Origin of the sequence: Pseudomonas sp. fls2-241-R2A-110, from assembly GCF_030209165.1 — a bacterium.
In the GTDB taxonomy this organism is placed as follows: domain Bacteria; phylum Pseudomonadota; class Gammaproteobacteria; order Pseudomonadales; family Pseudomonadaceae; genus Aquipseudomonas.
Genome location: NZ_JARVSN010000023.1, coordinates 1 through 218,702, shown reverse-complemented (window position 1 = coordinate 218,702; position 218,702 = coordinate 1). Strand labels below are relative to the sequence as shown.

198 protein-coding genes, 4 tRNA genes, 7 pseudogenes and 1 riboswitch are annotated in these 218,702 nt (G+C 58.7%); of the genes and pseudogenes, 87 read left to right on the top strand and 122 right to left on the bottom strand.

Features of this window, described 5'->3' with window-relative positions; translation table 11 throughout:
- Positions 1–213: 213 nt before the first annotated feature.
- The 4 genes and pseudogenes from QRN31_RS31670 to QRN31_RS19725 all read right to left on the bottom strand — a co-directional run bounded on the left by QRN31_RS31670 (position 214) and on the right by QRN31_RS19725 (position 4,624).
- Positions 214–1,077 carry a methyl-accepting chemotaxis protein gene (locus QRN31_RS31670; RefSeq protein WP_502942514.1) on the bottom strand — a complete coding sequence of 288 codons (864 nt, stop codon included), beginning with the start codon at positions 1,075–1,077 and terminating at the stop codon, positions 214–216.
- Positions 1,075–1,272 (bottom strand): annotated as a pseudogene (locus tag QRN31_RS31665) (HAMP domain-containing protein); the annotation flags it as partial. The pseudogene QRN31_RS31665 and the gene QRN31_RS31670, both read right to left, overlap by 3 nt.
- A 1,023-nt stretch (positions 1,273–2,295) precedes the next feature.
- Complete coding sequence (locus QRN31_RS19730) at positions 2,296–3,678, bottom strand: aminotransferase-like domain-containing protein (RefSeq protein WP_285433928.1); 1,383 nt, start codon at positions 3,676–3,678, stop codon at positions 2,296–2,298.
- 184 nt (positions 3,679–3,862) lie between these two features.
- Positions 3,863–4,624, bottom strand: a complete 762-nt coding sequence (locus QRN31_RS19725) for an SDR family oxidoreductase (protein ID WP_090186852.1) — start codon at positions 4,622–4,624, stop codon at positions 3,863–3,865.
- A 235-nt stretch (positions 4,625–4,859) separates the two neighbouring features.
- Here QRN31_RS19725 and QRN31_RS19720 point away from each other — a divergent pair, with 235 nt between their 5' ends.
- The gene (locus tag QRN31_RS19720) at positions 4,860–5,864 is read left to right on the top strand and encodes an NADP-dependent oxidoreductase (RefSeq protein WP_285433925.1); all 1,005 of its coding nucleotides are present in this window, start codon (positions 4,860–4,862) and stop codon (positions 5,862–5,864) included.
- Positions 5,865–5,997: 133 nt separating this feature from the next.
- On the opposite strand, the gene pyrF is transcribed toward QRN31_RS19720, so the two are convergent.
- Entirely contained in the window at positions 5,998–6,696 is a 699-nt protein-coding gene (pyrF, locus tag QRN31_RS19715; protein ID WP_285433923.1) for an orotidine-5'-phosphate decarboxylase, read from the bottom strand.
- A 293-nt stretch (positions 6,697–6,989) separates the two neighbouring features.
- Here pyrF and QRN31_RS19710 point away from each other — a divergent pair, with 293 nt between their 5' ends.
- The 3 genes from QRN31_RS19710 to xopAW all read left to right on the top strand — a co-directional run bounded on the left by QRN31_RS19710 (position 6,990) and on the right by xopAW (position 9,795).
- Complete coding sequence (locus tag QRN31_RS19710; RefSeq protein WP_090186861.1) at positions 6,990–7,748, top strand: response regulator; 759 nt, start codon at positions 6,990–6,992, stop codon at positions 7,746–7,748.
- A complete protein-coding gene (locus tag QRN31_RS19705) occupies positions 7,748–8,797 on the top strand; it encodes a sensor histidine kinase (RefSeq protein ID WP_285433922.1) in 1,050 nt (349 codons plus the stop codon). The genes QRN31_RS19710 and QRN31_RS19705 overlap by 1 nt, the downstream gene beginning before the upstream one ends.
- Positions 8,798–8,946: 149 nt before the next feature.
- The gene (xopAW, locus tag QRN31_RS19700) at positions 8,947–9,795 is read left to right on the top strand and encodes an EF-hand domain-containing protein (RefSeq protein WP_285433920.1); all 849 of its coding nucleotides are present in this window, start codon (positions 8,947–8,949) and stop codon (positions 9,793–9,795) included.
- 109 nt (positions 9,796–9,904) lie between these two features.
- On the opposite strand, the gene QRN31_RS19695 is transcribed toward xopAW, so the two are convergent.
- The 10 genes from QRN31_RS19695 to QRN31_RS19650 form a co-directional block, all read right to left on the bottom strand.
- The gene (locus tag QRN31_RS19695) at positions 9,905–10,960 is read right to left on the bottom strand and encodes an AI-2E family transporter (protein WP_222588023.1); all 1,056 of its coding nucleotides are present in this window, start codon (positions 10,958–10,960) and stop codon (positions 9,905–9,907) included.
- A gap of 68 nt (positions 10,961–11,028) precedes the next feature.
- Positions 11,029–11,835 (bottom strand): DUF4892 domain-containing protein, encoded by an 807-nt coding sequence (locus tag QRN31_RS19690; protein ID WP_285433918.1) that lies wholly within the window; start codon positions 11,833–11,835, stop codon positions 11,029–11,031.
- An 8-nt stretch (positions 11,836–11,843) separates the two neighbouring features.
- Entirely contained in the window at positions 11,844–12,503 is a 660-nt protein-coding gene (locus tag QRN31_RS19685) for a glutathione S-transferase family protein (RefSeq protein ID WP_285433916.1), read from the bottom strand.
- A gap of 50 nt (positions 12,504–12,553) precedes the next feature.
- On the bottom strand, positions 12,554–13,408 hold the full coding sequence (locus QRN31_RS19680; RefSeq protein WP_285433915.1) for an alpha/beta hydrolase: 855 nt from the start codon (positions 13,406–13,408) through the stop codon (positions 12,554–12,556).
- Positions 13,405–14,211, bottom strand: a complete 807-nt coding sequence (locus tag QRN31_RS19675; protein WP_090186881.1) for an alpha/beta fold hydrolase — start codon at positions 14,209–14,211, stop codon at positions 13,405–13,407. Before QRN31_RS19675 ends, QRN31_RS19680 begins: the two co-directional genes overlap by 4 nt.
- Before the next feature lie 168 nt (positions 14,212–14,379).
- Positions 14,380–14,823 carry a hotdog fold thioesterase gene (locus tag QRN31_RS19670; RefSeq protein ID WP_090186884.1) on the bottom strand — a complete coding sequence of 148 codons (444 nt, stop codon included), beginning with the start codon at positions 14,821–14,823 and terminating at the stop codon, positions 14,380–14,382.
- A 33-nt stretch (positions 14,824–14,856) separates the two neighbouring features.
- A complete protein-coding gene (locus QRN31_RS19665) occupies positions 14,857–16,524 on the bottom strand; it encodes an AMP-binding protein (protein ID WP_285433914.1) in 1,668 nt (555 codons plus the stop codon).
- Positions 16,525–16,727: 203 nt separating this feature from the next.
- Positions 16,728–17,183: a phosphohistidine phosphatase SixA gene (sixA, locus tag QRN31_RS19660; protein ID WP_285433912.1), complete on the bottom strand. Its 456-nt coding sequence runs from the start codon at positions 17,181–17,183 to the stop codon at positions 16,728–16,730.
- Positions 17,180–17,527, bottom strand: coding sequence for a DUF4389 domain-containing protein (locus QRN31_RS19655; RefSeq protein WP_285433910.1), 348 nt, complete (start codon positions 17,525–17,527; stop codon positions 17,180–17,182). Before QRN31_RS19655 ends, sixA begins: the two co-directional genes overlap by 4 nt.
- 32 nt (positions 17,528–17,559) lie before the next feature.
- Positions 17,560–18,585, bottom strand: coding sequence for an NAD(P)H-dependent glycerol-3-phosphate dehydrogenase (locus tag QRN31_RS19650; RefSeq protein ID WP_285433908.1), 1,026 nt, complete (start codon positions 18,583–18,585; stop codon positions 17,560–17,562).
- A 249-nt stretch (positions 18,586–18,834) separates the two neighbouring features.
- On the opposite strand from QRN31_RS19650, the pseudogene QRN31_RS19645 reads away from it, so the two are divergent.
- From QRN31_RS19645 to QRN31_RS19620, 6 genes and pseudogenes are all read left to right on the top strand, one after another.
- A pseudogene (locus QRN31_RS19645) lies at positions 18,835–19,221 on the top strand (TonB-dependent receptor domain-containing protein); the annotation flags it as partial.
- Positions 19,222–19,269: 48 nt separating this feature from the next.
- The gene (locus QRN31_RS19640) at positions 19,270–20,202 is read left to right on the top strand and encodes an ABC transporter substrate-binding protein (RefSeq protein WP_285433907.1); all 933 of its coding nucleotides are present in this window, start codon (positions 19,270–19,272) and stop codon (positions 20,200–20,202) included.
- The gene (locus QRN31_RS19635; protein WP_285433905.1) at positions 20,199–22,100 is read left to right on the top strand and encodes an ATP-binding protein; all 1,902 of its coding nucleotides are present in this window, start codon (positions 20,199–20,201) and stop codon (positions 22,098–22,100) included. Before QRN31_RS19640 ends, QRN31_RS19635 begins: the two co-directional genes overlap by 4 nt.
- Before the next feature lie 248 nt (positions 22,101–22,348).
- Positions 22,349–22,864, top strand: coding sequence for a 3-hydroxyacyl-[acyl-carrier-protein] dehydratase FabA (gene fabA / locus QRN31_RS19630; RefSeq protein WP_008148022.1), 516 nt, complete (start codon positions 22,349–22,351; stop codon positions 22,862–22,864).
- Between the two features lie 11 nt (positions 22,865–22,875).
- The gene (gene fabB, locus QRN31_RS19625; protein WP_222588033.1) at positions 22,876–24,096 is read left to right on the top strand and encodes a beta-ketoacyl-ACP synthase I; all 1,221 of its coding nucleotides are present in this window, start codon (positions 22,876–22,878) and stop codon (positions 24,094–24,096) included.
- Between the two features lie 402 nt (positions 24,097–24,498).
- Positions 24,499–24,687, top strand: coding sequence for a hypothetical protein (locus tag QRN31_RS19620; protein WP_285433903.1), 189 nt, complete (start codon positions 24,499–24,501; stop codon positions 24,685–24,687).
- Between the two features lie 70 nt (positions 24,688–24,757).
- On the opposite strand, the gene QRN31_RS19615 is transcribed toward QRN31_RS19620, so the two are convergent.
- The 5 genes from QRN31_RS19615 to cysM form a co-directional block, all read right to left on the bottom strand.
- Positions 24,758–25,300 carry a DUF2058 domain-containing protein gene (locus QRN31_RS19615; protein WP_285433902.1) on the bottom strand — a complete coding sequence of 181 codons (543 nt, stop codon included), beginning with the start codon at positions 25,298–25,300 and terminating at the stop codon, positions 24,758–24,760.
- Between the two features lie 28 nt (positions 25,301–25,328).
- Entirely contained in the window at positions 25,329–26,162 is an 834-nt protein-coding gene (gene mazG, locus QRN31_RS19610; protein WP_285433901.1) for a nucleoside triphosphate pyrophosphohydrolase, read from the bottom strand.
- 119 nt (positions 26,163–26,281) lie between these two features.
- Positions 26,282–28,525 (bottom strand): GTP diphosphokinase, encoded by a 2,244-nt coding sequence (relA, locus tag QRN31_RS19605; RefSeq protein ID WP_259152896.1) that lies wholly within the window; start codon positions 28,523–28,525, stop codon positions 26,282–26,284.
- Positions 28,526–28,648: 123 nt separating this feature from the next.
- Positions 28,649–30,001 carry a 23S rRNA (uracil(1939)-C(5))-methyltransferase RlmD gene (rlmD, locus tag QRN31_RS19600; RefSeq protein WP_285433900.1) on the bottom strand — a complete coding sequence of 451 codons (1,353 nt, stop codon included), beginning with the start codon at positions 29,999–30,001 and terminating at the stop codon, positions 28,649–28,651.
- Positions 30,001–30,903, bottom strand: coding sequence for a cysteine synthase CysM (cysM, locus tag QRN31_RS19595; protein ID WP_084321990.1), 903 nt, complete (start codon positions 30,901–30,903; stop codon positions 30,001–30,003). Before cysM ends, rlmD begins: the two co-directional genes overlap by 1 nt.
- A 343-nt stretch (positions 30,904–31,246) precedes the next feature.
- Here cysM and QRN31_RS19590 point away from each other — a divergent pair, with 343 nt between their 5' ends.
- The 6 genes from QRN31_RS19590 (at position 31,247) to QRN31_RS19565 (ending at position 38,214) form a co-directional block, all read left to right on the top strand.
- Positions 31,247–32,527 carry an HlyD family secretion protein gene (locus QRN31_RS19590; RefSeq protein WP_285433899.1) on the top strand — a complete coding sequence of 427 codons (1,281 nt, stop codon included), beginning with the start codon at positions 31,247–31,249 and terminating at the stop codon, positions 32,525–32,527.
- 38 nt (positions 32,528–32,565) lie between these two features.
- Positions 32,566–32,751, top strand: coding sequence for a LuxR C-terminal-related transcriptional regulator (locus tag QRN31_RS19585; protein ID WP_285433898.1), 186 nt, complete (start codon positions 32,566–32,568; stop codon positions 32,749–32,751).
- Between the two features lie 481 nt (positions 32,752–33,232).
- Complete coding sequence (locus QRN31_RS19580) at positions 33,233–33,562, top strand: hypothetical protein (RefSeq protein WP_285433896.1); 330 nt, start codon at positions 33,233–33,235, stop codon at positions 33,560–33,562.
- 61 nt (positions 33,563–33,623) lie between these two features.
- Positions 33,624–34,778, top strand: a complete 1,155-nt coding sequence (locus QRN31_RS19575; protein WP_285433895.1) for a JmjC domain-containing protein — start codon at positions 33,624–33,626, stop codon at positions 34,776–34,778.
- Positions 34,779–34,813: 35 nt separating this feature from the next.
- Complete coding sequence (locus tag QRN31_RS19570) at positions 34,814–36,901, top strand: peptidase domain-containing ABC transporter (protein ID WP_285433894.1); 2,088 nt, start codon at positions 34,814–34,816, stop codon at positions 36,899–36,901.
- 20 nt (positions 36,902–36,921) lie between these two features.
- Positions 36,922–38,214 carry a TolC family outer membrane protein gene (locus QRN31_RS19565; protein WP_285433893.1) on the top strand — a complete coding sequence of 431 codons (1,293 nt, stop codon included), beginning with the start codon at positions 36,922–36,924 and terminating at the stop codon, positions 38,212–38,214.
- Between the two features lie 269 nt (positions 38,215–38,483).
- Here the strand turns inward: QRN31_RS19565 and QRN31_RS19555 are convergent.
- From QRN31_RS19555 to QRN31_RS19545, 3 genes and pseudogenes are all read right to left on the bottom strand, one after another.
- Positions 38,484–38,993, bottom strand: a pseudogene (locus QRN31_RS19555) (DUF1016 N-terminal domain-containing protein); the annotation flags it as partial.
- A gap of 181 nt (positions 38,994–39,174) precedes the next feature.
- Positions 39,175–40,605, bottom strand: coding sequence for a sensor histidine kinase (locus tag QRN31_RS19550; RefSeq protein WP_285433891.1), 1,431 nt, complete (start codon positions 40,603–40,605; stop codon positions 39,175–39,177).
- Positions 40,592–41,314: a response regulator transcription factor gene (locus QRN31_RS19545; RefSeq protein ID WP_285433890.1), complete on the bottom strand. Its 723-nt coding sequence runs from the start codon at positions 41,312–41,314 to the stop codon at positions 40,592–40,594. Before QRN31_RS19545 ends, QRN31_RS19550 begins: the two co-directional genes overlap by 14 nt.
- Positions 41,315–41,528: 214 nt before the next feature.
- On the opposite strand from QRN31_RS19545, the gene QRN31_RS19540 reads away from it, so the two are divergent.
- Both QRN31_RS19540 and QRN31_RS19535 read left to right on the top strand, forming a co-directional pair.
- Positions 41,529–44,282: a response regulator gene (locus tag QRN31_RS19540; protein WP_285433888.1), complete on the top strand. Its 2,754-nt coding sequence runs from the start codon at positions 41,529–41,531 to the stop codon at positions 44,280–44,282.
- A gap of 90 nt (positions 44,283–44,372) precedes the next feature.
- Positions 44,373–45,362, top strand: coding sequence for a 2-hydroxyacid dehydrogenase (locus QRN31_RS19535; RefSeq protein ID WP_285433886.1), 990 nt, complete (start codon positions 44,373–44,375; stop codon positions 45,360–45,362).
- Between the two features lie 6 nt (positions 45,363–45,368).
- Here the strand turns inward: QRN31_RS19535 and QRN31_RS19530 are convergent, their stop codons facing one another.
- Positions 45,369–45,770, bottom strand: coding sequence for a hypothetical protein (locus tag QRN31_RS19530; RefSeq protein WP_285433884.1), 402 nt, complete (start codon positions 45,768–45,770; stop codon positions 45,369–45,371).
- 134 nt (positions 45,771–45,904) lie between these two features.
- On the opposite strand from QRN31_RS19530, the gene QRN31_RS19525 reads away from it, so the two are divergent.
- Both QRN31_RS19525 and QRN31_RS19520 read left to right on the top strand, forming a co-directional pair.
- On the top strand, positions 45,905–46,339 hold the full coding sequence (locus QRN31_RS19525) for a hypothetical protein (RefSeq protein ID WP_008041640.1): 435 nt from the start codon (positions 45,905–45,907) through the stop codon (positions 46,337–46,339).
- Positions 46,339–46,743 (top strand): META domain-containing protein, encoded by a 405-nt coding sequence (locus QRN31_RS19520; RefSeq protein WP_285433883.1) that lies wholly within the window; start codon positions 46,339–46,341, stop codon positions 46,741–46,743. The genes QRN31_RS19525 and QRN31_RS19520 overlap by 1 nt, the downstream gene beginning before the upstream one ends.
- Positions 46,744–46,808: 65 nt before the next feature.
- On the opposite strand, the gene QRN31_RS19515 is transcribed toward QRN31_RS19520, so the two are convergent.
- A complete protein-coding gene (locus QRN31_RS19515; protein ID WP_259152908.1) occupies positions 46,809–47,276 on the bottom strand; it encodes a TlpA disulfide reductase family protein in 468 nt (155 codons plus the stop codon).
- A 114-nt stretch (positions 47,277–47,390) separates the two neighbouring features.
- Between QRN31_RS19515 and arsC the strand changes: the two genes are divergently transcribed.
- Genes arsC through QRN31_RS19500 form a run of 3 tightly spaced genes read left to right on the top strand, consistent with a single transcriptional unit; the run spans position 47,391 to position 48,764 of the window.
- Positions 47,391–47,744: an arsenate reductase (glutaredoxin) gene (arsC, locus tag QRN31_RS19510; RefSeq protein WP_285433879.1), complete on the top strand. Its 354-nt coding sequence runs from the start codon at positions 47,391–47,393 to the stop codon at positions 47,742–47,744.
- Positions 47,741–48,337, top strand: a complete 597-nt coding sequence (wrbA, locus tag QRN31_RS19505; RefSeq protein WP_208669461.1) for an NAD(P)H:quinone oxidoreductase — start codon at positions 47,741–47,743, stop codon at positions 48,335–48,337. Before arsC ends, wrbA begins: the two co-directional genes overlap by 4 nt.
- A 1-nt stretch (position 48,338) precedes the next feature.
- Positions 48,339–48,764: a DUF2069 domain-containing protein gene (locus QRN31_RS19500; protein ID WP_285433876.1), complete on the top strand. Its 426-nt coding sequence runs from the start codon at positions 48,339–48,341 to the stop codon at positions 48,762–48,764.
- Positions 48,765–48,863: 99 nt separating this feature from the next.
- Here the strand turns inward: QRN31_RS19500 and QRN31_RS19495 are convergent, their stop codons facing one another.
- The gene (locus QRN31_RS19495; protein ID WP_222588044.1) at positions 48,864–49,538 is read right to left on the bottom strand and encodes a DNA-3-methyladenine glycosylase I; all 675 of its coding nucleotides are present in this window, start codon (positions 49,536–49,538) and stop codon (positions 48,864–48,866) included.
- Between the two features lie 131 nt (positions 49,539–49,669).
- Positions 49,670–50,494, bottom strand: a complete 825-nt coding sequence (ttcA, locus tag QRN31_RS19490; protein ID WP_090186962.1) for a tRNA 2-thiocytidine(32) synthetase TtcA — start codon at positions 50,492–50,494, stop codon at positions 49,670–49,672.
- 273 nt (positions 50,495–50,767) lie between these two features.
- On the opposite strand from ttcA, the gene QRN31_RS19485 reads away from it, so the two are divergent.
- Together QRN31_RS19485 and QRN31_RS19480 are read left to right on the top strand one after the other, a co-directional pair.
- The gene (locus QRN31_RS19485; RefSeq protein ID WP_285433874.1) at positions 50,768–51,370 is read left to right on the top strand and encodes a Yip1 family protein; all 603 of its coding nucleotides are present in this window, start codon (positions 50,768–50,770) and stop codon (positions 51,368–51,370) included.
- Positions 51,371–51,527: 157 nt separating this feature from the next.
- Positions 51,528–52,022 (top strand): SprT family zinc-dependent metalloprotease, encoded by a 495-nt coding sequence (locus QRN31_RS19480; protein WP_285433873.1) that lies wholly within the window; start codon positions 51,528–51,530, stop codon positions 52,020–52,022.
- A gap of 119 nt (positions 52,023–52,141) precedes the next feature.
- Here the strand turns inward: QRN31_RS19480 and QRN31_RS19475 are convergent, their stop codons facing one another.
- Positions 52,142–53,323, bottom strand: a complete 1,182-nt coding sequence (locus QRN31_RS19475) for a CaiB/BaiF CoA transferase family protein (protein ID WP_285433872.1) — start codon at positions 53,321–53,323, stop codon at positions 52,142–52,144.
- A 144-nt stretch (positions 53,324–53,467) separates the two neighbouring features.
- A complete protein-coding gene (locus QRN31_RS19470; RefSeq protein ID WP_285433871.1) occupies positions 53,468–54,802 on the bottom strand; it encodes a dicarboxylate/amino acid:cation symporter in 1,335 nt (444 codons plus the stop codon).
- 337 nt (positions 54,803–55,139) lie between these two features.
- Here QRN31_RS19470 and QRN31_RS19465 point away from each other — a divergent pair, with 337 nt between their 5' ends.
- Entirely contained in the window at positions 55,140–56,138 is a 999-nt protein-coding gene (locus QRN31_RS19465; RefSeq protein ID WP_285433870.1) for an AraC family transcriptional regulator, read from the top strand.
- Between the two features lie 200 nt (positions 56,139–56,338).
- On the opposite strand, the gene QRN31_RS19460 is transcribed toward QRN31_RS19465, so the two are convergent.
- From QRN31_RS19460 to QRN31_RS19440, 5 genes and pseudogenes are all read right to left on the bottom strand, one after another.
- Positions 56,339–58,600, bottom strand: coding sequence for a hypothetical protein (locus QRN31_RS19460; protein ID WP_285433868.1), 2,262 nt, complete (start codon positions 58,598–58,600; stop codon positions 56,339–56,341).
- 206 nt (positions 58,601–58,806) lie between these two features.
- Positions 58,807–59,175, bottom strand: coding sequence for a DUF6124 family protein (locus QRN31_RS19455; RefSeq protein ID WP_285433867.1), 369 nt, complete (start codon positions 59,173–59,175; stop codon positions 58,807–58,809).
- Between the two features lie 462 nt (positions 59,176–59,637).
- Positions 59,638–60,984: an ATP-binding protein gene (locus QRN31_RS19450; RefSeq protein ID WP_285433865.1), complete on the bottom strand. Its 1,347-nt coding sequence runs from the start codon at positions 60,982–60,984 to the stop codon at positions 59,638–59,640.
- Positions 60,981–61,658, bottom strand: a complete 678-nt coding sequence (locus tag QRN31_RS19445; protein WP_259152926.1) for a response regulator — start codon at positions 61,656–61,658, stop codon at positions 60,981–60,983. The genes QRN31_RS19450 and QRN31_RS19445 overlap by 4 nt, the downstream gene beginning before the upstream one ends.
- A gap of 68 nt (positions 61,659–61,726) precedes the next feature.
- Positions 61,727–61,959 (bottom strand): annotated as a pseudogene (locus tag QRN31_RS19440) (hypothetical protein); the annotation flags it as partial.
- 130 nt (positions 61,960–62,089) lie between these two features.
- Here QRN31_RS19440 and QRN31_RS19435 point away from each other — a divergent pair.
- Positions 62,090–62,881: a dienelactone hydrolase family protein gene (locus QRN31_RS19435; protein ID WP_285433863.1), complete on the top strand. Its 792-nt coding sequence runs from the start codon at positions 62,090–62,092 to the stop codon at positions 62,879–62,881.
- 161 nt (positions 62,882–63,042) lie between these two features.
- Complete coding sequence (locus QRN31_RS19430; protein WP_285433861.1) at positions 63,043–63,768, top strand: 4'-phosphopantetheinyl transferase family protein; 726 nt, start codon at positions 63,043–63,045, stop codon at positions 63,766–63,768.
- 126 nt (positions 63,769–63,894) lie between these two features.
- Here QRN31_RS19430 and QRN31_RS19425 read toward each other — a convergent pair whose 3' ends face one another.
- Positions 63,895–65,505 (bottom strand): ATP-binding protein, encoded by a 1,611-nt coding sequence (locus tag QRN31_RS19425; RefSeq protein WP_285433860.1) that lies wholly within the window; start codon positions 65,503–65,505, stop codon positions 63,895–63,897.
- Positions 65,502–66,215 carry a response regulator gene (locus QRN31_RS19420; protein ID WP_222588055.1) on the bottom strand — a complete coding sequence of 238 codons (714 nt, stop codon included), beginning with the start codon at positions 66,213–66,215 and terminating at the stop codon, positions 65,502–65,504. Before QRN31_RS19420 ends, QRN31_RS19425 begins: the two co-directional genes overlap by 4 nt.
- A 735-nt stretch (positions 66,216–66,950) precedes the next feature.
- Between QRN31_RS19420 and QRN31_RS19415 the strand changes: the two genes are divergently transcribed.
- The gene (locus QRN31_RS19415) at positions 66,951–69,845 is read left to right on the top strand and encodes a ribonucleoside-diphosphate reductase subunit alpha (protein WP_090186999.1); all 2,895 of its coding nucleotides are present in this window, start codon (positions 66,951–66,953) and stop codon (positions 69,843–69,845) included.
- A 297-nt stretch (positions 69,846–70,142) separates the two neighbouring features.
- Here QRN31_RS19415 and flgE read toward each other — a convergent pair whose 3' ends face one another.
- From flgE to QRN31_RS19385, 6 genes are all read right to left on the bottom strand, one after another.
- Positions 70,143–71,456, bottom strand: a complete 1,314-nt coding sequence (gene flgE / locus QRN31_RS19410) for a flagellar hook protein FlgE (protein WP_285433857.1) — start codon at positions 71,454–71,456, stop codon at positions 70,143–70,145.
- A 31-nt stretch (positions 71,457–71,487) separates the two neighbouring features.
- On the bottom strand, positions 71,488–72,216 hold the full coding sequence (gene flgD / locus QRN31_RS19405; protein WP_259152970.1) for a flagellar hook assembly protein FlgD: 729 nt from the start codon (positions 72,214–72,216) through the stop codon (positions 71,488–71,490).
- Positions 72,217–72,231: 15 nt separating this feature from the next.
- Positions 72,232–72,675 (bottom strand): flagellar basal body rod protein FlgC, encoded by a 444-nt coding sequence (flgC, locus tag QRN31_RS19400; RefSeq protein WP_007937507.1) that lies wholly within the window; start codon positions 72,673–72,675, stop codon positions 72,232–72,234.
- 3 nt (positions 72,676–72,678) lie between these two features.
- Complete coding sequence (gene flgB, locus QRN31_RS19395) at positions 72,679–73,086, bottom strand: flagellar basal body rod protein FlgB (protein ID WP_285433853.1); 408 nt, start codon at positions 73,084–73,086, stop codon at positions 72,679–72,681.
- Positions 73,087–73,457: 371 nt separating this feature from the next.
- The gene (cheR, locus tag QRN31_RS19390) at positions 73,458–74,285 is read right to left on the bottom strand and encodes a protein-glutamate O-methyltransferase CheR (protein ID WP_074879171.1); all 828 of its coding nucleotides are present in this window, start codon (positions 74,283–74,285) and stop codon (positions 73,458–73,460) included.
- A gap of 47 nt (positions 74,286–74,332) precedes the next feature.
- Positions 74,333–75,265, bottom strand: coding sequence for a chemotaxis protein CheV (locus QRN31_RS19385; protein WP_208669481.1), 933 nt, complete (start codon positions 75,263–75,265; stop codon positions 74,333–74,335).
- Between the two features lie 83 nt (positions 75,266–75,348).
- Here QRN31_RS19385 and flgA point away from each other — a divergent pair, with 83 nt between their 5' ends.
- From flgA to QRN31_RS19365, 4 genes are all read left to right on the top strand, one after another.
- Entirely contained in the window at positions 75,349–76,110 is a 762-nt protein-coding gene (gene flgA, locus QRN31_RS19380) for a flagellar basal body P-ring formation chaperone FlgA (RefSeq protein WP_285433940.1), read from the top strand.
- A 172-nt stretch (positions 76,111–76,282) separates the two neighbouring features.
- The gene (gene flgM, locus QRN31_RS19375; protein ID WP_090187018.1) at positions 76,283–76,609 is read left to right on the top strand and encodes a flagellar biosynthesis anti-sigma factor FlgM; all 327 of its coding nucleotides are present in this window, start codon (positions 76,283–76,285) and stop codon (positions 76,607–76,609) included.
- A 48-nt stretch (positions 76,610–76,657) separates the two neighbouring features.
- Positions 76,658–77,125, top strand: a complete 468-nt coding sequence (locus QRN31_RS19370) for a flagella synthesis protein FlgN (RefSeq protein ID WP_285433849.1) — start codon at positions 76,658–76,660, stop codon at positions 77,123–77,125.
- A gap of 92 nt (positions 77,126–77,217) precedes the next feature.
- Positions 77,218–77,964 carry a flagellar brake protein gene (locus QRN31_RS19365; protein WP_285433846.1) on the top strand — a complete coding sequence of 249 codons (747 nt, stop codon included), beginning with the start codon at positions 77,218–77,220 and terminating at the stop codon, positions 77,962–77,964.
- A 65-nt stretch (positions 77,965–78,029) separates the two neighbouring features.
- Here the strand turns inward: QRN31_RS19365 and QRN31_RS19360 are convergent, their stop codons facing one another.
- From QRN31_RS19360 to QRN31_RS19345, 4 genes are all read right to left on the bottom strand, one after another.
- Positions 78,030–79,400: an MFS transporter gene (locus tag QRN31_RS19360; protein WP_285433844.1), complete on the bottom strand. Its 1,371-nt coding sequence runs from the start codon at positions 79,398–79,400 to the stop codon at positions 78,030–78,032.
- A 70-nt stretch (positions 79,401–79,470) separates the two neighbouring features.
- Positions 79,471–80,712: a glutamine synthetase family protein gene (locus tag QRN31_RS19355; protein ID WP_285433939.1), complete on the bottom strand. Its 1,242-nt coding sequence runs from the start codon at positions 80,710–80,712 to the stop codon at positions 79,471–79,473.
- A 200-nt stretch (positions 80,713–80,912) separates the two neighbouring features.
- On the bottom strand, positions 80,913–81,605 hold the full coding sequence (locus tag QRN31_RS19350; protein WP_285433843.1) for a sensor histidine kinase: 693 nt from the start codon (positions 81,603–81,605) through the stop codon (positions 80,913–80,915).
- Complete coding sequence (locus QRN31_RS19345) at positions 81,602–83,206, bottom strand: tetratricopeptide repeat-containing response regulator (RefSeq protein ID WP_285433841.1); 1,605 nt, start codon at positions 83,204–83,206, stop codon at positions 81,602–81,604. Before QRN31_RS19345 ends, QRN31_RS19350 begins: the two co-directional genes overlap by 4 nt.
- Before the next feature lie 202 nt (positions 83,207–83,408).
- On the opposite strand from QRN31_RS19345, the gene QRN31_RS19340 reads away from it, so the two are divergent.
- Positions 83,409–87,557: a CheR family methyltransferase gene (locus tag QRN31_RS19340; protein ID WP_285433840.1), complete on the top strand. Its 4,149-nt coding sequence runs from the start codon at positions 83,409–83,411 to the stop codon at positions 87,555–87,557.
- A gap of 1 nt (position 87,558) precedes the next feature.
- Here QRN31_RS19340 and QRN31_RS19335 read toward each other — a convergent pair whose 3' ends face one another.
- Together QRN31_RS19335 and QRN31_RS19330 are read right to left on the bottom strand one after the other, a co-directional pair.
- Positions 87,559–88,098, bottom strand: coding sequence for a hypothetical protein (locus QRN31_RS19335; protein WP_285433839.1), 540 nt, complete (start codon positions 88,096–88,098; stop codon positions 87,559–87,561).
- Positions 88,099–88,246: 148 nt separating this feature from the next.
- A tRNA-Arg gene (locus tag QRN31_RS19330) sits at positions 88,247–88,323 on the bottom strand.
- Between the two features lie 290 nt (positions 88,324–88,613).
- Between QRN31_RS19330 and QRN31_RS19325 the strand changes: the two genes are divergently transcribed.
- Together QRN31_RS19325 and QRN31_RS19320 are read left to right on the top strand one after the other, a co-directional pair.
- Positions 88,614–88,847: a hypothetical protein gene (locus tag QRN31_RS19325; RefSeq protein ID WP_285433837.1), complete on the top strand. Its 234-nt coding sequence runs from the start codon at positions 88,614–88,616 to the stop codon at positions 88,845–88,847.
- A gap of 23 nt (positions 88,848–88,870) precedes the next feature.
- Positions 88,871–89,050, top strand: a complete 180-nt coding sequence (locus tag QRN31_RS19320; protein ID WP_090187083.1) for a PA3371 family protein — start codon at positions 88,871–88,873, stop codon at positions 89,048–89,050.
- On the opposite strand, the gene phnN is transcribed toward QRN31_RS19320, so the two are convergent.
- Complete coding sequence (gene phnN, locus QRN31_RS19315; protein ID WP_285433834.1) at positions 89,025–89,597, bottom strand: phosphonate metabolism protein/1,5-bisphosphokinase (PRPP-forming) PhnN; 573 nt, start codon at positions 89,595–89,597, stop codon at positions 89,025–89,027. The two genes, QRN31_RS19320 and phnN, sit on opposite strands and share 26 nt — an antisense overlap.
- A 385-nt stretch (positions 89,598–89,982) precedes the next feature.
- Between phnN and QRN31_RS19310 the strand changes: the two genes are divergently transcribed.
- Positions 89,983–90,309, top strand: coding sequence for an Arc family DNA-binding protein (locus QRN31_RS19310; RefSeq protein WP_028620557.1), 327 nt, complete (start codon positions 89,983–89,985; stop codon positions 90,307–90,309).
- A gap of 102 nt (positions 90,310–90,411) precedes the next feature.
- On the opposite strand, the gene mgtE is transcribed toward QRN31_RS19310, so the two are convergent.
- A complete protein-coding gene (gene mgtE, locus QRN31_RS19305) occupies positions 90,412–91,854 on the bottom strand; it encodes a magnesium transporter (protein WP_285433832.1) in 1,443 nt (480 codons plus the stop codon).
- A 321-nt stretch (positions 91,855–92,175) separates the two neighbouring features.
- Between mgtE and QRN31_RS19300 the strand changes: the two genes are divergently transcribed.
- Positions 92,176–92,694, top strand: coding sequence for a cell envelope protein SmpA (locus QRN31_RS19300; protein ID WP_285433831.1), 519 nt, complete (start codon positions 92,176–92,178; stop codon positions 92,692–92,694).
- Between the two features lie 19 nt (positions 92,695–92,713).
- On the opposite strand, the gene QRN31_RS19295 is transcribed toward QRN31_RS19300, so the two are convergent.
- The 7 genes from QRN31_RS19295 to ltaE all read right to left on the bottom strand — a co-directional run bounded on the left by QRN31_RS19295 (position 92,714) and on the right by ltaE (position 98,685).
- A tRNA-Arg gene (locus QRN31_RS19295) sits at positions 92,714–92,790 on the bottom strand.
- Positions 92,791–92,861: 71 nt separating this feature from the next.
- Positions 92,862–92,938 (bottom strand) — tRNA-Arg (locus QRN31_RS19290).
- Between the two features lie 107 nt (positions 92,939–93,045).
- A tRNA-Ser gene (locus QRN31_RS19285) sits at positions 93,046–93,136 on the bottom strand.
- Positions 93,137–93,198: 62 nt separating this feature from the next.
- Positions 93,199–93,387, bottom strand: coding sequence for a carbon storage regulator CsrA (gene csrA / locus QRN31_RS19280; protein WP_002554426.1), 189 nt, complete (start codon positions 93,385–93,387; stop codon positions 93,199–93,201).
- 189 nt (positions 93,388–93,576) lie between these two features.
- On the bottom strand, positions 93,577–94,818 hold the full coding sequence (locus QRN31_RS19275; RefSeq protein WP_059404889.1) for an aspartate kinase: 1,242 nt from the start codon (positions 94,816–94,818) through the stop codon (positions 93,577–93,579).
- A 91-nt stretch (positions 94,819–94,909) separates the two neighbouring features.
- Entirely contained in the window at positions 94,910–97,534 is a 2,625-nt protein-coding gene (alaS, locus tag QRN31_RS19270) for an alanine--tRNA ligase (protein ID WP_285433829.1), read from the bottom strand.
- A gap of 146 nt (positions 97,535–97,680) precedes the next feature.
- On the bottom strand, positions 97,681–98,685 hold the full coding sequence (gene ltaE / locus QRN31_RS19265; protein WP_285433827.1) for a low-specificity L-threonine aldolase: 1,005 nt from the start codon (positions 98,683–98,685) through the stop codon (positions 97,681–97,683).
- A gap of 198 nt (positions 98,686–98,883) precedes the next feature.
- Positions 98,884–99,054: riboswitch (FMN riboswitch) on the top strand.
- Between the two features lie 102 nt (positions 99,055–99,156).
- Between ltaE and QRN31_RS19260 the strand changes: the two genes are divergently transcribed.
- Positions 99,157–99,666, top strand: a complete 510-nt coding sequence (locus QRN31_RS19260; RefSeq protein WP_285433826.1) for a 6,7-dimethyl-8-ribityllumazine synthase — start codon at positions 99,157–99,159, stop codon at positions 99,664–99,666.
- Positions 99,667–99,795: 129 nt separating this feature from the next.
- Here QRN31_RS19260 and astE read toward each other — a convergent pair whose 3' ends face one another.
- From astE to QRN31_RS19225, 7 genes are all read right to left on the bottom strand, one after another.
- Positions 99,796–100,806: a succinylglutamate desuccinylase gene (gene astE / locus QRN31_RS19255; RefSeq protein WP_285433825.1), complete on the bottom strand. Its 1,011-nt coding sequence runs from the start codon at positions 100,804–100,806 to the stop codon at positions 99,796–99,798.
- 12 nt (positions 100,807–100,818) lie between these two features.
- On the bottom strand, positions 100,819–101,106 hold the full coding sequence (locus tag QRN31_RS19250; RefSeq protein ID WP_033056735.1) for a hypothetical protein: 288 nt from the start codon (positions 101,104–101,106) through the stop codon (positions 100,819–100,821).
- Positions 101,107–101,125: 19 nt separating this feature from the next.
- A complete protein-coding gene (gene astB, locus QRN31_RS19245) occupies positions 101,126–102,472 on the bottom strand; it encodes an N-succinylarginine dihydrolase (RefSeq protein ID WP_285433822.1) in 1,347 nt (448 codons plus the stop codon).
- Between the two features lie 163 nt (positions 102,473–102,635).
- Positions 102,636–104,105, bottom strand: coding sequence for a succinylglutamate-semialdehyde dehydrogenase (gene astD / locus QRN31_RS19240; protein WP_285433938.1), 1,470 nt, complete (start codon positions 104,103–104,105; stop codon positions 102,636–102,638).
- Complete coding sequence (astA, locus tag QRN31_RS19235; protein ID WP_285433820.1) at positions 104,102–105,127, bottom strand: arginine N-succinyltransferase; 1,026 nt, start codon at positions 105,125–105,127, stop codon at positions 104,102–104,104. Before astA ends, astD begins: the two co-directional genes overlap by 4 nt.
- A gap of 83 nt (positions 105,128–105,210) precedes the next feature.
- Positions 105,211–106,230 carry an arginine/ornithine succinyltransferase subunit alpha gene (gene aruF, locus QRN31_RS19230; protein ID WP_090187112.1) on the bottom strand — a complete coding sequence of 340 codons (1,020 nt, stop codon included), beginning with the start codon at positions 106,228–106,230 and terminating at the stop codon, positions 105,211–105,213.
- 227 nt (positions 106,231–106,457) lie between these two features.
- Complete coding sequence (locus tag QRN31_RS19225; RefSeq protein WP_140667446.1) at positions 106,458–107,678, bottom strand: aspartate aminotransferase family protein; 1,221 nt, start codon at positions 107,676–107,678, stop codon at positions 106,458–106,460.
- 286 nt (positions 107,679–107,964) lie between these two features.
- Here QRN31_RS19225 and QRN31_RS19220 point away from each other — a divergent pair, with 286 nt between their 5' ends.
- Entirely contained in the window at positions 107,965–112,680 is a 4,716-nt protein-coding gene (locus tag QRN31_RS19220; protein WP_285433816.1) for a dermonecrotic toxin domain-containing protein, read from the top strand.
- An 8-nt stretch (positions 112,681–112,688) separates the two neighbouring features.
- On the opposite strand, the gene QRN31_RS19215 is transcribed toward QRN31_RS19220, so the two are convergent.
- From QRN31_RS19215 to acs, 7 genes are all read right to left on the bottom strand, one after another.
- A complete protein-coding gene (locus QRN31_RS19215; RefSeq protein ID WP_285433814.1) occupies positions 112,689–113,669 on the bottom strand; it encodes a GlxA family transcriptional regulator in 981 nt (326 codons plus the stop codon).
- A gap of 113 nt (positions 113,670–113,782) precedes the next feature.
- Positions 113,783–114,547, bottom strand: coding sequence for an ABC transporter ATP-binding protein (locus tag QRN31_RS19210; RefSeq protein ID WP_007943885.1), 765 nt, complete (start codon positions 114,545–114,547; stop codon positions 113,783–113,785).
- Between the two features lie 27 nt (positions 114,548–114,574).
- A complete protein-coding gene (locus QRN31_RS19205; RefSeq protein ID WP_285433812.1) occupies positions 114,575–115,687 on the bottom strand; it encodes a M14 family metallopeptidase in 1,113 nt (370 codons plus the stop codon).
- Between the two features lies 1 nt (position 115,688).
- Positions 115,689–116,387, bottom strand: coding sequence for an ABC transporter permease (locus QRN31_RS19200; RefSeq protein WP_285433810.1), 699 nt, complete (start codon positions 116,385–116,387; stop codon positions 115,689–115,691).
- Entirely contained in the window at positions 116,384–117,073 is a 690-nt protein-coding gene (locus tag QRN31_RS19195) for an ABC transporter permease (RefSeq protein ID WP_090187128.1), read from the bottom strand. The genes QRN31_RS19200 and QRN31_RS19195 overlap by 4 nt, the downstream gene beginning before the upstream one ends.
- Before the next feature lie 91 nt (positions 117,074–117,164).
- On the bottom strand, positions 117,165–117,938 hold the full coding sequence (aotJ, locus tag QRN31_RS19190) for an L-arginine-binding protein AotJ (protein WP_285433809.1): 774 nt from the start codon (positions 117,936–117,938) through the stop codon (positions 117,165–117,167).
- A gap of 706 nt (positions 117,939–118,644) precedes the next feature.
- The gene (gene acs, locus QRN31_RS19185; protein ID WP_285433808.1) at positions 118,645–120,600 is read right to left on the bottom strand and encodes an acetate--CoA ligase; all 1,956 of its coding nucleotides are present in this window, start codon (positions 120,598–120,600) and stop codon (positions 118,645–118,647) included.
- 473 nt (positions 120,601–121,073) lie between these two features.
- Between acs and QRN31_RS19180 the strand changes: the two genes are divergently transcribed.
- The 4 genes from QRN31_RS19180 to QRN31_RS19165 all read left to right on the top strand — a co-directional run bounded on the left by QRN31_RS19180 (position 121,074) and on the right by QRN31_RS19165 (position 124,521).
- On the top strand, positions 121,074–121,337 hold the full coding sequence (locus QRN31_RS19180; RefSeq protein ID WP_090187135.1) for a DUF2790 domain-containing protein: 264 nt from the start codon (positions 121,074–121,076) through the stop codon (positions 121,335–121,337).
- Positions 121,338–121,525: 188 nt separating this feature from the next.
- The gene (locus tag QRN31_RS19175) at positions 121,526–121,840 is read left to right on the top strand and encodes a hypothetical protein (protein ID WP_285433807.1); all 315 of its coding nucleotides are present in this window, start codon (positions 121,526–121,528) and stop codon (positions 121,838–121,840) included.
- Between the two features lie 517 nt (positions 121,841–122,357).
- Complete coding sequence (locus QRN31_RS19170; protein ID WP_084322765.1) at positions 122,358–123,608, top strand: ribonucleotide-diphosphate reductase subunit beta; 1,251 nt, start codon at positions 122,358–122,360, stop codon at positions 123,606–123,608.
- A 406-nt stretch (positions 123,609–124,014) separates the two neighbouring features.
- Positions 124,015–124,521, top strand: a complete 507-nt coding sequence (locus QRN31_RS19165; RefSeq protein ID WP_285433936.1) for a BRO-N domain-containing protein — start codon at positions 124,015–124,017, stop codon at positions 124,519–124,521.
- A gap of 57 nt (positions 124,522–124,578) precedes the next feature.
- Here the strand turns inward: QRN31_RS19165 and QRN31_RS19160 are convergent, their stop codons facing one another.
- Both QRN31_RS19160 and QRN31_RS19155 read right to left on the bottom strand, forming a co-directional pair.
- A complete protein-coding gene (locus QRN31_RS19160; RefSeq protein ID WP_285433806.1) occupies positions 124,579–125,880 on the bottom strand; it encodes an McrC family protein in 1,302 nt (433 codons plus the stop codon).
- Positions 125,877–127,247, bottom strand: a complete 1,371-nt coding sequence (locus QRN31_RS19155) for an McrB family protein (RefSeq protein WP_285433805.1) — start codon at positions 127,245–127,247, stop codon at positions 125,877–125,879. Before QRN31_RS19155 ends, QRN31_RS19160 begins: the two co-directional genes overlap by 4 nt.
- A gap of 246 nt (positions 127,248–127,493) precedes the next feature.
- On the opposite strand from QRN31_RS19155, the gene QRN31_RS19150 reads away from it, so the two are divergent.
- Positions 127,494–128,483, top strand: coding sequence for a hypothetical protein (locus tag QRN31_RS19150; RefSeq protein WP_285433803.1), 990 nt, complete (start codon positions 127,494–127,496; stop codon positions 128,481–128,483).
- 6 nt (positions 128,484–128,489) lie between these two features.
- Here the strand turns inward: QRN31_RS19150 and QRN31_RS19145 are convergent, their stop codons facing one another.
- Positions 128,490–129,305: a sulfite exporter TauE/SafE family protein gene (locus tag QRN31_RS19145; RefSeq protein ID WP_285433801.1), complete on the bottom strand. Its 816-nt coding sequence runs from the start codon at positions 129,303–129,305 to the stop codon at positions 128,490–128,492.
- A 112-nt stretch (positions 129,306–129,417) separates the two neighbouring features.
- Between QRN31_RS19145 and QRN31_RS19140 the strand changes: the two genes are divergently transcribed.
- The 3 genes from QRN31_RS19140 to QRN31_RS19130 all read left to right on the top strand — a co-directional run bounded on the left by QRN31_RS19140 (position 129,418) and on the right by QRN31_RS19130 (position 130,880).
- A complete protein-coding gene (locus QRN31_RS19140; protein ID WP_285433800.1) occupies positions 129,418–130,185 on the top strand; it encodes an AraC family transcriptional regulator in 768 nt (255 codons plus the stop codon).
- Between the two features lie 93 nt (positions 130,186–130,278).
- Positions 130,279–130,596: a helix-turn-helix domain-containing protein gene (locus tag QRN31_RS19135; RefSeq protein ID WP_285433798.1), complete on the top strand. Its 318-nt coding sequence runs from the start codon at positions 130,279–130,281 to the stop codon at positions 130,594–130,596.
- 11 nt (positions 130,597–130,607) lie between these two features.
- Positions 130,608–130,880 carry an XRE family transcriptional regulator gene (locus tag QRN31_RS19130; RefSeq protein WP_285433797.1) on the top strand — a complete coding sequence of 91 codons (273 nt, stop codon included), beginning with the start codon at positions 130,608–130,610 and terminating at the stop codon, positions 130,878–130,880.
- Here the strand turns inward: QRN31_RS19130 and QRN31_RS19125 are convergent.
- Positions 130,868–131,929, bottom strand: coding sequence for an MBL fold metallo-hydrolase (locus tag QRN31_RS19125; RefSeq protein ID WP_285433795.1), 1,062 nt, complete (start codon positions 131,927–131,929; stop codon positions 130,868–130,870). The genes QRN31_RS19130 and QRN31_RS19125 overlap by 13 nt on opposite strands.
- Before the next feature lie 214 nt (positions 131,930–132,143).
- Between QRN31_RS19125 and QRN31_RS19120 the strand changes: the two genes are divergently transcribed.
- Together QRN31_RS19120 and QRN31_RS19115 are read left to right on the top strand one after the other, a co-directional pair.
- A complete protein-coding gene (locus QRN31_RS19120) occupies positions 132,144–132,752 on the top strand; it encodes a TetR/AcrR family transcriptional regulator (protein ID WP_285433793.1) in 609 nt (202 codons plus the stop codon).
- Between the two features lie 141 nt (positions 132,753–132,893).
- The gene (locus tag QRN31_RS19115; protein WP_222588096.1) at positions 132,894–133,433 is read left to right on the top strand and encodes a DUF1003 domain-containing protein; all 540 of its coding nucleotides are present in this window, start codon (positions 132,894–132,896) and stop codon (positions 133,431–133,433) included.
- A 7-nt stretch (positions 133,434–133,440) separates the two neighbouring features.
- Here the strand turns inward: QRN31_RS19115 and QRN31_RS19110 are convergent, their stop codons facing one another.
- Positions 133,441–134,382, bottom strand: a complete 942-nt coding sequence (locus tag QRN31_RS19110) for a LysR family transcriptional regulator (protein ID WP_285433935.1) — start codon at positions 134,380–134,382, stop codon at positions 133,441–133,443.
- Positions 134,383–134,398: 16 nt separating this feature from the next.
- Between QRN31_RS19110 and QRN31_RS19105 the strand changes: the two genes are divergently transcribed.
- Positions 134,399–135,106, top strand: a complete 708-nt coding sequence (locus QRN31_RS19105; RefSeq protein WP_285433790.1) for a CTP synthase C-terminal region-related (seleno)protein — start codon at positions 134,399–134,401, stop codon at positions 135,104–135,106.
- On the top strand, positions 135,103–135,432 hold the full coding sequence (locus QRN31_RS19100; RefSeq protein WP_259153051.1) for an antibiotic biosynthesis monooxygenase family protein: 330 nt from the start codon (positions 135,103–135,105) through the stop codon (positions 135,430–135,432). Before QRN31_RS19105 ends, QRN31_RS19100 begins: the two co-directional genes overlap by 4 nt.
- A gap of 207 nt (positions 135,433–135,639) precedes the next feature.
- On the opposite strand, the gene QRN31_RS19095 is transcribed toward QRN31_RS19100, so the two are convergent.
- Positions 135,640–135,966: a DUF2025 family protein gene (locus QRN31_RS19095; protein WP_285433787.1), complete on the bottom strand. Its 327-nt coding sequence runs from the start codon at positions 135,964–135,966 to the stop codon at positions 135,640–135,642.
- Positions 135,967–136,202: 236 nt separating this feature from the next.
- On the opposite strand from QRN31_RS19095, the gene QRN31_RS19090 reads away from it, so the two are divergent.
- Both QRN31_RS19090 and QRN31_RS19085 read left to right on the top strand, forming a co-directional pair.
- Positions 136,203–137,330, top strand: coding sequence for a glycerophosphodiester phosphodiesterase (locus QRN31_RS19090; RefSeq protein ID WP_285433786.1), 1,128 nt, complete (start codon positions 136,203–136,205; stop codon positions 137,328–137,330).
- A 163-nt stretch (positions 137,331–137,493) separates the two neighbouring features.
- Positions 137,494–137,799: a PepSY domain-containing protein gene (locus tag QRN31_RS19085; RefSeq protein ID WP_285433785.1), complete on the top strand. Its 306-nt coding sequence runs from the start codon at positions 137,494–137,496 to the stop codon at positions 137,797–137,799.
- An 89-nt stretch (positions 137,800–137,888) separates the two neighbouring features.
- Here QRN31_RS19085 and QRN31_RS19080 read toward each other — a convergent pair whose 3' ends face one another.
- Both QRN31_RS19080 and QRN31_RS19075 read right to left on the bottom strand, forming a co-directional pair.
- Positions 137,889–138,326, bottom strand: a complete 438-nt coding sequence (locus tag QRN31_RS19080; RefSeq protein WP_285433784.1) for a hypothetical protein — start codon at positions 138,324–138,326, stop codon at positions 137,889–137,891.
- A gap of 111 nt (positions 138,327–138,437) precedes the next feature.
- The gene (locus QRN31_RS19075) at positions 138,438–140,060 is read right to left on the bottom strand and encodes a methyl-accepting chemotaxis protein (protein ID WP_285433782.1); all 1,623 of its coding nucleotides are present in this window, start codon (positions 140,058–140,060) and stop codon (positions 138,438–138,440) included.
- A gap of 272 nt (positions 140,061–140,332) precedes the next feature.
- Here QRN31_RS19075 and QRN31_RS19070 point away from each other — a divergent pair, with 272 nt between their 5' ends.
- The 4 genes from QRN31_RS19070 to QRN31_RS19055 all read left to right on the top strand — a co-directional run bounded on the left by QRN31_RS19070 (position 140,333) and on the right by QRN31_RS19055 (position 144,974).
- Positions 140,333–141,355: a transporter gene (locus tag QRN31_RS19070; protein ID WP_285433780.1), complete on the top strand. Its 1,023-nt coding sequence runs from the start codon at positions 140,333–140,335 to the stop codon at positions 141,353–141,355.
- Between the two features lie 231 nt (positions 141,356–141,586).
- On the top strand, positions 141,587–143,203 hold the full coding sequence (locus tag QRN31_RS19065; RefSeq protein WP_285433778.1) for an inorganic phosphate transporter: 1,617 nt from the start codon (positions 141,587–141,589) through the stop codon (positions 143,201–143,203).
- Positions 143,204–143,388: 185 nt separating this feature from the next.
- Positions 143,389–144,255 carry a 2OG-Fe(II) oxygenase family protein gene (locus QRN31_RS19060; RefSeq protein WP_285433776.1) on the top strand — a complete coding sequence of 289 codons (867 nt, stop codon included), beginning with the start codon at positions 143,389–143,391 and terminating at the stop codon, positions 144,253–144,255.
- Positions 144,252–144,974 (top strand): TylF/MycF/NovP-related O-methyltransferase, encoded by a 723-nt coding sequence (locus QRN31_RS19055; protein WP_007946102.1) that lies wholly within the window; start codon positions 144,252–144,254, stop codon positions 144,972–144,974. The genes QRN31_RS19060 and QRN31_RS19055 overlap by 4 nt, the downstream gene beginning before the upstream one ends.
- 140 nt (positions 144,975–145,114) lie before the next feature.
- Here QRN31_RS19055 and QRN31_RS19050 read toward each other — a convergent pair whose 3' ends face one another.
- Positions 145,115–145,552: a multidrug/biocide efflux PACE transporter gene (locus tag QRN31_RS19050; protein ID WP_285433934.1), complete on the bottom strand. Its 438-nt coding sequence runs from the start codon at positions 145,550–145,552 to the stop codon at positions 145,115–145,117.
- A gap of 90 nt (positions 145,553–145,642) precedes the next feature.
- Between QRN31_RS19050 and QRN31_RS19045 the strand changes: the two genes are divergently transcribed.
- Positions 145,643–146,497: a LysR family transcriptional regulator gene (locus QRN31_RS19045; RefSeq protein WP_285433774.1), complete on the top strand. Its 855-nt coding sequence runs from the start codon at positions 145,643–145,645 to the stop codon at positions 146,495–146,497.
- Between the two features lie 125 nt (positions 146,498–146,622).
- Here the strand turns inward: QRN31_RS19045 and QRN31_RS19040 are convergent, their stop codons facing one another.
- The 4 genes from QRN31_RS19040 to QRN31_RS19025 all read right to left on the bottom strand — a co-directional run bounded on the left by QRN31_RS19040 (position 146,623) and on the right by QRN31_RS19025 (position 149,229).
- Positions 146,623–147,858: an RNA polymerase sigma factor gene (locus QRN31_RS19040; RefSeq protein ID WP_285433772.1), complete on the bottom strand. Its 1,236-nt coding sequence runs from the start codon at positions 147,856–147,858 to the stop codon at positions 146,623–146,625.
- Positions 147,858–148,349 (bottom strand): SRPBCC family protein, encoded by a 492-nt coding sequence (locus tag QRN31_RS19035; protein WP_285433770.1) that lies wholly within the window; start codon positions 148,347–148,349, stop codon positions 147,858–147,860. Before QRN31_RS19035 ends, QRN31_RS19040 begins: the two co-directional genes overlap by 1 nt.
- Before the next feature lie 28 nt (positions 148,350–148,377).
- The gene (locus QRN31_RS19030; RefSeq protein ID WP_285433769.1) at positions 148,378–148,722 is read right to left on the bottom strand and encodes a YciI family protein; all 345 of its coding nucleotides are present in this window, start codon (positions 148,720–148,722) and stop codon (positions 148,378–148,380) included.
- A gap of 81 nt (positions 148,723–148,803) precedes the next feature.
- Positions 148,804–149,229 (bottom strand): YybH family protein, encoded by a 426-nt coding sequence (locus QRN31_RS19025; RefSeq protein WP_285433768.1) that lies wholly within the window; start codon positions 149,227–149,229, stop codon positions 148,804–148,806.
- Positions 149,230–149,371: 142 nt separating this feature from the next.
- Here QRN31_RS19025 and QRN31_RS19020 point away from each other — a divergent pair, with 142 nt between their 5' ends.
- A complete protein-coding gene (locus tag QRN31_RS19020; RefSeq protein ID WP_285433766.1) occupies positions 149,372–149,857 on the top strand; it encodes a GNAT family N-acetyltransferase in 486 nt (161 codons plus the stop codon).
- 184 nt (positions 149,858–150,041) lie between these two features.
- Here QRN31_RS19020 and QRN31_RS19015 read toward each other — a convergent pair whose 3' ends face one another.
- The 3 genes from QRN31_RS19015 to QRN31_RS19005 all read right to left on the bottom strand — a co-directional run bounded on the left by QRN31_RS19015 (position 150,042) and on the right by QRN31_RS19005 (position 152,063).
- Entirely contained in the window at positions 150,042–150,530 is a 489-nt protein-coding gene (locus tag QRN31_RS19015; protein ID WP_285433764.1) for a GNAT family N-acetyltransferase, read from the bottom strand.
- Between the two features lie 313 nt (positions 150,531–150,843).
- A complete protein-coding gene (locus tag QRN31_RS19010) occupies positions 150,844–151,332 on the bottom strand; it encodes a GyrI-like domain-containing protein (RefSeq protein WP_285433762.1) in 489 nt (162 codons plus the stop codon).
- Positions 151,333–151,400: 68 nt separating this feature from the next.
- Entirely contained in the window at positions 151,401–152,063 is a 663-nt protein-coding gene (locus QRN31_RS19005) for a LysE family translocator (RefSeq protein ID WP_285433760.1), read from the bottom strand.
- Between the two features lie 139 nt (positions 152,064–152,202).
- On the opposite strand from QRN31_RS19005, the gene alaC reads away from it, so the two are divergent.
- Positions 152,203–153,420 carry an alanine transaminase gene (alaC, locus tag QRN31_RS19000; protein WP_259153065.1) on the top strand — a complete coding sequence of 406 codons (1,218 nt, stop codon included), beginning with the start codon at positions 152,203–152,205 and terminating at the stop codon, positions 153,418–153,420.
- Positions 153,421–153,589: 169 nt separating this feature from the next.
- Here the strand turns inward: alaC and QRN31_RS18995 are convergent, their stop codons facing one another.
- Entirely contained in the window at positions 153,590–154,942 is a 1,353-nt protein-coding gene (locus QRN31_RS18995; RefSeq protein WP_259153066.1) for a GntP family permease, read from the bottom strand.
- 82 nt (positions 154,943–155,024) lie between these two features.
- Positions 155,025–155,558 (bottom strand): gluconokinase, encoded by a 534-nt coding sequence (locus QRN31_RS18990; RefSeq protein ID WP_285433756.1) that lies wholly within the window; start codon positions 155,556–155,558, stop codon positions 155,025–155,027.
- A 215-nt stretch (positions 155,559–155,773) separates the two neighbouring features.
- Here QRN31_RS18990 and gntR point away from each other — a divergent pair, with 215 nt between their 5' ends.
- From gntR to QRN31_RS18965, 5 genes are all read left to right on the top strand, one after another.
- The gene (gntR, locus tag QRN31_RS18985) at positions 155,774–156,805 is read left to right on the top strand and encodes an HTH-type transcriptional regulator GntR (protein WP_285433754.1); all 1,032 of its coding nucleotides are present in this window, start codon (positions 155,774–155,776) and stop codon (positions 156,803–156,805) included.
- Positions 156,806–156,918: 113 nt separating this feature from the next.
- Positions 156,919–157,404 carry a hypothetical protein gene (locus tag QRN31_RS18980; RefSeq protein WP_285433752.1) on the top strand — a complete coding sequence of 162 codons (486 nt, stop codon included), beginning with the start codon at positions 156,919–156,921 and terminating at the stop codon, positions 157,402–157,404.
- Between the two features lie 161 nt (positions 157,405–157,565).
- Complete coding sequence (locus QRN31_RS18975) at positions 157,566–158,198, top strand: glutathione S-transferase family protein (protein WP_285433750.1); 633 nt, start codon at positions 157,566–157,568, stop codon at positions 158,196–158,198.
- A gap of 142 nt (positions 158,199–158,340) precedes the next feature.
- Positions 158,341–159,765, top strand: coding sequence for an MFS transporter (locus QRN31_RS18970; protein WP_285433749.1), 1,425 nt, complete (start codon positions 158,341–158,343; stop codon positions 159,763–159,765).
- A 154-nt stretch (positions 159,766–159,919) separates the two neighbouring features.
- Positions 159,920–160,477, top strand: a complete 558-nt coding sequence (locus tag QRN31_RS18965) for a hypothetical protein (RefSeq protein WP_285433748.1) — start codon at positions 159,920–159,922, stop codon at positions 160,475–160,477.
- Between the two features lie 60 nt (positions 160,478–160,537).
- Here QRN31_RS18965 and QRN31_RS31660 read toward each other — a convergent pair.
- The 3 genes and pseudogenes from QRN31_RS31660 to QRN31_RS18955 form a co-directional block, all read right to left on the bottom strand.
- Positions 160,538–160,957: pseudogene (locus QRN31_RS31660) on the bottom strand (methyl-accepting chemotaxis protein); the annotation flags it as partial.
- 123 nt (positions 160,958–161,080) lie between these two features.
- A pseudogene (locus tag QRN31_RS31655) lies at positions 161,081–161,752 on the bottom strand (PAS domain-containing protein); the annotation flags it as partial.
- Between the two features lie 464 nt (positions 161,753–162,216).
- Positions 162,217–163,113, bottom strand: a complete 897-nt coding sequence (locus tag QRN31_RS18955; RefSeq protein WP_285433746.1) for a LysR family transcriptional regulator — start codon at positions 163,111–163,113, stop codon at positions 162,217–162,219.
- A gap of 99 nt (positions 163,114–163,212) precedes the next feature.
- Between QRN31_RS18955 and gstA the strand changes: the two genes are divergently transcribed.
- Complete coding sequence (gstA, locus tag QRN31_RS18950) at positions 163,213–163,815, top strand: glutathione transferase GstA (RefSeq protein ID WP_285433744.1); 603 nt, start codon at positions 163,213–163,215, stop codon at positions 163,813–163,815.
- A 128-nt stretch (positions 163,816–163,943) separates the two neighbouring features.
- Here gstA and QRN31_RS18945 read toward each other — a convergent pair whose 3' ends face one another.
- The 4 genes from QRN31_RS18945 to QRN31_RS18930 all read right to left on the bottom strand — a co-directional run bounded on the left by QRN31_RS18945 (position 163,944) and on the right by QRN31_RS18930 (position 167,488).
- On the bottom strand, positions 163,944–164,957 hold the full coding sequence (locus QRN31_RS18945) for an ABC transporter substrate-binding protein (RefSeq protein WP_285433743.1): 1,014 nt from the start codon (positions 164,955–164,957) through the stop codon (positions 163,944–163,946).
- Positions 164,954–165,496 (bottom strand): sigma-70 family RNA polymerase sigma factor, encoded by a 543-nt coding sequence (locus QRN31_RS18940; RefSeq protein WP_285433742.1) that lies wholly within the window; start codon positions 165,494–165,496, stop codon positions 164,954–164,956. The genes QRN31_RS18945 and QRN31_RS18940 overlap by 4 nt, the downstream gene beginning before the upstream one ends.
- A 115-nt stretch (positions 165,497–165,611) precedes the next feature.
- Positions 165,612–166,403, bottom strand: a complete 792-nt coding sequence (locus tag QRN31_RS18935) for a phosphate/phosphite/phosphonate ABC transporter substrate-binding protein (RefSeq protein WP_285433740.1) — start codon at positions 166,401–166,403, stop codon at positions 165,612–165,614.
- A gap of 143 nt (positions 166,404–166,546) precedes the next feature.
- Entirely contained in the window at positions 166,547–167,488 is a 942-nt protein-coding gene (locus QRN31_RS18930; protein WP_285433739.1) for a fatty acid desaturase, read from the bottom strand.
- A gap of 398 nt (positions 167,489–167,886) precedes the next feature.
- Here QRN31_RS18930 and QRN31_RS18925 point away from each other — a divergent pair, with 398 nt between their 5' ends.
- Positions 167,887–168,303, top strand: a complete 417-nt coding sequence (locus QRN31_RS18925; RefSeq protein ID WP_285433738.1) for a GNAT family N-acetyltransferase — start codon at positions 167,887–167,889, stop codon at positions 168,301–168,303.
- A gap of 137 nt (positions 168,304–168,440) precedes the next feature.
- Here the strand turns inward: QRN31_RS18925 and def are convergent, their stop codons facing one another.
- The 3 genes from def to QRN31_RS18910 all read right to left on the bottom strand — a co-directional run bounded on the left by def (position 168,441) and on the right by QRN31_RS18910 (position 170,296).
- Positions 168,441–168,980, bottom strand: a complete 540-nt coding sequence (gene def, locus QRN31_RS18920; RefSeq protein WP_285433736.1) for a peptide deformylase — start codon at positions 168,978–168,980, stop codon at positions 168,441–168,443.
- On the bottom strand, positions 168,977–169,933 hold the full coding sequence (locus QRN31_RS18915; RefSeq protein ID WP_222588131.1) for a YihY/virulence factor BrkB family protein: 957 nt from the start codon (positions 169,931–169,933) through the stop codon (positions 168,977–168,979). Before QRN31_RS18915 ends, def begins: the two co-directional genes overlap by 4 nt.
- A gap of 171 nt (positions 169,934–170,104) precedes the next feature.
- Positions 170,105–170,296: a CsbD family protein gene (locus QRN31_RS18910; RefSeq protein WP_285433735.1), complete on the bottom strand. Its 192-nt coding sequence runs from the start codon at positions 170,294–170,296 to the stop codon at positions 170,105–170,107.
- A 200-nt stretch (positions 170,297–170,496) separates the two neighbouring features.
- Between QRN31_RS18910 and QRN31_RS18905 the strand changes: the two genes are divergently transcribed.
- Positions 170,497–170,874: a hypothetical protein gene (locus QRN31_RS18905; RefSeq protein WP_027923866.1), complete on the top strand. Its 378-nt coding sequence runs from the start codon at positions 170,497–170,499 to the stop codon at positions 170,872–170,874.
- 77 nt (positions 170,875–170,951) lie between these two features.
- On the opposite strand, the gene fadD1 is transcribed toward QRN31_RS18905, so the two are convergent.
- Both fadD1 and fadD2 read right to left on the bottom strand, forming a co-directional pair.
- Positions 170,952–172,655 carry a long-chain-fatty-acid--CoA ligase FadD1 gene (gene fadD1 / locus QRN31_RS18900; RefSeq protein ID WP_285433733.1) on the bottom strand — a complete coding sequence of 568 codons (1,704 nt, stop codon included), beginning with the start codon at positions 172,653–172,655 and terminating at the stop codon, positions 170,952–170,954.
- A gap of 371 nt (positions 172,656–173,026) precedes the next feature.
- On the bottom strand, positions 173,027–174,715 hold the full coding sequence (gene fadD2 / locus QRN31_RS18895; protein ID WP_285433731.1) for a long-chain-fatty-acid--CoA ligase FadD2: 1,689 nt from the start codon (positions 174,713–174,715) through the stop codon (positions 173,027–173,029).
- A 243-nt stretch (positions 174,716–174,958) separates the two neighbouring features.
- Here fadD2 and QRN31_RS18890 point away from each other — a divergent pair, with 243 nt between their 5' ends.
- Together QRN31_RS18890 and QRN31_RS18885 are read left to right on the top strand one after the other, a co-directional pair.
- Entirely contained in the window at positions 174,959–175,903 is a 945-nt protein-coding gene (locus QRN31_RS18890; protein WP_285433729.1) for an alpha/beta hydrolase, read from the top strand.
- 42 nt (positions 175,904–175,945) lie between these two features.
- On the top strand, positions 175,946–176,416 hold the full coding sequence (locus tag QRN31_RS18885) for a MaoC family dehydratase (RefSeq protein WP_208669565.1): 471 nt from the start codon (positions 175,946–175,948) through the stop codon (positions 176,414–176,416).
- A 43-nt stretch (positions 176,417–176,459) separates the two neighbouring features.
- On the opposite strand, the gene QRN31_RS18880 is transcribed toward QRN31_RS18885, so the two are convergent.
- The 4 genes from QRN31_RS18880 to QRN31_RS18865 form a co-directional block, all read right to left on the bottom strand.
- Positions 176,460–177,323, bottom strand: coding sequence for an efflux RND transporter periplasmic adaptor subunit (locus tag QRN31_RS18880; RefSeq protein WP_285433727.1), 864 nt, complete (start codon positions 177,321–177,323; stop codon positions 176,460–176,462).
- Between the two features lie 10 nt (positions 177,324–177,333).
- Positions 177,334–177,540: a DUF1656 domain-containing protein gene (locus tag QRN31_RS18875; RefSeq protein WP_008151119.1), complete on the bottom strand. Its 207-nt coding sequence runs from the start codon at positions 177,538–177,540 to the stop codon at positions 177,334–177,336.
- Positions 177,527–179,515 carry an FUSC family protein gene (locus QRN31_RS18870; RefSeq protein ID WP_285433724.1) on the bottom strand — a complete coding sequence of 663 codons (1,989 nt, stop codon included), beginning with the start codon at positions 179,513–179,515 and terminating at the stop codon, positions 177,527–177,529. The genes QRN31_RS18875 and QRN31_RS18870 overlap by 14 nt, the downstream gene beginning before the upstream one ends.
- Positions 179,516–179,682: 167 nt before the next feature.
- Positions 179,683–180,150, bottom strand: coding sequence for a ferritin-like domain-containing protein (locus QRN31_RS18865; protein ID WP_285433723.1), 468 nt, complete (start codon positions 180,148–180,150; stop codon positions 179,683–179,685).
- A 202-nt stretch (positions 180,151–180,352) separates the two neighbouring features.
- Between QRN31_RS18865 and QRN31_RS18860 the strand changes: the two genes are divergently transcribed.
- Together QRN31_RS18860 and QRN31_RS18855 are read left to right on the top strand one after the other, a co-directional pair.
- The gene (locus tag QRN31_RS18860; RefSeq protein WP_090188871.1) at positions 180,353–180,589 is read left to right on the top strand and encodes a DUF3820 family protein; all 237 of its coding nucleotides are present in this window, start codon (positions 180,353–180,355) and stop codon (positions 180,587–180,589) included.
- A 30-nt stretch (positions 180,590–180,619) separates the two neighbouring features.
- Positions 180,620–181,801, top strand: coding sequence for an aminotransferase class V-fold PLP-dependent enzyme (locus QRN31_RS18855; protein ID WP_285433720.1), 1,182 nt, complete (start codon positions 180,620–180,622; stop codon positions 181,799–181,801).
- Positions 181,802–181,803: 2 nt separating this feature from the next.
- Here the strand turns inward: QRN31_RS18855 and QRN31_RS18850 are convergent, their stop codons facing one another.
- The 4 genes from QRN31_RS18850 to zwf all read right to left on the bottom strand — a co-directional run bounded on the left by QRN31_RS18850 (position 181,804) and on the right by zwf (position 185,645).
- A complete protein-coding gene (locus QRN31_RS18850; RefSeq protein ID WP_285433719.1) occupies positions 181,804–182,529 on the bottom strand; it encodes an intradiol ring-cleavage dioxygenase in 726 nt (241 codons plus the stop codon).
- A 263-nt stretch (positions 182,530–182,792) separates the two neighbouring features.
- On the bottom strand, positions 182,793–183,458 hold the full coding sequence (locus tag QRN31_RS18845; protein WP_285433718.1) for a bifunctional 4-hydroxy-2-oxoglutarate aldolase/2-dehydro-3-deoxy-phosphogluconate aldolase: 666 nt from the start codon (positions 183,456–183,458) through the stop codon (positions 182,793–182,795).
- Positions 183,459–183,475: 17 nt separating this feature from the next.
- The gene (gene pgl, locus QRN31_RS18840) at positions 183,476–184,189 is read right to left on the bottom strand and encodes a 6-phosphogluconolactonase (RefSeq protein ID WP_285433716.1); all 714 of its coding nucleotides are present in this window, start codon (positions 184,187–184,189) and stop codon (positions 183,476–183,478) included.
- Entirely contained in the window at positions 184,176–185,645 is a 1,470-nt protein-coding gene (zwf, locus tag QRN31_RS18835) for a glucose-6-phosphate dehydrogenase (protein ID WP_285433714.1), read from the bottom strand. Before zwf ends, pgl begins: the two co-directional genes overlap by 14 nt.
- Before the next feature lie 239 nt (positions 185,646–185,884).
- Between zwf and QRN31_RS18830 the strand changes: the two genes are divergently transcribed.
- The gene (locus QRN31_RS18830) at positions 185,885–186,745 is read left to right on the top strand and encodes a MurR/RpiR family transcriptional regulator (protein ID WP_173667542.1); all 861 of its coding nucleotides are present in this window, start codon (positions 185,885–185,887) and stop codon (positions 186,743–186,745) included.
- 112 nt (positions 186,746–186,857) lie between these two features.
- On the opposite strand, the gene QRN31_RS18825 is transcribed toward QRN31_RS18830, so the two are convergent.
- The 11 genes from QRN31_RS18825 to edd all read right to left on the bottom strand — a co-directional run bounded on the left by QRN31_RS18825 (position 186,858) and on the right by edd (position 200,380).
- The gene (locus tag QRN31_RS18825; RefSeq protein WP_090187339.1) at positions 186,858–187,712 is read right to left on the bottom strand and encodes a D-hexose-6-phosphate mutarotase; all 855 of its coding nucleotides are present in this window, start codon (positions 187,710–187,712) and stop codon (positions 186,858–186,860) included.
- Positions 187,713–187,828: 116 nt separating this feature from the next.
- Entirely contained in the window at positions 187,829–189,175 is a 1,347-nt protein-coding gene (locus QRN31_RS18820; RefSeq protein ID WP_285433712.1) for a carbohydrate porin, read from the bottom strand.
- Between the two features lie 191 nt (positions 189,176–189,366).
- Positions 189,367–190,527, bottom strand: a complete 1,161-nt coding sequence (locus QRN31_RS18815; RefSeq protein WP_222588146.1) for an ABC transporter ATP-binding protein — start codon at positions 190,525–190,527, stop codon at positions 189,367–189,369.
- Positions 190,528–190,529: 2 nt separating this feature from the next.
- Complete coding sequence (locus QRN31_RS18810) at positions 190,530–191,375, bottom strand: carbohydrate ABC transporter permease (RefSeq protein ID WP_090187346.1); 846 nt, start codon at positions 191,373–191,375, stop codon at positions 190,530–190,532.
- Entirely contained in the window at positions 191,368–192,276 is a 909-nt protein-coding gene (locus tag QRN31_RS18805) for a carbohydrate ABC transporter permease (RefSeq protein WP_090187348.1), read from the bottom strand. Before QRN31_RS18805 ends, QRN31_RS18810 begins: the two co-directional genes overlap by 8 nt.
- A gap of 148 nt (positions 192,277–192,424) precedes the next feature.
- Positions 192,425–193,726 carry an ABC transporter substrate-binding protein gene (locus QRN31_RS18800; RefSeq protein ID WP_285433709.1) on the bottom strand — a complete coding sequence of 434 codons (1,302 nt, stop codon included), beginning with the start codon at positions 193,724–193,726 and terminating at the stop codon, positions 192,425–192,427.
- A 117-nt stretch (positions 193,727–193,843) separates the two neighbouring features.
- Positions 193,844–195,103, bottom strand: a complete 1,260-nt coding sequence (locus QRN31_RS18795; RefSeq protein ID WP_285433707.1) for a D-mannose isomerase — start codon at positions 195,101–195,103, stop codon at positions 193,844–193,846.
- 154 nt (positions 195,104–195,257) lie between these two features.
- Entirely contained in the window at positions 195,258–196,727 is a 1,470-nt protein-coding gene (locus tag QRN31_RS18790; RefSeq protein WP_285433705.1) for an ATP-binding protein, read from the bottom strand.
- Positions 196,717–197,448 (bottom strand): response regulator, encoded by a 732-nt coding sequence (locus QRN31_RS18785; RefSeq protein WP_259153128.1) that lies wholly within the window; start codon positions 197,446–197,448, stop codon positions 196,717–196,719. The genes QRN31_RS18790 and QRN31_RS18785 overlap by 11 nt, the downstream gene beginning before the upstream one ends.
- Before the next feature lie 155 nt (positions 197,449–197,603).
- Positions 197,604–198,557 (bottom strand): glucokinase, encoded by a 954-nt coding sequence (locus QRN31_RS18780; RefSeq protein ID WP_285433702.1) that lies wholly within the window; start codon positions 198,555–198,557, stop codon positions 197,604–197,606.
- Complete coding sequence (gene edd / locus QRN31_RS18775) at positions 198,554–200,380, bottom strand: phosphogluconate dehydratase (protein WP_285433701.1); 1,827 nt, start codon at positions 200,378–200,380, stop codon at positions 198,554–198,556. Before edd ends, QRN31_RS18780 begins: the two co-directional genes overlap by 4 nt.
- A 220-nt stretch (positions 200,381–200,600) precedes the next feature.
- On the opposite strand from edd, the gene gap reads away from it, so the two are divergent.
- The 5 genes and pseudogenes from gap to QRN31_RS18755 all read left to right on the top strand — a co-directional run bounded on the left by gap (position 200,601) and on the right by QRN31_RS18755 (position 206,035).
- Complete coding sequence (gene gap / locus QRN31_RS18770; RefSeq protein ID WP_059402992.1) at positions 200,601–201,602, top strand: type I glyceraldehyde-3-phosphate dehydrogenase; 1,002 nt, start codon at positions 200,601–200,603, stop codon at positions 201,600–201,602.
- A 29-nt stretch (positions 201,603–201,631) separates the two neighbouring features.
- A complete protein-coding gene (locus QRN31_RS18765; protein ID WP_222588152.1) occupies positions 201,632–202,096 on the top strand; it encodes a methylglyoxal synthase in 465 nt (154 codons plus the stop codon).
- Positions 202,097–202,322: 226 nt separating this feature from the next.
- Positions 202,323–203,669, top strand: a pseudogene (locus QRN31_RS31650) (methyl-accepting chemotaxis protein); the annotation flags it as partial.
- A 102-nt stretch (positions 203,670–203,771) separates the two neighbouring features.
- Positions 203,772–204,527, top strand: coding sequence for a methyl-accepting chemotaxis protein (locus QRN31_RS31645; RefSeq protein WP_414921292.1), 756 nt, complete (start codon positions 203,772–203,774; stop codon positions 204,525–204,527).
- 176 nt (positions 204,528–204,703) lie between these two features.
- Positions 204,704–206,035, top strand: a complete 1,332-nt coding sequence (locus tag QRN31_RS18755; RefSeq protein ID WP_285433697.1) for a CoA transferase — start codon at positions 204,704–204,706, stop codon at positions 206,033–206,035.
- 130 nt (positions 206,036–206,165) lie between these two features.
- On the opposite strand, the gene QRN31_RS18750 is transcribed toward QRN31_RS18755, so the two are convergent.
- Together QRN31_RS18750 and arcD (QRN31_RS18745) are read right to left on the bottom strand one after the other, a co-directional pair.
- Complete coding sequence (locus QRN31_RS18750; RefSeq protein ID WP_285433696.1) at positions 206,166–207,029, bottom strand: DNA-3-methyladenine glycosylase family protein; 864 nt, start codon at positions 207,027–207,029, stop codon at positions 206,166–206,168.
- Positions 207,026–208,453, bottom strand: coding sequence for an arginine-ornithine antiporter (gene arcD / locus QRN31_RS18745; protein WP_285433695.1), 1,428 nt, complete (start codon positions 208,451–208,453; stop codon positions 207,026–207,028). Before arcD (QRN31_RS18745) ends, QRN31_RS18750 begins: the two co-directional genes overlap by 4 nt.
- A 445-nt stretch (positions 208,454–208,898) precedes the next feature.
- Here arcD (QRN31_RS18745) and arcD (QRN31_RS18740) point away from each other — a divergent pair, with 445 nt between their 5' ends.
- From arcD (QRN31_RS18740) to gcvP, 8 genes are all read left to right on the top strand, one after another.
- Positions 208,899–210,326, top strand: coding sequence for an arginine-ornithine antiporter (arcD, locus tag QRN31_RS18740; RefSeq protein ID WP_285433694.1), 1,428 nt, complete (start codon positions 208,899–208,901; stop codon positions 210,324–210,326).
- A gap of 50 nt (positions 210,327–210,376) precedes the next feature.
- On the top strand, positions 210,377–211,633 hold the full coding sequence (arcA, locus tag QRN31_RS18735) for an arginine deiminase (RefSeq protein WP_285433693.1): 1,257 nt from the start codon (positions 210,377–210,379) through the stop codon (positions 211,631–211,633).
- A gap of 69 nt (positions 211,634–211,702) precedes the next feature.
- Positions 211,703–212,713 (top strand): ornithine carbamoyltransferase, encoded by a 1,011-nt coding sequence (locus QRN31_RS18730; RefSeq protein WP_285433692.1) that lies wholly within the window; start codon positions 211,703–211,705, stop codon positions 212,711–212,713.
- Between the two features lie 186 nt (positions 212,714–212,899).
- Complete coding sequence (arcC, locus tag QRN31_RS18725; RefSeq protein WP_285433691.1) at positions 212,900–213,829, top strand: carbamate kinase; 930 nt, start codon at positions 212,900–212,902, stop codon at positions 213,827–213,829.
- 12 nt (positions 213,830–213,841) lie between these two features.
- Positions 213,842–214,204 carry a DUF5064 family protein gene (locus tag QRN31_RS18720; RefSeq protein WP_285433690.1) on the top strand — a complete coding sequence of 121 codons (363 nt, stop codon included), beginning with the start codon at positions 213,842–213,844 and terminating at the stop codon, positions 214,202–214,204.
- Positions 214,205–214,422: 218 nt separating this feature from the next.
- Positions 214,423–215,931: a transcriptional regulator GcsR gene (gcsR, locus tag QRN31_RS18715; protein ID WP_090187390.1), complete on the top strand. Its 1,509-nt coding sequence runs from the start codon at positions 214,423–214,425 to the stop codon at positions 215,929–215,931.
- Positions 215,932–216,383: 452 nt separating this feature from the next.
- Positions 216,384–216,767 (top strand): glycine cleavage system protein GcvH, encoded by a 384-nt coding sequence (gene gcvH, locus QRN31_RS18710; protein ID WP_208669587.1) that lies wholly within the window; start codon positions 216,384–216,386, stop codon positions 216,765–216,767.
- A gap of 11 nt (positions 216,768–216,778) precedes the next feature.
- Positions 216,779–218,702: aminomethyl-transferring glycine dehydrogenase (gene gcvP / locus QRN31_RS18705; protein ID WP_285433689.1), on the top strand; the 1,924-nt coding region annotated here is incomplete at its 3' end.

Genomic DNA, 218,702 nt, shown 5'->3' with positions numbered 1-218,702 from the left:
GATGCCCCCAGATGAATGCCGGAGCGAAGGAACACCGAGCCCCAGCGAGGGGCCGGACGCCGGGGCAAAGCGTTTTGGTTCCTTTTGGGCGTTTGCAAAAGGGACTCGCCGTCAGGGCGAAACCCTAAGCCGCCGCTACCGCAGCAACGGATATGTACCCAGTCAACCCAAAACATGGTCGGCCCAAAGGCCGCCACTACACCGCGCAAACGGTCAGAGCCGAAAGTGCCCGACCATCCCCTTCAACTCAATCCCCAACTGCGCCAGCTCAATACTCGACGCCGCATTCCCCTGCATCGCCAACGAAGACTGATCGGCACTCGCCCGAATACTCGTCACACTGCGATTAATCTCCTCAGCCACCGAACTCTGCTCCTCGGCTGCCGCAGCAATCTGCTGGTTCATCTGCTGAATCAACGACACCGCCGCCGCAATACTCCCCAACGCACTCTCAGTCTGCAACGCGTCACTCACAGCCAGCTTCACCAACTCACCACTGTTCTGAATCTGCTGCACCGACGACTGCGCCGCCGAACGCAAGGCACTCACCAGACGCTCGATTTCCTCGGTCGATTGCTGAGTCCGCTTGGCCAGTGCCCGAACCTCATCAGCCACCACCGCAAACCCCCTGCCCTGCTCACCGGCCCGTGCCGCCTCGATAGCCGCATTGAGCGCCAACAGATTGGTTTGCTCGGCAACACTTTTGATCACACTGAGCACCGTACCGATGTTCTGAATTTCCGCACTCAAGCTTTCGATACTTGAACTGGCCGACGTCGCCGAATCCGCCAACTGCTCGATCCGCGCCATGCTCTGACGCACCACCTGCTGGCCGCTTTCAACCTTGCCATCCGCCGTCTGCGCCGCTTGCGCAGCTTCCTCGGCATTACGCGCAACGTCGTGAACCGTCGCCGTCATCTGATTCATCGCCGTGGCAACCTGCTCGGTTTCCTCCTTCTGGCTACTGACCTCAAGGTTGGTCTGCTCGGTCACCGCCGACAGCGATTGTGCCGAGCTCGCCAACTGCTCGATGCCGGCCTGCAAGCCACTGACAATCGTGCTCAGGCCCGCCCCCATCTGTTGCATCGCCTGCATCAACTGGCCGATCTCGTCACGACGAGTCACTTCAACCGTTGCACTCAAGTCGCCGGCGGCGATCTGCTGAGCGACGCGGATCACACTGCGCAGCGGCGCCACGATCAAACGGGTAATTACCCATGCCGCAATCAACCCCACCAGCAACGCCAGTGCCGAAGACCCGATGATCAGCATTGAATTCTTTTTCAGTTCGGTCTGCATCGACTGGTCTTCAGCGACATAGGCCTGATCCACCCGCTCCATCACCTGCGCGGCGCGCTGGTGCAACTGTTCGTAGACAGTTTTTTCCTGGGCCAACAGACCGGTGTACTCAGCCAGTTTTTCGGTGAAACCGCCGATATGGCCGGACACTTCATTGAGGACTGTCAGATAGCCCTCATCCTTGACCGTGCTTTTCAGCTGCTCGGCCTGAGCCAGCGCCTGATCGGCCTGCTCGATCTTGCCCTGGCCGGCGCTGTCATCACCCTTGCGGCTCTGGTCCAGGCGCACGCGCGCTTCATTCATGGCCTGTAGCATCAACCGTGACACCTGGCTGACCTGACTGGCCTGCTCGATAAACTGCCCGCCGTCCTTGCCCTCGGACTGTTTCAAGGTATAGGCACCGTCATCGGCCAGCCCGGACTGCAGCACATCTAGGTTATTGGCCACGCTGGACACCGACCAACTGGCCATTTCCAGCGCCAGGTCCTTGGCCTGGCTCAGCGAGACGAACTCATCAAACGCCTTGCGATAAGCACCCAGAGACTGCTCGACGTCGTTCATCACCGGCACATTGGCGGCCGTTTGAGCCTTGAGCTGATTCGCCAGGGCGATCAGGGCGTCGACGCCTTGGCGCAGCGCATCAGCAGTTTTCGGGTTGCCGTGCAAGGCGTACTCCTGCTCCAGCAGTCGCACCTTGAGCAAGCCGCTGTTGAGCGACGACATCTGCTTGAGCCCATCGAAACGTTGACTGATGGTTTGCAGGGACCATACGCCGATGGCTGCCACCAGTGCTGTCAGCAAGAGCACCAATACAAACCCGACACCCATTTTTTTCGCCATACCGAGGTTGGCAAAACGTCCTTGCACGGCCGAAATCATTGCGCTTAGTCCCCTGACATAGTCTGTTGTCGCAGATTCGCAATGGGCATACGCCAACACAAGTCTCTGGCGTCGGAATAATGGCAAAAAGCTACGCCCACGTCGTTTTCAGAACGTTTAAGGTCGATTAAGAGCTGTGGCCTGAAAAAATGCCCGGGCACGAGGATCACAGGCATACGCCACGTTGATACGTTGCCAGTCGCCAGCTTCGCCGCCAGGGTTGAATGCGCTGGGAGAAGACAGCAACACACCAAAACGCCGGGCTAGCGTAAGCACCTGAGCATAGTCGGACATCCGTGATCGCGCCCAGATGAACAAGCCTGCGTCGGGCTTGCCGAAGACCTCCCATTCGGCGTCCTCGAGCACTTGCAGGGCGGCCTGCCTGTCAGTGGTCAAACGCAGGCGCTGGCGTTGAACCAGTTTGCGATAGGCGCCGCTGGCCAATAGACAGGCCAGCACCGATTCGCCGAACCTTGAGGCCCCCATGCTGCTGATCATCTTGACCTCGGCCAGCTTCGAAATAACTCCGGCACCGGCTACGACAAAGCCGAGCCGCAATGAACTGCTGAGGGTTTTGGAATAGCTGCCGACGTAAATCACGTGGTCATCGATACCCAGCGCGGCGAGGCGAGTGCCGGGGCCACTGTGCAAGTCCGCGTAGACGTCATCTTCGATCACCAGCACGCCATGGGTTTTGGTCAGTTGCGCAATCTGCTGCGCCACCACGGGTGTCAGGCTGCTGGCCGTAGGGTTTTGGCAGAAGCTGTTGATGAACAGCGCACGGGGCCTGTACGTCGCCAACAGCGTTTGAAGCACCTGTACATCTGGCCCGAACGGGGTTCGCGGCACCTCGATCATCTGCACACCGTGCAGCCTGAGCAGATCGAACAACAGCGAATAACCCGGACGTTCCACCACCACGCAATCGCCGGGATTGAGCAAGGTCCGCACGATCAGGTCGAGGCCATGACTGGCTCCTGCGGTGGTCAGGATGCGGTTCTCGTCGACTTCAATGCTGAGCAGTTCGAGGCGTTTGCGAATCTGCTGGCGCAAGGCCGGCAACCCCAGGGAGGTGCTGTAGCTGAACAATCCGGCCATGTCGGTACGGCTGACCTGACGAATCGCGTAGCTAAGGTCGTCCGATTCCCGCCAGCTTTCGGGCAACCCGCCGCAACCCAGTTTGAGTTCGCCCGCAACGCCGCCGTGCTGAAAGTCTGCGCCCTCGAACCACCGGCAATCCTGTTGTTCCTGAGTGACTGGCGCTGGAATGGCAACAATGAAACCGGCGCGATGACGCGATGCCAGAAACCCTTCAGCCACCAGGCGCTCGCAAGCTTCGACGACGCAAGACTGACTGAGCAGATTGACCCTCGCGATGTGCCGTGCCGAAGGCAGACGCGCTCCCGGCAGCAGCTCGTTATGACGCACCCAGCCGGCCAACGCGTCGACGATTTGCTGTACGACCGGCACCAATGCCTGTCGATCAATTCTCAATTCCATGAGCAAGCAAACTCCTGTCCATTTGCGGGAAACAGTTAATCACAGGTGTGCCGGATCGGCAGTGCGACAACGCCGCCAAAACCCTCGATTCTAACCATTTGAAACACTTTGCCAGGCCTTTTCCCGCGACCATGAAAAAGCCCGCATGGATGCGGGCTTTTTCCTACTCGGCAAATCCAGGTATTTAGAACGCCGTGACGCCACCATCCACCGCCAGCGAGTGACCGGTGGTGAATGCCGCGCCGTCGCTGCACAGGTAGAGCACGGCGCTGGCGATTTCCTCAACCTTGCCAATGCGCCCGACCGGGTGCATCGCATTGGCAAACTCGCCCTTCTTCGGGTCCGCTTCGTAGGCTCGGCGGAACATGTCGGTGTCGATCACCGCCGGGCAGACCGCATTCACCCGAATCTTTTTCTTGGCGTACTCGATGGCCGCAGACTTGGTCAGGCCGATCACCGCATGTTTCGATGCCGCATAAATGCTCATCTTCGGCGCAGCCCCGAGACCGGCTACCGAAGCGGTGTTGACGATCGCACCGCCGCCTTGGGCCAGCAGCAAGGGCAACTGGTACTTCATGCACAACCAGACGCCTTTGACGTTGACGCCCATGATCGCGTCGAACTCGTCGAGGGTGCCGTCGGCCAATTTACCTTTCTCGATCTCGATGCCCGCGTTGTTGAAGGCATAGTCCAGGCGGCCGTAAGTCTTCACCACTTCGTCCATCAGATGTTTTACTTCGCTTTCTACCGTGACATTGCAGCGCACGAAGGTCGCTTCGCCGCCCGCCGTACGAATCAACGCTACGGTGCCTTCGCCTCCGGCCGTGTCGAGGTCGGCCACCACCACTTTCAACCCTTCAGCGGCGAATGCCTGGGCGGTCGCGCGGCCAATACCATTGGCAGCGCCTGTCACTACAGCGACCTGGCCGGAAAACGTCATGCTCATTGTTATGTCCTCTGGAAGAAGAATGCGGGGCATCGCGTGTTCCCAGTCTAGGCACAGCGCTTTCGGCACGGCAGCACTATCAGAGGCCCGGTTGGGTGACCATGAGTTGCAGTGATAGAAGTGCCGCAACGACTATCACTGCACTGGATTGATGTGCATTCGCCGCGTCAGCCCAACTTGCGGCTTCGATCATGAAGGTCTATCAACAAGGCTTCATTCATCTTGAGTGCCTGTCATGACTACCCAGACCAATCGCCAATTCCTGCTCGCCAAACGACCGGTGGGCGCGGCGACCCGCGAGACCTTTACCTATCAGCAAGTACCGGTCGGCGAACCGGCCGCGGGTCAGATCCTGGTCAAAAACGAATACCTGTCCCTGGACCCGGCCATGCGTGGCTGGATGAACGAAGGCAAATCCTACATTCCACCGGTCGGTATCGGTGAAGTCATGCGCGCATTGGGCGTAGGCAAAGTCGTTGCCTCGAACAATCCCGGCTTTGCGGTCGGGGACTACGTCAACGGCGCCTTGGGTGTGCAGGATTATTTCCTCGGCGAGCCACGGGGCTTCTACAAGGTTGATCCTAAACTGGCACCACTGCCGCGTTACCTGTCCGCCCTGGGCATGACCGGCATGACCGCGTATTTCGCCCTGCTCGATGTCGGCGCCCCCAAAGAAGGTGACACCGTGGTGCTGTCCGGCGCGGCCGGTGCAGTGGGCAGCATTGCCGGGCAGATTGCCAAGATCAAAGGCTGTCGCGTGATCGGCATCGCGGGCGGCGCGGACAAGTGCAAGTTCCTGATCGACGAACTGGGATTCGACGGCGCCATCGACTACAAAAACGAAGACGTCCACGCCGGACTCAAGCGTGAATGCCCGAAAGGCGTCGACGTGTACTTCGATAACGTTGGCGGCGATATTCTCGACGCCGTGCTGAGCCGCATCAACTTGAAGGCACGGGTAGTGATTTGCGGTGCCATCAGCCAGTACAACAACAAGGAAGCGATCAAGGGCCCGGCCAACTACCTGGCGCTATTGGTCAATCGCGCGCGGATGGAAGGTTTTGTGGTGATGGACTATGCCGCCCAGTTTGCCGCCGCCGGACAGGAAATGGCCGGCTGGATGGCCAAGGGGCAGCTCAAGAGCAAGGAAGATATCGTTGAAGGCCTGGAGACATTCCCGGAGACGCTGATGAAATTGTTCAGCGGCGAGAATTTCGGGAAGTTGGTGTTGAAGGTTTAACCCGCTATCTTCCAACAGCAACAATCCCCTGTGGGAGCGAGCTTGCTCGCGATGGCGGTGTATCAGCCAATATTGATATCGGCTGAGATTCCCTCATCGCGAGCAAGCTCGCTCCCACAGGTTTTAGCGGTGTCTAGGCGATTTCAGCCACAACGTCTGCCAACGCCTTGGCCGGATCGGCCGCCTGGCTGATCGGACGGCCGATAACCAGATAATCGGAACCGGCATCCAGCGCCTGACGCGGCGTCAGAATACGGCGCTGATCGTCCTGCGCACTGCCCGCCGGGCGAATCCCCGGGGTCACCAGTTGCAGCGACGGGTGAGCCGATTTCAAGGCCAGGGCTTCCAGGGCCGAGCACACCAGACCGTCCATTCCGGCTTTTTCTGCCAGTGCCGCCAGGCGCAGCACTTGCTCCTGCGGTTCGATATCCAGACCGATACCCGCCAGGTCCTCACGCTCCATGCTGGTCAGCACGGTCACGCCGATCAACAGCGGCTTGGGGCCGGTGCGCTGGTCGAGCACTTCACGGCAGGCCGCCATCATGCGCAGACCGCCGGAGCAGTGCACATTGACCATCCACACGCCCATTTCCGCAGCCGCCTTCACGGCCATGGCGGTGGTGTTCGGAATGTCGTGGAACTTGAGGTCCAGAAACACTTCGAAGCCCTTGTCACGCAAGGTGCCGACGATTTCCGAGGCGCAGCTGGTGAACAGTTCCTTGCCGACTTTTACCCGGCACAGTTTCGGGTCCAACTGGTCGGCCAGCTTCAGTGCGGCGTCACGGGTGGGGAAATCCAGGGCGACGATGATAGGAGTCTGGCAGGCGGACATGTGCGGGCTCTCAGGCAGGACGAAATCGGCGCGTATTGTAGCGGAACCAGCGCCGCTGCGGGACCCGATGATCGGTAAATCGTCCCGAAGACTCAGGCAAGACTAGCTGCTGCGCCGATTGTGTCGAGCCTGATACACACCCGACACGCCCACAATACCCTTCATCATTACCTTCGGCAGCCGCAACACGTCCTTACAGCACTTCCCGCCTCCGGGCCGGACGCCTATGCTGAAGCCACAACCTCGCAGCCTATCTTTGTGGTTGGCAGCCTACCTGGCAGATGAACGCACGCATGCACAGCACCCCAGCACCTTTGAACGACGATCAAAAAGCGCCCGGCGACGACAAGCGCTGGAGCATTCGCGCCCTGATCGTCGACGATGACGTCCCGATCCGCGAGTTGATGATCGACTATCTCGCACGGTTCAACATTCACGCCAGCGGCGTCACCGATGGGGCAGCGATGCGCCTGGCACTGCAAGCCGAGCATTTCGACGTGGTGGTGCTCGACCTGATGCTGCCTGGCGAAGACGGATTATCGTTGTGCCGCTGGCTGCGCGCCGAATCGGACATTCCGATCCTGATGCTGACCGCGCGCTGCGAACCCACCGACCGGATCATCGGCCTGGAGCTGGGTGCCGACGACTACATGGCCAAGCCGTTCGAACCACGTGAACTGGTCGCGCGGATTCAGACCATTCTGCGTCGGGTGCGCGACGATCGCACTGAACAGCGTGCGAACATTCGCTTCGACAACTGGCGCCTGAACAGCGTGCTGCGCCAACTGATCGCGGCCGATGGCCTTGTCGTGCCGCTGTCCAACGCCGAATTCCGCCTGCTGTGGGTGTTCATCGAACGCCCGCGCCGGGTGCTCAGCCGCGAGCAACTGCTCGATGCCGCACGCGGTCGCTCGATCGAAGCCTTTGATCGCAGCATCGACTTGCTGGTCTCGCGCTTGCGCCAGAAGCTGGGCGATGACCCCAAAGCCCCACAGTTGATCAAAACCGTTCGCGGCGAAGGTTACCTGTTCGATGCAAGAGACATCGGCTGATGCGGGCGCGCTTCGATACGCTGTTCGGCCGTCTGTTTGGCGTGCTGCTGCTGGCGATCATCCTGGCGCACCTGTTGGCGTTTGCCTGGTTTCACCATTACGGCCCGCCGCCGCCCCCACCGCCGCCCGAGTTTTCCGAAGGCGTCGAGGGGCCGCGTCCACCGATGGCCCCGCGCTTCGAAAACCGGCCACCGCGACCGTGGTTCGGCGGTCCCTTGGTGCCGCTGACCTTCCAGTGTGTCTCGTTGATCATTGCCGCTTGGTACGGCGCCAAGTTGCTCAGCCGGCCTATCCAGCGTTTAAGCGATGCCGCCGAACGCCTGAGTGAAAACCTCGACAGCACGCCGCTGGAGGAGTCCGGGCCACGGGAAGCCCGGCAAGCGGCCTACACCTTCAACTTGATGCAAAAACGCATTATCGAACAAGTGCAGCAGCGCTCGCGGATGCTCGGTGCGGTGTCCCATGACCTTCGCACGCCGCTGTCTCGCCTCAAGCTGCGGCTGGAGCAAATCGACGACGACAAGTTGCAGGGCCAGATGCGTCAGGACCTCGATGACATGATCGGCATGCTCGATGCCACTCTCACTTATCTGCACGAGCAGCGCACGAGTGAGGCTCGGCAGTGGATGGATGTTCAAGCGCTGGTGGAATCCTTGAGCGAGAACGCCCAGGACCAGGGTGCCGACGTCCAGGCCAGCGGCCACTGCGCACCGTTGCAAGTGCAGCCAATGGCCTTGCGCTCGTGCATCAATAATCTGTTGGACAACGCCTTGCGCTATGCCGGGCAGGCGCTGATCACACTTGAAGACAATCGCGACCTTCTGGTGATCCGGGTCATCGATCACGGCCCGGGAATTGCGGCGGATAAACGTGAAGCGGTGTTCGAACCGTTCTTTCGCCTTGAGGGATCGCGTAACCGCAACTCTGGTGGCGTCGGCCTGGGCATGACCATCGCACGCGAAGCAGCGGAACGGCTGAGTGGGCAATTGAGCCTGGAAGAAACCCCCGGCGGTGGCCTGACCGCCGTCATCCACCTGCCTCGCACCTGAACCAAACATACATCCCCTTTGGGAGCGGGGTTTAACCTGAGATTTGCGTGTTGCGAACGGTACAAATCCCACATACCCACGACAACTTGCCCCTTGAGGCTGCATAAGCCGGTGTGCGCACCGGTTTTCCATTCCAGGGAGTGAGTCCAATGATCGGTAGCGTCAGCAACTACACCGCCTATACCAGCACCAGCAGCACCACAACCAATAACGCCCGCAGCCAGCAATTCCAGAAAGACCTGTTTGCCAAGCTCGACAGCAACAGCGACGGGGCGGTGGATCAGGACGAATTGAAAAGCGCCCTGTCGCAAAAAGCCGATGATGGCCTGTTGGTCAGCCTGAGCAAAAACTTTTCCGACCTCGACAGTGACAGCAGCGGCAACCTGAGCAGCGAAGAAATGGCCGCAATGGCTCCGCCGCCGCCACCGCAGCATGACCAGCCACCGAGCACCGAACTGGCCGACGCATTGATCAGCGCCCTGGATGCCAACGGTGACGGCACCCTCAGCAGCGATGAACTGAGCAACGGCCTGAGCAACGCCGGTAGCAGTGCCGACAGCAAAGAGATCTTCTCGGCCCTGGACAAGAACAAAGATGGCACCGTCAGCAAGGATGAACTGGCCGCCAGCCTGACGCCGCCTCCACCGGCCCAACAGGTGTCCAGCGACGCACTGTTCAGCCAGCTCGATGCCGACAGCGATGGCAGCGTGACCGCCACTGAACTGAGCAGCGCGTTGCAGGCGAGCAACAGCACGTCATCGACCAGCACCGACACCAGCGCTGCATTACTCAAAGCGCTGGACAGTGACAGCAGCGGTGGCGTCAGTAGCGATGAGCTCAAAGCGGCGCTGCAAGCAGGCCGCGAAAAAACCAGCGACAGTTCCACCGATCAGTTCAACGTCAATGAAGCGCTGAACAAGATGATCGCCAACCTGAGCAAGCAGTATTCGCTCGATAATGTGGCGAGTGTGGGCAAGTACCTGAACGTGTCGACCTGAGCCAAAAGCACCGCGGGCAAGCCCGCTCCCACAGGTCTGCGGATGAAACCGCGCAATACTGTGGGAGCTGGCTTGCCCGCGATGAAGCCCTAAGCCTCAACAAAAAACCTCAAGGCCGGCGATCTTCTACCCGCGCCTGACTCTTGCTCCAGTCAGTCAATAGGCTGTACGCCACCGCCAGCAGCGTCGGCCCGATGAACAACCCGATAAACCCGAACGCAATCAATCCGCCGAACACGCCCAACAGCACGATCACCAGCGGCAAATTTCCTCCCCGGCTGATCAGGTACGGCTTCAGCACGTTGTCGACACCGCTGATGATGAATGTCCCCCAAATCCCGAGGAACACCGCCATTCCGTATTCGCCCTTCCAGGCCAGCCACGCGGTGGCCGGAATCCAGACCAGAGGTGGCCCCATCGGAATCAGGCTCAGCAAGAACGTCACGATGCCTAGCACCAGCGCACCGGGTACACCGGCAATCAGGAACCCGATCAACGCGAGCACCGCCTGCGCCGCCGCTGTCCCTATCACCCCATTCACCACCCGCTGCACCGTCCCCGCCACCAACTCGATGTAATAACCGGCGCGATCCCCGATCAGCCGTTCCAGCAAGCCATGAACAAATACCGCCAACCTCGGCCCGTCCCGGTAGAAAAAGAACACGAAGACAATGCTCAGCGTCAGCTCAAGAATCCCGCCACCTATCTGGGCACTGCGCGCCAGCAACCAGTTGCCGACCTGCCCCAGATAAGGTTTGACGGCCACCATCGCCGCCGCGCCCTGCTGGTCAATGCTGTTCCAGATCACCACCAGCCGTGCGCCAACCAGGGGAACGCTGCCCAGCCAGACGGGGGCTTCAGGCAGACCATCGACCTGTACATCCTTGATGAATGCCGTGGCGTCGCGCACATGGTCTGCCAGGTTGAAGCCCAGCCATACCAGCGGCACCGCCACCAGCAACATCCAGCCGAGGGTCAGCAGTGCCGCCGCCAGGGACTCACGACCGTTGAGCCAGCGGGTCAGCAACCGCATCAACGGCCAACTGGCAAACGCCAGCACCGCGCCCCAGAACAGCGCCGACCAGAACGGCGCCATCACCCAGAAGCTCGCGCCAAACAGCACCAGGAGCAGAATCTGCACCAACAGCCGATCGTTATTGGGCATGTAAAGTCTCGAGAAAAGTCAGTCAAACAAAAGTAGGCGAACGCGAAGTGCGCGTTCGCCTGTGAAGCTTATCGCAACAGTTCGATGTGCAGGCCAGAGCCTTCGGCGCTACCGGTTTCCATCCGTGCCGCACGCACGCCCTGCCCGATCAGCGCCTGACGCCAGGCTTCGGCCTTGGCCCCTGAAACACTGATGCGCAACGTGGTGTCCAGGTTCAACCCACGGGAAATCAAACGCAACCAGGTCTCATCCGGATCGGTGCTCAGCTTGGGAAAATCGAGCTCACCCGTGCTTTTGAGCTGTCGCAGCAAAGTCGCCGAGGTCGGCTGCAAATCACCCAGCGGGGCTGCGGCGTCGAATTGTTCGACATGCAGATACGCTTTGCGATTGCCGCGCGTGATGCCGTAAAGCGCGACGAGCGTATTGTCCTTTGGCGCGGCCAGTCGCAGCAGCAAGTACGCCTGCTGGTCGTCGGCCCCATAGAGTTTGGCGTTGGTGAACACTTCATTGGCCCACAGGCTGCTTTCGCCGCAATCGCGCGCCTGGCACCAGAACAGCAGCTCGGCGCCCTGTTTTTGCAAGGCTTCGCGGGCGGCAGTAAAGGCTTCCGTGGAGGTGTGTTCCGCCGGCAGCTCGTAGGTCACCGACGTAGTTTGCCCCCGGGCGCTGACCTGGCCGTCGAAACGCAACTGACCGCTGATCTTGCGGATCGAGCCCAGCGGATAGATCCGCTCGAGTTCCACCGCCGGGCGATAGTCGACGATCTGCGCATCGGCCAGACGCGGCACGATCGGCAAGTCCTGACTGCCCGGGACGTCGGCGGCAAACAACAAGGGACTGAAACAACACAGCGCCAGCACACTGAATGAACGCATGTATAGACTCATCGGATCAGCATGGCCTGGGCACCCTTGATGATACTGGCGTCATCCGTACGCTCCGGCACCAGCAAACCACGCTGCACCGCCGGACGCGCCTCCAGGGTCGCCATCCAGCGTTGCAAGGCCGTCAGGCCGTCCACCGAGACACCGGACCATTCATGGCCGCGGACCCACGGGAAGGTTGCGATGTCGGCAATGCTGTACTCGCCGGCCAGAAACTCGACGGTTTGCAGACGCGTGTCGAGCACTTCATAGAGGCGACGGGTTTCATGTTGATATCGATTGATGGCGCCCTGGAGCTTTTCCGGAAAATAGCGGAAAAACACATTGGCCTGGCCCTGCATCGGACCGATTCCGCCCATCTGGAACATCAGCCACTGCAACACCACCGAGCGCCCTTTTGGGTCCTGGGGCATCAGCTTGCCGCTGATTTCTGCGAGGTAAATCAGGATGGCGCCGGATTCGAACACGGCGAAATCGCCGTTGGCGCGGTCGACAATCGCCGGAATCCGGCCATTGGGATTGATCTTGAGGAAGTCCTCGGACTTCTGTTCCTTTTTGTCGAAACTCAAGGCATGCACCGTGTAGGGCAGGCCGAGTTCCTCGAGCACGATAGAGACCTTGTGGCCATTCGGGGTCGCAGCGGTGTAGAGATCTATCATGGTTGTCTCCCATTTCAACCCGCCCAGCCTCGACAGTTGCCCGGCGCAAGTCAAGGAACGGCGAAGAACCGATTGAAACAGTCTGCGACAAGGTCGGCGCCGGGTTCATCATTGAGGTGCAAATGATGGCCGCCAGGCAGCTGTTCACGGCTAAAGGGTAGACGCTCCAGCAACTCGGGATGTTTGGCGAGCATGCCATCGGCTGCAACCACCAACAGTGCAGGACAACTGACCCGCTGGACGAAGGCCATGGCTTGTTCGGTCGTCAGACGCAGCGGCGATGGCAGCGTGAGGCGATTGTCGGTGCGCCAGGTGTAACCGCCCGGCACGGGCATCAGTCCACGCTGGGCCAACAGTTCGGCCGCTTCGCGACTGACCGCCACCAGGCCTTTCATGCGTGCCTCGATGGCACGGTCCAGCATGGTGTAGACCGGTTTGCGCTTCTCCTGGAGATCGAGTTGCGCCTGCAGGGCCATGCCCATGCGTTCGGCGGCATTTTCGGCTTTGTCTGTAGGAGGAATGACTCCGTCGATCAACGCCAGGTGCGTAACGCGCTCCGGCATTGACCCGGCGATGATCAACGAAGCGATCGCGCCCATGGAATGCCCTATCAAGGCAAATCGCTTCAGTCCAAGCTGTTCGGCGACTTGCAGCACGTCATGGGCGTAGTCCCACATCGCGTAACCGGCGCCGGGCGGTCGATGCCCGGAATGACCGTGGCCGGCCATGTCCAGCGCGATGATGCGCAGGCCTTTGAGCTTCGGTGCCAACCGGGCGAAGCTGTTGGCGTTGTCCAGCCAGCCGTGCAAGGCAATCACCGGCAAACCGTCTTCGGGGCCGAACAGGTGCGCCGCCAGTTCGATGTGCGGCAGGCTCAGGCGAACTTCTTCGACGACATGGTTCATGCGCAATCCTGCTGACGACGACCTTCCCAGCGGCTGAACAGGTTTTTCAGCAGCGTGGCGGTGTCCTGTGGACGTTCGAGGGGAAACATGTGGCCACCGGGCATCGTCAAGGACTCACCCAACGGCATGCGGCCGACGGAGCTTGCGTGATGGCGCATCACCACGCGGCTCTTGTGCCCGCGAACCACCGCCAGCGGCACTTTCAACTGCCGGGCCCGGCCGGGACTGGTGTGCGGCACGCCGCGGTAGATGCTGATTTCCGTGGCCGGGTCGAAGCGCAGACGCAGCTTGTCGCCCACCTTTTGCAAACCGTGTTGCAGATAAGCGTCGAAGCATTCGGGATCAAAGCCGCGGAACAGGGTTTTGCCGGCGAAATAGAGTCGCGCCGCTTCCAGGTCAGCGAACTCTTCCCGCCGCCCCAGCGTACGGCCAGCGGGCGTCAGGCGATCGATAAAACCGAAGCGCTTGGCGGCGCGAATCACCCATTGATCGGCGCGGGTCAGCACCGGCGAATCGAGCATCACCACACCGCGGTACAACTCTGGGCAACGCAGCGCGGCGTGCAGGTGCAGCACGCCACCAAAGGAATGGCCGACGCCCCACACCGGCTCCGGTTGTTGCTTGAGGTGATGGATCAGTTCGTCCACCAGGTTGTGCCAGTTATCGTCCGCCGGGAAACGCGGGTCGTGGGCGTGCTGTTCCAGATGCGTCACCTGGTACTCGGGCGCCAGCGCCGCGAACAACTTGCCGTAGGTCCCCGAAGGAAAGCCATTGGCGTGGGCGAAAAAGATCTGTTGCGACATACCGGTCGATCCATCAACGAAAACAAAGGCTGATTGTCCGTAAGACGGAGAGCTGCGGCAATGACTGTAAGTGACATGAATGATGACAGTCCGGTCAACAGGATTGGCGATGCAGCTCCCGGTCCCCGTCGGACGCAACCTGCGACGGCGGCTACAGGGAATCATTGTTCAACGCGCGGGCGGATTCTCACCCAACGGCACCACCGCCATGGTCAGCCGGGACACACAACTGGCCTTGCCTTCATCGCTGGTCAGGCGAATATCCCAGACATGCGTCGTGCGCCCAATGTGAATCGCCTTGGCCACCGCGGTCACTCGCCCACTGCGCAGGCCGCGCAAATGGTTGGCGTTGATTTCCAGGCCCACGCAATAAAACTTGCTCGCATCGATGCACAGGTAGCTGGCCATCGAACCGACCGATTCGGCCAGCACCACCGACGCCCCACCGTGCAGCAACCCGTAAGGCTGGTGAGTGCGGTGGTCGATGACCATGCTGGCGGTCAGGGACTCTTCGTCGAAGGCTTCGAAGCGAATATCCAGCACTTCGCCGATGGTGTTTTTCTGGATTGCGTTCAACTGCTCGATGTTGGGAGTAGTACGCCACAGACTCATCGTTGCTTTCCTTTATTGGATTTTGTTCGTGGCTCAATCCTGCCACAGCACCACCTCGCTACGCTCGCTCCATTCTTCGAAGCGCGCGCCGTAAGCTGCCTCGATCACGTTGCGCTTGATCTTCAGCGTCGGCGTCAGAAAGCCGTTTTCCACCGCCCAACTGTCCTTGACCACCACCAACCGGCGCAGGCGTTCGTGCTTGTCGAGCATAGCGTTGACCTCCTCCAGCAGTTTTTCCAGGCTTGAATGCAGCCCCGCACGCGCCGTTCCATTGGCGTCCTGCTGGCCGACCGCCGACAGCACGCACAACCCCAGCGGCGCACTCAAGCCATCACCAACCACGCACACCTGTTCAATCCGCGAATGCACCGCCAGACGGTTTTCGATCGGCGCCGGAGCAACGTATTTGCCTTTGCTGGTCTTGAAGATTTCCTTCAGCCGCCCGGTCAGGCGCAGGTTGCCCTCGGCGTCTTGCTCGCCCTTGTCGCCGGTGCGCAGGAAGCCATCCTCGGTGATGGTTTCAGCGGTTTTCTCAGGTTCCTTGAAATAGCCAAGCATGGTCGCGCCACTGCGCACCATGACTTCGCCTGATTCGGCAATCCGCACTTCGACCTCCGGGCAGGGTTTGCCGATCCAGCCGGGTTTGTTCTCGCCAGGGCGGCAGATATGGGAATACCCGCAGCTCTCGGTCATGCCGTAGACCTCCAGCACATCCAGCCCCAGTTTGCGGTACCACAGCAACAAGGTCTGCGGCACGGGCGCGGCACCGGACAGGGCGATGCGCAATTCATCCAGCCCCAACCCGGCCAGTACTTTGTGCCCTACCCGCTTGCCGATGAAGGGCAGGCCGAGCAGAAAGTCGAGGCGTTTCGCCGGGATCTTGCTGTACACGCCCATCTGGAACTTGGTCCAGATGCGCGGCACACCGAACAACGCGGTCGGACGCGCGCGCTGCAAATCAGTGAGGAAGGTGTCGAGGCTCTCGGCAAAGAAAACGGTTTGGCCGGTGTAGATCGACGCCAGTTCGACGAACATGCGCTCCGCGACGTGGCATAGCGGCAGGTAGGACAACAAACGGTCTGATTCATTAAGGCCAAACAACTGGGTGCCATGCGTGGTGGCGAACCCCAGGTTGCCGAAACTGTGCATCACCCCCTTGGGCAACCCGGTGGTGCCTGAGGTGTAGATGATGGTTGCCAACTGATCGGCCGCCGGTTTGGGGTCGTCCTGGATCGGCGAGCTTTTTTGCAGATCGTCCCAGCTGAAATCGAAGCGCCCGGGCGGGTGCAACGGCAGGCTGATCGTCGGCAGATCAGGGCTGACACCGCGAGACATACTCGGCCAGTCATCGAGCTTGCCGATGAACGCCAGCGCCGCTTCGGAGTGATCGAGCACTTGCGCCACGGACTCGGCAGTGAGGTTCGGATACAGCGGCACCGAAACGTGGCCGGCCATCCAGATCGCCAGGTCGGCGATAATCCAGTGGGCGCAGTTTTTCGAGATCAGGGCAATGTGGCTGCCTTGGGGCAGTTCGCGGGCTCGCAGCCAGTGCGCAGCGCAGCGGGCCTGATGGCCGACGTCGGCCCAGGTCAGGGTCTCGACGTGTCCGCCGCCCGTGGGTTGGACCAGAAAACGCTGGCGGGGATGACGGGCTTCACGCTCGTAAAAGACGTCCAGCGGCAAACGAACAGCAGCAGGCATGCGACTCGCTCCTTTTTTGTTCTGGAGCAAGCGTAGTCAACCAAGCAAGTGCTTGGTTAACTATTTCACTAGAAAATCAGCAAGATCGCCGACCCTGTGGGAGCGTGCTTGCCCGCAAAGGCATCGACCCGGTCTTTCTGGAAGACCGTGGTGCCTGCATCGCGGGCAAGCCCGCTCCCATAGGGATACGGTTTTTGAAGTGACTAGGGGTGCTTGATGCCGTTGAGCTTCATTGATCCAATCACCAGTTCATTGCTCTCAAGCTCGGCCAGTCCGGCAGTACTGACCTTTTCCGGCGGATATCCAGCGCCATGTTGCAGATAGCTGAGCAAGTTACCCACCAGCGGATTGTGGCTGACCAACAGGACGTTACTCACTGACACCAACTGCTCGGCCACCTTGTCCGGGTCGATTTCCGGGGTGAGCCACTCGACAGTGCGGATCTCCGGTTCGAAACCCAGTGCTTCTCGCACCAGTTGAGCGGTTTCCTGCGCTCTGCGATACGGGCTGGCATAGATCGCGGTCAGCGGCTCGCCCATTAACTCGGCAGCGCTGCGCAGCACTTCTTGACGACCATTGTCCGTCAATGCCCGCTCCGAATCGTGGTTCTTGGAACCGTGTGGCTCGGCTTCACCATGACGCAATACCCAGAGTTTCATAGCTTGGGCTCCTCATCTCGGGCCGGATGTGGCGCAGGCGCCACGACGTGCGGCGCTTCACCTTCCGGGGTACGCGGCGTCGGCCAGTCGGCGAACGGCCAGGGTTTCTGGTCGCTGTGAAAGCTGCCGAAACGACCGATCTGCGCCAGGAACTGGCTCAGGCTGTCGCCGAAGTTCATCAGGCTGGCGCTCGGGGCGCCATAAATCAAACGATAGATCAATTGGACCAGCACCACGGCCCCGAGGATGAACTGGGCCACTTGCCAGACCAGCACAAAGACGATCATCCATAAAACCCGCAGCAGAATGGACTCGTATTTGGCCTCTGTTTTCGGATCGTTCATGTGCAACTCCCTGCTTTTTCTGGAAAGCGTAATCAGTTGAAACCGCTGGTGGAAATGAAGTCGACATCAGTTTTCGGTTCGCCACGCATCAATAGCCCAATCACCTGATCAAGCGTGCGCCCTTCGAACAGGATCGCGTGCAATCCGGCGACCAGCGGCATGTAGACGCCGACTTCCTGAGCCTTGGCCTTGAGCACTTTCAGCGTATTCACCCCTTCAGCCACTTCGCCCAGGCGGGTCACCGCCTCCTCAAGGCTCAAGCCCTGACCGAGGGCAAATCCGACCTGATAGTTACGGCTTTTGGGGGATGAGCAGGTCACGATCAAGTCACCGACACCGGCGAGCCCCAGGAACGTCATCGGGTTGGCGCCCTGATTGACCGCAAAACGGGTCATTTCCGCCAGTGCGCGGGTGATCAGCATGCTCTTGGTGTTCTCTCCCATGCCCAGCGCCACCGCCATGCCGGCGATGATCGCGTAGACATTTTTCAACGCCCCGCCCAACTCCACGCCAAAACGGTCCGCACTGGCATAGACACGAAAGGTGCGGCCGTGCAGCGCTTCCTGGACCCGCTGGCACAGTTCTTCGTCTTCGCTGGCCACCACAGTGGCGGTCAGCGCGTGCTCGGCGATTTCACGGGCAAGGTTCGGCCCGGACAACACGCCGATGCGCGCTTGCGGTGCGATCTCTTCGAGAATCTCGCTCATCAGTTTGAAGGTGTGGGCTTCGATGCCTTTGGTCAGGCTCACCAGCAATTTGCCGCTCAAAAGCTCGGCATGCGGGGCCAGCACCGAGCGCAGCGCGCTGGACGGCAGCGCGACAAAGCACAGGTCGCAGGCTTGCAGGGTTGCCTGCAAGTCGGTCACCGGCTCCACGGCCGGCAGAATCTTGATGCCTTTGAGGTAACGCGGGTTCTCGCGATTGACCCGAATGGACTCGGCCTGTTCAGGGTCACGCATCCACTGCCGGACCTGATGCCCGTTCTCGGCCAGTAGATTGGCCACGGCGGTACCAAAACTTCCGCCTCCCAAGACCGCAATTGGGCGCTGTTCAGTCATATGTAATCCGTTAATCCATACCAGTGGCAATGTCGGCATTATACGGAGCAGCCCAGTGGCGGCCAGTCCCCGCATCAATTACCGGTATTTGTAGGAAGAAGACCAACAAACACGAGGAAAATGCCTTCATCGTGACTGGAAAAGTAGTAGAGCTCGGTTAACATGCGGGCCAACTAATCGCTATCAGGGATGTTTCGTGTCGTTTGGCACTCCTTCACCTCGCTCGCCGCTGGTCCTGGCACTGATTTTCAGCTCGCCAGCGCTGCCCGACGACTTGTTCCTCGACAAGACCAGAGCACCCGGGAGTCGCGCTACGACCTTGAATTGCAGGACACTCTCAGCCTGTCCGACAGCCTGCGACGGGTCAGCGGCATGAACTATCGTTACGACCGGGCAGAATCCGAGACCTACTTTAACGGCACGCCCGACGACACCACCTGGCGGACATTCGGCCAACTCGAGTGCCGTGCCACCGAACACTGGTTGCTGCAGGGCGAAGCAATGTTCGAAGACACGCAATTGACTGGCAGCTCGCTGCCCCCACGGGTTGCCGTCAACTATCTGATCAACCCGCGCCACGGCTTGCGCGCCGTGTATTCGCAAGCCGTCCGCTCGCCGGACATGCTCGAGAACAACTACGACGAACGCCGGGTGCTTTACTTCAGCGCGGAGCTGACGTTTTAAATGCCGCATCGCCTGCCACGCAAGTCGCCAGGCCTTGGCCGTCTGCTGGCAGGGTTGTGCCTGCTTCTGGCCGGCCTGCTTGGCTGCCTGCCAACCCAGGCTGCCGACATTCTGCTGACCGGCACCGAAGACAGCCCCGGCGTGCAATCCTTCGTCCACGCACTGAGCGAACTTCGCCCCGCCGACACCGTGCGTTTCCAGACCTTGGCGAGTCTTCCGGTCCCCGGCAAACTGCCCGCTGGCACCCGGCTGATCCTGCTCGATCTGCCGAGTCTAGACTGGCGCCTGCAAGACGCCCTGGGCCCGGCAACGCTGGTCCTGCGCATCAGCCGCTTGCAGGCTCACCAACGCTTTGGCACTCACCTGCCGCCGCACTTGAGCCTGCTCTGGAGTGATCCGCCACTGGATCGGCAATTGCGCCTGATCCAGCTCATCCTGCCTCAGGCCCACCGGGTCGGCGTGCTGTACGACAGTCACAGTGAATTCCTTTTGCAAGAACTGCATCAGGCCGCCCAGCCTTTGGGACTTGAACTGGTCAGCGAGCGCTGGGATAACACCAGCGACAGCCGCCCCTTGCAGACCTTGCTGAAAAACAGCGACGTGCTGCTGGGGCTCGACGACCCCGATGTGTACAACCCAAAAACCGCGAAAAACCTGCTGCTGAGCAGCTATACGCGGCAACTGGCGCTGATCGGACCCAACGCCGCCTTTGTCAAGGCCGGCAGCCTGGCCAGCACCTATAGCGATCAAAATGACTGGCTGGCGGTGCTTAACGAACTACTCGACCGTCCACCCCGCAGTTGGCCAAGCGTGCTCTATCCGCAACACTTCAAAGTCTTAAGCAACCCGCAGGTGGCTCGTTCATTAGGTATTGAGCCGATGAATGATGCGTCTGTCGCCACCCAGTTGGCTGAAGGAGAAAGCCGTCCATGACCTTCCGTCGCCGTTGGGACATCAACACCCGCACCCAGATGATCAGCCTTGGCCCTGCCCTGTTGCTGACGCTGCTGCTGATCAGCTTCTTCACCTTCGTGCGCCTTCAGGACCTGCGTCAGGAACTCAATCACACCGGACAACTGATCGCCAATCAGCTGGCACCGGCCACGGAATACGGGGTGATTTCAGGCAACAACGACGTCCTCGAAAGCTTGCTCAAGGCGACGCTGGCCACGCCAAACGTGCGCTTTCTAGAGGTTCAGGACAGCGCCAACCGGATTCTGGTGTATGTCGAGCAACCGTCGGAAACCCACTCGCGTTCGCACCAGGTCGAAGTGTTCCAGGCACCGGTACGGTTGCAACGGATTGCCCTGAACAATGATTTCTTCCAGGGCAGCAAAGTGGCCAACACAGCATCGCCCGAGGACTATCTGGGCCGGGTGATTGTCGGCTTGTCCAACGATGCCTTCAGCCAGCGCCAGCAGGAAATCCTGTTCAAGGCCGGGATCCTTGCCTTGTTCGCCCTGCTGTTTACCTTTCTGTTAGCCCGACGCCTGGCCGGCAGCTTGTCACAGCCGATTCGCGACATCGGCCACGCCGTGAAAGCGATCCAGCAAGGCGACTACAAGACGCCGCTCCCGATCGTCGACGACACCGAACTGGGCGCGCTGTCACAACACATCAATAACCTTGCCCACGGCCTCGAACAAGCCAGCCGCGAACAGCACCAGGCCATGGCACAGCTGATCCAGACGCGTGAAGAAGCGGAAAAAGCCAACAACGCCAAGTCCGACTTCCTCGCGATGATGAGCCACGAACTGCGCACCCCGATGAACGGCGTGCTTGGCATGCTGCAACTGCTGGAAACCACCGACATGACCGAGGAGCAGGTGGAATATGCGGCGCTGGCTTCGGAGTCCACCGAACACTTGCTCAAAGTGATCAATGACATTCTCGACTTCTCGCGCATCGAGCGCTCGGAACTTGAGCTTGAACACATTCCGTTCAACCTCGCGGACCTGATCGCCAGCTGCGCCCAGTCGTTCTCGCACAGCGCGGCGCAACGCGGGCTCGACCTGGCATTGACGATCCCCGAGGACATGCGTGCGTTGCAGGTCCAGGGCGATCCCACACGAATCAGGCAGATTCTGGTCAACCTGATGGGCAATGCGCTGAAATTCACCGAGCACGGCCGCGTCAGCATCGAGCCGCAGTGGCAATCGCTGGACCATGAATTGCTGTGGTTTACCTGCACCGTGCGCGACAGCGGGATTGGCATCTCGTCCGAAAGACTGGAATTGATGTTCGACGCGTTCCAGCAAGCCGACAGTTCTATTTCAAGGCGTTACGGCGGCACCGGGCTGGGACTGCCGATTGCCCGTACCCTGGCCGAACGCATGGGCGGCACCTTGCGTGCGCAGAGCGAAGAAAGCGTAGGGTCGGTGTTCACCCTGGAAATTCCGCTGGCTCTTTATAAGCAGTCGTTGCCGGAACGGTTGCCGCGGCCCCTGACCGGAGACGGACATGGCGAGGGGCGCAATGTGCTGCTGGTGGAAGACAATCCGGTCAACCAGACTGTCATCGAAGCAATGTTGCGCAGCCTGGGCTTTACTGTCAGCGTCGCCACTGATGGCGCAAAAGCGGTGCGCAGTGCCGAAAGCCTGATTTTCGAAGCGATTCTGATGGACTGCCGGCTACCGATCATTGATGGCTATGAAGCCACTCGCCAGATCCGCCAATTGCCGGGCTGTGCGGACATGCCGATCATCGCCCTGACCGCCAATGCCTTGCAGGGCGACCGGGAAGCATGTTTATCGGCAGGAATGAACGATTACCTGGCCAAGCCGTTCAAACGCACGGATCTGCAGCAAATTCTGCAGCGCTGGGTGCAGTAGTGCAGGCCTTTCGACCATCTGCGACTGGCGTGAAAGGCGAAAGTGCGGCAGTCTTAGGCACCCGAACAAGCCCGAAAAGGGGCTTGAATAATAATTTCAGTGCACAAGTGTACATTCATGTCCTTGGTGCTGTGACTTTCACCACAACGCAATAGTCTATGAGTAGGCTGCTGACTCGAGGCATGAACGCCTCGATCGGCCGGGAAGATTTGCCCCACCCTGCCGCATGGGACTATTGAGGAGCTCGCATGACCCAACAAAACGCCTTTACTCGGGAAGACCTGCTGCGCTGCAGTCGCGGTGAGCTGTTCGGCCCAGGTAACGCACAACTGCCCGCCCCGAACATGCTGATGGTGGATCGCATCACCCATATCAGTGCCGAGGGTGGCAAGTACGGCAAAGGTGAATTGGTCGCCGAGCTGGATATCACTCCGGACCTGTGGTTTTTCGCCTGCCACTTCGAAGGTGATCCGGTGATGCCAGGCTGCCTGGGCCTCGACGCCATGTGGCAACTGGTCGGCTTCTTCCTCGGCTGGCAGGGTCTGCCGGGCCGTGGTCGTGCGCTGGGTTCGGGCGAAGTGAAATTCTTCGGCCAGGTCCTGCCAACCGCCAAGAAAGTCACCTATAACATTCAGATCAAGCGCGTGCTCAAGGGCAAGCTGAACCTGGCCATCGCCGATGGTTCGGTCAGTGTCGACGGCCGCGAGATCTACACCGCCGAAGGCCTTCGGGTCGGCGTTTTCACCTCCACTGACAACTTCTAAGGGTTATCCGCATGCGCCGCGTCGTTATCACTGGTCTGGGCATCGTTTCGTGCCTGGGCAATGACAAAGAGACCGTCTCCGCTAACCTGCGTGCAAGCCGCCCTGGCATCCGGTTCAACCCGGAATATGCTGAAATGGGTCTGCGTAGCCAGGTTTCCGGCTCCATCGACCTTCCACTCGAAGAGCTGATCGATCGCAAGATTTATCGCTTCGTCGGCCACGCGGCGGCTTACGCCTATCTGGCCATGAAAGACGCCATCGCCGACTCCGGTCTGACCGAAGAGCAGGTTTCCAACCCGCGTACCGGCCTGATCGCTGGTTCCGGTGGTGCCTCCACGCTGAACCAGATGGAAGCGCTGGACATCCTGCGCGAGAAAGGCGTGAAGCGCGTTGGCCCATACCGCGTCACGCGGACCATGAGCAGCACCGTTTCCGCTTGCCTGGCCACCCCGTTCAAGATCAAGGGCCTGAACTACTCCATCGCTTCTGCCTGTGCGACCAGTGCTCACTGCATCGGTACCGCCATGGAACAGATCCAGATGGGCAAGCAGGACATCGTGTTCGCTGGCGGCGGTGAAGAAGAACATTGGAGCCAGTCGTTCCTGTTCGACGCCATGGGCGCATTGTCCAGCCAGTACAACGAAACCCCGGAAAAAGCTTCCCGTGCCTACGACGCCAAGCGTGACGGTTTCGTCATCGCCGGCGGTGGCGGCATGGTCGTGGTTGAGGAGCTGGAACACGCTCTGGCTCGCGGCGCGAAGATCTACGCGGAAATCGTTGGCTATGGCGCGACCTCCGATGGCTATGACATGGTCGCTCCAAGCGGCGAAGGCGCTATCCGCTGCATGCAGATGGCCATGTCCACCGTCGATGCTCCGATCGACTACCTGAACACCCACGGCACCTCGACCCCGGTCGGCGACGTCATGGAAATGAAAGGTGTGCGTGAAGTGTTCGGCGACAAGGCACCGGCCATCAGCTCCACCAAGAGCCTGTCGGGTCACTCCCTGGGCGCCGCCGGCGTTCACGAAGCGATCTACTGCATGCTGATGATGGAAGGCAACTTCATGGCGGGTTCCGCCAACATCGACGAACTGGACCCGGAAGTGGCAGACATGCCGATCCTGACCAAGACGCGCGAAGACGCCACCATCAATACCGTGATGAGCAACAGCTTCGGCTTCGGTGGCACCAATGCCACGCTGGTACTGAAGCGCTGGACCGGCAAGTAAGACACTCCGCCGTCTCGCAACACAAAAAAACGCCCCGACTGGTTCGGGGCGTTTTTTTTGTGCCAGGAAAACACAAAAACCTGTGGGAGCGAGCTTGCTCGCGATGAGGGAGTGTCAGTCGACATCATTGTTGTCTGATACTCCGCCATCGCGAGCAAGCTCGCTCCCACAGGGGATTTTGGTCACCTTCAAGCCGGGTTTTTCTTCAATGAAAACATGAAGCTTTTGTCATGAAACTCAGCACCCTGCGACCCAATGCCGCGGGCTTGAAGGGCTGCAGGACTTTTGCAGAATTGGCAATTGTCCATTACAAAACCCGGTTATTTACTTAGCAGGCTAACAAAACATATAACGGAGTCCTGCACATGCCTTGCTGCAGATAACAGAGATTGGAGCTAGCAGATGACTGTAAAAGTAACTGAACGCGACGATTCACATAAGTCCCACGAAGGCGTAGCCGCCGGTATCCGCATCTGGGACGTGCATCAACAAGACATGCTTGTGGGGATGTTCCACTCCGAGACCGACGCCCACAGCTACAAGGCCGAACTGGAAAAACTGGAGCAGCAACGAGCGCTCCGATCCGCATAAGCAATGACAGCATTGAAAATGACAAACCCCGCCATGAGCGGGGTTTGTCGTTATTGCGAGCTCTACAGCCTTACCACATCAGATCATCAGGAATCTGATAGGCCGCATACGGATCGTCCTCGGCGATGACGTCTTCGGTCTTCACGTTCATCTGCACGATGCGCTGCGGATCGCGCTCCTGAATCTTCAGGGCGGCTTCACGCGGGATCACTTCATAGCCGCCGGCATGGTGCACGATCGCCAGCGAACCGTTGCTGAGCTTGTTGCGCATCAGGGCGTTGACGCAGATGCGCTTGACCTTCTTGTCATCGACGAAGTTGTAGTAGTCCTCGGTGGTCAGCTTTGGCAGGCGTGAGACTTCGATCAATTGCTTGACCTGGGCCGCACGGGCCTTCGCCTCGGCTTTCTCCTGTTGCTGACGGTTCAGCTCCTGGTCACGCTTGACCTTCTCGGCCATCGCTTCCTGGGCCGCACGCTGCTGCGAGTCATCGAGTTCGATCTGACCTTTATGGGCCAGGCGCTGCTGCTTCTGCTTCTCTTTGCCGACCTGTTTGGCCTGCTTCTGGTTGACCAGCCCTGCTTTGAGCAACTGGTCGCGAAGGGAAATGCTCATGGTGCTTATTTCTCACTTAGGCCACTGCTCAACCGCAGCTGGACACATTCTTTTCCTGTCGTTTGGCTTCGCCCCACAAGGCGTCCAACTCTTCGAGGGTGCAATCTTCCATGGGACGATGGGTGTCGCGCAATGCCTGTTCGATAAAACGGAAGCGTCTTTCGAACTTGCTGTTGGCGCCACGCAATGCAGTTTCCGGATCGACCTTCAAATGACGCGCCAGATTGACCACGGAAAACAGCAAGTCGCCGACTTCATCGGCTATCGCTACCGGATCGTTATCGGCCATGGCTTCGAGTATTTCATCGAGCTCTTCGCGAACCTTGTCCAGCACCGGCAAGGCGTGCGGCCAGTCGAAACCGACCTGCCCTGCGCGCTTTTGCAATTTGGCCGAACGAGACAACGCCGGCAACGCGGCGGGTACGTCGTCGAGCAATGACAGCTGCTGCGGCGCGACGGATTTCTCGGCACGCTCTTCGGCCTTGATCTCTTCCCAGCGATGCTTGACCTGTTCTTCACTCAGACGCGGGACATCCAGTGGAGCGTACAGATCGCCTGTCGGAAACACGTGCGGATGACGACGGATCAGCTTGCGCGTAATGCTGTCGATCACGCCGGCGAATTCGAAGCGCCCTTCTTCCCGGGCCAACTGGCTGTAATAAACCACCTGGAACAGCAAATCGCCAAGCTCGCCCTGCAAGTGATCGAAGTCACCGCGCTCAATGGCATCGGCGACCTCGTAGGCTTCCTCAAGGGTGTGCGGGACGATGGTGGCGTAGGTTTGCTTGATGTCCCACGGGCAACCAAATTGCGGGTCACGCAAGCGGCTCATCAGGTGCAGCAAGTCTTCGAGTGAATACATCAATCAGTCTCTACAAGAACCTGTGGGAGCTGGCCTGCCAGCGATGGCATCACCTCGATGCTACTGAAAGACCGAGGTGCCTGCATCGCTGGCAGGCCAGCTCCCACACGGGTACATCTTCAAGGTGTCCGGTTACGCCGGGTTTCGATGATGTTCGGCAACTGGGAAATCCGTCCCAGCAACCGCCCCAGTGCATCCAGCCCGGGAATCTCGATGGTCAGGGACATCAACGCGGTGTTGTCCTCTTTATTCGAGCGGGTGTTGACCGCCAGCACGTTGATCCGCTCGTTGAGCAGCACTTGCGACACGTCGCGCAGCAAACCGGAGCGGTCGTAGGCGCGGATGATGATGTCCACCGGATAGGTGAGCACCGGCACCGGGCCCCAGCTGACCTGGATGATCCGCTCGGGCTCGCGCCCGCCCAGCTGCAACACCGAGGCGCAGTCCTGACGGTGAATGCTCACGCCACGGCCCTGGGTGATGTAACCGACAATCGCATCGCCCGGCAACGGTTGGCAGCAGCCGGCCATTTGCGTCATCAGGTTGCCGACGCCCTGGATCTGAATGTCGCCACGCTTGCCCGGTTTGTAGCCGGTGGCTTTACGCGGAATCAGTTCCAGCTGTTCGTTGCCGCGTTCCGGCTCGACCAGTTGCTGCGCCAGGTTCACCAGTTGCGCCAGGCGCAAATCGCCGGCACCCAACGCCGCGTACATGTCCTCGGCGGTCTTCATGTTGGCCTTGTCGGCCAGCTTGTCGAAGTCCACCGCCGGTAGACCGAGGCGACTCAGCTCACGTTCGAGCAAGGTTTTACCGGCCGCGACGTTCTGGTCGCGGGCCTGCAATTTGAACCAATGAACGATCTTCGCCCGCGCCCGCGAAGTGGTGATGTAACCCAGGTTCGGGTTCAGCCAGTCGCGACTCGGCGTGCCGTGTTTGCTGGTGATGATCTCGACCTGTTCACCGGTTTGCAGGCTGTAGTTGAGCGGTACGATGCGCCCGTTGATCTTCGCGCCACGGCAGTTGTGACCGATTTCGGTGTGCACGCGGTAGGCGAAGTCCAGCGGCGTCGCGCCCTTGGGCAAGTCGATGGCGTGGCCGTCGGGGGTGAAGATGTAGACCCGGTCCGGTTCGATATCGACGCGCAGCTGCTCGGCCAGACCACCGATATCGCCCAGCTCTTCATGCCACTCGAGCACCTGACGCAGCCAGGAGATTTTCTCTTCGTAGTGATTGGAGCCGGATTTGACGTCGGTGCCCTTGTAGCGCCAGTGCGCGCAAACGCCCAGCTCGGCTTCCTCGTGCATGGCGTGGGTGCGGATCTGCACCTCCAGCACTTTGCCTTCAGGGCCGATCACTGCGGTGTGCAGCGAGCGGTAGCCGTTCTCTTTCGGGTTGGCGATGTAGTCGTCGAATTCTTTCGGGATGTGCCGCCACAAGGTGTGGACGATGCCGAGCGCGGTGTAGCAATCGCGCATTTCCGGCACCAGCACGCGCACGGCACGCACGTCGTAGATCTGGCTGAACTCCAGACCCTTGCGCTGCATTTTGCGCCAGATCGAATAGATGTGTTTGGCCCGGCCGCTGATGTCAGCGTCGACGCCGGTAGCGGTCAGCTCATTCTTCAGCTGACTCATCACATCGGCGATGAAGCGCTCGCGATCCAGTCGCCGCTCGTGGAGCAACTTGGCAATCTGCTTGTACTGATCGGGCTCGAGGTAACGGAAGGACAAGTCCTCCAGCTCCCACTTGATGTGACCGATACCGAGACGGTGAGCCAGCGGCGCGTAGATGTCGAAGACTTCACGGGCCACGCGATTGCGCTTTTCATCATCGGCGGTTTTCACCGCACGGATCGCACAGGTGCGTTCGGCCAGTTTGATCAGCGCGACGCGAACGTCGTCGACCATCGCCACGAGCATCTTGCGCAGGTTTTCGACCTGGCCCTGAGTGCCCAGCACCAGCGATTGACGGGGGCTCAGGCTGGCGCTGATCGCCGCCATGCGCAACACGCCGTCGATGAGTTTGGCGACCACCGGACCGAAGCGCTGGCTCACGGCCGGCAGTTCGATCTGGCCTTCGCGCACGCCGCGGTACAAGACTGCCGCGACCAACGAATCCTGATCAAGTTTGAGGTCGGCGAGAATCTCGGCGATCTCAAGGCCCGTGCGGAAACTTGAGGTCCCTTCGGACCACAGGTTTTTCGCCGCATTGGCTTGTTGTTCAGACGTACGAGCGAACTCGCACGCTTCCTTCAAGGCTTCGCGATCCAGTGCCAGATCGACACTGACCGCATGATCGAGCCAAGCCTCGAGATTGATACTGCCGTCGGTGTTGATCGGCTGGTGTGCTCTCACCTGTACCATCTTGCTTACCTTCCCTACGACGCAGATTCAATGCGTCAAATCGCTGACCTTCATTCCCCGATTTGCCCTCACGGGGCTAATGCGAGAGCTGCACGGGCGGCCAGTCGGACCAGACGAGCCGTCCTAGCTCGCTTCAAATAACGCCATGGCCTCGACATGTGCCGTCTGAGGAAACATATCGAGAATCCCGGCACGTTTTAACCGGTAGCCCTGCTTGATCAATTCAACCGTGTCGCGCGCCAGCGTTGCCGGGTTGCACGACACGTACACCAACCGTTTGGCACCCAGCGATGCCAGCGTGCGCACGACCTCGAAAGCACCGTCACGCGGTGGGTCCAAGAGTACCGCACAAAAGCCTTCGCGCGCCCACTCGGCATCGGTCAAAGGCTGGGATAAATCGGCCTGAAAAAAATGCGCATTATGAAGATTATTGCTAGCCGCATTTTCGGCCGCCCGCTCGACCATCGCTTGCACGCCTTCGACCGCCACCACTTCGCGAACGGCTTTGGCCAGCGGCAAGGCGAAGTTGCCTAACCCACAGAATAGATCGAGAACCCGTTCCTGCGCTGTCGGCTTCAACCAGTCCAGTGCCTGGGCAACCATCGCTTCGTTGACCCCGGCGTTGACCTGAATGAAATCCCCTGGCCGGTAAGCCAGGTTCAAGTCCCATTGTTCAAGGCGATAGCCCAGGGACTGCCCTGCCTCGGCCGGTTGCGGTTCGCCTTCACCGTGCAGCCACAACTGGGCTTCATGGGCGGCGCAGAATTCCTTGAGAATGGTCAGGTCGGCATCGGACAACGGCGCCATGTGCCGCAGCAACACCGCCAATGACGAACCGCTGAACAACTCCACGTGGCCCAGCGCTTGCGGTTTGCTCAAGCGCCGCAACATCTGCGGCAAGCCGGTCATGATCGGCTGCAAGGGCTGAACCAGCACCGGGCATTCATTGATCGCAACGATGTCCTGACTGCCCGCCGCACGAAAACCGACTTCGAGTTTTTTCGCTTTCATGTCCCAGCGCACTGCCACGCGGGCGCGACGGCGGTAGCCGAATTCCGGTCCGCTCAACGGCGCCGCCCACTCTTGGGGTTCGACACCGGCGACCTTCGACAGTTGTTCGGCGAGCATGCTCTGCTTGAGGGCGAGTTGTTCGTTGTGTGGCAGGTGTTGCACGCTGCAACCGCCACAGCGACCGGCATGCGGACACGGCGCCGGACGACGCAATTCGCTGGCCTGGAACACACGTTCGGTGCGTGCCTCGACCACTTTGCCGCGGGCACCCAACACGCGCGCCTCAACCTCTTCACCAGCCAATGCGCCGATGACGAACCAGGTACGACCTTCGAAAAACGCGATACCACGACCGTCATTGGCGAGGCGCTCGATGCTCAAGCGCTGCTTTTTGCCGGTCGGGATTTGCGGGGCCTTGCTACCGCCGGTGGGCTGGAAGCGCAGGCCTCTCTCTTGCTTGGCCATCAGTTGGGCGCGTCGAAAATGCCGGTCGACAAGTAACGGTCGCCTCGGTCGCAGATGATCGCGACGATCACCGCGTTTTCAACTTCTTTGGAAAGACGCAGCATTGCTGCCACCGCACCGCCCGAAGAAACGCCGCAGAAGATGCCTTCTTCGCGGGCCAGACGACGGGTCACGTCTTCGGCCTCGCTTTGCGCCATGTCGACGATCCGGTCCACGCGATCCGCCTGGTAAATCTTCGGCAGGTATTCTTGCGGCCAGCGACGGATGCCCGGAATTGCCGAGCCTTCCATCGGTTGCAGGCCGATGATCTGTACGTTCTCGTTCTGCTCTTTCAAGTAGCGCGAGACGCCCATGATGGTGCCAGTGGTGCCCATCGAGCTGACGAAATGCGTGATGGTGCCCTCGGTCTGACGCCAGATTTCCGGGCCGGTGGTGGTGTAATGCGCCTCCGGATTATCGCCGTTGGCGAACTGGTCCAGCACCTTGCCCCGGCCTTCGGCTTCCATACGCTGAGCGAGATCGCGAGCGCCTTCCATGCCTTCTTCCTGGGTGACCAGAATCAGCTCGGCGCCATACGCCGTCATCGCGGCCTTGCGCTCGGCGCTGGAGTTGTCCGGCATGATCAGGATCATCTTGTAACCCTTGATCGCCGCGGCCATCGCCAGGGCGATCCCGGTGTTGCCCGAGGTCGCTTCAATCAGCGTATCGCCGACGTGAATCTGCCCGCGCAGTTCGGCGCGGGTGATCATCGACAGCGCCGGACGGTCCTTGACCGAACCCGCCGGGTTATTCCCTTCGAGCTTGAGCAAAAGGGTGTTGCTGGTGGCGCCAGGCAGGCGCTGCAAACGGACCAGCGGAGTGTTGCCGACGCAATCGGCGATGGTTGGGTACTGCAAGGTCATGGCGTATTCGCAATCCAGACTGCGGGGGCGCCTATCATACCGGCAAACGTGCGCAGGCCATATCACGCAAAGTGTGGTGCTTATGGCTTATGGGAATAAGCGGGCGAGTGAGCCGAGGAAGAATCCTACGCAGATGAGTAAAGGACCTGTAGGAACATGGCTTGCGCTCGACGATTCTGTAATACAGGACGATGTTTCGGGACATCCTCCTAGGATATTTCCCGCAGGTTTTGGTGGCGTCGATGAACTGGTGAGTAATAAGTTTCATTGATAGTCTTTTGGTCGCACTCCACGCTACTTGGCGAGGTAAAGCACCACCAAACTTCCTGAAGACTCTAAATCAATGTCCGAAAACTCGGCTTTATTTCGTTCCGAAGTTACTAACGCGAAAAACGAAAACCGCTTTGGCAGCGTACTGATCCATCAACCATGGGGGTATGGTGTAGCTGCCATCCTAGCTAGCATATTAATACTCCTATTGATGAGCTACGCCTACTTCGGGACCTATACCCGAAAAGCAACTGTTAATGGCTTGCTTATGCCAGAGCAGGGAATGTTGCGCTTAACTTCAGTTGGCACTGGATTACTGACAGAGGTTCTTACGAAGGAAGGGCAAACCGTTGGGACCGGTCAAGCGTTATTCGTAGTTTCCGGTGAACGCTTTGGCACAACAGGCGGCATACAAAATCTCATTTCGGAACAACTCACTCAGCGCATGCTGATAATTGAACGCAATCTTCACTTGGCGAACGAGCGCCGTAAAGGACAGCTACTCATGCTTGATGGGCGCCTCGCTGCAATAACCGAAGAATTAATTCAATTTCGAGAAGAAATACGCATGCTTAAACGGCGCGTAGCATTGGCGGAAACTCAACAACAGCGACAGCAAGAATTGGCAGCAGTTGATTTTATTTCCCTCGCACAGCTTCAAAAAGGAGAGGGAGATCTTTTAGCATTGCGGGGGCAACAAAAAAGTATTCAACGCGCCCGAGCGAGTCTCAGCCGCGAACGGATGGAACTGCAGGCACAAAGACAAGAGATCGAGTTGCGGTATCGCGCCGAGACTGCAGAGATAGATAACAGCGTCTCCTTAGTCAGGCAGGAGCAGGCGGAAAATGATGTTCGCCGCAAACAGATAAGCGTGGCACCGTTTGCTGGCACCGTAACTGGTTTGAACGTGCAAAAAGGTCAACAAGTCGAGGTCGGCTCACTGCTGGCTAGTCTGATCCCTCAAGGAGCAAGTCTTACTGCTCATTTATATGTCGCTTCTCGTCAGGCGGGGTTTATAGAGACGGGCCAGACCGTATTAATGCGATACGCCGCCTATCCATATCAAAAATTCGGTATGGCCCGAGGACAGATTGTAGAGCTGGCGAAGAGCCCCTACGCAGTTCAGGAGTTACCTGCTCACATCGCAAGTGCTGTTCATAGCAAAGCCCTACCATCTGAGCTCTTTTATCGCGTAACTGTTGCACTGGACTCACAGACGATTGCCGCATACGGAATTCCGCACCTGCTGCAGGCGGGAATGCTATTGGAAGCTGATATCGTTCAGGACGAACGTCGACTTTATGAGTGGGCTCTGGAACCTATTTACTCTGTGACTGGCAAAAAAATACATTGAACAGAATCTAAACGAAAACAGCAGGAGGCGACAACCGCATGACAAAAAGGGAATCTGAAGTCCTGAATTCACTCTTCCAAGGACTAACCAACAAACAAATAGCTACGTCACTTGGCATAAGCGACTTCACCGTACGTGATCATGTCTCCTCAATTCTTCGCAAGAAAGGAGTTGGATCAAGGGCAGAATTGTTGGCAGCTGAAATTAAAAACAAGACTCTCTAACCCCTACATTTATAGGATTTAAAAAAACATCCAAGAAAATTACACTCTCCATCTCACCCCATGTCACGCTCAGCTCCAAACTTACGATTCGATCATCAACCAACGGCCACCCGCCTACCCCGGCAAACTGCTAGTGCGCAACCAATACAATCTTATCTTCAGCCACAGGTAAACCCCATGACCGATCATAAACTTAGAGAACCTAGTAACGGCTGGAACATGCAAGCATTGGGAATACACTTTGCAGAAGGCACTGTATCTAGCGCACTAATGTCTGCTTTTAAAATCGGTATTTTTTTTATTTTTTGCTACTTAATCTACAGATTGCTGCGCTTACGATGGGGAGTTTACCAAAGCTTATGCGCAACCTTTCTCTTACTTCACATACTTCCTATCATAATACTACTAATAATAAAACAAACTCTCCACCAATAACAAACTTTAGCACCACAACCCACCCCACATAAAACAGGGAGTAATCATGCGTGAATTGACGATATGTGACTTTGAGTTAGTTTCTGGAGCAGTCGGCCCGCCAGGGGCTGTTGTTGGAGCGGTTACAGGGGCAGCAACTTATATTGGAGGCGCAATGGCTACCGGACAGGGCGACGTGGCAGGCCTTACTGCAAGTGCTGTGGCTGGAGGTGCCGCTGGCTTTCTGCTAGGCCCTGCCGGCATGGGTGTTGCTCAAACTACTGCGGCAACCATTCTTGGCGCTGAAGTAGGTTTTTATTCCGGCATGATGGGAGGACAGGCTCAAAGTGCGATTAATGCAGCAGGAACTAACTACGGCGGCACTAACTACAACTAAATAATCAACCAATAGAGGGCCTAGCTACTCCCCTACAGCTAGGTCCTTCAGGTCTATTTTTATGAGCATAAAATTCAACATGTCTTTTGATGACTTCTTTGAAAGTCACCAAGAAAGAAAACCTCTACTCATCAAGAAGGCATTAGCCAACAATGAGTTCTCTTGGAGCGACGTGAATGAAATCTTTGATAATAGCGACGTCTCGTCCAACGACTTCAAACTCTCACTGGACGGCATACGACCCAAATCTGAATACATAGAAAGCTATTACGACATCGGAATCTTACGTCACCGACTTATTAAACCCGCAATTTATGAACACTTAAAAAACGGAGCCACGCTAATCACCAACAAGATCAAGAATTCAAAAAAAGTCAGCCATATTTCAAAACAGATTTCGACATTCACCGGCAGACAGGTCGTAAGTAGTGCGTATTTGTCTTTTGGCAACAAGGATTCCTTTCGATGCCACTGGGATACTCGAGACGTATTTGCGATCCAATTAATAGGCCGTAAACGCTGGATTGTTTACGAACCATCGATGGAGTCGCCTTTATACACCCAACAAAGTAAAGACTACGAACACGAACACCCATGCCCAACCAGTCCGTTCATGGATATCGTTCTAGAGCCAGGCGATGTTTTTTATCTCCCCCGAGGCTGGTGGCATAACCCTTTGCCACTTGGAGAGGCGACATTCCATCTTGCGATAGGGACTTTCCCGGCATATACAGTTGACTACCTTTCATGGTTATTTAAACGAATTGAAACCCACACCGACCTACGCCGCTCGCTCCATACTTGGCAGCATGACAAAGAACATCTTTCATTGGCCGGCAGACAACTCAATGAGTTGATCACTAATCGCGATAATTACCAATGTTTTCTTGATGAATTTAATGGTGCTATACGGGTTGAGTCTGCGCTGGCTTTAGATATTTTCGGCGACCCTAACGCGGGCACGCCTTCCGAACATTTTGGCGTTCGACTGTGTACAAGTAGTTGCTACAGCATAACTGATGATTACATCATTGCGAACGGCACCCGATTAAATCTTGACGAGCAAAGTAAAAAAATAATTCAGCACATAGTAAAACTCCCCAACATCTGCATTGGGGCGCTCATCATAGGACTCCCAGAAATACCCGCCGACAAGTTACGCAAACTGATTAGTCAACTATGCCATTTAGACATACTGGAACTCTCCAGAACCTGATTAAATTAGGCTCATTTCCAAGGACACTCTAACTCATGAAAGTTACGTTGCAAGTAGAGAGCCAAGAGTGTGGTCTTGCATGCCTAGTCATGATTGCCGCATTTCACGGATTGCAGTTGGATCTAACGACCATGCGAAGACAATTCTCCATTTCTCTAAAGGGAACTACCCTCTCCCAGTTAATGCGTCACGCTCAGTCACTAAATTTCTCCTGCAGGCCTCTGCGGTTGGAGTTGGAGGAATTACACCTTTTGCGTACACCCTGCATTTTGCACTGGAATATGGACCATTTTGTGGTGTTGGAGAGAGTAAAAGGAAGCAGCCTGACTCTGCTGGACCCTGCATATGGTCGTAGAGTGATGGCATTGTCTGAAGTCTCGAGGCATTTCACAGGTGTTGCGCTGGAATTGACACCTAACGCAACATTTCAGCCCCAATCACAGAAAGTTCGAGTCCGCCTGCGTGACTTGATTGGTCGTATCACCGGACTCAAGCGCGCTTTAGGCAACATTTTTGCACTCGCGTTAGCGCTGGAATTGGTAGCACTTCTTTCCCCCCAAGTAACTCAATGGGTAATTGACGGGGCACTGGTGTCGTCCGATCACGATTTACTATTACTTGCCGTACTTGGGGGCTGTCTATTGATGGTAATTGATTTTGTCCTTCGAATGGCTCAAGGCTGGATGGCGTTGCGTTTAGGCCAGCAAGTGGCAATTCAGTGGTCGGGAAACTTGTTCAGCCATATGCTACGCCTACCCTGGTCGTTTTTCGAAAAACGTCAACTTGGAGATATTGCAGCCCGTTTTCAATCATTAGCTGTCATTCGCAAAATAATGACAAACGGTGCCATCACAGGATTACTTGATGGATTAGTCGCAATAGCAACACTGACAATGATGTTTTTCTATAGCTCCACACTTTCATCGATAGTGTTGATTGCATTGGTATTGTACGGCGCCCTAAGACTTATTTTTTACCACCCGCTCCGCAACGCTTCTGAAGAGCGCATTGTGCTAGGCGCCCGAGAAAACACTTACTTCTTAGAAACAATAAAAGCAGTTTTGCCTATCAAACTCTTTAACGGCACCACGTTGCGATTAGCAACGTGGCAAAATCTAATTGCGGATGTCCAAAACCGAGATGTGACAACACAAAAAATATTGTTGGTATTTTCATGCTTGAACATCTTAATTTTTGGATTGGAAGGGATGCTTCTGCTCTATTTTGGAGGCTCCGCCGTACTGCAGGGCGCACTATCAATGGGTATGTTGCTAGCATTCATCGCCTACAAGACTCAGTTTTCTGGACGTGCAAGCAAGCTTATTGACTTGGGTATCGAAATCCGGATGCTTTCGTTACATGCTGAAAGATTGGCCGATATTGCTCTGGAATTGCCAGAGTCTGACGGACAGATGGAAACTGATATTGCTCGCATAGAGCCCAGCATCGAACTTAAGCACGTTTCATACCGATACGCGTTGGGTGAGCCCTCGGTCATACACAACTTATCACTCACGATCCACGCCGGGGATTCTGTGGCTATCGTCGGACGTTCTGGTTGCGGCAAAACTACACTACTTAAATTAATACTTGGTTTGCTCACACCGACAGAAGGGGAAATTCTGATTGGCGGAATACCTATGCGTCATCTCGGCTCTCAGGCATGTCGCAGTTTAGTAGGTGTTGTAATGCAGGAGGACCAGTTACTTGCTGGTTCACTGGCCGAAAATATTGCGTGTTTCGACCCTGACTTTTGTCTGGATCGCGTAACTGAAGTAGCTCGCCTTGCTGACATCCACAGGACCATTTCCGATATGCCCATGGGCTATCAAACACTTGTATCAGAGATGGGCTCAGGGCTTTCAGGCGGACAGAAACAGCGAATTTTTTTGGCGAGAGCTTTATATAGAAACCCTAAAATACTTGTACTTGACGAGGCAACCAGCCACTTGGATCTACACAGCGAGCAGCATATAGTAAGGACATTGTGTGAGATGCCAATGACCCGAATCATAATTGCTCACCGCCGTGAAACAATCGCCTTTGCTAAGCGTCTTATATGCTTGAACAATGGGATCATCATGGAAGATGTTCGTCTCGATGAGACGAGGCTAGACAACTAATGAGCATCAGAAAATTTTTCATGAGTGCAATATTTTTGTTGGAGGCTACAGCAACGCAGGCTCAAGAGAGTGATCTTTTACAGATATATCGACTAGCTTTATTACATGATGCTCAGTACACAGCGGCGAAAGCTCATCAACGTATAGGTCAGGAACACTGGCTACAAGGCAGAGCAGGGCTTCTTCCCCAAATATCTCTAGACACTCAAAGCCATTGGGTTGAGTCAAATCACCATACACCTAGCGCTAATACCGAGCAAAAAAGACGGAATCAAAGTTATAGCATCCAATTGATACAACCAATCTTTCGCTGGCAGAATTGGGTTCAGTTCCAGCAGGGTGAACTCCAGCGTGCGCAGGCACAAATCCACCTCGAAAGTGCTGCGCAGGGCTTGTTGTTGCGTGTTGCTCACTCCTATTTTGAAGTCCTGAATTCAACCGATGTGCTTCAAGCCGTTCGAGATTTACGAACTGCTAATGGGGAGCAGTTGGCAATTGCCAAAAAAAACTTTGAGCTAGGCAACATCAGTATCATCGACGTCAATGAGGCTCAGGCCAGTTTTGATCAAAGCACGGCGCAGTTTATAAAAGCTAAAAGCGATCTCCATCTGGCTCAATACGCCTTAGTCGGAATCATTGGGCAGCAGCCGGGCATATTGAAGGGCTTACATGCCAATGCCACTTTCTCACCGCCGCAGCCATCAGAGCTGGCCATGTGGATTAAGATGGCCGAGCGATTCAACCTTGACGTACAAGCACAGGAACTTCTTCTGGGCATCGCTAGCAACGAAGTACGTATACGCAAAGCAGAACACCTGCCATCTGTAGATTTGATTTTAAATCAAAGTATGCAACAGAACCCTAACGCCAGCACAAATAGTATTGATTCAACTAGTATTGGACTGCGTTTTAGTATGCCGCTGTATAGCGGAGGCAGGCTGAGTTCTGCTACTCGGCAAGCAGTAGCGATGCAAGAGCAAACAGAATTTGAATTAGAGGATGCACGCCGTTTGGCTGCGCTGACAGCTGCACAGGCCTGGTCGGGTGTAATGGACGGCATTGCGCAGGAAAAAGCGCTTGAGGCTGCAAAATCATCCGCACGCTTGGCAGCGACTTCCAATCAGATCGGATACAAAATCGGAGTGCGAGTTGGAATAGACGTGCTAGAAGCCCAAAGAAAATACAGTGATATAGTTCAGCAACTGTCACGCGCACGTTATGACATCTTGCTAGCCCAATTAAAGCTTAAGGCTACGACAGGTACATTAAGCGAAGTCGATATCACCGAAATTAACGGGTTACTGAGCGGTTGATTAAAAAACGTTTGGAAGTATTTTTTAGAATATATCTATTTCTGGCGCCATCCATGGTCAGTTTATTATGCTTCGCGCTGAAGGGTGCACTTGTGTCAGCCCTGCAGATTTTTTTGCTGGTTGGGGTCACGCTTCGTTCGAACAGCGCATTCTTGAATTGACGCTCGGTTCGGGCTTCGACCATTTTCCCTGAACTGCCAAACGGACGTAAAACTCCCGCTCCTTCGCCGTTTACTCTGTCTGAAAATGATCAAGTTGTGCGACCAGGATAATTGTCGCACCAGTGGTGCGACTTTCTCTTCAGCGTGATAAATCTCGTAGAGGTAGCGCATGCGAAACAAGTTCGACCGGGTAAAACAGCGCGACGACCACCTCTCCTGAATCGCCATACGCAGGTAAAACTCACGTTCTTCCGGGATCTTGCTCTGAGTCAGGATGAGCAAATTATGGGTCCAGGGTAATTGTGTCAGCAGTGCTGACACTTTTTCATTGCTGCGGTACGCATCGTAGAATTGACGCATTCGGAACAGGTTACGCCGAGTAAAACCACGCAACCCCGGTTGAGTCTTGGCCAGATGCTCGGCCAATTGACTGACCACCGAGTCCCCCCACTCGGCCCGTTCCAGCTTGCGACTGATGTAAGCACCCACCTGCCAATACAGCTCAATCAACTGGGTATTCACCGCCTGCATGGCCTGCTGTTTGGCACGTTGAATCAGCGCAAGCACTTCATTGAAGCGGTCGTCGGTTGCATTGTCGGGGACGCTGGATGCATTCATGCCGGACTCCTGAGGAAGAGGAAGAACGCGAGTCTATTCAGTCGAGTCAGGCTGAAGGTGTCGGTAATACGCTTTAGGAAACGTCGTACAAAAAAACGGGAACGCTCCGGCGAAACCGGCTTTTTGGTGGCAGGGAGGGCCTCTTCGCTAGCAAGCCCGCTCCCACAGGGATCCAGACGGGTTACGCGATTTGCGGGTCGCACACATCTAATGTGGGAGTGAGCCTGCTCGCGATGGCGTCATCTCTGGCAACGTCATCATCCGCTACCAACCGCATATTCAACCGCAACCCGGTCCTGGTATTTTCAGCCCAAAGACTCCCGCCTTGGCGCTTTACCGCATTTCTGGCGATGCTCAATCCCAAGCCAAACCCGCCATCCCCCGGCCGTGAGCCATCGAGGCGAATGAACGGACTGAAGATCCGCTCAAGATCCGCGTCAGCCACCCCGCCGCCCTCATCTTCCAGCCACACATGCCAGAAGTCGCCATCGCGCTCTGCGCCAAGACGGACGATGCCGCCACTCGGGGAATGACGAATGGCATTGCGCAGGATGTTTTCCAGCGCCTGCGCCAAAGTGTTGAGATGGCCGCGAACCCAGCAAGACGAATCCACCGAACAGTGCAACTGACTGGCCGGCCAGCCACTTTCATAGCAGGCGTTTTCCGTGAGCATTTCCCACAGCGCCTGAAGCTGGATCGCTTCGTCGGGCAGCGGCGCGCGCTCGGTGTCGAGCCATGCCAGTTGAAGCGTGTCCTCCACCAGACGCTGCATGCCATCGACTTCCCGACCAATACGCTCACGCAATTGCGGCAGCCCCTGCTCGCTTTCGCTGGCGACCCGCAAGCGGCTCAGCGGCGTACGCAGCTCGTGGGACAGGTCGCGCAGCAGTTGCTGCTGCAGGGCCACGCTGCTTTGTAGGCGCTCGGCCATGTGATCGAACGCCCGGCCCAGCTCACCCAGTTCATCCGGGCGATTGGTGGTGTTGCTTGATAGGCGCACATTCAACGGGTCGGCACGCCAGGCGTTGGCTTGTTCACGCAAGCTGTTCAACGGTACGACCAGCAGCCGATAAAGACCGACGCACAGCAATAACGTGAACAACCCAGGAATGATGCCGTTGGTGATCACGCGCCAGAACACCCGGTATTGGCCGGGCATGAAGCGCTGGGGCAGTTCGATCACCAGGCTGCCGACCGCCGGGTCGTTCGGAAAAGGGATTCTCAACCAGGGAAGCCCCTTGGTATGAAGACTCGTGGGCCAATCCAGCCCGCGCAAAAAGGTCAGGCGCTGGACTTCCTTGTCGGTCAGCGGGTAGCTGCTCAAGGACTGCAAATCGCCGCCGATGACACCGACCCATGTGGTTTCACGCGTGCCCAGCTCCTGCAGCCAGACATCGATGCCTGCGCTCTGACGTTGATTCCAGGCATGCTCGGCCTCGGCGGCGTAGCGGGTCAGCGTGCCCCGGGCCTCGTCGGAGAGGAACAGGTTCCTCTGTTCCATGTATCGCCCCCAGGACCAGCTCAGCCAGATCATCAGCAGACAGAACGCCACCAACAGACACGCCAGTTTCCAGAACAGTGAATGCCGGCCCGGCAGGTCAGACCATTTCATCGCCGGCACTCAATACATAACCCTTGCCCCAGACCGTGCGCACTTTGCGTTCGGTGTAACCGATGGCGTTTAGCTTGCGACGGATCTGGCTGATATGCATATCGAGGCTGCGGTCATGGGCCGCGTACCCGCGTTGCAGCACGTGCTGATAAAGGAAGGCTTTGCTCAACACTTCATCGCCATTGCGGTTGAGCGTTTCCAGCAAACGGTACTCGCTGCGGGTCAGGCCCGCGGCATGCTCGCCATGGAAAACCTCGCACCGCTCATCGTCAAAACGCAGGCTATCCTGGGAAAGTGCAAGCGGTGAAGGCTGCGGTCGACGGTCGAGCGCCACCCGGCGCAGGATCGCCTCGATGCGCACCCGCAACTCGGCGATGCTGAAGGGTTTGGGCAGGTAATCGTCGGCCCCCAGACGAAAACCGCTGATGCGGTCCGCCTCGGCGCCCAGCGCCGACATCAACACCACCGGGGTGGAATGACTCTGTCGCAATTGCGTCAGTACGTTCAGACCGTTCAGCCCCGGCAGCAGAATATCCATCAACACCACATCAAAGGTTTGCGCACGCGCGATGGCCAGGCCCTCTCGCCCGTTCTGGCACCAGGTCACCTGAAATCCGCAGCGCCCCAAATGCTCATGCACGTAGGCACCGAGTACGAGGTCGTCTTCGATGGACAGGATTCGGGGGTGGCCAACAGACATGGGAGTCATGAGTATCTGCAAATAATTCTCAGTTGTAGATTATTCAAGATTGCCTGCCGATGGGCAACCCAAGGTTTGCCCCTGACGCTAAAGCGCCGTTGCGCTGGACGAATGACGACATCAATTTTACGAAGATTGCCCGCATGCAAATCGCTACACTGCCCAAGTGGCGCGTGCCGGATGTACGCGCAGGTCAATCAATAGCTGGATGCAGGAGAGATGCGTGCTCACGAAACTGGGAATTAAAGGCCGCGTGCTGTTGCTGACCCTGTTGCCGACCACCCTGATGGCATTGGTCCTGGGCGGCTATTTCACCTGGATGCAGCAATCGGACCTGCAAGCCCAACTGATGCAGCGCGGTGAAATGATCGCCGAACAGCTCGCGCCGCTGGTCGCTCCGGCCATGAGCCACAAAGACAGTGAGCTGCTGGAGCGCATCGCTACCCAGTCGCTGGAAACCGCCGACGTTCGCGCCGTGACCTTCCTCGCCCCCGACCGCACGCCGCTGGCCCATGCCGGCCCGACCATGCTCAATCAGGCGCCCATGGGCAACGGCTCGCAGATGCTGCGCCGCAGTGGCAACGATGCCACGCGTTACCTGCTGCCGGTGTTCGGTAAACACCGCAACCTGGCCGGTGACTTGATTCCCGAAGAAGCCGATCGCCTGCTGGGCTGGGTCGAACTCGAACTGTCCCACAACGGCATGCTGCTGCGCGGTTACCGCAGCCTGTTCGCCAGTCTGCTGTTGATCGGCACGGGCCTCGCCGGTGCGACGCTGTTGGCGCTGCGCATGGGCCGCACGATCAACCGACCGATCAGCCAGATCAAACTGGCGGTGGCGCAACTCAAGGACGGCCACCTGGAAACCCGCCTGCCACCGCTTGGCAGCCAGGAGCTGGATGAGCTGGCGTCCGGCATCAACCGCATGGCCGGCACGCTGCAAAACGCTCAAGAAGAATTGCAGCACAGCGTCGATCAGGCCACCGAAGACGTGCGCCAGAACCTGGAAACCATCGAGATCCAGAACATCGAACTGGACCTGGCGCGCAAGGAAGCGCTGGAAGCGAGCCGGATCAAATCCGAGTTCCTGGCCAACATGAGCCATGAAATCCGCACGCCGCTCAACGGTATTCTCGGCTTCACCCACCTGCTGCAAAAAAGCGAATTGACCCCGCGCCAGCTCGATTATCTGGGCACCATAGAGAAATCCGCCGACAGCCTGCTGGGGATCATCAACGAGATCCTCGACTTCTCGAAAATCGAGGCCGGCAAACTGGTACTCGACAACATCCCGTTCAACCTGCGCGACCTGCTGCAAGACACCTTGACCATCCTCGCCCCGGCCGCCCACGCCAAACAGCTTGAACTGGTGAGCCTGGTGTACCGCGACACGCCGTTGTCGCTGGTGGGCGATCCGCTGCGACTCAAGCAGATCCTCACCAACCTGGTGAGCAACGCAATCAAGTTCACCCGCGAGGGCACTATCGTCGCCCGGGCCATGCTTGAAGAAGAGCATGAAGACAGCGTGCAACTGCGCATCAGCATTCAAGATACCGGCATCGGCCTGTCGAACCAGGACGTGCGCGCGCTATTTCAGGCGTTCAGCCAGGCCGACAATTCGCTGTCGCGCCAGCCGGGGGGCACCGGCCTCGGGCTGGTGATTTCCAAGCGGTTGATCGAACAGATGGGGGGCGAGATCGGTGTCGACAGCACGCCGGGGGAAGGCTCTGAATTCTGGATCAGCCTCAGCTTGCCCAAAACCCGCGATGACGCCGAAGACCTGCCCGGCCCGCCGCTGCTCGGGCGCCGCGTGGCGGTGCTGGAAAACCACGAACTGGCGCGTCAGGCGTTGCAGCATCAATTGGAAGATTGCGGCCTCGCGGTGACGCCGTTCAACACCCTGGAAAGCTTGGCCAATGGTGTAACCGGTGCGCATCAGACCGATCAGGCGATCGACCTGGCGGTGCTCGGGATCACCAGCAACGACATGCCGCCCGAGCGCCTCAACCAGCACATCTGGGACCTCGAACACCTGGGCTGCAAAGTGCTGGTGCTGTGCCCGACCACCGAACAGACGCTGTTTCATCTTTCGGTGCCCAATCCGCACAGCCAGCTTCAGGCCAAACCGGCCTGCACCCGCAAGCTGCGTCGGGCATTGTCCGACCTGGTCAATCCGCGCCAGCAGCGCAGCGAGCCTGGCGAACCGGTGTCGAGCCGCGCGCCAAAAGTGCTGTGCGTCGACGACAACCCGGCCAACCTGTTGCTGGTGCAAACCCTGCTCGAAGACATGGGCGCCAAGGTTCTTGCGGTGGAAAGCGGTTACGCGGCGGTCAAGGCGGTGCAAACCGAAACCTTCGACCTGGTGCTGATGGACGTGCAAATGCCTGGCATGGATGGACGCCAAAGCACCGAAGCGATTCGCCAATGGGAAACCGAACGACACTGCACGCCGCTGCCCATTGTCGCCCTCACCGCCCACGCCATGGCCAACGAAAAACGCGCCCTGCTGCAAAGTGGCATGGACGACTACCTGACCAAACCGATCAGCGAACGGCAACTGGCGCAGGTGGTGCTGAAGTGGACCGGCCTGGCGTTGCGCAATCACGGTCCGGAGCGTTCCAGCGACAGCCTCGGCGGCGCTCATGAATTGCAGGTGCTCGACCACGACGAAGGTTTGCGCCTGGCGGCCGGCAAAGCCGATCTGGCGGCGGACATGCTGGCGATGTTGCTGGCGTCCCTGGAAGCGGACCGCGAGGCGATTCGCGTTGCTCGTGAAACCAAAGACCACAACGCCCTGATCGAGCGCGTTCACCGCTTGCATGGCGCGACGCGTTATTGCGGTGTCCCGCAACTGCGTGCCGCCTGCCAGCGCAGCGAAACCTTGCTCAAGCAACAGGACCCCAAAGCCACCGGCGCGCTGGAAGAACTCGACCGCGCGATCAATCGCCTGGCCGCCCACGCCCGTATTAACGCTTGATGCAGCGCAATGGCGCTGATCTCCATCAGCGCTAATCTCACTGGGTCCTGCTACATAAGCGCGACTGCACCCGTTATCCAGGAGGTCACCATGCGCACGATTCTATTCAGCAGCCAGACCTATGACCGCGACAGCTTTCTGAGCTGCGATCTGCCCGCCGGTATTGAACTGCAGTTTCAGTCCGCACGGCTGAGTCTCGACACGGTGGCGCTGGCCGATGCTCACGAGGTGGTCTGCGCCTTTATCAATGATGACCTCAGCGCCCCGGTGCTCGAACGTTTGGCGGCGGGTGGCACACGGCTGATCGCCCTGCGCTCTGCCGGCTATAACCACGTTGATCTGGCAGCAGCAAAGCGCTTGGGACTTTCGATTGTGCGGGTCCCGGCCTATTCGCCGCATGCCGTGGCCGAGCACGCGGTGGCGCTGATCCTGGCGCTCAATCGCCGATTGCACCGCGCCTACAACCGCACTCGCGAAGGGGATTTCAGCTTGCACGGGCTGACGGGATTCGATTTGGTGGGCAAGACCGTCGGCGTGGTCGGCACCGGGCAGATCGGCGCGACCTTCGCCAAAATCATGAACGGCTTCGGCTGCCAGTTGCTGGCCTACGATCCCTATCCGAATCCCCAGGTCGAAGCCCTTGGCGCCCGCTACCTCAGTTTGCCGCAACTGCTGGCCGAGTCGCAGATCATCAGCCTGCACTGCCCGCTGAATGAGCAGAGCAAACACTTGATCAACAGCGAATCACTGGCGCACATGCAGCCCGGCGCCATGTTGATCAACACCGGGCGTGGCGGCCTGGTAGACACGCCAGCGCTGATTGACGCACTGAAGGACGGCCAACTGGGTTATCTGGGGCTGGATGTGTATGAAGAAGAGGCGCAGCTGTTCTTTGAGGACCGGTCCGACTTGCCGTTGCAGGACGACGTGCTGGCGCGGCTGCTGACCTTTCCGAACGTGATCATCACCGCGCACCAGGCCTTTCTGACCCGCGAAGCCTTGGCGGCAATTGCCGCGACGACCTTGCAGAACATCGCAGCGTGGGCCGCCGGGGCGCCGCAGAATCGGGTCGAGGGCTGACTGTTCTCAGGCCTTGGACAACAGGATCATCAGCCCCAGCCAGCCGAAGCCCAGCAAACGCTGCCCCAATGAATGCCCACGACGCAGCAGGAACCAGACAAAAAACGGCGGCATGAAGAAAATCATCAGTTTCAGCCAGAGTTCCACCGGACGCGGCCCGTTGAGAACCGGTGTTGGTGTTGCGGCCTGAACCTCGACCGGGCCCTGGGTTTTGCGTTTGCGTCCAAATGCAGCCGGGGTCACCCTCGCCACTTTCTCATCCGCAGGCAAACGCCCGAAAGAAAGCGGTGCCGCTGCAGGCGTCGACGTGGTTGCTTGCACCTTTGCCACCGGTGCACCGCAATGAATGCAAGCAGACACCGCGGAGCTGATGCTCTGCTTGCACTCATAACATTCGATTAACGCCATGTCCGTTCCCTAGAGATGCAAAAGCGGCAGTTTGCCATGAGTCGGTGGGTAATTTGAACCTGATCGAAGGTCATCTGCCCGCGCCATGCTGCGTGCAGGCCCGTGATAGCATACCGCGCATATTTGGAGGACCCATGGTCGAACACGATTTCCGCTACAGCCTGATGAACCCGCAACACACCCTCACCGAATGCCGCGCTCTCGTGCCGGGGCGTTATCAAGTCACCGGCAACGGCGGCTCGATTCGTAATAACGACGTGCTGGTCGTGACCCTCAAAGGCGCCAAGGACTTGTCCATGCGCCTGACCGTTGAAACGGTTCGCCACTTGATCAATCCGCCAGGCCAATGGGTCGCAGTGGCCAGTGGTCCGGTGTTTGGCGAATTGGCGATCCACACCTGGAAAGTCAATTGCGACAGCTGCGCCAAAGAGCTGAGTTTCGAGTTCGCAGTCGACGCCAAGCTGGGTAACAAGGCTGAAAAACCGGCGGCCACCGCGCGGATTGCCGAGCTGGGCTGGACCGCCGTTGGCGAAAAGCACCTGTGCCCGAAATGCCAGGAGCCCGCGTAATGAAACGCCTCGCTCTACCCGCAATCGTTGGTGCCAGCCTGATGGGCTGCGCTGCCGAGCCGGTACAACTTGAACAAAATCGCAGCTACATTCTGGAATGGATCGGCGAACGTCCGTTGATGGATTACAGCCACCTGACCATCACCCTGGGTGAAGACGGTCGGGCCTACGGTAACGGCGGCTGCAACCATTGGTTCGCGCCATACACGCTCGACGGCGAGAAACTGAGCTTCGGCAAGATCGGCAGCACCCGCAAGCTGTGTGCGCCGGCAGTCATGGAGCAGGAACAGCGCTTCTTGCAGGCGTTGGAAGGCGTACAGCGCTGGGACGTATCGCCAATCGAGCAGATGCGCTTCTGGCCGGCCGAGGGCAAGCCGTTGCGCTGGTGGCTGGAAGAGGGTTGATCCTCTGACTGAACCTGGTGATCGTTCCCCCGTCGAGGCGTGGGAACGATCATCATCCTTTGCTTTCAGTTCTTCGCCTGCAACGCCTCGAGCTTGGCCATCACCCCCGCCGCTGTCTGCTCGCCCATCAGTTGTTCACGCACCTTGCCCCGGTTATCGATGATGTACGTCACCGGCAGCGCCTCGCTGCGTGGCAGTTCAAAAAGATCGGCCGGGTCCGACGCCAGCACCGTGAACTTGATCCCCAGTTTTTCACTGGCGCTTTTGAGCTCCTCACCCTGCACATTGTCGAAATTGACCCCGAACACGCCGATCTTTTTGTCTTTGAGCTGTTCGGCCAGCACATTCAACTCCGGGATCTCGGTCCGGCATGGGCCACACCACTCGGCCCAGTAATTGAGCACCACCCATTGCTTGTCCAAGCGTTCGGCGGCGACTTTGTGGCCATTCTGGTCGATCCCATAGTCGTTGCCACAGCCCCCCAGCATCAACGCGCCAATGATTGCCAATGCCGCTGCCAGTCGCCTTGTCATGTCGTGTTCCTTGTTCAAAATTGAATGCGCCTGCGACCCATCGCCTCGCAAGGTTCTGGATTACGCGCTGCCCAGTTAGAATAGCCGCCACCTTACGCAAGATGCGACCCGCACATGACCGATCTGACGCTTTATCACAATCCGCGCTGCTCGAAATCCCGCGGTGCGCTCGAACTGCTCGAAGCCCGTGGCCTGGCCCCGACTGTGGTCCGTTACCTGGAAACGCCGCTGGACGCCGCGCAAATACAGGGTCTGCTGACCAAGCTCGGCATCAGTGCCCGGCAACTGCTGCGTACCGGTGAGGATGAGTACAAAACCCTCAACCTGGCCGACGCCAGCCTGAGTGAGGCGCAGTTGATCGCTGCCATCGCCGCTCACCCGAAACTCATGGAGCGACCGATTCTGGAAGTCGGCGACAAAGCCATCATCGGCCGTCCGCCGGAGAATGTGCTGGAGTTGCTGCCGTGAGCGCACCGTACATTCTGGTTCTGTATTACAGCCGCAGCGGCTCGACCAATGAAATGGCGCGGCAGATTGCCCGTGGTGTCGAACAGGCCGGAATGGAAGCGCGGTTGCGCACCGTGCCGGCGATCTCCACCGAATGCGAAGCCGTGTCGCCGGACATTCCCGACGAAGGCGCGCTGTACGCCAGCCTCGATGATTTGAAAAACTGCGCAGGCCTGGCCCTGGGCAGCCCGACCCGTTTCGGCAACATGGCGGCGCCGCTCAAGTACTTTCTCGACGGCACCAGCAACCTGTGGCTGACCGGCGCTCTGGTGGGCAAACCGGCTGGCGTCTTCACCTCGACCGCGAGCCTGCATGGCGGCCAGGAAACCACGCTGCTGTCGATGATGCTGCCGTTGCTGCACCACGGCATGCTGATCACCGGCCTGCCCTACAGCGAATCGGCCCTGCTGGAAACCCGTGGCGGCGGCACGCCTTACGGCGCCAGCCATCACGCCGGGGCCGATGGCAAACAGGGATTGAATCAGCATGAAGTCGCGCTGTGCCGGGCGCTGGGCCTGCGGCTGGCGAAGACTGCACTGAAGCTGGAGGACTGACATGGCGAAGAAGCCGAAGATTCTGCCCGCCATCGAATGGCTCGAACCGCGAGTCCGGGCGATGCGGGTTGTCAGCCTGTTGTGCTTTTTCGGCCTGGTGGGGTTGTTGTGCGTCTATTACCTGCTGATCGCCGACCTGCATGGCGCGCGGCCCTGGGTGATTCTGCTGATCGAGCTGGTGCCCCTGCTGTTATTGGCGCCGGGAATGATAGTCGGCAGCGCACGCGGGCATTCGTGGATGTGTTTTGTGGTGAACCTGTATTTCATCAAGGGCGCGTTGGCCGCGTATGACCCGAACCGGCAGTTGTTCGGTTTGCTGGAGATGGGCGCAAGCCTGGCGGTGTTTTGCTCGGCGTTGCTGTATGTGCGGTGGCGGTTTCAGTTGAATCGCAAGCTGGCGGGCGAAGGCGAGACGTCCGCTGCCTGACAGATTGCAATCGCTAGCAGGCTGGCTCCCACACTGGATTTGTGGCGTACGCAAGTCCCCTGTGGGAGCCAGCCTGCTGGCGATTGCCGCGACTCGGTCTTAATGATTGACGGTGTACGCGAGCATCATCGAAATCTGGCTCATCGCCCGCCCGCCACTCTGTTCATGCCACTGGTTGAACACATCCTGCACCAACGCCTGATCGCGCAGGCTGGTCGGCACCTTGTCGACGATCTTCTGCGCGTTCAACGCCGCGACTACGTCGTAGCTCGGTACAAACGTGTCCTTGCCGACCATGCGCAAGAAGCGCGGCGCCGACAGCCCTCCCAATTGATGCCCGCGTTTTTTCAGAAAGGTCCACAAGCCGACGATGTCGGTCACTGGCCAGTCGGCGATCAATTCGCCAAAGCTGCCCTTTTCATGGGCCACATCCAGAATGAACTGCGCATTGCGCGGCACGCTTTTGAGCTTGCCCAAGTGTCGGATGATCCGCGCATCCTGCATCAGGCGCTCCAGGTGCTCGGCGCTCATCAGCACGACTTTTTCCGGGTCGAACTTGAAGAACACTTCTTCAAATGCCGGCCACTTGGCGTCCACCAGGCTGTGCTTGAGGCCGGCGCGGAAGACGCGCAACGCCATGGTCGAGAGGTAGCGATCATCGCTGATCTTGCGCAATTGCGCCGGGGTCTTGGGAACGGGCAGATGGGCTTCCAGTTCAGCCGCCGAACCGAAGCGGTTCAGACAGTATTCGTGCAGCCACTTGTAATCGCGCATGCCCTCTCCTGATGAATAAGTGAAATAGACCCCTGTGGGAGTCGCCTGCTGGCGATGGTGGTGGGTCAGTCAACAATGATGTGTCTGACCCACCGCCATCGCCAGCAGGCTGGCTCCCACAGTGATTGCGTTTAGAGGTTCACGACATTGACGAACCGCGATGCGGCGGTTTCGTCGATACGCAGGTTGGTGAAGTCGAACAGGTTGCGGTCCGCCAGTTGCGACGGGATGACGTTTTGCAAGCTGCGGAAAATGCTTTCGGTGCGGCCCGGGGTCTTGCGCTCCCACTCCTGCAACATCTCCTTGACCACTTGGCGCTGCAGGTTTTCCTGAGAACCGCAGAGATTGCACGGGATGATCGGAAATTGCTTCAAGTCCGAGTAGGCCTGGATGTCTTTTTCGTTGCAGTAGGCCAGCGGACGGATCACCACGTTACGGCCGTCGTCGGCGCGCAACTTGGGCGGCATGGCCTTGAGCGAGCCGTTGAAGAACATATTGAGGAAGAACGTCTCGACGATATCGTCGCGATGGTGCCCCAGGGCCATTTTGGTCGCGCCGATTTCGTCGGCAAAGGTGTAGAGCGTGCCGCGACGCAGGCGTGAGCACAACGAGCAGGTGGTCTTGCCTTCCGGGATCAGTTCCTTGACCACCGAATAGGTGTCTTTCTCGACGATGTGGTACTCGATGCCCAGCGTTTTCAAGTACGCCGGCAGCACTTCCTCAGGGAAGCCAGGCTGTTTCTGGTCCATGTTCACGGCCACGATTTCAAACTTGATCGGCGCGACCTTCTGCAAGTGCAGCAGCACGTCGAGCATGGTGTAGCTGTCCTTGCCCCCGGACAGGCAGACCATGACCTTGTCGCCGTCTTCAATCATGTTGAAATCGGCAACAGCTTCACCGGCCTGACGGCGCAGGCGCTTTTGCAGTTTGTTCTGGTTGACCGTGAGTGTGCCCATGACGCGAATCCGTGAGTGTGACGAAAGGCCGGCATTTTACGCAAAAACCGGTCACGGGCGAAGAGCCCCCGGTGGGCGGTGACAGACCCTGCGGCGATTAACGCAAGTGTTTACAGCGCGATTTGCTCTAAGCCCCTATCACCTGTGCGGGTAAGTCCTTTCTATACTGCGACATAAGGTCGCTTATATATCCAGACCTATTACTTACTTGGCCACTTTGGCCTGTAAGCGCTCCACTGGGGGGCGACGGTAAAAACAAGAGGAGTGACTGGCATGATCCATCACGTAGTGGGGCTCTTCACCCACCCCGACCAGGAATGGAAAGAAATCCGTGGCGACCAAGAGGAAAGCATCAGCCACATGTACCTGACGCACACGCTGATTCTGGCGGCGATCCCCGCCGTGTCGGCATTTATCGGCACCACTCAAGTCGGCTGGGTCATTGGCAGCCGGGCTCCGGTGATGCTGACCCATGAAAGCGCGCTATGGATGACGGTCATGTCGTACCTGGCGATGCTCGGCGGTGTCGCGGTGATGGGCGCATTCATCCACTGGATGGCCCGCACGTACGACGCCAATCCGAGCCTGGCCCGTTGTGTTGCGTTTGCGACCTATACCGCGACTCCGCTGTTCATTGGCGGTCTGGCGGCGCTGTATCCACACATGTGGCTGGGGATGGTCGTCGGTACAGCGGCTATCTGCTACACCGTTTACCTGCTGTATGTGGGCTTACCTACCTTCATGAACATTCCATCAGACGAGGGATTCCTGTTTTCCAGTTCAGTACTTGCCGTAGGCCTGGTGGTGCTGGTAGCCATCATGGCGTTTACCGTTATTGTCTGGGGACTCGGCGTGGGGCCGGTCTATACCAATTAGCAACTCACCCACTAATAACCAGATCTGCCAATACAGGCCGCCGCAAGGCGGCCTTCTAATGCCCAAGCACAAAGAAGGTGACGACCACTCGGCACATCGACCATTCGCAAGGCCCCGGCGTTGCGGCATACTCGACGTCTCTGGAGATCCATCAAGCATGCCCGAGCAACTCAATACCCGCGTCGAAGACTGTTACCAACTCGCCGAATCCTTTTTCAAACGCTCCTTCAAACGCCCCGTGGTGAGCCTCAAGCTGCGCGGTCAAAAAGCCGGTGTCGCGCATTTGCACGAGAACCTGCTGCGCTTCAATCCTCAGTTGTACCGGGAAAACGCCGAAGATTTCCTCAAGCAGACCGTGGCCCATGAAGTCGCGCACCTGATCGCCCATCAACTGTTCGGCGACAGCATCCAGCCGCACGGCGAAGAGTGGCAATTGATCATGCGCGGCGTATATGAATTGCCGCCCAACCGCTGCCACACCTACGACGTCAAACGCCGCAGCGTGACGCGCTATATCTACAAATGCCCGTGCGCCGACAGTGACTTTCCGTTCTCGGCCCAGCGCCATAGCCTGGTGCGGCAAGGGCGGCGGTATTTGTGTCGCAGATGCCGCAGCACGTTGGTGTTTAGTGGGGAGATGCGGGTCGAATAGTCGTATTTGTGGTGTTTGGGCCGGCCTCTTCGCCAGCAGGCTGGCTCCCACAGGGGATCATCGATACGCCACAGATCCATTGTGGGAGCCAGCCTGCTGGCGATGGCGGCCTGCTGGCACTAGAGAATCACTTTGACACGCCTCAGTTCCTCAATCCGCTCGGCACCAAACCCCAATTCCCCCAACACCTGATCCGTATGCTGCCCCAGCGCCGCGCCAACATGCCGGGGTTCTGGCAATCCATCTGAAAACTTCAACGGACAGGCCATCTGCGACTGGGTCGAACCGTCCCCACGCGGCACCTCCGTCATCAGCTCGCGCGCTTTGAGCTGCGGATGCCGCACCGCCTCACCCAGGCTCAATACCGGTTCGACACACGCATCGAGTTCGGCAAACAGGGAGCACAGCTCGGTAAAGTCGTGCTTCTCGAATTCAGTTTTCAGCGCTTCCTTGAGCTTCTTTTGCTGGGCTGGCTGAGGCGACAAGCCCAGCACCGACAGTTCTTCCAGGCCCAGCGCGGTACACAATTGCTTCATGAAACCCGGCTCCAGACTGCCCACCGACAACCAGCGCCCGTCCCGCGAGCGGTAATAGTCGTAGAAGCTGCCGCCATTGAGCATTTGATCTTCCCTGCCCGGCTCCACGCCGCAGGCCAGGTAACCGGCACCCGCCATGGCGTTCAGGCTGAAAGCGCAGTCGGTCATGCTCACGTCAAGGTGCTGCCCCACCCCGGATTGTTGCCGGGCGATCACCGCCGCCAGCAAGCCGATGACCCCATGCAACGAACCGCCAGCGACGTCCGCCACCTGCATGCCCAGCGGCAACGGCCCACTGTCGGCGCGACCGGTGTAGCTCGCCAACCCTGCCAGCGCCAGATAATTGATGTCGTGACCGGCGCGATCCTTGTAGGGGCCGGTTTGCCCGTAGCCGGTGATCGACACGTAGATCAGCCTTGGATTGATCGCCTTCAACGCTTCATACCCCAGCCCCAGGCGTTCCATCACGCCGGGACGGAATTGCTCCAGCACGATGTCGTAGTCCGCCAGCAACTGCTTGATCACCTCCAGCGCCTCGGGTTGCTTGAGGTCCAGCGCCAGGCTGCGCTTGTTGCGATTGAGGTAGGCGTGGCTGGCGGACACGCCGTGATCGTGCGGCGGCAATACCCGTAGCAGGTCCATGCGGGTCGGCGATTCGATGCGCAATACCTCAGCGCCCATGTCCGCCAGCAATAACGAGGCAAACGGCCCCGGCAGCAATGTCGAGAAATCCAGAACCTTGAGTGATGCCAGTGGACCGAGCATGAGCAATCTCCGTGAGCGATGCTTCAAGCCTAGGCAGGCAATGGCGTTGCAGCAATCACCTGAAGTGTCAGCGGCTGTGACCGTTACGCTCAAATACCAGGCATGAAAAAACCCGCCGAAGCGGGTTTTTCATTGCAGCAAGTCTTACTTGACGTTGCTTGGGGTTGCGCCTTCGGCCACGCCCAGATCGTCTTCAACGCGTTCGTCGGAGATACCGCGACCGCCAGAAGCCAGTTCGGCGTGCATCACGTCAACGTCCAGCTCCTTGACCCACTTGGCCACAACCAGAGTGGCAACAGCGTTACCCACCAGGTTGGTCAGTGCGCGAGCTTCGGACATGAAGCGGTCGATACCCAGAATCAGCGCCAGACCGGCAACCGGCAGGTGGCCAACGGCGGACAAGGTAGCGGCCAATACGATGAAGCCCGAACCAGTCACACCGGCAGCGCCTTTGGAGGACAGCAGCAACACTACCAGCAGGGTGATCTGGTGCGTGATGTCCATGTGGGTGTCGGTTGCCTGAGCAATGAACACCGCCGCCATGGTCAGGTAGATCGCAGTGCCGTCGAGGTTGAACGAGTAACCGGTCGGGATCACCAGACCTACCACGGATTTCTGCGCGCCCAGGCGTTCCATCTTGATCAGCATGCGTGGCAGTACCGATTCCGAAGAAGAAGTACCCAGCACGATCAGCAGTTCTTCACGGATGTAGCGAATCACTTTCAGCACGCTGAAACCGTGAGCGCGAGCGATAGCGCCCAGCACGACCAGTACGAACACGAGGCAAGTGATGTAGAAGCACGCCATCAGTTGACCCAGTTGCACCAGCGAACCCACACCGTAGGCACCGATGGTGAACGCCATGGCGCCCAGGGCACCGAGTGGCGCGAGCTTCATGATCATGTTGATGATGTTGAACATGACGTGGGCGAAGCGATCGATGAAGTCCAGGATCGGCTTGCCGTAGGCACCCAGGCGATGCAGGGCGAAACCGAAGATCACCGAGAACATCAGCACTTGCAGGATATCGCCGGTAGCGAATGCGCCGATGATGGTGTTCGGGATCACATTCAACAGGAAACCAACGACACTTTGATCAGCACCGGCCGCCACATATTGAGCGACTTTGGAGGCATCCAGCGTGGTCACGTCGATGTGCATGCCGGCGCCCGGCTGCACGATGTTGACCACCACCAAACCCACCAGCAATGCGATGGTCGACACGATTTCGAAGTACAGCAGCGCGTAACCACCAGTCTTGCCGACCGACTTCATGCTCTGCATGCCCGCGATACCGCTGACAACGGTGCAGAAGATGATCGGGGCGATGATCATTTTGATCAGTTTGATGAACCCGTCACCCAGCGGCTTGAGGGCTACACCGGTCTGGGGGTAGAAGTGACCGACCAGGATGCCGATAGCGATGGCAACGATCACCTGGAAATACAGGGATTTGTACAGTGGCTGACGAGTCGTCATTGCAAAGTTCCTCAAGAGTGCCCGGTGACAACATCCATCTGTTGCCCTGAACACTTCAATTGCGAACCCTCCTGCACTGGAGGGATTTGTTTTGTCGAGCTGCGCATCGGCAAGCATCTGCCGGTTGTATCGCAAGGCCCGTGCCACCTTCTGCAAAATCCCCGCATGTCTTTTGACATCAAGGGTTACAGCTTTTTCTTGCCACCCATCGGCGAGAAAATGTGGCGGGTTTCCGCCCATCGACCCGACCTCATCCTGCAATTTGGCGGATATCCGCCTTGTTCGTCGCCACCCACCGCGGCTACCATCCGCCGTTCAATGGACGGACCTGCCTCCTATGCGCGAACGCACCATCGCCAGTCATTTCGCCCGTGCCGCCCTCGGTGGCGCAAAACGCCTCGGGTATGACTGTTCCAATCTTTTGCAACAACTGGGTATCAGCTCCGAGTTGCTGGATGAGCCGCGCGCGCGCATTGCCCCTGAGCAGTTCACCCGTTTGATCCAGGGTTTGTGGCAGGCTTTGGACGACGAATACCTCGGCTTCGGGCCGGTGCCCAGCAAAATCGGCACCTTCGCAATGATGTGCCATGCCGTGATTCACTGCCGCAATCTGGAAAAAGCACTGCATCGCGGCTTATTGTTTTATAGCCTATTCCCCGACGGCCCGCGTCTGACCCTGACCCGCGAAGATGAAATGATCCGCCTGAGCCTCGACGATTCGAAGTTCCAGGACCCGGACCATTTCCTGACCGAAAGCCAATTGATGGTGTGGCATCGCCTCGGCAGCTGGCTGATCGGTCAGCGTATCCGGCTGGAGCAGGCGACCTTCAGTTACCCAAAGCCCGGGCACGGCGCGGAATACGACTTGCTGTTCCCCTGCCCGATGGTGTTTTCCTCGGCGCAGAGCAGCCTGCTGTTTCACAGTCGTTACTTGAACATGCCGTTGTTACAGGACGAGCGCACCCTCAAGCACTTCCTTGAACACTCCCCCGCCGACCTGCTCTCGCGCCCGGATGACGGCGACAGCCTGAGCAGCCAATTGCGCCGCTTGCTCAGCCGCGACAGTTCGCGCTGGCCGGACTTGGAAGCGGTGGCGGCACACCTGCACATCAGTCCGCAGACCTTGCGCCGGCACTTGCGTGAAGAAGGGGCGAGTTTTCAGGAATTGAAGGATCAGTTGCGCAGGGACATTGCGATTTATCACTTGGGGCGTGCGGATCTGTCGTTGCAACAGATCGCCGAGCAGCTGGGGTTTTCCGAACCGTCGGCGTTTCACCGGGCGTTCAAGAAATGGACCGGGGTGACGCCAGGGGCTTACCGCGCGCAAGAGAACTGAAACCCACTGATCGTTCCCACGCTCTGCGTGGGAATGCCTCAAGGGACGCTCCGCGTTCCAGCTCTGGAAAGGGACGCGGAGCGTCCCGGGCTGCATTCCCACGCAGAGCGTGGGAACGATCAGTTAGCCAGCTGCATTCTGCGGATCAAGCCTGTCCAGCATCCGGTTCACCGTACGCGTCCTCTTGAGTCGATATTCCCCTACCTCACTTCAATTCTGTCGACGTACATGTCATTTCTATTAGTAATAGTGAATGACTTTATTCGGCTGTTGCCCGGCGCACTGAAACTGACATAGGCGGATTGGTAGAGGTTTGTAAAAGTTAATGGTCTCGTCCCAATGACATAGCCTCGTTCATCCATAAAAACCACAGCATTCTCTTCGTGCAACTGGTGCGAATCGAACAAAAAGCTGACATGCCTGGCCAAGCCCGGAAGGGTGAACTCCACCGTACCAAGCATGTTCAGCGTGACCCGTCCAAGTAACGACGTGTAGTTGGGGTCGGTGGTATGAACATTCGTCAAATGAACAATTCCACCCAATGACTTTAGCGTTATCCCGCTCGCAAACGTATGGACGGAGCCGGGGTTAAAACCAATCAGGTGCGAACTGTCGAAATCTTCATAACCAGCATACGATCGGAGGCTGACAATATAGTTGACGTTCTTGAAGGCAACGGTATGACCGCCGACTATTAGCTCGACCTCGACTGTTATTGCGGCATTATCAAATAAGTCATTGAGCCATGGACGGGAGATTGCCCGGGTCAAACCGCTTGTCACGTCGTGTTCGGTTATACGGTAGTTCTGCAAAACCGGAAGAGGTGCATGATTTCTATCCACAATCGTTACATTAATTTCCTGCCCAACCGCTATAAATACCCATGGCAAAAGTCGGAAGGTTGCGTCGCCAACAAACTCATCGAGGCTCAGTCCACCCGCCTTCGCCTGCAGAATTTCCGCTAACGGCAAACGGGCATCACCGCCCTCGATCCGTTTCACCGTCAACACTAGCGGCAGCGATTGGGCAATCTCCTCGCCGCCCCGAATCAACACCCAGCGAAACCTCAGTTGGCTCCCTTGCCGAGTCGCAAGAAATGCCGGAGTCAGGACTGTGTTCGTGCGTTTGTTCGCGTTGAACGCCATCGCCGGAAAAGGTGTGGCACCCGGTATGGGATTGATTTCGACCAAACGGGCGTTGTCGCCAGCGCGGGCTTGCAGATACTCGACGCGCAGTGTGGCCGGCTCCATGGGATCGAGGGACCTGGCAGTGCCGACTAGCGTCGGAGGATTCAGTTTAATCGAGCCTTCACCAATTACTTGCGACTCAGCAGCAGTCGAGACTGCTATGACCCTGCCTTGCCTGACTTGTTCGTACAGCGCAGATACCTCGCCCCCCGCGAGGACCTTCGCCATCGGCACCTGCACTTTATAAGTGAAAGGCAACCGTCCTACTGTTTCTTCAGCGTTGTGAGTCACGGCCGACCCAGTCAAAGGTGAACAGGTGTACTTCACTCGAACAATATCGCCGGTCAACCATTGCGGTGAAAACACATGGACCAGCACATACAGGAAGTCTTTCACCTTGCTCAGGTCAATGGTATCTGGATCGTCGTTCGGGTCGTCCGGGTTCTCGCTCAGATCCGGAGCCGTTAGCGTGACGCGCTGCGTATCGACATCGGCCTGGATCGTCCGCGACCAGCGCCGCTTGTCGGTAGGGTTGTTCACTTGGGATTCCACGGTGTATGAAATCGCAAAATCCGGACGATTACCGGCCTGTTCGAACATCGCCCGCGTGATGACGATCACGAAGGGTTTGCCCTCCTCACCGGGTAGCACCGTGAAGGTAAAACGCTCGCGATTCAGCTCCACGGTGACGACGTCATAGGCGTGCATGAACGGATAGAACGCCGTGAGCGGCACGCCTTTATCCGCCTCCTCCTTGCCGATCCGCGGCGGGTTTCCCAATTCGGGCGGCAGGCTTATTTCCAGATAGGGATGATCCCCGGTGCCCGGCACGTTGTTACCGCCTGGCAAGTCACGGTGATAAAGCGCCCATGACTGCGTAGATGGCGCGCTGTTGCCACTGGCTCGTTCGACGACGTAACGGAAAATATGCACCCCGTCGCTCAACAAGGACTGGAAAACATTGAAATAGACTGGTTTGTCCTGATCCGCCGGCGCAACGGGTTTGCGCTCGATCAGTTGCGGTTGCGCAGCACTGGGCGCCGTCATGTACAGCGCGATACTGAGATAGTCCACCGATGGTGGATCAACCACCGCTTGAACCGCCCCCTCCCGGCTGCCATCACTTTTGACGACCTGCGTGAAAATAGCCTGTGCCAAGCCCTCCACCGGCACCCCGAGCGGCGGCGCCGGATCAACAATAACGCCTGGTGTCGCCCCCGCAAATTTCACGGGAAAAAGCGCCAGCACACCAGGGTTTGTTTGATTGGCCGTCATGGCACACCTCAAGTCGTCGACAGGGGCCGCGAGCACGGCCGTATCAGCACAATCAGACACTTGAGCCACTCCTGTGGCTACTGTCAGAAATAACAGGTGAAGGCCTTGTTGCGACGAACGGTTGTTCGGTGCGCAGGTATTTGATGATCTTTCAGGCAAAAAAAACGGCCCGCGGGGGCCGTTTCCTGGACACGTAATACCGTTGACTATCCAGCTGCATTCTGCGGATCGAGCCTGTCCAGCATACGGTTCACCGCCAGCTCACCCAGCATCACGACTTGCTGAATCCCCAGCACCGTGTGGCGATGGGAGCCCTCGATCAATCCTGCGAAATTACTCAGCATCACGCTCGCCGACGCCAGGGATTCGCAGGCGTTGACCAGCAGGGTTTCGTCGTCGGTGTCAGGGGCGACGAAGTAGAGGGTGCTGGGTTTGCGCGGTGCTTCGTTCAGCGTTGCGGGTTTGAGGTAGTAGTCGAGGGCGCGGTCGGCGGCTTCGTTGAATTTTTTCGAATCGGTGGATTCGTAGGGGGAAACGTCGTCGGTGTCGGGTGGGTTGGGTGTGTTTTTGAACATATGAAGCTCCTAGAGTGAGGGAGCCGCTACTTATCGCTGCTAAACGAAAGAGAGGTGGCGGCTGTACGCGGGTTAGCAGACCAGGACTCTAGAACCCGGCGCACCGAAGTGCCCCGCGCAAAGCCGCCATAACATGACCGGCGGGCGTTGTACGTCTAGAGAGGACCCGGGCTGCTAAACCCGATCGCTGATTCGTCAGCGACCCGCAAACGATAGAGTCCACGCCCCAGGCGCACAAGCCGGCGGATTCTGGCGTAGCTGTAGGTAACGGCGCAAGGATGTGTAGCCTGAGTGAGTGTCTGGAGATGTGTTTTAAACAGCGCTGTTTATTGGCCAGATAGTTCCCACGTCGAGGCGTCGAACCGTCCGCGTGGGACGCTCCGCGTTCAAGCTCTGGGAAGGGACGCGGAGCGTCCCGGGCTGCATTCCCACGCAGAGCGTGGGAACGATCAGTGACGGGGGTCAAACCACCGGAAAATGAATCCGGAACGCCGCCCCGCCCATCGGCGAATCCCCCAGCGTCAGCTTGGCGCTGTAGCTCTCGATGATGTCCTTGACCACCGCCAGGCCAATGCCCTGACCCGGATGTTGCCGGTCCAGTCGTTCGCCGCGCTCAAGAATCCGTGCCCGCTGGTCCGGCGGTACACCCGGTCCGTCATCTTCAACGCACAACTCAACCCCGCTCAGGGTTTCGCGCACGCTGATGCGCACTTCGCCCAGGCACAGGCGGTAGGCGTTTTCCAGCAGGTTGCCCATCATTTCCAGCAACGCGCCCTGCTCGATCGGCACGTAACACGGGTCCGGCAGATCAAAAGCGACGCGCACGGGTTTGTCGCGGTAGACCTTGTCCAGCGTGTCGCACAGGCTTTGCAGCACCGGCCGCAGGCGCACCTGATGGCGCACCAGACCGCTTTTGCGCAGGCTGGCGCGTTGCAGTTGATAGCTGATCTGCTGGCTCATGCGTTCGATCTGGTTTTGCAGCACCCGCGCCTGATCGCGGTCTTGCGGCCGTTTGGCCATGTCTTCGCTGACGCCTTGCAGCACGGTCAGCGGGGTTTTCAGGCTGTGGGCCAGGTCGTCGAGGGAGTCGCGGTAGCGGCTGCGCTGCTCCCGTTCGCTGTGCAGCAAACGGTTGAGGGAACCGGTCAGGCGCAGCAGTTCGCGTGGGTGTTGTTCGCTGAGGCTTTCGCGGGCGCCGTTTTCGATTTCGTCGAGTTCCTGACTGAGCCGGCGCAAGGCCTGCAACCCCCAGGTCAAACCGATCCATAGCAAGGCGAGCAGCACCAGCAATGCAGCGCCGAAACCGAGGTAGAGGTTTTCGCGCAGGCCTTCGAGGGTCGCTTCGTATTCGCGCACCGGTTGCAGGGCAACGAAGCTGAATGCCGCGTTTTTACCGCCAAGCAGTTTGACTTCAACGTCGTAGACGAAGAACTCCTGACCATTGGCTTCGCGAATGCGCGCAAATTCGCTGCCGAGTCCGTCGTAGCGCGGTTTGTAGTTGAGCATTTCTTCGCGGGTGGCTCTGGAACGCCACACCAGATGCCCTTCACGGTCGTAGATGTAGCCGAGCAAGCGGCTGTCGGTCAGGTTGAAGCGTTCATCGGGCAACTGCACGGGCATTTGCAGGCTGTTGTTTTCCACCCGCGCGGCGGAGATCAGCGTGGTCACGTCCGACGCCAGGCGCTGCTCGATGGAGTCCTGTAGCGCGAGGCTGAACGCGCCCTGCATCGCAGGCAGCAACGCCAGCATGAACAACACCGCCAGCAACGTGGCGGCGAGCATCAAACGGACACGAAGGGATCGAATCAAGTGCAGCGCTCATTGAACAGGTAGCCGAGACCACGCACGGTGTCGATCGGTTTGAAACCGGTCGGGCCTTCGAGTTTACGGCGCAGACGGCCGACCAGCACTTCGATGACGTTCGGATCGCGCTCATCGTCGTCCGGGTAGAGTTGCTCCATCAAGCGATCCTTGGCTACCACTTGCTGGTGATGACGCATGAGGTATTCCAGGATCCGGTATTCGTACGCGGTCAGTGCCAGCGGTTGTTCATCGAGGGTGGCCTGTTTGCGATTGAGGTCCAGCAGCAGCGGCCCGGCGACGATGGTCGACTGAGTAAACCCGCTGGAGCGGCGCAGAAGGGCGTTCAAGCGTGCATCGAGTTCCTCGAACTGGAACGGCTTGACCACGTAATCGTCAGCACCGGCGGCGAGGCCTTCGACCTTGTCCTGCCAGTTGCCGCGTGCGGTAAGGATCAGGATCGGGAAGGTATGGCCGCGTGAGCGCAGCTGACGAATCAAATCGAGCCCGCCCATGCCCGGCAGGCCGAGGTCGATCACCGCCAGGTCATGGTTGAACTGCTCGGTCTGGTAAAGCGCCTCTTCAGCATTGGCCACGGACTCGACCACATGGCCACTGTCCGTCAGGCGGGTTTGCAGGTGATGGCGCAACAGCGCTTCATCTTCAACGACCAGCAGTTTCATAACGCGCTCCTAGGCAAATCAACATCTCCAAAGCATGGTTTCGCCAGTCAGGTAAGCCGCGCAATCCTCACCGGGCAAGACAGATCGTAGCTGCCCGGCAGGTTTTCCTGATGCAGTTTAATGCCATTGTGCGAGACCGACACGTTGTCGTTCGGGTGTGGGACTTTTTAATCTTGTCGCTGGTCTGTCCAAGAGTAAGGCTGGCGAAATTGTCGCCGTAGGCAACAGCAGTGCTGCTCACGCCCAAGACGGTGAAGGCCGCAAGCAGCTTTTTAAGCGAGCCATTGGGGCATTTCCTCATGCACCATTAGCTTTTGGACATTGGGCAAGGTTACGCACACCACCCTGAACGCACTCTGAACGCACTCTGAACCTAAGCTGAATCACATCCACCCGATGGTTTTGTTGACTTTATTGCAGGAGATCCGACCATGCGTGTTTGCCTCGCCCTTCTATTACTGGCCTTGAGCGGTCTCAGCCAAGCTGCGATCAAGACTCAGGAAATCCCCTATCAGAGCCCTGATGGCACCCAAATGATTGGCTATTACGCTTACGACGACGCGATCAAAGGCCAACGACCTGGCGTGGTGGTGGTGCACGAATGGTGGGGTCTCAATGACTACACCAAACGCCGCGCCCGCGACCTGGCCGGCCTGGGCTACAGCGCCTTGGCCATCGACATGTATGGCGATGGCAAGAACACCGAACATCCCAAAGACGCCATGACCTTCATGCAGGCGGCGCTCAAAGACAGTGCCGCCTCCAGTGCGCGCTTTCAGGCCGGGCTCGATTTGCTGAAGAAACAGGCGCAGACCAACCCGAATAAAATCGCCGCCATCGGTTACTGCTTTGGTGGCGGCGTGGTGCTGAATGCGGCGCGCCAAGGCGTGCCGTTGGCCGGCGTCGTGAGTTTCCACGGCGCGCTGGCGACCCAGACGCCAGCGACACCGGGAAGCGTGAAAGCGAAAATCCTGGTGGAGCATGGCGCTCTGGACAGCATGGTGACGTCGGACAATGTGGCGGCGTTCAAGTCTGAAATGGACAAGGCCGGGGCTGACTACAAGTTCGTCAGCCTTGAAGGCGCCAAGCACGGGTTCAGTAATCCGGATGCGGATCGCTTGAGCCATGGCGATCACGGCGGGCCGGACATTGGCTACAACAAAGCGGCGGATGAAAAGTCCTGGGCGGACATGCAGGCATTCTTCAAGAAGATTTTTGGCTGATCGGACAGACCGAGGCGCGGCCATCGCGGGCAAGCCCGCTCCCACACTGGATCTATGTTGCAACACAAATCCATGTGGGAGCGGGCTTGCCCGCGATGGCCGCGCCTCGGTTTGAACCTTTGCACTACCCAGCCCGAGAGCAACCCGGCAAAATGCCCGACATGAATTCCGTCCCCGCCCTACCCGTCTGCTGCACCCCACTCGATGCCCAGTGGCCACTGCCGTTTGTGCTGCCCGATGCCGTGCTGTTGAGCACTCACTTCGATACCGCGCAACTGGCCAGCGATGATTTCCAGCGCAGCGCCATCGAGCCGCCGGCAAGCATTCAACGCTCGGTCGCCAAGCGTCAGGCCGAGTTTCTCGCCGGGCGTGTTTGTGCACGTGCCGCGTTGCAACAGTTGGAAGGGCTGAGTTTCATCCCGGCCATCGGTGAAGACCGCGCCCCGGTGTGGCCTGCGCACATCAGCGGCTCCATCACCCACAGCACCGGCCGTGCGGCGGCGATTGTGGCGAAGAAAAGCGATTGGCGCGGTTTGGGGATGGACCTGGAAAACCTGCTCAACCCAGAACGGGCCGAGCGCCTGGCCGGGGAAATCCTTATACCGGCGGAGATGCAGCGCATGGCGTCTGGTGCTCGCGATCAGTTGGCACTGCTGGTGACGCTGACGTTTTCGGTGAAGGAAAGTTTGTTCAAGGCGCTGTATCCGATTGTCCAGCAGCGGTTTTATTTTGAGCACGCTGAAGTGCTGGAGTGGAGCGAGACTGGTGAAGTGAGATTGCGCTTGCTGACGGATTTGTCTGCCGAGTGGCGCAACGGCACTGAGCTGGATGCGCAGTTTGGGGTCAAGGATGGGCAGTTGTTGAGTCTGGTCAGCATTAAGGCCTGAAGATGTGTGTAGCCTAATCGGGCCTCATCGCGAGCAGGCTCGCTCCCACAGGGTTCTTCGGTACGGCATAGATCCAGTGTGGGAGTGAGCCTGCTCGCGATGAGGCCAGATCAGACAACCTGGATCTCAGCGCCGCTCCTGATTCCTCGGCCAACTCAGGCTGAAACAAGCCCCGCCCAGGCTTTTGCTCTTGCTGATCAACGCCCGCCCGTCATGCCAATGGATGATCCGCCGCACGATCGACAAGCCCAGACCATGCCCACCCGAGGCGCGAGTTCGGCTGTCATCGAGGCGCAGGAATGGCGTGAAGATTTTCTCCCACGCCGATTCCGGCACGCCCGGTCCATCATCCTCAATGTCCACCCGGCAACGCTGCTGCCCGACCTGATAACTGACGGTTACCCGTGACGAAGCATGGCGCATGGCGTTGCTTACCAGGTTCTGCATCGCGCGATGTAGATAGCGCGGCTCGGCTTCAACCCAGGCGTCATCGCAATCGGCCGCCGACAGGCACAAACCACGCTGCACGGTGACATCGGCGCGCAATGGCGCCAGCTCTTCGATCACCTGACTCACCAACGAATCGAGGTCGATGCGCTGAAAATTCAGCGCCGGCGAGCCCTGCTCCAGCCGCGCGTACGTCAGCATCTCGTCGACCAGTTTGTCGAGGTCCTCGATGTCGTGGTCCATGCCTTCAAGGTATTTCTCCAGCGCCTGCGGCGTGGTGGCCGAGCCAATCATCTCCAGGCCAAAACGCAGGCGCGCCACCGGTGTGCGCAATTCGTGGGACACCGCGCGCACCAGTTCACGCTGGATCGCCAGCAACTGTTGCAAGTGCTCGGCCATGCCGTTGAATGCTGAAGCCAGACGCCCTACCGAATCGGCGCCACGTGCCGGCACTCGGGTTTCCAGGCTGCCTTTGGCGATGCGCGTGGCGGCGGCTTCGAGGCCACGCAAGCGACGCTCCAGTTGACGCACCAACAGATAGACGATCAAACCGATCAGGCTCAAACCCAGGGCCGCGATCAGCACCAGCCATTCCGGCGGATACGGATTCATCTGATACAGCGGGCCGATCTCCAGCACCCACGGCGTTCCGACCATGCCGGCAAACACCCGGATCGAATCGCCGCCCTTGCCCAGCGCCATCACCGTGTCGCCTTCAGAGATGCGGCGGCTCTGGTCCTCGTCCATGTCCGCCTGGTCGACAGTGACCAGGCGCAGGTCGAAACCAAAGCCCTTGTCTTGTTTCAATTGCGCCAGACGCTTGGGCTGTTCGGCCACCGGTACGCGCACCAGTTCGTCAGCCAACAGATAAATGGTGGCCCGCGCCAGTTGCTCGCTGATCTGCTGGACCTCACCCGTGAGAACAAGCTGTTCCTTGTCGCTGACCAGACGATAAACCTTTGCCGCATGCGGGCCGGTCTGCTCCACCAGCGCCTGGCCGCGCAGCACGCGGGTGCGCTGAGTGAGGTCGAGGTCGGTCTGGGCGAAGGTGTTCAACGCCAATGGAATGCCGAGCAAACGCTCCCACACCAGCAAGGCCCGGTGGCGCTCGGTATCGTTCATCGGTTGCAGGTTGTCGGCCATCAGCGAAAAAGTGCCGTGGGCCAGGCGCTCACGGTATTGCTCGCTGCGCACCTGGTTGAGCAAATGCAACGCCAGCACGCCCAGCACAGCCACCAGGATCAGCGCCGCGCACATGCCGCCGTAGATGCGCAGGAAGATCGAGTTCACGGGGTGCAGGCTTCCGGAACGAACAGATACCCCTTGCTGCGGATGGTTTTGATCAGTCGCGGATGATCCGGGTCGTCGCCGATTTTGGGACGGATGCGCGAGATGCGCACGTCGATGGAGCGGTCCTGACCGTCATAGCCGATGCCGCGCAGCGCGGTGAAGATCTCTTCCCGGGACAGGATTCGGCCCGCGTTGGCCACCAGCAACCACAGCAGGTCGAACTCGGCGCTGGTCAGTTCGATACCGCTGTCATTGAGCCAGGCCTCGCGCAATGCGTTGTCCACCACCAGCGGACCGAACTGCAGGCGCCGTTGTTTTTCCGGGGCCACCTCAGGGGCTTCACTGCGGCGCAACAGTGCCTGGATCCGTGCCAGCAACAGACGCGGACGCACCGGTTTGCACACGTAATCGTCGGCGCCCAGGTCGAGGCCAAGAATTTGATCGGTATCGTCGGTGCGGGCTGTGAGCATCAGGATCGGGCCGTCATATTTGTCGCGCACCTTGCGGCAGATGCTCAGGCCATCTTCGCCCGGCAGCATCAGGTCGAGGATCACCAGGTCCGGCTTCTCGTTGATGATGCGCGCAGCGGCCAGCGCACCATTGCCTTCGATCGAGACGCGCAGGCCGTTGGCTTCCAGGTATTCGCGGGTCAGTTCGGCCAGACGCTGGTCGTCCTCCACAATCAATACCTGCCAGGCTTCTTGCTCCACGGTGACCTCTGCTTGCCAACAACACTTATAAGGAAGGATCCGCCCGTCTTTTTGTAATGATTGGGGAGGATAAGAATGCGTACACACTGGCCGATTGTATAAACGCCGAACGACGAGAACACAAGCCGACAAATGCGTTCGGACAAGCGGATTTTTTGTGATAGGGTTCGCGCCCTTAAAAATCCGAATGACTGTATTCGATCGCTGAAAATCAGTGGAAAACGGTTCGCTCCAGCTAGGTCGCGGCCTACACGCCCGTTCCACGTTTCACACACAATTTACGCACAGGTTTATCCACAGGTAGTACGTTGCAACACCCTCCAAAACGCATTATCTTGTACCTCGGCGCGAAAAAAACCCTACATGTAGGGTTTTAGCTTAAAAGCCCAACCACATTTCAGACCTGAAACTCAAGCGCTTTATTGCGTGTTGCAGGTTGAACCAAGCACGAATTTACAAGCCCAAACCGCGTGCGCGGATGGCACCGTTTTTCCAGGCCTGAACGGTCAGAACGGTACGGGTGTTGCAGTCATAACTGGCACCCCTGAAAGGAATCCGGCTTCGAGCCCAGGCTCGCGACCAAAGACTTCGGCAAGGAAGCGGCATCATTAGCCTTTTTCCTACTGTCTCGAAGTTGTTATACCCGGCACCTCGTCGGTTGTAGTGCTTCAGGACAGAACGGTGGGCACCGTGACGGTGCCCAAACAAACATAGAGAATGTGGAGACAACCCCCCATGCAAACCGACACAACTCGCGAGAACCCGCAGGGCACCTTGCCGCAGGCCGCTGATTCGACTTCGGATCTGTCCGCCACCGCGCCTGGCCAACTGCGCGTGATCAAGCGTAACGGCACTGTCGTTCCTTACACCGATGACAAGATCACCGTCGCGATCACCAAAGCGTTTCTCGCAGTTGAAGGCGGCACCGCTGCCGCCTCGTCGCGAATCCATGACACCGTTGCCCGCCTGACCGAACAAGTCACCGCGACTTTCAAGCGTCGCATGCCATCGGGCGGCACCATCCACATCGAAGAAATCCAGGACCAGGTCGAACTGGCCCTGATGCGTGCCGGCGAGCAGAAAGTGGCTCGCGACTACGTGATCTACCGTGACGGCCGTTCCAAGGAACGCGCTGCCCACGCCCCGGCCGAACAAGCAGTCAACGCTCATCCGTCGATCCGCATCACCCGCGCCGATGGCACCTTTGCTCCGCTGGACATGGGCCGCCTGAACACCATCGTCACCGAAGCGTGCGAAGGCCTGGAAGAGGTCGACGGCGACCTGATCCAGCGCGAAACCCTGAAAAACCTGTACGACGGCGTGGCCCTGACCGACGTCAACACCGCTCTGGTGATGACCGCCCGTACGCTGGTCGAGCGCGAGCCGAACTACTCGTTCGTCACCGCCCGCCTGCTGATGGACACCCTGCGTGCCGAAGGCCTGAGCTTCCTGAACGTTGCCGAAAGCGCGACCCACCACGAAATGGTCGACCTGTACGCCAAGGCCCTGCCTGCCTACATCGCCAAGGGTATCGAGTTCGAATTGCTGAACCCGGTCCTGGCCACCTTTGACCTGGAAAAACTCGGCAAGGCGATCAACCACGAGCGCGATCAGCAGTTCACGTACCTGGGCCTGCAAACCCTGTACGACCGTTACTTCATCCACAAGGACGGTATCCGCTTCGAACTGCCGCAGATTTTCTTCATGCGCGTGGCCATGGGCCTGGCGATCGAAGAGAAGAACAAGGAAGACCGTGCGATCGAGTTCTACAACCTGTTGTCGTCCTTCGACTACATGTCCTCGACCCCGACCCTGTTCAACGCCGGCACCCTGCGTCCACAGCTGTCGAGCTGCTACCTGACCACCGTTCCGGATGACCTGTCCGGCATCTACCACGCGATCCACGACAACGCCATGTTGTCCAAATTCGCTGGTGGCCTGGGCAACGACTGGACGCCAGTTCGTGCACTGGGTTCGTACATCAAAGGCACCAACGGCAAATCCCAGGGCGTTGTACCGTTCCTGAAAGTGGTGAACGACACCGCCGTCGCCGTCAACCAGGGTGGCAAGCGCAAAGGCGCTGTCTGTGCCTACCTGGAAACCTGGCACATGGACATTGAAGAGTTCATCGAGCTGCGCAAGAACACCGGTGATGACCGTCGTCGTACCCATGACATGAACACCGCCAACTGGATCCCTGACCTGTTCATGAAGCGCGTCTTCGATGACGGCAAGTGGACCCTGTTCTCGCCATCCGAAGTGCCGGACCTGCACGACCTGACCGGCAAGGCTTTCGAAGAGCGTTACGAGTACTACGAAGCCCTGACCGAATACCCAGGCAAGGTCAAACTGTTCAAGACCATCCAGGCCAAAGACCTGTGGCGCAAAATGCTGTCCATGCTGTTTGAAACCGGCCACCCATGGCTGACCTTCAAAGACCCGTGCAACCTGCGCAGCCCGCAGCAGCACGTGGGCGTGGTCCACAGCTCGAACCTGTGCACCGAGATCACCTTGAACACCAACAAGGACGAGATCGCCGTTTGCAACCTGGGCTCGATCAACCTGCCGAACCACATCGTCAACGGCAAGCTGGACACCGCCAAGCTGGAACGCACCGTGAACACCGCCGTTCGCATGCTCGATAACGTGATCGACATCAACTACTACTCGGTGCCGCAAGCGAAGAACTCCAACTTCAAGCACCGTCCGGTCGGCCTGGGCATCATGGGCTTCCAGGACGCACTGTACCTGCAGCACATTCCTTACGGTTCCGACGCTGCAGTCGAGTTCGCCGACAAGTCGATGGAAGCGGTCAGCTACTTCGCGATCCAGGCTTCCTGCGACCTGGCCGACGAGCGCGGCGCCTACGAGACGTTCCAGGGTTCGCTGTGGTCCAAAGGCATCCTGCCTCTGGATTCGCAACAGATCCTGATCGAGCAACGTGGCCAGAAGTACATCGACGTTGACCTGAACGAATCCCTGGACTGGGCACCGGTTCGCGCCCGTGTACAGAAAGGCATTCGTAACTCCAACATCATGGCCATCGCACCGACCGCGACCATCGCCAACATCACTGGCGTATCGCAGTCGATCGAACCGACCTACCAGAACCTCTACGTGAAATCGAACCTGTCGGGCGAATTCACCGTGATCAACCCGTACCTGGTTCGCGACCTGAAGGCTCGCGGTCTGTGGGACGCTGTCATGATCAACGACCTGAAGTACTACGACGGTTCGGTGCAGCAGATCGAGCGCATTCCGCAAGAACTCAAAGAGCTCTACGCGACTGCTTTCGAAGTGGACACCAAGTGGATCGTTGACGCGGCCAGCCGTCGTCAGAAGTGGATCGACCAGGCTCAATCGCTGAACCTGTACATCGCTGGCGCCTCGGGCAAGAAGCTGGACGTGACCTACCGCATGGCTTGGTACCGTGGTCTGAAAACCACTTACTACCTCCGTGCCCTGGCCGCGACCAGCACCGAAAAGTCGACCATCAACACCGGTAAACTGAACGCTGTTTCCAGCGGCGGCAACCACGGTGAAGATTCGGTCCTGGCAGCTCCAGCCGGTCCAGCTCCAGTACCGAAGGCTTGCGCCATCGACGAGCCGGATTGCGAAGCTTGCCAGTAAGCTGAACCGGTGAGCGCTGCAAGGCGCTGACTCGAAAACCCCCGATCAGTCCTCTGGATTGTCGGGGGTTTTCTTTTGCCTCAAGGAAAGTGGCGACCGGGCTGACGCCTTCGCGGGCAAGCCCGCTCCCACAGGAGACCGGGGTTGCCCAAAGAAATGCGATCAACTGTGGGAGCGGGCTTGCCCGCGAAGAGGCCGGCACAGACAACCAACACCTCGGCACCACCTAAAAAGTCCCGGCCAAAAAAAGCCCCTCTTGCGAGGGGCCATTTGTGCAGCGCTTTCAGCTAACCCGCATCAGGTCATCTGAATGATGGTCTGCATGATGGTGCTCTGGGTGGAGATGGTCTTGGCGTTCGCCTGGTAGTTGCTCTGCGCCTTGATCAGGTTGACCAGTTCGTTGGTCAGGTTGACGTTGGACTCTTCCAGGGAGTTGGACTGGATGGAGCCCAGGGTCCCGGTTTCCGGAGCGTCATAGCCCGGGATACCCGAGGCGTACGTCTCTTTCCAGCTGGTACCGCCAATCGCTTGCAGGCCTTGTTCGTTAGTGAAGCTGGCCAGCGCAACCTGGCCGATGGCCTTGCTCTGGTTGTTGCTGAAGTTGGCGAACAGGGTGCCGGTGCCGTCGATGGTCAGGTTGGTGATCTGGCCAGTGGCGTAACCGTCCTGAGTCGGGATGGAACGGGCGGTATCAGCGTTGTACTGAGTTGTCTTGGCCAACGAAATGGTTACGCCTGCCGGGTTGGCAGCTGCACCGTTGGCTGTCCAGACGCCATTGGTCACGGTGCCTGGTACCCAGTTGTTCAGCTTCAAGTCAGTGCTGATGACTCCAGGAGGCGTGCTCACCTGAGTCAACTTGCCGCCAGAGTCGAACGTCAGTGTCGAAGCGACCGGGGCAGTGACTTTTGGGTCGCTGCCGGTAGCATCCGGGTTACGACCGTCGACCAGGGTATAAACCTTCCAGGTGTTGCCAGCCGTTTTCACCATGTACTGATCCATGGTGTGCTGGTTGCCCTGGCTGTCATAGATCGGAGTGCTGAACGACTTGGTGTAGGTCGCCGTCAGTGTCGGGTCGAACTTGCCCGCCGGAACGGTATCGTCGATGACCGGAGCCGTCGAGTTCAAGTTGATCGTCGATGCCACGGCCGAAGTGGACTTCGGCGCCAGGTTCGAGGTGTCCAGTTTCAGATCAGTCAACACGCCGTTGATGATCTTGCCGTTGGCATCCACGCCGTAGCCTTGCAGGCGGGACGTGTAATCGGTGTTGGTGATGAAACCGTCCTTGTCGACCTTGAACGTACCGTTACGGGTGTAGGACACCGAACCGTTATTGCTCAAGGCGAAGAAACCCGAACCGTTGATGCCCATGTCCAGCACGTTACCGGTGTTGTTGATGTCACCCTGGGTGAACTGCTGGGACACGTTGGCCAGGCGCACGCCGCTGCCGACCACTTTGCCGCCGCTGCCGAGTTTGGTCGCCGAGTAGACGTCTTCAAATTCAGTGCGGGAGGATTTGAAACCGGTGGTCGCGACGTTGGCGATGTTGTTACCGGTCACGTCCAGTTGTTTGTTGGCTGCATAGAGACCGCTAAGGCCGATATTGAAAGACATATTCCACTCCTTTGTGCCGGGTTAGTCGGCTCTATATACCAATGGTTTGAACTTTGGACAGGGCGACGGGGCCCAGGCCCGCGAGGTTCAGCGTCAGCTCGCCGCCGGTCTGGCTCAGGGTCACGCTGTTGACGGTGGCCGGCAGGTAAACCGCCAGGTCCGTTGCCGTGCCGTTGACCGGTGCGCTGGCCTTGATGGTGTAGGCACCGACCGGAACGGGATTGCCGCTCGAGTCCTTGCCATCCCATGTGAAGCTGGAACTGCCGACTGCACGGGTGCCCAGATCGATGGTTCTGATTGTTTTGCCAGTGCTGTCGGCAACGGTCACGGTGCCGCTGGCGATGGACGACGTCAGGTTGACCGAGCCGTTGACGGCCTTGGTCGGATCATCGACCTGGATATTGTTGGTCTGCACGATCACCGAACGGCCGACCAGGGACGACGCCTGCAACGCTTGCGAAGAGCTGTAGTTGCCGGCAATCGAGCTGACCGTGCTGTTGAGCGTGGTGATGCCTTCCAGGCTGCTGAACTGCGCCAACTGGGCGACGAACGCGCTGTTGTCCTGCGGATCCAACGGGTTCTGGTTTTTGAGCTGGGTTACCAGCAATTGCAGGAACGCATCCTTGCCCAACGCTTTGCCGCCCGTCGCGCTGTTGGTCGCGGAGGCAATGCCGCCCGACGTGGAGCTGCTGGACTTGACGGAAGAGTTCGCCAGGATGTCATTGACGCTGAGGCTGCTGGTGGAATCGGTAACACTCATCTGAGTCGCCCCTTATCACTGACCGAGGGTCAGGACCTTCTGCATCATGGTTTTGGCGGTGTTCATCATTTCGGCGTTGGTCTGGAACGAACGACTGGCGGAAATCATGTCGGCCATTTCTTCCACGACGTTGACGTTCGGGTAATAGACGTAACCCTTGGCGTCGGCCGCCGGATGGTTCGGCTCGTAACGCGCCTCAAGGTTGCTCTGATCCTCAACCACACCCAGCACTTGTACGCCTTGACCGGCCGCGTCCTGGTTCTGGAACAGCGAATCACTGCCGCCGCTCTGGCCGCCCTGGAACATGGTGGCGAACACCGGGTGACGCGCGCGATAGGTCTGGTCGATGCTCGACGAAACGGTTTCGGCGTTGGCGATGTTCGAAGCCACGGTGTTCAAGCGAGTGGTTTGGGCACTCATGCCGCTACCGGCAATGTTGAAAACACTGGATAGAGACATGAATTACTCTCCGCGCAGGGCTGACATCAGCCCTTTGAATTTGCTGTTGAGCAGGGTGAAGCTGGCCTGGAAGCCGACCGCGTTTTCCGCGTAGTTCGATTGTTCCAGTTGAGCGTCCACGGTGTTCTGGTCGATCGACGGTTGCATCGGGGTGCGATACATCAGCGATTCGTCGCCGTTACCCATGCCTTGTGCTTCGATATGACGGCTGTTGGTCATGTTCAAGGCAAAGGTGCCACCGTTGGTTTTCTCGTTCTGTGCAGCGAGCACTTTGGAGAACTCCAGATCCCGAGCCTTGTAGTTCGGGGTATCGGCGTTGGCAATGTTGTTGGCCAGGACTTCGGCACGCTGGGCGCGAAAGCCCAAGGCTTGTTCGTGGATACCGAGCGCTTTATCGAAGCTGATGCTCATGTCGGGAAACCTTCGGGTGACCTGATTTTCGTAACAGAGACTTAGCAAGCGGCGTGCCAATTCAAAAATGCCCGTAAACCGGGGCTTTGCGGGGCGGTGGCAAGGCGGCAATGCCAGAAAAGCGGCAACCGGTTTCCGCCGTCTGCCGCTTTTCTGCCGCTTGTCACCGATTTTCAGAACACCGCCTCCCCCTGTGGGAGCGAGCTTGCTCGCGATGGCGTCGTATCAGTCGACATCTTCGCTGCCTGACCCTCCGCTATCGCGAGCAAGCTCGCTCCCACAAGGTCTAGTGGTGCTTACAGAGAAATCATCAGGCATAAAAAAAACGGGAGCCCCTGAGGACTCCCGTTTTCATGTGTGCCACCGCCCCATCACTTCGCCTGGTAAATGATCCCCGGGCTGCACTGGACCATCTGGTAGTGATCCGGCAAACCGTTCAGCGCTTCGGAAGCGCCGAGGAACAGATAACCGCCGGGCTTGAGCGTGCTGTGAATGCGCAACAGGATGTCTTTCTTCACCTCGGCGGAAAAGTAGATCAACACGTTGCGGCAGAACACGATATCGAACTTGCCCAGGGCCGCGTAGCTGTCGAGCAGGTTGAAGGAGCGAAACTCCACGCGGCTCTTGATCGGCGCCTTGATTGCCCAGCGTCCCGGCCCCTTGGGGTCGAAATAACGCTGAAGGCGTTCGGGAGACAGGCCACGGCCAATGGCCAGGCTGTCGTACTCGCCGGTCTTGCAGTTGGTCAGCATGGTGCCGGACAAATCAGTGGCAACGATCTGCACACCCATTTTCAACTGGCCCATGTTGACGCGCTCGAACTCATCGATGGACATCGACAGCGAATACGGTTCCTGACCCGACGAGCACGCCGCCGACCAGATCCGCAGACGTTGGCCGGGGGCCGCCTTGATCGCTGCGGGCAGCACCTTGTTCTTCAAGACTTCAAACGGATAGGTGTCACGAAACCACAGGGTTTCGTTGGTGGTCATGGCATCCACCACCATCTCGCGCAAACCACTGCGCGGCTGGGTCTGAATGCGCTGGACCAGTTCACCCAACGACTTGATACCCTGCTGTTCCATCAGTTTGTTGAGACGGCTCGAGACCAGGTACTGCTTGTTTTCACCGAGCAAAATGCCACAGGCTTTTTCCAGGAATACCCGGAACTGTTCGAAATCCAAATTACCCGTAGACAAAGATACCGCCTCTTAAATCGTGTTGAACCGCCAGGGACAAAAGGCCCCTAGCTGATATCTGCTGCTTTGATCCGGTCGACTACCCGGGATGCCAGGTCATCAGGACGGAATTTGGCAAGGAAGTCATCAGCACCGACTTTCTTGACCATCGCCTGGTTGAATACGCCCGACAACGAAGTATGCAGGATGATATGAAGCTTTTGCATGCGCGGGTCGGCGCGGATCTCGGCGGTGAGGGTGTACCCGTCCATTTCCGGCATCTCGATGTCGGAAATCATCATCAGGAACTCTTCTTCCGGCTTCTTGCCCTCGTCGACCAGCTTGCGCAGGTATTCCAGCGCTTGCCGACCGTCGTTCAACGCCACCACTTCGACGCCGACCGTTTGCAGGCAGCGCGTCACTTGCTTGCGCGCCACCGAAGAGTCATCGACCGTCAAGACCCGCAGCGACAACGCTTTGTGCTGGGTTTCGACATCCACCACGCCGACCGAAATCGCTTCCGGTGTTGGCGCCACTTCCGCCAGTACTTTCTCGACGTCGATGATTTCGACTAGCTGATTGTCGACCCGAGTCACAGCGGTCAGGTAATGATCGCGCCCGGTACCCTTGGGAGGCGGATGAATTTCCTCCCAGTTCATGTTGACGATGCGCTCCACCGAGCGCACCAGGAAACCCTGGGTCTTGGTGTTGTACTCCGTGATGATCACAAACGGATTGCTCTGATCCTTAAGCGCGCCGGAGCCGGTTGCCATTGCCAGATCAAGAATCGGAATGGTCGCCCCTCGGATATTTGCTACACCGCACACGACAGGACTGGACTTGGGCATCAGGGTCAGCTTGGGGCATTGCAGCACCTCACGAACCTTGAACACGTTGATCCCATACAGCTGCTGGCCGTCAAGACGGAACAACAACAGCTCAAGGCGATTCTGCCCCACCAGTTGCGTGCGCTGGTTTACCGAATCCATTACACCAGCCATGCACAGAACTCCTACACCAACGCTTAAGTGTGTTGCGACGCCCATTCATTGCTAAACGGCACGGCGCTTGCTTTTTAACTCTTATGAACACAGAACCGACATTTTTCCGACGCCTGACATCAAACTACCGCAAATTGCTTTGTGCGATGTCGGCCGTTTGCCTGTTCAACGCTGGCAGCCCTGCCCTTGCTGACGCGGTTACCTTGCCTGACATGCTTATCGGCGTCACTCAGGGCTTTCTTGAATTCACCGTAGAAGACTATTTGGCTACCAGTCAAACCGAAGGCCGCTACGAAATCGAAGTCAACCGGCTCGATCCACGTATGCATATGCCCATGTGCGACAAGGAATTGACAGCCACTTTGGAGAGCCCGGCGACCCCGATCGGACGGGTCACGGTCAAGGTTCGCTGTGATAGCTCATCGCCCTGGACCGTCTTCGTACCCGCTCAAGTCCGCCTGTTTCGGGACGTTGTCACGACCACTCGGCCGCTCAAGCGCGCCGGCATCATCGAACCCAGCGACGTGATGCTGCGTGAACGCGACATCAGTCTGATCAACCAGGGTTATTTCACCGCGCTGGATCAAGCCATTGGACAAAAACTTACCCGACCAACGGTCGCCGATCAGGTTCTGACACTGGTCCACCTGGAACAGGCGGAAGTCATTAGCAAAGGCGATCAGGTGGTGATTACGGCGCGCAGTGGTACGCTCAGTGTGCGCATGCCCGGCGAAGCGCTGTCCAACGGGGGTTTGCGTGAACAGATTCGAGTGAAAAACCTTAATTCCAACCGGGTCATCAAGGCGCAGGTGATCGCGCCAGGCCAAGTGGAAGTGGCTATGTAGATATCTCTGGCTCTATGGGTGAAGAGATGGCGCGTTGCCCGGCGGTTCCCTAAACTGTGCACCAGGCAGGAAAAGCACTGGCACTTGCACGCTCATTGATAAATGAGCCTAAAGTTTTTGCAGGGAGAGCCGAAAACATGGCAAGCGTCCAAATACCCAGAGGTTTTTTATCATGGTCATCGATTTCAGCCGTTTAAACAGCTCCTCGCCACTTACCGGCAGTACGCGTACCAGCGCCGCGAAGGAAACCGCCGAAGCCGGCAAATCCGCGCCGCTGAATACCCCGGCCGAACAGGCCAGTACCGTCACAAGCGGGGAATCGGTACACCTCAGCAATGAGGCTCAACAGTTGCAGAAGGTCACTGACAAGCTGCGCGATCAGCCTGCCGTCGACAACGCCCGCGTGGCAGAGTTGAAAGCAGCAATCGCCGATGGCAGCTATAAAGTCGACAGCAACCGTGTAGCCAGCAAACTGCTCAACTTCGAAGCCCAGCGCTAGGCCATTGCCTGCGCCAGGCTTTTGGACGCTTAAACCCCAAGGCCAGCCATGCACGATACTAATTTACTGCAACTGATCATCGACGACTTTGCCCCGGCGCAACACTTGCTGGAGTTACTGCAAACCGAGTCCCTCGCTTTGCATGGCCGCGACATGCAACTGCTCGAAGATATTCTCGCGCAGAAACAGGCACTGATCGTTTTGCTTGACCAGCATGGCCGCAAGCGCAGTGAAATCCTCGCCAGCCTCAACCTGCCGCTCGATCGCACGGGGCTTGAGCAGCTCGCCAGCCATTCCAGCATTAGCGAACAGTTGCTGACACAGAGCGATGTACTGACAGACCTCCTGGCTCAGTGCCAGGCTGCGAACGCCAGTAACGGCCAGTCCATTCTGGTCCAGCAGGCCGCCACGGCCAATCAGCTGAAAATCCTCACCGGTGGCGAACCACCCGCGCTTTATGATGCCCGCGGATCCACCGCCAAGCTTGCGAAGCCGCGCCCGCTCAGTCAGGCTTGAGCCTTTGCATCGACACGCCCTATCAAGACACGAAACATGCTGGCAAAATGCTGGCTCGCCGTAGTCATTTTTTGCCTGGAGATTGATTAACCGTGTTCAATACCCAAAGCGCGGAAGACGCCCCGCAGCCACCCAAGGTGCTTACTACACCTCTGGAAATCTCCAGCAACCTGCGCCAGCTTCAGGACAGCCATGACCCGCTGATCATCACGTTCCATGAGCGCACCCAGCGCTTCCAGAGCTATCTGGTGGACATTGATCGCGACAAAAATATGATCGCACTGGATGAAATGATCCCGCGTGACGGAGAACGTTTTCTGCTGGCCGGAGAACCGTTCAAGGTTGAAGGCTTCCACGACGGTGTGCGCATCGCCTGGGAAAGCAATGGCGCGCTGTCCATCGATGAGTCCGGCGATACTCGCTGCTATCGTGGCCCGCTGCCCGCTGAAGTGGTCTATCACCAGCGCCGCAATGCGTTCCGTGCAGCATTGAAACTGGCGCAACTGGTCAGCGTCGAACTGGGCGGTGACAAACTCAAGTCATCCCTGGGTGGCAAGTTGCTGGACATCTCAGCCACCGGCTGCAAGCTGCGCTTTGAAGGCGACATCACCAGCAGCCTGCAACTGGGCCAGGTCTATGACCGCTTCGTCGCCGCCCTGCCCTTCGGCAACATGACCGCCCCCGTCGAGCTGCGTTACCTGCACTTCGAAGAAAAGATCTCCACCACCTTCGCCGGTGTTCGCTTTCATAACATGAGCGGACTGGTGCAGCGGCAAGTCGAGCGTTTCGTCTATCAGCTTCAACGCGAAGCACGACGTTTCGACAAAGACGACATGTAATACGACGCTTCAACAAAAAAACGGGCAGTCCCTTGCGGTGACTGCCCGTTTTTTTATGCCTTGGTCTATGGCCTGGCCTCGGTAAAACTTTGCTCGCGGCCCGCGTCCGGATCTTCAGGTGGCGGATCCGCCTGCGGTTCCGTTTCCGGTTCAGGCTCCGGTTCAGGGCTGATCGGGCTCTGCATCTGGTCTTGCACCACCTGCTCATCGACACGCGGATCGAGGCACGCCACCAGCGGCGAACTGGACATGCTGTCCGGCATGGCCACGTGATGCAGCGGCGCATCGTCGACCTGATGCAGGTTGGTGACCGCTTTGGGGCGGATGCGCCACACCAGCACCAACGCAAAGAAACTGAAGAAGGCGTAGAGCATGTGGCTGCCAAACAGCTTCATCAGTACACCGGCCACCAACGGCCCGATACTGGCGCCAACGCCGTAGGTCACCAGCAACATCGCGGTAAGGGAGACACGACGATCACCTTCGACATGGTCATTGGAGAACGCCACCGCCAGCGGATACAGGCAGAACATCACCAGCGAACAGAAGAACCCGGCGACAAACAAAATTTCCAGCGGCACCTGCTGCATGATGGCCAGCGGCAACGCCGTCAGGGCCAGCACCACCGCAAAGCAGCGGATCAACAACGCCCGGTCATAACGGTCGGACAGCCAGCCCAACGGCCACTGCACCAGCAGCCCGGCAAAAATACAGCTACCCATGAACAGACCGACCTGTTCGGTGGACAACCCTTGCTGCGAGGCATACAGCGGTGCCAGACCGTAGAACGAGCCAATGATCAGCCCCGCCCCCAGCACCGTACTCAACGACTGCGGCACGCGCTTGATGAAGAACCGCGGTTCCATTGGCGCCGGATGCAATGGTGCCGGGTGAATCCGGCGTGTCAGGGCCACCGGCACCAGGCACAGCGCGAAGCACAAGGCGACCAGCATCAGCAGCTCAAGGCCCAGCGCCGGGTGCATGACCAGAATCAGCTGACCCAGCACCAGCCCAAGGTAGGAGGCGATCATGTAGCCGCTGAACACCGTGCCACGCTGCGAAGCTTCGGCCTGCTCATTGAGCCAGCTTTCAATGACCATGTACTGGCACATCATGCCCAGGCCAACGATGATCCGCAGGAATATCCAGGCTGGCAGCCAGTCGATCAGGCCGTGGCCGAGCACCGCCGCGCCGACAATCCCGGCGCAGGCCGAATAGGCTCGAATGTGGCCGACCCGGGCAATCAGCCGGTGGCCGATCTTGCCGCCCAGCACCAGGCCAAAATAGTTGGCCGCCATCAACGCACCGACCCACAGGCTGTCGACGTGATCGGCCGCCAGGCGCAAGCCCAGGTACGTACTCAGCAAGCCAGAGCCGATCAACATCATCAGCGAGGCAAAATAAAGCGCTCGAAAAGGTTTCCAGATTTGGCGCATCGGCGTTCCGAGCGGCTCCTTGCAGTGAGAGTCGGGCTATCCGAAAAGATAGACCGTAGACGATGGATCGTCAGGCCTGAGCAGCCAGGACACGGCGCTCCCAGGGCGTAATTTCATCGAAGAAGCTGGTCAACTCCATGGTCTTCGAAGCGACGTAGCCTTCGATGAACTCATTGCCAAACAGTTCCTTCGCCAATTGGCTACGTTTCAGACGTTCAAGAGCGGCATGCAAGGTACACGGCAACGAAAGATTATCCGGCACTTGGAATTCGCCCTGGATCGCCTCGCTCGGCTCCAGTTCGTTTTCAATACCATGCAAACCGGCGGCAAGGCTGGCAGCGATCGCCAGGTACGGATTGGCATCGGCGCCCGGCAGGCGGTTCTCGACCCGACGAGCGGCCGGCGAACTGGCGGGAATGCGCAACCCGGCGGCCCGGTTGTCGTGGGACCAGCAGGCATTATTCGGCGATGCGTAGGGATGGCACAAGCGCTGATAGGAGTTCACGTTCGGCGCAAACAGCGCGGTGAAGTCCGCCATGCAGGCCTGCTGACCGCCGATGAAATGACGGAAGGTAGCGGTCGGCTGCCCGGCCTCGTCGCTGAACACATTACGTCCGCTGCCAATCTCGACGATGCTCTGGTGAATGTGCATCGAACTGCCCGGCGTGTGCGCCAGGGGTTTGGCCATGCAGACGACGGTCAGGCCATGCTTGAGCGCGACTTCTTTGAGCAGATGCTTGAACAGCAAGGTCTGGTCGGCCAGCAGCAACGGATCACCGTGCAGCAAGTTGATTTCGAACTGGCTGACGCCCATTTCGTGCATGAAGGTGTCGCGTGGCAGGCCCAAGGCCGCCATGCAATCGTAGACGTCACTGAAGAATGGCCGCAAACCGTTGTTGGAACTCACGCTGAACGCCGAATGACCGTCTTCGCGTCGACCGTCCAGGCCCAGCGGCGGCTGGAATGGCTGGGTCGCATCGGGATTGGGGGCAAAGACGAAAAATTCCACCTCGGTCGCCACCACTGGCGCCAGGCCCAGGGCCGCGTAACGCGCGATGACCGCCTTGAGTTGGCCACGGGTCGACAGGTTCGAGTGTTCGCCGGTCAGTTCGTCGGCGTCGCAAATGGCCAACGCCCGTGGTGGATTGCTCCAGGGCAGGCGATGGATCTGCGCCGGATCAGGCACCAGCGCCAGGTCACCGTCATCGCTGCCGTAAAAACGTGCCGGCGGATAGCCGCCCATGATGCATTGCAGCAGCACACCCCGCGCCATCTGCAAACGCCGCCCTTCAAGGAACCCCTCGGCGGTCATTACTTTGCCGCGCGGTACGCCGTTCAAGTCCGGCGTGACACATTCAATCTCGTCAATGCCGGTCAATCGCTGCGCGAGTGAACGCTGGCCATCGGTTGTCATGACGCAATCCTTTGTAGTGGTGCAAGCCGCGAACGGCGACCCGTACAAAATAGGCTCCGCCCGTTCGGAATTTCAAGCAGCGCACACAAAAAGAAACGTCAGGGCAGATAGAGGCTGAACACGCCGCCGCCCAACGGGCCCCCGTTGCTGATCCGGGTGCGCCCCTCCACGCCATTGCGCTGATGCAAGGCGGCGATCCGGCCGGCGAAATACAAGCCCAGGCCCGTGCTGCCGCTGCTGTGATTGATGCCCTGCACATAGTCGGCCTGACGCTCGATCATCTCGACGGGATAGCCGTCGCCATCGTCATTGATGGTCAACATCAACTGACCGGCCTCGTCGCTGACACTGATCAGCAGCGACTGGCGCGCGTAACGAATGGCGTTGTTGATGGTGTTGGCCAGCACCGAGGCAACCAGCTCACGGTCGAAGAACCCCAAGGGACACAGCGGGTCGACCTCATAAGTCGCGATAATGCCGCGACTGGCGAACACTTCTTGATGGGCGGCCAGCTGCGCTTCGATAAAATCATCCAGCTCATGGTAGGCCGGCTGCAACGGCATCTGATTGACGCCCAGCTTGTACAGCCCCAGCAACTGCACGAGCATGCCGTTGAGGTGAGCGAATTCGAACTCGATGACGCCCTGCTCCGGGCTCTGCCGCTCTGAATCGGGCAAGCGCCCCATCCATTGGCTGTGGGCCTGCATCAGCATGGCCAGCGAATTCTTCATATCGTGCACGGTGGAGGCAATCACCGTGGAGAAATCCAGTGCAGGGTACTCTTGGCTCATCCGCTGAACGCCTTGATTTTCAGTTTCTGGTAGCGCGGATAACGCGCGTCGGTGTCGGGCATCATGCCGACCTGTTTCAGGCAGGCCCGGCACTCTTCAAGCTCGGGCGAAGGCACGCTGGTGTCCGTGCCGTGTAACAACGACTGCGCCATGTTCAGCGCGATACTGATATTTTTCGGTTGCAGGGCCAGTGCTTTGCGAAACACCGCCCGGGCTTCGACCAGGTTGCCGGTCTTGTACACCTGCACGCCTTGCCGATTGAGATCGGAAGCCACGTTGCCCGAATTCAGAATCGTCGGGTCATCGGTCAATTTGGCGATCCCTTGCATCACCACGGGATCATCACCGTAGATTTCCGCACAGTTCTTCAACATCGATGCACCGGCATTGGCCTGCCCGAGCATTTGCAGCTGCTTGGCCACCAGCAGCGCCGCTTCGGCGCTCATGAACTGCTCCATGCCGTCCAGGCGCAACATTGCTTGCTCAGTGAGCTTTTCCGCGGTTTCCGCGTCGTTGAGCAGCAGGCTGGTGGCTTTCATCAGCCGCGCACGGATTTGCAGGCCCGGGTCAGACGGGTTCTCCTTGGCCACCTGGCTGAGCGTCGTGTTGATCTCCAGCCGGGTGCGGGTATCCAGGCCTTTCTCGCTGCCTTTGCTGATCAAGGCGTGGGCCAGGCCCAGGTTGCTTTCGGCATCCTTGAAACGTGACTGAGCGCCTTGGGACACGGCCTGGCGATAAGCCTTCGACGCCGTTTCAAAATCTTCGTTGGCCATCGCCAGCTTGCCCAACTGCGCTTGCCGGCGCACCGCCAGCGGCGACAGGCGAATGGCCTCTTCCAGCACTCGCTGTGCACCCTTGTTGTCCCCTTCGGCCACTAGCACGTCGGCCATGCCGTCATACAGCGCCGGCATCATCGGAAACACCTTCAAGGCTTTTTCGTAGACGCCTTTGGCCTGGCTGACCTGACCACGCTTGAACAGCAATTTGCCCAGCCCGGCAAACGCCCAAGGCAAAGGCCGATCAGCGATGATGCCGTCGTAAAGGCGTTCCAGCGCTTCGTTCTGATTCAAGTCACGCAACGCGTCCGCGCGATAACGCAGACACAGCGGCGAATAACGGATGTCCTTCTTGCACAGCTCGATACAGGCGTTAAGCACTTCCATCGGCTTGCCGCGATCAAGTGCTTGCAGAATCGGCTTGAGCAGGTTCTTGCGTTGCTCCAGACGCTCCAGGCGCTGCGCAAGACCCGACCGGTTGAACGGCTTGGTCAGGTAAGCGTCGGGTTCATGCTCCAGCGCACTGAGCACCATCGCCTGGCTGGTTTCGGCGGTGACCATGACAAACACACTTTCATGGCTGATCAGCTTCTCGACCATCAAGTCTTCGAGCACCTGCTGACCGTTTTTCTTTCCATCGCCGAGGTGAAAATCCTGCAGGATAAAGTCGTAGGCCTTCTGCGAGCACATGCGCAGTGCCTGTTCACCGGTGTCCGCGGTGTCGACGTCCTTGACCCCTAATTCACGCAACATGGACCTGACGGAACTGCGAAAGTCCGAGAAATCATCGACGATCAGAAAACGCTTTTGGTGATACGACAGCATCGAAGATTTCCAGGCAGTTTAAGGAGAAGACCATGACCGATCGGGTTATCGGCCAGCAGTGCCATTCACTTGAGAACTCGTGCCAGCCAAGCGCCTCTAAATATTTGAAGGCGCTATTGAAAAACGGGATTATCCTGCTTTATTAAAGCCCGTTCAGCCCTATTTGATTTCAACGCCCCTATCGCCGGCTAAGGCAGCAGAAATGACCAGCACTCCCCCAGACTCGGCCAACGCTCCCAAGCGAAAAGCCTTGAGTCCCAGCACCCTGGACTTTCCGGTGGTCGGCATTGGCGCATCGGCGGGAGGACTGCAAGCCATCAAATTGTTTTTCGAAAACATGCCACACGACAACGGCATGGCGTTCGTGATCATTCTTCACCTGTCGCCCGACCACCAGAGCATCGCGGACAGGATCATCCAGGAATCGACCCGGATGCCGGTGCTGCAAGTCATTGAAACGGTGCCGATCGAGAAAAACCACATCTACGTCATTTCCCCGGCTCAACGGTTGACGATGAGCGACGGTGTGCTGGAGGTCAGCAACAACGATCCGAAGGAGGGCCGACACGCCTCCATAGACCTGTTCTTCCGCGACCTGGCCGAAGTGCACCGCGAGCACGCGTTCTGTCTGGTGCTGTCGGGCAGCGGCTCCGATGGTGCGGTCGGTTTGTCGCGCATCAAGGAACACGGCGGGATCACCATGGCGCAGGTGCCGGAAGATGCCCAGTTCGACAGCATGCCCCGCGCCGCCATCGAGACGGGCATGGTTGACCTGGTATTGCCAGTGGTGGAAATGCCGCAGAAGCTGCTGGAGTTGTGGCACAACTCGCAGGAAATCAGCTTGCCCACCGCCAACGACCCGGAACTGCAATCCTTCGCGTCCGTGTCCGAGCGAGACGCGGCGATCGCCGAGCAATTGCTGCATGACATCCTGATCCAGTTGCGCACCGGCACCGGTCACGACTTCAAGCATTACAAGCGCGCAACCGTGCTACGGCGTATTGAGCGCCGGATGCAGGTTACGGCCCAACCTGACCTCGCGGCCTATTACCGCTACCTGCAAAACAACCCCGAAGAAACCAAGGCCCTGCTGGGCGACATGCTGATCGGCGTGACCAATTTCTTCCGCGATCGCGAAGCATTCGAGGCCCTGGAACGCGATGTGCTGCCGCAACTGGTTAGCGCGGCCGTGTCGGCGCACCCCGAGAAAGAAGAAATCCGCGTCTGGTCGGCGGGCTGCTCCACGGGCGAGGAAGCCTACAGCCTGGCGATGCTGCTCAGCGACCAGTTGCAACTCGACTCCAGCAAAGCCAGGTTGCAATTGTTCGCCACCGACATCGATGAACGTGCCATCAGCATTGGTCGCGCGGGCCTGTATCCGCAAGCGATCGTGACCGACGTGCCGCCAACGCGACTGCGGCATTATTTCGTCAAGGAAGACGACCACTACCGGATTCGCAAGGAACTGCGCGAAAAAGTCCTGTTTGCCAAACACAGCCTGTTGTCCGATCCGCCCTTCTCGCAAATCGACCTGATCGTTTGCCGAAACCTGTTGATCTATCTGGATCGCGAAGTGCAACGCGAAATTCTGCAGATGTTCCACTTTGCGCTGCGTCCGGGCGGTTTTCTGTTTTTGGGTTCTTCAGAAAGTGCGGACGCGTGCCACGAGCTGTTCGCCCCGGTGGACAAGCGCAACCGGATCTTCCGCGCCAAAACCGGTACCGCCAGCAGCCGTCGTACCCCGACCATGCCGCGTGGTGGTTACATGCGCACCAATGTTTCCCGCGAGACCCCGCAAAACGCGGTGCAGCGCAAGCTGTCCTTCAGTGACATTCACCAGCGCGCCCTGGAACGAACCGCGCCACCGAGCATGATTGTCGATGCCAACGCCGACATCCTGCACATGAGCGAAAGCGCCGGACGCTTCCTGCGCCATGTGGGCGGTGAATTGTCACGCAATCTGCTGACGCTGATCCTTCCCGAGTTGCGCCTGGAAATCCGCACCACGCTGTTCCAGGTCCAACAGAGCGGCTTGGCGGTCAAGTCCCGCGCGGTGCCCATCACGCGCGACAATCGACGCTACAGGATCGACCTGCTGGCGCAGCCTTATAAGGACGACGAGTCGGAAGGCGAATTTGTCCTGGTGATTTTCGAAGAGTCCGAAATCGACCCTTCAGAGCAGGAAGCAACGACCCTGCTGCAAACCGAAAGCCAGGTCCTTTCCAACCTTGAACGCGAACTGCAACGCACCAAATTGCATTTGCAGGACACCATTGAGCAATCGGAAGTCTCCAGCGAAGAGCTCAAGGCTTCCAACGAAGAAATGCAGGCGATCAACGAAGAACTGCGCTCGGCCACCGAAGAGCTGGAAACCAGCAAGGAAGAACTGCAGTCGATCAACGAAGAGTTGTTGACGGTCAACTACGAGCTTAAAACCAAAGTTGAAGAAACCGACAAGATCAATGACTACCTGACCAACCTGATCGCCTCGACCGACATCGCCACGGTGTTTGTCGACCGCAGCATGCGGATCAAATGGTTCACGCCGCGCGCCACGGACATTTTCAGCATGTTGCCGGTGGATACCGGGCGGTCCTTGCTCGATATCACCCATCGCCTGCAATACGACGACCTGGCCAAAGATGCCGCACTGGTCTTCGAATCGTTGAACATGATCGAACGTGAAATCAGCAGCACCGACAATCGCTGGTACATCGCCCGTCTTCTGCCTTACCGCTCCAGCGAAGACCACATCGACGGCACGGTGCTGACTTTCATCGACATCACCAAGCGCCGCGCCGCCGAAGAAGAGTTGCGCCTGGGCGAAGAACGCATGCGCCTGGTGGCTGAAAGCACCCGCGATTACGCGATCATCACCCTCGATGAACAAGGTGTGATCACCAGCTGGAACAAAGGCGCCGAGTTGATTTTTGGCTACAGCAAGGCGGAAGCCGAAGGCGCCCATTACGACTTTATTTTCTCCGAAGAAGACCGCGACTCCGGCACCCCCAACGCCGAGCTGCAGAAGGTCCGCACCCAAGGCCGCAGCGAAGATGAACGCTGGTACGTGCGCAAGGACGGCAGCCGCTTCTATTGCAGCGGTGAGGTGACGCTACTCACCGGCGACAATCTGCGTGGCTACGTGAAAATCGCCCGTGACCTGACCGGCCACAAGCGCCAGCACGAAGAGCAAAGCCAGGCACTGGCCGAGACTCGCAACACCAGCTACCTCAAGGATGAGTTCTTCGCGGTCATGTCCCATGAACTCAAGCATCCCTTGAACCTGATCCAGCTCAACGCCGAACTTCTGCGCCGGTTGCCGGTGACCAAGTCGGTGGCCCCGGCCGCCAAGGCCGTCAACACGATCTGTGATGCCGTCAACAGCCAGGCGCGGATCATCGACGATCTGCTGGATGTCGCACGGGTGCGTACCGGCAAACTCAAGCTGCAACCGGTCACCGTGGATCTGGTCAGCGTGCTGCGCGACATTCATACGGTCGTCCTCAACGAACAGCACGAAACCACGGTCGAGCTTCATGTGCCTGCGCAGCCTTTAATGGTTCACGCCGACCCGACGCGCCTGGAGCAGATCATCTGGAACCTGGTGAATAACGCACTGAAATTCACCCCGCCAACAGGTCGCGTGCAACTGATCGCCAGCCAGGACGGCGACAAGGTGCGACTGGACGTCAAAGACAACGGCACTGGCATCGCCGTTGAAAACCTCGAGCATGTGTTCGATCTGTTCGGGCAGGCCGAAAAGCAGCACGCTTCACACCACCGGGAGGGACTGGGCATTGGCCTGTCGCTGGTGCGCCAATTGACAGAAGCACAGCATGGTACGGTCGAAGTCAGCTCGCCTGGGCTGGGCGCCGGCTGTACGTTCAGTGTTTGCCTGCCGATGGCCGGCACAGATGGCGAGGCTCACCCCGCCGCGCAGCACGACGAGGCTACCGGCAGGCTGAGCGGTTTAACCATTCTGCTGGTCGATGACTCCGCCGATGTGCTGGAAACCTTGAAGGTGCTGCTGGAAATGGAGGATGCCGAAGTCATCGCGTTCGACCGCCCGGTGGAGGCTCTGGATGCAGCGAAAAGCATGCATTTCGACCTCATCATTTCGGACCTTGGCATGCCGGTCATGAACGGTCACGAACTGATGAGCGCGTTACGCCAGCTACCGCTCGCAAAGGATGTGCCGGCCATTGCGCTGACGGGCTACGGCGCCCACAGCGACATTACAAAATCCCGGCAATCGGGCTTTGACCAGCACGTTGGAAAACCGGTGTCCTACGAGGAGTTGATCGAAACCATCGAGGCACTACGCTCCAAGAGCGTATCGATGGGTAAATGACTCAACACAAATAGGCGCGCTGTACGCTGACGCGCCGATCAATCGCTTGCCTGAGTCGCTCTTTATGGTCCGCCCAGACCCCAGGATCGACTTTGGGCGCGCGCATCAGATCAAGCATCGCCTCCTTGGCCGCCAGGTACTCCGACCAGGCGTCATCGGTGCGGATCTTCAGACGTTCACGCTCGGTCATTTCCATCCGCCGCAGAGCCAGCGTTGTTTCATCGGTGATCACTGGGTCCAACGTCAACTGCACCCGATGCGGCGCCACAAACGCCCGAGTATCGGCCACCAGCTCTCTGGCTCGCCGCGCCCCCCACTTCAACGCTGTGCAGTAAAACTCGCCGACACAGCGGTCATGAAACTCTTCGCAAATCGCCCAGCCACTGTCGGCATAAACCCCGATAAACACCTGAGTGATGCCCGTATGACTCACCCGCGCCTGAACTTCGACCTGGACGCCGTCGCTGAGCACTTCTTCGTGGATGTGGAGCGGTAACCGGGTGTTGGTCCATAGCCAGAACTGTGCGCCTCTGCGTCGCATTGCTTCGCTCCTTGTTTTGTATCTGGAGTAAGGCACAGCAATCAAAGACTTTCCATGTAGATCGTCGGTTTTGAGGACACAAAAAAGCCCTGGCGGAGGAAGGTTTCCGGCAGGGCTTTCTTTTTGCAGCGCGGGGCTGAAATCAATGTGGTGTCCCAGGGCAGGTTCGAACTGCCAACCTTCCCCTTAGGAGGGGGATGCTCTATCCAATTGAGCTACTGAGACACAAGTCGCCCGCGAATAATGCGGCGCGATAGACGGCGTGCATGTTAACGGGCAAGCCTGCTTTTGTCATGTCGTCCTTGGGCTTTTTAAGTGTAGGCAGACGCCCCTCGACACCGTAGCTTTTGTTTACCGTGCAAATTGCATCCTCTCAAAATGCCATCATTGCAATTTGCAATGAACGGTCTTCCCAACATTAAGCTAATTGATTGTTTTTAAAGGATTTAATAGCCGTTAGACTGTTGGCACGCGGGCTGCTTTAGCTGTTCTCAAGAACAACGGAGGTCAGCCTCATGAACAGCGCCCTATTACTCTCGAATGCGATCGCCCTGGCCATTGTGTTGGGATTTCATTTTGCCCCCGAGAACGGTGCTGCTCAGGTTGCCCAACACATGCCCCATTACCTACAGCTGCAAAAAGCCCCGCAATTGGCGGTCATGAGCGATCAGCGCGTCCTTGTCGGTCAAGATGTAAGCCAGCAATACGATCCGCCAGAAACACAGTCTTCCGAACGCTTGGTATTTTGATTTACCCCTATCAGGAGCACAGCATGTCCAAATCAGCCGCAGGATTTCTGATCCTTGCCTTACTGAGCGGCATTCTTCATCTGTCATTGATTCAGGACGCGGTTGTTACGCTGCCCCTGATTGCCTGCGGCGTTTTTAGCGGGCTGTTCGTGCTGGCGCTGATTGCCGGTCGCAAATTCAAGTTCGATCCGGTTCTGCGCTGACCGTGATCAACTTCAGAAGCTTTTCGACGGTGACGGACAGCTCGCCAGAGTTGTCGAGTCGATGAATTTGCACGTCACCGTCGCAATCGCTTGCGGCAAATAGCGCGTTACGGCGCAATCTCTCTTCAATTTGCACAAGACTCTCGCGATTACGCCGTAACAGTCGCTCGCGCAACACCTCTTCCTTGACCGTCAACAGCACAGGCAGCAGCGTGGGATATCGTTGCAGCGCCTCGGTCAGATGGCCGCGAGATCCGTTGACCAATACCTGCCGACCCTCCTTGAGCCAATGATCGATCTGGACCGGAATACCGTAATCCAGCCCATTGGCGTTCCATGACAACGCGAACTCACCCGCCTGCCGACGTCGCTCGAATGTTTCATGGCTGACGCCGATGGCATCCTCGCCCACGGATTCGGCGGAGCGCGTGATGACCCGTCGTACCACTTCGCAGTCAAGCGACTGAAGGGGTATTCGCGCCGCTTCGATGAGACTGTCCTTGCCTGATCCGGAGGGCCCCATCAAATAAATCAGCCTGCCATCCATCCTGAATAATCCTTCTACGCGCATGCGCCACTAGTAAATCGGCCATTTGCCACTATCCTGTTAAGGTAAGGACCACGGATCGAATCCACATAGCATGCACCTTCAGGCGTTTTTGGACACCACCTGTCGGGCAAAGGACGCGATCAGCGAAATGGCACTGGAGCAAACTTTTCAAACCAGTCCGCATTTCTGATAATTGGTGCTGGCATAACGCCTTTATCCAGTTCAATATTTGTCACAGAATTGACGCCAATGATCTGGCTTCCTTGAGGCATGATGCGAGCCTCTATCAATTCAGGTTGAACATTTGGCCATAGTGCTTGTCCTATTCGACATCCTGCGGCCAATCCCGAGAACCGCTCCCCTGAACTAACCGGTTAAATATATGCGCCCATTGAAACAGGCAATTTATTCCAGCCGTACGGCTGACAAGTTCGTCGTACGTCTGCCAGACGGAATGCGTGAACGCATTGCCGAGGTGGCTCGCAATCATCATCGCAGCATGAACTCCGAAATCATTGCGCGCCTTGAGCAGAGTCTTATTCAGGAAGGCGCACTGGGCGAAGAATTAAGCATGCGTCTGGACAGCCCGGAGCTGTCATTGCACGAACGCGAACTGCTGCAACGTTTCCGCCAGCTCTCCCACCGCCAGCAAAACGCTCTTGTTTCGCTGATTGCGCATGATGCCGAATTGGCCGCAGACGCTTCCTGATTCAACCCGAAAGTTCGAGCCAGCGTTATCGCTGGCTTTTTTTTGCCTGAAATTCGACCACAAAAAACCCGCCGATTGGCGGGTTCTTGATGGGCACTCAACTCACAGCAGGAATATTGTCGCCAGCCCGAGGAAGATGAAGAAGCCGCCGCTGTCGGTCATGGCGGTGATCATCACACTGGCCCCCATCGCAGGATCTCGCCCAAGCCGCGCCAGCGTCATCGGAATCAAAACCCCCGCCAACGCCGCCAGCAAAAGGTTAAGCGTCATGGCGGCAGTCATCACCACCCCCAGGGACCAACTGCCATACAGCAGATAGGCGACGATACCGATCACGCCCCCCCACACCAGCCCATTGATCAAACCGACGGCCAACTCTTTGCGCATCAGGCGCGAGGTGTTGCCGGTGCTCACCTGATCCAGCGCCATGGCGCGAACGATCATGGTGATGGTCTGATTGCCCGAGTTACCGCCGATACCCGCAACGATCGGCATCAATGCCGCCAGCGCCACCAGTTTTTCGATGGAGCCTTCGAACAGACCGATCACCCGGGAGGCGAGAAATGCGGTGATCAAGTTGACCGCCAGCCAGGCCCAGCGGTTGCGCAGGGATTTCCAGACCGAGGCGAAGATGTCTTCTTCTTCGCGCAGACCCGCCATGTTGAGCACTTCGTTTTCGCTCTCTTCACGAATCAGGTCGACCATTTCATCGATGGTCAGACGGCCGATCAACTTGCCGTTCTTGTCGACCACAGGGGCCGAGATCAAGTCGTAACGCTCGAATGCCTGAGCCGCGTCGTAGGCGTCCTCGTCCGGGTGAAAACTCACCGGGTCGCTGGCCATGACTTCCGAAACCTGTTTTTCCGGATCGTTGACCAGCAAACGCTTGATCGGCAGCACGCCCTTGAGCACGCCGTCGTTGTCGACCACAAACAATTTGTCGGTGTGGCTCGGCAATTCCTTGAGACGACGCAAATAACGCAAAACCACTTCGAGACTGACGTCCTCACGGATGGTCACCATCTCGAAGTCCATCAGCGCACCGACTTGCTCCTCGTCATAGGACAACGCGGAGCGCACACGCTCGCGTTGTTGAGTGTCGAGGGTTTCCATCAGCTCGTGGACGACGTCTCGCGGCAGCTCGGAGGCCAGGTCAGCGAGTTCATCGGCGTCCATGTCCTTGGCCGCAGCCAGGAGCTCGTGATCGTCCATGTCGGCGATCAGGGTTTCACGAACCGAGTCGGATACTTCGAGGAGGATGTCGCCGTCGCGATCAGCCTTGACCAGTTGCCAGAGCGTCAGACGGTCGCCCAGCGGCAAGGCTTCAAGGATGTAGGCAACGTCGGCGGAGTGCAGATCATCGAGCTTGCGCTGCAGCTCGACGAGGTTTTGCCGGTGAACCAGGTTCTCGACCCGGTCGTGATGCGGACCTTCCTGGCGATGAGTCAGGTCTTCGACGACGCGCTGGCGCTGCAGCAGCTCAATGACTTGAGCGAGGCGGTCCTGCAAGCTTTCTTGTGTTTTCTTTACTTCAACATCGGACATAGGCGAACTCCACTCCCAGCAGCGGGGCACGCCGGAAGGATCAATCAGTCAATTCATGATTGGAAAAACGGGATACTGAGTAACTACTGGGTAAGTCCATGGAGGTATTCCACAAGCCCCGGCGGGGCTGACGGGCGCAATGATACACCGCCCGGCGGTTTTAAACGTTAAAAAATCGTGGCTGAAACAAGCGGTTGCAAGACAAAGCTGAGTGCAGTCCTGATCTCTCCAACTGCGACGACTCATTCTGAAAAGAAAACACACCACCGTTGAAAAATGCAGCGACTACCCTTTGGCTTGGACCGTCATGGAGGACGCCAAATGCCATCTCATTCACATTATTTTTTGCTGACCATCCAGCTCTGCCTGCCACTCTGTCTGCACGCACAGACAATTCACCGCTGCGAAGCCGATGACGGGCGCATTACGTTCACCACCTTGAGTTGTACTGCCGGAGAAAACCTCTCGCTGCAGGATGTCCGCGCACTCCCTCCAAGCAGCACAGCGGCTGTCATGCCGGGAGCCGACAATCGCGAAAAATCCGACACGAAAGTAAAAAGAAGAGAACCGACCATTGTCGGCAAGACCGAGGATAAATGTGGAAACCTGATCAGTGCCAGGGAGCGGCGTGAAGCGATCATCAACCAACGGGTCATCGCCGGCATGAGCCAGCAGGACGTCGAGAGCGCCCTTGGCAAGCCAGACAAGGTCAGCGTTCGCAATTCAGCCACGAGCTACCGCTACGACACCAAGCGAGGTCGTAGCGCAAACGTGGAGTTTGATGAGAAAGGATGCGCCAAGGGAAAAGCCAAATCCCAGACGGCAAAAAGCCCGCGTTAAACGCGGGCTTTTTGATGTTTGGTGCACTCGACAGGATTCGAACCTGTGACCGCTCGGTTCGTAGCCGAGTACTCTATCCAGCTGAGCTACGAGTGCATTTGTGTTTTTAGACCAGATCACAACTGGTTGAAGCCAAGTCATTCACATTACTGCAACTGACTCTTAAATGGTGCACTCGACAGGATTCGAACCTGTGACCGCTCGGTTCGTAGCCGAGTACTCTATCCAGCTGAGCTACGAGTGCATTTGTTGCCGCGCATTATAGGCCGTTTAATCTCTATGTAAAGCACTTTTTCTAGTAATTTCAAACACTTACCGAAAAAGCTAGATTACAACGTACTACGCAAATAATGGCGGAGAACGGGGGATTCGAACCCCCGACACCCTTTTGAGGTGTACTCCCTTAGCAGGGGAGCGCCTTCGGCCACTCGGCCAGCTCTCCGCAACACGGGGCGTATATTAACCAGCTTCTTCCCCGTTTGCAAACATAAAAAACGATAAAAATTAATGGCTTGGTTCTTCGTCCTTCTCTTTCTTTATACGCAGGTAAATTTCCTCACGGTGGACCGCAACCTCTTTCGGGGCGTTGACACCGATGCGCACTTGATTTCCTTTAACGCCGAGCACGGTCACGGTGATTTCGCCATCACCAATAATCAGGCTTTCTGCGCACCGACGAGTCAGAATCAGCATACCTTTCTCCTCACGCATTTCATTTCAGGGACAACAGTCTGCAAAAAAAAGGCACTCGACCTACAACCTGAACGATCGCAGCCTTACATGCCTGAGTATTGACCAGCGCGAGCAAAAGAACAGTTCCTGGGTCGCGCCATTCAAAAAAGACAAAGGGCGCGGTCAGACCGCGCCCTTTGGCAAAACGCATCACTCGCCCTGTCGGGCCGGCGCGTCCAGTTCGAAAGCTGTGTGCAGGGCGCGCACAGCCAGTTCCAGGTACTTCTCTTCGATCACCACGGAAACCTTGATTTCAGAGGTCGAGATCATCTGGATGTTGATGCTTTCCTTGGCCAGGGATTCGAACATGCGGCTGGCCACGCCTGCGTGGGAACGCATGCCGACGCCGACGATCGAGACCTTGGCGATCTTGATGTCGCCAACCACTTCACGGGCACCGATCTCGCGAGCCGTGTTTTCCAGAACGGTCTGTGCGGCCTGGAAGTCATTGCGGTGTACGGTGAAGGTGAAGTCGGTGGTGTTATCGTGCGCGACGTTCTGCACGATCATGTCGACTTCGATGTTCGCGGCACTGATCGGGCCGAGAATCTTGAACGCCACGCCCGGGGTGTCTGGCACGCCACGGATGGTCAGCTTGGCTTCATCGCGGTTGAAAGCGATGCCGGAAATGATCGGCTGTTCCATGGTTTCCTCTTCATCAATAGTAATGAGGGTGCCCGGACCCTCCTTGAAGCTGTGCAGTACGCGCAGCGGAACGTTGTACTTGCCGGCGAATTCCACCGCACGGATCTGCAACACCTTGGAACCGAGGCTGGCCATTTCCAGCATCTCTTCAAAGGTAATCTTGTCCAGGCGCTGAGCCACGGATACAACACGCGGATCGGTGGTATAGACGCCATCGACGTCGGTGTAGATCTGGCATTCGTCAGCCTTCAAGGCTGCCGCCAGCGCCACACCGGTGGTGTCCGAACCGCCACGACCGAGGGTGGTGATGTTGCCGTGCTCGTCGACGCCCTGAAAACCGGCGACAACCACGACACGACCCGCCTTCAGATCACCGCGAATCTTCTGGTCATCAATCTGCAAGATCCGCGCTTTATTGTGCGCACTGTCCGTCAGAATCCGCACCTGATTGCCGGTGTACGACACCGCTGGCACGCCGCGCTTGATCAGCGCCATCGCCAACAGCGCAATCGTCACCTGCTCACCCGTGGAGACGATCACGTCCAGCTCGCGCGGAACCGGCTGGCCGTCGCCACTGATTTTCTTGGCCAGATCGATCAGACGGTTGGTTTCGCCGCTCATTGCAGACAGCACAACCACCAGGTCATCGCCGGCATCGCGGAATTTCTTAACCTTGTCGGCGACCTGCTCGATTCTCTCGACAGTACCGACTGAGGTGCCTCCAAATTTCTGTACGATCAAAGCCATTTCAAAGCCGCCTCAGCCCATGAAGGGCGCCCAAATAATCACTCAAACAGCGTTGTGGCCCGCCACTAGACTGCGGGCCGCATACACTGCCTTATAAACCCTGCTCAACAAATGGAACGGTCAGGGCCAATGCCGCATCCAGTGCGCCAGCGTCAGTACCACCGCCCTGCGCCATGTCTGGACGACCACCGCCCTTCCCGCCCACTGCCGCAGCGGCTTGTTTCATCAAATCACCGGCTTTGAGTTGGCCAGTCAGGTCTTTGGTTACGCCTGCAACCAGAACGACCTTTTCCTCATGGACACTGCCGAGCAGGATCACTGCGCGGCCGAGTTTGTTTTTCAGTTGATCGACCAGCGCCAGCAGCGCCTTGCCGTCCTGACCGTCCAGACGCACGGCCAGCACTTTCACGCCCTTGACGTCCAGAGCGGAGGCTGACAAATCGTCGCCCGCCGCGCTGGCAGCCTTGGCCTGCAACTGCTCGAGTTGCTTCTCCAGCAGACGGTTGCGCTCCAGCACAGCCGACAGCTTGTCGATCAGGTTGTCGCGGCTGCCCTTGACCAGGTTAGCCGCTTCCTTGAGTTGTTCTTCCGCAGCGTTCAAGTATGCCAATGCCGCAGCACCGGTGACCGCTTCGATACGACGTACGCCAGAGGCTACACCGCCTTCGCTGATGATTTTCAGCAGGCCGATGTCGCCGGTACGGTTGGCGTGGATACCGCCGCACAGTTCGACGGAGAAATCGCCGCCCATGCTCAGTACGCGCACGTTGTCGCCGTACTTCTCGCCAAACAGCGCCATGGCGCCTTTTTTCTTGGCGGTTTCGATGTCGGTTTCTTCGGTTTCAACTTCGGAGTTCTTGCGAATCTCGGCGTTGACGATGTCTTCCAGCGCCTTCAATTGCTCAGGCTTGATGGCTTCGAAGTGGCTGAAGTCGAAGCGCAGGCGCTGACTATCGACCAACGAGCCTTTCTGCTGGACGTGATCGCCCAGCACCTGGCGCAGTGCGGCGTGCAGCAAGTGAGTCGCCGAGTGGTTCAACGACGTGGCGTGACGCACCTCGGCATCAACATGAGTCTCGACCGGCGCACCAATGGTCAGGCTACCCGAGGCCAGCACGCCGTGATGCAAGAAAGCGCCACCGGCTTTGGTGGTATCGCGTACGTCGAAGCGTGCGTTGCCGACCTGAAGGTAACCGCAGTCGCCAATCTGACCGCCGGATTCAGCGTAGAACGGCGTCTGGTTCAGTACGACCACACCTTCTTCGCCTTCGCTGAGTACGTCGACCGACTGGCCATCTTTATAGAGACCAACGACTTTCGCCGAACCTTTAGTCGCTTCATAGCCGGTGAATTCGGTGGCCACGTCAACCTTGACCAGGCTGTTGTAGTCCATGCCGAAGGAGCTGGCCGAACGAGCACGGACGCGCTGGGCTTCCATCTCGCGCTCGAAGCCTTCTTCGTCGATGGTCAGGCTGCGCTCACGAGCGATGTCACCTGTCAGGTCCATCGGGAAACCGTAGGTGTCGTAGAGTTTGAACACCACGTCGCCCGGTACCACGTTGCCTTTGAGTTCGGCCAGATCCTGCTCGAGAATTTTTAGGCCCTGCTCCAGGGTCTTGGCGAATTGCTCTTCTTCGGCTTTCAAGACGCGCTCGATGTGCGCCTGCTGGGATTTCAGCTCAGGGAACGCTTCGCCCATTTCAGCAACGAGGGCTGCAACGATCTGATAGAAGAAACTGCCTTTGGCGCCCAGTTTGTTGCCGTGACGGCAGGCGCGACGAATGATCCGGCGCAGCACGTAGCCACGGCCTTCGTTGGATGGCAGCACGCCGTCGGCAATCAGGAAGCCGCACGAACGAATGTGGTCGGCTACGACTTTCAGGGAAGCCTGATTGTCGTTGGTGCAACCGATGGCCTTGGCCGATGCGCTCAGCAGGCTCTGGAACAGGTCGATTTCGTAGTTCGAGTGAACGTGCTGCAGCACGGCACTGATCCGCTCCAGGCCCATGCCGGTATCAACCGACGGTGCTGGCAACGGGTGCAACACGCCATCGGCGGTGCGGTTGAACTGCATGAAGACGTTGTTCCAGATCTCGATGTAACGGTCGCCGTCCTCTTCCGGCGAGCCCGGTGGGCCGCCCCAGATGTCGGCGCCGTGATCGTAGAAAATCTCGGTGCAAGGACCGCACGGGCCGGTATCGCCCATGGTCCAGAAGTTGTCGGAAGCGTAAGGCGCGCCCTTGTTGTCGCCGATGCGAACCATGCGCTCGGCCGGAACGCCGATTTCCTTGGTCCAGATGTCGTACGCCTCGTCATCGCTGGCGTAAACGGTGACCCAAAGCTTTTCCTTGGGCAGGTTCAGCCACTTTTCGGAGGTCAGGAAGTTCCACGCGTAGGTGATCGCGTCGCGCTTGAAGTAATCACCAAAGCTGAAGTTACCCAGCATTTCGAAGAACGTGTGGTGACGAGCGGTATAACCGACGTTTTCCAGGTCGTTGTGCTTACCGCCGGCGCGCACGCATTTCTGGCTGGAGACCGCGCGGGTGTACGCGCGCTTTTCCTGGCCCAGGAAGCAGTCCTTGAACTGGTTCATCCCCGCGTTAGTGAACAGCAGGGTTGGGTCGTTGCCCGGAATCAAAGAGCTGGAGGCTACACGGGTGTGGCCTTGCTCTTCGAAGAAGCGAAGGAAGGCTTCACGGATTTCTGCGCTTTTCATTAGGTTCTTCCACGGAGGCTGCGGCCAAAGGCCTGTGCGAAACGTCAACAGACGAAGCGACGGCAAAGGGCCGCATTATATCGGCCCAGCGCGCGGGGTACAGCGTGTTTATACGATAGAAACGGTCAATTGGACCGCTAACGCGATCAGTTGCAAGAAAAGTCGACGAATGTCGCGACGACCTGCTCGATTTGAGCACGGCTCACGTCCATGTGCGTAACCATTCGCAAGCGACCTGCCGCGCTCAGCTTGATGCCGCGTTCGCCGGCAAACGCCTTGATCGCCTCAGCCTTGTCGCCCATCTGCACATAGACCATGTTGGTCTGCACCGGCTCGACTTCGTAACCCGCCGCGCGCAGACCCTCGGCCAACAATTGAGCATTGGCATGGTCATCGGCCAGGCGCTGGACATTATTGTCCAGGGCATACAGCCCCGCCGCCGCCAGAATGCCGGCCTGGCGCATGCCACCACCGACCATCTTGCGCAGACGGCGTGCCTTGCCGATCAATTCGGCGGAACCGCACAGCACCGAACCAATCGGCGCGCCCAGACCTTTGGACAGGCAGACCGAGACAGAATCAAAATACTGAGTGATCTGGCGCGCATCAACACCCAATTTGACGGCCGCGTTGTACAACCGGGCACCGTCGAGGTGCAAGGCCAGGCCATGTTCCTGGGTGAAGCTGCGGGCCCGCGCCAGATACTCCAGCGGCAAAACCTTGCCTTGCATGGTGTTTTCCAGCGCCAGCAAGCGCGTGCGGGCGAAGTGGAAATCGTCCGGCTTGATCGCGGCCGCCACGTGGGCCAGGTCCAGCGAACCGTCGGCCTGCACCTCCAGCGGTTGGGGCTGGATCGAACCGAGCACAGCCGCGCCGCCACCTTCGTACTTATAGGTGTGAGCTTGTTGCCCGACGATGTATTCATCGCCGCGCTCGCAGTGAGCCATCAGGCCCAGCAGGTTGCTCATGGTGCCCGTCGGCACGAACAGCGCAGCGGCGAAACCCAGGCGTTTCGCCAGTTCGGCTTCCAGACGATTGACCGTCGGATCCTCGCCATAAACGTCGTCACCGGTGGCCGCGTTGGCCATCGCGTCGAGCATCCCTGCGGTCGGTTGGGTGACGGTGTCGCTGCGAAGATCGATAACGCTCATGAATCTGGCCTCGGTAAGCAGGGGAAAATCCCTTTCAAGATGGAAGTACTGCGGTCATGAAGATGAATAATCAACCCTTGGGCACGGAAAAGACCCGCCTTATCAGTTAAAAACTCGATATCAATCATCAGAAAGCAGCGGTGCGCAGCCCACAAATATGTGTTAAAAACGCTTCGCCGCCAAACAATCTGGCGGCAAAAACGTTCTCAGGGCGGGGTGCAACTCCCCACCGGCGGTAATTGCGCGCAATGCGCATAGCCCGCGAGCGCTTGGCGACAGGCACGGCAATGGCTGTGCTGGCGACAAGGTCAGCAGACCCGGTGTGATCCCGGGGCCGACGGTCATAGTCCGGATGAAGAGAGAACGGGATTGGCGCCAAAGGGCCGCCCGCAGGCATTCGTGCGAGCGTGCGTACCCTTAAATCCCATTCGATTCATATGCCCTGTTTTATACATAAACAGGAGTCAGAACATGCAACCCACCGCAATCGATAGCAAAAGCAAAAACCATCAGGGCGAGCGCGTTGCGTTCATCCAGGCCTGCTGGCACAAGGAAATCGTCGATCAGAGCCGTAAAGGCTTCGTCACCGAAATGATTGCGCAGGGTTATCAGGAGTCGGACATCGATTTCTTCGAAGTCGGCGGCGCCTTTGAAATTCCATTGCACGCCAAATTGCTGGCCAAGTCCGGTCGATACGCCGGCATCGTCGCTGCCGGCCTGGTGGTTGATGGCGGGATCTACCGTCACGAATTCGTCGCCCAGTCGGTGATCAGCGGCCTGATGCAGGTTCAGCTGGAAACTGAAGTGCCGGTGTTCTCGGTGGTATTGACCCCTCATCACTTCCATGCCGGCGAAGAACATCAGAAGTTCTTCTTCGAGCATTTCGTGCATAAAGGCCAGGAAGCGGCGAAGACGTGTGCCGATACGCTGCACAAGATGCGTGCGTTGCGTCGCACCGAGCCGCGCGCCTTAGCCGTCTAGTCGTATGATCGTTCCCACGCTCTGCGTGGGAATGCCTCTATGGACGCTCTGCGTCCGCTTCGGCAGGGGACGCGGAGCGTCCCGGGCTGCATTCCCACGCGGAGCGTGGGAACGATCATTGCGCGAAAGTCAGGCGAGGTTTTCGTCGGTGGCGGGCACGATCAGGATGCCGGCACGCAGGCCGTTCTTGACCTTGGGGTTGGGGAAGATGATCCGGGCGCCCTGCTCTTCGATGATCCAACGGGTCTGGGCGATGTCTTCGGCCAGCACGTAACCCACATCCAACTCCGAAAAATTTTCAATGTCCGCTGGCAGGTTCAAGCGAAAGCTATCGCTGTGCTTGATGATTTCCCGGGCCACGCTAAACAGCTGCAAACCATTGAGGTCTTCATCCGCCAGCGTGGGTTCGTTGCCTTCGATAATCTGTTGCAGACGCTTTTCCAGCAGCGAAACGTTAACCCCTTCGTTCTGCCCGAACGGACGCGCCTTGCCCAACTCAAGGGTAAAAGACTCGGCACCGAGCTTGTCGTAGGTGTAGGAGCTGAAGACGATGGACGGTTTGTTCTGCAGCAACACCGCTTCCATGCCAGCGGCGCGCAGGCGAGCCAGCTCCAGGCGTGAATGCTGGCGACCTTCCTTCCACGGGTACAGCGCGAACTGCTCGATTTTCGAGCCACGGATCGCGGTATGCAGGTCGTAATGCAGACGGTTACGGTCCGGCAAGCTGAAGAAACTGGCAGCCAACCGCTCAAGCTCGCAGGCGCGCAGGGCTTCGGAACCGCTGGTTTGTTCGTGACGGCCATTGAACAGCCGATTGACGTCCTGCTCGACGAAACGCTCGCCTTTGCGAATGGCTTCCGGGTTACCGAACAGGAACAGAATACGGGCGCGCGGCTTGAGATCGCCGCGAGCAATGTCGTGCAACAGCCGATCGAGCAACTCGATCGGCGCTGTTTCATTGCCATGGATACCGGCTGACAGCAGCAGGTCCAGGCCATTGTCGCGAGCCTCAGGCGGGCGGACTTCCAGCGCGCCTTCGCTCAACCAGCGCATGCGCACGCCTTCGACAGTCAGTTGAGTCTTCTCTGCCGGTTCGCGGCCGGCGAGGGTCAGTTCAAGCAGTTTGCCGAGGGCGAGCATAGAGCGGTTTCCTTAGTGGTCGTGTGCGCAATCCGGGCCGTGCACGTGGTCTTCGTCACCGACTTCAGCCGGTTCCATTTCCAGTTGCAGACTTACCAGATTAGTCGCCAATGGGCGCAGCAGCAGGTTAGCGTATTCGGCATCACCCTCTTCAACGTCCACGCCGATCAGCAGCTGGCCGCGGCCATCTTGCTGGATCCACAGCTCTTTGCCTTGCCACATGACCGCGACGCGGGTGCAGGAAGTTTCCAGTTGCGTGCCGTCGGTGTCTTCAAGGATCAGCTGCAGGGTATCGCTCATGTCTTTACGCTCTCGACTTTCAATTAATCTGGAATGGATAAACCGCGCCCAGTTTAAGGATTTGCGTCAGTTCATCCAGTGCCGTCCGGCACTCAAGCAGCAATTGCGGGTCCGCGAGATCGTTTTCGGTCATGCGGTCGCGGTAGTGCTTGTCGACCCATTCGGTCAGGGTGCCGTACAACGGTGCCGTCATAATAACCCCTGGATTGACGGCCGCCAGTTCGGTTTCATTCAAAGCGACGCGCAAGCGCAGGCAAGCCGGGCCACCGCCGTTTTGCATGCTTTGCTTCAGGTCAAAAACCTTCACTTCGCGAATCAGGCCGCCGGAGCTGGTCAAGCTTTGCAGGTATTGCCAGACACGCTCATTGCCACGGCACTCTTCCGGCACGATCAACAGCATCGTTCCATCAGGACGCGTCAGCAACTGGCTATTGAACAGGTAGGAACGAACGGCGTCTTCGACGGTTACGGCGGAACGCGGCACGCAGATTGACTGGAATTTGCCGCCGACCTTGGCCAGTTTGCTTTGCAGTTCGGCGAGCATCTGTTCGGTGTCGAGGAACGCGTCCTCGTGATAGAACAGCACCTCGCCGTTACCCACCGCGATCACGTCGTTGTGGAAAACGCCCTGATCGATCACCGAAGGGTTCTGCTGGGCGTAGACCACACCGCCCTCGCTCAGACCGTGCAGACGGGCCACCGCTTGCGAGGCTTCGAGGGTCTGGCGCGCCGGGTATTTCTGCGGTGCCGGGTAACGAGTGTCGAACGCGCTGCGACCGAACACGAAGAATTCGACGCCGGCTTCACCGTATTCACGGCAGAAGCGCGTGTGGTTGGCAGCGCCTTCATCACCAAACTGCGCCACGGCCGGCAAGGCGGCGTGGTGAGCGAAGTGCTTCTGGTCAGCGAACATGGCGCCCAGCACTCGACTGGTCGTCGGGTGCTCGATGCTGCGGTGGTATTTGCAATTGAGGTTGGCAGCGGTGAAATGCACGCGACCGTCGGCCGTGTCGGCACTCGGGCTGACCGTGGCGGCGTTGGCTACCCACATGCTCGACGCCGAGCAACTGGCAACCAGCAACGGCATCGCGTCTTTTGCCGCCTGCTCGATCACTTGTGCGTCGGTGCCGCTGAAACCCAAGCGGCGCAGGGCGGCGACGTCCGGGCGTTCTTGCGGTGCCAGAACGCCTTGCTGAAAGCCCATTTCCATCAGCGCTTTCATCTTCGCCAGGCCTTGCAGCGCGGCTTCCTTGGGGTTCGAAGATTGCTGGCTGTTGCTCTGGGACGCTACGTTGCCGTAGGACAGGCCGCCGTAGTTATGGGTCGGCCCCACTAGACCGTCAAAATTGACTTCATAGGATTTCATCAGCGAGGCTCCACGAGAATCTGTTGTTATAGGCTTCAGTAACTGTTCAGTGCGACCGGGTCGCGGCCTTCGCCAGCAGGCTGGCTCCCACAGTGATTGGGGTAGTACACAAAATGTGTGAACACCAACGAACCTGTGGGAGCCAGCCTGCTGGCGATAGGCGTTACGCCATCTTCACGCCTGGCGTGAGAGCAGCAGGCAACACCAGGCTCGGGGTTTCCAGCGATGCCACCGGGTACGCGCAGTAGTCTGCGGCGTAGTAGGCGCTGGCGCGGTGGTTGCCCGAGGCCCCGACACCACCGAATGGCGCGCTGCTTGCTGCACCGGTCAGTTGCTTGTTCCAGTTGACGATACCGGCGCGGCTTTCCAGCCAGAACTGCTGATAACGCGCTTCGGAATCGGACAGCAAACCGGCCGCCAGGCCATATTGGGTGTCATTGGCTTCTGCGATCGCCGCCTCAAAGTCAGCGTAGCGGATCACTTGCAGCAATGGACCGAACAGCTCTTCATCTGGGCGATCGACCACGGCCGTCACGTCCAGGATGCCGGGGGTCAGCAACGCGGCTTGCGCCTGAGGCTGAGTCATTTCCAGCAGCGCCACGGCGCCATTGGCCATCAACTGTTCCTGCGCATCCATCAGGGCTTTGGCAGCGCCCAAGGAAATCACCGAACCCATGAATGGCGCCGGTTGCTTGTCGAAGGCTCCAACCTCAATGGTCGAACTGACCTCCACCAAGCGTTCCAGCAACGAATCGCCCCAGGCACCTTGCGGCACCAGCAAGCGGCGCGCACAGGTGCAACGCTGGCCAGCAGAGATGAAGGCCGACTGAATGATGGTGTAAACAGCGGCATCAAGGTCTGCCACTTGATCGACCACCAGCGGGTTATTACCGCCCATTTCCAGCGCGAGGATCTTGTCTGGACGACCGGCAAATTGCTGGTGCAGGTGGTTGCCGGTACGGCTCGACCCGGTGAAGAACAAACCGTCGATCCCTGGGTTCGCCGCCAGGGCGATACCGGTTTCACGAGCGCCTTGCAGCAGGTTCAGCACGCCGGCCGGCAGGCCCGCTTCGATCCAGCATTTGACCGTCAGCTCGGCGACTTTCGGGGTCAGCTCGCTCGGTTTGAACAGCACGCTGTTACCGGCCAGCAGCGCCGGAACGATATGACCGTTCGGCAAATGGCCAGGGAAATTGTAAGGACCAAACACCGCGACCACGCCGTGTGGCTTGTGGCGCAATACGGCAGTGGCGTCGCCCAACGGGCCGCTCTTCTCGCCGGTACGCTCGCGGTAGCTTTGCACCGAGATCGCAATCTTGTTGACCATGCTGGTCACTTCAGTTGCCGATTCCCACAGCGGCTTACCGGTTTCTTCGCCGATGCAGCGCGCCAGTTCGTCAGCGTTATTTTTCAGTGCCGCGGCAAAGGCCTCAAGCACGGCAATGCGTTCGTCCAGGGTACGACGGGCCCAGCCCGGGAACGCCTGACGCGCGGCTTGCACGGCGGATTCAACCTGAGCGGCGGTTGCGCCCTCGCCGGCCCACAACACTTGCTGGGTGACCGGGTTCAGCGATTGGAAGGCTTCGCCCTGACCGGCCAGCCACTCACCTGCGATGTATAGCGAATTCATTATTTCGACTCCCGAGCAGCAGACAACGCAACGGCGCGCACTTGATCGCCGGCGTTGAGTTGAAGGCGTTTGGCGGTCAGCGGATCGACCACCAACGTACCGGCGGCGAGACGTGCTGGCGCGGCGGTGATCCGGCAGTCTTCGCGCTTGCGGTTGTGAATCAGGAAAGGCGTCGCGTCGTCACCCGGCGTGCCGATGGCCAGCACCAGTGCCTGGCTGTCACGCACTGCGCGGATCTTGCCGGTTTCGCACTCGACCGCAGGGCCGGCATCGAAGATGTCGACGTAGCCTTGATAGCTGAACCCTTCGCTCTTGAGCATCGCCAGGGCCGGCTCGGTGTCCGGGTGAACCTGACCGATGACATTGCGCGCGTCCGGCGACAGGAAGCAGGTGTACAGCGGGAATTTAGGCATCAGTTCGGCGATGAACGCCTTGTTGCCCACGCCGGTCAGGTAATCGGCCTGGCTGAATTCCATTTTGAAGAAGTGACGACCCAGGCTTTCCCAGAACGGCGAGCGCCCCGCTTCGTCGGACACACCGCGCATCTCGGCGATGATCTTGTTGCCGAACAGCTGCGGAAACTCGGCGATGAACAGCATCCGCGCCTTGGCCAGCATGCGGCCATTAAGGCCCGTGCGGTAATCGGCGTGCAGGAACAGCGAGCACAATTCCGAATTGCCGGTCAGGTCGTTGGCCAGGAACAGGGTCGGAATCTCGCGGTAGATATTCAGCTCTTGCGAGGCACTGACCGTCAGGCCAACCCGGAAGTTGTACCAAGGCTCACGCAGGCCGACAGCGCCGGCGATGGCGGAAATGCCCACCACGCGTCCGTTATCGTCTTCGAGTACGAACAGGTAGTCCGCATCGCCCCGCCCGGCTTCGCCGCGAAAGGTCTTCTCGGCCCAGCCAACCCGGTGGGCCAGACGCTCTTCATTGGCCGGCAACGTAGTCAGGCCGGTGCCGGTACTGCGGGCCAGGTCGATCAGAGCGGGTAAATCGCTGCTGCGTACGGGACGAACGATCATGCTATCTCCTCAAACGGGTCGCTTGCGCCACCCGCGAAACACTGTTGCTTACTAGGCATTCTTTCCAGGCATAGCAGCAGGCGTTAAACCGCCACCAGGCGCACGCTGGCACCTTCACCGACGCCCAAGGCTTCAGCCGCTTCCAGATCCAGGGTCACGGGTTTGCCTGGCGCGTAATCGAGCTCAAGCAACACGGCGCGGTAATCCTGCAACTGGGCGTTGGCCACCAGGTACTGACGACCGACACCTTTGACCGCCTCGCCGATTTTCACTGGCACCACACGGCTCTGGGCGATGGAACGAATCCCCGAAACACGGGCATGCAAGGTTGGACCGCCGTCGAAAATGTCGATGTAGTGATCGGTCTCGAAGCCTTCGCGCATCAGGATGTCGAAAGTGATTTGCGCACGAGGGTGCACCTGGCCCATCGCTTCTTGAGCGGAGTCCGGCAGCAGCGGCACATAAATCGGGTAATGCGGCATCAGCTCAGCCAAAAACGTCCGGCTCTTCAGGCCGCACAGGCGCTCGGCTTCAGCGTAGTTGAGGTCGAAGAAGTTGCGACCGATGGCATCCCAGAACGGCGAGTCGCCATTCTCATCGCTGTAGCCGACGATCTCGGTCACCACGGAATCGGCAAAACGCTCCGGATGGCTGGCCACGAAGAGCAGACGTCCACGGGAGTTGAGCTCCGCCCAAGGCGACCCAACCAGCTCGCGCTGCACGTAGAAACTGGTCAGCAAGCTGTTACCGGTCAGGTCGTGGCACTGGGAAAGCACGTGAATCTTGTTATGAATCTTCAGCTCGCGGGAAGCGTGCACGAAGGTTTCATTACGAAAGCTGTAGAACGGCTCGGAATAACCGGCCGAGGCAACGATCGCCGAGCAGCCGACCAGTTTGCCGGTGGCCGTGTCTTCAAGGACGAAGAAATAGCTCTCTTCGCCATTGAAGCTGACTTCGGCGGCGAACGAGGCTTCGCTTGCTGCGATCTTGTCGCTCAGGCGTTCAACGTCATCCGGCAAGGAAGTGACACCAATCGGGCTGTCCGCAGCCAGACGCTGTACCTCGCCCAGATCAGCCATTTGCGCGGGGCGCATCACCAGCATGGTGTCACTCCTTAATTTCAGAATTTACAGAAGAAAAAATCCCGGGCCATCCCTGAAACAACTCAGAGTCAACTGTGGGAGCTAGCCTGCTAGCGATATCGTCCTGTCAGGCAACAATGATGTTGGCTATCAGGCCCTCATCGCTAGCAGCTAGCTCCCACACTTTTGATCCAGCCCGAAACAAAAATTTGGATCGACGCCTGAATTGTCAGGCGTCGAAGGGTCTATCAGGCTTGCGTCAGTTTGGCGGCAGCGCGTTCGAAGCGGTCCAGGCCAGCATCGATATCCGCGTCTTCAACCACCAGGCTTGGCGCGAAGCGAATCACGTCAGGGCCGGCTTGCAGAATCATCAGGCCTTCGCGTTCGGCGGCGTTGAAAATGTCCTTGGCCTTGCCCTTCCAGGCATCGCTCAGCACACAGCCGATCAGCAGGCCCAGGCCACGCACCTGAGTGAACAGGCCGTACTTCTCGCCGATCTGCTCAAGGCGCGCCTTGAACTTGTCGTGCTTGGCATTGACGCCGGCTAGCACTTCAGGGGTGTTGATCACGTCGATCACCGCTTCAGCGACAGCGCACGCCAGCGGGTTGCCGCCGTAAGTGGTGCCGTGAGTGCCGACGACCAGGTGTTTGGCCAGGTCTTCGGTGGTCAACATGGCTGCGATCGGGAAACCACCGCCCAGGCTCTTGGCACTGGTCAGGATGTCCGGGGTCACGCCGTAATGCTGGTAGGCGAACAGCTTGCCGCTGCGGCCCATGCCGGTTTGCACTTCGTCGAACACCAAAAGCGCGTTGTGCTCGGTGCACAGATCACGGGCGCCTTGCAGGTAAGCCAGTTCGGCCGGCAACACGCCGCCCTCGCCCTGAATCGGTTCCAGCACCACCGCGCAGGTCTTGTCGGAAATGGCCGCTTTGAGCGCCGCCAGATCGTTGTACGGCACGTGGGTGATGCCGGTAATTTTCGGACCGAAGCCGTCGGAGTACTTCGACTGGCCACCGACGTTCACGGTGAACAGGGTACGGCCGTGGAAACTGTTCAGCGCGGCGATGATTTCGTACTTCTCTGTACCGAAACGATCGAAGGCGACGCGACGGGCCAACTTGAAAGCGGCCTCGTTGGCTTCGGCACCGGAGTTACAGAAGAACACGCGCTCGGCAAAAGTAGCGTCGATCAGCTTATGGGCCAGGCGCAGGGCCGGCTCATTGGTGAACACGTTGGACACGTGCCACAGCTTGTTCGCCTGCTCGGTCAAGGCACCGACCAGCGCAGGATGCGCGTGGCCCAATACGTTAACGGCAATCCCGCCGGCGAAGTCGATCAGCTCGCGGCCGGACTGGTCCCAAACGCGGGAACCGGCGCCACGCACAGGGATGAATGCGGCAGGCGCATAGTTGGGAACCATTACCTGGTCAAAATCGGCGCGTTCTACCGCAGCGTGCTCAACGGACATCGGAGTCTCCTGATGAGGAACACTCGCCGGGAACTGGCGAGCTTGGTGAGGATTGTAAGGACAGTTTTCAGCCCGGCCTTGCCGCCAAGCGACAACTTCTTATAGCGCAAACCCCGGTTTTTCCCGGGTTTACGGCAATGCGACATATAGGGTCGCAAAGGCGCAGTTTAAACCGCCGGCACAGGTTATAGGCAGGCTTGTCGAGCGGTGCGGTAAATATGTACCGCACACGGTGCTTCATCGTTTGTTTTGCTTGGCGTCCATCCAGCCGCTAAGGGAATAGCGCATGAATCAGCAAGAACCGGAACCAATGGCTCAACCAGACGCGCATTTCCAACATGCGTTCAATAATCTGCCCGACTGGGTGTTGAAAGCATCACCGGCAACACGAGGCGCATTGAAAAGCGCTCCACTGGCAGCGCCTGAATGGCACACCACTGCCACCCGCGAACAGCTGCTGTCATTGAAAACCGCCAGCGCGCAACACTGGACTCAGCGCAACAAGCTGGAGTCGATGCTGGATAAACTGCAAAGCGCCCGAGACTTTGCCGAACCGCTCCTGAGTAATGCGTTAAAGAGTCGCTTCGGCCTGGAGCTGGACGTCAGGACAACCTTCCTGCGCCTGTACATCCCGCAAACCACGCCGTGGTTCGCGATCAAAACCGGTGCGGCACGCACCTGGACGGTTTCTCTACTGGATGCGGCGCTGCACAATTTTGAAGATTCGGAGACCGCGGCGCAGGCTTATGAATCCGCCTCGACGTTCATCACCAAACCTTCGCCCACCGGGCAATTCGATACGTTGCCGACGATCAAACGCCAACTGTCCATTCAGGACTTCACCCGCTTGTGCAGGGAACTGGATATCGGCGCCCAGTACGAGGCGCACCTCAAGGACAATCTGGGGTTTACCAACCCGGTGGCCGGCGCGGTATTGAAGGCGAGTGTCATCGCCACGCACAAGGCGGCCCTTCGCTCCGCACTGCAACTGGCTCACGCTCGCGAAGACCTGCCAGCCGATGCGTATCGTTCGATACTCGCGATCGTCGAGGGCCGCAAAAACGTAATGCTCGGCAACTGGCGACTGCACGCCCATGATCTGAAAGTGATGTCCTCAGCGCTGACCGGGATCGTCATTTTTGCGCCGCGACTCGATCTCAAATCGCAAGCATCGCGGATCATCGTTTACATTCCCGACGACCCGGAACATCCGCTCAAACAGTACCCCGACACCCTGTCGTTCATGGCGGACCTGACTCGCAAACTGCGCTCCCCCGACTACCAAACCTTCTTCAGCCGTTTTGTCGATCATGGGCAACGGGGTGATTTTTTCGCCGACCTCAACCGTCGACTCAGCGGCGTGACCTGGCATGAGCACACACGCGGCGACCCACGGCCAAGCTGGCGCGATACACCCATCGACAAGCCGAACCTGCAGTTTTCGCTGAGCCCGATCAATAGCTGCCTGTGGATTCACCTCTATCAGCAACAACTGAACAAAATCCTCAATGACGCACGCACCCTCGCGGTCTCGACCGCCAGTGCCGACCGAAACGCACGATGGGCAGCGTGGGACGCCTTCAGCCGTGTCGCCCAATCGATTCTTGAAGCGGCATCGTTCGTTGCGTTGCCTTTTGTGCCTTTCCTGGGAGAGGTGATGCTGGCCTACATGGCTTATCAGGTCCTCGACGAAACCTTTGAAGGCATCATCGATTGGGCCGAAGGTCTGAAAACAGCAGCCTTCGAACAACTGATGACACTTGTCGAAACTGTGGTTGAAGTGGGCGCATTCGCAGTCGGCGGCGCCATGGCGGCGGGGGCATTCAGTCGTCTGCTGTCTCGCGAAACCGTGGCGTTGCTGTCGCCGCTCAAAGCAGTCGATACCCCGACAGGCAAAACCCGATACTGGAAGCCGGACCTGACACCGTACGAACAATCTGTCGATCTGCCCACTGCCGCCACACCCGATCACCTGGGCTTGTATCAGCATCAGGGCAAAACGCTGCTGCGCCTTGAAGGCAAACGCTATTGCGTCAATCCGAACAGTGAAACAGCGCAGTTTCAGATTGAGCATCCGCACCGACCCGATGCCTATCAGCCGCCCCTGCGGCACAACCGGCATGGCGCCTGGCAGACCACTCTGGAGCAACCGCTGACGTGGGACCGGGAAACCGTGATGCGCCGCCTCGGTCACAGCGTCGAGTCGCTCAGCAATACAGAACGCGAACAGATCCTGCAGATCAGCGGCTTCCACGACAATGTCCTGCGCGAGACGCATGTCGAGAACCAACGCCCGCCTTCCCTGCTGACCGACACCATCAAACGCTTCAAAATCGACCGCGATATTCAGGCCCTCGTCGAGCAGCCCCTTAGCGATCACCCCGATCTTTACCAAGCCCTCAACCAGCGCAAATCGTTGTTCGAATCGCGCTACCGTCTTCTTGAAAAAACCGACGACCCACACGTTCAACTGGTGCTCGGTAGCGCCCAAGGTTTACCGACAGACATCGCACAAGAACTGGTGAGCAACACGACCGGCACCGAGCTGATGCAACTGGAGAATGGTCGTGTGCCTCAGCGTCTCAAGGACGTGGCGGCGAAAGCCATGGAAGCGGTGCGCGGCGCCCGAGCGTTTGAGGGGTTTTATCTCGAAGGCATGGACACGGCGGACACCCATCGACTGGCATTGCATAGTCTCGAGTCGATACCCGGTTGGCCGCTCGGACTGCGCATCGAGGTCAGGGAATATTCCCCTGAAGGCACCTTGCGCGACAGCATCGGCCATGAGGACGCCACACTCGTCAGAACACTGGTGCACGCAGATGACGGCAGTTACCAGGTCCATGAAGTCTCTGATGTGCCCGTCGATTTTTATCACGCCATTCTTCAGGCACTGCCGGATTCCGGACGCACGACGCTGGGCTTTTCCGTTGAAGACGGCTTGGCTTTCAAACGGCACATCGCCGAGCACGCCCAGAACCAACCGGGTCTACGTAGCGTGTTTGCGAAAAATCCGCAGCGAAAACCTTACTATGACCCGACCACCATGCGCCTGCCGGGCGGGGCTGATGGTTATGGTCGCGTTGACCCCAATTCACCCTCGCTCGATGACAGGGTACGCGAGGTGTATCCCGACCTAGCTCCAAACGAACTGCGGACGCTGGTCGCTCGCTTGCAACAACATCCCGATGGCGCTCGCGTCGAGCTGACCCGCCTGAACCGCGAACTTGTCCGACTGAACCAAGACCTGCGCCAATGGATAAACGAGGCGCCCACCATCCACCCTGAAACCAGGCTCGCACTCAGCAATCTGGAACGCCAGGTCGAACAGCACAATCGTCAATTGCTGGCCCAGGAAATCCAGCGCAGCTGGCGTCGACAATCAGACCCAGACCTGGACGCGCCAGACATCGGCCCCCGTTACGCGTTGCGTTTCAATGAGCCGATCCTGGGCGATCTGCCGACGCTGACGGCGGACTTCAGCCATGTCTCACTGCTGGCGCTGGAAGGCCCTCGAGCGGAACAGGGCATACACGGTTTCCTGCAGCGTTTCCCTCACCTGCGCCGCTTGGATTTGCGCCGTTTCACCCTGACCGCCCTGCCCGACGCCATCCCCAAAATGGCCAACCTCGACGCATTGGTGCTCAACGATTGCGCCATCAAGTTTGACGGCCTCACCTGGTCAAAACTGTCCCCACTGAAAAAACTGATGATGCTGGACCTGCACCGAAATCCTTTCGATACAGTTCCCCACATCGACTCGTTTCCAGAACTCGTGCACCTGGACCTGAGCGAAACAGGCTTGATCAACATCCCCGGCAGCGCGCTGCGTCACCCGAAACTCGACGCGCTCCTGTTAATGAACAACGCCATCACCGAATTGCCGCCCGGTTTTTTCGACAGTTCGCTGTACGACAAACGCGGTGTACATCTGTCATCAAACCCGCTGACCGACAGGGCACGGCAACTCATCAAACTTCATTACCTGGAAACCACCTTCGACCTGGGCGTCAATGCCCCAGACGCCGACATTCAGCGCGTCAGGACGCTTTACCCGGGCCGGGACATCGAACGAGCCAGCGAGTTTGTCTACGATTTGCCGGGCACACTGGAAGATGGCCGCATAGAGCTGACCCGTCTGGAAGCGGAGCTCGCTCGGCTAAGCAATGATCTGGCAGCCTGGACCGCTGACCTGCCGCCCCTGCACCCACTGACCGGCGAACCGTTCAATGCGTACCAATTGTTTGCCGAACATGCCAACCGCGACGAATTCGTGAGAGTGCTGGAGCGATGCTGGCGGCAAGAGTCCGAACTGGATGATTTCAATGATTCGCTTGAGCCCATGTATGAGCTTGTCTTCGATCAGCCCATCCATGGAGAACTGCCATCACTGAGTGCCGACTTCAGTCATGTGTCCGCACTGGAACTTCGAAGCGCCGATGGCGTGACTCAGGTCGGGCGTTTCCTGGAGTCCTTCCCCAACCTGAAAAGCTTGAGGCTGCGTGAATTCGACATCGCCGACATTCCCGAACCGGTATTCAAGATGGGTCAGTTGCGCTCACTGTCATTGCCCGACTGTCGCGTCAGCCTGTCCGCCTACTCGGTAAACGCATTGGCCGGAATGGAACAGCTCGATTATCTCGACTTGGGCCTGAACCCACTGGCGCGCACACCGGACTTGAGCCAAATGACCGATCTTGCGACCGTTCTACTCCCGAAAACCGGTATTACGACAATACCCAACGGCCTGTTTTCGCTAACCCAACTGGATTGGGCGGATTTAAGCGATAACGCAATCACCGACATCCCGAGCGACATCATGGAATTGCCCTTGGAAGTAGCGGAAACCATAAATTTACGGGGCAATCCGTTTACCGAAGAAGCGCTGCTACGACTGATCAGCCATTTCGAAAACACCGGCCTGGATTTCGGCGTGGAAGAGGTGATCAATCGAGGCGAGATGCAAATGTCGTCCACGGAAGGGTCCGAAATAGACGAATAAATTCGCCGTCAGCCTCGTTCCGACGGCACCGACGACAACTCGAACGGGCTGCTGCTGCGCCGCTGGTTGCGATCTTCCCGCGGCGTGGCGCCGAAGAAATTGCGGTAAGCGCTGGAGAAATGCGGCCCCGACGAGAAGCCACACGACAAACCGATCTGGATGATCGACTTGCTGGTTTGCATCAACATTTGCCGGGCCTTGTTCAGGCGCAGTTCCAGGTAGTACTGGCTCGGCACGCGGTTGAGGTATTGCTTGAAGATCCGCTCCAACTGCCGACGGGATACGCACACGTGCTGGGCGATTTCGTCGGTGGTCAGCGGCTCTTCGATGTTGGCTTCCATGAGCAACACGGCTTGGGTGAGCTTCGGATGGCTGGAACCGAGACGGTTCTGCAGCGGAATACGCTGGCGCTCGCCGCCTTCGCGGATGCGCTCGACCACCAGCTCTTCGGAGACCGCACCGGCCAGTTCGGCACCGTGATCGCGGGCCAACACCGCCAGCAGCAAGTCGAGAACCGACAAGCCACCGCACGCGGTCAGGCGATCACGATCCCAGTCGAACAGATGACTGGTGGCGATGACTTTCGGGAAACGTTCGGCGAAATCGTCTTGCCAGCGCCAATGCACGGCGGCGCGGTAGCCATCGAGCAAACCCAGTTGAGCCAACGGGTAGACACCGGCCGACAAACCACCAATCACACAACCGGCTCGCACCAACTGCTTCAACGAACTGCTGAGCGGCGGCGCGAGTGTGGTCGGCGGCTCATCGGCGAGCAAAAACAGTTTCTGGAAATTTTCGAGCTTGCCGGCCCACGGTTCACCCGGCAATTGCCAGGCGCCTTCGGTCGGCGGTTCGGCCTGCAAAAACGAGAGTTCGTAGACAACGTCCGGGTGCACACGCTGGGCAACACGCAAGGCCTCCTCAGCCAGCGCAAGCGTCAGTGCTTTAGTGCTGGGCCAAATCAGGAAACCAATTCGATGGGCAGTCATGGCGGGCAATCCGAAACGAAAACAGTGTTAGAAGCCGAAAGCGGCTGCAACCAAATTAGACCATTTGGCGCGCGGTGCGCAGCATGACCTAATTTGGTGCGTAACGGGAGCGATTACTTGAGGCTACCCGAGAGGAATTGTTGCAGGCGTTCGGACTGTGGATTGACCAGCACCTCACGCGGGTTACCGCTTTCCTCAACGACACCTTTGTGCAGGAACACCAGCTGGTTCGACACTTCACGGGCAAAACCCATTTCGTGCGTGACCACCACCATGGTCCGGCCTTCTTGTGCCAGGGCTTGCATCACCTTCAACACGTCGCCGACCAGTTCCGGGTCGAGGGCGGACGTCGGTTCGTCGAACAGCATCACCTCAGGTTCCATCGCCAATGCACGGGCAATCGCCACGCGCTGCTGCTCGCCGCCGGACATGTGGCCCGGATAGGCATCCTTGCGGTGGCCCACGCCTACTTTGTTCAAGTAGTGCTCGGCTTTTTCACGGGCTTCAGCCTTGGACATGCCAAGCACGTGGACCGGCGCTTCCATGATGTTTTCCAACGCGGTCATGTGCGACCACAGGTTGAAATGCTGGAACACCATCGACAGGCGCGAACGCATGCGTTGCAACTGTTTCGGGTCGGCGGCCTTCAGGGCGCCATCCTTGTTGGCGACCAGTTTCAGCTCTTCGTTGTTGAGCAGAATCTTGCCCGCGTGCGGCTGCTCAAGCAGGTTGATGCAACGCAGGAAGGTACTTTTGCCGGAGCCACTGGAGCCGATGATGCTGATCACATCGCCAGCCGCCGCTTTCAGGGACACGCCCTTGAGCACTTCGTGACTGCCATAGCGTTTATGCAGGTCTTGGACTTCAAGTTTGTACATGCGGTCGGTTCTCACAAAAACAGTCAGTCAGTCGTTGAGCAAGCGCCCGTGACGCAGCGCTTCGCGCCCCGCCACCTTGGCCAGCCAGAAACCGGGTTGGGCATAACGCAGCCGTTCAATGGCAAACAGCACCCCGGACGTACCAGCACACACCGTGCTGACCCGATCCGCTAACGGATCGATCACTTCGAAAATCTCATCGCCGGCTTCAATCCATTCACCGGGTTTACGCAGGAAACTCACCACACCCGGGTGTGGTGCAAACAGCAATTCGGTGCCTTCGAACGGCAGGCCTTCGCACGCTTCCTGCGCAGGCTTTGGCCATTCGCCGCTGATCAGCCCTTGCTCGGCGAGGAACGCCAGAATGCCTTCGGCATAAGCACAGGCTTCAGCGCGACCGGTGTCGGCCTGACCACCCAATTCAATGGTAGTCGCCAGGCAGGCCAGCGGAATTTGCGCATCGGGAAACTGACGCGACAGGCGCAACCACGGCAGCGAGCAAGCTTCATCGAAGGAACTGCCACCGGAATCTTCCGCCAGCAGCCCCACTTTCACGTCCAGGTGCGCGGCGAGGGAACGCCATTGCGGCCAGTGCTGCGGCAAGGCATACATGTGCAGCGCCGCTTCGGCATCGCAATGCAGATCCAGCACCACATCGGCGGTGCAAGCGTGGCTGAGCAAGATGCGCTGCATGCCTTGCAACTGGCTCGCGGCCGGCGGCAAGGCGTCGAGTGCATCACTCATCGCCTGGCGAATCATGCGGATGTTGGCGTGCGGATCATCACCCAGACGCCCGTCCAGCGCAGCGGCCACTGGCGCGCTCAGCTCGACGAAATCGCGGTTGAAGTTCTTGCCGCTGCCCGCCTCGAAACGTCCTTGATGGCTGCCTTGCAACAGCTGACCGAGGCCCAGTGGGTTGGCCACTGGCACCAGTTCGATCACACCGTTGAGCAAGCCTTGGGCTTCGAGTTCGGCCAGGCGCTTTTTCAGCTCCCAGGCCGTGCGCATCCCCGGCAGCTCATCGGCGTGCAGGCTGGCCTGAATGTAGGCTTTGCGCTCGCCAGTGCCGAAGCGGAACACCGAAATCTGGCGTTCGCTGCCCAGGTGGCTCCACGGCAATGAATGATCGATGCGCTCCATATCAGTGCTTCCGCGGGGCCAGATAGCCCAGCCAGCGGCCCTCGGCCAGTTTGAACAGCTTGACCAGAATGAAGGTCAGGCACAGGTAGAACACACCGGCCGTGATGTAGGCTTCGAACGGCAAGTAGAACTGGGCGTTGACCGTACGCGCGGCACCGGTGATGTCGATCAGGGTCACGATGGACGCCAGACTGGTGGTCTGCAACATCATGATCACTTCGTTGCTGTACTGCGGCAGCGCCCGGCGCAGGGCCGACGGCAACAGGATGCGCTTGTACAATTTGTAGCGCGACATGCCCATCGCCTTGGCCGCTTCGATCTCACCGTTCGGCGTGGCGCGCAGGCTGCCGGCGATGATTTCAGCGGTGTAGGCACTGGTATTGATCGCGAACGCCAGGCACGCACAGAACGTTGCGCTGGACAGCCACGGCCACAGGAAGCTCTCACGCACCGCTTCGAATTGCGCCAGCCCGTAGTAGATCAAGAACAGCTGCACCAACATCGGCGTGCCGCGGATCACGTAGGTGTAGAGCCAGGCCGTCATGTTGACGATCGGCTGCTTGGAAACGCGCATCAAGCCCAGTGGCAAGGCGCACAGCAGGCCGAAAAACAGCGACAGCGCGAGCAATTTAAGGGTGGTCACCAGGCCGCCGAAGTACAGCGGCAAGGCCTCCCAAATGACGTTGTAGTCGAAGATCATAGATCAGCCGCCCTTACGCCTACCGAGTAGCGCTTCTCAAGGTGACGCAATGCCAGCAACGAGACGCTGGTGATTACCAGGTACATCGCCGCCACTGCGAGGAAGAAGGTGAAAGGCTCGCGGGTGGCATCTGCCGCCTGCTTGGCCTTGAACATCATGTCTTGCAGACCGACCACCGAAATCAGCGCAGTCGCCTTGGTCAATACCAGCCAGTTGTTGGTGAAGCCCGGAATCGCCAGACGAATCATCTGCGGCACCAAGACCCGGAAGAACACCTGAAAACTGCTCATGCCGTACGCCATGCCAGCTTCTGCCTGACCTTTGGGGATCGCCATGAAGGCGCCACGGAAGGTTTCCGACAGGTACGCACCGAAGATGAAGCCCAGGGTGCCGATACCGGCGGCCAACGGGTTCAGGTCGATGTAATCGTTAAAGCCAAGCATCGGTGCGACACGGTTAAGCAAATCCTGGCCGCCGTAGAAAATCAGCAGGATCAGCACCAGGTCGGGAATACCGCGGATCACCGTGGAGTACAGATCGCCCAGCCATGCCAGCCAGCGAACCGGTGACAGACGCAATGCAACGCCGATCAGACCCAGAACGATGGCCAGGGCCATGGACGACAAGGCGAGCTGAAGCGTCAGCCATGCGCCATCGAGGATGACAGCCCCGTAGCCTTTCAACATGATTCAGGTCCTCGAATGTTGGGATGAAAAAATGGCGCAAACCTCAGAGATCCTGTTGCTTGCGCCATTTCGGACTTGTCGCTTGGACGTGTTACTTGCCGTAGATATCGAAGGCGAAGTATTTGTCCTGGATTTGCTTGTACTTGCCGTTCTCGCGAATGGCAGCGATCGCGGTGTTGATCTTGTCTTTCAACGCGTCGCCCTTGCGAACCGCGATACCCACGCCGTCGCCGAAGTATTTGACGTCGGTGAAGGCCGGGCCAACGAAGGCGAAACCTTTGCCGGCGTCGGTTTTCAGGAAACCGTCATTGAGCAGCGTAGCGTCTGCCACGGTGCCGTCGAGGCGGCCAGCAGCCACGTCGAGGTAGATTTCGTTCTGCGAACCGTACGGCTTGACCTCAGCACCCAGCGGGGCCAGGACTTCGCGAGCGAAGCGCTCGTGGATCGAACCACGTTGCACGCCGATGTTCTTGCCCTTGAGCTCAGTCAAGCCTTCGCTGACTTGAGTGCCTTCCTTCATGACCAGGCGGGCCGGGGTGTTGTAGTACTTGTTGGTGAAGTCCACGGACTTCTTGCGGTCTTCAGTGATCGACATGGACGACAGGATCGCGTCGATCTTGCGCACTTTGAGTGCCGGGATCAGACCGTCGAACTCTTGCTCGACCCACACGCACTTGACCTGCATCTGTTCGCACAGGGCGTTGCCGATGTCGTAGTCGAAACCAACGATGCTGCCGTCCGGCGCTTTGGACGCGAACGGAGGGTAAGCCGCTTCGATACCAATTTTCAGAGGCTTTTCATCGGCGAAGGTTGGCAGAGACAGCACGGACAGTGCCAGGGCGCCAAGCAGCACGAGTTTCTTCATCTTGGGACTCCATCGGTAAAGGGCTAAAACGGCAGAGTGAGCGACAGCCCAATATGCGAATGAGTGGAACCGGAAAAGCGATGCTGCGTTGTAGGAATCGCGCGTTATTTTCAACGCGGGCGACAACGAGCGAGTGATCGGCATTCTAACGACAGGCCCGAAGCCGATATTTCTTCAATGCGACAACTAATTACAGAAGCACCGAGAAAGCCGCTTGGGCGCGTTGACAGCCTTGCAAATTCATGCAAGAGCAAAAGACAGTTAACCGATCTATGCTGCAAATTGCGGGCCTATTATTGGCAAACCCTTCTAATCCGGCAAGCGCAGCGTTGTGTCTTATTTTTCAGAGTGGTTGCAGAGGCCCGGGAATGGGGCGATGCGTTTCTCAATGCCCCGTCTCCGAACACGCGGTTACACATTTAGTTACTTGAAGGGTGACGGGTAACAGTAGGAATGGGCTGACAGGTGAGCCGATAAATATTGGTTGAAAATCAACGTTGATCGTGCTGATCGTGCTGATCGTTCCCACGCTCCGCGTGGGAATGCCGCCCGGGACGCTCTGCGTCCCTTCCTGCGTGTGACGCAGAGCGTCACTGGATGCATTCCCACGCGGAGCGTGGGAACGATCCGTACACAAAACCCCAGGCAATAAAAAGCCCCGCCAGGCGCAATGCCTGGCGGGGCTTCAATGACTCAAGATTGTTACTTACGCAACATTCATGGTCTTGTGCGTCTCGATCAAATGCTGCACTACACCCGGATCCGCCAGGGTGGAGATATCCCCCAACCCATCGTATTCGGCCGTCGCAATCTTGCGCAGAATGCGCCGCATGATTTTGCCCGAGCGGGTTTTCGGCAAGCCTGGCGCCCACTGGATGACGTCCGGGGATGCAATCGGGCCGATCTCCTTACGCACCCAGTTTTTCAGTTCCAAACGCAACTGCTCGCTCGGCTCTTCGCCACTGATCAGCGTGACGTAGACATAGATACCCTGCCCCTTGATGTCGTGCGGCACGCCGACGACGGCGGCCTCGGCGACTTTCGGGTGAGCAACCATCGCACTTTCGATTTCGGCGGTGCCCATGCGGTGGCCGGAGACGTTGAGCACGTCATCCACACGACCGGTGATCCAGTAGTAACCGTCTTCATCGCGACGGGCGCCGTCACCGGTGAAGTACATGCCACGGAAAGTCTTGAAGTAGGTGTCAACGAACCGATCATGGTCGCCATACAGCGTGCGCGCCTGACCTGGCCACGAATCGAGAATCACCAGGTTGCCCTCGGCAGCGCCTTCGATGATGTTGCCCAGGTTATCCACCAAGGCTGGCACCACGCCGAAGAACGGACGTGCCGCAGAACCCGGCTTGAGCGCGTGAGCACCCGGCAGCGGGCTCATCAGCGTGGCACCGGTCTCGGTTTGCCACCAGGTGTCGACGATCGGGCAGCGGGACTGGCCGACGTTTTTGTAGTACCAATCCCACGCTTCCGGGTTGATTGGCTCACCGACCGAACCCAACAGACGCAGACTGCTGCCATCGGCGCCTTCAACGGCGGCCTTGCCCGACGCCATCATCGCGCGGATAGCGGTCGGCGCGGTGTAGAGGATGTTGACCTTGTGCTTGTCGACGATCTTCGCCACCCGAGTGATGTCCGGGTAGTTCGGCACGCCTTCGAACAGCACGGTGGTCGCGCCGTTGGCCAGCGGGCCGTAGACAATATAAGTGTGGCCAGTGACCCAGCCGACGTCGGCGGTGCACCAGTAGATTTCGCCCGGACGATAGTCGAACACGCGCTCATGGGTCATTGCCGCGTACAGCAGATAACCGCCAGTGGTGTGCTGAACACCTTTTGGCTTGCCGGTCGAACCGGAGGTGTAAAGGATGAACAGCGCTTCTTCAGCACCCATTTCTTTCGGCGCGCAGACCGTGCCCGCCACTTTCATCAGGTCTTCAAACCAGATGTCGCGGTGCTGGTTCCACTTGATGTCGCCACCGGTGCGCTTGCACACGATGACTTTTTGAATGCTGCTGGTTTCCGGGTTGGTCAGTGCGTCGTCGACGTTGGACTTGAGCGGGATCTTCTTGCCGGCACGAACGCCTTCGTCGGCCGTGATCACCACTTTGGATTTGCAGTCGATGATGCGGCCCGCCAGGGCTTCCGGCGAGAAGCCACCGAAGACCACCGAGTGAATCGCGCCGATCCGGGTGCACGCCAGCATGGCGACCACGGCTTCGGGGATCATCGGCATATAGATAGTCACCACGTCGCCGCGGTGCACATCCTGGCCGCGCAGGGCGTTGGCGAACTTGCAGACTTGTTCGTGCAGCTCGCGGTAGGTGATGTTGCGGCTCTCGGCAGGGTCATCGCCCTCCCAGATGATCGCAATTTGATCGCCGCGCTCGGCCAGATGGCGGTCGAGGCAGTTGTAGGAAACGTTCAGGGTGCCGTCGGCGAACCATTTGATGTCGACATGGTGATCGTCGAAGGACGTCTGCTTCACCGTGGTGAAAGGCTTGATCCAGTCGAGGCGCTTGGCTTGTTCGCGCCAGAAGCCGTCCGGATTGACGACGGACTGCTGGTACATCGCCTTGTAGGTCGCCTCGTCAGTCAGCGTGTTGGCCAGAACCTCGGGACGAACGGGATACAGGGAAGCCGCACTCATCTTTCTTACCTCGGTGGAATAGTTGTTTTTGTATGACCCTGTTGTAGCCGGGCCGGGCCTATAGAACCATTCGACGATGGTAGTAACAAGCCCCTACAAATTATCGTGATAAGCCCCGGACACGCCTGGAACGCACGTCCCAAACACCCCGCCAGCCCATTGGTTATGCGGCTTGAGCGCAAAAAGTAATAACGCGGTCCACTCGAAAAACCACGTCGCTATTTCGCTAATAAACCGCCTTTTACAACGTAAATCGGTGATTGTTACGAAATCTGTCAAAGGTGTTTATCAAAAGCCCACCTATATGAATGCAGACCCCACGCCTAAAATCTGCCTCGCCAACAAGGCAAACCCTGATTAACCAAGTTGCAGCCCCCACGAAGGCAGTTAATCAACCCACCAGTAATCAAGTTCCACACGCAACCCCAAAAAGGTTGCGTGACCCCACTCGACCTTTAAAAGGTAAAAAAGAAATGAAAGCTTTATTAGTTCTGGCCCTCAGCAGTCTGTGCGTAACCGCCATGGCAGACGAGGCTCCGACTGATGTTGCGCAGCAAAAACCGGCCATCGAGGAATACACCTACTCCACTCACCTGGACATCGCCAAAGTTATATCGATGAGTGAAGTCCCGGATGTGTGCGGCGTCGTTCCAATGAAAATGGAATACGACGACTCCAACGGTCAACGCCATATTCTTCGCTACAGCATCATGGGTAACGGCTGCTCTAACGGCTAATCACCCGGCACTCCCCTAAACGGTTCGACCCATCCGCCCGCTGTTTCAGGCAGATGAAGCGCCGAACCGTATAGATCGATTTTTACGATTGTTTTAAGCATTTATTTGCGCTTTTTAATCAAATTTGTCGGCGTAGTATGAATTCCACACCCAAGGCACAAAACGCCCACGAACCTGGAGCCACTACCATGAAAACCAAACTGATCCTCGCCCTGACCCTGTCTGTCCTGGCTGCCAACACCTTTGCTGCTGACGGCTACGACCGCACCGGCTCGGCGGCTTTCACCACTGAAGCGGCTGTTGCTGCTGACGGCTACGACCATACCGGCTCGGCCTCCTTCGCCGCTGATGGCGCCGATCACATCGGTGCAGGCAAACTCGCCGCTGACGGTTTTGATCACACTGGCACCGCCAAAGTCGCTGCCGACGGTTTTGATCACACCGGAGCCGCCAAGGTTGCTGCCGATGGCGCTGATCGCGTCGGTGCCGCTCGCTTCAGCTGATCATCGAGCGTGACTTACAGCCCGACTTCGGTCGGGCTTAGTTGTGTCTGGACCCACCGAAAACCGATTCAAAACACAACATGTAGTGAAAAACCGGTTTTTTTGGCTATTTTTTGAACAAAAAAATTGTTCGCCAAAATTTATGAAAAAAAATCTTCACCCGCGATATCCAGCCAAAGCCCTATAAACCCTCGCTCCGACCGAAAAACCTTCCTTCTCGACCGCTCCATGCGCGGATTCGCCCCACCACGGCCGCAAAAATTTCCCTATAATGCCGGCTTAAACGGGCCTGCAATATTCCCTTACAGGGATAACAGCCAGTCTGAAGCCCACGCCGAAGTCCTCACCGATTTCTGCGCCCGTCAGAGGCTCTCGGAACCCCGTACTAATTTATGTTTATTTGCCTGCGTGTACCGCTGCAAAAAACGCTATCCAACGCGGCCAGTAAGGTCGTGTGAAAAACCAACCATAGAGTTTTCACACGGGCATCTGGCCCTCACGCAGGAGACGACACGTCATGCTGAGCTGGGACGAATTCGACAAAGAAGACAGCGGCGAGACCGTGGTAAAAGGCGCCAACGCCGGCCACGCGACTGAAGCCAACATGGACCGACTCGACACCGCTGGTGGTGTCGCCGCTCAAGAAGCTCGCGCCGTAACCGCGACCGACTCTGCCGCTATCGCCCGTGCAAAAGCTGCCCTGGACAACCTCGACATCGCCGAAGGCCTCGCCGAACTCGAAGGCGCCTCCGCCCGTGTTGCCGTCGACGAAAAGCGCATGATCAACTGCCGCGCCGACCTCAACCAACTCGTGCCTTTCAAGTACGACTGGGCCTGGCAGAAGTATCTGGACGGTTGCGCAAACCACTGGATGCCGCAAGAAGTCAACATGACCGCCGACATCGCCCTCTGGAAAGACCCGGAAGGCCTGACCGACGACGAGCGCCGCATCGTCATGCGTAACCTCGGCTTCTTCTCCACCGCCGACTCCCTGGTTGCCAACAACCTGGTCCTGGCCGTGTACCGCCTGATCACCAACCCGGAATGCCGCCAGTACATCCTGCGCCAGGCTTTCGAGGAAGCGATCCACACCCACGCCTACCAGTACTGCATCGAATCGTTGGCCATGGATGAAGGCGAGATCTTCAACATGTACCACGAGATCCCATCGGTCGCGAAAAAAGCCACCTGGGGCCTCAAATACACCCGTTCGATCTCCGATCCGAAGTTCGAAACCGGCACCGTCGAAACCGACAAAGAGCTGCTGCGCAACCTGATCGCCTACTACTGCGTTCTGGAAGGCATCTTCTTCTACTGCGGCTTCACCCAGATCCTCTCCATGGGCCGCCGCAACAAAATGACCGGCGTCGCCGAGCAGTTCCAGTACATCCTGCGCGACGAATCCATGCACCTGAACTTCGGCATCGACGTGATCAACCAGATCAAAATCGAAAACCCGCACCTGTGGGATGCCGAGATGAAGGAAGAAGCTTCGCAGATGATTCTGCAAGGCACTCAGCTGGAAATCGAATACGCACGTGACACCATGCCTCGCGGCGTGTTGGGCATGAACGCGGCGATGATGGAGGACTATTTGAAGTTCATCGCTAACCGTCGTTTGTCGCAGATTGGTTTGAAGGAAGAGTATCCAGGGACGACTAACCCGTTCCCTTGGATGAGCGAGATTATGGACTTGAAGAAAGAGAAGAATTTCTTTGAGACTCGGGTTATTGAGTATCAGACTGGTGGGGCGCTTAGCTGGGACTAATAGTCTCGCTCGCCACGATTTGACGATTGCTGCCTGAATCGACAAGTCGAAAAATTAAAAGCCCCGATCTGATCGGGGCTTTTTTATTGGGGAATGAATTCCTACCTTTCACCCCTACGCTACTGCGTCAAAACTCCTACAGCACTTACAGCTGCTTCCGCATTGATGTCCATTCAAAGCACCACTAAGCTCCATTGCAGGTGCCTAAGAAACGCCCAACGTAGAAAGCTTGGTCAATCACACAGATGCGCAATTCACCCTATGGTGTTTTGTCGCTCGAAGGTGACGGCTTTGCTCGTTGGGATTTCTTAATTCCACTCTACGTTGGGTCTAGCCCTGCCCCCTTAATACGTAGAGGTCACGGATTATGTCTACTCAACTCGCATCCAGAAGTTTACCCACACCAATGAACGACGAGAGGGAGCCTCTCGCATCCACCCTATTCACTCGTCGCGACATTCTTCTCCACGCCCTACTCTTCGAAAACCAAGCCTGGTTTTGCGCGCGTGATATAGGACGGCTAATGGGCAAGTATTTGGATGAGCGAATGTCCCGAAAACTCGATACAGATCAGCGACGGATGTTGTTGGTGCACGCTCACGGAGTAGCAGAGGAACGACTGATGCTCAGCGAATCGGGCGTGTATGCGTTATTGGTTTATCACTATTGCCCGGAATATCGCTCACTACGCGAATGGCTTACACATCAGGTTGTAGCTGCACTGCGTGACGCAAGACCATCGCGGGCAGTTGAGCGACCGACCTTGAGCGTTTTGGATTGGCCACAGATGCAACTGAGTTTGCTGCATTGGCAGAATGAACCATGGATTCGGATGCGGGACATGCCTTGCATCCTGCCGACCCAACAGCAAATATCCTGGTGGAGGAAAGCTTCACGGCTATTTCTATTTTAGAAAGCCGTTAAAGATGGGTGCAGCTTTCTGCACCCATTTGATTGGGAACGTTGAGCATCACGCCGACTGTTCACTTGATCGCTGTTGCTGAGAGTGAAGCGGGAACCCTTCAGGAGCGCCTAACAATACCCCACGCTCCATATCAAACGGCAGCACCCAAAGTGCGAGCTGCGGAGCGAACTCGAATACCTGCAGCGGCGCGTCAAATGCAGATCGTCTGGGGTAAATCAGCACCAACTCCCCCTCGCCCGCAAGGTATTTGTGGCCATAAGCGAACAACTGATAAAAATCGGACTGCTTCAAACCGTAGCTTTTATCCTCAGAGGATGAACTCAATCGCTTCCATTTTGTGTCCAGCACCCAACTCTTTTGTTGATGGTGAACCATCAGGTCCGGCCGTAGCTGGAAGAAATTTTTGCCTTTGTGTTGACACAAATACTCACTGTGAGATTGAGTTTGCAGTTGGGCATCGCCCTGCAAATCCCTGCCAAGACTCGCAGCTACATAGCGCTCAAACAGCCGTTCCATCGGGAACAGCAAGCTCATGCCATGCCAATCTCCAGCAACCGCCAAAGGCATCTGTTGCTTGATGATCAGCTCGCACCAGGGTTTTACCGGAACGTAGTGCGCCATCAGTCGCTCGTTGCTCCATTGTTTAAAATCCTGTTGCACGTCACGGCTTGTTGGCACCTCTAACAAAACACATCTTAGCTCATGAGCCAGTCGCCAATTACCAGCATCATTAGTCGTTTTGCAGACCTGATCTAACGCTAATTTGAGCAATCGATTTTCTGGTCGGTCGGGCAGATAGATGTCGTGTCGAATCTGAAAATGGTGCTGACGACCAAGGGGCTGGCGCATCTGCTTAACCAAATCCAATTGACCACGCAGGAATCGCTGCTCCTCTTCTACGCGTTGGTAGTCAAAGCGTAGACCTCGCTTAATCAAATGATCCAGAGCCAGCAAGAATCGGCCCATGACCCATTCGCTCAACGGCGCATCGAAGTTTTGTAGATCCGCCGCGCCGACTTCTCGGGTAGGTAAATTTAGAGAAGCTTGGATCATGCGCCGCAACAATGCTCTGCTCTGCTTGATACAGTCCTCTTGCTCAAAATGCTTGGGAAGAATTTCAAGACGCGTGCCGCAGGGTGTTTCCAGTACACCGACATAATTGTCGAGTTTCAGTAAACGGCGGTTCTCAAGTTGAACCAGCGCAGCTCCAGCATTGCTGAAAGAAGCGTTGAGTTTGCATAGCCAGTCAAAGGCAGACACTGAAACTTGCGCAAGATCCAAAGTCGGCTTAGTCACCTTATCCGTCGTCAGTCTCGCGTACTCTCGAACCGTGATGACGGGTTTCACGCCGTCAAACCTTTCTTAGTTTCAATAGCGCCTTGCAGGCTCAAGGGGATCGCTTCGTGATCAACGACTCCACAAAAAGACTCAATTCGGTCGAAGGCATCTTCGTTGATAAGCCATTGGTTACTTTGGTTACTGAGCACCACTTGATCACCGAACAACGATCCCGGATTGAACGGTGGCTGTTTGATAAAGCAATTTTCAGGGGCCTTGCGATGATCGTTAAGCACCCACTGAATTCGTAGCCAGTCCTCAAAAAAGTACTCTTGCAGCAATGGGAGCACTTGCTCACGAAAGATTAGCCCCAACCGTTTCAGCGTAGGTTCACTCTCTAAAGGCATGAAATACGCGTGCCCCAGACAATGATCACGGTCTAGCAGCATTTCGATTCGCTGATTCATCACAGTAAGGAGCTGGGCGACGTTTAGTTCGCCCACGAAAATATTTTTCAGTAGCTCAGGCTTCGGCGGCATTTCACGGAAAGTGAAACGACGACGCAACGCGATGTCTAGACCCGCCAGCGAGCGATCCGCAGTGTTCATAGTACCAATGAGATAGACATTACTCGGAACGCTGAAATGATCCTTCGAATACGGAAGCGTCACCTTCAATGCCTCATCAGCTCCGGAACGCTTGGACGGTTCTATGAGCGTAATCAGCTCGCCAAAAATTCGTGAAATGTTGCCGCGATTTATTTCATCGATGATAAGTACGCGAGCATCGCTCGAATCGGCTGTCACCTTGGCCGCTTCACCATCGGTTGGAGTATCCAGAATGCGCTCGACCAAAATCGGCAAAATATTGTTGTAGCCATTGACGAGAAATGGTTCCAGCTTGGTTTCTGAGACCTTTTCAAAAACTAGCTTGTTGCGAATATCTGTGACGGTTAATTGCCCGGAACGCACATAATCAGCAAGCGTGTTGAGGATGCTCATCCCTATCGGTAGTTCTTTCCCCTTAGGCTTAATCAAATTGAGCAACTCAACGGACGCGCTCGTAACTACATATCCCGAAGCAAATGACTCTCCTACCGTAAATGGAACACTAGGCTTTTTCATATGGGTGATGGCAGTGGCGCACAATTTTTTGAACACGCCATCGACAACGTGATAGCGCAGTTTTCCGTCCTCTCCGCTTTCTGCACGCAACCCCTCAACAAAGTCCTCGTAGCTGAAGCTTTGATGAAAAGTAACGAACTCAACACGTCCCTCTGCAGATAGCTCATCGAAGCGTTTCTTCAAAGCTGCCCGACCGTTGTTGACCTGTAGAAACTCAGGATCAAGTATTTCTAGAGCGGCCTCGATGGTGGCGTACGTCTTGCCGGTTCCCGGTGGACCAAACAAAATCTGGTTGAGTGCAGGCGAAGTCATCGAGTCACTATCCTTGCTACGTGAGCAAAATGGGCATTGCTGGCTTCCCTCACAGTCGATGAGGTTTGTATGAACCGAACCAACGTAGGAAACGGCTCACAGCCGCAGGAAACTAATCCTACAACGGTAACCACATTGCTATCACGGGTAAAGCCGTACAACGAAGTAGGTCGGATTAGCGAAAAAGCTGTGCAGAAGGAGATCCTAGCGACTATAAAAACGATCCCACGAAGAGCCAGAACACTCATGAAATTCGACCTCGCCTACTGCCTCAGCCTCGACGACAAGTTGTCGATCTATGACGTGCGCGATTTGAATTTCGACGAGACGATGGAGTTCGATTCCGCCAAGGAACACTTCCAATGTCCCAATGACGCATGCCGCTTGGCCTTCGATGCAGCAAATGTGCTGACAACGTTCAACGCCAAGAACGTGAATTACGTTCGCACCCCGCACTTCAAGAACACGCCCAGCACGCGGCATGTGGCGGATTGTCCTTACGTCAGTCTCAAGGTGTCGACGTCAGGTGTGGACGCGGACGGTGCGGAAACGGATGACAGTCGCGAGGAGCATTTCCCGTCGGAGTTGTTGCTGACTCGGCGTGAGTATGTGCGTAAGCCGTCGAACCCGTCGGTGGCCGCGGATGCGATGCGCGATGCCCCGCAAGCCGCATCGGTGGACAGTCACACGGAGCAACCGAGTCGCGAATCGGCGCCGGACAAGACCAGTGTCTTCGCCCATCCGGTAGAGTGTTTTGTGTCGAACTTCGAGGACAAGGAGTTGCTCAAGCGCATGCCGCTGAAGATTGGCGAGCACACTGCGCCTTATGGGTCGTTCTTCAAGAAGATCGAATACCTGACGGACAACAAGGGGCTGATTTACTGGGGCAAGATCAAGGAGATCAAGGATTACACCCAGAGCTTTCGTATCGATTTCGAGCAGAAGGTCTGGTTCAAGCAAGCGGACGAGACGAAGAAGAAGCCTTATTCGGTGAACGTTTACCTGAGCAAGAAGTTGATCGAGAACTACCGCAAGCGCAAAGCCTTCCTGGAAGAGATCAAGCACGCCATCGACAGTGAGGCCGAGTTGTTTTGCTTCTTTTATGGTGTGACGCCGGAGTTGAAGCAGGTGCCGAGCAAGAAAAACCCCGACCAGACGTTCGGGGTGTTCAGCGCGAATATTGAGAACCTGGATCACTTCATTATTCGGGAAGCGCCGGGGTTGGAGGCGAAGTAGCAGCATTCATTGCTGGTACATGCTGATCATCACCAACACCAGCAACCCAATATAAACCCGCGCATGGACCAGATCCGGTATCCGCCCGATCCACGGCGCAGCCAATCGAATCCCCACCAACGACCCCATCGTCAAAACCGCAAACGCCAGCAGATCCACATAACCCACAAACCACGTGCCCAGATCAAACTCGGCGAACGCCGCCATTGCCATGTAAGTCGCTGTTCCGGCGAGCGCTACCGGCAGGCTTAGCGGATTAGCCATGGACGTCGCGTGACTCATGCTCAACCCGCATCGCCGCAACAGAGGCACGGTCATGACGCTGCCGCCCACGCCAAGAAACGTGGCAATCATGCCGATTCCTACACCGCCGCCAGACTGTTCTGCCCTTCCCAATCGCCGTGGAATAGCAGTGTCGTGCGCGGTCAGAAATCCGCGTCTGAACAAGCAGTCCGCGATGGTCACGGCCAGGTAGGCGATGAAGGCGTAACGAATCAGTTCGCCACTGACCCACGTCGCGGCCACGGCGCCGACCGTCGCGCCCAAGCCGATGAAGCCACCCAACGGCCACAGGTAATGGCGAATGAGATTACCTGCGCGATGGTGTTTTCGGGTGGCGATCAGTGCGTTGACGATCATCACGCAGGTCGAGGTTGCCACGGCGATGTGCATCGCTGATTGGCCGATCGGGTCATCGTTGCCGTGGCTGGCGGTTAACAAGCGGTACAGCAATGGCACAACAACGAAGCCGCCGCCGAAGCCGAACAGCACGGCGGTGATGCCGGTCATGCAGCCGAAAAATGCCAGCAATAGGTAAAACATCACGCGTCGTCCATTGATTGAGAGCGCTCGACGATAGAGCGAAGTGCCTTGGCCGGCTTCAGCAAGCCAGCCAATAATGTTCGCGTTTACGCCAATTGCCGGAAGCCGTGAGATGCGCAACGTTTCGATTGATCTGCTGGATGAAACACTCCGACCCGTAGTGGCCGTCGGCACGGACTATTCCCACGGCCATTTGTTGCCTCGTCATACGCATCGGCGGGCACAACTCCTATACGGCGCAACGGGCGTGATGCAGGTCAGCACGCACGACGGCAATTGGGTGGTGCCGCCGCAACGGGCGGTGTGGATTCCGGCGGGTGTGGCGCATGAGGTAATGATGCTGGGGGTGAGCACGCGCAGTGTGTACATCGAACCGGGTGTGGTTGATCTGGGGGCTCGTTGCCAAGTCATCAGTGTGTCGTCGTTGATGCGGCATTTATTGATGGAGGCGGTGGAGATCCCGCTGGCGTATGACGAGGCCGGGCGCGATGGCGTGCTGATCGACTTGTTGCTGCATGAGCTGGCGCGCAGTACTCACTTGCCGCTGCATATTCCTCTACCGGTCGATGCGCGGTTGCTGGCGTTGTGCCAAGGCTTCTTGCAGCGCCCCGATGCTCATCAATCGCCGCAGCAATGGGCCGATCAATTGCACGTCAGCCTGCGCACGTTCAATCGGCTGTTTCGCCAACAGACGGAGCTGAGCTTCAGCCAGTGGCGGCAGCGGGCCTGCGTGATACTGGCCCTGGCCCGGTTAGCGGCGGGCGACCCCGTGACGCGGATAGCCCTGGACTTCGGTTATGACAGCCCCGGGGCTTTCTCGACCATGTTTCGCCGCGTGTTGGGACAGGCACCGTCCGTCTGGATGGAGGCCACGAAATAGCAAAAATCAAAAATTGAGTTTGATCCGGGCGCAAAACAACTGTACAAAATCACAGTACTTTTTGGATTAGCACTCTCGAGCCCGGAGAACACCATGGCCTCTCTTGCGATGAAAATCACCCTGGAACGTATCGCCCTTTTCCAATTCACCCCGGCCCACTGTGCCCAGGCCCGAGCGATGCTGGGTTGGAGTGTGGAAGAGCTTTCGCAGGAATCCGCTGTCTCCGTGGACGCCATTCAACGATTTGAGGCCGAGCGCGATGTGCTGGATGTCACGCGGCTGGCGTTGGCGTATCGGTTTGAATCGGAAGGTCTGGTGTTTTTCCCCGGCTTTGCGCCGGGTCGAGGGATGAATGTGCGAGGGTCGACGCCTGATCCGGTGGGTCGGGCGGACTATGCGATGGTCGAGTGAGGTGTCAGCTGATGAATGGATTCGATGAATACAACCGACGCGGTCATCCGTCTTCGGGGGATGCCGATGGGGGCGAGATGAGGGCCAAGGCCGAATGCCTGATGAAGGTCGGGATGCTCCTCGATACTGGTCAGCTGGATAAGGCTGAAGCGGCGAAAAGGCTTGGGCTGTTGTCGTCGGAGCTGGATGAAATTCTCGACGGTCACGTTAGCGATCTGACGGTGGCGAAGATCGTGGGCCGCGCCAAAGTGCGCGGCCCGACGGCAGAGGATCAAGCGTTCTGAGCGGCGATCTGCTCAATTTCTTCTTCCACGCCCGACCACCAGGCGCTCCCCCGCTGCGGGTACATGACGTTGAACGCCTCGCCCATTTGCGGGGTGGTGATCGACACATTGCGCTCCCAGGCCAACGCGAGTATCCGGTCGAAGGGTTCATACCAGGCATGCATCGACAGGTCGAACGTGCCGTTGTGAATCGGCAGTAACCAACGCCCTTTAAGGTCGATGTGCGCTTGCAGGGTTTGCTCGGGCTGCATGTGCACGTGCGGCCACTCGACGTTGTAGGCACCGGTTTCCATGAGGGTCAGGTCGAACGGGCCGTGCTGTTCGCCGATGCGTTTGAAGCCGTCGAAATAACCACTGTCGCCGCTGAAGAAGATCCGCGTATCGCCGTCGATCATGACCCACGAGGCCCAGAGCGTGCTGTTGCCATCGAACAGGCCCCGGCCGGAAAAGTGTTGCGACGGCGTGGCAATGAACTGCATGCCATCGACTTCGGTGCCCTGCCACCAATCCAGTTGGCGCACTTTGCTGGCGTCGATGCCCCACTTGATCAACGTGTCGCCCACGCCCAGCGGTGTCAGGAAGTAGTTGGCCTTGTCCGCCAGTTTGAGCACCGCTTCATAGTCGAGGTGGTCGTAGTGATCGTGGGACAGGATCACCGCTTCAATCGGTGGCAATTGTTCCAGGCTGATCGGCGGCTGGTGGAAACGCTTCGGGCCAGCCCACTGCACCGGCGAGGCACGCTCGGCGAAGACCGGGTCGGTGATCCAGAACTTGTCCCGCAACTTCAGCAGCACGGTGGAATGACCGAGTCGGTAAACGCTGTGGTTGGGAGCAGCAATCAACGCGGCTTGCGTCAAGGCTTGCACCGGAACGGGTGCCGTCGGGCGGGTGTCGCTCGGTTTGTGGAAGATCATTTTCCACATGATGCGCAACATCTTGCGAAAGCCTTCACGCTGCACGGGTGAATGGTTGCGAAAGAGTCCTTCTACCTGACGGGACGCTTCAGGTGTGGGGGTAGCATTTTCCGTTGAGGACATTGAAGTGGCCATGACTGAATGACTCCAGAAAAACCGCAAATGGCGGTTTCCCACGGTGGGACGATAAATGGCCAAGGCACGCACGCATCAGCCGGAGACGCTATTTTTGACGGTGCAGGATTAACAAAACATTACACTGCACAGTGTAGTTTCAAGGTTGCATCAAACCCGTTCACAAGTAAACTACCAAGTGTAATTCTCCATTGCCTCCTGCCGAAGCGTACTTATGACAGCTCCACAGCGACTCACCGACCGTAAACGCGAAGCCATCATTCAGGCGGCGATTGCCGAATTCCGTGCCAATGGTTTCGACATCACCAGCATGGACAAGATTGCCGCCACTGCCGGTGTGTCGAAGCGCACGGTGTACAACCACTTTCCGAGCAAGGAAGAGTTGTTCGCCGAAATCCTCAATCAATTGTGGGCGCGGGTGACGGATGAGCAGGAAACCGCCTACCGCCACGATCAGCCACTGCGCGAGCAAATGCGCCTGATGCTCAAGGCAAAGTTGCAGATGCTGGGCGATAACAATTTTCTCGACCTGGCGCGAGTTGCGATTGCTGCCACCATTCATTCGCCCGAGCGCGCACAGAACATGGTCGAGCGAATGGGCGAGCGTGAAGAAGGGCTGACGGTGTGGATTCGCGCCGCTCAGGCCGACGGTCGCCTGAAACAGGTCGACCCACAATTTGCCGCGCAGCAGATCCAGGGAATGCTCAAGTCCTTTGCGTTCTGGCCGCAGATTTCCATGGGACTACCTCCGCTGGCGGAGGAGATGCAGAACACCGTGGTGGAGTCGGCGCTGGATATGTTCCTGGCCTGCTACCAGTGCTGAATCCGGGTGCAACAAATGACACGTTCTGCGGAGTGTTCCTCCGCCGGTCACTCTGAAAATAAACACTAAAATGTGTTTCAGAATGAAACTGGCGTGAGGGCTTATAGTGATGCTAATTCCCAGCATCACGCAGAGAGCATCATGACCACCAAGCCTAAAGACACCACTGCCGCGGCTCCCGTCGATCACCTGCGCTTTCACCGCCCTCACGCGCACCTGGAACCTACGTTCGGCACTGACAAGTTTGCCTTGCGCGCCGAGGCGTTTGCGCGGTTCTTCGGTACGCCGACCTTTCTGGGCGCCCAGACGTTGATCGTGGCGCTCTGGATATGCCTTAACGTTTTTGGCGTGACCCACTTCGACGTCTATCCGTTCATCCTGCTCAACCTGGCGTTCAGCCTGCAAGCAGCGTATGCCGCCCCCCTGATTCTGCTGGCCCAGACCCGTCAGGCAGCACGGGACAAAGCCCAGTCCGACGCGGACGCCTTGCACCGGGAATCCCTCGCGGTGGCCAATAGCGAACGTCAGGCACAAGCGGCGAAGAACACCGCGCAACTCATGGAATTGCTCGAACAAAACACCCGGTTGACGGAAATGACCAAGAGCCTGACCGAACGCATCGAAAGCCTGACCTCGGAAGTGCATCAACACGTGTTGAACCACGATCAGTCGAAGACTTAACAACCGGTCAAGGCAATCGAAGCGCCCGCCCCAATTCATCAAACAACGTCACCACCGAGCGCAACGCTCGGCAATCCGGACGGGTCAGCAACCAGAGCGCGGTGTCGTATCCGTGCAAAGGGCCGGTCAGTGGTTGCAGTTGGTCGCCGATCAAAAAATCCGGCAACGCCGCGACGCCCAGTCCGGCGCGCACCAGTTCGGTGACCGACAGCATGCTGTTGCAGCGATAACCAGGCGTCACGCCGGGGAACTGCTGACGCCGCCATGCCACGGTCGGATGGTCGGGAAGAAAGTCATCCGGCGCGATCCAGGTCAGCGAGGCCAGGTCGTGCGCATCGACCGATTGCAGATACGCCGCGCTGGCGCAAACCCGGTAGGAAATATCCGCCAGACGTCGACCGACCAGATGCTCGGGCGGTGTGCGAGTCAGGCGCAAGGCAATGTCAGCATCGCGACGGCTCAGGTTGGCAAAGTCGTTTGAGGTGCTCAATTCGAGGGTAAGCGCCGGGTAGGACGGCATGAACTGCGCCAGCGCCGGCAACAGCAAACCTTGTAGAACCGAATCGGTGCAGGTCAGCCGCACGGTGCCGCTGATGACTTCACCGCCCTGCTCCGCGCCAATGCGCGCGGCGTCCAGCGCTTGTTCGGCGCGCTCCGCTTGCTCGGCCAGGGATTGCGCCAACGTGGTCGGCAGGTAACCGGCGCGGCTTTTTTCGAACAGTTGTTGGCCCAATGCGGCTTCCAGTCGGCGAACGGCGCGAAACACCGTCGACACATCGACCTTCAACAGCGCTGAAGCCCTTGCCAGAGAACCGCCACGCACCAGGGCGAGGATCAGGGCCAGGTCGGGATAGTCCAGCCGATAGTGCGTCGGTGCATTGATCACTTGGGATAACGCCAATATTGATTGCGTGAACGCCAATCTATAGTGGGCATCAGGAATCAACAACCCCGGGGAATCACTCATGGAAACCAGCGCAATCCGCATCGCCCTGATCGGAGACTACGACCCACAGATCACCGCCCATCAAGCCATTCCCGTGGCCCTCGGCATGGTGGCCGAACAGCTGAATCTGGACGTTCAATTCGAATGGATGGCCACCGACCACCTGAACACTGACGCGCCGCTGGAAGCGTTCGACGGTGTCTGGTGCGTGCCCGGCAGCCCTTATCGCGACATGGACGGCGCGTTGCGGGCGATCCGTTTTGCCCGTGAACAGCGGCGCCCGTTCCTTGGCACCTGTGGTGGGTTTCAACATGCGGTGCTTGAGTTCGCCCGAAACGTGTTGGGCTGGAAAGACGCCGAACATGGCGAAATCCACCCCGACGCAGCGCGCGCGTTGCTCACGCCATTGACCTGTTCACTGGTTGAGGCCGTGGACAGCATTCACCTGGTTGAAGGCTCGTTGATCGCCAAGGCGTACGAAAGCGCTGAAATCATCGAAGGATATCGCTGCCGCTACGGGGTTAATCCGCAGTTCGAAAGTGAGTTATTGACCCAACAGCTGCACGCTGTTGGCCATGATTCAGCCGGCGATTTGCGGGCGGTGGAACTCCAGGGTCACCCGTTTTTCGTCGCCACGCTGTTCCAGCCTGAACGCGCAGCGCTCAAGGGCACGCCACCACCGCTGGTGCGCGCTTTGATCGAAGCCTGTGCGAGACAGAAATCATGATCGCCCCGACACCGGCAACACCTTATTACGCGGTGATTTTTACCTCGCTGCGCACCGAGGGTGACCAAGGTTACGCCGAGGCCGCCGAGCGCATGGTGGAACTGGCCCGTCAGCAACCTGGGTTTCTGGGTGTGGAATCGGCTCGGGGCGAGGATGGCTTGGGGATTACGGTGTCCTACTGGGCCAGTGAAGCGGCAATTCTGGCGTGGAAGCATCATCCCGAGCACAGTGAGATTCGCGAGCGTGGGCGCTCGACGTGGTATTCGGCGTGTCATACGCGAGTGTGTAAGGTTGAGCGGGCGTATGCGTTCAAGGCAGTAAGATGATGCGGTGATGTTTAGGCCGCCATCGCTAGCAGGCTAGCTCCCACAGGGTTATGTGTCGTTCACATAACCAGTGTGGGAGCTAGCTTGCCTGCGATGGGGCCCTCAAAAGCACCACAAAAATGCTCCCACAGGGGAGATGTGTCGTACACAACACCAATGTGGGAGCTAGCCTGCTGGCGATGAGGCCAGCAAAGACACTACAAAAACTCAGCCCCGCACAAGACTCCGGATCGCCGCAATCTCCGGCACTTCCCGCCGACTCATGTACACCCGCAACGGCTCGGTGATGTTGATCCGGTCATCGATATTCTGGTCCAGCAACAACTGGATCAGCTCACGCTTGAGGGTCATGGCCTGCTCCGGTCCCGGTGCCCAGACAAACTCGCTGACAGGAATGATGCCGTCATCGGCGACGTCCATCCCGAAGGAGTCTTCGCTGAAACGCACAATGTACTGGCTGGTCTTGCGATTGAGGCCGACGAAGCCCTTGAGTTGGTCGGCGGCCTGACAGATGAGTTCGGAAGTGATGCGCATATAAACCTCACAAAAAGGTCGTTAACGACCGGTGATTGATGGTTTACACGCAAGGAAAGCAATCGGATTTCCCTCTGCCGGGGAAACTGCCGACGCCAAGGGTACTGCAAAGAAGCGCACAAAAGCGCTGGAAAAATCTGCCTTAAATACGTTTATGTCGGTCTGGCGATAGCGTAAGCGGCGCTCAGTTGTTAAAAGGTACGTCTTTGAAAATACATCGCGAAAGGAATTCGACCATGCCTGTTACCTTCACTAAAAGCGCCCTGCTGCTGAGCGTGCTGCTCGGCCTCGGCCAGGCACAGGCTGCCAGCGAGCCAGGCCCGACTGCGCTGGCGACCCGTCTGGGCATCCCTCACCCGGCCGTCATCGCCCACCGCGGCGCGTCGTTCGATGCACCGGAATCCACCGCCGCATCCTACAAACTGGCCCGCGACCTGGGTGCCGACTACCTGGAAATGGACCTGCAACGCAGCAAGGACGGCGTGCTGTTTGCCCTGCACGACAACAACCTGCAACGCACCACCGACGTCGCGAACAAATTCCCGGAGCGCAAGGACAGCCCGGCCAATGCGTTCACCATCGCCGAACTGAAAACCCTGGATGCCGGCAGCTGGTTCAATACCGCCTACCCGGATCGTGCCCGTCCTTCCTTCGCCGGCCTGAAGATTCTGACCCTCGACGAAATCATCGACATCGCTCAAGGCAATCCGCTGCACAAGCCTGGTCTGTACATCGAGACCAAGGAGCCCAAGCAATTCCCTGGCATCGAGCATGACCTCAAGGAAAAACTCCAGGACCGTGGCTGGTTGAGTCCGGCGGGTTCGAAACTGGCCAAAAGCGAATTGGGGGTCGGCCAGGGCAAAGGCAAAGTCGTGCTGCAAACTTTCGAGAAGAGCAGCCTGGAACTGCTGCAAAAAGAAATGCCGCAAGTACCCAAGATCCTGTTGCTGTGGGTCGGCGAAGGCAGCATCGAGCCCAAATCCAAGGTGACGTTTGCCGAGTCCGGCGACAAGGACAAGGCGACCTACTACGCCAAGCAACAACCGAAGAACAAAGCCGAATTCCAGCAATGGATCGACTACGCCAAGGCTCAGGGCGCAATCGGCACCGGCCCTTCAGCCGCGCTGACCAAGGGTGGCGATCAGAGCTACTCCGACCTGGTGCAACCGTGGATGAACCAGTACACCCACGACCAGGGTTTGTTGGTGCATGTCTACACCATCGACGATGCGGTTGATTACCAGAAAGTCATGGACGCTGGTGTCGATGGCATCTTCACCAACCGCGCCAGTGAGCTGCTGAAGTTCTACAAACGTCCGGCGGCGGGGACTGTTGCGCAATTGCTGCAAAACAACGGGTACTGATCTACAACCGAGGTGCGCCCATCGCGGGCAAGCCACGCTCCCACAGGGTCCATGTGGCCCTGTGGGCATCGGCTCGGCGGCGATACCGGAGGAATTAAGGGTGAATTAAGTTGCCTTGGTTAGCCTGATCCCACTTAAACGGATCACCCAAGGAAAGAACTTCATGAAAACCCTGACCGCCCTGTTCACTGCCGCCGCCCTGACATTCACCGCTGGCCTGGCCCATGCAGATGTCCGCGTCGACCAGATCCCTGAACTGGTCAAGAGCGGCAAGATCAAGCCACTGGAAGACATGAACCAGGCCGCGCTGAAACTGCACCCGGGTGCGACCATCACCGACACCGACCTGGACAACCACTTCAATGGCTACGAATACGAAGTGGAACTGAAAACCGCTGATGGCAAAGAATTCGATGTGGACTTCGACGCCGCCACCGGCAAAGTCCTGAGCAACAAACAAGACACCTGATGCACAAAACAAAGCCGCACGATCTTCGGATCGTGCGGCTTTTTTGCATTCAGCCTCTGATGAAGGGCATGACGTTCAGCCTTCGAGCATCAAGCCGTCGTACTGACCAACGAACCCGATGTGCTGGAACTGGATTGCTGCAACGCCTGCAACAGCGCCGCCGTCGCCGTCTGCAATGAGCCCGAGGTGGTTGCAATCTGCGACTGCGCCGCCGCCACGTCAGCCGCTTTGGCGTCAGCACTTTCCTGCTTGGCCTGAGCGGCTTGCAGTCGCTGCTGTTCCTCCTGCAATTGCTTTTGCAGCTCGGCAATCTGCTTGCGCAGGGCTTTCACCGAATCGGATTCTTCGCTGCTGCTGAAGCTGCTGCCACTTGACGCCGGCGCGCCACCGGCAGCCACCTTGGTGCTGTCGGTAGACGCAGTGCCGGTTGCCGTGGTGGAAGTGTCGTCAGTCTTGTCACTGATCGTGGTTTTGCTGGTGGGCGTGGAGAGGGTTTGATTGATCGAGACGGAGCTGATGCTGACCATGGGATTGATCCTATAAGGGTTCAGGGTTATCCCGTCATCGACATCCATCTAGCGGACTTGAGATCGACTGTGTACCGACTCGGTAAGCAAACCGGTACACAGCCTTTGCCGTTAGGCGCTCAGCCGCGATGTCACTTCGTTCAACTGCCCCGACAAGCCGTGCAGATTGTGGCTGGCCGCTTCAGTGCGCTGCACGTTGTTCATGTTGGTGCTGGCGATGCTGGTGATTTCGGTGAGGTTGCGTGAGATGTCTTCGGCCACCGAAGTTTGCTCTTCGGCCGCGGTGGCGATCTGACGGTTCATGTCGCGAATGGCTTCCACGGCATGGGTGATGCGCTCCAGCATGGCGCCGGCCTGGGTCACTTGCTCGACGCTTTCTTCACTGCGCGACTGACCACTTTCAATGGCCTGGGCCGCATCGACTGCGCCGGTTTGCACGGTTTGAATGATCTGGTTGATCTCGATGATCGATGCCGCCGTGCGCTGGGCCAGGCTGCGCACTTCATCGGCGACCACCGCGAAACCACGCCCGGCTTCACCGGCTCGTGCAGCTTCGATCGCCGCGTTGAGCGCCAGCAGATTGGTTTGCTCGGCGATGCCGCGAATCACTTCCAACACCTTGCCGATCCGCCCGCTGTCGGTTTCCAGTTGGCGAATGACCGTGGCGGTATTGGCGATTTCGCCACGCATCCGGGTGATGGTGTGAATGGTGCCCTGCATGACTTTTTCGCCATGCTGAGCGGACTGGTCGGCATCGTCGGCAGCACGTGCCGCATCGGCGGCATGCCGCGCGACTTCCTGGGCGGTGGCGGACATTTCGTTCATCGCCGTGGCCACTTGATCGGTACGGTTGAACTGATCGTTGGTGCCGCTGGCCATGAGGCTGGCGATGGCGTTCAGTTCACCGCTGGCGCTGTCCAGGTCCTTGGCGCTGCGCTGCAAGCGGCTGAAGGTTTCAGCGAGGAAATCGCGCAGGGTGTTGGCGGCTATCGCCAACTTGCCCAGTTCATCCTGACGGGTGCTGGCCACGCGATCGGCAAATTTTCCCTGGCTGAGTTGCGCGACGTATTCGATCAGCTTGCGAATCGGTTCAACCAGATTGCGGTTGACCAGCCACAGGCTCAACAGGCCAATCAGCAAGCCCGAGGCGAGCATCACGATGATTCCCAGCAACACCGTGCGCTCGGCGCCGGCACTGATCAGCTTCGATTGCTCGCCACCCTGCTTGCGCAATTCACTGACCAGTTCGCTCATCTGATCGCTGGTTGCGCGGTCGACACCTTTGACCGCCGTATCGCCAGCGACTGGGTCGGCACCCGCCGCCACGTAGGCATCACGGCCCTTCTGGTAGGAGGCGCCCAACAAACGGTGTTCGTCACGCAGGCGTTCGATGCGAGTCTTGAGTTGCGAGTCGATACCCTTCTGCCCGGCCAGTTCGCCAAGGATGCCCTGCACATCACGCTGGCGGTCTTCGAATTGCTTCCAGTATTTGTCCAGGTCCGCCGGTTGCTTGCCGCGCAGCAGAACGTTTTTCCATTCCTGAACCTGCACCTTGAATTGCAGGTTGGCCTCATCAATCAATTGCGAGGTATGCAGCGGCCCGTCAATCAGATTGGCGTAGCTCTGAACACCGCTGGACAGGAAATGGAAGCAGGCCAGAGCGATCAACAACATCGCCAACAGGCTACCGCTCAACAAGGCGAGAATTTGTGCTCTCAGGGATTTTTGCAGCATCGAGTGATACTCACGACAGGGGTGGAACACGCCGAACAAAGCGTGAAAGGTATTCGGACATCCCTGTCTGCAACGTTGGCTCGTGGCCAGGGCCGCGCACATTAACGTTAGGGTGATCGGCGTACCAGAGCGGGTCTTGAGATAAATCCGACCACCGGTAAGGGTTCGTTTACGGCTATTTTTTTGTCACAAAAATGTCATCGCGCCTTGCGATGATGCGGCCCAAGTGAACCTGTAAAACCCGCGGCAGGCGCCTCCCCTTGCGAGCCCTCATGAACCACAGCATCGACCAAACCCATCGCGACACGGACCTGTTCGGTCTGCTCTACGGTTTCAGTTTTCGCCCGGGCGAGCGCGGTCGCGAGATCGATTCGGCCAAGGCGCTGCAATGCTTGCAACAACCGGAGGACAGCGACGAATTCCTCTGGCTGCACCTCAACCTCGCGCATGCCGCCTGCGAGCGCTGGATGAAAAGCCATCTGGAACTGCCGGAAGAGTTTTTCGAAGCGCTGCATGAAGGCTCGCGGTCGACGCGCATTGAGCATGTCGATTCGGCGTTGCTGGCGGTGGTCAACGACGTGGTGTTCAACCTCTCAAGCATGGTGTCGTCGGATGTCTCGACACTGTGGGTCTGTGCCCGTAGTCGATTGATCATCAGCGCGCGCCTGCAACCGCTGCACTCGGTGGACAAGCTGCGCTCTTCGGTGAAAGCCGGCGAACGCTTTCGCTCGCCGCTGGAGTTGCTGGTGCATTTGCTGCGCGATCAAGGTGAAGTGCTGACGCAGATCGTGCGCAAGACCAGCCTCAGCGTCGATCAGATTGAGGATGAGTTGTTGTCCTCGCGGCTGTCGACCAACCGTGCCGAGCTGGGCGCCAATCGCAGGGTGCTGGTGCGTTTGCAGCGGTTGTTGGCGCTGGAGCCGGGTTCGTTGTTGCGCCTGCTCAACCGGCCGCCGCAGTGGTTGCAGAAAGAGGACGTGAAGGAGCTGCGCAAGTCCACCGAGGAGTTTGCGCTGATCATCAACGACCTCACGGCGCTGGGTGAACGGATCAAGCTGTTGCAGGAAGAAATCGCGGCCAACCTCAATGAGCAGAGCAACCGCACGCTGTTCACCCTGACGGTGGTCACGGTGCTGGCGCTGCCGATCAACATCATTGCCGGTTTCTTCGGGATGAACGTGGGCGGAGTGCCGCTTTCGGGGGATCCCGAGGGGTTCTGGATTCTGGTGGCGCTGGTGGCGACGTTTACCCTGATTGCCGGGCGCTGGGCGTTTCGCAAGCGCCAGGATTACTAGAAACCTGATCGTTCCCACGCTCTGCGTGGGAATGCCGCCCCGGACGCTCCGCGTCCAGCGTTGACGCAGAGCGTCAATGGATGCATTCCCACGCGGAGCGTGGGAACGATCAGGGTGATGAATCCGGCTCAATCGACAAGCTACAAACCCAAAACCTGACCTAACGCAACTCCTCTGTAACATTCAGCAACGATCATGGGCGACACTCCTTCCCTCCCAGGACTGTCCGTCATGGCTACGCCTTCCCTCACTGCCCAGACGAAAGCGGCCGCCAGAAGCGCCAAGCCGCAATTCGACAAAAAGCCTAGCCTGTTGACCCTCGTGATCTTCTTCGGTTTGTTGGCCAGCGGACTGTTGTTCACTGCTTACAGCCTGATGCACGACATGAGCGAACTCGGCACGGTGGTCACCACCTGGACGCCGTTTCTGCTGTTGGGTGTGGCGCTCCTGATCGCCCTGGGCTTTGAGTTCGTCAACGGTTTCCACGACACCGCCAACGCCGTTGCCACGGTGATTTACACCAACTCGATGCCACCCAATCTGGCGGTGGCCTGGTCCGGGTTCTTCAACTTCCTGGGCGTACTGCTTTCGAGTGGCGCGGTGGCATTCGGCATCATCGCGCTGCTGCCCGTGGAGCTGATTCTGCAAGTCGGTTCGGCCGCCGGTTTCGCGATGATTTTCGCCCTGTTGATCGCGGCGATCCTGTGGAACCTCGGCACCTGGTGGCTGGGCTTGCCGGCCTCCTCGTCGCACACCTTGATCGGTTCGATCATCGGCGTCGGCGTCGCCAACGCCCTGATGCATGGCCATGACGGCACCAGTGGCGTGGACTGGGCGCAGGCGACCAAGATCGGTTACGCGTTGCTGTTGTCACCGCTGGTCGGTTTCGGCTTTGCCGCCCTGTTGCTGCTGGCGCTGCGTGCGTTTGTTAAAAATCGCTCGCTGTACAAGGCACCGGTCGGCAACACACCGCCGCCGTGGTGGATTCGCGGCATGTTGATTGTGACCTGCACCGGCGTTTCATTCGCCCACGGCTCCAACGACGGCCAGAAAGGCATGGGGCTGATCATGTTGATTCTGGTCGGCACGTTGCCGATGGCGTATGCGTTGAACCGCACCATGCCGGCCGACCAGGCGCTGCAGTTCGCCGCCGTCGCCGAAGTAACCCAGCAAGCACTGGTGAAAGCCGCGCCGCTGCCGGCCCCGACCGATCCACGTCCGGTGCTGTCCGAATACGTGCGCAGCAAGGAAGCCACGCCACAACTGATTCCGGCCCTCGCCGCCCTCACGGGCAGCATCGGCGCACAGGTCAAGGGTTATGGCTCGCTGTCCAAAGTACCGGCCGAGGCCGTGGGCAACGTGCGTAACGACATGTACCTGACCAGCGAAACCATTCGCCTGATGGACAAGAACAAGGTCGGCAACTTCGACGCCGACACCAGCGGCAAACTGCAACTGTTCAAGCAGCAGATCGACAACTCGACGCGCTTCATTCCGCTGTGGGTGAAGATCGCCGTGGCGATTGCGCTGGGACTGGGCACCATGGTCGGCTGGAAACGCATCGTGGTGACGGTCGGCGAGAAGATCGGCAAGACCCACCTGACCTACGCCCAGGGCGCCTCGGCGGAAACCGTGGCGATGCTGACCATTGGCGCGGCGGACATGTTCGGGTTGCCGGTGTCGACCACCCATGTGCTGTCTTCGGGCGTGGCGGGGAGCATGGTCGCCAATGGCGGCGGCTTGCAGATGAAGACCATCCGCAACCTGCTGATGGCCTGGGTGTTGACCTTGCCGGCAGCGATTCTGTTGTCGGGCAGTTTGTATTGGTTGTTTACCCAGATTTTCTAGTCAACACACCTCCCTGTGGGAGCAGGCAAACCTGTTCCCACAGGGATTTTTTTTGTCCCGACAATGCATTTCGTCGAAGATTCAGCGCTTTTCGCTTTTATTGATCCGCCGCCAGCCTGATTGCTCTTCAGTTTGCTAACGTGTGGCCGACTCTTAAGAGACTCGATGCATTCAGGAGTGGAATCGTGAATCTGTACATCAATCAGCTTCAGCAAAAAGCTGACTTCAAAGAAGCCATCTACGCCGGCGACATCTTCCTGAACACCCAGCTGCGCGCGGCCAAAGAGTTGTGTGCGTTCGCTCAGGAAAGCATCACCGCCGCTTTCGACGGCGAGACTAATCACCAGGCGCTGCACACGCTGATGCCGGTGGAAGAATTCGTGGTCCTGGTGACGCGCCTCAAAGGCCAGTTCACCAACAGCCAGCGCGCCAAGGACCTGATCCTGGCGTTTATCGACGAGATCGGCGTCGATCCGCGCGAATACATCTTCGACGTGCCGCGCATTCGCGTGGTGCCCAACTATGACTACCTGCACGCCGGTGTCAGCTATGCCTACAAACCGCATCGCGACACGTGGTACGGCAGCGTCGATTGCCAGATCAACACCTGGATGCCGGTGCACACCATTCGCCCCGACCAGACCATGATGATCAACGCCGGCTACTTCGACGTGCCGGTGAAGAACACCTCCAGCCAATGGAGCCTCAACGACTGGATCAGCAACCAGCGGCACAAGGCCAAGGACAACCTCAAGGAGGAAGTCCGCGTGCACCCGGTGCCGCTGGAAGACATCAACACCGCGTCCGAAGTGCGCATTGCCGGCAACACTGGCGAGATGCTGATTTTCTCTGGTTCGCACCTGCACGGCACGGTCGCCAACCACACCAATCAAACCCGCTTCAGCGTGGATTTCCGCCTGATGCACCTCGACGACCTCAAGCACAAGCGCGGCGCGATCAACGTCGACAGCGCTTGCCCTGATGTCGGCGCCGGTTTCAAAGATTATTTCCACGCCCACGACTTTTCGAATTTCCAAGGAATCCAGCAATGACCAAGCGTCGCATCACGCCCGCAGAGGCCCAGTACAACGAAACCCGTGCCAACGTTCTCAAACGGGTCGATGCCGAGTACGTGGCCGACGCGCCGTTCGTCTTCGCCAACCGCATCGGCGTGACCGCTGCGCTGTCGCGCATGGAGCTGTTCAAGAAAGTCGCAGAAGTACCGGGCGCGATCATCGAGTGCGGCGTGTACAAGGGCAACTCGCTGATGCTGTACATGCACTTGTCGATGATTCTTGAACCGTACGCGATCAACCGCTCGATCATTGGCTTCGACACGTTCGAAGGCTTCCAGAGCATCGACAAGAAAGAAGACCCGGCCGACGTCAACGAGACCATGTTCTCCGACACCGACCAGTCGCTGATCCAGGACATGATCGACGCCAACGACCTGTTGCGCCCGGTCAACCGTATCCCGCGTTGCGAACTGGTCAAAGGCGACATCGTCAAAACCGTGCCGGAATGGGTCAAGACCCGCCCGGACCTGGTCGTGGCCATGCTGATCCTCGACACCGACCTGTACGAATCGACCAAGGTCGCGCTGGAAACCTTCCTGCCGTACATGCCAAAAGGCGCGATCGTGGTACTGGACGAAGTGGCTTACCGCAACTTCCCGGGCGAAACCAAAGCCCTGCGCGAAGTGCTGGACCTGAACAAGATCGAGCTCAAGCGTCTGCCGTTTGATAGCTGCGTCGGCTACTTCCACGTCTAATGCAAAACCCCTGTGGGAGTGAGCCTGCTCGCTCCCACAGGTGATGTGTTGTGCTTCAGCAGCGGGACGCCAATTCATCCGCGATGTCCCGATAACAGGCCTTGAGTTGAGCGGTCTGGCTTGAACACCCGCTCGACCGTTCACCCCTCGCAAACACTGCGCATCACCACCCGCTCACGCACCACGTCATACACCCAGTGATACACGTAGGTGTAGGGCAGGAAAAACAGCAGCACGCCGATGTCCAGCAGGAACGCCTGCCACAGGCTGACGTTGAGCCACCAGGCAATCAACGGCACCCCGACCACGACCAGTCCGCCTTCAAACAGCAGCGCATGGACGACCCGCACCCACGCGGTGTGCGCGATCTCGAAGCGCTTGAGCACGCGATCGAACAGGCCGTTGAAAACCACGTTCCACGCCAGCGCCAATGCCGCGATGACCACGGTGACGACGCCCATCTCGAGCATCGGTTTATCCATGATCCACGCCAGCAGTGGCGTACAGATCAGGATGGCCAGCACTTCGAAACCGATGGCCTGGAAGATTCGCTCGGTGATGGATTTGTTGACGTTCATGATCAGGACTCCCTGAGTGACTGTGGTTGCCATGATCCGTCCTCACGTCGATACTTCATAACCATTAACCATCGATCAAGGCGATAGTTCATGGCATCTCAAGAAGTGTTGCAGGCCTTCGTGCAGGCGGCGACGCAAGGCTCGTTCTCCGCGGCGGCGCGCAAGCTGGGGCGCAGTCAGTCGACCATCAGCGCGGCGGTGGCCAGTCTTGAAATCGATCTGAACCTGACCCTCTTCGACCGCAGCAGCCGCAAACCCGGCTTGACGCCGGCCGGGCACGTGATGCTGCAGCGGGCCGAGGAAATCCTCGCCGCCACCAGCCGCCTGGAAATGACCGCCAGCCAACTCTCGCAAGGGGTTGAGCCGAAGCTGACGGTGGCGATTTCCGACACCTATCAGTCCGACCGGTTCGAAGCGGCGCTCAGTGCGTTCGACCAGCGTTACCCGGACCTGGAGCTTGAATGCCTGATCGCTGAATGCGATGACTTGGTGGCGCTGGTGCAACGCGGTCGGGCGCATGTCGCCTTCGCGGAAAAACAGGACAGTTACCCGCCGGACCTGGTCAGCTCGACGGTTGAGGAAAAGACCGAAATCGCGCTGTTCGTCTCCCCAACGCATCCGCTGGCGACGCTGAGCGGTATTGATCAGGACGTGTTGCAACAGCACCGGGAGTTACGGCTGGCGACCATCGTCAATCCCTATGAAAGCCGTGCGAAGGGACGTGTCTGGTCGGCGCCGAGTTACCTGATGCTGCTGGAAATGGCCCAGGGTGGATTTGGCTGGGCGCCCTTGCCGCGTTGGCTGGTGGAGCGGTTTGGCCCGGGGACGTTGCAGGAGTTGAACGTGCGCGGCTGGCCGAAACCGGTGTTCGTCGATGCGCTGTGGTCGCGGTTACGTCCGCCGGGGCCGGCGGGGAGTTGGTTGCTGGGCAAGATGCTGGAGTGAAGGTCCTGCGGACCTTATCGCGGGCAAGCCCGCTCCCACAGGGATGGGTGGTGTACACACATTTTGTGGCCGCTACGTTCCACTGTGGGAGCGGGCTTGCCCGCGATGGGGCCCGAGAAATCACCTCACTTCAACGCCTTGATCCGCGCCTCGATAAACCGCCGCTCCGGCTCCTGCTGCGTCAACTCCAGCGCCCGCTCATAAGCCGCCCGCGCCTCTTCGACTCGCCCCAACTGCCGGCAAAACTCCGCCTGTGCCGAATGCGCCAAGTGGTAGTCCTGCAACTCGCCGCGATCCAGAATCCCCTCGACCAACACCAGCCCCGCCAGCGGACCGTCACGCCTGGAGATCGCCGCCGCGCGGTTCAATTCAATGACCGGCGAAGGCACCGCCGCCAACAGCACGTCATACAGGCCGACAATTTGCTGCCAGTCAGTCTCCGCCGCCGTGGGCGCCTCGGCGTGCACCGCTGCAATTGCCGCTTGCAGGCAATAAGGCCCGAACCGACCGGTGCTCAGCGCCGCTTCCACCAGCGTGCAGCCTTCGGCAATCATTTGGGCATCCCACAACGAGCGATCCTGTTCATCCAGCACAACCAACTCACCGTCTGCCGACGTCCGGGCCCGGCGCCGCGACTCGTGCAAAAGCATCAAGGCCAGCAACCCCATCACCTCCGATTCCGGGAGCAATTGCAGCAACAAACGCCCGAGCCGAATCGCCTCGCGCGTCAGCTCTTCACGGGTCACTTCAGCGCCGACCGACGCCGAATAGCCTTCGTTGAACACCAGGTAAATCACCCGCAGCACGCTGTCCAGGCGCTCGGGCAATTCCGCCAGCGTCGGGACTTGATAAGGGATTTTCGCGTCACGGATTTTCGCTTTCGCCCGCACGATGCGCTGGGCGATGGTCGCCGGTGCCGAGAGAAAGGCCCGGGCGATTTCTTCCGTGGTCAGGTCGCAGACTTCGCGCAGGGTCAGCGGCACTTGGGCGTCCGCCGACAATGCCGGGTGACAACAGGTGAAGATCAGCCGCAAGCGATCATCTTCCACGTCTTCATCACTCCAGTCGGCCTGCTCCAGCGCCTCCAGTTGAGCGATCAACAGCGGTTTCGAGGCGGCAAAACGCGCGCGCCGACGCAACACATCAATGCCCTTGAAACGCCCGGTCGACACCAGCCACGCGCGCGGATTGTCCGGCACGCCGTCACGCTGCCAGCGCTCGACCGCGACGAAAAAGGCCTCGTGCATCGCCTCTTCGGCGAGGTCGAAATCGCCGAGCAAACGGATCAGGGTCGCCAGAATCCGCCGCGAGTCTTCGCGGTAGACCTGCTCGACCCGAGCGGTGACTGAACTGTCAGGCATCAGTCCGGCATGCCGTCAGTCACCAACGTTACCAACCGATCAAGGCTTTGCCCCCAGCCATCATGAAAGCCCATGGCCTCGTGAGCCTGGCGATCGTCTTCGGACCAATGCATGGCGCGGGCGGTGTAGAAGGTTTGGCCGTTGCGGTCTTCAAGCGTCACTTCGGCTGACATGAACGGCTTGCCCGACGGAATCCAGCCAGGAATAAACGCGTCGGTGAACACCAGCCGCTCAGGCGCGACGATTTCCAGAAACACGCCCATGGTCGGGTACTCGGTGCCGTCCGGGGCACGCATCAAGGTACGAAACTGGCCGCCGACCCACAGGTCCATTTCGCATTCAGGTGTGGTCATTCCGTGTGGCCCCCACCACTGGGCGAGCAAGGCGGGTTCAGTCCACGCACGAAAGATCTTGCGGCGCGGCGCGTCAATCAGGCGACTGATGGACAACTCGTAGGCGGCAGGTTTGCGGTCAACGGCTTGCGGACTCATGGGCTCTCCTGGTTCTTTTGATTGTTATTCAGGGATTCAACTGGCGAACGGGACGGACCTCGACACTGCCGACCCGGGCCGCCGGAATATTGCCGGCGACCTGGATCGCTTCATTGAGGTCCTTGGCATCGATCAGGTAGAAGCCGGCCAATTGCTCCTTGGTTTCGGCGAACGGACCGTCGGTGATCGACAGCTTGCCGTTGCGCATGCGCACGGTGGTCGCGGTCTGCACCGACTCCAGCGCCTCGGCCGCGAGCATCCGCCCACTGCCCTGGATCGACTCGGCGTAGGCCAGGCACTCGGCGTCCTCAGGGCTGTCGGGCAAGGAGTGCAACGCCTGTTCGTTGCTGTAGACCAGGCATAGATACTTCATTTGGACTCTCCCGGATCGAACTGATCAACTATGGCCGCAGATGGGTGTTTTCGCGCGGCTTCCCGATAAACAACCCGACGATCAGGGTTCAAGGTTGAACAGTGCGCTGCCGCTCGTCATGTCGAACGGGGCCGACCAATGTTCATGAACAATGCGCCATTGCCCGGCGTCGCGGCGGTAGCAGGCGGTGACGCGCATCCAGCAGGCCTGGGTTTCACCCTGTTCATTGGTGCCGCCGCAATGGGCCAGCCAATGGGCGAAGGCGATGTGCTCGTCGGCCACGATGTTCATGTGGCTGAAATCAAACTTATGCGCGCCCTGGCACATTTCCATGCACTCCTCCCAGTGCGCGCGATAGGCGGCTTTACCCCGGAATTCCAAGGCCTTGACCGCGTCGTAGGAGACGATGTCCTCGGCATACAGGGGCATGAGCTTGTCGACATCCTTGCCGATGACGGCCTGACGATAGTTTTCGATCAGGGTCTCGATTTCGTGAGTAGCGTTCATGGTGGATCTCCGTGGTTTTCAGCTTGAATACACCCTTAGTCGTCTGACCTGACGCCAAATCGACCGTTGAAATAAAAATAATCCACGAACGCAAATTCGCTAGAATCCGAAACCTGTTTTTTGATGGAAAAAGGACACTCCAGTGACAACCCGACTCGTGCCTTATGAAAGCCTGAACGCGCTTCAGCGCCAGCAGATCGAGGCCATCGAAGTTCACAAAGCGCAAATCAGGTTCTCGGGCGACATCCACGGCGCCCTGCACTCGCTGCTGTCCAAACCCGGCCCCGGGGTCAAGGGATTTGCCTTGCTGGCCGAGGAAACGCCTGTCGCCTTCCTGCTGCTCAAGCGTCCGCCGGTGCTGCCGGCGTGGGCCGACGAACACAGCGCTACCCTGCACGCCTTGCAAGTCGATCAGCGGGCTCAGGGCAAAGGCTATGGAAAGGCCTGCCTGCAAGCCTTGCCCGACGTGGCGCGCCAGGCGTTTCCAGAGATAAATGCGTTGGAATTATCGGTGGACGCAGACAACGAAGCCGCCATCGCGCTCTATGTGAAATTCGGCTGGGTCGACAGCGGCGAAGCCTACAAGGGCCGGATCGGCTATGAACGGCGCATGAGTCTGGTTTTCTGAGGCGCTTGCTCAGCAGCCGAAGCCTGCAAGGCTGAGCGACAGCCTTCACGGACACAACACCTGACTAATGTGGGAGCGAGCCTGCTCGCGATAGCGGTGTGTCAGACGACATCATTCGTGACTGACCCAACGCTATCGCGAGCAGGCTCACTCCCACAGGGGTCTGCGCTGTTTGATAGATGGGTTACAGCGCCAACACCATCTCATGCCACGCCATGCCGCCGTGGTCGGAATCCGAAGGCTTGATGTAGGCGAATCCAAATCCGGCATAGAGCGGAACATGCCGTTCCTTGCACATCAAATGGATATGGGTCTTTTTCAGCCCACGCATCCGCTCGATGAATTCTCCCATCAACCGTTTGGCCAAACCTTGCCCCTGATAATCCGGGTGCACCACCACCGACATGATCACCACTTGCGGGCCGGCCGGGTCGTGGCCGATCAGTTCCTTGAAGGCTTCGTCTGACATTTGCACCTCAAACGCCGCACCGGAATTGATGAAACCGGCGACCACACCGTCGACTTCGGCAACGATGAACCCTTCTGGCCAGGTGGCGATGCGGGTGGCGATTTTTTCCCGGGTGGCGGCTTCGTCGCCTTCGTAGGCGACGGTTTCGATGGCGTAGCAACGGTCCAGGTCAGCAGGAATGACGTGGCGGATGACGGTGTTCATGGCAGCTCGGAATCAGCGAATGAGAAGGCTTGGAATCATAGATTAATAAGGTGTTCATATCGATCACCGCCGGCGCCGTAAAGCCTGCGTATAGGCGCTGTTATTGCGGGTCGGTTCGGATTATTGCTGTTGCCTGTCTGTGGACATCAATCGGGGAACACACCATGAGCAGCATTCAGATCGGTCTTCTTATGCTGTTGGGCATCAGTACGTTTGGGTTTGTCACGTTGTCGATTGACCTGATGCGGGCGCGACGGATGAAGCGAGGCAAGTAACATCGAGAGGCGGACGTTTGGTCCGCCTCTCGATGCGCTCATTGCTCTTTGATCGGCAGCCAGATTTCCAGCTTTCCGGTGTTGAGTTTCGGGTTGAAGTCTTCGCTGTAGCGTTCGAATTCCGGCGCGTCCACCGCCTGATACTCGGACTGGGGCAACCAGGTTTTCCAGATGTATTGAAAAGTCCCGGGCAAAGTGTCGAGTGAACCCTTGTGTTCGAACACCGCATATTGCTGGGGCTGAACCTCGACCCAACGGTATTTGTCGGGCAGGTCATCAAGCTTGCTGATTTCCACGCCGGCAATGTATTCGAAACCACCTTTGCCATCCGGATTGCAGCAGATGCCGTAAGTTACTTCGCCTTTTTGACCGGGAATCTTGCCGATCTCGGGGATGAATTTTTCCCAGAGTTCGGGGATTTTCCTGGAAGTGTCCTGGGTAAATCGCCCGCCAAAACCGGCAATCAGCAAAAAGTGCCCATGTTCGATGCGTGGATCGGCCGGTTTTACGACTTCTTGCTCATCCATGACTCAACTCCTGAGACGAAAAAAGTGGGTTCGGCTGGGAGTATAGAAGCCCGAGCCGATTCGCCCACTTACAGGGCCTGCAACTGCTCGACGGCGCCCGAGCCAATAAACTCGTTGTAGCCCGATAGAATCACGTAGACCGCGAAATAGCAGAAGATCGCCGCCGATGCCATGTAGGAGTAGCGCAGCAGTTTGTCGCCCAGCAACTTGCCGCCATGACTCGCGGCGAAACACAACGCGACGCACCAGAGCACGCCAGCACAGAGAAACCCGCCGAGAAACAACACCGAACTCAGGGCGCCACTGCCCCCGGAGCGCGCGATCAAGGTGCCGCCCACTGCCGCGAACCACAGAATGGCGCTGGGGGATGACATGGCGAGGAAGATGCCGCGAAAAAACTCCTTGCGATGGGAGTTCTGCCCCACGTCCGCAGACTGCGCCAGCACCGCCTCATGGTGAATCGCCGAGTAGATCATCTTCGCTGCGAAATACACCAGCAACGCCGAGCCACCGATCCACAGCACCCAGCGCACGGTTTCGTACTGCAGCAAAACCGTCATGCCCGCCAGCGCCAGCACTGCGTAGATCAGGTCGCCGACACAGGTCCCCAACCCCAGCGCAAAGCCTTGAAAATAGCCGCGCTGCATGGCCAGGGTGATCATCGCGATGTTGGCCACGCCGATATCCAGGCACAGCGAAAGGCTCAGCAAGAAGCCGCTGGTAAATTCCATCAACCGATTTCCTTCGGACAAATTTGTTTACAGAGTCGCTGGACAGTGTGCCATACCAGCCCTTATCTTCCGCAACAGGCCACCGCAGTGGCCAGCGTCGCTCGGACGGTTCCGGGCGCTCACGTTATTCGAGGCAACAATGGCCAACCCAGGTTCGCCGCGCCGCTTTGCGCGCATAGATCGACTCCCCCCTTACGTATTCAACATCACTGCCGAGCTGAAGATGGCCGCCCGTCGTCGTGGCGAAGACATCATCGATTTCAGCATGGGCAACCCTGATGGCCCGACCCCGCCGCACATCGTCGAAAAACTGGTGACCGTCGCCCAGCGCGAAGACACCCACGGTTACTCGACGTCCAAAGGCATTCCGCGTCTGCGCCGGGCGATTTCCAACTGGTACAAGGATCGCTACGCGGTCGATATCGATCCGGAAAGCGAAGCCATCGTGACCATCGGTTCCAAGGAAGGCCTGGCGCATTTGATGCTGGCCACGCTGGATCAGGGCGACACAGTCCTGGTGCCGAACCCGAGCTATCCGATTCACATCTACGGTGCCGTGATTGCCGGCGCCCAAGTGCGTTCGGTGCCGCTGATTCCTGGCGTGGACTTCTTCGCCGAACTGGAAAGCGCCATTCGTGGTTCGATCCCGAAACCGAAAATGATGATCCTCGGCTTCCCGTCCAACCCCACGGCCCAATGCGTGGAGCTGGATTTCTTCGAACGCGTGATCGCCCTCGCCAAACAGTACGACGTTTTGGTCGTGCACGACCTGGCTTACGCCGACATCGTCTACGACGGCTGGAAAGCCCCGTCGATCATGCAGGTGCCGGGCGCCAAGGACATCGCGGTGGAGTTTTTCACCCTGTCCAAGAGCTACAACATGGCGGGCTGGCGCATCGGTTTCATGGTCGGCAACGCCGAACTGGTCAACGCCCTGGCGCGGATCAAGAGTTATCACGACTACGGCACGTTCACTCCGCTGCAGGTCGCGGCCATTGCTGCGCTGGAAGGCGATCAGCAGTGCGTCAAAGACATCGCCGAGCAGTACCGGCAGCGGCGTAACGTGCTGGTCAAAGGCCTGCATGAACTGGGCTGGATGGTCGAGAACCCGAAAGCCTCGATGTACGTCTGGGCGAAGATTCCCGAGGCGTATGCGCACCTGGGCTCGCTGGAATTCGCCAAGAAGATGCTCGCCGAGGCCAAGGTCTGCGTCTCGCCGGGTGTAGGATTCGGGGAATACGGGGATGATCATGTGCGCTTCGCGCTGATCGAAAACCAGGACCGGATTCGTCAGGCCGTGCGCGGGATTCGCGCGATGTTCCGTGCGGATGGGTTGGTCGGCAAAGCCAACGCCTGATCGATTAAGCAGACACAAAAAAACCGCAGCGATGCGGTTTTTTTGTACCTGATCGTTCCCACGCTCCGCGTGGGAATGCCGCCATGGACGCTCCGCGTCCACTGTGACGCGGAGCGTCACGGGATGCGTTCCCACGCAGAGCGTGGGTACGATCAGTGCGACAGTGTGTTTAGACGAACATCGACAGCAGCAGGATAAAGCCCAGCGCAACGATGGACAGGATGGTCTCCATCGCGGTCCAGGTCTTGAAGGTTTCCGCCACGGTCATGTTGAAGTATTGCTTCACCAGCCAGAAACCCGCGTCGTTGACGTGAGACAGGATCAACGAACCGGCACCGGTGGCCAGCACCAGCAGCTCACGGTTCACACCCGGAATCATCCCCACCACCGGTACCACGATGCCTGCGCCGGTAATGGTCGCCACGGTCGCAGAACCAGTCGCCACGCGAATCACCGCCGCCACCAGCCACGCCAGCAGGATCGGCGAAATCTGTGCATTCACAGCCATGTGGCCGATCACGTCACCCACGCCGCTGGTCACCAGCATCTGCTTGAAGCCACCACCGGCACCGATGATCAGAATGATCGCGGCAGTCGGCGCGAGGCTGGCGTCGAGCAACTTCAGAATCTTGCTCGAACCCATGCCCTGCTTGTGGCCAAAGGTGTACAGCGACAGCAGCAGCGCCAACAGCAACGCCGAGATCGGGTGACCGACCAGGTCCATGAAGGAGCGCGCGAAGTTACCTTCCGGCAGCACCACGTCGGCAAAGGTCTTGAGCAACATCAGGAACACCGGCAGCAGCACGGTGACCAGGGTGATGCCGAAGCTTGGCAGCTCGGCCGCTTCCGGCTCGCGAGCCAGTTGGTCAACCAGTTCCTGGTTAGGATGGCCGGGGATGTATTTGGAAATGAACGTGCCGTAGATCGGGCCAGCGATAATCGCCGTCGGCAGCGCAACGATCAGACCGTAGAGAATGGTTTTACCAATGTCGGCACCGAACACGCCGATGGCCAGCAGCGGACCCGGGTGCGGCGGAACCAGGCCGTGAACGGCAGACAGACCGGCCAGCAGCGGGATACCGATCTTGATGATCGACACGCCGGTACGCCGGGCGACGATGAACACCAATGGGATCAGCAGCACGAAGCCGATTTCGAAGAACAGCGGAATGCCGACCAGGAACGCGGCGAACATCATGGCCCACTGCACCTTGTCCTTGCCGAACGCCCGGATCAGGGTCTGGGCGATCTGATCCGCCCCGCCCGACTCGGCCATCATCTTGCCGAGCATCGTGCCCAGCGCGAGGATGATCCCGACGAAACCGAGCACCCCACCGAAGCCGTCCTGGAACGCCTTGATGATGGTGCCGATCGGCATGCCGGAGGTCAGCCCGAGGAATGCGGCGGCAATGATCAGGGCAATGAACGGGTGGAGCTTGAACTTGGTGATCAGGACAATAAGCCCGATCACCGTGACCACTGCATCGAGCAGCAGGAACGTCTCGTGGGACATGCCAAACATTAGGGGTGTCTCCTGGTTGTTGTTGTTATTAAAGCGGGTAATTCGCACGCCATAAGGACAGCGCTGTCTTTTCTGGCCCGACTCATACGGCGAGTTTCAGGCCGTGTTCCAGCCACCAGACATGCGCCTGCTTCGCCAATTGCTCGACGCTGTGGTTCGACGCGTCCAGAGCCAGGGTCAGGGGCTCGCCGACGGGCGATTCAAGCGTGGCGAACTGGCTGTCGATCAGGGTAGATGGCATGAAGTGGCCCGGCCGATGAGACACACGATCAGCGGCAACTTCCGGAGTCAGCTCAAGAAAAACGAAGCCCAGGCCAGGCAAGGCGCTGCGCAGACGTTCGCGGTAACTGTGTTTGAGGGCCGAGCAGGTCAGCACCGGGCGCTCGCCCTTGGCGTCGACGCGGCGCAGTTCATCGCACAGGCTGTCGAGCCAGCCGGCACGGTCTTCGTCGTTCAGGGGGATACCCGCGCTCATCTTTTCGATATTGGCGGCAGGGTGGAAAGTGTCGCCTTCAATGGCGGTCGCGCCGCTGAGTTGGCACAAGGCCTCGCTGACGCAAGTCTTGCCGCAACCGGCAACGCCCATGATAACCAGGGCGGTGATGGAATGATTCATGTAACACCTCAGCGCGCAGACAGCGCTACCTTTGCCAGTTATGACACTAGAGCAAAAGCAGAAGTTGCCGACGCCTTCTTGTCATTTTTGTGGGTTGCAGCATGTTCGTTCCCAATGCCAAAAAGCGGGGATCAGGCAAACCCCGCTCACGCATTTGCAGCTGCATCGAGACAGCGCTACCTTAGTGCCTCGAATTTTGTTTGGCAAGCCGTCCGATGAACTCCCCTAAAAACGATAAAAATACGCGCACCACTGGCCGCCCGACCTTGAACGAAGTCGCACGCCTGGCCGGTGTCAGCCCGATTACTGCTTCCCGCGCCTTGCGCGGTGTCAGCACAGTGGCCACCGAACTGGTGGAAAAAGTGCAGAAAGCGGCGCTTGAACTCAACTACGTGGTCAACCCTGCGGCCCGCGCGTTAGCCTCGGCCCAGAGCCATTCGGTAGTGGTTCTGGTGCCGTCGCTGTCCAACTTGCTGTTCATTGATACGCTGGAAGCCATTCATCAGGTTTTACGCCCCAAGGGCTTCGAAGTGCTGATCGGCAACTTCCATTACTCGCGCGATGAAGAAGAAAACCTGCTGCGCAATTACATGGCGTATCAGCCGCGCGGTTTGCTGTTGACGGGTTTCGACCGCACTGAAAGTTCTCGGCGGATGATCGAGGCAAGCAACATCCCGTGCGTGTACATGATGGAACTGGACAGTGCGGCGGGCGTGAACTGCGTGGGCTTTTCGCAACTCGCGGCCGGCGAAACGGCAGCCGAGCATTTGCTGTCCCGTGGGCGCAAACGCCTGGCCTACATCGGCGCGCAGCTGGACCAACGCACGTTGTTGCGTGGCGAAGGTTTCCGCAAGGCGCTGCAAAAGGCCGGCTTGTATGACCCGGATCTGGAAATACTGACACCGCGCGCCTCCTCCGTCGGTCTGGGTGGCGAGTTGTTCCTGCAGCTGATGGCCGCTCATCCGGATGTCGATGCAATCTTCTTCGGCAACGACGACCTGGCGCAGGGCGCGCTGCTGGAAGCCATGCGCTGCGGGATCAAAATCCCCGAGCAAGTGGCCATTCTCGGCTTCAACGACCTCCCCGCCTCGGCGCACATGGTGCCGCGCCTGAGCAGCATCAGCACTCCGCGCGAGGCCATTGGCCGCCGTTCGGCGGAGTTGATGTTGACGCTGCTGGCCGGCAATTCGGTGGCAAAACCGGTGCAGGACATGGGGTTTGAGTTGAAGGTACGCGAGAGCACCTGAGGCGGTTGATCGTTTCCACACACTGATTGCCGCCGTATTTCGAAACACCTTTTGCCGGCGCGTCATCAGTGTCGAGTGCAGAATCCGCGAAATGACATTCGCGGCTGCCCCTTATGCGCAAAACGATCTTCATCTGTTCACTGCTGGCGCTCTCGCTCGGCCAGGCATCTCAGGCGCAAGACCCGGAGCCGGACGACTGGACTCACTTTCTGACCGACCCTCGTTTCATGCCGGCTATCAAAAGCTGCCTTGCCGCTCATCCACAGGTCGATGGACCCGCGATGGTGATGAGCGTCGGGCATGCCAGCCGCGACGAGGTCAGCGTCATGACGACCGACCTCAGCGGTCGCACAAACGCCTGTTTTGCCAGCAAGGATACGGGCCTCGTGAGCCAGTCCAGAACAGTCTTTGATCTTCCGGGGCCGCTGTTTGTGTCGGTGGACCAGGTCGCGGTTGCGCCCAAGGGTGAGTGCATTGAATCAACGCCGGTGTTCGCCGGCCAACAACTGCAAGGCTGGCTCCTCAGACAACCGGTCGTCTCTCACGACATCCCGAGTGCCTGCTCAACGCCGATCTGGACCGGACTGCAGGCACAGTGAGCAATGCCGGTCTTTCGGCTCAGTCCGCTACGCCACAGGATTTCAACTAACCTTGATAGTGCTCCGGTGCATCTGTGCTCAACCCGCATCGGCGCAATACAGTCCTGTTTGAAAATGTCTGTTAGATTCCTGAAGCGTCGAATCGCTAACGGAGTAGCTCAATGGAACATGCACTGAAAATTCTCGGTAAAGCCTCCTCCATCAACGTCAGAAAAGTTCTGTGGACCTGTGAGGAACTGGGCGTTACCTACGAACGAGAAGACTGGGGCGGCGGTTATGCGTCGACCCATACGGCGGAGTTTCTCAGGCTCAATCCCAATGCCCAGGTCCCGGTGATCATCGATGAGGCGGGCGTGCTGTGGGAGTCGAACACCATCTGCCGCTACCTGACCGGCAAACACCACAATACCGACTTGCTGCCGCACGAACCGGCCGCACGCGCTCGGGTGGAGCAGTGGATGGATTGGCAAGCCACTGAACTCAACAGCTCCTGGAGCTATGCGTTCACGGCACTGGTACGCAAAGACCCGGAGTTCCAGGACCCGCATCACATCGCCGCCGGCGTACGCGGCTGGAACCAGAAGATGGGCATCCTCGAACATCAGCTCGCAACCACCAAAGCCTATGTCGCCGGACCACGCTTCACCCTGGCTGACATCGTCATCGGCTTGTCCGTGAATCGCTGGCTGATGACGCCGATGGAACGTCCTGACTACCCGGCCATCGACGAGTATTTTCAACGACTGGCACAACGTCCCGGCTTCCTGAAATACGGCTGCAACGGCCTGCCTTGAGCGGCTCCTGCGCTACAAATCACTAAAAACCAAACATCCGCTGCAATAACCAGGCGAATCTCGGTGCAAAGCCGCCGAGATTCACAACCATTGATTCCGATAGCAGGCTAAGCTTCTCCATCAATAAGAAATGGACAAGCCCATGACTGCGCCTACCCCAGCCGTCGCTCAAACAGACGGCATCGACCCCGTTCGCGCCGCGCAGATTTCTGCCCGCATCGACCGGCTTCCCGCCGTCGCAACCCTCTGGCGCCTGGTGGCGCTGCTTTCGATCGGTGGTTTTTTTGAACTCTACGACCTGTTCCAGACGGCCTATATCAGCCCGGGCCTGATCCGCGACGGCATCTTCGCCACCGGCAGTCAGGGCGTGTTCGGTTTCTCCGACCAGGCAGCATTCGCCTCGGCAACCTTTCTCGGACTGTTCCTTGGCGCGAGCTTGCTGAGCCCACTGGCCGACCGTTTCGGACGCCGCGCGATCTTCACCTTTGCGCTGATCTGGTACACCGTCGCGACGGTGGCAATGGGCGTTCAGAGTTCGGCGCTGGGCATTATCTGCATGCGGTTTCTGGTGGGCATAGGGCTGGGTATCGAGCTGGTCACCATCGACGCCTACCTCTCGGAACTGGTGCCTAAACGCATGCGCAGTTCGGCATTTGCCTTCGCCTTTTTCGTGCAGTTTCTGTCGGTGCCGGCGGTGGCGTTGATGTCGTGGTGGCTGGTGCCGCAAGCGCCGTTCGGTGTGTCCGGCTGGCGCTGGGTGGTGTTGGCGAGTGCGGTGTTTGCGCTGTTCATCTGGTGGCTGCGTTCACGGTTGCCGGAATCGCCGCGCTGGCTGGCCCAGCATGGCCGGTTCGAGGAGGCCAGCGCGATTGTCGATGTCATCGAAGCGCGCTGCGTGAAAGATCAGGGCAAGCCGCTGGACGAGCCGGAACTGGCCGCCGTGGACATTCAAGGCCCTGGCCGTTTCGCCGACATCTGGCAGCCGCCCTATCGTCGTCGGGCGCTGATGCTGATTGTCTTCCATGTGTTCCAGGCCATCGGCTTCTTCGGCTTCGGCAACTGGCTGCCGGCGCTGCTTTCCGGTCAGGGCGTGAGTGTCACGCACAGCTTGATGTACGCCTTCATCATCACCCTCGCCTACCCGCTCGGGCCGCTGCTGTTTGTGAAGTTTGCCAACCGTTTCGAGAACAAGTGGCAGATCGTCGGTTCGGCACTGGGTGCAATGACCTTCGGTACGCTGTTTGCGATGCAGACCAGCGCCTTCGGCCTGATCTTTTGCGGAGTGATGATCACCTTCTGCAACGCCTGGCTGAGCTTCAGTTATCACTCTTATCAAAGTGAATTGTTCCCCACCAACATTCGCGCCCGTGCCGTGGGGTTCTGTTATTCGTTCAGCCGATTGTCGACGGTGTTCAGCAGTTTGCTGATCGGGATTTTCCTCGAACACTTCGGCACGCCGGGCGTGCTGGCGTTCATTGTCGCCAGCATGCTGATCGTGATGTTAACCATCGGCTGGTTTGGCCCGCGCACCCGCAACCTGGCGCTGGAAAACATCGCGCACCGCTGAGACGCCGGCGGTCGATGGCTGCCGCCCAGCGGCAAACGTTGACCGCCCTCCCCGTGCAACCTGTCCCTCCAGGCCCGGCAAACACGGGTCCGGGACAACGGCACGCTAATTGCTCGGGTCCTCAGGTCAGTCATTACCTGCAGGTTTATCCGTCATGTTTGTCAGTGCAAAACAAGCGCAGATTATTCCCCTGGCCAAGAAGCTCGGCAAAGACCCGGCAGCCGAAGTGGCGGCCGGGCTGCAGAGCGGCGTTCAGAACTCGATGTTTCAAGCCTTTCAAACCAATGGGCAGGCGCAGGTTCAGTCGTCCGCCACTGGACAGGCTACCCAGCAAGTCAGCGAGGCCAGCAAAATCAGCGACAACGTCAATGAAGCCTTCGCCAAAACCCGAGTCGCGCTGCAAGCCGCCGACTCTGCCAAGCTGCCAGCCAACGCTCAAGCCAAAGCCACTGACAGCACGGCCATGGCCGACTTCAAGGACTACATGAGCAAGACGCCGGAACAGCGTATGCACGACAGCATCCTGAAAGAGATGGGCATCACCGAAGAAGACCTCAAAGCCATGCCGCCAGAAAAACAACTGGCCGTTAGCAAAGAGATCGCCCAGCGTATGGAAGACAAGATGAAGCTGGCGTCGACCGCAAAAGCTGGCGACAGCAGCACTGCAAAAGACACGCCTCAGGTGGTCGACAAATTCCTTGCTTCACTTTGAAGACACAGGGACTTTTTGTAGGAGCCAGCCGTGCGGCTCCTACAAAGGCATTGCCGCGATTCAGGTGATCTGCAACGTCGAATTAAACTGACTGATCGCATCCACCACGTGCCGCGAGCCCTGCTGAATTTCTAGAATCACCTCGCCCGCCTCGTTTGCCAGTTCCACCCCCAGACCGGTTCGGCTCAAGCTCGATTGCATGCTCGTCACGGCGCTCATCGATAAATCGTGGTTCTTGCGCACCACGTCGACAATCTCCACCGTCGCCTGACTCGTGCGTGCCGCAAGGCTGCGAACTTCGTCGGCCACCACGGCAAACCCGCGTCCATGGTCGCCTGCCCGCGCGGCCTCGATGGCCGCATTAAGCGCCAGCAAGTTGGTCTGGTCGGCGATGCCGCGAATGGTCTGGACAATGGTGCCGATGATGTCCGACTGCTTGCTGACCGCATCGATGCTCTGCGCCGCTTCGTTCAGGTCCCGGGAAATGTCCTGGATGATCTGCACGGTTTGCTGCACCACCTGAGACCCCTTCTGCGCGCAAGCGTCGTTTTGCACCGAGGTGCTGTGGGCCGACTCCGCTGCGGTCTGCAGCGTCGTCACTTGCTCGGTGATGTCGCTGGCGAATTTCACCACTTTGTACAAACGGCCCTTGGCATCGAACAACGGGTTGTAAGAGGCCTCGAGGAACACCGTATGCCCGTGCTTGTCTTTGCGCTCGAAACGGTGCGAGTGATATTCGCCGCGATTGAGTGAAGCCCAGAACGCCTTGTACGCCTGCGACTCGGATTCGGCGCGGTGGCAGAACAGGCTGTGATGCTGGCCGATCACTTCGTTGAGCGAGTAATGCATCGTCTTCAGGAAGTTGTCGTTGGCGGTGATGACTTTGCCTTCCGGGGTGAATTCGATCACCGCCATGGAACGGCCAATCGCGGCGAGCATGCTTTCTTCTTCGTGTTCCTTGTAAACCCTGTCGGAAATATCCGTAGCGACTTTGATGACACTTTTAACCTGGCGGTCGGGACCGAACACCGGCATGTAACTGGCCTCAAGCCAAACTTCCTTGCCTTGCTTGTTCAGCCGTAAAAACGTGCCGCCGACGGGTTCGCCACGGGCCAGGTCCCGCCACAACTTCGCGTATTCCTCACTGCGGTAGAACGCTTCTTCACAAAAGATCCGGTGATGTTTGCCGCGAACTTCTTCGGCGCTGTAACCCATTGCGCGGCAAAAGTTGTCGTTGGCATCGAGCACGATGCCCTCCGGGGTGAACTCAATCATGGCCATCGAGCGGCTGACCGCCGCCAACTTGGCGTTGGCTTCGCTCAGTGCACAACTGAATCGTTGGATTTCCTGCAGGTCAGCCTTGTGATGTAGGTTAAACATGGTCGTATCACCTTCAGCGCGTTCTTTTGATTGATGAAAGTTCTTCGGTCTTTCAACGGATCTACCAAATTGTTTCTTGGTACAGGCACACGCGTTCCTCCACGGGAGGAAATGTCAGGTGATCAATGATGTTCAATCGGAGAGTCCATGCAGTAGCGCTCTCATCAAGACATCCTTCTCTTGATAGCCCGGAACCGGGCCAGCCCTAACGGTTTCATCAGCAATTCCCTTTAGCGCACAGCTCCTTGTTGTTCAGTGTGGTGCCGTGGGTTGCGCACGTTTGCAGTGTTATTGGCTATCGCCACCGACATAGTCGGTTACAAGTCAGCGTAGACAGCCGCTGCGAAGGCGCAAGGCCACTAGTCGGCCAGTATTGAGGACAAAATCGGTTCAGCCAGCATGTTCAGCAATGCCTGCACGGCGGCTGAAGGTTTACGGGTCGGCGCGACCACCAAGGCAAACTCGCGCTCTATACGCGGGTGGACTGGCATCACGCGCAGGCCTTGGCGATGAGCGGGCAACGTCAATTCGGGCACCAGCGTCACGCCGATGTTTTCCCGCACCAGCGTGAACGCGCTGCTCCACTCCCGGACCTCGACCCGAATGTCACGTAACTGCAAGCCGGCCTCTGCGGCCAGGCTGCGAGCGTTGGTTGAACAACCGCCCGTGGCTAATACAAAAGGTTCCTGAGCCAACTCCGCGAGGGTAATGCCGGCCTCATTCGAACGGCGCGCAAAAGGATGGCCGCCCGGCACGACGGCCATCCAGGCATCACGCCCCAAATGACTGGCGTTACGCTCTGGAGCAGGGTTCAACACCACGCCAACATCCACCAGACCGGTGTCGAGTAGTGTTTCGACTTCATCGTCGCTGACCTCAAGCGCCACCACCTCAATGCCGGGATAGAGCCGTTTGAACCGGCGTAACAGTGGCGGCAGAAACGTTGCCAGCACCATGGGGAAACTCGCCAGACGAATCGTGCCGCGCTGAATGCCTTTGGCGGCATCGACGCTGCTGCGAATATTTTCCAGGGCTCCAAGCATCGTTCGTGCGTGTTCGATCACAGGCAAGCCGATGGCCGTCGGCAACGTTTGGCGATTCTCCCGACTGAACAGTTGAACGCCCAATGTTTCTTCAATCAAGGCCAACGCCTGACTCGCCCCTGACTGGGTCATGCCAACGCGCTCGGCGGCCCGGGTGATGTTGCCGGTATCAGCCACCGCCACCACCATTCGCCAATGCATCAGATTCATCATGGCAGTAGCTTTCCTTATGGCTGTGTTCTGAAAGAGTAATTTTACCGAGGGCACCGCGCACTATGACACTGGCGTAAATCCCCAACCAGAGCCGTCCCGATGAAGTTGTATTACGCCCCCCAAGCCTGCTCGCTGGCGCCGCATATCGTGCTGCGTGAACTGGATCTGCCATTCGAATTGATCCGCGTTGATAACCGCACCAAAAAGACCGTTGAGGGCGATGACTTCCTCGCGATCAACCCGAAGGGATACGTCGCGGCGTTGCTGCTGGATAACGGCGACGTGCTGACCGAAGGCCCGGCGATCCTGCAATACCTGGCGGACCTGCGACCGGACGCGAACCTGGCGCCAGCGAACGGGACGTTCCAGCGGGTGCGGTTGCAAGAGTGCTTGAACTTCGTCTCGACAGAGATTCATGGCGGATTGGGCTGGCTGTTCAATTCGCAGTTTCCGGAGGCGGTAAAAGCGCTGATCAAAGAGAAGCTGTTCAAGCGATTGGCGGTGTTGAACGAAACGCTGGGGCGGCAAGAGTATTTGCTGACGGGCGGGTTCGGCATCGCCGATGCGTATCTATTTACGGTGCTGCGCTGGGCACCACTGTTTGCGATTGATTTGAATCAGTGGCCGGCGTTGGTGCGGTTTCAGGACAGAGTTGAGCAGCGGCCAGCAGTGAAAGCGGCGTTGGCTGCCGAGTTGGTGTAGACCGCGACATCGCCGCTTCCACAGGGGATCTGAGGCTTACACAAATTTTGTGCGCTCAGCAGATCCACTGTGGGAACGAGCCTGCTCGCGATGCAGTCGCTCATTCATCGCAAGAACATCAGGAAAAACTACAAACTCGCACTCACCTTGGTTGCCACTTCCCCCGGCACCCAGCCCTTCCAGATCTGCGGCTGATCCCGTAAAAACGCTTCGGCGACTTGACGTGGTTGCTGGCGTTTTTCGCTCATTTGTCCCAGCGTCTTGTTCAGCAAATCGATCGGAAAGTCGACTTTTTCGAAGAACGCCACCAAGTCCGGATACTGCGCCTTGAACGGTGCGGACACACCAATGGCCAAGCTCGCCGGCATGGAACGGGTGCCCTTGGGATTGGGGTTGTTGGCATCGGCCAGTGTCTTCCACGCTTCGGCGTCAAAGGCCGGTTCTTCGAGTTTCACCAGTTTGAAGCGCCCCAGCAGCGGCGTCGGCGACCAGTAGTAGAACAACACCGGTTTGCCGCGGCGAATCGATGACGCAACCTCCGCATCCAGCGCCGCGCCTGAGCCAGTTCGGAAGTTGACGTAACTGGCGGTCAGGTCATAGGCCTTGAGTTTCTGGCTGTTGACGATCTCCGAGGTCCAGCCGGTCGGGCTGTTGAGGAAGCGTCCGCGGCTTGGGTCTTCGGGATCGCGGAACACGTCCTTGTAGCGGGCCAGGTCGGCGACAGATTTCAATTCCGGCGCCAGGGGTTTGATGCCACGTTCCGCGTCGCCCTTGATCACGTATTCCGGCACCCACCAACCCTCGGTGGCCCCTTTTACCGTGTCTCCCAAACCAAACACTTTGCCCTCGGCGGACGCCTTGACCCACGCCGGACTGCGCCCCGCCCACTCTTCGCCGATCACCTGGATGTCGTTCTTGGCCAGCGCGGCTTCGAGGCTGACGGTGCTGCCCGGTAACGTGTCGGTCGGGTAGCCATAGCCTTTCTCGACGATCAGACGCAGGATTTCGGTGATCAGGCTGCCGCTTTCCCACGTGATATCGCCAAAGTGAATCGGCGCGGCTTTTTCCGTGGCCGACACGTGGGTAGCTACAAGGCTCAGCGCCAACAGCGAACTGCCGAGCAGGGTTTTGATCGATCTCATGCGGACCTCCAGGTCAGGGCATTCAAGGGTTGGTTGGCGCTGTGCCGGTCGCACAGTGCCTGAGTGCGGGTCATATAGACGCTGACCGAGCGCTGGGAAATGCCCAGTTCAGCGGCGATTTGCGGGTACGTCAGGCCGTCGACGCGTGACAACAGGAAGGTCGCCCTGACTTTGCCCGGCAAGCGTCCCAGCGTCTGGTCGAGGCCCTGCAATGCCTGGCTGAGTTGCGCCAGCTCCTCAGGCGATTTCACGGATGGGTAATCGTCGAGTTGCAACTGATCGAGGTGCTGGTGTTCCAGTTTCCGGCGGCGCCAGAGCTGATAGATCAAACGGCGGGCGATGGTGGTGAGCAAGGCTCGAGGTTCGCAAATCGGTGTCAGGCCTGGGGATTGCAGCAGTTGCACGAAGGTTTCTGCGGCGATGTCTTCGACGCTGGGGCTGGTGCCCAGATGCCGGCGCAAGTGTGCGCACAGCCAGGAATAATGGGCGCGGAACAATCTGTCGATGTGGTTGCGATGGGATACGTCGGTGCCGGACATAGAGGCTCCAAGGTTAGGGGTCGCTGAATGTCCGGTGATCCGGTGGCGCGATCCTAGCAAGGAGCCTTATTCTTTAATAATACTTAAAAAGCATTTTTATATTCTATTTGGAAATTTAACGTAATCGCCCGAATCCCAACGCTTCAGCTTCCCGCTGATAGTCGAGAACGATCTGATAGTCGCTTTCAGTGGCCGGCAGCACTTCTTGCAGCCCCAGGATCTCAACAACGTCAGGCAACTTCTTCAAAGCCTGATTCATCACCTGACGCAGCTGCTCCGCCTGCTCAAGCGTAACGCCCAAAGCCGTGATGTACGGCAAGGTCGGGCTGAACGCGCTTCGGGCAACGATGCGTAATCCGGCGACTTCTTGCGCGGCATGTCGCGCCAGATAGGCGAAGGTCACGCTGTCGATGGCCGCCAGGTCCGCCCGGTCTTCGCGCAACCAGCGCAGGCTCTCGCGGTGGCTACCGCTGATGGCGACACTGGAAAAGAATTGCCCGTCGCGATGCAGCGGCGCCAGGCGATGCCGCAACAGGTTCATGCCGCTGTTGGAGTCTTCGCCGTTGATCACGCCGCGACTGTCGCGCCAGTCGGACAACGTCCGCCGTGGGTCATCGGTGCGACTCAGCAGCAGGCTGCAATGGTTGCCGCCGGTGCTGTCGGGGAGTTCGTAACGCGGCCGACCAATGACCCGGACCTTGCCGCGCAACGCAGTCATCAGCGGATAACCGCAAGTCTGGGTCAGCAGCAATTGCGGCGACAACCAGAGGTCCATCAGCGACAGGCCTTCGGCATTGAGTCGGGTGACGCCCAACTGCTCGATGATCTGCGCCAGCCAGCGCTCGTTGGCCTGGAGGATCGGCTCGGGGGCGACGTACATCAATAGTTCAGCGATGTGTTGTGTCATCGAAATCTTCCCATACAACCATATTCCCCGGTGGGAGCGAGCCTGCTCGCGATAGCGGTGTTTCAGGCAACATCAATGTGAAAGGTACGCCCCCATCGCGAGCAGGCTCACTCCCACAGGGGTCAGATGTGGATCATGAAAAATCAGTGAAATGGGTGCCTCGGGCTATCGATGGCCCTCACTCCATGCTGTCGCCACAACTGTCCGTAACCCTGCAGCACAAATCCGCCGCTGCGCGCCTGCCATTGCTCACGACGTGCGCGGTAGGCCTTGGGCAAGTCGTACCAGGGCAACCCTGGCAAGTCGTGGTGCACCAGGTGCAAATTGAGGTTCAGGAACAGCCAGCGCCATGGCCAGGCGGCTTCATTGATGACCGTGCGTTGCTCGGGTTGCACATGCGGACGGTGTTCATAGTAGGAGCGAATCATGGCAATCGATAGCGCCGGGACACTGATCAGCAACAGGTAATGCCACACCGGTAGCACGCTGTAGCGCGCGATGAAGATCAGCATCAGCAACGTCAGTGCACCGTGGGTCAGCCACATGAGCCAGGCCTGTCGCTCAGCCTTTTTCAGCCGTTGCAGTTCTTCCCGCGCCAGCGTCAGCAAGGCCAGTGGCGCGCCCAGGAGAAAGCGCCCGAGCACGGTTTTGTTCAGCCAGTGCAGGCTTTGCTCAAAAAGCGAACTGCCCTGCCACCGCTCGGCCGTGAGGTAACGACTTTCCGGATCGCGACCGGGAATGGTCAAGTCTTCGTCGCGGTGATGCAGCAAATGGCTGTCGCGGTAAAGGGTGTAGGGATACCAGACGGCGAACGGCGCATAGCCGAGGACTTTATTGAGCAATGGCCAACGGGTCGGATGCCCGTGCAGCAATTCGTGCTGCACCGACAACCACAGCACCACCAGCGGAATCAGCAGCAATGTGCTGCACCACACCCCCAACCGTTCACTCGCCAAGACAAGGCTGAACCAGCCGCCATACACGCCGATCAGCAACAGCCAGGTCGGCCACTCGGTGCGAGCGGTCAGGCGCTGACGCAGGGTTTCGATTTCTTCTCGATGGGCAGTATCGAAGTAATGGGACATGGCGTTGCTCAGATCGGGGACCAGTCCCCTTCTGTGCAATGGCGTCGGGAAATCTTGCAGATTATTTTGAAAATCGTTCCCATGCTCTGCGTGGGAATGCCTCTAGAGACGCTCTGCGTCCAGTGACGCGGAGCGTCAAGGGCTGCGCTCCCACGCAAAAAGCGTGGGAACGATCAACGCGGAATCAATGGCCGAACACATCCACCTTCTTGGCCTTCTTGTCCGCGCGCTTTTCATCGGCGGTTTTCGCCGGTTTCTTCTTTGCTGCTTTTTTTGAATCCATGCCTTTGGCCATGATACGTACTCCACTCATACGGGATGTGAGATCAGGTATACACCTATCGCTGCGCTCGTGTTCTTTTATAATCGCCCGCTTTGCGCACCGACAGTCCACGACCATGCCCAACACCCAGTACACCTTGCTCGAGGAGCCTATGTGGCCCTTGATGAACAAATTTTATCGCGCCCACCAATCGTCGATGAAAGCCGTGCGCGACGCTCAACTGTGGGTCGCAAGACGCGACGGGATCATTGGCGCGCTGTGTTTGCGGCCGGTGTCGGAGGGGCATTGGCTGACGGGGCTGTTCGTCGATCCGGCGTGTCGCGGACAAGGGATCGCTGGCGCTTTGATGGCCGAGGCGGTCAAGGATATCGAAGGCCCGGTGTGGCTTTTTTGTCATCCTGATTTGCGCGGTTTTTATGAGCGTCATGGGTTCACCTTCGACCCAGTGTTGCCCTATTCGATGGCCGAACGTTTGAGCCGTTATGCGCGCAGTAAACCGATGATTGCCATGGGTATGGAACTGGCCAGATAACGCTCTAAAGCCATATGAAGATCAAATGTGGGAGTGAGCTTGCTCGCGAAGGGGTCAGAACAGTCGACATTGATATCGACTGACAGGCCGCCATCGCGAGCAAGCTCGCTCCCACAGTAGCTTGAGGTGTTTTCGAATCAGTCGTCTGCGTTAGGATCGAGGTCCGGAAACATCACTTCGGTAAACCCGAACTTGCTGAAATCACTGATGCGCGACGGGTACAGCCGACCGATCAGGTGATCGCATTCATGCTGCACCACCCGCGCATGGAATCCCTCGGCGATCCGCACAATCGGCTGGCCCTTGGGGTCAAAACCTTCGTAGCGAATCTGCTGATAACGATCCACCGCGCCGCGCAGGCCAGGCACTGACAGGCAACCTTCGAAGCCCTCTTCCATCACGGGGCTCAACGGTGTGATCAGCGGATTGATCAGGATGGTCTGCGGCACCGCGTCAGCGTCCGGGTAGCGTTCGCTGTGCTCGAACCCGAAGATCACCAGTTGCAGGTCGACGCCGATCTGCGGTGCGGCCAGGCCGACGCCGCCGACGCTTTCCATGGTCTGGAACATGTCGTCGATCAGTTGCCACAGCTCGGGGCTGTCGAACATTTCGGCCGGGACCCGCGGGGCAATGCGCAGCAGGCGTTCATCGCCCATTTTCAGGATTTCACGGATCATTTTATGACTTCATCAGGTTTGGGCTGGAGCGAGTGATCCCGAGCCAGTCCCGAAACGTGTTGTTTGGGTTCGTGATCGAGTTCGCCGGGGACTTTTTCGCCATCATTTTTGCCCTCGGTCGACATATGTTCGATCACTGCATTCATCTCCGCACCCAGCAACAGCACCGCCGCAGAAATGTAGAAGTACAGCAACAGCACGATGATCGCGCCGATACTGCCATACATGGCGTTGTAGTTGGCGAACTCCTTGACGTACAAACCAAAACCCACGGAGGCGCAGATCCACACCACCACCGCCAGCACCGAGCCCGGGGTGATAAAGCGGAACTCCTGTTTGACGTCAGGCATGACGTAATAGATCAGCGCCACCGCCACCATCAGCAGAACCACGACCACCGGCCAGCGTACGATGGTCCAGAGCGTCACGATGAAGTCTTCGAGACCGACTTGCGAAGCGATCCAGCCCATCACTTGCGGCCCGAGCACCATCAACGCGGCGGCGATCAGCAGCATGCCGGCGATGCCGACCGTGTAGATAATCGACAGCGGGATACGCTTCCACGCGGGCCGGCCTTCGACCACGTCATAGGCAGCGTTCATCGCGCTCATCATCAACCGCACACCGGCCGACGCCGTCCACAGCGCAATCACGATACCAATCGACAGCAAACCACCCTTGGACTGCTGCAACTGGTCGATGACCGGGTTCACCTGTTCCAGCGCCTGGGGCGGCAGGACCAGTTCCGATTGCAGGCGCAGCCAGGAAAAGAAGTCAGGCAAATGCAGGAAACCGATCAGGGCGATCAGAAAGAGGATGAAGGGAAACAGCGAGAACAGCATCTGATAGGCGAGCGCCGAGGCATAGGTCGACATCTCGTCGTCGATGAACTCAGTGACCGTGCGCACCATGACACGGTGCAGGCGCAGGCCTTTCATATGAGGGAAAAACATTAGCGTCTCCTTTCGCCGCAATATGGGTTGAAGTCGTGGCGACTCAGGGGCCGTTTTCTACATCAAATTAGCTTACTTGGCGTCTTTGAAACAATTTCCTTGTGCAAGTTCAGGGTGACACAAAAACGGCCATCCTTGGATGGCCGTTCGTGTTGCTCATCAAAGGCTGGATCAAGCCTCGTCGACGCTCTTTTTGATGGCGTCCTTGGCTTTACCGACCGCTTGCTGGGCCTCGCCTTTCTTTTCCTGAATCTTGCCTTCGACTTGCAGCTTGGTGTTGTCGGTCGCTTTGCCGACACCTTGCTTGACGTTGCCGACGGCTTCGTTGGCCATGCCTTTTACTTTATCGCCAGTGCTGCTCATGGTGTTTCTCCTGTGAACAATTCAATGAGAAAAGTCGTTACATAAGGATTGACCGGAGGCTTTTGCACGGAGTTTCATTTATTTTCGATCGTACATTTCATCGTTCAGCGCAGGTTAGGCTTTATGTTTGTCGACCAACCCCCGAGAATGCGCAACGTATTCAGGCCATGGCGCTGAAGATCCAATCCCGTAGGAATGTTATGAAACTCGATAAAAAGCAGGCCATTGCCCGCAGAAACCAGGAACTTGGTGGTGCTGTGCTTGGCGTCAACAACTGCCATTTCACTGAATTGAACCGCAATCGCAACATCTGGTGGTTCGATATCCCGGTCGCGCGGCTGGCCATTGGTCAGTACGAATGGGTTCACCTGCTGATGCACACGCCAGACACCGACGAACTGCTGCACCTGAAAGTGCCGACGGTGTTCCTTCGCGAAAAGCTTGAAGGCCTGGTGGTGCGCAATGAAGGCAAGCGCAAAGCCGCTTTGAGCCTGGAACTGAGCGCCGACAAGGACTCGTTCCTGCAAGACATGCGTCCGGCGGGCACCAACGTCAATTTCGCACCGTTCCGCCTGTAATTAAATCGTTCCCACGCTCTGCGTCGGAACGATCAGTCAGGCAATAAAAAGCCCCGCATCTGCGGGGCTTTTTTATTTTACGCGGCGCCGACTTTCTTCACGCCCAGCTTTTTCAGCTCTTCGTCGCGCAACTCGCGGCGCAGGATCTTGCCGACGTTGGTCGTCGGCAGCGCATCGCGGAACTCCACGGAACGCGGGACCTTATAGCCGGTCACGTTCGCACGCATGTGCTCCATCACCTGTTCCTTGGTCAATGTCACGCCTGGCTTGGCGACGACGAAAATCTTGATCGCCTCGCCCGACTTCTCGTCCGGCACACCGATGGCCGCGCATTGCAGCACGCCCGGCAGAGTCGCCAGCACATCTTCGAGCTCGTTCGGGTAAACGTTGAAACCGGAGACCAGGATCATGTCTTTCTTGCGATCGACGATGCGCATGTAGCCGTCAGGCTGGATCAGCGCGATGTCACCCGTCTTCAGCCAGCCTTCGCTGTCGAGGATTTCGTCGGTGGCGTCCTGACGTTGCCAGTAGCCTTTCATGACCTGCGGACCTTTCACGCACAGCTCGCCGATTTCGCCCATCGCCTGTTCAACGCCGGCATCATTGATGACTTTGCACAGGGTCGACGGCACCGGAATACCGATGGTGCCAATCTGGATGTGCTGGATCGGGTTGACCGTGGCCACCGGGCTGGTTTCGGTCATGCCGTAACCTTCGCAGATGCCGCAACCGGTGACCGCTTTCCAGCGCTCGGCCGCAGCCAGTTGCAGGGCCATGCCGCCGGACAGGGTGATTTTCAGTGCAGAGAAGTCCAGCTTGCGGAAGCCTTCGTTGTTGCACAGGGCCACAAACAACGTGTTGAGGCCGACGAAACCGCTGAATTTCCACTTCGACAGTTCCTTGACCATCGCCGGCAAGTCGCGCGGGTTGCTGATCAGGATGTTGTGGTTGCCGATCAGCATCATCGCCATGCAATGAAAGGTGAAGGCATAGATGTGGTACAGCGGCAGCGGCGTGATCAGGATCTCGCAGCCTTCGTTGAGGTTGGAGCCCATCAGCGCCTTGCACTGCAACATGTTCGCCACCAGGTTGCGGTGGGTGAGCATCGCGCCCTTGGCCACGCCGGTGGTGCCGCCGGTGTATTGCAGCACGGCAACGTCGCTGCTGGCCGGGTTGGCTTCAGCCACTGGCTGGCCGTGGCCCTTGCTCAGTACATGGTTGAACTTGACGGCCTTGGGCAAGTGATATGCCGGGACCATCTTCTTCACGTACTTGATGACGCTGTTGACCAGCAGGCGCTTGAGCGGTGGCAGCAAGTCGGCCACTTCGGTCACGATCACGTGCTTGACGCCGGTTTTGGGCACGACGATTTCAGCCAGGTGCGCCATGTTGGCCAGACAAACCAGGGCTTTGGCACCGGAATCTTTGAATTGGTGTTCCATTTCCCGCGCGGTGTACAGCGGGTTGGTGTTGACCACGATCAGCCCGGCGCGGATGGCACCGAACACAGCAACCGGGTACTGCAATACGTTGGGCAGTTGCACGGCGATTCGATCGCCCGGCTGCAAGTCGGTATGCTGTTGCAGGTAAGCGGCAAAAGCACCGGACAATTCATACAGCTCACCGTAGGTGATTGTCTTGCCCAGGTTGCTGAAAGCCGGCTTGTCAGCGAAGCGTTGGCAGGATCGTTTCAACACTGCCTGAATATTCGGATACTCGTCTGGATTGATTTCGGCAGCAATCCCAGCAGGGTACTTATCCTTCCAAAAGTCTTCGTTCATGGAAGCCCACTCCTCAGCAACGCGAATTCTTCACCGCATTTGATGCGATTATTATTGGTGTGTGTTTTTTATCGTGTCTTTTGTTGGTGAGTCTGGCTTTTTACTAGGCCGAGAAGTCACAAAGCGCGCCGAGAGTAGCAGCTTTGCCAAGGGTCGACTAGAGCCAAAAGCGGCCTCTACAGTCACTTTAATGACTCAAGAACAGCAAGCGGTCATTTTAGAGCAAAAATTCTATAGCGCCTTGAAAGTCCCGTAAAATGGGGCTTTAGTCCCTAAAAGCATCGCGGGCAAGCCCGCTCCCACAAGGTTCACTGCTGATCCTGTGGGAGCGGGCTTGCCCGCGATTTGCGCGAAGCGCAGCCATTCATCGATCAAGCGATATCGCGTAACTCCCGCCGCAGAATCTTGCCCACCGGCGTCATCGGCAACGACTCACGCAAGACAATGTGCTTGGGCACTTTGTACGCCGTGAAGTTTTCCTTGCAGTAGGCCTTCAGCTCTTCGAGGCTGACTCCCGATTCGCGGGCCACCACAAACAACTTCACCGCCTCCCCCGAACGCTCGTCCGGCACGCCGATCACCGCGCAGTTGGCGACCTTCGGGTGAGCCATGACCACGTCTTCGATCTCGTTCGGGTACACGTTGAAACCCGAGACGATGATCATGTCTTTCTTGCGATCGACGATGCGCACGAAACCGTCCGGGTCGATCACTGCAATGTCACCGGACTTGAACCAGCCCTCGGCATCCAGCACTTCGGCGGTGGCTTCGGGTTTGTTCCAATAACCCTTCATGACCTGCGGGCCTTTGATGCACAGCTCGCCGCGCTCGCCCAAGGCCTGCTCGACGCCGTCATCGTTGATCACTTTGAGCGTAGTGCCGGGCACTGGCAGGCCGACCGTGCCGATCCGCGACTTGTCGCCATACGGGTTGGTACACGCCACCGGCGAGGTTTCGGTCAGGCCGTAACCTTCGGTGATGCGGCAACCGGTGAGTTGTTCCCAGCGCTCAGCAGTGGCCTTGACCAATGCAGTGCCGCCGGAGTTGGTGAGTTTGAGGCTGGAGAAATCCAGGGTCTTGAAGTCTGGATGGTCCATCAGCGCAACGAACAGCGTGTTAAGCCCCAGCAGCGCCGAGAACCGCCAGTTCTTCAGCTCCTTGATGAAGGCGCCGATGTCCCGCGGATTGGTGATCAGCACGTTGTGGTTGCCGGTGACCATCATGCACATGCAGTTCGCCGTGAAAGCATAGATGTGGTACAGCGGCAGCGGCGCGATCATCACTTCCTGGCCTTCACGCAGCAGCGGCTGACCGTCGGTACCGAACTGCCCAAGACAGGCCCGCGCCTGCTGCATGTTCGCGACCAGGTTGCCGTGGCTCAGCATCGCGCCTTTGGCCAGACCCGTGGTGCCGCCTGTGTATTGCAGCACGGCAATGTCGTCGAGGCCGACTTTCAGCGGCTTGATGCCCAGGCCCCGGCCCAGACGCAACGCGCTCTTGAAAGAAATAGCCTGCGGCAATGAATACGCCGGGACCATCTTCTTGACCTTGCTCACCATCGTATTGACCAGCCAGCCCTTGGCGCCGGGCATCAGGTCGCCCATCTTCGCCTCGATCAGGTACTGGATGTCGGTGTCGGGCAGTACTTCCTCGACCTTCTTCCCGAACATGTTCAGGTACACCAGCGCCCGGGCACCGGAGTCCTTGAATTGATGGCGCATCTCCCGCGCGGTGTACAACGGGTTGGTGTTGACCACGATCAGCCCGGCACGCAAGGCGCCGAACACGGCAATCGGGTAATGCAGGACGTTGGGCATCTGCACCGCAATGCGATCCCCCGGCACCAGGTCGGTGTGGGCTTGCAGGTAGCCGGCGAACGCCAGGCTGTAGCGTTCCAGCTCGGCATAGGTCAGGGTCACGCCCATGCTGCTGAACGCGGGACGATCAGCGAATTTCTTGCAGGAACGCTCGAACACCTCAAGCACCGACTTGTAAACCCCAAGATCAATATCCAGGGGCACGCCGGCCGGGCGTTTGTCATTCCAGAAATCAGGTTGCATTGTTCTTGTCCTCTTTACCTGAACCTATCCGGGGCCGCGTTTCTGTCCTTGTTCAAAAACAAAAAGCGAAAGGCGGAGCTCCACGGACACTAGCAGCTATGGCGAATCAGGCAAATACGACAGAACCGTCATTGATCATGTGAATCTTCCAGCCGTGGCGTGGCCTGATCAGACGGCAAGCGCGGGATGCGCTATACAATGCAGCGACGCCCATGCCATGCAGCCCCATGCAAAGGAATCGCCATGATCCACGACACTTTCTGGTTGACCGCGAGTGACCGCAGCCGCCTCTTCGTCAACCAATGGCTGCCCGCCGCGCCTCTGAAAGCGGTGATTCTGCTGGCGCATGGCATGGCCGAGCACAGTGGACGCTACGCCCGTCTGGCGGAAAAATTCTGCGCTCAGGGTTATGGCGTCTACGCGCCGGACCTGCGCGGACATGGCAAAACTGCCGAAAACGGGACGCTCGGCCATTTCGCCGATGACGACGGCTGGTGCAAAGTCGTCGGCGACCTGGCCAGCCTCAACCAGCACATCGGCCAGCAGCACCCCGGCGTGCCGATCGTGCTGCTCGGTCACAGCATGGGCAGCTACATCGCCCAGGCTTATTTGCTGCACCACAGCGCCAGCCTGCATGGTGCGGTGCTCAGCGGCTCGAATTTCCAACCGGTGGCGCTGTATCGCGTGGCCCGCCAGATTGCCCGGCTCGAACGTTTGCGCCAAGGTCCGAAGGGTCGTAGCGCGCTGATCGAGTGGCTGTCGTTCGGCTCGTTCAACAAGAAATTCAAACCGGCGCGCACGCGTTTCGACTGGCTCAGCCGCGATCCGGCGCAGGTCGACCTGTACGCCAACGACCCGCTTTGCGGCTTTCGCTGCACCAATCAACTGTGGATCGATTTGCTCGGCGGCTTGCAGCAAATCAGCAAAGCGTCCAATCTCGCGCAGATCGATCCGGGCCTGCCGTTGCTGGTGATTGGTGGTGAATGTGATCCGGTCAGCGAAGGCAAACGTCTGAAAGACTTGGCCCACGCACTTCGCGAGGCTGGCAGCCGCAATCTGCAACTGACTATTTACCCTCAGGCCAGGCATGAATTGTTCAACGAGAGCAACAGCGATGAAGTGATCAACGACGTGTTGAACTGGATTGCGCAGACGCTGAGCCACCGCCGGCCGCCCAGATCGGAATAGTTTTTTTGTGAATTTATTTATTCGTGACAGGAATTGAAACAGATGACCCAGGTTACCAACACCCCTTACGAAGCCCTCGAAGTCGGCCAGACCGCCAGCTACAGCAAGACGGTCGAAGAGCGCGACATTCAGTTGTTCGCCGCCATGTCCGGCGATCACAATCCAGTGCACCTGGACGCCGAATTCGCCGCTGGCACCATGTTCAAGGAGCGCATCGCTCACGGCATGTTCAGTGGCGCGTTGATCAGCGCCGCCGTTGCCTGTGAATTGCCTGGGCCGGGGACGATTTACATCGGCCAGCAGATGAGCTTTCAGAAGCCGGTGAAGATCGGCGACACCTTGACGGTGCGTCTGGAAATCCTGGAAAAAATGCCGAAATTTCGTGTACGAATTGCCACTCGCGTGTTTAACCAGCGTGACGAATTAGTCGTCGATGGCGAGGCCGAGATCTTGGCGCCGCGCAAGCAGCAGACCGTGACCTTGCCGACCTTGCCGGCCATCAGCATCGGCTAAAGCGCCTGATCGTTCCCACGTCGAACCGTCCGCGTGGGAACGATCAGTGGTTACCTTCCTGCACCTGCACGCTCGCCGTCATCCCTGAACTCAAATTCATTTCCGGCGGCAGGTTGTCGATCTTGATCCGCACCGGAATCCGCTGCGCCAGCCTCACCCAGTTAAACGTCGGTTCCACCTCCGCCAACAACTGCCCGTCCGGCGTGGTGTTGCGGTCGGTGATCCCGCGACTGATGCTTTCCACGTGCCCGTCCAAGGCCTCCCCCGCGCTCATCAACCAGACCTTCACCGGATCGCCGACATGAATCCGTGGCAGCTTGGTTTCCTCGAAATAGGCCTGCACATAAAAGGTCGAATCATCGATCAAGGCCATCACCGATTGCCCGGCATTCACATAATTGCCTTCGGCCAGGCGCAGGTTGGTGATGTGCCCATTGCGCGGCGCATGGACCTGGCTGCGAGCCAGATTGAGTTCGGCGACTTTGGCCTCAGCCTGAGCCTCGCGCAGTTCGCCACGGGCGATGCCGGCATTGATCTGAGCGTTCTCGCGCAACTCGGCACTGATCGCTTGTGGTCCAAGACTCGCGCGGCGGCTAGCTTCGCGCTCGCGCAGATTGAGCTGCTGCTGGCGCGTCTGCACCACCGCCTGGGCTTTCTCCAGCGCCGCTTCGAAACGGTCGCGGTCGATGCTCAACAACAGATCGCCGGCCTTGACCTGCTGGTTATCGAACGCCTTGAGTTCACGCACCCATCCCGACACATCCGGGGCGATGACCACCACGTCGGCGCGGATCCGCGCATCCCGGGTCCAGGGCGTGAGCATGTAGTACTGCCACAAATGGAAACCGGCGAATATCGCCACCGCCACCAGGCACAGGGTTACCGCGACACGTACGGGGGTACGCATGTTCAACTCCTTATAAAGGTCCGAGGACGACGGTGATCAAGGTCAATACACAGACGTACAAGGCGCAATCGAATAGCGCTTCGTGCCAGATCCAGCGGCCCACCGGGGTCAGGCGCAACAGCATGCGCAAGGCCCCGGTGACCAGCAGCGCCAGCAATACATAAATCAGAAACGGACTGAGCAGCACCCCGCCCACCGACCACTCACGCAAGCCCATGGCTTTGCTCCTGTTGGCGGCACCAGGCGCGCCAGCTGCTTTGCAATTGCAGCACCGCGCCCTGCGCCAGTTTCACCGCGTCGCTGGGCGGCAACGCGTACAAAGTTTTCAAAAACTCTTCGCTCGGTTGTTCCAGCGCATCCGCGCAGTCGCCTGCGGGGCCTTGTGCCAGGACTTTTTCCAGCCGCTCGAGATAACGCTGCTGAGGCGCGCTGACCGGCACCTGCGCCACGGCCAGGCTCAAACGCAGATGGAGCAATTCATCGCCGATGTCCAAGCCAAGCAGACCATCGTCCCAGCGACTGCGCGCCGGTTCCGGCAACTCTGGATAATGCCGAGCCAGTTGCAGCAAGCGATCGGCCATGCGTCCGCCGAACCAGCTTTCGGCACCGCGCAGATTGCGCCGGGTCAGTCGGACCAAATCGTCGAGCGTCGCCGCCAACAAACGGCGCCCATGCCAGGTCGGGTTACGCAGGATCAGCAAATGAAACGCCAGCACCGCCGCGCCGACACCGACCACCATCGCCTGGGCGCTGTTGAAGAACGTGGCGACGTCGAACTTCATCGCATTCAGCGGCGACACCAAGACGATGAAGTGCAAGCAGAACGAGGTGGCCGTGGCGCCAATCTGTGGCTTGGCCATGCCCAGCGCACCGAGAAACAATGGCACGCCCATGCCCAGGCAGAGCAACGCAAACCCGCTCCATTGCGGCAGCAGAATCTGCCCGACGAAAAACGCCGCCGGTATCGCCAGAAAAATCCCGCGCATAAAGCTCATGCCGATCTGCGCGCCATTCTCACGACTGGCAAACAGGCTGCACACCACGCAGGTCAGTACCAGCGCACCCGCCGCAGCAGGCCAGGCGGTGGCGAGCCAGAAACACGAGACCACCAGAAATGCCAAGGCACTGCGTGCACCGAAAACCAAGGCCAATGACAGGTCGCGGTGTGGCGTCAGGGTGCGCGGCGGATCGACCGTTTCACGGCCCTCCTCCACCGCCCTCAATGCCGTCGTCGCGGCCATGGCGGTGTCGAGCAGCAGGGTGAAACGGGCCAGGCAATAACTCTGCGCGGAACTGATCCGCGGGTCATGGCAGGCGTCGAGCAACCTTGGCCGTAATGCTTGTAGCGTCGCGGTATCGGCGCTGTCGAGCGCGTCTTGAACCTCGGTCATCCAGGGGCGCAGTTGCTCGGCTTCGGGTGCGTCCAGTTGCTTCCATTGCCGACGCACCGAACGGGCGATGCGCAGCAACATCAACAATTTTTGACTCAAGCCACTGATCGCCCGTGCGCGCTGCCGACCCAGTCCACCTTCAAACCAGGCATGTTCGCGCTGGGCATCGACGGCGACAATGCGCCCGAGAATTTCCAGCAGGCCTTTGCGCGCCTGGGCGTCGCCGGCCAAGGTCGCACGCGCCGCATTCATCCCGCTGCGCCACGCCGCTCGCGCCTGATCCGCCAGTTGCCGTTCGACCCGCATCGGCCAGAGCAACGCACTGGCCGCCGTGGCGCAAAGAATGCCCAGACAGATTTCCGTGCAACGCGCCACCGCCTGGTCGAACACCGTCAACGGATGCGCAATGGCCGGCAGCGCGATGATCGCCACCGTGTAACCGGCCAGTACAAATGAATAGGACCAGGCACTGCGCAACAACGTCGAACTCGCTGTACAGAGCCCGAGCCACAACGCCAATGCCAGCAGAAAAAGCCACGGCGTCTGAGCAAACACGCTCATGAACACCACCGACATGATCGTCCCGATCAGCGTTCCCAACAGTCGCGCCAGTCCCTTTTGCACCACCATCCCGGACAATGGCTGGGCGACGATAAACGCCGTCATCAGCGCCCAGGCCGGTTGTTCCAGGCCCCATCGCAACGCCAGCCACAGCGCCAGACCGCCACCGAGCAGGGTTTTGATTGCGAATTGAAGGGCGCGGCGGTCAGGCGCAAACAAAGCCTGCAAAGTGATAGGCACGTAAAGCACTCTTGGAAGGACGATTTAACGATAGTCGGTTCAGTTGAGCCATGACTCATACACTTGAAAAACAAATTATTAGCTAGCTATCTATAGCCCGTCCAGCACTAATTCCAAGGCACAAAAAAACGCCAGACTGGCTGGCGTTTTTGACAGGCTACGAACGCTTAAGAGCGTGCGCGAGCCTGGTTACGCAGGGCTTTTACCTGATCGTGATTGCGTTGCACGCCGTGGTACTGACGTTCAACCAAGTCACGAATGCCCACCAGGTTGTGTTTGTTGATTTTTTCCATGGCTTCTTTGTAAGCCTTCAGCGCATGGTCTTCACCACGCTCGGCTTCGTTCAACACGGCCTCTTCATCTTTGCCGGTGAACATCGCTTTCACGTCAACCCAACGACGGTGCAAGTCGCCGCTGACGCTGGTGGAAGTTTCTGGATCGCCACCCATCGAACGCACGGCGCTTTGCAGCTCCGCCGCAGCGGTCGCGCAATCAGTCGAGCGTTGCACGAACAGGGTTTTGAGTTCAGGGTGCTTGATATCTTCAGCGCATGTCTTGAACCCTTCCTGACCGTCTTTGCTGGTTTCGATCAGGTCGTTGAGTACAGAGATCGCTTCTTTATTCATGTCGGTCATTTTCAATTCCTCGCGGGTTGATGAAAGATGTAATAGCTATTGCACCCTGCATGCCAGCTTCGAACTGAAGATATATTCTTTATTTTTCAATTAGTTAGATTTAACGAAAAAATCTGTATCCGCTTTTTTTGCATGATCTGTCAATTGGCCTGCATGCAGAATGCCTGTATTTTCCAGCTCGAATGAACCCAGACGACCGATGATGAACCCAGAGAAACTCGAACTGCTGATCACCCGCGAAATGCCCTTCGGCAAGTACAAGGGCAGAATCATTGCCGATCTTCCCGGCCAATACTTGAACTGGTTTGCCAGGGAAGGATTTCCCCATGGCGAACTGGGCGGCTTGTTGGCCCTGATGCAGGAAATTGATCACAACGGACTGGCCGAACTGCTCGAACCGTTGCGCGCCAAACACGGCAAACCTGCTCCGCGCCACTGACTGATCGTGTAAAACCGGACCGAATAGCCCATGCCCGATAACACTCGCCGCGCCCGTGATGAACAATTCTGGAAGACCTTTGCCGACCGCTATGCGGTCGAACCCGGGCCCATCAACCTGGAAAACGGCTACTTCGGCCGAATGTCGCGCACCGTGGTCGAGGAATACCAGCGCAACATCGAGCTGATCAACCGTGGCAACTCGGTGTATGTGCGTCAGCGTTTCGAACAAAGCGAAAGCCTTCTGATCCTCGAACAGCTTGCCGGACTGCTTGGGGTTCGCGCCGACACCGTTGCCCTCACCCGCAGCGCCTCGGACGGCTTGCAGTCATTGATCCGCAACTACAACCGCCTGCAGCCGGGCGATCAAGTGCTGATCTGCGACCTGGAATACGACACGGTCAAAGGCGCAATGCGCTGGCTCGCCAGGCATCGTGGTGTGGAAGTGATCGAAATCGACCACCAACACCCCGCCAGTTTCGACAGCTTGCTGAGCACTTATCGCGACGCTTTCGAGCGATATCCAAAGCTCAAATTGATGGCCCTGACCCACGTCACCCACCGCACCGGACTGGTCATGCCCGTTCAGGCCATTGCCGCTGCAGCCAAGGAACGGGGCATTGACGTGATCCTCGACGGTGCGCACGCCTTGGGTCAGCTTGAATTCAATCTGGATGAGCTGGGCATTTCGTTTGCAGGCTTCAACCTGCACAAATGGATCGGCGCGCCCCTGACGCTGGGCTTTATCTACATTGCCCCCGAGCGCCTGGCGGACATTGATCCGGACATGGGCGAGATGCATTTCCCGGTCACCGATATTCGCGCCCGCACGCCCTACAGCACGCCGAACATCCCGGCGTTGCTGACCCTGCCACTGGTGTTCGAGGAGCACCTGGCCATGGGCGGCGCCGCGGCCAAGAGTGCACGGCTCAACTACCTGCGCAACCTGTGGGTCAATGCGGTCAGGTCACTGCCGGGAATTGATGTCATGACCCCGGACGACCCACGCCTGTATTGCGCAATCACCTCGATGCGGTTTACCCGCCATGCCGATCAACAGGCGATGGTCGAGCGCCTGCTCAACGACTACAACCTGTTCACCGTTGTCCGCAGCGGCGCCGCGAGCGGGCCGTGCATCCGCATTACGCCGGGGCTCACGAACACTGCTGCCGAGATGAATTTACTGGCGCGGGCGCTGAGCGAACTGCGCTGACCTCATACCGTGTACTTGTCGAAGTCCTCCGGTTTGATGTGTGTCGAGGCGGCGAACGTGTCGATGCCGATGGTCATGTGGCCAAAATAGCCATCCTCGTTTGAATCTCGACCGAGGGTGTGAACGGTCAACGTCGACGCTTCGCCGCCCTGGTGTTGATAGTGAAAGTCTTGATCGTTGGTCAGCGGTGAAGCGGATCGACCGCCGTATTCGCGGGCGTTGAGCACCGAACGTGAGGCGACCTCGGGAAAGTAGAGCTGACCGACCCAGGCGACGTGCCGTTCTTGCAGAAAGTTGTTGCCGGAGGTTATTCGGACGGCGACATGAATGTGCACGGCTCGGCCGGCGTAGAACCCCGGATAGATCGAGGTAAAACGCACGATGCCTTTCTTGTCAGTGAATTGCCCGCCACGCAGGTAGGTGTCGTCGTCAGTGCGCAGGATCGAGCCGATGTCCCCGTCGTCGACTTCCTTGTCCGGATTGATCTTGCTCCAGCCCGAATACGCTCCGCGCGCATTGCAATGCCAGATATCGACCAAGGCTCCGGTCACCGGCTGGCCGGTCATGGCATCGACGATTGCCAGTCGAAGCACCAACGGAATGCCGTCAGCGCTTTCACTGATGTTGCGCCTGATCAGTTGGGGATTGCGAAAATACGGACCGGCAATTTGCTCGGGAGACAGCAGGTAGACCGGGTGTGAAGGTGCAACTGAAGTGTTGTCGTCCATGACGTTCTCTCTTCCATAAGATGAACGCAGGTTAACGCTGGTTAAGCGGTGAGATGCGGTAACTATGTATCGCCTGATGTCCCTGTGGGAGCGTGGCTTGCCCGCGATTCAGACACCACGGTCCGACAGACATACCGCGTCATCGTTCATCGCGGGCAAGCCACGCTCCCACACGTTTTTTTTGCGGGCAAAAAAAAACGGTGCACCGACCAAGCGCACCGTAAAGCCGTAGAACACACAACGAGGTGTCAGGTAAAAGCCGATCAGTCCAGCAGCGCCAGGGCCTCGGCGGTGCATTCCTGAATGCGGGCCCAGTCGCCGTTCTTGATCCACTCCGGATCAAGCATCCAGCTACCGCCCACGCACATCACGTTTTTCAACGCCATGTAGCTCTTGATGTTGGCCGGGCTGACGCCGCCAGTCGGGCAGAATTTCACTTCACCGAACGGGCCGCCGAGTGCCTTGATGGCCGCAACGCCACCGCTGACTTCCGCCGGGAACAGCTTGAAGCGGCGATAACCCAGGCTATAGCCTTCCATGATGCCGGAGGCGTTGCTGATGCCTGGCAACAGCGGAATCGGGCTGTCGACGCTGGCTTCAAGCAGGTCACGGGTGATGCCCGGCGTGACGATGAATTGCGAACCCGCCGCTTCGGCAGCGGCGAGCATGGTGCGATCCAGCACCGTACCGGCACCGGTCACCAGCTCCGGACGCTGCTCGCGCAGGATCTGGATGGCCTTGAGGCCGAACTGCGAACGCAGTGTCACTTCCAGGGCCGTCAGGCCACCGGCCGCGAGGGCGTCGGCCAGTGGCAGGACGTCCTGTTCGCGAGCGATGGTAATCACCGGCAGAATCCGCGCCTTGGCGCAGAGGCTGTCGATCAGGGCAACTTTGTCCGCCATGGAAACGGTCGGGGATGTGTTTGTCATAGCGGCTGATCCTTGGCTCATGGGCACCAGTAAATCTCTAACGTAGGTTGCAGAAACGCGCGAATCGGCATGGCGGCGACATCGTCACCGGCCAATGCGGCACTCAGGGTGGTCAGTTTGGACTGACCGGAAATCGATAGAACGGTGGTTTTGGCCGAGGCCAATAGCGCACGACTCATGGTCAGGCGCTGATGCGGCACGGTAGGCGCCAGCATGGGGTAGCAACGACGTGTACCGTCGACTTTCAAGGCGTCGGCCAGGTTCGGGCTGTTCGGGAACAGCGACGCGGTGTGACCGTCATCGCCCATGCCGAGGATCAGCACGTCGATTGGGGGCAACTCGGCGAGCAAACGGTCAGCCTGCTCGGCCGCCAGCTCAAGGTTCGCGGTCGCGCTGTACAGGCTCAGAAACTGCGCCTTGGCCGCCGGGCCTTGCAGCAGATAGCGCTTGAGCAGACCGGCATTGCTGTCGGCGTGTTCGACCGGCACCCAACGCTCGTCGGCCAGGGTCACCACGACCTTGGACCAGTCCAGCGTCTGCTTGGCCAGGTGCTGGAAGAACGCCACCGGGCTGCGACCGCCAGAAACCACCAGGGTCGCCGTGCCGCGTGCATCGATGGCCTCGCTCAGTTGCTTGGCCACATTCAGCGCCAGGCCCTCAGCCAACAGCACCGGGCTCTTGAACTCATGGGCGCTGACACCCTGAGGCAGTTTCAAATTAGATATCGCCATACCACGACCTCCCATCCCGCGTGATCAGAGCAATGGAGCTCATCGGTCCCCAGGACCCGGCCGCGTACGGCTTGGGCGCATCACCGGATTTTTTCCACCCGGCGATCAACTGGTCACACCATTTCCACGCGGCTTCAATTTCATCTTTACGGACAAACAGGTTCTGATTGCCGCGCATCACTTCCAGCAGTAACCGTTCGTAGGCATCGGGGATCCGCGCGCTACGCCAGGTGTCGGAAAAATTCAGCTGCAACGGGCCGCTACGCAGCTGCATGCCCTTGTCCAGGCCTTGTTCTTTGGTCATCACGCGCAAGGAAATGCCTTCGTCCGGTTGCAGGCGGATAATCAGTTTGTTGCTGATTTGCAGGCGCTGCTCGGGGGCGAAGATGTAGTGCGACGGTTCCTTGAAGTGGATGACGATTTGCGACAGTTTCTGCGGCATGCGCTTGCCGGTACGCAGGTAGAACGGCACGCCGGCCCAACGCCAGTTGCGAATATCAGCGCGCAGGGCGACGAAGGTTTCAGTGTCGCTCTGGGTGTTCGAATTCGGCTCTTCCAGGTAACCCGGCACCGGTTTGCCTTCGCTGTAGCCAGCGATGTACTGGCCGCGCACTACTTGCGTGGTCAGGCCTTCCGGGCTGATCGGCGCCAGCGCCTTGAGCACTTTGACTTTCTCGTCACGGATGCTGTCGGCGGACAGGTCGGCCGGCGGGTCCATGGCGATCAGGCACAGCAGCTGGAGCAAGTGGTTCTGGATCATGTCCCGCAGCTGGCCGGCCTTGTCGAAATAGCCCCAACGGCCTTCGATCCCGACCTTCTCGGCCACGGTGATTTCCACGTGGGAGATGTAGTTCTGGTTCCACTGGGTTTCGAACAGGCTGTTGGCGAATCGCAGCGCGATCAGGTTCTGGACGGTCTCTTTGCCCAGGTAGTGGTCGATGCGGTAAGTACGATTTTCCGGGAAGAACTGCGCCACGGCATCGTTGACCTTGCGCGAGGATTCCAGGTCCGAACCGATTGGTTTTTCCAGCACTACACGGGTGTTTTCGGCCAGGCCAACCTTCGACAGGTTCTCGCAGATTGCGCCGTAAACAGCTGCCGGGGTGGCGAAGTAGGCAATCACGCGTTGAGCGCTGCCCGCCATTTCAGCCAGGGCGACGTAATCGTCGGCCTTGAGGAAGTCCACATGCAGGTAGCTCAAGCGAGCCAGGAAGCGTTCGACCACAGCTTCGTCCAGCTCTTTGGCACCGACGTAACGGCGCAGCTCCGAGGTGATGAACGCCAGGTGCTCCTGCTCGCTGCCAGGCTCACGGGCCAGCGCGATAATGCGCGTATCCTCGTGCAACAGGCCTGCGCCATCGAGTTGATAAAGGGCAGGAAACAGCTTGCGCAGGGCCAGATCGCCGAGGGCGCCGAACAAGGCAAAGGTGCACGGTTCAACCGTAATCGAAGGCATGATGTTTGTTCTTTTATCAAGTTAAGCTACAAATACCTTTTTTCAAGGCATCACTCAAGGGAAAATGTAGTAATAACCACAACATTTTCGCAAAATACAGATTCCGAGTGGTGGTCGGTCGGAGCCATCAGTAGGATAGGCCACCGTTACGGGCCCGATCAAAGTCCCAATTTGCATAGCCAGGGCCCTTATTTGCACTGCTCTCTTGTTTGCGAGCTAAGGAAACATCTATGGACCGCGTGCGAAATTTACTGGAACAGATCCAGAATCGCCTTGAAGACCTGAACAAGGCAGAACGCAAAGTCGCCGAAGTCATCCTGCTCAACCCAGAGCAGGCCACCCGGTTCAGCATCGCCGCCCTCGCCCAGGCCTCAAAGGTCAGCGAGCCGACGGTCAACCGTTTCTGCCGTTCGTTCGGCGTCAGCGGCTACCCGGAGCTCAAGCTTCAATTAGCCCAGAGCCTGGCCAGTGGCGCAGCGTATGTCAGCCGCGCGGTCGAGGCCGATGACAATCCCGAGGCGTACACCAAGAAAATTTTCGGCAGCGCCATCGCTTCGCTGGACAGTGCGTTGCAGGCACTGGACCCGAACCTGATCAGCCGCGCCGTCGACCTGTTGATCCAGGCCCGGCAGATCCATTTCTTCGGCCTCGGCGCCTCGGCCCCGGTGGCGCTCGATGCGCAGCACAAGTTCTTCCGCTTCAACCTGGCCGTCACCGCCCACGCCGACGTACTGATGCAGCGCATGATTGCGTCGGTGGCACACACCGGCGAGTTGTTCGTGATCATCTCCTACACCGGCCGCACTCGCGAACTGGTGGAAGTGGCGCGTATCGCCCGGGAGAACGGCGCTTCGGTGCTGGGGTTGACCGCCGAAGGTTCGCCATTGGCCAAGGCCAGTACCTTGAGCCTGAACATTCCGTTGCCCGAAGACACTGACATCTATATGCCGATGACCTCGCGGATCATTCAGCTGACGGTGCTGGATGTCTTGGCGACCGGCATGACCTTGCGCCGGGGCGTGGATTTCCAGCCGCATTTGCGCAAGATCAAAGAGAGCCTGAATGCCAGCCGGTATCCGATCGGGGATGAGTTCAACTGAGCCCACGCCGATCGTTCCCACGCTCCGCGTGGGAATGCAGCCCGTGACGCTCCGCGTCACTGGACGCGGAGCGTCCCTTGAGGCATTCCCACGCAGAGCGTGGGGACGATCATTACGCCCCTACCCGCGCCTGCAAACTCAAATGCGCCCTCTGCCCCGGCGCCAGGCTGAGACTATCCGTCCCTCCGCTCGCGGCTTCAACACACACAAACTCGGAAATCTCGTTCCAGCTCACTCCCAGCAACGGGCGCGTGCCCGGGTGCCAAACCACCGTGTCCGCATGATCGCCGGTGTCGATGCACAACTCGCGCTGCCAGGCATGGTCCTTGATGTGCAATTCGCCGTCATGCTGAAACACCCGCTGACAGCCACCCTCGACCCGCAATTCACCTTCCTGCTGGCAAACCTGGCGATTCAATTGATCATATCCCTGTGCGCCATCGAGTCCAGACAGCGCTACCTCACCCACGTCGCCAATACGCCAGTAAGCGTGCAACGCCTGACTCAACTGGCACGGCAAGCTGTCCTGATGCTCGGTGCTCAGGCGTAAATCCATTCGTTCGCCAAGGTGTGCGTGCAAGTCCACTTGCCAGTCGCATAGCTGAAGTTGCCAATGCAGGTGCACGCCATCGTCGTCATGGCGGCTGTCGAGCAGCTTCCAGTCGATCAACCGTGCCCAGCCATGGGAAGGCCACGCGTTTTCGCTTGGATGACGGCCATACCACGGCCAGCACACCGGCACGCCACCACGAATTGCACCCACCTGCGGCCACTTCGCCGCGCACCAGAGCCAGGGTTTCTGGCCTGTGGGCTGGAAGTGCAGCAACTGCGCGCCCTGACGACTGAACACCGCCTGACACAGCGGATGGTCGATCACCAGCACGTCGCGCTTCTGATAGCGCTCCCACGCAAACACCGGTCGTTCGCGCAAGGATTTGAAGAAGCGTTGTAGCGGATGCTCATGCATGTGCCACGGTCCTGAAAAACATCTGTTACCAGGGCGTGCGCGGCCCCCAAAAAAAAGCGGACAGCCAAGGCTGTCCGCAAAAATGCGCACATAGAGAGGAGCTTATCGCAACAGCGTTAGAACACCGACTGAATTTTCAGGCCGGCGACCAGCGCGTTATCGACTTCGTCGACACCACCTGGGTGAGTGACGTATTGCAGGTTGGGACGCACAGTCAGCCAGTTGGTCACGTGGAAGCCGTAGTTGATTTCGTAGTTGTACTCGGTGCTACGCAGCGGCGAGAACAACGGATCGTTGTAGTCGGAGACACCGTTGCTGGCGTTGACCAACTCAGCGTTTTTCTTCACGTCATCGTTGACATGGATACGGGCGAAACCAATCCCGACGTCGTCTTTTGGACGTGCGTCGAATGGGCCCTTGTACACAAACATCAGCGACTGGTAGTTGTCGACGACGTTGGTGTCCTTGTCGTGGAACGTGGCGTTTGCCGCAACGTTCAGACCACGGGAAGCGTCGCCATTGTGGGTGGTGAGTTGCTGCTGCACGACACCCCAGTAGCCGTGCTTGCTGTCGTGAACGCGGTAGCTGTTACCGGTGGTCGCTGCGTCATTGCCGTTGGCGTCTTTGAGAACGTCATTGGCGTCAGCCGTGCTCTTGTAGTAACCCACGCGGTATTCGCCCGGCAGGCCGTTGACCTTCGGCGACCAGACCAACTCCACTGGCAACACGGTGCCCTGGGTACCGCTGCCGCTGAGCTTGAAGCCGTTACCGTGCTCCAGCTGCGTCGGGTTCTGGTTGTAGGCACCGATCTGCGCATACAACTCAGGCGTGATGTTGTACTTCACACGCAACGCCGCCTGGCTGATTGGCCAGTTGTACCAGATGTTGGTGGCCCAGTTGCCCACCTGGGAACCGCAGAACGCCAGGTTCTGGAACTCGCACGGGAAGGTGTTGAAGTCTTCGCCTTCGCCGAAGTAACCGGCCTTGACGTCCAGCTTGCCGTCGAGGAACTGGTGTTGAACCCACAGTTGAGTCAGGCGGACCATGTGACCACGGCCGTAGACTTCCTGAGAGGAACTCAAGGTCCCGGCACGCGGGTCACCGACGCGGTCGTTGGAGATGTTCTGACCGTTACGGTTGGTGAGTTGGATCTTGGCCTGGGTGTTATCCCAGCCCCACAGCTTTTGCAGGTCCAGCGCCACGCCCAGACCAAACTGGTCAGCGTAACGGGCAGTCTTGTCGTCGTTGTAGCCGCCATGGAGGTTGCCGCCGACTTCACCGACGTAGTCGGCCTTGATGTCGATACCTTGTTCAATCAGCTTGGTCCGCTCGCCACCCCAATCACCGGTCATCCACTTGGAATCGGCGCTGAACGCGTCAGCCGCATGCACACTACCGGCCATCATCATTGCCGCAACAGCTGACAATTGGCAGATAAGCTGAGCGTTGTTCTTCTTCTTCATCCCTACATCCTCGTTTTATTGTTATTAACTGTTTTTATTTAACGCGGTTACATCTTTTGCGCAGAGCGACAGGCCGCTCCGCGCATATCCCCCTGTAGGAGTGAGCCTGCTCGCGATAGCGGTGTGTCAGTCAACATCAATGTTGAATGAAAGTTCGCAATCGCGAGCAGGCTCACTCCTACAATTGATCTCTAGCGGCCTTTGAACTGAGCGACATTGGCGCTGTGGCTCTCGGCTTTTGGTTGACCGGCCACGCCCAGGCGCTCCCCCGTCTTGGCATCGAACAACAGCACTTTCGATGGATCGAATTGCAGCGTCAGGGTCTCGCCCACAGCCGGTGCAACGTCCGGCGCCAGACGGCAGCAGACTTTGGTTTCATTGAGATTGACGAACACCAGGGTGTCGGGACCGGTTGGCTCGGTGACCTGGACTTCGGCGCGAATGGTCGGCAAACCATTGGCCTCGCTACCTGCCAGCACGATCTGTTCCGGGCGCAAGCCGAGGATCACTTCTCGATCCTCCAGACCGGCGTCCTGCATGCCCATTGGCAATTCGCAACGGGCCTGGCCGCTGTCGAGCAGCGCCAGCAGACGACCGTCCTTGCGCTGCAAACGCAGCGGGATGAAGTTCATCGGCGGCGAACCGATGAAGCTCGCCACGAACAGGTTGGCCGGGTTGTTGTAGATGTCTTTCGGCGTGCCGAACTGCTGGATGATCCCGTCCTTCATCACCGCCACCTTGTCGCCCAGGGTCATCGCTTCGATCTGGTCGTGGGTCACGTAGACCGTGGTGGTTTTCAGGCGCTGGTGCATCAGTTTCATTTCGGTGCGCATCTCGACGCGCAGCTTGGCGTCGAGGTTGGACAGCGGTTCGTCGAACAGATAGATCTTCGGCCGACGCGCCAAGGCACGGCCCATCGCCACGCGCTGTTGCTGACCACCGGAGAGCTGGCCCGGTTTACGGTTGAGCAAGTGTTCGATCTGCAGCAGCTTGGACACCCGCGCCACTTCCGCTTCGATGTCGGCGGCGGGCATTTTGCGGATCTTCAAGCCAAAGGCGATGTTCTCGCGCACGCTCATGGTCGGGTACAGCGCGTAGGACTGGAACACCATGGCGATGTCGCGGTCTTTGGGGCTCATGCCGCTGACGTCCTGGTCACCGATCATGATCGCGCCGCCAGTGATGGTTTCCAGGCCGGCGATGCAATTCATCAGGGTCGATTTACCGCAACCCGAAGGTCCGACCAGGATCAGGAACTCACCGTCCTTGATCGACAGTTCGATGTTCTTGAGGGTGTCCGGCAGGCCAGGGCCATAGGTCTTGTTTACATTGCGAAGTTCGAGCGTTGCCATGATTACCCCTTGACTGCGCCGGCCGTCAGCCCGCGCACGAAATACTTGCCTGCGACCACATAGACCAGCAGGGTCGGCAGCCCGGCGATCATCGCCGCCGCCATATCAACGTTGTATTCCTTGGCCCCGGTACTGGTATTGACCAAGTTGTTCAACGCCACCGTAATGGGTTGCGAGTCACCACTGGAGAACACCACGCCGAACAGGAAGTCGTTCCAGATCTGGGTGAACTGCCAGATCAGGCAGACCATGATGATCGGGGTGGACATCGGCAGGATGATCAAGCGGAAGATGGTGAAGAAGCCTGCGCCATCGAGCCGCGCCGCCTTCACCAGCGCATCGGGCACGCTGACGTAGTAGTTGCGGAAGAACAGCGTGGTAAACGCCAGGCCATACACCACGTGCACGAACACCAGGCCCGTGGTCGTGCTGGCCAGGCCCATCTTGCCGAGGGTGAACGAGGCCGGCAGCAGCACGGTCTGGAACGGCAGGAAGCAACCGAACAACAGCAGGCCGAAGAACAATTGCGAGCCGCGAAAGCGCCACATCGACAGCACATAGCCGTTCAGCGCGCCGATGGCGGTGGAGATCAGCACCGCCGGAACGGTGATCTTGATCGAGTTCCAGAAATACCCGTCAACCGTGCCCCAGGCCTTGACCCAGCCGATGCCGCTGACCACGGTCGGCCAGCTCAGCAGGTTGCCGGAGTTGATGTCTTCGGGCGTCTTGAAACTGGTCAACAGCATGACCACCAGCGGTATCAGGTACAGAAATACAGCAAGGATCAGCACGCCATAGATCGCGATGCGACTCAGGCTGATGGAAGGTTTGGCAGCGAAACTAGTCATGACGCTTGGTCCTCAGCTCGGAGTACAGGTAAGGCACGATGATTGCGAGAATCGCACCGAGCATCAGAATCGCACTGGCCGAGCCCATGCCCATCTGGCCGCGACTGAAGGTGAAGGAATACATGAACATCGCAGGCAGGTCGGACGAATAACCCGGGCCACCGGCCGTCATTGCCGCCACCAGGTCGAAACTCTTGATCGCGATGTGGGCCAGGATCATCACTGCGCTGAAGAACACCGGGCGCAGGCTCGGCAACACCACTTTGAGGTAAATGCGCGGCATGCTCGCGCCATCGATCTGGGCGGCACGGATGATCGATTGATCAACGCCTCGCAGACCGGCGAGGAACATCGCCATGATAAAGCCCGAGGCTTGCCAGACCGCCGCGATCACCAGGCAATACACAACGCGATCCGGGTCGATCAGCCAGTCCAGGCGAAAGCCTTCCCAGCCCCAGTCACGCAGCAATTTGTCCAGGCCCATGCCCGGGTTGAGCAGCCATTTCCAGGCCGTACCGGTGACGATCATCGAGAGCGCCATCGGGTACAGGTAAATGGTGCGAATGAAACCTTCGCGACGAATTCGCTGATCAAGGAACACCGCCAGCAGCACACCGATCACCAAGGTGATACCGATGAACATGCCGCCGAAAAGCGCCAGGTTCTTGCTCGCTACCCACCAACGATCGTTGTCGAACAGCCGTTGGTATTGCGCCAGGCCTGCCCACTTGTAAGTCGGCAGGAAGGTCGACGTGGTGAACGAGAGGACGAAGGTCCACAGGATATAGCCATAGAACCCCACCAAAACGATGAACATGCTGGGCGCCAGCACCAGTTTGGGGAGCCAGCGCTGCAATGCATCGAACGGCGAGGCCTTGCTGAACACAGCAACAGAACTCATGGGGAAATCCAGTACGAGAGAAAATTTACGTTGAAAATGCTTCCCCTTGCAGGAGTGAGACTGCTCGCGATAGTTGAGTGTCAGACTCTGGATGTATCAACTGATACACCGCCATCGCGAGCAGGCTCGCTCCTACAGGGGCCAAGCATTACTTGGCCGCTTTGATCGCCGTGCCGAGTTGCTTGGCGGCAGTGGCTGGATCGGCTTTCGGGTCGTTGATGAAGTTGGTCACGACATCAAAGAACGCGCCTTGTACCGCCAGCGTGGTCGCCATGTTGTGCGCCATGCTCGGCTGCAAGCCGCCGGACTTGGCGTCCGCCAGGAAGTCCTTGGCAGCGGTCTGGGCGCAGGAGTCGAAACCGTACTTGCCCATGTCGCTCAGCATGTCGTTTCGAACCGGGATCGAGCCTTTGTTGATGCTGAAGACTTTCTGGAAGTTCTCACCCAGCACGATCTTGGCAATGTCCTGCTGAGCGGCAGCGGTGCCCTTGTCTTTCTGCTTGAACACGGCAAGGGAGTCGATGTTGTAGGTGAAGGCCTTGTCGGTGCCCGGGAAGGCTACGCACTCGTAGTCTTTGCCGGCGACTTTCTTGGCCGCTGTCCACTCGCTCTTGGCCCAGTCACCCATGATCTGCATGCCGGCCTTGCCGTTGATGACCTTGGCCGCTTCCAGGTTCCAGTCCTGGCCTTTGCCGTCGGCGTCCATGTAGGTCGCGACTTTCTTCAGCTCGGTCAGCGCCTTGACCATCTCAGGACCGGTCAGTGCAGCGTTGTCGAGGTCGACCAGGGCTTTCTTGTAGCCGTCGACACCCATGACCGAAAGAACCACCGCTTCGAACACGGTGCTGTCCTGCCAAGGCTGGCCGCCGTGGGCAAGCGCAATGAAGCCTGCAGCCTTGAGCTTGTCACCGGCCGCGTAGAATTCCTGAAGGGTGGTTGGCGCTTTTTCGATGCCGGCTTTCTTGAAGACTTCCGGGTTGATCCACAACCAGTTGACGCGGTGAATGTTCACCGGCACGGCCACGTAATCACCGTCGTACTTCACGGTATCGGAGACCTTCTTGTCGAGCAGGCTGTCCCATTTTTCTGTTTTGGCAGCGTCTTTCAAAACGTCGGTGTCGAGCAGACCGGTAGACGCCCATTCCTGAATGTCCGGACCTTTGATCTGCGCGACACCCGGCGGGTTACCGGCAACGGCGCGGCTTTTCAATACGGTCATGGCCGTAGCACCGCCACCACCGGCGACAGCACCGTCCTTCCAGGTGAATCCGTCTTTTTCGACTTGGGCCTTGAGGACATCGACAGCAGCTTTTTCACCACCGGACGTCCACCAGTGAACGACTTCTACCGAACCTTTGGAATCGGCGGCAAGCGTACTCAGCGGGAATGCAGACAGAGGAAGCAGTGAAGCGAGAGAAATGACAGTAGCGAGGCGAGAAATCGCATTCATCTAGTAGTACCTTTCTTGTTGTTATGCATGCAAGTCTGGTGCTTGCGCTGCATAGGATTTTAAACAGGAGTCATCCCTTCGCAGGTAACGAAGGGACGTTGGAATGTCACCGCATGGTTACACAGGAGCGCTCTGGGACACCTGCCCCAAGGCCGTGGCCATGCTCGGTGCCAACGGCAGGCGCGGGATCAAAACGGCTTGCCAGGCGTGATACAAATCCGGTTTCCCACCCCAGATATCGGCGCTTGGGCGGTTTTGCGGGTCCAGCTCATGGTGCCAACTGCCACCTTCGCGGTCGATGAAATGACTGTCACAGAATTCCCAGAACAGTCGGTACCAGGCTTCGTATTGTTCATCGCCGGTGCGTTTGAGCAGCGCACTGGCAGCGGCGCTGGCCTCGCAATGGGTCCAGTGCAGGCGATGGCTCACCACGGCGCGATTGTTCCAGTCCAGCGTGTAGACAATCCCGGGCAGCCCATCGACATTCCAGCCGTGACGGCAGTTGTTATCGAAGAGTTTTTGCGCGTCCGTCGCCAGCCAGCCCGGCGTGAGCATCCCGGCCTGGACCCGTGCGGCCTCGAGGTGCAGTAACAGCCGCGCCCACTCGAAACCGTGACCCGGGGTGGTGCCGTAGGGGCGAAAACCGTCGGCCGGGTTGTCGTGGTTGTAGTCACGCAGCGGTTGCCAGTTGCGGTCGAAATGCTCGACCACAAGGTAATCGTTGGCCGCGGCGTGACCGTGGATCACCCGCTCGACGATCCGTTGCGCACGGACCAGCCAGCGGTTGTCGTCGGTGACATCGGCCAGTGCGAGGAAGGCCTCGGTGGTGTGCATGTTGCTGTTGGCGCCGCGGTAGGCCTCTTCCTCGCTCCAGTCGCGGTTGAAGGATTCGCGCATCGCGCCCTCCACCTCGCTCCAGAAATGCGTGTCGATGATGTTGATCGCATCATCGAGCAAGGCCTGCGCGCCGGGCCGCCGGGCGACCACCGCCGAACTCGCGGCCAAGGCGACAAAGGCGTGCAGGTAGGCGGCCTTGCCGGTGTTGTCGTGAAGAGGATGGGCGCTGGCGAACCAGCCGCCGTGCTCGGCATCTTTCAACGGACCGCTGAGGGCCTGGACGCCATGGTCCACCAGTTCGGCAAACCCCGGCAGCCCCTGGATATGCGCCATGGCGAAGCTGTGGGTCATGCGTGCGGTGTTCATGGTTTCGGCTTGCGCGTTGGCCGGGAGGCGGCCCTTGTCATCGAGGTTGCCAAAGCCTTCGGGGAGCTTTGAAACCTTGGCAAACGCCAGCAGGCGCAGGCCTTCGGCGGCCAGCCAGTGTTGATGGGCGGGTGCGTTCAGCCAACTGCTGAAAGCCGGTTGGAAGGTGTCCATGGGGTGCCTTTTTTGTTGTTATGACTGAGGGGCAGTCTAAACAACGGCGGATGGCGGGCTTGTAACGAAGGGGGCGAGTTATGTCACCGGACCGTGACATTTGCCTTGAGGAATAGGTTGAAGCTTGCTCGCGATGAACGATGACGCGGTCTAACTAATCAACACTGCGCGGCAACTGCAACGTCACCCGCAACCCGCCCTCACGCAGATTCTGCAGGCTGACCTCCCCACCATGACTGTGGGCAATATTGCGCGCGATCCCCAATCCCAGGCCATACCCCTGCTGCTGCCCGGCCAGGCGGAAGTGCGGTTCGAACACCTGCTCCAGCCGCTGCTCCGGCACACCCGGCCCTTCGTCGTCGACGTGCAGGATGAACGCGCTTTCATCGTCATCGATGTGCAGGTGCGCGTTTTGCCCATACTTCAACGCGTTGTCGATCAGGTTGCCGATGCAACGCTTGAGCGCCAGCGGTTTCCCCGGATAAGCCGCCACCGCCCGCCCCTGCTGGGTCACGCGACCATTGCCATTGGGTGCCAGGTACGGCTCCACCAGGCAATCCAGCACGTGATTGAGGTCCACCGGTTCGATATTTTCGTGGATGTCGGTGTCTTTCACGCATTGCAGCGCGCCTTTGACCAGCAGCTCCAGCTCATCCAGATCGCGACCGAACTTGGCTTGCAGCTTTTCGTCTTCAAGCAACTCCACGCGCAACCGCAAACGGGTGATGGGCGTGCGCAAGTCGTGGGAGATCGCGCTGAACAATTGGCTGCGCTCAGTCAGATAACGGCTGATGCGTTCGCGCATGGCATTGAAGGCACGCCCCACTTCGACCACTTCACTGCCGCCGCCCTCAGCCACCGGCTCGACTTCGGCGCCCAGGGACATGTCCCGCGCCGCCCGCGCCAGGCGCTTGAGAGGCCGGCTTTGCCAATGCACCAACAGGCCGATGAACAACAGCAGGAAGCCACTGGTGAGGACAATGAACCACACCTGTTGCGCCGGCAGGCCCTGCTCTTCAAGACTGGTGTAGGGCTCGGGCAACAAGGACGCGATGTACAGCCATTCCCCCGGCGCCATCTGGATCTGCGTGACCAGCACCGGCGGGTTGATCGGCTCCAGAGTCAACGCGTAGTGCGCCCAGGAGCGTGGCAACTCATCGAGTTTCAGCCCGCTATTGAAGATCCGCAGGTCGGCGGGACTGACGAAGGTCACCGAGATATCCGTGTCGTGGCCCAGGGACTCGCGCAACACTTCGTCCACCGCTTTGAGCACCGCCGCTTTACGCGGAGTGATCGGCAGCACTTCCATGCCCAAGGGTTTGTCATTGAGGGTTACCACGAACCGGGTGCCGCCCATGCTGCGCAACTGGTCGAGCACCAACGGACGAAACGCCACCGGCAGTGAGCGAAAGTAACTGACGCTGGCGGTCATCGAATGGGCCAAGCTGCGGGCGCTGGTGACCAAGCCTTCGAGCTGGGTGGCGCGCAGTTGCGAAACCCAGATCACGCTCGACAACGTCTGCGCGAACAACACCGCCAACAGGGTCAGCAGCAGCATGCGCCCAAGCAGCGAACGCGGCACGGGCACCCGGGCCGCGAGCTTGCGGAAAAACTCAGTGACCATTGCTGGCAACCACATTGGCGGCCAGTTGGTAGCCGCTGCCGCGTACGGTACGAATCAGCCTTGGTGGTTTTTCGGTGTCGCGCAGGCGTTGACGCAGACGGCTGACGGCCATGTCGACAATGCGATCCAGCGGCATCAGATCACGGCCACGTGTGGCATTGCCGATGGTGTCGCGATCAAGGATTTGCTGAGGGTGATCGAGGAACAGTTTCAGTAACGCAAAGTCAGCGCCGGAGAGAATCACTTCTTCACCGTCGGTGTGGAACAGTCGATGGCTGACCATGTCCAGGCGCCAGTCGTCGAAGGCCAGCACCTCGCTGCCGGAGCGCTCCTGACCGAATTGCGCACGGCGCAGCAAGGCCTTGATCCGCGCCTGCAATTCACGAGGACTGAAGGGTTTGCCCAGGTAGTCGTCGGCACCCAGCTCCAGGCCGATGACGCGGTCGGCCTCGTCGGAACTGGCCGTGAGCATGATGATCGGCACCTGAGCCTGACGCGGGTGTTGGCGGATCCAGCGACACAAGCTGAAACCGTCTTCGTCCGGCAGCATCACGTCAAGGATCACCAGATCGCTCGGGGCCTCGTTCATGGCTTGGCGAAAGCCTGCGCCATCGGGCGTGGTGCGGACCTGGAAACCGGCGCGGGTCAGGTAGGTGTCCAGCAACTCGCGTATCTCTTGATCGTCATCGACCAACAAAATCGACTTGTTGACTGAGCTCACGGGGCGGCGTCCTTGTTGTTTGAATTGTGCGGATTATGCCTGATCGTTGCCTGATCGTTCCCGCGCTCTGCGTGGGAATGCCTCAAGGGACGCTCCGCGTCCAGTGACGCGGAGCGTCACGGGCTGCATTCCCACGCAGAGCGTGGGAACGATCACTACTGTGCTTGATCGAGCGCCACACCCGCGCCCATCAGGCCGGAATACGGCGCCGTCACCAGCCACACCGGAATACCTTTGAAGTAATCGCTCATGCAACCCTTGTCGGCGAAGCACCGGGCGAAACCGCTTTCGACAAAGAAATCGGCAAACCGTGGAATCACCCCGCCGACGATGTACACACCGCCGCGCGCCCCTGTGGTCAGCACGTTGTTGCCGGCCACGCGACCGAGCCAGCAGCAGAATTGCTCCAGCACTTCCAGCGCCACCGGATCACCCGCCAACCCGGCAGCGGTGATCGCTTCCGGTGTTTCGAGCACCGGCGTATGACCGTCCACCGCACAGATCGCCCGATAAACCCGTGGCAAGCCGCTGCCGCTCAACGCAGTTTCAGCGCTGACATGACCTATCTCATTGAAGATGTGCTGCCACAGCTGAGTTTCCCGCGGGCTGCTCAGGGGCAAATCAACGTGACCGCCCTCGCCCGGCAATGCCGCAAAGCGACCTTCACCGAGGTCGAGCAAGGTGCCGACCCCCAAACCAGTTCCCGGACCGATCACCACGGCAGGGCGCAGCGGCTCCGGCGTGCCTTCGCACACCACGCGAAACTCGCCGGGCTGCAAACGGGTCATGCCCAGGGCCATCGCCGAGAAATCGTTGACCAGCAGCAGTTGATCGACCTGCAAAGTCTTGCAGAAACCCTTGCGGCTCAGGCGCCAGTGATTGTTGGTGAACTTGAATTCATCACCGCTCACCGGACCGGCGACCGACAGGCACACCGAACCAATGTCGCCCGGCTTAAGCCCCAAGCCGCCGAGGTAGACACCAATGGCCTCCTCAGGACTGGCGTAATCTGCCGTCGCCAGCACCTGGATCGATTCCAGTTGCTGGTGTTTCCACAACGCGAAACGTGCGTTGGTCCCACCGATGTCACCGACCAAAGCCAGTTTCAATTAAGCGTCTCCAGGGCAGAAGTAAAGGCGCTGGCGCCCTGCTCTGCGGAGCTGAAAGCCATGCGCATGAAACCAAACAGCTCGCGGCCGGTGCCGATGTTGTTGCCCAACAGGCCCTTGGCCGGCGTGCGCGCTGCGAATTCTTCGGCGTCCACCTTAAGCTCCAGGGTGCCTTTGACGCCATCGACGCGGATGATATCGCCCTCTTGCACCCGCGCAAGAGCGCCGCCCACATAGGCTTCAGGACTGACGTGAATCGCCGCCGGGATTTTTCCCGATGCGCCGGACATGCGCCCGTCGGTCACAAGTGCCACTTTGAAGCCGCGATCCTGCAGCACGCCGAGGAACGGCGTCATCTTGTGCAGCTCCGGCATGCCATTGGAGCGCGGGCCCTGGAAGCGCATCACGGCAACGAAATCCTTCTCCAGCAAACCGGCCTTGAACGCATCGGCCAGGTCCTGCTGATCCTGGAACACCATGGCCGGCGCTTCGACGATCTGGTTCTCCAGCGCGACGGCCGAAACTTTCATCACACCACGACCGAGATTGCCTTCCATCACCCGCAGGCCGCCTTCTGGCGAGAACGCACGAGCCACGGGACGCAGGATGCTTTCGTCGAGGCTTTCGGTGATGCCTTCGCGCCAGACCAGTTCGCCGTTGTCGAGGAACGGTTCCATGGTGTAGCGGCGCAGCCCGTGGCCCAGCACGGTGTTGACGTTTTCGTGGAGCAAGCCGGCATCCAGCAGTTCGCGGATCAGGAACGACATGCCGCCCGCCGCCTGGAAGTGGTTGATGTCGGCCTTGCCGTTCGGGTAGACATGGCTCAGGGTCGGCACGACCTCGGAGAGGTCGGCCATGTCTTGCCAGGTCAGTTGAATACCGGCGGCCATGGCGATGGCCGGCATGTGCAGGGTGTGGTTGGTCGAACCGCCGGTGGCGTGCAGGGCGACGATGGAGTTGACCAGCGAGCGCTCGTCGACGATTTCGCCGATCGGCAGGTAATTGCCATTCTGTTTGGTAATGCGCGTCACCTGATGCGCCGCTTCGCGGGTCAGGGCATCGCGCAACGGCGTGTTCGGGTTGACGAAGGAAGCACCCGGCAAGTGCAGGCCCATGACTTCCATCAGCAACTGGTTGGTGTTGGCGGTGCCGTAGAACGTGCACGTGCCGGGACTGTGATAGGAATTCATTTCCGATTCCAGCAGCTCTTCGCGGCTGGCCTTGCCTTCGGCATAACGCTGGCGCACGTCGGCTTTCTGCTTGTTGGAAATGCCCGACACCATCGGTCCGCCCGGGACGAAGATCATCGGCAGGTGACCGAAACGCAGCGCGCCCATCATCAGGCCCGGCACGATCTTGTCGCAGATGCCGAGCATCAGCGCGCCATCAAACATGTTGTGGGACAACGCCACGGCGGTGGACAGCGCGATCACTTCGCGGCTCGGCAGGCTCAGTTCCATGCCCGGCTCGCCCTGGGTCACGCCATCGCACATGGCCGGAGTGCCGCCGGCGAACTGGCCGACGGAGCCGATTTCGCGCAGGGCCTTTTTGATCTGTTCAGGAAAGACTTCGTACGGCTGATGCGCCGAGAGCATGTCGTTATATGACGAAACAATCGCGATGTTCGCGGAGTTCATCATCCGCAAGCTGTTCTTGTCCTCGGTGCCGCAACCGGCGACACCGTGGGCGAAGTTGGCGCATTGCAGCTTGCCGCGCATCGGACCGTCGCTGGCCGCATCGCGAATGAGCGCAAGGTAAGCCTCGCGGGTTGCACGGCTGCGGGCGATAAGCCGTTCGGTGACCTCAAGGACGCGGGGATGCATGTGTAGAACTCCAGGCTAACGGATGTGGCGACCTGATTGTCTATGCTGAACAAGGACCGTTGTGTGTGGGATGACAGACGGTTTGCTTGATCGGTCGGACCAGTTGATTCAGGTCACTCGTTGTAGATTGAACAAAATATTGCCATTAAAAAGGCTTGTTTTCTATTTTTATGCGAATAATCTTGTAATTCCAACAACAAAACGACGGCGGCCCTGTTAAATGACTCTTCGAATCGCAATCAATGGTTTTGGCCGAATTGGCCGCAACGTCCTCCGCGCACTGTATACCCAAGGCTATCGCCAGGATCTGCAGATCGTTGCCATCAATGACTTGGGCGACAGCTCGATCAATGCCCATCTGCTCAAGTACGACACCGTTCACGGCACGTTCGACGCCGATGTCCAGCACGATCAGGAAAGCCTGACCGTCAACGGCGACCGTATTTCCGTCAGCGCCATTCGTAACCCGGCCGACTTGCCGTGGGCCGCCGAAAAAATCGATGTCGTGTTCGAATGCACCGGCCTGTTCACCGACCGGGCCAAAGCCGCCGCGCATATTACGGCCGGCGCACGCAAAGTGATCATCTCGGCACCGGCCAAAGGCGCCGACGCCACCGTGGTTTACGGGGTCAACCACGACATTCTGCGCCAATCGCACCAAATCATTTCCAACGCCTCGTGCACCACCAACTGCCTGGCGCCTGTGGCTCAGGTGCTGCACCGCGAGTTGGGCATCGAAAGCGGTCTGATGACCACGATTCACGCCTACACCAACGACCAGAACCTCACCGACGTTTACCACACCGACCCGTACCGTGCCCGTTCGGCCACCCAGAACATGATCCCGAGCAAGACCGGTGCCGCTGAAGCGGTTGGCCTGGTGCTGCCGGAACTGGCGGGCAAACTGACCGGCATGGCGGTGCGTGTTCCTGTGATCAACGTCTCGCTGGTCGACCTGACCGTGCAGCTCAAACGCGAAGCGAGCGCTGACGAAGTCAACGCGCTGCTCAAAGAAGCCAGCCAGCACTCGAAGATTCTCGGCTACAACACCCTGCCGCTGGTCTCCAGCGACTTCAACCACAACCCGCTGTCGTCGATCTTCGACGCCAACCACACCAAATCCAGCGGCAAGCTGCTCAAGGTACTGGCCTGGTACGACAACGAGTGGGGCTTCTCCAACCGTATGCTCGATAACTGCCTGGCGCTGTGCAACGCGGAGTAACCCGCCGTGAAAAAGCAGGAGCAGCAGCGATGATCGGTATCAGCTTCACGCAAAAGACCATGGCGGCGCGCAAGCGTATCGCCCTGGTCGCCCATGACCATTGCAAGGTGTTTTTGCTGGACTGGGCCGAGCGGCAGAAAGACAGGCTCGCGCAACACGAACTGGTCGCCACCGGCACCACCGGGTTGTTATTGCAGCAACGCCTGGATCTGCCGGTGGAAAGCATGATCAGTGGCCCCTTGGGCGGCGATCAGCAGCTTGGCGCGCGCATCGCCGAACAGCGGGTCGACATGTTGGTGTTTTTCTGGGACCCGTTCGAACCGCAGCCACACGACCCGGACATCAAGGCGTTATTACGGGTCGCGGCGGTCTGGAACATTCCGGTGGCCTGCAACGAATGCAGCGCCGATTACCTGCTCAGCAGCCCGATGATGGATCAGGCGCACCAGCACCGCATCCCCGATTACGCGACCTATCTGCTGGGTCGCGCATAACCCGTCACCCATCAATCATTGTCCATTCGAGCGGATGACAAGCCGTTGTCATACGTTCGAATCAATGGCTGCCGCCAGCAGATTCACTTGTTACAACTCTGCATAATCTCCTGATTTTTTTGCCATTTTCAGGGCATTTTCCTGCGCAAACGTTCAACCATGACCGCTCGTCGGAGCCACCATCATGCATCCTCGCCGCACGCCGATGAGCATTGAATGGCGCTGAATGGATTTGGCGATCGGGTCGACTTCGACCCATAGCCAACACCTCATCCATTTGCGAGTTCGCCCTATGTTCGACTCACTCTCCATCCGCCTGAAAATTGTCCTGCTGTCCGGTCTGTGCCTGCTGGGTGTGATCACGCTGATCGTCAGCATGAACTTCTACCAGACCAATCAGAACGATGAACTGGTCAGCGCCTCCAGCAGCAAGATGCTGACGGACAGCGTGCAGAATCTGCTGCAGTCCAAAGCGGCCGAGCAAGCGGTGCGAGTACAGAAGACGTTCGGCGAAAACCTGCTGGTGGTGACAGCCCTCGCCGACCAGATCAAAGACATGCGCAACATGGCCGCCAAGCGTTCGATTGAAGCCGGCGCCCTGCGAGAAGAACTGAACCAGAGCCTGAAAACCGCCTTCGAGCGCAACAGCAAGGTGCTGGGAATCTGGCTGGCGTTCGAGCCCAACGGGCTGGACGGCAAGGACAGCGAGTTCGCCAACGATGCCGCCCGCCAGTCCAACGAAGTCGGACGTTTCGCCAGTTACTGGAGCCGTGCCGGCGGGACCGGGCTGAACACGATCATGGTCGAAGACGACATGACCAAAACCACTTTGAGCCTCAGCGGCACGCCCTACAACAGCTGGTACACCTGCCCTCGCGACAGCAAGCGCACCTGCCTGCTCGACCCGTATGCGGACACGGTCGGCGGCAAGGAAATGCTGATGACTACGATTTCCGTGCCGCTGTTGGTGGACGGCAAATCCATCGGTGTGGTCGGTGTGGACATTGCTCTGGACGCGCTGCAAGCCGCCGCAATCGATTCCCAGCGTGAGCTGTTCAACGGCGCCGGGCACATGCTGATTGTTTCCGGCAGCGGCGTGCTCGCCGGTTACAGCACCGACGCGAGCAAGGTTGGCAAAAACATCGGCGAAACCCTGGGCGCAGACGGCAAGGAGATCCTGCAACTGCTCAATGGCGGCACGCCGAAGATCCTAGAACAGGGCGACCTGATCCGCGCGGTGTACCCGGTCAGCCCGATCAACGATTCCAAGGCCTGGGGCGTGGTCATCGACCTGCCCAAACAGGTGCTGCTGGCCGACTCGGTGAAGCTGCAACAAGTACTCGATGATGCCCAGCAAAGCGGCACGATCCAAGCGGTGCTGGTGGCTATTGTTGCCGGGCTGATTGGCCTGTTGTTGATCTGGCTCACCGCGTCCGGCGTGACCCGCCCGATCAACAGCGTCGCCGAAATGCTCAAGGCGATTGCCAGCGGCGACGGTGACCTGACCCAACGCCTGCACTACACCAAGAAAGACGAACTGGGCGAGCTGGTGAGCTGGTTCAATCGCTTCCTCGACAAGCTGCAACCGACCATCGCACAGATCAAACAAAGCATCACCGACGCCCGTGGCACCGCCGACCAGTCTTCGGAAATCGCTCGCCAGACCAGCGAAGGCATGCAGGTGCAGTTCCGCGAAATCGACCAGGTCGCCACCGCGTCGAACGAAATGAGCGCCACGGCCCACGACGTCGCCAACAGTGCGTCGAACGCGGCCAATGCCGCCAAAGGCGCTGATCAATCGGCCCGCGATGGCATGTCGATCATCGAGCGCAGCACCCGCGACATCAATCAACTGGCCGACGAAGTCAGCAAAGCCGTGACCGAAGTCGAAGCGCTGGCAGTCAACAGCGAACAGATCGGTTCGGTGCTGGAAGTGATCCGCAGCATCGCTGAACAAACCAACTTGCTGGCCCTTAACGCGGCCATTGAAGCGGCCCGTGCCGGTGAGAGCGGTCGTGGTTTTGCGGTGGTGGCCGATGAAGTGCGCAACCTGGCCAAACGGACCCAGGATTCAGTGGAAGAGATTCGCATCGTCATCGAGCGCATCCAGTCCGGCACTCGCGGCGTGGTCGCCACTATGCACTCGAGCCAGACCCAGGCCCACAGCAACGCCGGGCAGATTCAACAAGCGGTCCAGGCCTTGAGCAAAATCAGTGACGCGGTCACCGTGATCAGCGACATGAACCTGCAAATCGCCAGCGCCGCCGAACAGCAAAGCGCCGTGGCCGAAGAGGTCAACCGCAACGTCTCGGCCATCCGCACCGTCACCGAAACCCTGACGGGCCAAGCCACTCAATCGGCGCAGATCAGCAGCCAGCTCAACTCCCTGACCACCCAGCAGATGAAATTGATGGACCAGTTCCGGGTTTAAAGTTGCACCGCCAATCCCCTGTGGGAGCGAGCTTGCTCGCGATAGCGGACTGACAGTCACCTTGGATATTGACTGAAAAACGGCTATCGCGAGCAAGCTCGCTCCCACACGGGGATTTCATCTGGTCTACGCAATTTTTTGATCTATGCTCGGGCTCTCGTTCCGGAGGGCCTTCAATGACTGGTTTACTCACGTCCATTCAAGCCGCACTCGGCTTGCCCCACACGCCGATTCCATTCACGTCGAGCGGCGCCCTGCCCTCGGCGTTTGCCGTCACTGACCTGGCGTGCGCCAGCATTGCCGTAGCCGGCCAGGCGGTCAGTGAACTACTGCAACAACACACCGGCCGTTTACCCCCACTTGAAGTCGACCGCCGCCTGGCGTCTTTCTGGTTTGCAACCTCGATCCGCCCTGTTGGCTGGAGCGTTCCACCGATGTGGGACCCGGTGGCCGGTGACTACGCGACCCGGGACGGCTGGATCCGCTTGCACACCAATGCACCGCATCATCGTGCCGCCGCCGAACGGGTGCTCGGTGCTTGTGCCGACCGCGCCGCGATGGCGAGCCAGGTCGCGCAATGGGCGAAAACCGATCTGGAGCAGGCGGTGGTCGACGCCGGTGGCTGCGCCGCCGAAATGCGCACCTGGGCGCAATGGCAGGCACATCCCCAAGGTTTGGCAGTGAACGCCGAACCGCTGATTCAGTTCAATGCCAGCAACAGCCAAGCTGCAAAACCGTGGCAGGGTTCGGTGGCGCAACCGCTGGCGGGCATCAAGGTGCTGGACCTGACCCGCGTACTGGCCGGCCCCATCGCCAGCCGTTTTCTCGCCGGTCTCGGTGCCGATGTCTTGCGCATCGACCCACCGAACTGGAACGAACCGGGCGTGGTGCCCGAAGTCACGCTGGGCAAACGCTGCGCGCGCCTGGACCTGCACGAGGCAAGCGATCGAGCCGTGTTCGACAGCCTGCTCAAGGACGCCGATATCTTGCTCCACGGCTACCGCGCCGATGCATTGGAACGGTTGGGCTACGGTGTCGCCGAGCGACAACGACTGGCTCCGGGGCTGATTGATGTCTGCCTCAACGCCTACGGCTGGAGCGGTCCGTGGCAGAACCGTCGCGGGTTCGACAGTCTGGTGCAGATGAGCAGCGGGATCGCTGAAGCGGGCATGCGATGGAAGACCGCAGACAAGCCAACACCGTTACCGGTGCAGGCGCTGGATCATGCGACGGGGTATTTTATGGCGGCAGCGGCGATTACGTTGTTGGGTCGTGGCGGGTCGGCCAGATTGTCATTGGCGCGCACCGCAAAACTGTTGATTGAAAATGGCCCGGGCACAAATGAAGCATTACGGGCAGAGGATGAAAACGATCAAGGCCTGCTGATCGAGCAGACACCCTGGGGGCCGGCGCATCGGCTTCATGTGCCACTGAAAATCACCGGGACACCGCTGCAGTGGGCGCTTCCAGCGACTGAATTGGGCTCCCATCTTGCGAAGTGGTGGTGACGGTCGAATCGCCTTCGCGAGCGAGCCCGCTTCCGCTCTTGACCGAGTTCTGCTGAAGGAATGCGATCAAATGTGGGAGTGAGCCTGCTCGCGATGGGGCCAGAACACGCAGCGCACACATCGGATCAGCTCAATCGGCCCGACTCAACGATGTCCAAAGCAGCTGCGCCGCATACCCGCGACAGGGGCGCCATGCGTCGGCCCGCGCCAACAATGCCCGAGCCGTCACCGGTTCACCTTCAAGCGCCGCCAGCGCCTTGATCAACCCCACATCGCTACCGGGAAATGCGTCCATGTCCCGCAATTGCCGCAAGGCGATGTACTGCGCCGTCCAGTCGCCGATACCGTGCAGCGCCAGTAACCGCGCCACTGCGCCCTCTCGTCCCGGCTCAAACAAACAAGGATCATCGAGCAAAGCCTGGGCCACGCCAGACAAGGTCCGGCCACGACTCCTCGGCATGCCCAACGTCGCGAGATCCGCTTGCGCCAACACAGCGGCCTCAGGGAAACCATGGGTTACGCCGGGTAAACAAGAGGTCAACGGCGGCCCATACCGACTCACCAGTTTCCCCGCCAATTTGATCGCCGCGCCCACGGTTATCTGCTGCCCCAGCACCGCACGCATCGCCAACTCCAGCCCATCCCAGGCCCCCGGCACCCGCAGCCCCGGATGCGCGGCAATCAAGCGCTGCATCAATGGATCACCCGTCAATTGCCGATGAAGCGCTGGCAGGTCCGCATCCAGATCAAACATCCGCCGCAGCCGCGCAACGATCTGCGGCACGGCCGCCGGATCGGGAAAGTCCAGTGTCACCTCAAGCGCATCGCCCGCCACGGGCAGGATCGAAAACGTACCGTGATTACCACTCAAGCCGATGCTGCGTGAGTAAACGCCATCGGCCACCGTTTCCATCCCGGCCACCGCCCGCGCCGATAAAAAGCCGAGCATCGCCGACCAGTCATAAGGCGTTTGATACGCCAGCAACAACCTCACAACGACAACAGCCCGCTGTACAACCCGTACGCCGCCAGCCCCGCGCCGATGCTCACGCAGGTAAAAATCCCCTTTTCGACGTGGGTGAACAATGGCTCACCCTGCTCATGCTTGGCCTTGGCGAACAGAATCACCCCCGGCGCGTACAGCAGCGCCGACAGCAGCAAGTACTTCACCCCGCCCGCATACAGCAGCCACATCGCGTAACACAGCGCGATGCCACCGACCATCAGGTCCTTGGTCCGTTCGCCCGAGGCGTGCTCGTACGTTTCGCCGCGCCCACTCAACAGCACCGCATACGCCGCCGACCACAAGTACGGCACCAGAATCATCGACGACGCGAGGTAGATCAGGCTGGTGTACGTCCCGGCCGAAAACAGCGTGATCAGCAGGAAAATCTGAATCATCACGTTGGTCAGCCACAGCGCATTGACCGGCACGTGGTTGGCGTTTTCCTTCTTCAGGAAGGCTGGCATGGTCTGGTCTTTAGCCGTGGCAAAGAGGATCTCTGCGCACAGCAGCGCCCAGGACAGCAACGCACCGAGCAGCGAAATCGCCAGGCCAATGCTGATCAGTAAAGCGCCCCAGGGGCCGACGATGTGTTCCAGCACCGCCGCCAGCGACGGGTTCTGCAGGGTGGCCAATTCGGGCTGGCTCATGATCCCCAACGACAACACATTCACCAGCACCAACAGCGCCAACACACCGATAAAACCGATGACCGTCGCCCGGCCCACGTCCGAACGTTTCTGCGCGCGGGCCGAATACACACTGGCGCCTTCAATGCCGATGAAAACAAACACGGTCACCAGCATCATGCTGCGCACCTGTTCCATCACACCGCCGAAATGGGGGTTGCTGCGGCCCCAGATGTCACGGGTGAAGATGTCTGCCTTGAACGCCACGGCGGCAATCACGATGAACATGATCAGCGGCACGATCTTGGCCACGGTGGTCAATTGGTTGATGAACGTCGCTTCCTTGATCCCGCGCATCACCAGAAAATGCACCGCCCACAGCAGCCCCGAGGCGCAGCCGATGGCGACTGGCGTGTTGCCGTGGCCGAACACTGGAAAGAAGTAACCGAGGGTGCTGAACAACAGAACGAAGTAACCGACGTTGCCTAGCCAGGCGCTGATCCAGTATCCCCAGGCCGATGAAAACCCCATGTAATCGCCGAAACCGGCCTTGGCGTAGGCGTACACCCCGGAGTCCAGTTCAGGTTTGCGATTGGCCAGGGTCTGGAACACGAAGGCCAGCGCCAACATGCCCACGGCGGTGATTGCCCAACCGATCAATATGGCCCCGGCATCGGCGCGCGCCGCCATGTTTTGCGGCAAGGAAAAAATCCCGCCGCCAATCATCGACCCCACCACCAAAGCGATCAGCGCGTTCAAGCCAAGCTTTTGCATCGGTTGCGACATTCCTGCGTCTCCATTTCCTATCGCGACCATCGCCACGCGAACGTCACATAAATCGGTTTTAACTAAATAGCTGAAGCGTAATTACGTTTATCCATTAACGCCAACCCTGAGTTTTATTTATAGCCAATCGCACTATGCCAGCATCTTTAAATAGCGCAGGCGTGACCAGATCCTAATAAATCAATACCACTCGACATTCAGGGACCCACACTTGCCAAAACAGGAAAACGGACTAGCGTCTAAATCTCAAGGGCTATGCTTTATTTATTAAACGTTGGTCAGGAACCTCTGGAACGGGCTTCTCAGACAACAGACTTATGCTCGCAAAGTTTGCGTAAGTCATTAATCAGCAATGAAATCCGAGCATTACTTGATCTAAGTCAGATGATTGAATAGCCCATCAAATTAAACTGGTCCTCTTCTTCTCCTGCACTGGAGTCATACAATGTCTGAATCCCCCGGAAAACTGAAACTCGGCGCACTCGTTGCGTTGGTTGTCGGCTCAATGATTGGCGGCGGGATTTTCTCTTTGCCGCAAAACATGGCCGCCAGTGCCGACGTCGGTGCCGTGCTCATCGGCTGGGCCATTACGGCGGTCGGCATGCTGACCCTGGCCTTCGTCTTCCAGACGCTGGCCAACCGCAAACCTGATCTGGATGCAGGGGTTTACGCTTACGCCAAAGCCGGATTCGGCGACTACATGGGTTTCTCTTCCGCCTGGGGATACTGGATCAGCGCCTGGCTGGGCAACGTCGGTTACTTCGTTCTGTTGTTCAGTACCCTTGGTTACTTCTTTCCGATCTTCGGCGAAGGCAACACCGTCGCGGCCGTGATCGGCGCTTCAGTGTTGCTCTGGGGTGTGCATTTCCTGGTACTGCAGGGCATCAAGGAAGCGGCGTTCATCAACCTGGTGACCACCGTCGCCAAAGTCGTGCCGCTGGGGCTGTTTATCCTGATCGCGATTTTCGCGTTCAAACTGGACATTTTCACGGCTGACATCTGGGGCCTGAAAAACCCGGACCTGGGCAGCGTGATGAACCAGGTACGCAAAATGATGCTCGTCACCGTATGGGTGTTCATCGGCATCGAAGGTGCAAGCATCTTCTCGGCCCGGGCGGAAAAACGCACCGATGTGGGTAAAGCCACCGTGATCGGGTTCATCACCGTGCTGCTGTTTCTGGTGCTGGTGAACGTGCTGTCGCTGGGCATCATGACCCAACCGGAACTGGCCAAACTGCAGAACCCGTCGATGGCGGCGGTGCTGGAACACGTGGTCGGTCCGTGGGGCGCGGTGCTGATCAGCGTTGGTCTGGTGATCTCGTTGCTCGGGGCACTGCTGTCGTGGGTGCTGCTGTGTGCCGAAATCATGTTCGCCGCGGCCAAGGACCACACCATGCCGGCGTTCCTGCGCAAGGAAAACGCCAAGCAAGTGCCGGTCAATGCGCTGTGGCTCACCAACGCGATGGTGCAGTTGTTCCTGATCATCACGCTGTTCTCGGCCAGCACTTACCTGTCGCTGATCTACCTCGCGACCTCAATGATTCTGGTGCCGTACCTGTGGTCGGCGGCTTACGCCTTTCTGCTGGCGGTGCGCGGCGAGACGTATGAAAACGCTGCGGGCGAACGCAACAAGGACCTGTTCATCGGCGCCGTCGCACTGATCTACGCGATCTGGCTGATCTATGCCGGCGGCGTCAAATACCTGCTGCTCTCCGCCCTGCTCTATGCGCCCGGCGCGATCCTGTTCGCCAAGGCCAAGCTTGAAGTCAACAAACCGGTTTTCACCAACGTCGAGAAGCTGATTTTTGCAGCTGTCGTCGTGGGCGCCCTGGTGGCGGCCTACGGGCTGTATGACGGCTTCCTGACTCTGTAAGCCCCTCGGTGTAAACGAGGGAATGATCTGTCATCTGGAGGACCACTGTAATGACCACGGAAAAAGTTAAGTACGGCGTACATTCCGAAGCCGGAAAACTGCGTAAAGTCATGGTTTGCTCCCCCGGTCTGGCCCACCAGCGGCTGACCCCGAACAACTGCGACGAGTTACTGTTTGATGATGTGTTGTGGGTCGCACAGGCCAAACGCGACCATTTCGACTTCGTCACCAAGATGCGCGAGCGCAATGTCGAAGTGCTGGAAATGCACAACCTGCTGACCGACATCGTTGCCATCCCCGAAGCACTCGACTGGATTCTGGAACGCAAGATCACCGGCAACTCGGTGGGCCTTGGCCTGGTTAACGAAACCGGTTCCTGGCTGCGCAGCCTGGAGCCGAGGAAAATCGCCGAGTTCCTGATTGGCGGCGTTTCCGCCGACGACTTGCCGGACAGCTTTGGCGGTAAAACCATCCAGATGTTCCGCGATTTCCTGGGTCACTCCAGCTTCATTCTGCCGCCGCTGCCCAACACGCAATTCACCCGCGACACCACCTGCTGGATCTACGGTGGCGTCACCCTGAACCCGATGTACTGGCCAGCACGTCGGCAGGAAACCCTGCTGACCACCGCCATCTACAAATTCCACCCGCAGTTCACCAACGCCGACTTCCAGATCTGGTACGGCGACCCGGACCAGGACCACGGCAGCGCCACCCTTGAAGGCGGCGATGTGATGCCGATCGGCAACGGTGTGGTGTTGATCGGCATGGGCGAGCGCTCGTCCCGTCAGGCCATCGGCCAACTGGCGGTCAACCTGTTCAAGAACAAAGCCGTCGAGAAAGTCATCGTCGCCGGCCTGCCAAAATCCCGCGCGGCCATGCACCTGGACACCGTGTTCAGCTTCTGCGACCGCGACCTGGTGACGATCTTCCCGGAAGTGGTGAACCAGATCGTCGCCTTCACCCTGCGTCCTGACGAAAGCAAACCAGGCGGCATCGACATCCGTCGCGAAGAAACCAACTTCCTCGACACCGTGGCCAAGGCCCTCAACCTCAAAGCCCTGCGCGTGGTGGAAACCGGCGGCAACAGCTTCGCCGCCGAGCGCGAGCAATGGGATGACGGCAACAACGTGGTGGCCGTGGAGCCTGGCGTGGTGATCGGTTATGACCGCAACACCTACACCAACACCCTGCTGCGCAAGGCCGGCGTGGAAGTCATCACCATCAGTGCCGGCGAACTCGGACGCGGACGTGGCGGCGGCCACTGCATGACCTGCCCGATCATTCGCGACCCTATCGACTATTAATTTTCATGCCCTGCTTCACGCTCATAAAGGGTGAAGCAGGCGGATAACCGAAACCCAAGGAGATCCATCATGGCTTTCAACATGCGCAACCGCAGCCTGCTCTCGCTGATGCACCACACGACGCGTGAGCTCAATTACCTGCTGGACCTTTCCCGCGACCTCAAGCGTGCCAAGTACACCGGGACCGAGCGTCCGCACCTGCAAGGCAAAAACATCGCGCTGATCTTCGAAAAAACCTCGACCCGCACCCGTTGCGCCTTCGAAGTGGCGGCCCATGACCAAGGCGCCCACGTCACCTACATCGACCCGGTGTCGTCGCAGATCGGCCACAAGGAAAGCATGAAAGACACAGCCCGCGTGCTGGGGCGGATGTTCGATGCCATCGAGTACCGTGGCTTCGAACAGGAAATCGTCGAAGAGCTGGCCAAGTTCGCCGGCGTGCCGGTGTTCAACGGCCTGACCGCTGAATTCCACCCGACGCAGATGATCGCCGACACCCTGACCATGCGTGAACACAGCGACAAGCCGCTGCATGACATCAGCTATGCCTACCTGGGCGACGCACGCTACAACATGGGTAATTCACTGCTGATGATCGGCGCCAAACTCGGTATGGACGTGCGCATCGCCGCACCGAAAGCCTTGTGGCCGCACGCTGATTTCATTGCCCAGTGCAAAGCCTTCGCCGAAGACAGTGGCGCACGCATCACCATCACCGAAGACCCGAAAGCAGCGGTCAAGGGCGTGGACTTCATCCACACCGACATCTGGGTGTCGATGGGTGAGCCCGTCGAAGCGTGGGACGAGCGCATCGAGCAATTGCTGCCGTACCAGGTCAATGCCGCCATGATGAAGGCCTCGGGCAATCCACGCGTGAAGTTCATGCACTGCCTGCCGGCGTTCCACAACAGCGAAACCAAGGTCGGCAAAGACATCGCCGCGCGGTATCCGCACCTGGCCAACGGCGTCGAGGTGACTGAAGAAGTCTTCGAATCGCCGGCCAACATCGCCTTCGAGCAAGCGGAAAACCGCATGCACACCATCAAGGCGATCCTGGTGTCGGCGTTGGCGGATATCTAAGGACCGACGCGGCTCCTCCTGAGGGAATACGGCCCCTGTGGGAGCGAGCTTGCTCGCGATGGCGGTGTGACAGGCAACATTGATGTCGACTGATACTCCGCCATCGCGAGCAAGCTCGCTCCCACAATATGCCGCCCCACAGGTGACCAAGTCGTCCGCAACGTCTCTGTTTAGAAGGATTGCATTATGCGTATCGTCGTTGCTCTGGGCGGTAACGCCCTGCTCCGCCGGGGTGAACCCATGACCGCGGACAACCAGCGCGCCAACATCCGGATCGCCACCGAACAAATCGCCAAGATCCATGCCGGCAATGAACTGGTGATCGCCCACGGTAATGGTCCGCAGGTCGGGCTGCTGTCGCTGCAAGCCGCTGCCTACACCTCGGTTTCCCCTTACCCGCTGGACGTGCTCGGTGCTGAAACCGAAGGCATGATCGGCTATATCATCGAACAGGAACTGGGCAACCTGCTGGACTTCGAAGTGCCGTTCGCAACCCTGCTGACCCAGGTCGAAGTCGACGCCAACGACCCGGCGTTCCAGAAACCGAGCAAACCCATCGGCCCGGTCTACACCAAGGCCGAAGCAGAAAAACTTGCCGCCGAAAAAGGCTGGGCGATTGCCCCGGACGGCGACAAATTCCGTCGCGTGGTGGCCAGCCCGAGACCCAAGCGCATCTTCGAAATCCGCCCGATCAAGTGGCTGCTGGAAAAAGGCAGCATCGTGATCTGTGCCGGCGGTGGCGGCATCCCGACGATGTACGGCCCCCACGGCAAACTGCAAGGCGTGGAAGCGGTGATCGACAAGGACCTGTGTTCGGCGCTGCTGGCCGAACAGCTTGAAAGCGATCTGCTGGTGATCGCCACCGACGTCAACGCGGCCTATGTCGATTTCGGCAAACCCACGCAAAAATCCATCGTCGAGGCGCACCCGGACGAAATGGAAAAACTCGGCTTCGCCGCCGGCTCCATGGGACCGAAGGTGCAGGCAGCCTGTGAGTTTGCCCGCCATACTGGAAAAGTGGCGGTGATCGGTTCACTCTCGGACATTGAAGCGATCGTCCAGGGCAAGGCAGGTACGCGCATCAGCACGGCGAAACCTGGCATTACTTACTTGTAGGGAGAGACGTCTATGGCACAGTTTGTACCGGGTCACTTGCACATCGAGCGTCACGCGTTGGACAAGAACGATGTCAGCTACAACATTTGTCTCGACTATGAAGTCAGCAAGAACCCCAAAGGGGTCAAAGGCATCCAGTTCACGATGCATGGCAGCATTCAGGGCAAGGACATGAAAGAGACCTTCTTCCTGCCCAAGGAGGAGGCCTACAACTTTGCCAACAACGTGACGAAGATCGCCGAGCAGTACGGCATTCCAAAGTCACACAGCCAGATCGGCTCGGTCCACAAGCATTACGATCTGATGTTTGAAGACATCCGGGTGCAACTGGACATGAAATCCGGCGACCCGGTGAACATCGAACACTTCGAATAACCCTGTTCCCCAGGATGAACGCTGTACCTGTGGGAGCGAGCTTGCTCGCGATAGCGGACTGACAGTCACCATAACTGTCGACTGATACACCGCCATCGCGAGCAAGCTCGCTCCCACAGGGTGTTGGTGTCATCCCGAAGTCCTGCACGGGATTTCACCATTGGTCCGCCCCAAGGCATACTTGCCACCCTCCGCACTCCAGAACCAAAAACCGCCCCATGCGTATCCACGTCAGCTTCATCGACCGCGTCGGCATTACCCAGGAAGTCCTGGCCCTGCTCGGTGGGCGCAATCTCAATCTGGATGCGGTGGAGATGGTGCCGCCGAACGTCTACATCGACGCCCCGACCTTGAGTCCGGAGGTGCTCGACGAACTGCGCGACGCCCTGCTCAGCGTGCGCGGCGTGCAAACGATGACGGTGGTCGACATCCTTCCCGGTCAGCGTCGGCACTTGCAGCTCGATGCGTTGCTCGCCGCCATGACCGACCCGGTACTGGCGCTGGACAGCGCTGGCAAGGTATTGCTGGCCAACCCGGCGTTGATCGCCTTGTATGGTCGCGAACCGGCCGGTGAAAGCGTCGCCGACCTGTTTGCCGATCCGGCGTTGCTCGATGCGCTGCTGGAAAATGGCTTTCGCCTGCCGCTGCGCGAGATCACCGTCAACGGCCAGACTCTGTTGCTGGACGCCACGCCGATCACCGACGCTGGCGCCCTGTTGACTTTGTACCAACCCAACCGCATCGGCGAACGCCTGTCCGCGCTGCACCATGATCACGCCGAAGGTTTCGACGCGCTGTTGGGCGAATCCCCGGCGATTCGTACGCTCAAGGCGCGCGCCCAGCGAGTGGCGGCACTCGATGCACCGCTGTTGATCCAGGGCGAAACCGGCACCGGCAAAGAGCTGGTGGCGCGGGCCTGCCACGCCATCAGCGCTCGGCACAGCTCGCCGTTCCTGGCGCTGAACTGCGCGGCGTTGCCGGAGAACCTCGCCGAAAGCGAGCTGTTCGGCTATGCCCCTGGCGCCTTCACCGGTGCGCAACGGGGCGGCAAACCGGGGCTGATGGAACTGGCCAACCAGGGCACGGTGTTTCTCGATGAGATCGGCGAGATGTCGCCGTACTTGCAGGCGAAGTTACTGCGCTTCCTCAACGACGGCAGCTTCCGTCGAGTGGGCGGTGACCGGGAAGTAAAGGTCAACGTGCGGATCCTCAGCGCGACCCATCGCGACCTGGAAAAAATGGTCAGCGAGGGCTCGTTCCGCGAAGACCTGTTCTATCGCCTCAACGTCCTCAACGTTGAAGTCCCGCCGCTGCGCGAACGCGGCCAGGACATCCTGCTGCTGGCACGCTATTTCATGCAGCAGGCCTGCGCGCAAATCCAGCGCCCGGTCTGCCGCCTGGCGCCAGGCACTTATCCGGCACTGCTGGGCAACCGCTGGCCGGGCAACGTGCGGCAATTGCAGAACGTCATCTTCCGCGCCGCGGCGATTTGCGAAAGCAGCCTGGTGGACATCGGCGACCTCGATATCGCTGGCACCTCCGTGGCGCGCCAGAGCGACAGCGATGTCGACAGCCTTGAGCAAGCCATGGAAGAGTTCGAAAAAACCCTGCTGGAAAAACTCTACGTCAGCTACCCCTCGACCCGGCAACTGGCCAGTCGCCTGCAGACGTCCCACACCGCGATTGCCCATCGGTTGCGCAAGTACGGGATTCCCAACAAGCCGTAGGGCTGAAAATACAATCTCCCTGACGACACAAAATCACTGTGGGAGCGAGCTTGCTCGCGATGGCGGTAGACCAGTCGCTATCAATGTTGGCTGTTCCGCCGTCATCGCGAGCAAGCTCGCTCCCACAGGTTTTGCGCTGACCTCAAAATTATGCTCAAAAACGACCTCCATCTGTACTGAAAGCGCTACAGCGGAACGATATCGATACACCCTCCCCTGATCACCGCTGCGCAAGGCTTTGATCCCACTACGCTTTTTTCTTTGCTTCCAACTGTAGCGATTTCGCTACAGCTATTTAATTCGCACGCACCCAATTTATTCCCAAAGCACTGATTCATAAGGGTTTAACCACATTGGCCGCGATCTTGCTTAGTAGCCATCCATAAAGAAGGGCTTTTGCCCAAGCATTCCATCGCGTCCACCAGACGAGTCTGGCCCCCTTAGGAGTTTCCATGAGCGAATTGCGTTTTACTGAAGATCACGAATGGCTGCGCACTGAAGCTGACGGCAGCGTCACAGTCGGCATCACCGCTTTCGCGCAGAACGCCTTGGGCGATGTGGTTTTCGTACAACTGCCTGAGCTGCAGTCCTACGACAAAGGCGCTGAAGCCGCCACCGTGGAATCGGTAAAAGCCGCCAGCGGCGTGTACATGCCACTCGACGGTGAAGTGCTGGAAGTGAACCCGGCGCTCGACAGCAGCCCTGAACTGGTCAACGAAGATCCGCTGGGCGAAGGCTGGTTCTTCCGCTTCAAGCCAACCGACGCCTCGGCTGTCGCCAACTTGCTGGATCAGGACGCCTACGACCGCCTGATCAAAGCCAACGCCGAAGCCTGAGGAGCGCTGACATGACTCAAGTAAACCTTTCGACCGCCAACGAATTCATCGCCCGTCACATCGGTCCACGCGCCGGCGACGAGCAAGCCATGCTCAACAGCCTCGGTTTCGACTCCCTGGAAGCCCTGAGCGCCAGCGTCATCCCCGACAGCATCAAAGGCACCAGCGTGCTCGGCCTCGAAGACGGCCTGAGCGAAGCCGATGCCCTGGCCTTGATCAAGTCCATCGCCGGCAAGAACCAGCTGTTCAAGACCTTCATCGGCCAGGGTTACTACGGCACGCACACGCCGTCGCCGATCCTGCGCAACCTGCTGGAAAATCCGGCCTGGTACACCGCCTACACCCCGTACCAGCCAGAAATTTCCCAGGGCCGTCTCGAAGCGCTGCTGAACTTCCAGACCCTGATCAGCGACCTGACCGGCCTGCCGATCGCCAACGCATCCTTGCTCGACGAAGCCACCGCCGCCGCTGAAGCGATGACCTTCTGCAAACGCCTGAGCAAGAACAAGGGCAGCCACGCCTTCTTCGCTTCCGTGCATTGCCACCCGCAGACCCTCGACGTGCTGCGCACCCGTGCCGAGCCGCTGGGCATCGACGTGGTGGTCGGCGACGAGCGTGAACTGACCGACGTGACGCCATTCTTCGGCGCGCTGCTGCAATACCCGGCGAGCAACGGTGACGTCTTCGATTACCGCGAACTGACCGAACGCTTCCACGCCGCCAACGCGCTGGTCGCCGTCGCGGCGGACCTGCTGGCCCTGACCGTGCTCACGCCGCCGGGCGAGTTCGGCGCCGACGTGGCCATCGGCAGTGCGCAACGTTTCGGCGTGCCGCTGGGCTTCGGTGGTCCGCACGCCGCGTACTTCTCCACCAAGGATGCGTTCAAGCGCGACATGCCGGGCCGTCTGGTCGGTGTCTCCGTGGACCGTTTCGGCAAGCCGGCCCTGCGCCTGGCGATGCAGACCCGCGAGCAACACATCCGCCGCGAGAAAGCCACGTCGAACATCTGTACCGCGCAAGTGCTGTTGGCCAACATCGCCAGCATGTACGCCGTGTACCACGGCCCGAAAGGCCTGACGCAGATCGCCAATCGCGTGCATCACCTGACCGCGATTCTGGCCCAGGGCCTGAAAGCCATCGGCCTGAACGTCGAGCAGGAAAGCTTCTTCGACACGCTGACTCTGAACACTGGCGCCAACACCGCCAAGCTGCACGACAAGGCTCGCACCCAGCAGATCAACCTGCGCGTGGTCGATGCCGAGCGTCTGGGCTTGTCCCTCGACGAAACCACCTCGCAAGCCGACGTGGAAACCCTGTGGGCCCTGCTGGCCGACGGCAAAGCGCTACCGGACTTCGCGGCATTGGCCACAAGCGTTCAAAGCACTATTCCAGCCGCGCTGGTCCGCCAATCGCCGATCCTCAGCCACCCGGTGTTCAACCGTTATCACTCGGAAACCGAGTTGATGCGCTACCTGCGCAAGCTCGCCGACAAGGACCTGGCGCTGGATCGCACCATGATCCCGCTGGGTTCGTGCACCATGAAACTCAACGCCGCCAGCGAAATGATCCCGGTGACCTGGGCCGAATTCGGTGCCCTGCACCCATTCGCCCCGGCCGAGCAAAGCGCCGGCTACCAGCAACTGACCGACGAACTGGAAGCGATGCTCTGCGCCGCCACCGGTTACGACGCGATCTCGCTGCAACCGAACGCCGGTTCTCAAGGTGAATACGCCGGCCTGCTGGCGATTCGTGCCTATCACCAGAGCCGTGGCGAAGACCGTCGCGACATCTGCCTGATCCCGTCTTCGGCTCACGGCACCAACCCGGCGACCGCCAACATGGCTGGTATGCGTGTGGTGGTGACCGCGTGCGACGCGCGTGGCAACGTCGACATCGAAGACCTGCGCGCCAAGGCCATCGAGCACCGCGAGCATC

Coding starts and splice junctions, on each gene's coding strand:
- QRN31_RS19565 (WP_285433893.1), top strand. CDS start 36,922: ATGAGTGCAATATTTTTGTTGGAGGCTACAGCAACGCAGGCTCAAGAG.
- fadD1 (WP_285433733.1), bottom strand. CDS start 172,655: ATGAACGAAGACTTTTGGAAGGATAAGTACCCTGCTGGGATTGCTGCC.
- QRN31_RS19140 (WP_285433800.1), top strand. CDS start 129,418: ATGCGCAACGTTTCGATTGATCTGCTGGATGAAACACTCCGACCCGTA.
- QRN31_RS18875 (WP_008151119.1), bottom strand. CDS start 177,540: ATGGGCTTGCGTGAGTGGTCGGTGGGCGGGGTGCTGCTCAGTCCGTTT.
- aruF (WP_090187112.1), bottom strand. CDS start 106,230: ATGCTGGTGATGCGCCCCGCGCAAATGGCTGATCTGGGCGAGGTACAG.
- QRN31_RS19470 (WP_285433871.1), bottom strand. CDS start 54,802: ATGACGACTCGTCAGCCACTGTACAAATCCCTGTATTTCCAGGTGATC.
- QRN31_RS19065 (WP_285433778.1), top strand. CDS start 141,587: ATGGCTACGCCTTCCCTCACTGCCCAGACGAAAGCGGCCGCCAGAAGC.
- arcD (WP_285433694.1), top strand. CDS start 208,899: ATGTCTGAATCCCCCGGAAAACTGAAACTCGGCGCACTCGTTGCGTTG.
- QRN31_RS19695 (WP_222588023.1), bottom strand. CDS start 10,960: ATGCCCAATAACGATCGGCTGTTGGTGCAGATTCTGCTCCTGGTGCTG.
- QRN31_RS18975 (WP_285433750.1), top strand. CDS start 157,566: ATGGAACATGCACTGAAAATTCTCGGTAAAGCCTCCTCCATCAACGTC.
- QRN31_RS19310 (WP_028620557.1), top strand. CDS start 89,983: ATGCGCCCATTGAAACAGGCAATTTATTCCAGCCGTACGGCTGACAAG.
- QRN31_RS19180 (WP_090187135.1), top strand. CDS start 121,074: ATGAAAGCTTTATTAGTTCTGGCCCTCAGCAGTCTGTGCGTAACCGCC.
- QRN31_RS18955 (WP_285433746.1), bottom strand. CDS start 163,113: ATGATGAATCTGATGCATTGGCGAATGGTGGTGGCGGTGGCTGATACC.
- ltaE (WP_285433827.1), bottom strand. CDS start 98,685: ATGAGCGTTATCGATCTTCGCAGCGACACCGTCACCCAACCGACCGCA.
- def (WP_285433736.1), bottom strand. CDS start 168,980: ATGATCCGTGAAATCCTGAAAATGGGCGATGAACGCCTGCTGCGCATT.
- edd (WP_285433701.1), bottom strand. CDS start 200,380: ATGCATCCCCGCGTCCTTGAGGTCACCGAACGGCTTATCGCCCGCAGC.
- QRN31_RS19445 (WP_259152926.1), bottom strand. CDS start 61,658: ATGAAACTGCTGGTCGTTGAAGATGAAGCGCTGTTGCGCCATCACCTG.
- QRN31_RS19200 (WP_285433810.1), bottom strand. CDS start 116,387: ATGATCTTCGACTACAACGTCATTTGGGAGGCCTTGCCGCTGTACTTC.
- QRN31_RS19585 (WP_285433898.1), top strand. CDS start 32,566: ATGACAAAAAGGGAATCTGAAGTCCTGAATTCACTCTTCCAAGGACTA.
- QRN31_RS19130 (WP_285433797.1), top strand. CDS start 130,608: ATGAATGGATTCGATGAATACAACCGACGCGGTCATCCGTCTTCGGGG.
- QRN31_RS18800 (WP_285433709.1), bottom strand. CDS start 193,726: ATGAATGCGATTTCTCGCCTCGCTACTGTCATTTCTCTCGCTTCACTG.
- pyrF (WP_285433923.1), bottom strand. CDS start 6,696: ATGTCCGCCTGCCAGACTCCTATCATCGTCGCCCTGGATTTCCCCACC.
- QRN31_RS18910 (WP_285433735.1), bottom strand. CDS start 170,296: ATGAGCAGCACTGGCGATAAAGTAAAAGGCATGGCCAACGAAGCCGTC.
- QRN31_RS19430 (WP_285433861.1), top strand. CDS start 63,043: ATGAATTCCGTCCCCGCCCTACCCGTCTGCTGCACCCCACTCGATGCC.
- QRN31_RS19680 (WP_285433915.1), bottom strand. CDS start 13,408: ATGAACCATGTCGTCGAAGAAGTTCGCCTGAGCCTGCCGCACATCGAA.
- QRN31_RS19545 (WP_285433890.1), bottom strand. CDS start 41,314: ATGACTCCCATGTCTGTTGGCCACCCCCGAATCCTGTCCATCGAAGAC.
- QRN31_RS19335 (WP_285433839.1), bottom strand. CDS start 88,098: ATGCGACGCAGAGGCGCACAGTTCTGGCTATGGACCAACACCCGGTTA.
- QRN31_RS18890 (WP_285433729.1), top strand. CDS start 174,959: ATGATCCACGACACTTTCTGGTTGACCGCGAGTGACCGCAGCCGCCTC.
- flgD (WP_259152970.1), bottom strand. CDS start 72,216: ATGAGTGTTACCGATTCCACCAGCAGCCTCAGCGTCAATGACATCCTG.
- gntR (WP_285433754.1), top strand. CDS start 155,774: ATGAACTCCCCTAAAAACGATAAAAATACGCGCACCACTGGCCGCCCG.
- fabB (WP_222588033.1), top strand. CDS start 22,876: ATGCGCCGCGTCGTTATCACTGGTCTGGGCATCGTTTCGTGCCTGGGC.
- QRN31_RS19115 (WP_222588096.1), top strand. CDS start 132,894: ATGACCACCAAGCCTAAAGACACCACTGCCGCGGCTCCCGTCGATCAC.
- QRN31_RS19175 (WP_285433807.1), top strand. CDS start 121,526: ATGAAAACCAAACTGATCCTCGCCCTGACCCTGTCTGTCCTGGCTGCC.
- QRN31_RS19465 (WP_285433870.1), top strand. CDS start 55,140: ATGCGCGAACGCACCATCGCCAGTCATTTCGCCCGTGCCGCCCTCGGT.
- QRN31_RS19620 (WP_285433903.1), top strand. CDS start 24,499: ATGACTGTAAAAGTAACTGAACGCGACGATTCACATAAGTCCCACGAA.
- QRN31_RS19340 (WP_285433840.1), top strand. CDS start 83,409: ATGACCAGCACTCCCCCAGACTCGGCCAACGCTCCCAAGCGAAAAGCC.
- ttcA (WP_090186962.1), bottom strand. CDS start 50,494: ATGGGCACACTCACGGTCAACCAGAACAAACTGCAAAAGCGCCTGCGC.
- arcC (WP_285433691.1), top strand. CDS start 212,900: ATGCGTATCGTCGTTGCTCTGGGCGGTAACGCCCTGCTCCGCCGGGGT.
- zwf (WP_285433714.1), bottom strand. CDS start 185,645: ATGCCTTCGATTACGGTTGAACCGTGCACCTTTGCCTTGTTCGGCGCC.
- QRN31_RS18990 (WP_285433756.1), bottom strand. CDS start 155,558: ATGAATCATTCCATCACCGCCCTGGTTATCATGGGCGTTGCCGGTTGC.
- QRN31_RS19165 (WP_285433936.1), top strand. CDS start 124,015: ATGAACGACGAGAGGGAGCCTCTCGCATCCACCCTATTCACTCGTCGC.
- astE (WP_285433825.1), bottom strand. CDS start 100,806: ATGCTCGCCCTCGGCAAACTGCTTGAACTGACCCTCGCCGGCCGCGAA.
- QRN31_RS18765 (WP_222588152.1), top strand. CDS start 201,632: ATGATCGGTATCAGCTTCACGCAAAAGACCATGGCGGCGCGCAAGCGT.
- QRN31_RS18885 (WP_208669565.1), top strand. CDS start 175,946: ATGACCCAGGTTACCAACACCCCTTACGAAGCCCTCGAAGTCGGCCAG.
- QRN31_RS18865 (WP_285433723.1), bottom strand. CDS start 180,150: ATGACCGACATGAATAAAGAAGCGATCTCTGTACTCAACGACCTGATC.
- QRN31_RS19135 (WP_285433798.1), top strand. CDS start 130,279: ATGGCCTCTCTTGCGATGAAAATCACCCTGGAACGTATCGCCCTTTTC.
- QRN31_RS19455 (WP_285433867.1), bottom strand. CDS start 59,175: ATGTTCAAAAACACACCCAACCCACCCGACACCGACGACGTTTCCCCC.
- QRN31_RS19590 (WP_285433899.1), top strand. CDS start 31,247: ATGTCCGAAAACTCGGCTTTATTTCGTTCCGAAGTTACTAACGCGAAA.
- aotJ (WP_285433809.1), bottom strand. CDS start 117,938: ATGAAGAAACTCGTGCTGCTTGGCGCCCTGGCACTGTCCGTGCTGTCT.
- QRN31_RS18815 (WP_222588146.1), bottom strand. CDS start 190,527: ATGGCAACGCTCGAACTTCGCAATGTAAACAAGACCTATGGCCCTGGC.
- QRN31_RS19485 (WP_285433874.1), top strand. CDS start 50,768: ATGATCCATCACGTAGTGGGGCTCTTCACCCACCCCGACCAGGAATGG.
- QRN31_RS19155 (WP_285433805.1), bottom strand. CDS start 127,247: ATGACTTCGCCTGCACTCAACCAGATTTTGTTTGGTCCACCGGGAACC.
- QRN31_RS19730 (WP_285433928.1), bottom strand. CDS start 3,678: ATGGAATTGAGAATTGATCGACAGGCATTGGTGCCGGTCGTACAGCAA.
- QRN31_RS19080 (WP_285433784.1), bottom strand. CDS start 138,326: ATGGTCAGCATCAGCTCCGTCTCGATCAATCAAACCCTCTCCACGCCC.
- QRN31_RS19665 (WP_285433914.1), bottom strand. CDS start 16,524: ATGCCTGCTGCTGTTCGTTTGCCGCTGGACGTCTTTTACGAGCGTGAA.
- QRN31_RS19105 (WP_285433790.1), top strand. CDS start 134,399: ATGGAAACCAGCGCAATCCGCATCGCCCTGATCGGAGACTACGACCCA.
- rlmD (WP_285433900.1), bottom strand. CDS start 30,001: ATGGCCAAGCAAGAGAGAGGCCTGCGCTTCCAGCCCACCGGCGGTAGC.
- phnN (WP_285433834.1), bottom strand. CDS start 89,597: ATGGATGGCAGGCTGATTTATTTGATGGGGCCCTCCGGATCAGGCAAG.
- QRN31_RS19260 (WP_285433826.1), top strand. CDS start 99,157: ATGCAACCCACCGCAATCGATAGCAAAAGCAAAAACCATCAGGGCGAG.
- QRN31_RS19325 (WP_285433837.1), top strand. CDS start 88,614: ATGAACAGCGCCCTATTACTCTCGAATGCGATCGCCCTGGCCATTGTG.
- QRN31_RS19685 (WP_285433916.1), bottom strand. CDS start 12,503: ATGATAGATCTCTACACCGCTGCGACCCCGAATGGCCACAAGGTCTCT.
- QRN31_RS18820 (WP_285433712.1), bottom strand. CDS start 189,175: ATGAAGAAGAAGAACAACGCTCAGCTTATCTGCCAATTGTCAGCTGTT.
- astB (WP_285433822.1), bottom strand. CDS start 102,472: ATGAAATCCTATGAAGTCAATTTTGACGGTCTAGTGGGGCCGACCCAT.
- QRN31_RS19210 (WP_007943885.1), bottom strand. CDS start 114,547: ATGTACAAACTTGAAGTCCAAGACCTGCATAAACGCTATGGCAGTCAC.
- QRN31_RS19415 (WP_090186999.1), top strand. CDS start 66,951: ATGCAAACCGACACAACTCGCGAGAACCCGCAGGGCACCTTGCCGCAG.
- QRN31_RS18825 (WP_090187339.1), bottom strand. CDS start 187,712: ATGCATGAGCATCCGCTACAACGCTTCTTCAAATCCTTGCGCGAACGA.
- flgM (WP_090187018.1), top strand. CDS start 76,283: ATGGTCATCGATTTCAGCCGTTTAAACAGCTCCTCGCCACTTACCGGC.
- QRN31_RS19350 (WP_285433843.1), bottom strand. CDS start 81,605: ATGAGCCAAGAGTACCCTGCACTGGATTTCTCCACGGTGATTGCCTCC.
- arcA (WP_285433693.1), top strand. CDS start 210,377: ATGACCACGGAAAAAGTTAAGTACGGCGTACATTCCGAAGCCGGAAAA.
- QRN31_RS18720 (WP_285433690.1), top strand. CDS start 213,842: ATGGCACAGTTTGTACCGGGTCACTTGCACATCGAGCGTCACGCGTTG.
- fadD2 (WP_285433731.1), bottom strand. CDS start 174,715: ATGCAACCTGATTTCTGGAATGACAAACGCCCGGCCGGCGTGCCCCTG.
- cysM (WP_084321990.1), bottom strand. CDS start 30,903: ATGACCTTGCAGTACCCAACCATCGCCGATTGCGTCGGCAACACTCCG.
- arsC (WP_285433879.1), top strand. CDS start 47,391: ATGACCGATCTGACGCTTTATCACAATCCGCGCTGCTCGAAATCCCGC.
- QRN31_RS19005 (WP_285433760.1), bottom strand. CDS start 152,063: ATGGAATTTACCAGCGGCTTCTTGCTGAGCCTTTCGCTGTGCCTGGAT.
- gcsR (WP_090187390.1), top strand. CDS start 214,423: ATGCGTATCCACGTCAGCTTCATCGACCGCGTCGGCATTACCCAGGAA.
- QRN31_RS18980 (WP_285433752.1), top strand. CDS start 156,919: ATGCGCAAAACGATCTTCATCTGTTCACTGCTGGCGCTCTCGCTCGGC.
- QRN31_RS19615 (WP_285433902.1), bottom strand. CDS start 25,300: ATGAGCATTTCCCTTCGCGACCAGTTGCTCAAAGCAGGGCTGGTCAAC.
- QRN31_RS18970 (WP_285433749.1), top strand. CDS start 158,341: ATGACTGCGCCTACCCCAGCCGTCGCTCAAACAGACGGCATCGACCCC.
- QRN31_RS19090 (WP_285433786.1), top strand. CDS start 136,203: ATGCCTGTTACCTTCACTAAAAGCGCCCTGCTGCTGAGCGTGCTGCTC.
- QRN31_RS18805 (WP_090187348.1), bottom strand. CDS start 192,276: ATGAGTTCTGTTGCTGTGTTCAGCAAGGCCTCGCCGTTCGATGCATTG.
- QRN31_RS19040 (WP_285433772.1), bottom strand. CDS start 147,858: ATGCCTGACAGTTCAGTCACCGCTCGGGTCGAGCAGGTCTACCGCGAA.
- QRN31_RS18925 (WP_285433738.1), top strand. CDS start 167,887: ATGCCCAACACCCAGTACACCTTGCTCGAGGAGCCTATGTGGCCCTTG.
- xopAW (WP_285433920.1), top strand. CDS start 8,947: ATGATCGGTAGCGTCAGCAACTACACCGCCTATACCAGCACCAGCAGC.
- QRN31_RS19710 (WP_090186861.1), top strand. CDS start 6,990: ATGCACAGCACCCCAGCACCTTTGAACGACGATCAAAAAGCGCCCGGC.
- QRN31_RS19220 (WP_285433816.1), top strand. CDS start 107,965: ATGAATCAGCAAGAACCGGAACCAATGGCTCAACCAGACGCGCATTTC.
- QRN31_RS19320 (WP_090187083.1), top strand. CDS start 88,871: ATGTCCAAATCAGCCGCAGGATTTCTGATCCTTGCCTTACTGAGCGGC.
- QRN31_RS18790 (WP_285433705.1), bottom strand. CDS start 196,727: ATGGTCACTGAGTTTTTCCGCAAGCTCGCGGCCCGGGTGCCCGTGCCG.
- QRN31_RS19500 (WP_285433876.1), top strand. CDS start 48,339: ATGGCGAAGAAGCCGAAGATTCTGCCCGCCATCGAATGGCTCGAACCG.
- QRN31_RS19635 (WP_285433905.1), top strand. CDS start 20,199: ATGACCTTCCGTCGCCGTTGGGACATCAACACCCGCACCCAGATGATC.
- QRN31_RS18730 (WP_285433692.1), top strand. CDS start 211,703: ATGGCTTTCAACATGCGCAACCGCAGCCTGCTCTCGCTGATGCACCAC.
- QRN31_RS18965 (WP_285433748.1), top strand. CDS start 159,920: ATGTTTGTCAGTGCAAAACAAGCGCAGATTATTCCCCTGGCCAAGAAG.
- QRN31_RS19670 (WP_090186884.1), bottom strand. CDS start 14,823: ATGAGTCTGTGGCGTACTACTCCCAACATCGAGCAGTTGAACGCAATC.
- QRN31_RS19095 (WP_285433787.1), bottom strand. CDS start 135,966: ATGCGCATCACTTCCGAACTCATCTGTCAGGCCGCCGACCAACTCAAG.
- QRN31_RS19085 (WP_285433785.1), top strand. CDS start 137,494: ATGAAAACCCTGACCGCCCTGTTCACTGCCGCCGCCCTGACATTCACC.
- acs (WP_285433808.1), bottom strand. CDS start 120,600: ATGAGTGCGGCTTCCCTGTATCCCGTTCGTCCCGAGGTTCTGGCCAAC.
- QRN31_RS19300 (WP_285433831.1), top strand. CDS start 92,176: ATGCCATCTCATTCACATTATTTTTTGCTGACCATCCAGCTCTGCCTG.
- QRN31_RS19675 (WP_090186881.1), bottom strand. CDS start 14,211: ATGTCGCAACAGATCTTTTTCGCCCACGCCAATGGCTTTCCTTCGGGG.
- QRN31_RS18940 (WP_285433742.1), bottom strand. CDS start 165,496: ATGTCCGGCACCGACGTATCCCATCGCAACCACATCGACAGATTGTTC.
- QRN31_RS19460 (WP_285433868.1), bottom strand. CDS start 58,600: ATGACGGCCAATCAAACAAACCCTGGTGTGCTGGCGCTTTTTCCCGTG.
- QRN31_RS19370 (WP_285433849.1), top strand. CDS start 76,658: ATGCACGATACTAATTTACTGCAACTGATCATCGACGACTTTGCCCCG.
- QRN31_RS19525 (WP_008041640.1), top strand. CDS start 45,905: ATGGTCGAACACGATTTCCGCTACAGCCTGATGAACCCGCAACACACC.
- QRN31_RS19690 (WP_285433918.1), bottom strand. CDS start 11,835: ATGCGTTCATTCAGTGTGCTGGCGCTGTGTTGTTTCAGTCCCTTGTTG.
- QRN31_RS19025 (WP_285433768.1), bottom strand. CDS start 149,229: ATGAACGCTACTCACGAAATCGAGACCCTGATCGAAAACTATCGTCAG.
- QRN31_RS19580 (WP_285433896.1), top strand. CDS start 33,233: ATGCGTGAATTGACGATATGTGACTTTGAGTTAGTTTCTGGAGCAGTC.
- QRN31_RS19010 (WP_285433762.1), bottom strand. CDS start 151,332: ATGGATGAGCAAGAAGTCGTAAAACCGGCCGATCCACGCATCGAACAT.
- flgC (WP_007937507.1), bottom strand. CDS start 72,675: ATGTCTCTATCCAGTGTTTTCAACATTGCCGGTAGCGGCATGAGTGCC.
- alaS (WP_285433829.1), bottom strand. CDS start 97,534: ATGAAAAGCGCAGAAATCCGTGAAGCCTTCCTTCGCTTCTTCGAAGAG.
- flgE (WP_285433857.1), bottom strand. CDS start 71,456: ATGTCTTTCAATATCGGCCTTAGCGGTCTCTATGCAGCCAACAAACAA.
- QRN31_RS18860 (WP_090188871.1), top strand. CDS start 180,353: ATGAACCCAGAGAAACTCGAACTGCTGATCACCCGCGAAATGCCCTTC.
- QRN31_RS19385 (WP_208669481.1), bottom strand. CDS start 75,265: ATGGCTGGTGTAATGGATTCGGTAAACCAGCGCACGCAACTGGTGGGG.
- QRN31_RS19055 (WP_007946102.1), top strand. CDS start 144,252: ATGACCAAGCGTCGCATCACGCCCGCAGAGGCCCAGTACAACGAAACC.
- QRN31_RS19520 (WP_285433883.1), top strand. CDS start 46,339: ATGAAACGCCTCGCTCTACCCGCAATCGTTGGTGCCAGCCTGATGGGC.
- QRN31_RS19120 (WP_285433793.1), top strand. CDS start 132,144: ATGACAGCTCCACAGCGACTCACCGACCGTAAACGCGAAGCCATCATT.
- QRN31_RS19195 (WP_090187128.1), bottom strand. CDS start 117,073: ATGTTGAAAGGCTACGGGGCTGTCATCCTCGATGGCGCATGGCTGACG.
- QRN31_RS18845 (WP_285433718.1), bottom strand. CDS start 183,458: ATGACAAACACATCCCCGACCGTTTCCATGGCGGACAAAGTTGCCCTG.
- QRN31_RS18810 (WP_090187346.1), bottom strand. CDS start 191,375: ATGACTAGTTTCGCTGCCAAACCTTCCATCAGCCTGAGTCGCATCGCG.
- QRN31_RS19275 (WP_059404889.1), bottom strand. CDS start 94,818: ATGGCTTTGATCGTACAGAAATTTGGAGGCACCTCAGTCGGTACTGTC.
- QRN31_RS19075 (WP_285433782.1), bottom strand. CDS start 140,060: ATGCTGCAAAAATCCCTGAGAGCACAAATTCTCGCCTTGTTGAGCGGT.
- QRN31_RS19650 (WP_285433908.1), bottom strand. CDS start 18,585: ATGACTGAACAGCGCCCAATTGCGGTCTTGGGAGGCGGAAGTTTTGGT.
- QRN31_RS19015 (WP_285433764.1), bottom strand. CDS start 150,530: ATGAACACCGTCATCCGCCACGTCATTCCTGCTGACCTGGACCGTTGC.
- QRN31_RS18935 (WP_285433740.1), bottom strand. CDS start 166,403: ATGACACAACACATCGCTGAACTATTGATGTACGTCGCCCCCGAGCCG.
- QRN31_RS19725 (WP_090186852.1), bottom strand. CDS start 4,624: ATGAGCATGACGTTTTCCGGCCAGGTCGCTGTAGTGACAGGCGCTGCC.
- QRN31_RS19575 (WP_285433895.1), top strand. CDS start 33,624: ATGAGCATAAAATTCAACATGTCTTTTGATGACTTCTTTGAAAGTCAC.
- mgtE (WP_285433832.1), bottom strand. CDS start 91,854: ATGTCCGATGTTGAAGTAAAGAAAACACAAGAAAGCTTGCAGGACCGC.
- QRN31_RS19435 (WP_285433863.1), top strand. CDS start 62,090: ATGCGTGTTTGCCTCGCCCTTCTATTACTGGCCTTGAGCGGTCTCAGC.
- QRN31_RS19495 (WP_222588044.1), bottom strand. CDS start 49,538: ATGCGCGATTACAAGTGGCTGCACGAATACTGTCTGAACCGCTTCGGT.
- QRN31_RS18880 (WP_285433727.1), bottom strand. CDS start 177,323: ATGCGTACCCCCGTACGTGTCGCGGTAACCCTGTGCCTGGTGGCGGTG.
- QRN31_RS18850 (WP_285433719.1), bottom strand. CDS start 182,529: ATGGACGACAACACTTCAGTTGCACCTTCACACCCGGTCTACCTGCTG.
- QRN31_RS19250 (WP_033056735.1), bottom strand. CDS start 101,106: ATGAGCGATACCCTGCAGCTGATCCTTGAAGACACCGACGGCACGCAA.
- QRN31_RS19170 (WP_084322765.1), top strand. CDS start 122,358: ATGCTGAGCTGGGACGAATTCGACAAAGAAGACAGCGGCGAGACCGTG.
- gap (WP_059402992.1), top strand. CDS start 200,601: ATGACTCTTCGAATCGCAATCAATGGTTTTGGCCGAATTGGCCGCAAC.
- QRN31_RS19480 (WP_285433873.1), top strand. CDS start 51,528: ATGCCCGAGCAACTCAATACCCGCGTCGAAGACTGTTACCAACTCGCC.
- QRN31_RS19655 (WP_285433910.1), bottom strand. CDS start 17,527: ATGAACGATCCGAAAACAGAGGCCAAATACGAGTCCATTCTGCTGCGG.
- pgl (WP_285433716.1), bottom strand. CDS start 184,189: ATGGCGATATCTAATTTGAAACTGCCTCAGGGTGTCAGCGCCCATGAG.
- QRN31_RS18755 (WP_285433697.1), top strand. CDS start 204,704: ATGACTGGTTTACTCACGTCCATTCAAGCCGCACTCGGCTTGCCCCAC.
- QRN31_RS19125 (WP_285433795.1), bottom strand. CDS start 131,929: ATGGCCACTTCAATGTCCTCAACGGAAAATGCTACCCCCACACCTGAA.
- QRN31_RS18930 (WP_285433739.1), bottom strand. CDS start 167,488: ATGTCCCATTACTTCGATACTGCCCATCGAGAAGAAATCGAAACCCTG.
- flgA (WP_285433940.1), top strand. CDS start 75,349: ATGAACACAGAACCGACATTTTTCCGACGCCTGACATCAAACTACCGC.
- QRN31_RS18945 (WP_285433743.1), bottom strand. CDS start 164,957: ATGAGATCGATCAAAACCCTGCTCGGCAGTTCGCTGTTGGCGCTGAGC.
- QRN31_RS18795 (WP_285433707.1), bottom strand. CDS start 195,103: ATGGACACCTTCCAACCGGCTTTCAGCAGTTGGCTGAACGCACCCGCC.
- arcD (WP_285433695.1), bottom strand. CDS start 208,453: ATGTCGCAACCGATGCAAAAGCTTGGCTTGAACGCGCTGATCGCTTTG.
- QRN31_RS31645 (WP_414921292.1), top strand. CDS start 203,772: ATGCAGGTGCAGTTCCGCGAAATCGACCAGGTCGCCACCGCGTCGAAC.
- QRN31_RS19030 (WP_285433769.1), bottom strand. CDS start 148,722: ATGAAGTATCTATGCCTGGTCTACAGCAACGAACAGGCGTTGCACTCC.
- flgB (WP_285433853.1), bottom strand. CDS start 73,086: ATGAGCATCAGCTTCGATAAAGCGCTCGGTATCCACGAACAAGCCTTG.
- mazG (WP_285433901.1), bottom strand. CDS start 26,162: ATGTATTCACTCGAAGACTTGCTGCACCTGATGAGCCGCTTGCGTGAC.
- QRN31_RS18855 (WP_285433720.1), top strand. CDS start 180,620: ATGCCCGATAACACTCGCCGCGCCCGTGATGAACAATTCTGGAAGACC.
- relA (WP_259152896.1), bottom strand. CDS start 28,525: ATGGTACAGGTGAGAGCACACCAGCCGATCAACACCGACGGCAGTATC.
- QRN31_RS19570 (WP_285433894.1), top strand. CDS start 34,814: ATGAAAGTTACGTTGCAAGTAGAGAGCCAAGAGTGTGGTCTTGCATGC.
- QRN31_RS19640 (WP_285433907.1), top strand. CDS start 19,270: ATGCCGCATCGCCTGCCACGCAAGTCGCCAGGCCTTGGCCGTCTGCTG.
- QRN31_RS19475 (WP_285433872.1), bottom strand. CDS start 53,323: ATGCTCGGTCCACTGGCATCACTCAAGGTTCTGGATTTCTCGACATTG.
- QRN31_RS19100 (WP_259153051.1), top strand. CDS start 135,103: ATGATCGCCCCGACACCGGCAACACCTTATTACGCGGTGATTTTTACC.
- QRN31_RS19705 (WP_285433922.1), top strand. CDS start 7,748: ATGCGGGCGCGCTTCGATACGCTGTTCGGCCGTCTGTTTGGCGTGCTG.
- QRN31_RS19515 (WP_259152908.1), bottom strand. CDS start 47,276: ATGACAAGGCGACTGGCAGCGGCATTGGCAATCATTGGCGCGTTGATG.
- QRN31_RS19360 (WP_285433844.1), bottom strand. CDS start 79,400: ATGCGCCAAATCTGGAAACCTTTTCGAGCGCTTTATTTTGCCTCGCTG.
- QRN31_RS19225 (WP_140667446.1), bottom strand. CDS start 107,678: ATGTCCGTTGAGCACGCTGCGGTAGAACGCGCCGATTTTGACCAGGTA.
- sixA (WP_285433912.1), bottom strand. CDS start 17,183: ATGAAACTCTGGGTATTGCGTCATGGTGAAGCCGAGCCACACGGTTCC.
- QRN31_RS19550 (WP_285433891.1), bottom strand. CDS start 40,605: ATGAAATGGTCTGACCTGCCGGGCCGGCATTCACTGTTCTGGAAACTG.
- QRN31_RS18905 (WP_027923866.1), top strand. CDS start 170,497: ATGAAACTCGATAAAAAGCAGGCCATTGCCCGCAGAAACCAGGAACTT.
- QRN31_RS19355 (WP_285433939.1), bottom strand. CDS start 80,712: ATGACCGCCGAGGGGTTCCTTGAAGGGCGGCGTTTGCAGATGGCGCGG.
- QRN31_RS31670 (WP_502942514.1), bottom strand. CDS start 1,077: ATGGGGGCGGGCCTGAGCACGATTGTCAGTGGCTTGCAGGCCGGCATC.
- astA (WP_285433820.1), bottom strand. CDS start 105,127: ATGATCGTTCGTCCCGTACGCAGCAGCGATTTACCCGCTCTGATCGAC.
- QRN31_RS18915 (WP_222588131.1), bottom strand. CDS start 169,933: ATGTTTTTCCCTCATATGAAAGGCCTGCGCCTGCACCGTGTCATGGTG.
- gstA (WP_285433744.1), top strand. CDS start 163,213: ATGAAGTTGTATTACGCCCCCCAAGCCTGCTCGCTGGCGCCGCATATC.
- QRN31_RS19045 (WP_285433774.1), top strand. CDS start 145,643: ATGGCATCTCAAGAAGTGTTGCAGGCCTTCGTGCAGGCGGCGACGCAA.
- QRN31_RS19070 (WP_285433780.1), top strand. CDS start 140,333: ATGAACCACAGCATCGACCAAACCCATCGCGACACGGACCTGTTCGGT.
- QRN31_RS19150 (WP_285433803.1), top strand. CDS start 127,494: ATGAAATTCGACCTCGCCTACTGCCTCAGCCTCGACGACAAGTTGTCG.
- QRN31_RS19720 (WP_285433925.1), top strand. CDS start 4,860: ATGACTACCCAGACCAATCGCCAATTCCTGCTCGCCAAACGACCGGTG.
- fabA (WP_008148022.1), top strand. CDS start 22,349: ATGACCCAACAAAACGCCTTTACTCGGGAAGACCTGCTGCGCTGCAGT.
- alaC (WP_259153065.1), top strand. CDS start 152,203: ATGGCCAACCCAGGTTCGCCGCGCCGCTTTGCGCGCATAGATCGACTC.
- gcvH (WP_208669587.1), top strand. CDS start 216,384: ATGAGCGAATTGCGTTTTACTGAAGATCACGAATGGCTGCGCACTGAA.
- QRN31_RS19345 (WP_285433841.1), bottom strand. CDS start 83,206: ATGCTGTCGTATCACCAAAAGCGTTTTCTGATCGTCGATGATTTCTCG.
- QRN31_RS19035 (WP_285433770.1), bottom strand. CDS start 148,349: ATGAGTCCGCAAGCCGTTGACCGCAAACCTGCCGCCTACGAGTTGTCC.
- QRN31_RS18995 (WP_259153066.1), bottom strand. CDS start 154,942: ATGTTTGGCATGTCCCACGAGACGTTCCTGCTGCTCGATGCAGTGGTC.
- csrA (WP_002554426.1), bottom strand. CDS start 93,387: ATGCTGATTCTGACTCGTCGGTGCGCAGAAAGCCTGATTATTGGTGAT.
- QRN31_RS19530 (WP_285433884.1), bottom strand. CDS start 45,770: ATGGCGTTAATCGAATGTTATGAGTGCAAGCAGAGCATCAGCTCCGCG.
- QRN31_RS19215 (WP_285433814.1), bottom strand. CDS start 113,669: ATGACTGCCCATCGAATTGGTTTCCTGATTTGGCCCAGCACTAAAGCA.
- QRN31_RS19145 (WP_285433801.1), bottom strand. CDS start 129,305: ATGTTTTACCTATTGCTGGCATTTTTCGGCTGCATGACCGGCATCACC.
- QRN31_RS19050 (WP_285433934.1), bottom strand. CDS start 145,552: ATGAACGTCAACAAATCCATCACCGAGCGAATCTTCCAGGCCATCGGT.
- QRN31_RS19205 (WP_285433812.1), bottom strand. CDS start 115,687: ATGGAGCGCATCGATCATTCATTGCCGTGGAGCCACCTGGGCAGCGAA.
- QRN31_RS19535 (WP_285433886.1), top strand. CDS start 44,373: ATGCGCACGATTCTATTCAGCAGCCAGACCTATGACCGCGACAGCTTT.